This window comes from Marinoscillum pacificum (genome assembly GCF_024714495.1).
Classification (GTDB): Bacteria; Bacteroidota; Bacteroidia; order Cytophagales; family Cyclobacteriaceae; genus Marinoscillum; species Marinoscillum pacificum.
The window spans coordinates 1-230,686 of record NZ_JAMZMJ010000003.1; the positions used below are offsets into that span (position 1 = coordinate 1).

Here is a 230,686-nt window from a genome sequence, read left to right on the forward strand (position 1 = left end):
TCCAAGCCTGTATACTTCAATCAGGATTAAAGTAATCTCTGTAAAGTGCAAATAGGACTTTGTAGTATCATTGTAAACTACATCTAGTATTAAGTAATAATCTGTCAACTTATTTTAGGATGGGTCCCGTTTATATGATTCTCCATTACGTTTCCACCACTGCCTGAAGCGTTTTTATTGTTTTCGGGAGCGTTTCGGTGATTGGCTGAGCCGTTTATGCGATTGCCGCTAGAGTTTGATTGTTTGCCGGATGTGGAGTTATGACTTTTATATGTGGTTTTTCAAAACACTTAGGATGGGGAGGAGAATTTGTTTGTTGGAGACAACTCCAACAAAGGCGGAGGTCTCTTAAGGAGGAAGACTTGGTTTGTTGGAGAAACCCGTCCTTTCCTCAGCGTAAGTGTACTATAAGAAAGGCTAGTGATTTATACACTAATTTGTAACTCCTTTATTTTTCAAATTCCTTTTCTAAAAGCTCATCTAATTCTCTCCAAAATATTACAGAATAACCTGTGCACTTCTGTTGAGGACTGCTTCCTGTTTTTATCAGTTCGAAACATTCTTGCTTTGGTTTGTACTTAGCAATAGTCTCTGCTAACATGAACTGAGTTATCTCATTTTTTATTCTTCTAAATTTTAATTTCGAGATCTTTTTACTGTCAATTTTCTCTTTAGGCAAAAGCCCTTTGCTAACAGGTAAGTCTTCCTCGAACCAATCTAGGAGTTCACAAACACTTGATCTACCCCCTTTATCTTGATGTATTCCGATTACTCTGAATAATGCTTTCTTTTCAAGCTTGTTTTGATAACTAAAGATGTCACCGACATTGAAGGAAGACTCCTCTTTATATTTTTTTTGGAGCTTTTTTTCTTTAGGTTGATCGCTTAGAAGTTGTTCTTTGAGTTTCTCAATAGCGGCTTCTCTCTTCTTTAAGTTTTCAGGATCGTCCTTCCATCTTTCCAAATCGATTTTACTCTCAATAATTTCAAGTGTTTTTAGTTTTACATGGTCGATAAGCCGTCCTGTTTTCCATTGAGTGTCCGCTAATGCAAACCAGAAAACTGAATTCTCTCCTTTATCATTCAATGAATCTCGATATTCTTTCTCAAGTTTTTTGGTAGCTTGTTCAGACTCAAATCCGTCTCCAATTAATTCTTTGAAGTCGTCTCTGATATCACAAGCTAGATCATCTGAATATATGGCTGGACCCCAAGCTCCCATTTTTTTAGTTTAAATGAATTACAACGCTCAAAAGACTAACTATTACCCACCTAAAGATAAGCCTTCAGTCTCATACCTCTCGTCATCAAAATAAATGACAAACCACCGGTGGTAGTTCATTGACGAGCGTTGGTAGATGATTTTCTTCTGGTCGCTTGTGATTGCCGAGAGTGTTTTGGTGTTTCCCGGATGCGGAGAAATGACTTTTACCTAGAGTTTTTCAAACTTCTAAAGATGGGGAGGAGACTTTGTTTGTTGGTGACATCTGTCCTGACCGCAGCGTCAGTGAATTTCAATAGAGGCAATGCTCAGATTACCCACCGTTTTTAGGAATTTTATTGAAGTATTCTTTGTAATACTTCCCTGTTAGGTTTAAGAATCTTGAAACAATCTCTTGAGCCCTCAGATTTAATATTTTCATTTCTTCCTCATATTTAGACCAAAGTTCTCTAAAGTCTTCGGTCTTTGATGTTGTCCCATCAATTCTATGTCCTGAGAACTTAGGAGAAACTCTTAGCTCATGAAGTCTGTCGTCTTGCAAATATCCCCGATGAATAATGGTATTTCGCTTTGGTTTGATATCATTAATTAAGCTCTTAAAATCTTTGATTGAGGAAATGAAATCATAATTCTTATATATTTTGTTGTTTAAGAGATGCTTTTCATTCAGGTCTGATTCTCGAATTCCAAGACGAAGTAAGTTGGATGAAACTACTAGTAGTAAATCATAAATTGTTGAAATTCTGATGTAATAGTTCTGTATAGTATAGTGAAAAAAGTCAATTCGTTCAAACCCTAGTGTTCTCAAGTATGTATCAGGAGCATCGTTCAATATTTGATTATGAATATTTAGTAACAATTCGCAAGTATCTACTAAACGAATAGCGTTACTTTCAACGTCTCCTAAATATTCAAATCTATCATGGTATGTATCAATTCTTTCCAATCCTTTATCCACACCCAATTCGTTGTTAAAAAAGAAGCTGTAGGAAATGTGAGTTTGTTCGAATAATTCTGTGCTGAATAAATCCATCTCGGCTTTATGGTGGGTAACGACGCGCATATTAAAAGTTGCGCTTTTAACAATTTCTTAATTGTCTAACCGTTGTAAAGTAAAAATATAACTTTTGGGCTAAAGTTTAAACGTCACCGCGCAATTGTTTATATGCATTGTTGGCAATAGTAATTATTGATAAAATCCAAAATCAATTAGAGGTAAACGAGATTTTATATCCTCTTTTAAGGACTGCTCTGTATACCATCCATTCAAAATTCCATGTTCTTTAGGATATATTAAATCCTTAAAGTTATAAACCAAATCAACTAAATCATCGGAATTCTCCATTGGGCAATAAAGTAGATTCTCCTTACCGTCAGCCCACAATGGGAAAGCTCCATATGTAATTGCAAGCGAATCACAAAAACGTTTTAAAGGTGATTTATCTCTATTTGGGAACTGAACTTGAGTATAAAATTCTACTCTATCCTTTATAGGGTAAATTTTATAATAGTTTTTATTTATTTCAATGAGTAAATCTCGGTCTGAGAATTCTGGAAATTCAAAGTCAATGTATCTACTATTTAACATTTCATCGAAGGAGCATTCGAATACTAAATTTAATTTAGCTAATTCAGTCTTAATTTCAAGAATCTGGTTTAAATCTATTTTCTCTCCGCAAAACAATATACCAGAGGATGTCTCTCTTTGATATTTCCCCACATTTATAGAATTCGGTAATACTTCTGATAAAACAATATCTCCAAATAATTGGTAAAAATAATCTTCAGAAATTTCAAGACTAGATATTAAATCTATCTCAACTTGATAAAGGCCCTCTAGTCTATGTTTATAATCATACTTTTTTGTTGAAGTCATATTGCTCTTATTGTTATTTAAACAAGCCTGAATCAAAATAATGGTGAATATGATGGTGCAGTATCTCATTATTATTGCCAACTATAATGTAACGTGCACTGTGCACTTGAATCTACCTTTTTCTAAAATTAGTACCAAACAAAAACCGGTAGATACCAACCAAAATACCATAAACCGGGTAGAGGCAAAGCCTCTACTATAAAAGTTTCTCCAACTCTTCCTTACTCATCACTTGCTGCGGATCAAAAGCTTCCGACTGCATGTAGTTCACGATTGATCGGTAGAGGTAATTGGCTTCTGGTTCGTGTAGTAAGTCTTGAAGCTGAGCGGTGCAAATCAATAGTTTGCCAGTGCCTACTTTGAACTCAAAGAGCATTCCTAGCTTGTAATTGCGCTCTAGGTTGTCAATCACTTGTACCAATGGTCGGTAGTTGGCTGGCGTATCATCCAGGATGATCGAACGGCTGTTTTTGATGATGGAATACCACTGCCAGTTGGTGTGAAAGTCGGTTGGGAAATCTGCAAAGATCGGATGCTCTGGATCGAGTAGTAATCCTAAAGTACCTGGAGAAACGGGCTTCTTCACCCACTCGCTAATGCCTTTGAACATGCCATAGTTCCAGAACTCTGGTGGGAAGTGTCCAGCAAAGCTTTTGTCTTCAATGGCTTCCGTTTCAGGAAAGAGCAGCACACTTGCGCCGTTTGTTAGTTGGTCCATGACCTCTGTACTCAAGCTGTTCGTAACGACCATGTCCTCTACTGGTGGTAAGTCCGCTGCTGGATATACCCAGATCGGGTAGGAGTTGGAAAAATTCGTTCCTTCTAATAGGATAGTTAAAGTCAGTTTCTGAGCCTGATAAACGGATGCTAAATCAATGGTGATCTCTCCAAGACTGGTTAATCCGCCATGGCTGATAGTAGGAGATTCAATCGATCCAGTGAAAAGCGATTGTCCAGCTTCATCATTCAAACTCCAGTTGACGGGTTGCTCAAGGTTTTTATTGGAGTAGTTAGCAATTACTAGCTCCGCACTAAATGTCTCCAGGTTTGACCAGGTGTATTTTGGGAACTCTGCGAGCAGCACCACATCGTTGCAGGATTGCTTCCAAACTTCTGGTGATACCACACCTTTACTGTCCATAAAGGCATCGAGTATACCCACGAGTGCCGTTCCTTGTCCAGGGAAGTCTTGTAAGTCTAGTAACTGGAATCCAGCCATGCCTTTCGTTCGGATAGCAGCTTCCATTTCGGCTTTGTAGCACAGCGCTGACCAGGCGCCGGAAGCTTGTTGGAATACACTGTCCAGATCACCCATGCCTTTGGCTTGCAGGCGTTGTTGGAAGACTTCCAGATTCCATGGTTTCAGATTGCCGGTGTATTTCGTGATCTCGTCATAGTTGGGGTAGATCTGATACTGCCCAATCTCATGACTGACAATCGGCAAATCCATATGCGCCACCGCATAGTTAAAGTTGATTTGAGTGGAAGGTTTTAACGTGTTAAGTGCTCCACCATGATAGGCATCAGCGAAGGCATGCGTGAGACGAGTATGACCAGTGATCGTATCGCCTTTGTCTGGAATTCTCGCCCCTACAAAGAATTCGGCATAGTCCTGAGGAGGCAAGTAACCAATGTTGTTATTGGAGCCCATCGTGTAGAGTGGCCGACCGTCGTAAGCTTTAAGGGCTTTCATGTTGGACGCTACACGCTCATGGCCACCCCAGATTTCATTTCCCGGTGAGAACATGACAAAGGAAGGATGATTGCCATAGGCTTTCAGCAATCCGTACCCTTCATTTCTGAGCATCTGAGCGGTGGTGTCATTGTCCAGACCACCCCAAAATGGCAATTCTGCTTGCAGGTAGATTCCTTCCTGATCGGCGGCTATGAATGCTGCTTCCGGTGGACAGTAGGAGTGGAACCGGTAGTGGTTGATGCCATAGCTTTTCGCAATGCGGTACACCCGAGCCCACGATTCGACATCCATCGGCGCAGAGCCAGTGAGTGGAAATACCGCCGACTCGTGTTTGCCACGGAGGAAAGTGGTGCGTCCATTGATTTGAAACTGCGAGCCGGATACTGTGAAGTCTCGCATACCAAACGTTGCAGACTGCTCATCAGAGAATCCTTCACCTTTCAGTACGGCTTTTACCGTGTAGATTGGTTGCTCGTACTCATCCCAAAGTGCAACTTCCTCAAAGTCATAAGTGAGCGTGATTACTGAGTCCAGTGCCACTTCATAGACTGTGGTTGGCAATTGTGTTGTTTCTCCGTTCAGGTTTAGATGAAGCTGTAGCTCAATCGTTGCATTACTGACCTCAAGTTCATTGACCAATCCTAGTTGTACGTTGGCTTGTTGCTGATTAATGTCTGTAAATACCTGTAAATCAGCAATGAATGTCCGGTCTTTCGCTTCGATGTACATATCACCGAGAATACCGTTCCAGTTGGTTTGCGTGTCATCGGAGTAGATGTGCACATTGCCAAAAGGCGTCAGTTTCAGGTCGTTATTGATCAAAACCGTGAGGGTATGCACTCCGGGACTCAGTTTCTTGGATAGTTCAAATTGCTGTGGTGATTGCAAGAGCATGGAGGTGCCTACCAACTCGCCATCTACCCAGACTTTACTGGGTTTGGTGCGCTCAAAGTACAACTCCAGATGCTTACCAGCGAAGCTCTCAGGAATGGTCACTTCCTTTTGATACCACGCCGCACCTGCATAGGTATATTGCCGGTTGAGGTGCATGGTAGTGGTATCGGTATTTAGAAATCCTTTTTCGTTAGAGTCCGTCGTACCCGGTAGCACAATAGCATCTCCCAGCTTTTGATTGTACCACTGTTCCTGTTCTCCGATCGATCCCGTATCGAGCTGGAATTGCCACGTTCCAGCAAGTAACATACGCTCTCTTATTGGCTCATCAGTTTTGCTACATCCTAGTACAACAAAGAGTAATGCAATGAATGGTAAAGTAGAGCGCATGCGTTATTCGTTTATTCCAAAGTAATTTTCAATACAACCGCCGTAGTACTTGGCGCCTCGGTAGGAGTTGTGTACGTGAGTCCAGTATCGCCCAACGTCCACTGAATGGTTTCGTTACTGCCCAGCATCTCCAGAGAAGCGATTTTTTGACCGCTCAGATTCTTTTGGTTGATAGAAGTGATTGTTTGCTCCACCGAATCTCCAGGCCAGCCCATTACGATAGCATACAGTACATTGCTTTTGGTGGTAAACCGGATGTCATTAGGTGTGTAGGCTTTCCATTCCAGGAAATGGCCGGATTCACCCAGTACCGTCGGTCCTTCACCATACACGGTCCAGGTGCGGGTGTCATAGATCGCTTCACCAAACTGGTTGAGCCAATCACCGATCTCGAGAAGTGCTGCTTGCTGTTTTTGAGGGATCACTCCATTCGCTTTCGGTGAAATGTTGAGCATCATCACGCCATTCTTACTCACAATATCGATCAATACCTGAATGATCTCAGAAGCTGGCTTTACCTCCAGTGTTTCGGTATAGCTCCAGCTGCCATGGGCAATTGTCTCATCGGTGAGCCAGAAGTAGTCTGTTTTTTCGTCCATACGACCTTTTTCCAGATCCTTTAAGCTGACCTCTTTTGGTAGCTCTCCATTCTTATGGGTAATTACTACGCCTTTATCATTCGCTGCTGCGTGATTGAGGTAATGGGTCACAAATTGTAATTTGAGTGAGTCAGGAAGTTTGGACAGTTCACCATCAAAATAGATCAAATCGGGACTGTAGTTGTCAATGACTTCTTTCAGCTTGCCCAACCAATTCTCATAAAACTGCTCACGTGGAATGTTGCCATACAGGATTCGAATGAGTGAATCCGTAGAAGATGTTGGCATGTCAGGATGGTACGGGAAGTAGGACTTGTCATTGAGCCAGTTGGCTGAATCGTTCTGATAGATCTGTAAGTTTCTCGCCATGTGGAAAGTGGTCACAAACTTGAGATCTCTGGCTTTGATGGCCTTTTCCAGCTCACCTACCAAATCCCGATGTGGTCCCATATCCATTGCATTCCATGGATTGATGTCACTATCCCAGTTGGACCAACCGTCATGGTGCTCTGCCACTACACCAGAGAATCGGGCACCGGATCGCACAAACAAATCAGCCCACGCATCGGCATTGAAACTGTCTGCTTTAAACATTGGTACAAAATCATGATACCCAAATTCAGATGGGTGACCATAGGTCTCCACATGCTGGTTGTAATCATCACTGCCTACAATGTGTAATCCACGCGGATGCCAGTCATTGGCGTAAGCCGGAACAGACAATAGTCCCCAGTGATAATAGATGCCAAACTTTGCATTTCTAAACCATTCTGGTGCTTCTTCATACGCCGCAAGGGAGTCCCAGTTTTCAGCATAGACTTTAAACTTTTTTTCAGTTTTCACTGGTTGACAAGCATAAGTAACCAGAAAGAGTAGGGTTATTGAATAGAATAGAATTCTCATATCGTATAGGTATAAAAATGCAAGGTAGGTTGGTAACGAATTCAAAGAGTGGAATCATTGATTCCTATGTGGGTAATGAATGTCATATCTTAAAAATATTTAATTTTTTATCTATTAATTAGACATAATTAATAATTGAGTGTAAATCACAAGCTTGGATATTGGTGCAATGGCAAGGATTCAGCAATACATTTGTTTCATTCTCTTCTCGGTTGGTCTTACATTTTTTACCCACGGACAGGTAGAAGATGTTCGGTTCGAACAGTTGACCATTCGGCAGGGATTGACCAATGATCAGGTCAATTTTGTTTTTCAGGATCATGATGGTTTTATCTGGATAGGAACTTTGTCCGGACTCAATCGATACGATGGTTATGAGGTGAAATCATTCTATCACGATGCTCATGATACGTTGAGTATTGCCAGCAATACAGCCATGTGGATGAGCTACGGCCCTGATGGTAATCTTTGGGTGAAAAACTATGCGGGGATATCGGTATTTGATCCAGCTACAGAGATTTTTTCACACCCTCAATATTATTATGATTTATTGCAAACAGAACCTGCATATATCACCAAAATGGTGATGGATCACCATGGTACTTGTTGGTTCAATATAGAGAATCGTGGGCTCGTCGGTGTGGATAGCACCGATGCCTTGATTACCGCTTCCTATACAGAGGATGCGATAATTCCACTGATGTCATCGGCGGTTTCCGATATGGCACTTGATGACTCTGGAAACTTGTGGATCATTCATCGATCTGGGATGGTAGAGGTTTTGAATACAGCGTCAAACAAGGTTATTCGGAAGTATGGCTTGTCACAGGAATTGCGAAAAATAGAGAATGCCTGGAAAATCGCTATTGATTCAGAATTTGATATGTGGGCATTTACCTCTGAAAATCCCATAGGAGTATTTTACCTCAATACGAAAACAGGACAATCAAGAGTTTATGGCACTCCTGAACTCCAAAGCAATTTGGTGACCAGTGTGGTGCAGGCACAAGATGGTAAAATATGGGTTGGTGCGGATCATGGAGGTATCGTTATTATAAACAAGGTTACCGGCCAAAAGTCATATATTCTCAACGATTCTGATGATCCCAAATCATTGATCAATGACAATGTCAATACGTTGTTTCAGGATGTTAGTGGTGGGATTTGGGTTGGAACCATCAAAAGTGGATTGAGTTATTATCATCCAAATTCAAGCAGTTTTCATCATGTAAAATATGATCGGAAAGTCTCTGCATTCAACGATATGAGTTCCTTTGCAGAAACAAAGAAACATCATTTATGGATTGGTACTAATGGTAAAGGACTGCTGAAGTATGACCTGGCAGCCAATAAGTTTATTCCATTGGATACTGAGGTAAAGGCAAAACAACCATCCGTGGTGGTGAGTTTGTTGATGGACTCTAACGACCGACTTTGGGTAGGTACTTATCTGGAAGGTCTTTATACCTATAAAAATGGTCGCTTAAGTAAGTTTGAATTCACAGATGATACAGGTGATTTAAGTATCTGGGAACTGTTTGAAGATTCTAATGGCAACATTTGGATTGGAACGTTGAACCGAGGTGTTTTTCGATATGACCCAGAGACAAAGGGCACCTTGCAAATCAGCATGGAAAATGGCTTGATGGCCAATTATGTAACCAGCATCGAGGAAGATATCGCTGGAAATATCTGGTTGGCTACTGGTAACGGATTGACACAGTTTAATCCACGTAGCGGAGAATTAAACACATTCTTTGAAAGCAATTCCGACCTCACCAATAATTCGATTATTTCCTTAAAAGCACAGGGTAATGTGCTTTGGGTGGGTACCCTGGACGGCTTGAATAAACTTGATTTAAACAGCCAGGAAATCTCTGTTTTTAGGAAGTCAGATGGGATTTCTTCCAATATAGTGATGTCAATCGAAGAAGATCGGTTAGGAAGTCTATGGTTGGGAACAGATCATGGAATCACTAAAGTGTCACTTTCGGAAGAGGAGCAATATTCTTTTCAAACCTTTGCGGTTTCTGATGGACTACAAGCAGAAAATTTTACAGAGGACGCCAGTTTTCAAACCTCTGACGGACAGTTGATTTTCGCTGGTCAGAATGGTTTCAATAGTTTTGACCCGCAGGATATCTCCATTGACCGTACTCCGCCTAAAGTTCTTTTGACCAGTATCTCCGTCGACAATCAACCATTGATAGCAGGTGCCGAATTAAACGGAAGAGTTGTTTTAAAAAAATCAATACAGCACACTGCTCGCCTGGAATTTGAACATGATGAAAACTCACTCTCGTTTGAGTACCTGGCGCTTTCTTTTTTCCAATCGGGTAACCTGCGCTATCAGTATATGCTGGAAGGTTTTGATCAGACCTGGTTAAATGCTTCTGCAGACTTACGAAAGGTTAACTACACCAATCTGGATTATGGTAATTATTCCTTTAAAGTACGTGCCTCCACTGGCGCTAACTCCTGGACTGAGCCAACATCGTTGAGTATTACCATTCATCCTCCATTTTGGGAAACACCATGGGCTTTTGCTATTTACATTGTATTGATAGTCTGTGTATTATTCATAACGAGAAGTTATATCGTAGAAAGAGAGCGTCTCAAAGCCAGGATTGAAAGTGAACGCAAAGAAGTGGAGCGTCAACATCAGATGGATATGATGAAAATTAAGTTTTTCACAAATATCAGCCACGAGTTCCGAACACCACTTTCATTGATATTGACACCCATTGAGCGGATGATCAATGATCCCGAACGTGTGAAGCGCGGAGAGTTGACGATGGTTCAGCGCAATGCCAAGCGTTTGATGACTTTGGTGAATCAGTTGTTGGATTTTCGTAAAATGGAGGCCAATCAACACACCTTGAGTCAATCGAGTGGTGACATTGTCACTTTCTTACAGGATGTGATTGATTCATTTAGTGATTGGTCCAAGGAAAAGGATATTCCGGTGGTGTTTAAAAGCGACTTAAAGAGCTTTTACACCTTTTTCGATAAGGATAAGATGGAGAAGATCATGTTCAACTTGCTCTCCAATGCCTTTAAGTTCACCATGTCCGGCGGGAGAATTACCGTAGATTTTGAATTGCATCGTGATGCGAATGGCACTCATGCCTTGATAGCTGTAGCTGATACCGGAATTGGTATTCCAAATGAGAAGTTGGATTTGGTGTTCAATAGATTCTTTCAAAATGAGATTCCTGGCGATATGATCAATAATGGAACCGGTATCGGATTGTCGATAACTAAGGAATTTGTAGAACTACACAAGGGAACAATCACCGTCGACAGTAAAGAAAATATGGGAACGACGTTCACCATTGATTTGCCACTGAAAGAAATCAACTCTGATGAAGACCTGGCGGATGAGCTGGTGAAGGAGTTGGCAGAGTCATTTGCTAAACCGGAGGTAGAGGAGGTAGAAAATAGAGAGGAGTTGCCTACTGTTTTGTTGGTGGAAGATAACTTCGATTTCAGATTCTATTTGAAAGACAACCTGAAGCAGTATTACAATATCAAAGTAGCGTCCAATGGAAAGGAAGCCTGGAAATCATTGATGACCAAAGCGCCGGATATTGTAATTACTGATGTAATGATGCCTGTGATGGATGGGTTGGAGCTTTGTGAAAAGATTAAATCCGATCCGCGCACGCTGCAGATTCCTGTAATCATGTTGACTGCACAAAGTAGCGACAGGCACCGTATTCAGGGACTGGAAGCGGGTGCTATCGAGTATATATCCAAGCCTTTCAACTTTGAGATTCTCCTCAGCAGCATCAATAGTGCCTTGAAATTCCAGAAGCGGGTACAGGAATCTGGCAATCGGGTGGACCCAACTCCTAAAGAGGCAGAAGTCGTTTCTCTTGATGATCAGCTTATTGCCAAAGCAGTGTTGCTCGTAGAAGAGAATATGTCCAATTCGGAGTTCTCCGTTGAAGACTTGAGTCATGAATTGGGCTACAGCCGCGGACATTTCTACCAAAAGATCCTACGACTTACAGGTCAAACCCCAATTGATTTCATTCGAAATCTTCGAATGAAGCGTGCCGCAGATCTGTTGCAAAGAAGTCAGCTCAATGTTTCAGAAGTAGCCTATAAAGTAGGGTATAACAATCCGAAGCTCTTCAGTAGGTATTTCAAATCCATCTACAACATGTATCCGTCAGAGTTTAGGACACATTCTGACAAATCTGCCAACACAAATTAGATAAAACATGCCCTCAGGTAACAAAAGTTACCTCTAAAAGGCCTTTAAAATACGTTTAAAGGCCTTTTTTATGTCTCCTGACATTTTTGTACCCAAATCAGACGAAATCTACACCACGGTGGAAAACGATTGCAAGTAACATTGAAAATCATTTAATGAAATCCCCTTTGGGAATCGCTTAATTGACAATCAATCAAACAAGTACACCTAATTATGATAAAAATTCAAAAAGTATGAAGAGAAATTACCTAATTGGAAAAGAACAGGGGCTTGCATTGTGGAATTCCACAATGAAGGCGCTGTTTGGCCTGATGGTTCTGTTCATGGGATATCATTCTCAAGCACAGGGTCAGGTGATCACGGGTAGGATCGTTGATTCGGAAACGAACGAGACTATACCGGGTGCAACCATTCTGGTGAAAGGAACTCAGAATGGAGCCATTTCAGATATGGATGGAAACTTTAGACTGGAATTACAACCAGGTCAGGAAGAAGTGCTAGTCATCTCTTTTGTGGGTTACAAAACTGCTGAAGTACCAGTGGTTGGAAAGAGCACTGTGGAAGTGAGCCTTATGATGGATGTGGAAGCGCTGGAAGAGGTGGTAGTAGTCGGTTATGGTACGCAGAAGAAAGCGCTGAATACTGGTGCCAATTTGCAAGTATCAGGTGACGACATTCAAAAGTTAAGTACGACCAACGCTTTGCAAGGTTTGCAAGGACAAACCCCAGGTGTACAGCTTTCCTCTACTTCAGGTCAACCGGGTTCTGGTATGCGAGTAGTTATTCGTGGAGCTGGATCACTAAGTGGTTCTGGACCTCTCTATGTAGTAGATGGGGTTTTGACTGGAGATGTATCGTATCTGAACCCAGCGGATATTGCTTCTGTAGATATCTTAAAAGATGCAGCTTCAGCAGCAATCTACGGTTCGCAGGCAGCAAATGGAGTGGTTCTTATCACCACCAAAAAAGGTTCCGCAGGCAAGACAAGAATCACTTTTGACTCTTATTATGGTGTACAGAATGTCGCTAGAAAAGCGGATATGTTGAACTCAAGAGAGTACGCAACCATCATGAATGAAGCAGCGGTTAATGCTGGTAAGCTTCCATACTTCACCAACGCAGAGATTGATTCTTTAGCAAATGGCGCTAATACCAATTGGATGGATGAAATGTTTGTAGATAATGCAGTGACACAAAACTATGCGCTGGGATTCTCTGGTGGGTCAGAAAACTCAACATTCTCAACCTCACTGTCATACACGGGTCAGGAAGGTATTGTTGGTGGTGCTGAATTGTCGAATTATGAGCGTTATGGTTTCCGTATCAATTCAGAAAGAACTTTATTGGATGGTTTCTTAACCATTGGTGAGAACCTGACATTTGCTTATACCAATAGCAATGGTGTTGGGGTAGGAAATCAGTACAACAACTCGTTAAGATCTGCTTTCAATACCAGCCCATTCTTGCCGATGTATGACTCATTAGGCAACTTCTATGACAACAGTTACTCTACCTGGTACAATGGGGAGTCTAACCCATATGCAGCCATGGTTTACAATAACCAAAATGAGAACAATGGTCAAAAGCTATTGGGAAACATTTACGCAGAGATCAAGCCTATGAAAGGGTTGAGCATCAAATCTCGTTTGGGTGTTGACTATTATGCAAATGAAGGGCATTCCTATTCTCCGGAATATACATTGTCTATTTACTCATTTAGAAACTACACAGAAGTTGGTCAAAGCATGTCAAAAGGCAGATCGCTACTTTGGGACAACTGGGCAAGCTATGACCTGAACCTTTCAGATCATGGAGTTTCCTTTATGTTGGGTTCTTCCATGTACCAGTTCCAGGGTTCCTCTATGTACACTGCCAATAGAGATGCGGTATTCAGTGATTTGGAGCATGCTTACATCAACAATACGACGAACACTAATGGAGCGAATATTTCCATCAATGGAACAGGAGACAATCCAGATAATAGATTGTCATATTTCGCAAGAGTGAATTACAACTTCCAGGAGAAGTACTTATTGAATGCGACATTTAGAGCAGATGGATCTTCTCGATTTGCAGCTGGTAACCAATGGGGTTATTTCCCTTCAGTAAGCGCTGGATGGGTGGCAACAGAAGAAGGGTTCTTGAGATCCAATGATGTCATTCGTTTCTTAAAAGTAAGAGCGAGCTGGGGACAAGTAGGTAATCAGAATGTTGGTGCTTATCAATACCTCGCTCCAATCGCTACCATGAACACTAACTACGTGTTTGGAGTGGAAGAAGGTACCTTGACATCAGGTGCATATCCAAACCGATTAGCAAACCCTGATCTTCAGTGGGAGACAGCTGAGCAGTTAAACATAGGTTTTGATTCAAGACTGATCACTGGTGGCTTGAATTTAAGCATAGACTGGTACAGAAAAATCAATAAAGATTGGTTGATCGTTGCTCCAGTTTTAGCCACTGCAGGAGCCGATGCACCATACATTAATGGTGGTGATGTGGTGAACACTGGTTTAGAAATGGCCTTGAGTTACAATGGCAACTATGGAGATGTGTTCTACTCTGTTGGAATCAATGGATCATACAATCAAAATGAAGTAGGAGAAATCCCAACAAGTGATGGAATTATTCATGGGGCTTCCAACCAGTTGTTCGACAACTCATTGGAATTCTATCGTGCACAGAGTGGTTTCCCAATCGGATACTTCTGGGGATTAGAAACAGACGGTATTTTCCAAAACGAAGCTGAAGTGGCTGCACATTCTACAGGTGAAGGATTGATTCAGCCTGATGCCCGACCTGGAGATGTACGGTATGTGGATCAAAATGGTGATGGCATCATCAATGACGAGGATAGAATTGAGGTAGGTAATCCAAACCCTGACTTCATCTTTGGGTTCAATGTTTCAGTGGACTACAAAGGTTTTGATTTCTCCGTGTTAGGTTCTGGTGTTGCTGGAAACCAGATTGTTCAGTCTTACAGAAACCATGCTAATCAATATTCGAATTACACGTCTGAGATTTTAGATAGATGGCATGGTGAGGGAACTTCCAATAGCATGCCTCGTGTGACTGAAAATGGGTCTAACTGGACACAGTTCTCCGATTTATATATTAAAGATGGCGATTACTTGCGCATCAGTAATGTGACAGTAGGTTATGACTTTAAGAATCTATTGAACAACAGCGAGGCATTCGGAAAGTTAAGAGTGTATGCTTCTGCTTTGAACTTGTTCACTTTCACTAGTTACACAGGCATGGATCCGGAAATCGGATATGGAATAGACAATGGAGAAACGGATAGATTTTCTTCTGGTGTAGATCTGGGATACTATCCAAGACCTAGAACCTTCATGGTCGGATTAAATGTGTCATTCTAAAACCAACTCAAAAATGAAAACTATTAAGATATTAATCGTTGCGGTAGCTACTTTGGGTTTGGTAAGTTGTGAGGACTTCCTGACAACCGAACCATTGACTACAGTGACAGATGCTAACTATTACAAAACGCCTGGTGATGCATACACTGCATTAGTAGGATGTTACGATGGTTTACAAACCATCTGGGCGGGAGGTATTGCACTTCCATTGGCTAGTGAAATCATGTCAGACAATTGCTACGGAGGCTTTGGTGCATCTGATGCTTATAATTTCCAGGCAATTGATGAGTTTGATTTGTCAAGAGCACCTTCTTATCAGAATTTGTATGGTGATAACTGGTCGGCTTATTATGAAGCCGTGTACAGATGTAACATTTTGTTATCAAAAATGGACCAGATTGAATGGGGAACGGAAGAAAATCTTCGTCCAATCTACGAAGCGGAAACGCGATTCATTAGAGCATATTTATACTTCGATATGGTTAGACTTTGGGGGAATATCCCATTGCTGACTGAAGCTTCTACTGAGAATTTACCACAGTCAGACCCAACTGCAGTCTATCAGTTGATCGCTGAAGATCTGGTTTTTGCAGCTCAGAATCTAGAAGGTACACCTTATACTTCGCAAGCGCAAGCAACTTATGGACGAGTAACCAAATGGGCAGCTGAGGCATTGATCGGACGGGTGTATTTGTATTACACAGGTTATTATGGTCAGCCTGATTTAGCAGGAGTTGTTAGTCAGTCAGATGCCTTGGCTTTTTTGGAAGATGTGATTAGCAATGGTGGTTTTGGCCTGGTTGAAAACTTTGCTAACCTATGGCCAGCAGCTTCAGGATCTGATTATGTTGGAGAAGACAATCAAGAGACTGTTTTTGCCATCAAATACACTTATACAAGTGATTACAATGGCAACACTGATGGAAACCATTGGTTGGTCATGTTCGGAATGCGTGAGCAGTCGTTCTTCCCTTATGGCAATGGCTGGGGTGGAGGTACGGTTAGTCCTAAGCTGTGGAATGCTTATGCTGACGAAGACAGCCGAAAAGTAGCTTCTATTATCTCTGTTGATGATGAAGGATTCGACTTTGACGTAGATCGTCAGAGAGAATATACTGGTTACTACAACAAAAAATATACACCTATGTCTGATGAAGATGGTAATAGTGTAGCTGTAGAGTTAGGTGGTACGAACTTCATGATTGGTCAGTTTCAGGATTATGTGTCTATTCGTTATTCAGATGTATTGTTAATGGCAGCTGAGCTAGGTAGCGCCAATGCCCAATCATACTTTGATATGGTTCGTCAGCGCGCATTGGGTGATGCCTTTACAGCATTGTCACCAACTAAAGCTAATATCCTGCAAGAGCGTTACCTTGAATTTGCTCTGGAAGGCTTGCGTTACTACGATTTACTCCGTCAGGGATTGGATGTAACTGCTGCTGCTATTGCTGAGGAAACTACACTGTTAAGTGCAGGGAATGCAGAGACTAAATCAATTTCTTCTGCAGATTTTATGGAAACTCAAGGACTTCAGCAGATACCTAATACACAGATTACATTATCCAGTGGGGTGCTTAAGCAAAATGCCGGCTGGTAATCAAAGACACAAAAAAGCATTGACATGAAAAAAATACTGAATATACTTTCATTAACGCTGGCAGCTGTCTTGATCATGACTGGCTGTCAGATGGATGAGCCGGAGTTGGACAAAATGCTCCAATCTTCTACGCTACAATTTGAAATAACTCAAAATCCAGATGATCCGAATATGGTGATTTTGGAAAGCTTAACTCCAGACGTGATCCCGATGTGGGTGACACCAATGGGAAGATCAACCAAAGTAAAGGATACAGTAAGACTTCCATTTGCTGGTACATATAATTTCATTTATAATGTGTCTGCTGGTGGAGGATTCGTTGCTGGTGATACCACTACTTTAGAAATCACAACGATGAATCTGTCTTATGTAGATGATCCACTTTGGAATACATTAACAGGTGGAGTAGGAGAATCCAAAACATGGTTGTTGGATTTAGATGCCGAAGGTCAATCAAAGTATTTCCTGGGGCCGATGTATTTTTCTGGGGACGTTTGGAGATGGGACAATACTTGCTCGGAAGAGGGTGATAAATGTTGGATTTGGGAAGCTGACTGGCCGAGTAATGGTTGGATTGCTGCTGCCAACGATTATGGGACCATGACTTTCAGTCTGGAAGGTGGAGCATTTATTCATGTAGATCATCAGAATACACCGGGAAGAGGAGAAGAAAATGGTACATTCTTTTTAGATGCTGATGCAAAAACGCTTTCATTGACTGATGCCGCGCCACTTATGAATGATTGGGTGGACGGTGCGAATATCGCAGACTGGAGTAAAGGGTACTTGATTTCCTTAACTGATGAAGCAATGCAAATCGGCTATAAGGATAAGGGTAAAGAAGAGTTTATCATCTTTAATTATATCAGCAAAGAGTACAGTGATAATTGGGTGCCTGCGGATACCCCTGATCCTGTACCTCCTTATGATGGTGATGGCAATGGAGACTTAACCACAAATACCTCTACTTCTAAAACCTGGTCAGTGGATATTGCCTACCCGTACAACTGGCATGATCTAGGTGGAGTTGCATTGAATGAAGTAGCAACATACGGTACAGATCCAGCAGGTTTTGCATTTACCACATGGGCTCCTCCATATGACGCTGATGCATTTGGTGCGATATCAATGGCTCTTACTAAAACAGGAGATGCTGAAGGGACTTACGCTATTACTACAGCTACCGATTCTTATGAAGGGACATACACAGTTAACGAAAACAATGAGATTGATTTTGGACAGTCGATTACTTTCTTCTCTGGTGTTGGTGGTTGGTTGACATTTGGTACTACAGCTGAAAATACGTTGAGAATACTTATGGCAGAAGAAACTGCTGGTGCAGTAACCGGTATTTGGTTAGGACAAAAGGCTGCTGATAAGCCAGAGTACCTATCTATTCACTTGAAAGCAACCGGAGGAGGTAGCGGAGGTTCTGATCCAGAAGACGCCTTGAAAGAGATTTTGATGGCAAATCCTTGGAAATTGGATAGTGATAGAACCTATGATATAGAGACTACCTGGGGAAATGAGCAAGGTCCGGTTATCTTCTCAGATTTTGCTACATGGTCTTGGAACCCACTTCCAGGAGAGCACTATGCAGCAGGTGAAACAGATGTGGATTATGGAAGTATGACGTTCCTTGCAAATGGGACAGTCGAAATCCAACAACGTAAGCGAATCTACACTTATGAAGAAGGTGGAGAAACGCTGGTGCGTGATGGTATGCCAGATGCTGCTGATGTTTTGAGTAGTGATGAAGTAGTGACCCTAACCGGAATTTGGGCTTTAGATGTAGACAATAACAAGCTTCGAATCTCGGTTCCAATGCTGCATCCATGGACATGTGATTATGCAGTTGTAGATTGGGGAGATCTGACAATACAGAGAGCAGAAGATGGTGTTCTAATTTTGAAAGCCTTACGTGATGCCGATTTATCAGGAGAAGATGAATTCCTAATGGCCTATGTATTTGTGCCCGGCGAATAATTAGTATGTATTCTATGAAGACCAGAATCAATAGTCTGATTCTGGTCTTCTTTTACACTGAATCAGAATCAAGGAATGACCAATCAATTGAAATATGTACTGCTATTTGCAGTTTTTCTGTTGCTTATGCAATTGACAGCATGCAACAAAGGAGACGAACCTTCTCCAGATCCTGAAGAGGAAGTTATTTTATCTGTAGACAACTCTAGTTTATCATTTGTAGCCGAAGGAGGCACTCAGGAAATTGCGATCAGTAGTAATGTTATTTGGAAATTGCAATATGAGGCAGACTCCTGGGCAAAGCCTTCTTTACAGTCAACTAAAGGCAATGCAACAGTTACGATAACCGCAACAGAGAATGAAACTACAGCGGAGCGTCAAACAACATTTCAACTAACCGCAGCAGACGCTGAAGCCATAACAATTACCATAAATCAAGAAGCTGGTGAGGAGGCTGTAGTTGTTGAAGAACCTGAATTGGAGGATTTTATCGAACCAGACAACACTGACATGCGCTCCATTACGTCGATGGAATTATCTGCTGAAATGGGAATAGGGTGGAACATGGGCAATTCTTTGGAGGCTATCATTCTCAATGACGGAATCCTTTCGGGAAACGAAACTTCTTGGGGAAACGCCATAATTACCAAACAATTGGTTGATTCCATTAAAAAAGCAGGCTTTAACACCATTAGACTGCCTGTCTCCTGGTCGCATCAGTTTGATGATGAGGCTACTTATGATATTAGTTACGAATGGAAACTCCGTGTAGAAGAGGTTGTTAACTACATTCTGGACAATGACATGTATGTAATCATGAACATTCATTGGGATGGTGGATGGTTGGATCATCCATTCTACGAAAATCAGGATGAACTTAATGAACGACAGGAGATCATGTGGAAACAGATTGCCAAATTCTTTAGAGATTATGACGATCATTTACTCTTCGCAGGAACTAATGAAGTGCACGTTGATGGAGACTATAGTGATCCTTCTTTGGAAAATGTAGAGGTTCAGAATTCCTTTAATCAGACATTTGTCAATACGGTGAGAGCCACCGGAGGGCGCAATTCATACCGTCATTTAGTGGTGCAAACATTCAATACAAACATTACTCAAGGAATTAATTATTTTGAAGTTCCAGAAGATAATATTGAAGACCGCTTGCATGTTGAGGTGCATTTTTATGATCCGTATCAGTTTACTTTAGATGCCAATTCTGGAGTCTATCTCTGGGGTGAATCCAATGCAGGGTCTACAGCTCATTCAGGATGGGGCGATGAAGAATGGATAGATGATATTTTTGGTCAGGTAAAAACTCATTTTGTTGATCAGGGATATCCGATCATTTTGGGGGAATATGCAGCAAGTCTGCGTTCTAATTTATCTGGAGCCGCTTATGATCAGCACATTGAGTCCAGAAATCATTATCTTAACTACGTAACAAAAACAGCCCTCAAAAATGATATGGTACCTGTCTATTGGGACAACGGACACACAGGTGACACTGGTTCTGGTCTGTTCAATCGTGCTGACGGTTCTGTAGCGCACCCTGATGCATTGGAGGCAATCATTTCTGCAAAAGAGTAAGTAACTGAATGAAAAACAGATTCAAATACCTGGCGTTTATTGCTATGGTTGTGTTGTTGGCTTCTTGTCAGCAAATAGATAAAAGTCGTGTCGTAATTGATTTTACAGATGACTGGCAGTTTCAGTTGTCAAAAGAAAAACCAACCGCCGATTCTCAATGGAGAACTTTGGATGTTCCGCATGATTGGAGCATTGAAGGAGATTTTAGTCCCGATCATCCTGCCGGAGTAGGAGGAGGAGCTTTGCCTGGAGGAATAGGATGGTACAGGAAAACCTTTGAAAAGCCTGCTGATTACAGCAAGGTATTCATCCAGTTAGATGGAGTCTATCAAAACAGCATTATTTGGGTTAATGGAGACTCTGTGGGCAATCGCCCAAATGGTTACATTTCCTTTGAATATGATTTGACACCTTTCTTGAAGGAAGGTGCCAACGAAATTCTAGTGAAAGTAGCGAATGATCCACAGCCCAACTCTAGATGGTATTCCGGATCTGGAATTTACAGAGATGTTCGTCTGGTGTATACCAATAATGTATACATTCCAAATTGGGGAGTTTATGTGAATCCACGAGTGAATGGCAATAACGGTGATGTTTCAACAGAGACAATGATTACCAACGCCAATAATAATGCCCAGAAGATCTTATTGAAACAAGAGGTTCTTGATGCGTCGGGAAAAGTGGTCGCAGCACAGGAAACAGAAGCGACTATCTTGCCAAATAGCACCGAAGCAATCAACGAAGAATTAGTAGTAAGCAATCCAGCCCTTTGGGACGTACAGTCCCCATCTCTTTACAGTTTAAAAAATACGGTCCTTATAAATAATGAAATCATTGATGTAAGTACCACATCATTTGGTTTTAGAACCATTCGATTTGATGTGGCTGATGGGTTTTTCCTAAATGGAGAATCTGTCAAAATCAAAGGAGTTTGTTTGCACCATGATTTAGGTGCATTAGGTGCTGCTTTCAACAGAAGAGCAGCTCAACGTCAGATAGAAATCATGCAGGGAATGGGAGTGAACGCCATTCGGACTGCCCACAATCCTCCAGCTCCTCAGCTACTAGAGCTATGTGATGAAATGGGCATCCTGGTCATGGATGAGATGTTTGATATGTGGGCTAAAAGCAAAACCGAGTTCGATTACAGCCAATATTGGGATGAATGGCATGAGCAAGACTTGAAAGACTTCATCAAGAGAGACCGTAACCATCCCAGTATCATCGTTTGGAGTGTTGGTAATGAGATTATTGAACAGTATAACCATGAAGACTCCATTGGAGGTTTGATCGCAGCAGAATTGGCTGGAATTGTTCGTCAGCTTGACAATAATAGACCAATCACTACAGCGAACAATGACATTAGTCCTGATAATCCATTGATCAAATATGGAGGGTTGGATCTAGTAGGTTACAACTACCATCACGAGAACTTTTTGGAGGTGCCAAAGGATCATCCTGGTAAGCCTTTTATTGCTACCGAAATAAACTCTTCTTTAGCGACACGAGGATATTACGACATGCCTTCAGATAGTGTGCGTGCCTGGCCAATTGCCTGGGACAAACTGTTCACCGAAGGAAATCCAGACAATACCGTTTCGGCTTATGACCATGTGCGAGCGCCGTGGGGATCCACTCAGGAGGACACCTGGAGAATCGTGAAAAACAATGATTTTATCAGTGGTATTTTCATCTGGACAGGATTCGATTATTTGGGTGAACCGACTCCCTATGTATGGCCTAGTAGAAGCTCTTATTTCGGGATAGTGGACTTAGCAGGTTTTCCAAAAGACACTTATTACATGTACCAGAGTGAGTGGACGGAAGACACTGTGCTTCATGCGTTTCCGCATTGGAACCTGCCTGCAGGTCAAGAGGATGGACAGCTAATAGACATTTGGGCATACTATAATCATGCCGACGAAGTAGAGTTATTCCTAAACGGAGAATCGCAGGGAGTGAAACAAAAAGGAGAAGATGATTTTCATGTGATGTGGAGACTTGAATACACACCCGGTACAGTAGAAGTGATTTCTCGTAAAGACGGTCAGGAAGTCTTGAAAAAGACCATGAAAACAGCCAGCGAACCAGCTAAATTGGAGTTGGTTGCTGATCGAGATGTGATAACCGCAGATGGAGATGACTTGTCATACGTCACAGTGAATGTGTTGGATGCAGATGGGAATATTGTTCCGTATGCGACCGATTTGGTGCAGTTTGAATTGTCTGGTCCAGGTAAAATTGTAGGTGTAGATAATGGTGATCCAACCAGTCACTTATCACTCAAAGGAAATAAAATGAACGCCATGGCAGGAAAGTGTCTGGCCATTATTCAGAGTTCTAAAAAGACTGGTGCAATAGAGCTGACTGCAAGTGCCGACGGACTCCCAACTCAGAAAATAGTAATTAACTCGAAATAGATTGACCTTAGAAAGTAACGAATAAGATGATTGAGAATATGAAATCCACCAGAAGGGCATTCATGAAGTTGGTTTTGTTGGTAATGGTACTAACATCCATTTCATGTGAGCAAAAACCGAGTTATACGGCCGTAGACAATGGAGTAGAATTGGTGCTGCCAAATCAGCAAGCAGTTCGCGTAACATTTGTTGAAGATGATATTGTGAAGGTAGAAGCCAGTGCAGACGCTGAGTTTGATGCAGGCGAAAGTCTCATTGATGCTTATAAAGTCGAGAAGGTCGACTTCTCAGTTTCAGAATCGGTACAAGGAGTAGAATTAAAGTCTGCAGCTCTGACGGTTTTGATTGATGCGACTTCTGGTCAGATCTCCTATAAGGATGCGGATGGCAATGCAATCATTAGTGAGGACAAGCGATCATTTAGTCCAATTACGGTAGAAGGTAAGTCCGGTTTTACAATGAGACAGTCATTTGACTCTCCGGACGATGAGGCCATTTACGGTTTAGGCCAGCATCAAGCAAATGAAATCAATTACAAAGGAAAAAACGAGGAGCTGTTCCAATACAACACCAAGGTGTCTATTCCATTTATTGTGTCAACAGCTAATTACGGTTTGCTTTGGGATAACTATTCATTGACTCGTTTTGGTGATGAAAGACCGTACAGCAACCTGGATCAGTTTACACTATATGACAAAGCAGGTAATCCAGGTGGTTTGACAGCTACCTATTACGATGATAAAAATTCAGATCACGTCTTCATCGAGCAAGTAGAGTCTACTATTGACTATGAAAATCTGGAAACCGTGGAGAAATTCCCAGAAGGGTTTCCTTTTGCCAATGCTAAAATCGTGTGGGAAGGTCAACTTGCCGCTGATGAGTCAGGAACGTTTAGATTTCTATGTTACTATGCTGGTTACACCAAGGTTTGGGTCAATGGAGATTTGAAGTTTGATCAGTGGCGAACCGCATGGAACCCATCAGTAGCGAAGTTTAATGTGGACATGAACGCAGGGGAGAAGTATGATGTGAAACTGGAGTGGATTCCAGATGGAGGCGTTTCTTACATTGGCTTGAAGGCCTTATCTCCGAGAACTGAAAAACAACAAAATCAAGTGACGTTCAACTCAGAAATGGGTCAGGATATTCGCTATTATTTCATGGCTGGTAACTCCATCGATGATGTGATCAGTGGCTACCGGACCGTAACCGGAAAAGCTCAGGTGATGCCAAAATGGGCGATGGGATTCTGGCAAAGTAGAGAGCGTTACAAAACTCAAGATGAGTTATTGGATGTATTGGATGAATTCCGTGAAAGACACATTCCAATTGACAACATAGTGGTGGACTGGTCTTATTGGCCTAAAGATGCATGGGGAAGTCATGATTTTGATTTAGATAGATTCCCGGATACGGAAGGGATGATTGACAAAATTCATGAGCAAAATGCACGTGTGATGATCTCGGTTTGGCCGAAATTCTATTATACCACAGATCACTACAAAGCTTTTGATGAAAAGGGTTGGATGTATACTCAGGCTGTCGAAGACAGTGTGAGAGATTGGATTTATCCAGGTTACATTGGCTCCTTCTATGATGCATATTCACAAGGTGCTAGAGACTTGTTCTGGGATCAGATCAAAACCAAGTTGTACGACAAAGGCTTTGACGCTTGGTGGATGGACGCTTCTGAACCAGATATTTTATCCAATGCCAGCATGGATTACCGAAAGGAATTGAGCACTCCAACAGCATTAGGTCCATCTACAGAGTATTTCAATGCCTATGCACTAATGAACGCTAAAGGTATATATGAAGGCCAGCGATCCGAAGATAACGATACTCGCGTATTCATTTTAACGAGATCTGGTTTTGCTGGAATTCAAAAATATGGTGCGGCTACCTGGAGTGGTGATATTGGTACACGTTGGGAAGACATGCGAGCACAAGTTTCTGCTGGGATCAACTTTGCTATGTCAGGACTTCCATACTGGACTCAGGATATCGGTGGTTTCTGTGTGGAGAAACGTTATGAAAATGCAGTAGAAGGAAGCGAAGACATGAAAGAATGGCGTGAGTTGAATGCGCGTTGGTTCCAGTTTGGAGCGTTTGTTCCATTGTTTAGAGTTCACGGACAGTTTCCTTACCGTGAGGTGTTTAACCTGGCACCAGAGAATCATCCGATGTACAAATCACAGGTTTATTACAACAAACTGCGGTATCAGTTGATGCCATACATCTACTCGTTGGCAGGCTGGACTTATACCAAAGATTACACCATCATGCGTGGATTGGCTATGGACTTTGCTTCTGATAAGAACGTATTCAATATTGGTGACCAATATATGTTTGGTCCATCGTTGATGGCGTGCCCAGTAACAGCATATGGTGCAAGAAGCCGTTCGGTTTACTTACCAAAGTCTGCAGGATGGTATGATGTGAATACAGGAAAATACCTGGCTGGAGGACAAACCATAGAAGCAGATGCTCCTTATGAGCGCATGCCAATGTTTGCTAAGGCTGGATCCATTCTTCTGCATGGACCAGAAATTGAATACACCGATGAAAAACCAGCCGATCCAATTACGATCATGGTGTTTGCGGGTGCTGATGCATCGTTTGATTTGTATGAAGATGAGGGCACTAACTACGACTATGAAAAAGGTCAATATGCCACTATTCCAATTGATTGGGATGACACTGCTAGAAAATTAACTATCGGTGATAGCAAAGGAAGCTTTGATGGCATGTTGGAAAGCAGAACTTTCAGAGTGATTGTGGTGGACAAAGACCATCCAAATACGATAGATAACTTAAGTAACTATAAGGAGGTGAGCTATGATGGTAGCTCCCAGGTAGTGGATTTATAAGAGATTGAGAGCGATTAAGCTCTCTTATTTTGGATAATTGTTAGGAATGAAAGCCAACTGCTGAAAAGTGGTTGGCTTTTTAAATACAGGCACTTGCTGTTTGATGGAGGCATGTAAACAATGTTGCGTTGTGTGGGTTATATAATTAAACATTGAAACATAGATATGAAAATAATAGGAGGTATACTTACAATATTAGGGCTAATAGGATCAGTTATTTTTGGAATGCAGGCTGCGCAGGATTCTGAGAGTTTTAGTTTTCTTGGAATAGATGTAGCGGTAAGCAGTGCCAACTGGACTCCTGTAATAGTGAGTGTAGTAATACTTATTGTAGGAGTCGTGATGCTGGTCAAAAAGAAATAGCATTCTAAACCTGTATTGAAATAAAGTCTAGCCGATTGTGATTGCTTAGGGCAACTCAATCGGTTTTTTTATGTCCATAATACTAATGTTAATTAGAGATTTAATATTTGCTTCATTCCATTTCTAGCCTCAAATCGAGAATGGAGTCATTTTTATTCACCGGGCAATTAAACAACTAAGTCATGCTATAGCGTACAAATTGGTAAGGCCAAAATTGTTCCTCTAAAAAACAAAATTTGCCGCGTTTCAAGCTTTAAACGCAAAACTTAGTAACCCAAAACCTTCTCAAAACATACACTATAGGGCATATTCGCATATTGGCCATAATTAGGGATTCTGCTGTAATTCAGTTTGGTGTAGAGTCCAATGGCTTCATGTTGCTTAGTTCCCGTTTCTAAAACTGTTTTCTTATAACCCAATTCAAGAGTCCATTTTTCTAGCTCTTGGAGTACAAGTTTTGAAATTCCTTTACCCCGGGAAGATGGATGAACGAACATCCTTTTAATTTCTACTGAATCTGCATCAAACGTTTTAAAACAACCGCATCCCACCGCTCGATCTTCTTCATCATAAACAACTACTACATGATCTATCGTATCCACTTTGTTGTATTGATCATAGTCATCCTGATCATCAGGATACCTTCCTCTTAGATCCAGGTCAAGTAGCTTGATGAGTGCCTGGAAATCTATGGAATTGTGATCTGTGCGTTTAATAATCATAATGATAGTAAATATCACCTATGAAATGAATATTGGCCAATGGATTGAAAGGAAAGTTGATTGTCCTTTTAAAATGCAGTTGATAATAGCTGAGTGCCATTCATTGAAGAATTTGGATGATTCATCGATACTTTAAACCTAAAGCAGATACCTATCCGTATATAAAAATGTACTCTGTATAAAATTGTACAAGTATGTTTCAATAAAAAGCCCCCCTCAAGACGTGAGGAGGGCTTTTTGCGTTTGATAGGTTTATTGCGAAATATTTAGCTCTTTCTGATGACATAAAACCTAATGGATTAATCAACTTCAACGGATTGTTTTCTGTATCAATTAAGTTATGCGCTATGCACTTTAGAAATTTTACGTAGCTTGATGGCCACATAATAACAACTAATAAAAATGTCTATGAGAAAGATGTTAATGACAATGATCGGAGTGATCATTGTTTCAACTTTAATTGCCCAGAAAAAAGCAGTAAAGCCATGGGTTATCAATTATCAAATACAGCCCAAATCGGGATTGAAGACTTCCGGTGGTAACTATATAGCTTCGATATATACGGACCTGTATCCATTCACTTATGAGCAAATGGAAAGATATAGCCCAATGTATTATGATCTTGATAAAGAAAAGGCAAAAGCTGCGTATGAAAGGGATAAATACTTTGCATACAAGCCGATAGCAAGTGCTAATTTGAAAATTAATGGACAGTATATTGAGGAGGTTGATGGTAACCCATCCTTTCTCGAAGAATTGTCCAAAAGTCCTCATTTCATGATAAACCTTAATATTGATGATGTCCGGTTTATCAAGGTTCCTGAACCGTCAGACAAATTGTCGCAAATGAATGCTGATGAAATTCTGTACACATATGCATTGGACTCTCGTGTGGAGATCACAGATATGCAAGGACGAGTGATCTGGAGTACAGAAATTGACCATGAGTTGACAACTTATAACGTTACCAAGGGGCAATTAATGGCTGATCTTGGTTATAAAACGTCCATAGCTATGGCTAAATCAGAGCAAGAAATGAAGGATGTCCTTATCCGCAGAATGATGGGAGAATGGAAGCCAACTATTCGGAATATTGCGATTTATGCGAATTGGGCCTTAAATGCAGAGTTTGGTAAGCGACTTGAATATATTGGTATGGGTCTTTTTGGTGTTAAAGGAAAAGACTACAAGGAGTTAATAGAACTTCAGGATGAGTTTTTTACGGTCTATGCTAAATTTCATACCTTGAGTGCCAAAAAGCGAGCTCCAAAATCAGATGTCGATGCCTTCTTTATAAAAGCGATACCCGTATGGGAAAAATATCTTGATGAAAGAGGTTCTGAAATGGAGGAGAACGCAGTTGAAGGTTTAAGAATGAATATCATCGCTGGAGCAGTATGGGTAGGTGATTTAGAAAAGGCTGGTCAATACCTGGAGTATTTTCCTAAGGCTACCCTGGATTTTGAAGGTGGCATTGTTGAGAACGATCAGTTTTTACCTCCAACTCTTATGAATAATTTAGGATATGCTGAAAGCTGTCTGCAGTTTTATACTCATATGAAGGCGGCTGGAGATCGATTAGATATTATTCAATAGGTCAGAACTAACTATAATGGAAGCCGGGACGAAAATCTCGGCTTTTTTGTTGGTAAATAGTACATTCAAAACCTTGACAAGCTGAGAGGTTGTATAGTGAAATAGCTTTCAGAATGATCAGCTCTTCAAATTCTTCATGTTTTGGGGTACATCATCTTGAAATACCCAAGGTGTTCTGTAGTGTCAGGTCTACCTGTTTAAAAGTTTGATAGATAAAGGATTAATAAATGGATCATTTTTTAATTAAACACAATCGATTGCGTAAATTAGCCTAAGTAGGTTCCTTCTTCTGAAATAGCAAGAAGGAGAAGCTAGACTAACAATTTGATGTAGTTAAGTTGATTCAATAATGATGAAAAAAATGATACTAAAATCGTGGCTCACCTCACTTGCCGCGAGTTGTTTACTATTGACTGCTACTGGTCAAAAGAACGCACCAGTATTTTCCAAAGTAGTCTACGAAGGAAACGATCAGGTATATAATGATTACCCTTTAAAAGAAGGTGAGTTTTATAATCCTATTTTGCAGGGATGCTATCCGGATCCAGCTGTCACACGCAAGGGAGATGATTATTACATGGTGGTGTCTTCCTTTGCTATGTTTCCGGGAGTTCCCATTTTTCACTCCAAAGACCTGGTCAATTGGACTCAAGTCGGTCATGTGTTGGATCGTGTGTCTCAACTAGATCTGCATGATACAGGCATCAGTGAAGGCGTTTATGCTCCAGGTATCACCTACAATGAGTACAATGATACATTCTACATGATTACTACGGCTTTTGCTGGTGGTTTGGGAAATATCATTGTAAAAACCAAAGACCCCTGGAAGGGGTGGGGCGAGCCTATCAAGTTGGACTTTCAGGGAATAGATCCATGCATCTTTTTTGACGATGATGGCAAAGCGTATGTGGTTCATAATGATGCTCCAGAAAAGGCGAAAGAACGCTATAATGGACACCGAGTTATCAAAATTTGGGAGTATGATGTAGACAAAGATCAGGTGATTGCTGGTACAGATCACATCATTATAGATGGCGGGGTTGATATAGCTAAAAAGCCTATTTGGATTGAGGCTCCTCATCTCTATAAAAAGGGTGAGAAGTATTATTTAATGAGTGCCGAAGGTGGTACTGGAGGCTGGCATAGTGAGGTGGTTTTCATCAGTGACAGCCCAAAAGGACCTTATGTTCCTGCTCCGAGTAACCCTATTCTTACGCAAAGGCATTTTCCAAAAGACCGACCAAACATGGTGGATTGGGCTGGGCATGCTGATATCATCAAGGGGCCTAATGATCAGTATTACGGAGTGTTTTTGGCTGTTAGGCCGAATAAGTCGGGTAGAGTGAATACAGGACGTGAGACGTTTATACTGCCGGTTGACTGGTCAGGCATATTTCCGGTTTTTGAAAATGGACTAGTGCCACTGGAGCCCAAACTAAAAATGCCTGAAGGAGTGGTTAACGAAACGCATAGCGGGAAGTATTTTCAGAATGGCAATTTTACGATCATCGAAGATTTTACTTCTGATAAGCTACACCCACGCTGGATTGGGTTGAGAGGCCCGAGAGAAGCTTTCATAGAAATCACCAGAAAAGGACTAAAAATCAATCCATTTGACGCACATATTCGAGAACTGAAACCAACTTCCACGCTTTTTCACAGACAACAACATGATGTATTCACATTTACTACGAGCATGATCTATCAGCCGGATTCTAAAAATGATCTTGCTGGAATCACTTGTCTGCAAAATGAAGGGTCCAATTATGTGTTTGGAGTCACCAAAATAGATGGAGAATATGTGCTTTTGCTAGAGCGCAACTGGTGGCCAGGTCGGCAGGGAGAGAAATTTTCCAAGATTGTGGCTATGGCCAAAATTGATGTTAAGAAACCGATACGACTTCAAGTTGCCGCTGAAGGGGATGATTATCAATTTAATTATTCTACTGATGGAAAGACTTTTAAGAATTTAGGAGGTATCGTTTCGGGAGATATCTTGTCAACCAATGTAGCTGGTGGTTTTACCGGAACTCTCATTGGTTTATATGCTACTTCTAATAATGCATCACTTCCAGAGAATTAACACAGGTATAGTTTATTGATTGGTTAAGAAAGAAGCTTTCCTGAGGTGTGCTAGGCATCCTAAACGTAATTCAATTCACCTGTATTGAAGAGTTTGTGGGTGTTATCTCAGGGACTTCTTTTTTCATTTGAATCCTACTAATAATCCAAAAAAATGAAAAAGTCTTATATGTTAGCAATTTGGTTGAGCAGCACCTCCTTGCTATTATCCGCACAGAATGTGCAAGTAAAAGTCCATACGGACCAACCTGCAAATCAGATCAATAAACATATTTACGGTCACTTTGCTGAACACTTGGGTAGAGGAGTTTACGGTGGACTATATGTAGGTGATACCAGCAGCATTCCTAACACAGATGGTGTTCGTAATGATGTGATCGATGCATTGAAAGATTTGAAGATTCCTAACTTGAGATGGCCAGGAGGATGCTTTGCTGATTCTTATCATTGGAAGGACGCTGTTGGTCCTAAAGATCAACGTTTAGCCACAGAAAACATGGCGTGGGGTAATGTGTGTGAAGACAATGGTTTTGGTACACATGAGTTTTTGGATTTATGTGAGCAACTAGGAGCTGAAGCATACCTGGCGACCAACATGAATTCTGGAACTGTGCGTGAAGCAGTGGATTGGGTACAATATGTGAATCATGCCAATGGCACCAGTTATCTCACCACTGATCTCAGAGAAGAAAATGGAAGAGCTACACCCTGGAATGTGAAGTTCTGGGGAATTGGCAACGAATCATGGGACTGTGGCGGCAACATGGACGTAGATCACTACACTGATTTATACAAGCAGTATGCTACAGCTATGACCTCTTACAGTAATACGGAAGGGTTGTTTCGAGTAGCAGTCGGACCTGGCTGGGACGATTATCACTGGACTGTGGAGGTAATGAAGCAGATCCCATTGAAACGACTGGAAGGGTTATCCATTCATCACTATGCAGTGTTAGAGTGGAGCAACAAAGGTTCTTCTTATGACTTTACCGATGATCAGTATTTCAGCACCATGAAAAAAGCCTGGTTCATGGATGAATTCATTACAGAAAACTCCAAAATCATGGATCAATACGACCCTGAGAACAAGGTTGCTTTGGTGGTAGATGAATGGGGTGGGTGGTATGCTCCAATTCCAGAGAAGGGACAGCTTTATCAACAAAATACCATGCGAGACGCCATGATTGCAGGGTTAACACTCAATGTATTTAATAATCATTCAGATAGAGTGAGGATGGCTAATTTGGCACAAACGGTTAATGTATTGCAAGCGGTAATTCTCACAGAAGAAGAAAAAATGATTCTTACGCCGACATACCACGTGATGAAAATGTATGCAGTACATCAGGACGCTACTTTGATTCCTGTTTCATTTGACAGCCCAGAGTATCATAAAGGTGAAGATCAAATTCCTGCATTGTCTATTTCTGCATCAGAGACTGATGGGAAGTTAAGCGTTTCTATGGTTAATATGGATCTTGATAAGGGGTATGCTCTTAAGTTGGATTTGTCTGGCTATGAGTTTGATACTATAAAAGGTCAAATAATTGAATCAGAAGATATTAGAGATCATAATACGTTTGATCAACCACGGAAAGTAATAACAACGGAGTTCAAAGATTTCAAGAGTAAAAAGGGAAGTACGATAGTAAGCCTTCCTGCATTTTCCGTTATGATGCTGCAGTTTGATTAGTAGAGCTTGTTCCTAAAATTTTCAGTAACCCGTTAAGCCTTGCAAGTTCATTGCAGGGCTTTTTTATTTATGGTGCTGAGTTAACTTTCATAGGAATGATCGTTTGGTTAATTATAAGCCTTAACGCTAGGCTTGTAGGTGTTATTTTAACCTACTCCATAAGACCTATTCCAGGTAAGGCAAAAAAAGAAGCCGCTCAAATTGCTTTGTAGCGGCCTCTATCTAAATGAAGAGAATTATGTGTACTCTTAATTGTACCCCGGGTTTTGAGGGTAACCACCCACTGTGGCATCTATTTCACTTTGTGGGATAGGTCTTAATAAATGGAATTCCTGAGGAGCTGGAGGCGTATACCCTGCAGCAGGAGCACCTCCATTAAACTGAAGGTTATACTGTGCAGCAGCACTTGAGCCTTGATAGTGTACTCTTTCAAGTAATCTGCCAGTGCGCTTCAAGTCTAGCCATCTGAAATGTTCACCTGCTAGTTCTCTAGTTCTTTCATCAAGAATAAAGTCTATCTCATCACCATGTGCTCCAGTAAGGTCTGCCACCGAAATAGGAAGGGCTCCAGCTCTGTTTCTGATCACATTGATGTAGTCTACAGCTTCGCTATTTCTGCCTAATTGAATTGCCGCTTCTGCCGCTACGAGATAAGTCTCCGCAAAACGATGTACATAGAATGGTCTAGTAGAAGCAATGTTAGGATCTTCCTCATATCCTTCTGGTCTTGCCACTCGGTTAAACTTACTCAAACTAGGGAAGTGCTTGTTTTGCTGGTTTCTTGGAAGTTCATCCAACGCAGTTGGGCTATTTGCCGTAGGGAAATAGACCACATATCCTTTGCTATTTACCCAGGCACGTCTGTCCGCATCAGATGCAAATGAGTTCTGGAACGATAAAGGAGCATGCCACATAGCAGTATCTCCTACCGCAAACTTAGGTTGTCCCACTTGAGATGCGTCTACATAACCAGCATCTGCTTCTGCTTGAGACCAGGAGGGAATACTCGCTTCATCATTAGCATACCACACGGTTTGGAATGAACCATTGTATCGTTGGTCATTCACTTTGTCTTCAAAGGCCACATCAATCATCCACGGAGTAGGGCTGAACCTAATCCAAGGTCTACCATTCTCTACATCTCTTACCATTCCTGGTACATCCTGTACGTAGAATTCGCGGAAAAGGAAGTTGTTGATATTGTCTTCAAAACCTCCAGGACTTTGAATTCCAGGGTTAAACTGTTGCTGCAAGTTCCATTCAATCGTCCACATGACCTCAGACGGCCATTCATTACTTTCATCCCAGATATCAGCATAGTTAGATTCTAGTTCCACACCATAAGTCCCTCTGTTGGTAATCAAGTCATTCGCGAAGTAGAGTGCTGAGTCATAATCATTCGCTCCTGCATAGGATCTATACCCTCTGAATAGGTACGCCTTGGATAGCAAATGCAATGCAGATGCCTTCCAAACTCTACCTCTCTGTGTAAGGTCAGGTCTTTGATCTGGTAAGTTGGTCGCTGCAGCCCTTAAATCAGCGATTACTCCATCCATTACTTCCTCTTCTGTAGCTCTGGTAAGAACGTTTGTTGGATTGGTATTGAATGCATAAGGTCCAGACCCCAAATCGATGGTTGCTCCACCGTATTGGCGAGCCAAAAGGAAATACCATGCGCCTCTTAAGAATTTAGCTTCAGCAATTAACTGGTCTAATTCTTCTGTGGTTAGTCCTGTGGCATCCGGTCCTATTTGGATAATACCATTACACGTGTTGATTGCGGGGTACGCATTGTTATGTGCAAAGGTGATTCTACCATTAGATGGGTTTAGTGTAGTATAAATGGCTAATGGTGTGTCGGAAATTTGTTGTCCTTCCATGTATTCATCAGAGAATACTGCCATCATTGCACCAGCTTCATAGCCATAATATGGCCGGAACCGGGCGTAAGCTGCAATTAGCCCATTTCTTAATCCGTCCGCTGAAGCAAACGTTTCAGGAGTTAGACTTCCTCTTGGTGTCTCTTCCAGAATGTCTTCACATCCAGAGAGTATCGCTAACATCATTAATGATGCACAACTAATTTTTAATAACTTTTTCACTGTGTCAAACATTTTAGAATTGAACATTGATTCCGAAAATGAAACTTTTCATTATTGGCGAATCTGGAGTTACTACCAAACGCTGGCTACCATCACCGAATCCTGAAGTTGAAGTACTTCCTGTTCCATTTGGTTCTGGATCTACAGCACCAGCTTTAACCAGGTCAGAGAAGAAGGCTTTGAAAGGATTGTTTGCTGTAACATATACCCTGGCTGATTTAAGACCTACTTTATCCAATACCACAGGAGGTAGGGTATAGCCTAGGTTGATGCTTCTGATTTTTGCGAATGTCGCATTGAAATAACCCAACGTAGACCCGTATTGTGGGCTTTGAAGTCCTGGTCTTGGATAAGCGTTTGTAGGATTGTCTGGAGTCCAGTAGTCTACATCTGCCTGGTTTCTTCTTCCTTCCATCGTAGCAATTGGGAAACTTACGTTTCCTTGATGGAATCTACTGATAGTCATACCACCAACTCTTGCAAATGCTACTACAGACAAATCAAATCCTTTATATCCGAAACGTGTAGTGATTCCTCCAATCCAGTCAGGGTTTAATTTTCCGATGATTGTACGGTCTTCATCATCTCTGATGCCATTCCCGTTAACATCTTCTACTTTGATATCACCAGGTACTCTACCATCGAATGTGCTTGCTTCATCAGCTTCATCGGATTGCCAGATACCAATTTTTCGGTAATCATAAATCACATCCATTGGCTCACCTACAAACCACCCATTGCTGATATTTCTTTTTAAAGTATCCACTAGCTGAGTGATTTCCTCTTGCCAACTTGTAAAGTTTACATCTACTTCAAAACTGAAATCCCCTGGAGATTTTGGCTCTACAATAAGGGCATTCATTGCAAGCTCAATACCTCTGTTTCTTGTTTGACCAATATTCACACGATAGCTTCCAGCTACACCAGACATGATTGGAAGATCCTGGGATTGAAGGATGTCTTCAGTGTCTTGTTGATACACTTCGATACTACCTTTGATCCGGTTGGTTAAGAAACCAAAGTCAACTCCGATGTTGGCCGTTTTGGTAAACTCCCACGATAAATTGTTATTGGCAAGGTTGCTCACCTCATAGCCAATCACACCGCCATCAGGTCCGATGTTGTATAGTCTCTCACCTAGTGAACCTAAAGAGGCATATGGTGCAATCGCCTGGTTGGATGTAAGTCCATATCCAGCTCTTAGTTTAAGCTCTGAAACTGGTGTTACTCCGCCCATGAAAGACTCATTTTTGATGTTCCAACCAAGTGCAACCGCAGGATATACGAAGTATTGACTTCCTTTAGCTAGTCTTGACGATCCATCTACTCGTCCTGTTAATGTCAATAAGTAGCGATTATCATAGGCATAGTTCGCTCTGGCCATATAGGAGATGATACCCCATTCTGAATAAGTTGGGCTATCAGCTACTGTGGTTCCTGACTGTGAGAAATCATAGAACTGTAATTGATCGTTGACGATGCTATTGGTTCCGAAGGACTCCTGAGTGAATTTGTCTTTTTGTACACTGAAAAGACCTGTTAGGTTTAAGCTATGCTTTTGTGCAATTACCTTGTCATAAACCAATAGGTTTTCAATGGTGTAATTATAACCGTGGTTGTTTAAGCTATTGGCCGTGTTGGGTTGGTTGCTTCTCAGAATGGCACTCGTGAAATTACCTCTTTTGGTAAAGCTTCCATCAAGTCCTACGTTGATTCTGTATTTAAGACCATCCAATATTTTCACCTCACCGTAGAAACTGTTGAAAGCTCTCATTTGTCTTCTCTCAGATACCCAAAGATCCGAGTTGTAAAGTAGGAGAGGGTTTACTCTGTTGTCATCAATGTGGCCTATAGCAGGCAATCGGTTTACTTCTCCATCTTCAGTGTATGGTTTGAACAATGGACTCATTGTCAGGATATTGAAGTAAGGGTTTTGACTTTCTCCTAAAGAAACATTGTATGAAAGCTGAGAGCTGATTCCTAATTTAATCCGATCATTCACCTGATGATCCAATGTCAACCTCATAGAGTTTCTATTGAAAGATTGTCCAGGTAAAGCATTGGTTTCTTTGAAGTAGTTTCCGGAGAAAAGGAATTGAGTCTTATCTGTACCACCAGTAAAACTTAATTCATGATTTGTGATTATACCCTGCTTTAGCATCAAATCTTGCCAATCAACTGATCTTGCCAAGTCTATTGATTCACGTTCATCTGCTGTTAACTCATACTGACCAGCGTCTTGTACGAACTTAGCATACTCTTCACCATTGAATACATCGTAGTTGCCAAGTGGTTGAGAAATACCATGGTAGCCATTATAGCTTACATTCGATTCTCCTGCTCGACCTCTTTTGGTCGTAATTAGAATTACACCATTAGCACCTCTGGAACCATAAATCGCAGTAGAAGAGGCATCTTTCAAGATGTTTATAGATTTAATGTCTCCTTGGTTGATACTATTAAGTCCACCTAGATAAGGAATACCATCCAATACTACCAAAGGCTCGTTAGCAGAGTTACCTCCAAGAGATCTGTTCCCTCTAATTCGGATTCTCATTTCAGCTCCAGGTCTGGAACTGGTTCTCTGCAGCTGAACACCGGCAATGCGACCTTGGAGTGCCTGAGTAACATTAGGGGCAGGTACTTCTGTGATAGCCTTGGCGTTGACAGTGGTAATTGCTCCTGTAACATCACTTTTCTTTTGAGTTCCATAACCGACAACTACCACTTCAGACAACTGCTCGATATCTGTGGATAAGGAAATGTCTATTTTGGATTGGTTACCAACTTTTACTTCTTGTGTTTTGAAGCCTATAAAACTATAGCTTAGAGTCTGTCCGGATTCCACTTCTATAGAATAGTTACCAGACATGTCTGTTGTAGTTCCTTTTGCGGAACCTTTGATTAAAACAGTTACTCCTGGTAGTTCAGCACCTGTATCATCTGTTACAGTACCAGATACGGTTTGCTGAGCGTACAACTGGTTTGGAATGGCCAAATAGAAGCATACAAGCATAGATAACGCAAGTAACCTCTTGTGCCAACTTCCGCAATGGCGTATGAAGGCCATCTCGCGTGTGTTTTGTAAGATTTGGTACATAGATTTATTGTGTTTGAGTACTAGATCCTGATCGGCTCGGATGTAGTACAGGTTAAGCAATCGATTGTTTAAATAGGGTAAAAAAAAGCACCAGCTTTATTAATTCACTTTGACGACTCTTAGGTTGTCCAAATAAATGGTTCCTCCTATGTTGTCAGCATAGCTTAAGCTGATTGCAAATCTGGTGCTCTCATCTCCGCCACTACTTGTTGCTTCAGATGACGGGCTAACTTCCCATGAGATCTCAGTCCAATCTGCATATTGCACTTCCACTTCACCAGGACTTTGGCCATCATATCTTCCATAACCAGGAGATCCACCTTCATCAGTTGCAAAGTCAGCACTTACTATTCCGGTACCTTTTGCCATGATACTTACTCGATAAGTAGCAGTAGGATCTACAGGAAATGAAGTGAATGGCTGAATATTCCAAGGATTTGCACCGATATCATTCACAGTAATTTTTACACAATTGAATCCATCATATGGATCTTTATCTGTAATTTCTCCAGTAGCCAGCGAGCCATTTAGGCCTCCCCATCCATTTACTCCATCGGCTGCACCTAAAGCACTTTCTTCAAAGCTTCCGTTAGTATTGACTACAGTTAAGCATTCGTAACTTCCTGCATCAGCTGTACAAGCGATAATTTCAGACTCACTTTCTATGGTGGAGCCACTAGATGTTGTCATGACAATTGCTCCAGAAGAGGCACCTGACGGCATTGTAAAGGATAATTGGCTATCCGTAACTGAGTTGATTGTTGCATCAGTTCCTCCAACTGAAATGGCTGATACAAATGAAAGGTTGTTTCCAAGAACAGTAACTTCTTGTCCATCAGACGCAGCTTTTGGAGTGTAATAAGTGATAGATGGATTTGGGATTACTTCAAATGTTACATCTGCTCGATCATTACCGGGGAAGATGAGTTTGAGATCATTCATCCCTATTGGTGCAAAGGATGGCACCACTAATTCTATTGAGCTATCTGTTGCCTCATAGTCAGAAATCCAGGTTGATTCACCCAGTCTGATAAGCTCTACATCTCCGAGGTTTGAGCCAGTTAGTGTAATAGTAGATCCGCCACCTACGGATTCAGGACTAACTCCTGTAATTCGGTTACTCACGTCTACAGCGTTTCCAGCAGGATTAGAACCGGTTAGCTTGTCGCTCCCATCATCTTCACAGCTGTAAAGCGAAAAAATCGCTACCGCTGCCAGGACAGGCATCATTTTAGTTTTGATTAATTGTTTCATTTTAACGTCTATTTTCTATTAGATACTGACAGTTCAGGATACTAAATGTGTCTAACAAAAGTATTTACGAGACATAATATAAACAATCGATTGCGTAAAAAAATCATAAAATATTTAATTAATAGGATTTGTGTATTGAATGAATAATAATGGAAACGATTGAAAAATGTGAATAACATAATTCAATTGCATCAATCGATGACAAGTGTTAAAACACTTGAGCTGTTTATTGAAAATGTGATAAGATCGTTTTCCTGAGTTATTTCAGTCATTTCACAGTCAATGTTTAAGGATGTTTTGTACAATTTCATGGCACTAGGTGTTTCATTATTTAATGTGAGGCTGATATTTGACACAGGAGTAGTACTATCATTGATAATAACGATTATCGTTTTTCCATCACCCTGATAAGCAGTTACTTTCAAATCTCTTGGTGATGTGAATTGGGTTTCAACTCGTTGATACCCTGGTCTGATGAATCTGGAATAGTGTGAATAGGCGTATCCTCTTTTTAAGATTGTATTAGTGGTAGTCCCTTCTGTTCCATCACCCAGGAATGAATAATATCTCTTGGTATACCACCAGATATAAGCGTGCCAGTTATAGGTCATAGCTTCATGGATGTCACTAAGCATTTGCATGGTTTCATCCCATTTGTCTTCATCGCTTCGTTGTTCCCAGGGAATAGCCCCACTTTGACCAGTGTTTAGGTTATACAAGTGCTCCGTCATCCAGATTTCTTTCCCTTTTTCTTCTGCTAAAGGAAATGGTTCTAATCCTCCGCCGTAAATATGCCCGGCTACTATATCAAAATTTTGGACTGCATCATCATCAGTAAGTAGTGCTCTGGTATAAGTCTGATCAAATTGAAAGCATTCTGGAGCTGCGATTTTGGCATTAATATTTGAGCCACCTTGTTCCTTAATGAAGTCTCTCATAGCAGTTGAGGACCAATCACATGATTCATAATTTACTTCATAGTCCGGTTCATTCTGAGGAGAAATGGCGTAGACATTTACACCTTCAGTGGACATGAAATTGATAAAACTGTTGATATGGTCTGCGTAAGCTGAATAGTTTTCTCTTAATAAGTGGCCACTGGTTCCATTTCCATTACTTTTTAATGCCGGTGGCGGAGACCAGGGAGATGCAAGGATTTTCACATCGCCATGAGCAAGAGCATTATTGGCATGATTAGCAATTAGTGGCCAATCGTTTTGATCGTATGGCAGTTTTACTCTGAAAATACTGAGACCTAATTGTCCGTCCCCTGTTCCAAAAGCTATTTCTGTTTCAGTATCATTTAGATATGCCGTAGGGGTGAAAATTCCATCTGCACCACCAAATCCGGCTATCTTTTGGAAAGTGTTGGAGGTATTGATGTTGAGAATGCTGGTTGGGGTTGTGGGATTTTCTGGATCAGGTTTCGGGTCTCCACCTCCGCCACAAGCAAGTAACAAGATGAAAGGAAGTGTTAGGAAAATTCTAAAATGATTCATCATGAATGTGTTTGTTATATTTACTAATTTACACAATCGATTGCGTTATGTTGTGAATTTTACTCAATTATGATGATTTCAAAAGATTACAAACCCCTTTTAATAGTGTTATTCTGTTTGATGGCAACTATTGCCAGATCAGAAATAAAGTTGCCTCAGTTAATTCAGTCTGGTATGGTGTTGCAACGAGAGTCCATCGTTACCATTTGGGGATGGGCTGATCCAGGAGAAGAGATTGTCATACAGTTTCAGAGGAAAAAGCATCGGACTTCTACTGATAAAGGAGGTAAATGGAGTTTACAGCTAGAGACAGGAAAGTCTGGAGGACCTTATACCATGGAGCTAACAGGAGATGGTTCAAGGATTACCTTGAATAATATTCTACTGGGAGATGTTTGGTTGTGCTCAGGTCAGTCTAATATGGTGCATAATCTTGGTCGGCACCAGGATCGATATCGGTATGAAATAGACAATGCTACGAATCCCGAAATTCGTCAGATTATTATTCCAGACCATCCGGTTTTGTCTGGTCCAGAGGATGAATTGAAGAATACTTCATGGAAGGAGGCAAATCCGGAAAATGTACTGGATTTCACAGTGGTAGGGTATTTTTTTGCAAATCATCTATATGATCAATATCAAGTGCCAATTGGAATCATTAAGTCGGCCGTTGGTGGTACACCCATACAGGCATGGATCAGTGAGGATGGGCTCAAAGATTTTCCAGATCTAACAGCTACTATCCAACAGAATAAGGATACAGCATACTTAAATGACATAAAAAAACGTGTAAGCGAAGCTAGAAAATCAGCATCGCCACCATCTGCAGATCAGGGACTTGTAGCTGAGATACCATGGTATTCGTTGGATTATCAACCTAAAGGATGGGATCGCATGAATATTCCAGGTTACTGGGAAGATCAGGGAGTCCGTGATTTGAATGGTACTGTTTGGTTCCGCAAAGAAATAGAGGTTCCGCAGACTATGGTAGGCCAGCCAGCTAGAATTGATATGGGAAGAATCATCGATTCAGATAATGTCTATATCAATGGTGAACGAATAGGAGGAACTGGATATCAATATCCGCAAAGGAGGTACGAGATCAAAGACGGTATTCTTAAGGAAGGCAAGAACCTGATCGTTGTTCAAGTAACCAACAATGGAGGAAAGGGAGGTTTTGTTCCTGATAAACCTTATCGATTATTTGCAGGCACCGATACTATTGATTTGAAAGGGTATTGGCAGTATAAGGTTGGTAATGTATTCAAGCCAATAAAAGGAGGCTACATTGGAGGAATTTCTGCTCAGAACCAACCTTCAGCGCTTTTTAATGGCATGATTGCACCTTTTACACCATATAAAATTAAAGGTGTGCTATGGTATCAGGGAGAAAGCAATACCTGGAGAGGTCAAGCTTACGACAAACTGATGAAAGCCTTGATTAGTGATTGGAGAAAGCAATGGAATGACCCAGAGCTTCCTGTATTCTATGCACAGTTACCCAATTATATGGATGTTAATTACTTGCCAGAAGAAAGTAGCTGGGCTGAACTTCGTTTTTCACAGTTTCAGGCTTTAGAAGTGCCAAATACCGCTATGGCAGTTACACTCAATCTGGGGGAATGGAATGACATTCATCCCGGTAATAAAAAGCCCATTGGAGATCGTTTAGCCTTAGCAGCCAGAAATATGGTCTATGAAGAACAAGATCTTGTCTATTCAGGACCTTTATATAAATCTGCTACCAGGGAAGGTAATAAGATTTATCTCTCATTTAATCACATAGGAGACGGCTTGGTATCAGATGATGGAGAATCGCTTAGGTGGTTTGCAATTGCCGGAGCGGACAAGGAGTTTGTGTGGGCTGAGGCCGAAATAGAAGGAGATCAAGTCATAGTTTGGAGTGAAGAAATCAACGATCCGGAATTTGTACGTTATGCGTGGATGGACAACCCTGCTCATGCCAATTTCTTCAATAAAAATGGTTTGCCAGCCTCTCCTTTTGAGGCGTCACTTCTAGTGAAGGAAAAAGGTCTTTGGAATGGTAAAAAAGCTGCGGTGGTCCTCACTTATGATGATGCTTTGGAAGTTCATTTGGATAATGTCATTCCTGAGTTGGATCGTAAAGGATTCAAAGGATCATTTTACCTCACAGCATCATCTCCTGGTAGCCAAGCCCGACTAAATGATTGGAAACGAGCAGCAGAAAGTGGACATGAATTGGGGAATCATACACTCTATCACCCATGCAACGGAGAGGGTAGAGACTGGATATCTCCAGCCAATGATCTGAGTCAATATACAACTGAGCAGATAGTGAGAGAAGTGAAGATGACTAATGTCTTTTTACAAGCACTTGATGGTCAAACCGAACGAACCTTTGCCTACACCTGTGGAGATACGCAGACAAAGGAGGGCTCATTTGTAAATGCCATAAAAGATGAGTTTGTAGCACTAAGAGGTGTTGATGGTGCAATCAACAAGATAGGGACAATGGACCTGAACAACCTCAATTGTTTTGTGGCTGATGGCAAAGGTGCTGATGATTTCATAGACTGGGTGGAACAAGCTAAAACTGAAAACGGTCTGGTTGTGATACTTTTTCATGGAGTAGGAGGAGGTCACAGCGGTAATGTGGATTTGGAAGAACACAATCGCTTTTTAACCTACCTGAAAGAACATCAGGAAGAGTTATGGATCACTACCACTCTCGAAGCTTCAAAACATATCAAAACATATCAAAAATAGAACCTACTATGTCTAAACCTACTAATGATGGGCTGCTAAAACCCCTTATGCAGCTGTTGATTTTAATTGTTTTGGGATTTATTCCCTGGAGTTGCAAAAGTCAAAACGAACCTGCTCCTGAGCAAGAGGAGAAATTGCGTGAATCTATTGAAATTCCTTTGGTTTTTAGCGACGAGTTTACAGGAAGCAAATGTACTGAGCCACCTCTTCCTTCCTTCGGTAATTTGGCATCTGTAGAAAATTTGACAAATCCATTTGAGTGGTCCGATGGATCCGGAATAGTGAATAGCTATGACGAGTGGAAGTGCCGTAGAGCTGAGATCAAAGCCGAGTTGGAACAATATGAGGTTGGTGTAAAACCTGGACGTCCAGAGGATATTAATGCAAGATATGCCAATGGAATTTTAACTGTAGATGTAACTGTCAATGGAAACACCTTAACACTGACCTCAGAAATCAGCCTTCCTAGTGGTAATGGCCCTTTTCCTGCCATCATAGGAATGGGAGGGCCATCAGGAAGTTTGCCAACGGATATTTTTTCATCCAGAGATATAGCCATGATCACTTTCAATTTTAGCCAGGTGATGCAGCACACTCAGAAAAGGGGTACTGAGCCGATTAATGCACTTTATCCAGATTTAACGTACATTGGATCTTATAGTGCCTGGTCCTGGGGCGTAAGTAGAATCATTGATGGATTGGAATTAGTAGTAGAAGACCTTCCAATCGATTTGGAGCACTTGGGTGTTTCTGGATGTTCCTTTGCAGGAAAAATGGCACTTTGGGCAGGAGCATTGGATGAACGAATTGCTTTAACCATAGCTCAGGAACCAGGTGGAGGAGGAGCTGCAGCATGGCGCGTTTCGGAGACGTTTGGCAATGTGGAAAAGATAGGAAATACCAATTATGCATGGTTCATTGAAGCGATGCGACAGTTTTCGGGAGCCAATGCTTCCAAACTTCCAATGGATCATCACGAGTTAGTGGCTATGGTAGCGCCACGTGCAGTGTTGATTTTAGGTAATCCAGATTATGAATGGCTGGCCGATGAGTCGGCCTATGTTTCATGTGAGGCTGCTCGTCGGGTATGGGTTTCCATGGATATTGCTGACCGATTTGGATATTCTATAGTAGGTGGACATGGCCATTGTCAATTGCCAAACAATCAGTTTCCGGAAGTTGAAGCCTTTGTCGACAAGTTTATGCTAGGTGATGAATCAGTCAATACTTCATTTGCGATTTCTCCGTTCGAAACGAATACCTCTGAATGGATCGACTGGGGAATACCAGATTTGAAATAAGAAAAGGATAATGATCTATAAAATGAAAAGACTCATTGCACTTATTTTGTCAATATTTTTGATTGGATTGACGCAAAATTTAAAGGCTGATTATCCGGTCGTTTCTCATAGATACCTTGCTGATCCTGCATCGCTCGTTTACAATGGGCGAGTGTATCTTTTCTGTTCCAATGACAATGACAATAGTGCCACTGGTAATGGAGATTACCGGATGTCTTCTATTGTCTGTGTGTCCAGTAGCGATTTGAAAAATTGGACAGATCATGGAGAGGTGTTCCGGGTTCCCAGAGATGCCTCTTGGGCCAACCTCAGTTGGGCGCCTTCTGCCGTTGAACGTGATGGGAAGTTTTATCTCTATTTCCCCAATGGTGCGAGCAATATTGGTGTTGCCGTGTCGGATAGACCTACAGGGCCTTATCAAGATCCTATTGGTAAGCCGCTTATTGATGCTGATACCCCTGGTGTTCAGCCTGCCGATAATATCTGGATTTTTGATCCAATGACTTTTGTGGATGATGATGGTAGGGCTTATCTGTATTTTGGTGGTAATGGCGAGAATAACATGCGGATTATCGAGTTGAATGAGGACCTGATCAGTACAAAAGGTGAGGCTACAACCTTTTTCGTGCCCAAATTTTTCGAAGCTGCCTGGATGCACAAACGTAACGGTATTTACTATTTTTCATATTCTACTTTGCCCGAAACAGGCCTGCGCATTGATTATATGACTAGTGATAATCCGACTACTGGATTCACTTATCAGGGAGTAATGTCTGGGCAACCACCTGAAAACAATAACAACAACCATCATGCAGTTTTTGAATTTCAAGGTAAATGGTATCAAGCCTATCACAACAGAATTGTGGCTCGAGAAGCTGGAATCTCGCCGAATTACCGCCGAAATATTTGCCTGGATGAAATATTGTACAATACTGATGGCACCATTCAGCAAATGGTCAACACGGAGGATGGAGTTTCACAAGTTGGGTATTTGAATCCCTACACCAAAGTAGAGGCAGAAACCATGAATGATCAAAGTGGTATAGAAACCGCATATTTTAATGATATAGGAATGGCAGTAACGAATGGAGGTGATGGTGATTGGATCAAAGTGAGAGGTTTGGATTTTGATGGGGAGATAACCAGTTCTTTTACTGGTTATTTTGCTGGTCTCAATGAAGGGTCTTCGTTGGAATTGCGGCTTGATACTGAAACAGGACCACTTATTGGAACGGTAGAGGTGGAGGCCACAGGAAGTGCTCAAACATGGCAGGAGCAGACCATTGAGATCAGCCAAAATGTGGAAGGTGTTCATGATCTGTATTTTATCTTTCGGGGTGGAGATGCAGAGACGCTGTTTACTATTGATTATTGGTATTTCAATACCAAACCGACGGTACTTTCAGCATCATTGAAACAGGGAGTTTCGGTTTACCCAAATCCTGCAAGAGATCATGTCAATTTGATTTTTGGTGATGATGCCAGACCTGTAGAGTGGATCATTCGTGACCTTAGCGGAAAGGTTTTGCTCCGGGGAGTTAAAGCTGGTGAAGAATCAATTAATGTGAGTTCTTTACAGCATGGAATTTATATGCTATCTGTGCGACAGGATGGACTATGGAACACTGAGCGATTGAGGATCGAATAGTCCGTAAAAACCTCCATGATTCAGATAGAACTATGGAGGTATTGTTAACTATTTCATGGAGTGAAGGATTCCTACTTCCAGACCTCTCAACTCTGCCAACGCCTTCAATCTGCCAATCGCTGAATATCCGGGATATGTCGTTTTATTTAAATCATCGAGCATTTGAAATCCGTGATCCGGTCTCATGGGTAAAGAAAGCTGTCTGCGATCCATGATATTGAGCACTTCTTTCACAATTGCTGGCATGTCTGCATCACCATTCAGATGTTCGGCTTCTTGAAAATTACCATATTCATCCATTTTGGTATTTCTCAAGTGTAGAAAATGTACCTGATTACCGAAGCGTTGTAGCATTTTTAGCAATTCATTATCCTTCCTGGCACCTAGAGAGCCGCTGCAAAAGCAAAGGCCATTAGCAGGTGAGTCAATGAAGGAAATGATGTCTTCAAGGTCTTGCTCTGTGCTGACAATTCTCGGTAATCCTAAAACAGAAACGGGAGGATCATCAGGATGAATTGCAAAGCAAATGCCATGTTTCTCCGCAATAGGAATGATTTCATTGAGAAAATCAGATAGGTGTTTTTTCAATAATTGCGTGTCTATATGAGCATATTTTGCCAGTTCGCTTAACACCAACTCTGGAGTAAATTTCTCATCACTTCCTGGCAATCCCAACATCATGTCATCAAACAATTTCTTGCGTTCATCATCTGATAGTTTGTTGAAATAGGTAGTAGCAGCTACAAGTTCTTCTTGGCTGTAATGGCTTTCTGCACCAGGTCTTTTCAGTAAGTAAACATCAAATGTTACAAAAGCATCTTTCTCAAATCGCAAGGTGCGAGAACCATCTGGTAACGTGAAATTTGGATGTGTCCTCAACCAATCTAGCACTGGCATGAAGTTGTAAGTTATCACCTTGATTCCCTCTGCTGCCAGATTAACTATGGAAGTCTTATAGTTCTCAATGAACCGTTTATAGTCTCCAGTTTGTCGCTTGATGTCATCATGAACCGGCAAACTCTCCACAACTTTCCACTCCAGTCCATGAGCTTCTATCATTTGTTTACGCTCTTGTATGGCTTCTCTTGTCCATACTTCGCCCACTGGTATCTGATGCAAGGCACTCACCACACCCGAGCATCCTGCCTGACGGATGTCAGAGAGGCTCACCACATCATTGGGACCATACCAACGCATGGTCTGGGTCATTCTAAATTTCATATTTTAATCAATTTACCACCTTGGTTTGATGCCTGGTGCGTACGGAAAAGTTAATTTTTTGTAATGATCAAGATCTTTCGGTGCAGGCTCCAGCATCGCAGGCCAGTCCTTTTTAGAATACGTCTGGAAATATAGCATGGAAGCATTTTTCCACCACTTGGCTTCATCCAGTTGAATGTTTAGCAGTTGCTCTACTTCCGCAAATAGATCTGGATCGATTTTAGACTTTAAGGAATGCCAGTCTTTTTGCATGTTTTTCACCGAATTGATTCCGGATTGGTACTTGAATCCAAGCTCATTCCATAGTGTTCTTCCAGATTTCATTTCATAATCCCATGGAACATGATGAAACCATAAGATGTATTTCTCAGGGCAACTTTTTAGATTTCCATATTTTCTGTTGAGTTCGCCGCTGTATTGTGCTACAGCGTTGCTTCCTGTTTTTGTACGATCAAAACCAATTCCGTTAGCATCTGATTTGTGATAGTAATATGGAGTCCAGTCTGCTCGCGAAAGATTGTCTACCCACGGAGCAGGGCCATAATGGTGACCAGTTCCCATGAGGTGGTGAAGTCCAAGTGGAGTCATATAATTGATTGACGCTTCCCATGAACTCATGAGCATTTTTGTGATAGTTGAGACAACTTGCGCATCATTTCCATATGAAGATTTGACCCATTCCTGAGCGATGTTTTCTGAGGATAACTGTGGGTCCCAGCTTAGCCTTCCAAAAGCAAACCAGTTGGACTGAGCCATAGGATGTCCGGTCCAGTTCAAGTCATTACCAATATTGGCTACTCCAGCGATACCAGTCATTTTATAGTCATGCAGACTTCCGTCAACCACTTTAGAAACTGTAGAGCCTTTTCCCTCTGTATAGGTGTCCGTGTCTAGTACTTCCTTGTACATCGGAGCCAGATAAACCAACTGAGTAGCTTGTCCAAGGTATTCTTGAGTAATTTGAAACTCCATCATCAGTGGAGTCTTCGGCATAGCCCCAAACAACGGATGAATCGGTTCTCTTGGTTGAAAATCGATAGGTCCGTTCTTTACTTGCACTAACACATTGTCTTCAAATTGACCGTCCAAAGGCTTAAATTCGGTGTACGCTTGCTTGGCGCGATCATCAGGCTCGTCCTCACTATAGACAAATGCACGCCACATGACTATACCACCATGTGGTTTCACGGCTTTGGCCAACATATTGGCGCCATCTACATGCGATCGGCCATAGTTTTGAGGGCCTGGTTGACCTTCAGAGTTAGCTTTTACCAGGAATCCACCAAAGTCCGGAATGATTTTGTAAACTTCTGCTGCTTTGTCATTCCACCATTTTTGCACTTCTTCATTGAGAGGATCTGCTGTTTTTAGTCCTCCAATTTCTATGGGAGCACTAAATCGTGCTGTTAGGTAAACTTTGATCCCGTAAGGACGAAACAGGTCGGCTAGTGCCTTGGTCTTTTCGATATAAGGTTTGGTTAAGATAAGTGCATTGGAGTTTACGTTCGTTAAAACCGTTCCATTGATTCCGATGGATGCATTGGCTCTGGCATAGTCACGGTATCTGGCGGGCAAATACCCAGGGAGTCGGTGCCAGTCCCAGATGGAAAACCCTGCATAACCTCTTTCAGATGACCGATCCAGATTGTCCCAATGGTTAAGTATGCGCACATCTATCGCAGGATTGCTGGTGATTTTGAGATCGTCTATAGAAGAGGAGGTCTGTAGCAAACGGATGAATTGAAAAGTCCCATAAAGTAGTCCGGAGGAGGAAGGGCTTGTGATCACAATTTGTTTATTGACCTTTTGGATAACAAAACCTTCCTGTTTAAGACTGGCTGTTTCGATGGCTTTTTTAAGGTCAGGTGAGAGTTTCGATGCAGGTAGGATAACCACATCAGCATTTTTTTGATCATATACTTGCTGGATGTCCTGATTGAGCAGCTTGGGAAGTGCATTGTCCAATTCGGTTGTAATAATATTACGCGTATCAGAAGCTTCAGCTATGAAATACGATTGAATGGAAGATTGATAAGAAGTTATTGCTGCACCATTTTCCAATTGATCGTAACCGAGCCATAAGTCATAGCCTGTTTGTGAATGTAAGGTGTTGAGTAGAATGGAGGAAAATAAGAAGGTATATAGGACTTTCATCATTGGGGAATCATCAATTGTTGTAGTGCAAGTTTAGTATTTATATAATATTTACACAATCGATTGTTTAAGTTTCTATTGTGTCGTAATTTTCCGCTCATGAAATCGAAATTCTTTAAGAGATTCGCTTTAATTCCATTAAAAAATAAGGTGACGTTCAATGTCTGCTTAGGACTGGCTTTGTTTTTTGAAGAATTATCAAAATCTCTAAAAATGAATTCATTAGTGTTGCTGAATGGCAATTGTCAGAGCAATAAATTCTTGATGTCATTGAAGGTTGCTATTGCAATTAGGCAAATTGTAAATCCAGTTTACAGATGGGAACATTGCTCAACTGGAACAAATCAACAGAATGCTTTCGATTTCATTCCATTTGCAAAACTCATTAATGTCTGATAAGAATGATGAAATCGATACAACTCTTACGATATAGGATTGGCCTTTTGATGATACTCAGTCTATGCTGGTCCATCACTTTTGGACAAAGCCCTATTGCTCAGGGAAAGCCTAAATGGTTAGGAAATATTTACAGCAGTGCACAGGTGACAGATTTCACTGAATATTGGAATCAGGTGACTCCCGAGAATGCCGGCAAGTGGGGTAGTGTGGAAGGTACCAGAGATGTGTTTAACTGGGGGCAATTGGACGCGGCCTATGCTTTAGCGAAAGACAATGGTTTTCCTTTTAGATTTCATGTGCTTTTTTGGGGTTCTCAGCAGCCGGGTTGGATTGCTACGCTAAGCAATGAAGAGCAGTTGGAGGAGATCAATGAGTGGATGGATGCCGTAGCAGAGCGTTATCCAGAAATTGATTATTTGGAGGTGGTCAATGAACCACTTCATGCACCACCTTCAGGCCTAACATCGGGTAATTATAGTAAGGCTCTTGGCGGTGGTGGAGTTACTGGTTGGGATTGGATCCTGGAAGCATTTAGATTGTCAAGGGAGAAATTTCCGAATGCCCAGTTAATGATCAATGATTACAACATAGTAGGAAGTACAAGTGAGACTACACGATATCTAAGAATCATTGAACTGCTACAAGAACAGAACTTGATTGATGCTATCGGAGTGCAAGCACATGCATTTTCGACAACTGGAGATGAGGAGGTAATCAAATCAAACCTGGATGCATTGGCTGCTACAGGATTGCCAATTATTGCCACCGAAATGGATATAGATGGGGGTACCAATGCTAGTAATGATGATCAACTGCAGCTAGAAGAGTACCAACGCATATTTCCAGTTTTTTGGGAACATCCATCCGTCATTGGAGCGACCTTGTGGGGGTGGAGACCAGGCCTTTGGAGGAATGATGAAGCAGCATATTTAGTACGAAGTAATGGTAGTGAAAGACCTGCTTTGGAATGGCTTAGATCGTATGTTGAGAATAAAACTGTCTTTGAGTTTGGAACAGTATTGTCGGCAGCAAACAAATCTCAAATTAAAGTATATCCAAACCCAATTACTACCCATTCATTTGAGTTGATCACCGATCAATCTTTTATTCGACTAGATCTATTGAATTTATTTGGTCAACAAGTATATACACAGGGTTCTGTGAATAGCGGTTCACAAACAATTGTGTTGGATAAGTCACTTTCATCAGGAGTTTACCTCCTACGATTACAGTCGGAGCAAGATGATGTATTCATAAAACGTTTGATCATTAAATAGCTTTTAAGCATATCTCATGAAAATGATAAAGACCTACATAGTTACGGTATTCCTTGGAGCATTGATGTGGTCCTGTCAATCTGATCAGGGGCAACACGAAGATGAAACACCTCAAAGCTTGAGAGAAGCATATGCTGATGATTTTCTCATCGGAACAGCACTGGGGTACAGTCAATTGATCGCTTCAAGTGAGAAGGAACAAGCATTAATTGCAGCTCAATTCAGTGTAGTTACACCTGAGAACATGATGAAGTGGGAGCGCATTCATCCAGAGCCTTATACGTTCAATTTTGGTTTGCCGGACAGTCTAATTGAACTGGCAAGCAGGAATAATCAAAAGGTATTTGGACATACCCTTGCCTGGCATAGTCAGACGCCGGATTGGCTGTTTGAAGATTCTCTTGGCAACCTGATCGATACTGCCACCTTATTTGCAAGGATGGAACACCACATCAATAACGTTGCTGGACGGTACAAAGGAAAGATTCTTGGTTGGGATGTGGTTAATGAAGCCTTAAATAATGACGGTTCTTACCGAAATTCCAAATACTATCAAATAGCTGGTGAGGAGTTCATTTTTAAAGCTTTTGAATATGCCGCCAAAGCCGATCCAAATGCAGAGCTGTACTACAATGATTACAGTATGAATGTACAGTCTAAGGTTGATGGAGCAGTTGAGATAGCGACTAAGGTTCGTGATAAGGGTCTTCGAATTGATGGGATTGGAATGCAAGGACATTGGGGGATAGACAGACCTTCTATTGACTTGATAGAACAAAGTATTCTAAAAATCCACGATGCAGGATTTAAAGTGGCGATAACGGAATTGGATATTGATGTTTTGCCAAACCCATATCGAATAGAAGGAGCCAACATTTCTGACAGTTTTGAGAACAATGCGGAGGCAAATCCATATGCTGATGGTTTGCCAGATTCAGTCAATCAAGCACATGCTCAGCGATATGAAGAGCTCTTCAAATTATTCTTAAAACACAAAGATAAAATTGATAGGGTTACTTTCTGGGGAGTACATGATGGGCATTCATGGAAGAATGACTGGCCTGCTAGAGGCCGCACCAATTACTGTTTGGTATTTGATAGAAATCTTGACCCGAAGTTGGCATATGATAAGATCATGACCTTAAAATCGGAAACACACTAACAAGTAAAAAAATGAGCAACGAATCCGGAAAACTCTCTGTCATAGAGAAGGTTGGTTACAGTTTAGGTGACCTGGCAGCTAATCTTGTTTTCCAAACACTGGTAACCTACCTGGCTTACTTTTATACCGATATTTATGGTCTGAAGACAGGTGACTCCTCAGCCATTATACTAACAGTGGGATTGATCGCAGCTTTCGCTTTTAACCCTATTGTGGGAGCAATAGCCGACAGAACCCGGTCCAGATGGGGGAAATTTCGTCCATGGATATTGTGGACAGCAGTACCTCTTGGTGTCATAGCTTTGTTGGCTTTTAGTACTCCAGATTTCTCATACAAAGGCAAGTTGATCTATGCAGCTGCCACTTATACCTTGCTTTTGTTGCTCTATGCAGCCAATAATCTTCCTTATTCTGCTCTGAGTGGTGTAATCACCGGTGACATGGGTGAGCGAAATAGTGTGTCTTCTTACCGGTTTGTGGCAGTAATGTTTGCTCAGTTTTTTGTGCAAGTCTTCATGTATCCATTGATCCTCAGCGCAGGCAATGGTGATAAATCTGCCGGAATTGAGATTGTGATGACTTATCTGGCAATCATCGGTACAGTGATGTTGTTGATCACCTTTTTCACTACCAAAGAGCGAATCGTTCCTAAAAGAGAGCAGGAATCTAGCGTGATGGAGGATTTGAAGGATTTAATGAAAAACAAACCCTGGCTGATCATGCTTACGTCTACTTTTCTGGTATTTGTCACACTAGCCATGAAAGGTGGTTCTTATGTGTATTATTTTGAGAACTATGTAGACAAGACTGCTTTGGCAGATTTCTTAAGCCCTGTTTTAGGCTTTCTCGGATCAATCGGGATGAATTTTTTCAGTGATGATCCTATATCGGCTGGTTTTGGAATTTTCAATGCTGGAGGAATTATCTTCATGATTGTGGGGATAACTCTTTCCAAAACACTAGCGGATAAATACGGCAAGAGAGACGTGTTCATGGCAGCACTTTTTGTGTCTACATTGTTTATTCTGTTTTTCGTGTTCTTTTCTCCAGATTCAATTGTCCTGATTTTCGGTTCGCAGATTCTACACGGATTTTTTTACGGAATCACCATTCCATTACTATGGGCAATGATTGCGGATGTGGCTGATTTTTCTGAATGGAAGAACAACCGAAGAGCAACAGCGATCATTTTTTCAGCCATGATGATTGGTTTGAAGGGAGGACTTAGTGTAGGAGGAGCTTTAGTTGCCTGGATTCTGGGTGTTTATCAATACATACCAAAAGAGGATATTACTGAATCATTTGTTGGACAGCCCGAAACGGCGGTTGAAGGGACTCGACTGCTGGTAAGTATATATCCATCAATTCCATTTTTCTTATGTATAGGATTACTATTCTTCTATGAGATCAATAAGAAAATGGAATCCAAAATTGAGGCTGATTTAAAACTTAAAAGAGTTTAATTATGGCGGATGAATTTGATCATATAGATTTTGAAGAATTAAATACTAAGGCAATTTCTCAGCCCTTGGTAACTCATATATATACTGCAGATCCCTCTGCGCATTATTTCAATGGCAAGATTTACATATATCCGAGTCATGATATTGATGGAGGGGAGGCATTTGATGATTTGGGAAGTCACTTTAAAATGAGGGATTACCATGTCTTTTCTATGGATTCTGTGGATGGAGATGTGACGGATCATGGTGTTGCGCTGGATGTGGATAATGTGAAATGGGCTGCAAAACAAATGTGGGCTCCTGATGCGCATGAAAAGGATGGTAAATACTATCTATATTTTCCAGCTAAAGATCATGAGGGCATTTTTAGAATTGGAGTGGCCGTGAGTGATCACCCAACAGGGCCTTTTGTGGCACAACCTGAGGCAATTAAAGAGAGTTTTTCGATAGATCCTGCAGTATTTAAAGACGATGACGGAAGTTACTATCTGTACTTTGGCGGACTATGGGGCGGTCAGCTTCAACGTTGGAGAAACGGATTTTATAATTCTGAGCAGGCGGAAAGTCCAACGGCTCATTTGCCTGAAGATCATGAGCCAGCCTTAACAGCGATGGTAGCTAAACTGAAAGAGGATATGCTGGAGTTTGATGAGACTCCTGTTAATGCTCTGATTCTTGATGAAAATGGTGAGCCTCTATTAGCTGGTGATAATGAACGAAGGTTTTTTGAAGGAGCCTGGATGCATAAGTATAAGGGGAAGTATTATTTGTCTTATTCTACAGGAGATACACATTTTCTATGTTATGCTACTGGTGATAGTCCATACGGTCCATTTACTTACAGAGGACAGATTCTTGGGCCGGTAGTGGGGTGGACCACCCATCATTCCATTTGTGAGATTAAAAATAAGTGGTATCTGTTTTATCATGATTCGATACTCTCTGAAGGGAAGACGCATTTACGATGCATCAAGGTAACTGAATTGGAGTATGAAGAGGATGGAACTATCAGAATGATTGATCCTTATCCGGGATTTGATTCTGATAAATTGATTTAAATAATTCTTGACCGATTGATATTTTTTTATTCGCGCAAATCAATCGATTGATTAAGGAGAATTATTGTAATTTATTACACGATAACAAATTTGAAAATAATGAATTTTTATAAAGATAAGGTAGTAGTTGTGACCGGTGGAGCTGGTGTTTTGGGCAGTAGCATGGCGAGATGTTTTTATGAGCTGGAAGCTCAAGTGGTGTTGATAGATCGCAATGAGGACGCTCTCAACGATTTACTGAAAGAGTTACCGAATGCAAAAAGTTTCATTGGTGATGTTCTTAATCAAGAAAGCATCACTGGTATTAAAGATCAGGTAATTAAGGAGTTTGGTCGGGTAGATGTGTTGCTCAATGTAGCAGGTGGAAACGTAGAAGGTGCAACGCAGAGAGAAGACCAAACGGTGTTTGATATTGATAGTGGCCTGATTGATAAAGCAATACAACTAAACCTTCATGGGACCATTTATCCTTCACTGGTTTTTGGTGAAATGATTGCTAAAAATGAAAATGGAGGATCTATTATCAATATTTCGTCTATGGCTACATACAGTGCCATTACACGGGTCATGGGTTATTCTATAGCCAAATCGGGTGTGAACTCACTGACACAATGGATGGCTTGTGAATTGGCTAGAAATTATGGAGATAAAGTGCGTGTCAATGCGATTGCACCTGGATTTTTTATTGGAAACCAAAACAGAAAACTGTTGCTCAATCCTGATGGAAGTCTCACTTCCAGAAGTGAAAAGGTGATTAATAAAACCCCAATGGGTCGATTTGGAAGTATAGATGAATTGAACGGGGCTGTAAAGTTCCTATGCGGAAATGAAGCCACTTTCATCACCGGTGTTGTTCTTCCAATAGATGGTGGTTTCAGTGCATTTAGTGGGGTATAAACTGATTGTTATGAAACACCTTTCACTTGTTGCTTTGTTCATGATTTCTATGAGTAGTTTGTTTGCACAGGAATTTGTGTCGTTCTCGCCTTTAAAAAATGCTTTTACGCTTTCTGAACCCGGACAGCAGATCTCTATTCTTGTTGCTGCTGAAGATTACAAAGGAGTGCACAGAATAGTTGAAATGTTCAAAAAAGATCTGGAAGAAGTTACTGGTAACACTGTTAAAGTAATTCAGAAAGTTTCGGACGTTTCTGGTCAAGTGATAATTGTTGGAAGTACAGATAAAAGCTCGTTCATCCATCAGCTAAGGGACTCTAAGAAGTTCAAAACGGATGATTTAGAAGGAAAGTGGGAAAAGTTTATCGTGACCAGTGTTTCCCAGCCATTTGAAGGAATAAGGAATGCTTTGGTTATTGCCGGGAGTGATAAGCGAGGTGCTATTTTCGGAATGTTCGAGCTTTCTCGTCAAATTGGTGTTTCACCTTGGTATTGGTGGGCGGATGCACCTATTGTCAAAAACTCCAGTATTTACATTAAGCCAGGTAGACATACTAAAGGTGAGCCGGATGTGAAGTATCGAGGTATTTTCATCAACGATGAAGCGCCCGCCTTGACAGGTTGGGTAGGAGAGAAGTTCGGTGAATTTGGTGCAGCGTTTTATTCACAAGTATTCGAATTAATTCTAAGATCTGGCGGCAACTATCTATGGCCTGCCATGTGGAGACCAAGAGCTTTCTCCGCTGATGATCCAGAAAATGCTCGATTGGCTGACGAGCTGGGAGTAGTTATCTCCACAAGCCATCATGAACCACTCATGAGAGCACATGATGAGTGGGGACGAGAGGATAATGGAGCCTGGAATTTTCAGACCAATAAGGAAAAGCTAAACGAGTTTTGGAAAGGCGGTATTGAGCGCATGGGAAAATACGAAAGTGTGGTTACTGTGGGCATGCGTGGCGATGGAGATGAGGCCATGTCTGAGGATGCTGCTGTGCCTTTGCTACAAGAAATCATTGCTGAACAAAGAGATATTATTGAAGAAGTGACGGGGAAGCCCGCAGCTGAGACGCCACAGGTTTGGGCGATTTACAAAGAAGTGCAGGATTATTATGATCAGGGCATGAGAGTGCCTGAAGATATCATGGTGCTGTTCTGTGACGACAATTGGGGGAACGTGAGAATATTGCCAAAGAAGGAGGATTTGGGACGTTCAGGTGGGTTTGGCATGTATTATCATTTCGACTATGTAGGAGGTCCGGTTTCTTACCGCTGGCTCAATGTCACGCAGATTGAGCGGACGTGGGAGCAAATGAATCTGGCTTACGATTGGGGAGTGAAGGACCTGTGGATTGTCAATGTTGGGGATATCAAGCCTATGGAGCTTCCGATCAGCTTTTTTCTTGATTTTGCGTGGGATGCATCCACGATGGAGGCAAAGGACTTACCAGTATATTACTCCAAATGGGCAAAGCTTCAGTTTGGAGGGGAATATGCTGAAGAAATTGGGGAGATACTATCTCTGTATACCAAATACAATGCGCGCCGAACACCAGAAATGCTGAAGCCAGATACATACAGTTTATTCTATTATCGAGAAGCGGACCGTGTGCTTGCTGAATATCAGGACTTGCTAAAGCGAAGTGAAAGTATCTATGAAAAACTACCTGCCAGCCATCAATCAGCATTCTATCAGTTGGTCCTTTCGCCAGTAGCTCTATGCGCTAATCTGAACGAAATGTATATCGCTGCAGGAAAGAATCAGGCTTATTCCAGGCAAGGAAGGGCTTCGGCCAATTTTTATGCGGATAAGACCAAAGAGCTTTTCTTTAAAGATGATGAACTCACTGAAGCTTATCATCAGAATAATGATGGTAAGTGGAATCACTTCATGGATCAGGTACACATTGGCTATGAAAGCTGGAACAATCCTTCAAATGATAAAATGCCTGCCGTTTCCTACATTCAAGTAGATGAAAATCCTTCGCTGGGATATGTGGTAGAGCATGGAGCAGAATCTAGATGGTCAAAAGGTGGATTGTTTAGCAACGGCTTCTCTTCTTTTGATCCGATCAATGATCAGCACTATTACCTGGAAGTGTTTAATAGAGGAGGAGGCGAACTAAGCTATGAATTGAGTGCCTCGGAAGATTGGATTCTGTTATCCAAAACGAGTGGCAAGGTAAAGTATGAGGAGAGAATTGAGGTAAGCATAAAGTGGGACAAGGTTCCTGCTGATGTAGAAAAAGGTCAAATTTCATTGAAGCAAAATGGATCAGATAGGACTTATACGATCGAGGTTCCTGTTCGTCAGAGTTTGCCAGAGACGAAAGGGTTTGTGGAAAACAATGGAGTGGTTTCCATTCCAGCGACAGCTTACTCTTTCAAACAAAGCGCAAAAGAGATTCAATGGGTGAAAGTGTCTAATATGGGTAGAACAGGTTCTTCCATGACCATAGAGCCAGCCAATGCTCTTCAGCAGTCAATTGGTAAGAATACGCCATTACTCGAGTATGAATTTACCTTGCTTGATGGTGGGGATTTAAAACTGAAAACCTATGTTTCGCCAACATTGAACTATAAGAAAAATGAGGGTTTGAAATTTGCCATATCTATTGATGATGAAGAACCACAAATCATCAATATACATGCGGGTGAAACCCAGCCGGATTGGGAGTATCCAAAATGGTGGAATGATTCCGTGACGGACCACATTAAAAAAATGACATCAGACCATTCCAATATTTCTGCGGGTGTTCATACGCTCAAAGTTTGGATGATTGATCCTGGAGTTGTTTTTCAGCAATTTGTTATTGACGCAGGTGGATTAAAATCAAGTTACCTCGGGCCACCAACGAGTAAAATGAAATAAAAAATATTCAGCGTGAGATTAGGCGACCATGTTTTGAGGCTGTATTAAAAGGGGCTTTTAATGCAGCCTCTATTATGTTCTAGTTGCTTAGTTTGAGGTTTTAACTGATGAACCTCTTATGATTAATTCGGTGTCCAACGTGATGACTTCAGGTGCATGTTCGGTGATGTTAAGTACATGCTCGGCAGCTATTTTTCCCATCATCACAGGAGGTTGTGATATCGTGGTAAGTGGTGGGTCCACAACGGATGCGATTGGATCATTGTTAAAACCAACAACTGCCAATTGTTCTGGAACCTTAATTCCCATCTCTTTTGCCAACAAAATAGTGCTTACGGCTGTAGAGTCAATAGCAGCAAAAATAGCATCAGGACGATTCTTTTTGGTTAGTAATGTTCTTGCCATGTCGATACTATTTTCCTCGTTCAATGAAGGAGCACTTACAATCAATTCCTCTTCCACAGTCAAGCCATATTTTTCTAAAGCAGCCAGATAACCAGCCTTTCTTTGTTGGAAAATGAATTTTCCTTTACCAGTAATATGACCTATTCGTTTGTTGCCTTGCTGAATGAGGTGTTCTGTAGCTTTAAAGGCAGACTCAAAGTTGTCTATTATGACCTTGTCTCCAACCAAATCCGTAGGTACTCGATCTACAAAAACAATAGGGATGCCTCTCTTTTTAAAAGGCTCAAAATGGCTAAAATCTTCTGTTTCAATTGCTAAAGAAATGATTAGCCCTTCCACACGACTATTCAGCATGTTATGAACAATCTCTTTTTCCAAATCCTGTTTGTCATGCGTTTGGGAGATGATTACATTGTAACCCTTAGATCGGGCAATGGATTCAATTCCTGATATCATAGAAGAGAAGAAAGGCTGATTGATCCAGGTAACCACGACACCCAGAGTGAAGGTGTTTTGCTGACGTAATTTGGCAGCAAATGAATTGACCTGATAGCCCATTTCTTCCGCATACTTTTTAATTTCTGCGGTTCTCTTTTTGCCGATACTCTTATGACCTTTTAGCGCCCTGGAAACGGTAGAAGCGGAAACACCAAACTCCTTTGCTATGTCATAAATAGTGATGTCTTTCTTCATTAAATCTTTCGGATTCTCGTTATCTCAGCACTTATAGGTGAAGATGTGAAATTGAATTATTGATTGTTCTGTGCGCAAATTTGGCCTTTTTTATGAGAATTTAATGAATTTAGTCGTTCACAATACCAGTGACTAGTTGGAACCAGGCAATTTTTTTAATCTTATTCTAATATTGGTACACTGAAAAAGTGGATCGCATTATTTTCAAATACTCGATCTTCAGCCATGTTAATATTTGATAAGTCAATTTGCTAAGCATATTTTTGTACACATATTAAAACATTGAATTATGGCTGATAAACCAATCACCTCGTTTATTGAGAAACACTTTCTTCACTTCAACTCCGCGGCATTAGTAGATGCAGCCAAAGGCTATAAGAGCCATTTGGAAAGTGGTAAGAAGATGTTGATTTCCCTTGCTGGTGCTATGAGTACTGGAGAACTGGGAATTTCTCTGGCTGAGATGATTCGCAATGACAAAGTTCAGATCATATCTTGTACAGGTGCCAACTTGGAGGAAGATTTGATGAATTTGGTCGCTCATACACATTATAAAAGAATTCCTAATTACCGTGATTTAACACCAGAGCAAGAGCGTGAGTTGTTAGATCAAGGATTGAATAGAGTAACTGATACGTGTATTCCTGAAGAAGAAGCGTTCAGAAGACTTCAAGAGCATATCTTCAAGATATGGAAGGATGCTGAAGATGCTGGTGAGCGTTTCTTCCCTCATGAGTTCATGTACAAATTGTTGAAATCTGGGGTTTTGGAGCAGTATTATGAAATTGATCCAAAAAACAGCTGGATGCTTGCCGCAATGGAGAAGAACTTGCCAATGGTAGTTCCAGGTTGGGAAGATTCTACCATGGGTAACATATTCGCTTCGTATTGTATCAAAGGTGAGTTGAAGCCAAGCACCATGAAGTCCGGTATCGAATACATGACTTTCTTAGCTGACTGGTATTTGAAAGAAGCAGGTTCTGAAGGTATTGGATTCTTCCAAATTGGTGGAGGTATTGCCGGTGATTTCCCAATTTGTGTAGTGCCAATGCTGTATCAGGATTTAGAGAAAGAAGATGTGCCTTTCTGGAGTTACTTCTGCCAGATTTCTGACTCAACTACGAGTTATGGTTCTTACAGTGGAGCTGTTCCAAATGAGAAAATTACCTGGGGTAAACTGGATGCCGATACACCTAAATTTATTGTAGAATCAGATGCGACCATTGTGGCACCGTTGATTTTTGCTTACGTTTTAGGTTGGTAATTCTCAACTATAGAATATTGATACGAGTCTCCTTGAGGTATTAAGGAGACTTTTTTTATGCCTTAGTTTTTAATCTTAGGCTCCATTTCGCCACGCATGAACTGGTTATATTCTTCACATGTGATGTAGGGTTCGCCTGCAGAGTAAGGACATGTTTGATAGAGCGTTTCGAATGCTCCTTTTTTGAAAACCACTCCCTCACCTTTACATACAGGACAAATGATTTTGTCCATGCCTCCACAGTCAAATTCTCCACTGGTCAAACTTTCCATCATCGCTTCGCTACTTGCTTTAGCTTTCTTAATATAAGCTTCTTCGGCCAGATTAAGTGTGGAAACAGCTTCATCATAAAAGCGTCCTTGTGTTCCTTTTAGTTGGATGTATTTGTTCAGCCAGTTGATACTTTGCTTGTATTTGCTCAGGTGATAACTGTTTTTCCCGAAGTAAAAAGCTAAGTCTGTTGGAACTGCAGTAATATTTTTGAGAATATCTGTAAACTCGTCATTTGCTTTTTCATATTCACCCATGTTCATCATGTCCACAGCCTGGTCTATTCTTTTAGAAAAGTAACCATCCACAGGAGTTTGACTAAAGAGGACTGAAGAAATAAGAATGAAAAGTACGGATTGAATTGATTTCATGAACTACTGTTAAAAACACACGGGTTGCAAAAATAAGCACCTCAAAGCTAAACGTAACAAAAGCTATGGCTGGTATCTTTTGTCAGGCAATCTATTCACTTTAAATTCGTAAAAAACATTAAAATATGGAAAAAGCGTTAACCCAGGATCAACTCACCCCCGCTTCAGTTGATTTTTTGCCTATCAATGGTACGGACTACTTAGAAATTTATGTAGGTAATTGCAAACAGGCTGCCCACTTCTATAAAACAGCCTTTGGTTTTCAGGATTTAGCTTATGCAGGTTTGGAAACAGGTTTGAAAGACCGGGAATCTTACGTTTTGGTTCAGGATAAGATCAGGCTAATCTTGACATCTCCACTGAAGTCTGGTACAGCAATTGGTGAACATATCGATAAGCATGGAGACGGTATTAAAGTAGTTGCTCTTTGGGTCGATGATGCTCGTCAGGCTTACGAAGAAACGATCAAGAGAGGAGCCAAGTCATACATGGAGCCAGTAGTAGAGACGGACGATACAGGCGAAGTGGTAAAGGCTGGTATTTATACTTATGGAGAGACGGTGCATATTTTTATTGAGCGTAAAAACTATCATGGCATTTTCTTACCAGGTTATAGAGAATTGAAGACGAGTTACCATCCATCTATTGTTGGGTTGAAATATGTCGATCATATGGTAGGTAATGTCGGCTGGGGTGAAATGAAAACCTGGGTCAATTTCTATGCTGACGTGATGGGCTTCACACAGTTGGTTTCGTTTGATGATAAGGATATTTCTACTGAATATACTGCGCTCATGAGTAAGGTGATGAGTAATGGAAATGGCCGAATCAAATTCCCTATTAATGAGCCAGCAGAAGGTAAAAAGAAGTCTCAGATAGAAGAATATTTGGATTTTTACGAAGGTGCAGGAGTGCAGCATATTGCGGTAGCAACTGATAATATTGTAGAGACGGTTACAGCACTGAGAGATAGAGGTATTGAGTTTTTAAGAGTTCCAAGCACTTATTATGATGATTTGCTCGACAGAGTAGGTGAAATTGATGAAGACTTAGAGCCGTTAAAAGAACTGGGAATTTTGGTGGATCGTGATGATGAGGGATACCTGTTGCAGATCTTCACTAAACCAATTGAGCCAAGGCCTACACTTTTCTTTGAGATTATTCAACGAAAAGGAGCTAAGTCTTTTGGGAAAGGAAACTTCAAAGCGTTATTTGAAGCGATAGAAAGAGAACAAGAAATTCGTGGAACCCTATAATATTTAGGGTTTCTTACGTTTGAGGATTAGGTAAATGAGGTTTTAGAATCTCGAAAAATTTGTGTGTATGAATAGGAAGTATGTTTTAATACTGTTCTTCTTGATGGGAGTGGTGATAGTTGGCTATGGGCAGTCTACACGCGATGTAAATACTCCAAAAGCTCCTGCTCCAAGATATCAGGCTTTCAAAAAAGAGAAGAAAGGTTTTATGTTTGGTCTGTTTAAGAAGAAGCAAAAACCACAGTTTAAAACATATCAAGAGGAATCTGAAGATTTTCGAGAGCGAGTTTCAGCAGTGCTGGAGCAAAAAGCCAAAGAAGAGCGAAAAATGAATAAAGCTCGCTACACTAATCCTTTATATTTTGGTCATAAAAAGCCTCCCAAGAAGAGGAAGAATGGAAAGAAAAAGTTCTGTAAAGAATGTGGTCTTTGGCATTAACCTATGAATATCAGACGATTTATTGAATCAACAAATCTTCAAACTACCATTACTGGTAATGATGTAGATGCTCTGATAGCAGAAGCAAAAGCATTGGAAGTATTTGGTGTTTGTGTACCTCCATTCTGGGTAAAAAGAGCTTCCAGAGAAATTGGTGATGCTGATTTATCATTGGTGACTGTTATTGGTTTTCCATTAGGGTATCAAATGACAGAAACCAAGGTTGAGGAAGCAAAGCTGGCCTTACGTGATGGAGCCAATGAACTTGACGTGGTAATGAATGTATCTGCATTCAAAGATGGCATGCCATGGCCTAAAATTGAATTTGCTAAACTCTCTAAGCTCGCTCATGAATATGATGCCATGCTGAAAGTGATCATAGAAGTTGCATACCTTACAGATGAGGAAATTGTAAGAGCTGCTAGACTGTGCTCAGATGCAGGAGTAGACTTTGTGAAAACCTCTACAGGAATGGTGACCAATGGAGGAGCTACTGTACATCATATAAAATTGCTGAGAGAAGTGCTTCCTTCAAGTGTAGGCATTAAAGCCTCTGGAGGGATCAAAACAAGAAAACAAGCAATTCAGCTTATAGAGGCAGGTGCAGATAGAATCGGCACATCAAGTGCTGCACAAATTGTAAACGGGTAATCATGGCGGTAAAAATAAGAGTATTCGGAAAGGTTCAGGGTGTGTTTTATCGTGCTACCACCAAAAGCGTAGCTGACGATCTCAGGTTAACTGGCTGGGTTAGAAATGAAGCAGATGGATCAGTATCTATTTTCGCTCAGGGAGAGCGAGTAAACGAATTAGTTGAATGGACTAAGACAGGACCTCAATTTGCTAGAGTTGATCGTCAGGAAGTGGAGGAAGTTGCTGATGAAGCCTTTGATTCCTTTGAGATCAGAAGGTGATTAAGCTGCCTTCAGCATCTTAGTTCGAGTGATTTTCAGGTTGAAGTGTCCCAAGATCACCCTTCTAATGGCGTAATACAAAAACTTGTTGTTCATGCCCTGGCGTAGGATACAAGCTTTCAGAATGGATCTATATACTTCAGGTTTGGAGCAGAAATACTTGATCCAGTTATCAAACTCTTCCTGCCATGCTTCTGCATATACTTCATAGTGTGAACGACCATCCCAGATAATTTCCAGCTGATTGTTTCCACGCTCATATCTGTAAATCGCAGATAGGATTTCGTAGAGTTCCTGAAGAAATTCGTAATCGTATTCTTTGATTCCTTTCAGTTTGATGATGAAAGCATCTTCCAATCCAAGCGGATTTTCCAGCAACATGTACGTTTTGTAGGCTACTTCTACCCATCTTTTCAAAAGTTGGGGTTCCACAAAGCCTTGAGCAGCTCTGAGGATGGAGTTTTTGTCCTGTTCGAAGTATTTGTCCTGGTAATGTTGCATAAAAAAAGGAACGGTGATTACCGTTCCTCAAATTTATAAATTAATGACTTAAATCTTATTGCTTAACTAAAGTAAAGCTCCAGTTTCCTTCGAAACCTTCAACTCTACTTTCTGGTGCGTTGCTAAATGTGATCACCAATTGAGTTGGAGCCTCCACATTATCTGGTGTTACGCTCATTTGTAAACCATCAGTAGATCGGATAATAGTGCTGATATCAGGAGTCTCTTCAGATCCTCCAAATGACCATGCCACTACACCGCTTCCCCAAACATCAGCAGCTCCATCATCAGTTGGAACACCGGAAGTAGAATAAGTACCTGCATTGGTTTCAGTGTTGTAAGTCCATCCTAAAACGAACCCTTCCCATTCAGTTCTGTTAGAACCATCGAAGGTTACAGAAGAAGGTGTCCATGAACCACCGTCCAAAACTGTTCCAAATTCATCACGTGGATCTGGATCTTCGTCTTTCTTCTTTTTCTTACAAGAAACGAAAACCACTAATGAACAAATTACTAAGGCTGTTAGAAGTTGAGTGAATCTCTTCATATTTCAATTATAGAGGTAAATAGATAGGCTGTATTTCTACAACATTATCAAAAGTATAGGATTTAAATGATTTAACCTATGATTATTAAAGTAAGGAATTTAATTTTTTCAAGTTAGTTATGGCCTTAACGTCGTTTGAATATCTTTTATTGTTCAGGATTTGAAATTTTCAATAAATATGTTTTTTGTCGCTTCTTTAATTTCAAAATCCTGATTAGAAGCGATGAAAATGGTCTTTTTGCTCTTGAAGTCCAGTATTAAATCTTGATACCAGGCTTCCCCTTGTTTGTCAAGGTTGGAAGTGGGCTCATCTAAAAATATAACTTCAGCTTCGTAGAAGAAGGCTAAAGATAAACGAAGCCTTTGCTTCATTCCTGAGGAGAATTCTTTGATGATTTTGTTTTCACTGCCCTTTAAGCCGGCTTTATCAATGATTTGATCAAAGGGGAGAAGCGCTTTTTTGAAGTTAGCGTGAAATTCCAAGTGTTCTAAAAGGGTAAATTCTTCAATCAGGTTTTGATAAGGAGCTACAAAACCAAATGAAGTCTGAACTTCTTCTATTTTAGGCGAATACGTGATAGTCCCTTTGGAGGCTGTTATGAATCCACTGATGATTTGAATCAATGTGGATTTTCCTGATCCGTTGTGTCCTGTAATTGATACTAAGTCACCAGATTCTGCAGTGAAGTTGACTCCTTTAAATATCCAGTTTCTATTGAATTTCTTGCCGATATTACTTAATACTACCTGCATTATTCTTTTCCCCCTCTCATTAAACCCCTGCTAGAGTCTTCGATAAAACGAATGATTTCATCTCGTTCTGTAGTAGGTGCAAGTTCGGTTTTTATTTTTTCCAGAGCATCTGAATTATTCAGACCGGACACGTAAAACACTCGATATATGTCTTGCAATTCATTGATTTTGTCATTATTGAAGCCTCTGCGTCTTAAACCAATAGAGTTAACCCCCATATAAGAGAGAGGGTCTCTCGCCGCAGTGACATAGGGAGGGACGTCTTTTCGAACCAAAGAACCTCCAGAGATCATACTATGACCGCCAATTTTGACAAACTGATGAACAGCAGTGGTTCCTCCAAGAAATGCAAAATCACCAATATGAACATGGCCAGCCATTTGGACTGAGTTAGCTAAAATCACATCATCTCCGATGATACAATCATGAGCGATGTGCGTATAAGCCATTAAGACGACCCTGTTACCAATTTTCGTGTCACCACGATCCAGGGCTGTGCCTCTATTGATGGTGACACATTCACGAATGATTACGTCATCACCTATGGTTACAGTAGAGGGTTCGCCTTCAAATTTAAGGTCCTGAGGTTCTCCGCCGATTACAGCACCGGGGTAGATCTGACATTGATTGCCGATTCGAGATCCGGATTTGATCGTTACATTCGGTCCTATAATGCAATTGTCACCGATCACTACATCCTCACCGATATACGAAAATGGTTCAATGGTTACATTCTTGCCGATATGTGCCTTTGGGTGTATATAAACCAGATTGTTGCTCATAAATCTTTTCTCACAATGCTGGCGGTCATTATTCCTTCACAAACGAGGTTATTACCTACATAGGCTACACCTTTCATTTTGGCGAAACCTCTACGAATTGGTTGCATCAGTTCTAATTTCATGACCAGAGTATCTCCTGGTACTACCATTTTTCTGAATTTGAAGTTTTCAATCCCCAGAAAATAGGTCCAATAGTTCTCTGGATCAGGAACGGTATTCATAACTAGTATTCCGCCTATTTGAGCCATAGCTTCTACTTGAAGCACTCCTGGCATTACAGGGTTTCCAGGAAAGTGACCTGCAAAATAGGGCTCATTCATGGTGACATTCTTGATGCCCGCAACTTGCTGATCGTCCAGATGAAATATTTTATCAATTAATAAAAAGGGATATCTGTGAGGCAATAATTTAGCAATCTTGTTGATATCTAAAACTGCTGGGAGTTTAGGGTCGTAGTGTGGAATGTTGGAATGACTTTCTTCCAACATGATTTTCTTTAGTTTTTTTGCAAATGCAACATTCGTACTATGTCCAGGTCTAGCAGCCAATATTTGTGCTTTGAGAGGTCTTCCTATCAATGCTAGATCACCAAGGACGTCCATTAACTTATGTCGAGCAGGCTCATTAGGGTAATGAAGTTTTTCGTTGTTTAAAATGCCTGGCTCATAATGATCTACTTTAGGCTTCCCTAATAGCTTGGAAAGGTGCTCTATATCTGTGGTTTTAACTTTCTTGTCTACAACAACAATTGCATTGGTTAGGTCTCCGCCTTTAATCAACCCATTTTGATATAGGTATTCAAGTTCATGTAAGAAACAGAAGGTTCTACTTTTAGCAATGTGGCTTGAAAAATCTGAAAGCGTATTAAGCGAGGCGTGTTGTGAGCCTAACACCTGAGAGTTGTAGTCCACCATTACAGTGATGCGATAGTCATCCAATGGTAGAGCAGCTATTTCTACATCCTGTTCCTTGTCCTGATAAAAGATACTTTCTGGAACTTCGAAGAAGTTTCTGTGTGCATTTTGCTCTTTGATGCCTACTGATTTGATGGCTTCTACAAAGTCATTGGCGCTGCCATCCATAATGGGCATCTCGGCACTATCCACTTTGATGAGGATGTTGTCGATTTCTAAGCCTACCAAAGTAGCTAAGACATGCTCAATGGTTTGAACCTGAGCACCATCTTTTTCAAGTGTAGTTCCTCGGTTGACATTGATAACATAATCGACATCAGCAGGGATTACAGGCTCATCAGGCAAATCAATACGCTGAAACTTGATGCCATGATTTACTCTAGCTGGCACAAAGGTCACTGTGGCTTTTTCTCCTGAGTGGAGACCCACACCGGAGAGGCTTACTGATTCTTTGATGGTTTGCTGATAGTGTTTCATGGCGAGGGGTTGGCCCAATTCATTTGTCTAACATCAAATTTAGGATTTTTCCTTCAAGTTCCTCAATCTTCTTTTGTAGCTCGGGCAACTTCCGATAGATCGCAAAAGACTTTAAATACTCTTGTCTATCAATAGCAGGCACGCCCCAAAGAATCTGATCTGATTTAGTGTTTTTAGTGATTCCTGAGCGTGCGCCAACTTTCGTAAAATCGGCAATTTCTATGTGACCAACAGTTCCTGTTTGTCCACCAATTAAGACGTTTTTACCAATTTTTACAGAACCAGAAATACCTGTTTGCGCTGCAATAGCCGTGTTTTTACCGATCTCCACATTGTGAGCTACCTGAACCAGGTTGTCAATTTTTACACCATCGGCTATACGCGTGGTGCCAACGGTGGCACAGTCAATCGTGGTGTTAGCTCCAATATCAACATGGTTTCCTAACTCTACATTACCAACTTGTGGGATATTAGTGAATGAGCCGTCTTTATTAGGTGCGAATCCAAATCCATGAGATCCGATTACTGCTCCTGCTTGTAGGTTGCAGTATGATCCAACTTTGGTATTTGGGTAGATTTTTACACTAGGATATAGAATGGTATGCTCATTGATTACTGAATTATCTCCAATGTAGCAGTGAGGAAAAATTCTGACGTGATTTCCTATTTGTACATTTTTTCCTAGATAACTAAACGCCCCGATGTAGCAATTTTCACCAATGGTAGCTCCTTCTCCTTTGAAAAAGGGTTCTTCAAACCCAGAAGGTGGGGTTGAGGTTAATTTCTGGAAGGTTTCAAGTAATGCTGTGAAACTCAAATACGCATTCGATACTTTAATTCGAGTTAACTCATCAGGGAAGTCCAATTGATCAAAACTAGAATCGACCAGGAGCGCAGAAGCGTGAGTTGAATGAATGTATTTGGTGTACTTTGGATTTGAAAGAAAGGAGATACTTCCTTTTTGAGCGTGTTGTATCTCCGCAATACCCGTAATCAACTCACTTTCATTGCCTATCACTTCACCTGATAGCAGGTCGGATAGTTCTCGAATAGTTAATGAAAAACGCTTTTGATCACTCATTACTGAAAGATATCTGCAGGTACTTTGAGACTTCTAGGGAAGCACAAATAATACTTCTTAACGATCTTACTCATTACTTTGATGTTTGGTAAGTCTGATGCCTGTGCTACATCAATAATCTCGCCATTTTTCATCATAATGTTAATGCTTCCACCTTTCGGGATATAGGCAGAGTTGCTAATAGAGTCTCTTTGTATGAAGTATTTGGATTCGCTCTGATTAAAGCCTTGATCAACGATTAGTTGTTGAATACGATCAATTACAGAGCTGTCGAATTTGTCATTGGATAATTTGATGGTGAAGAGTTTTCTGGTCAACAGATCATGACTTAATGTGCTCAATACAGGATCATCGTGTGATTGCCACATCTTTATGGAACCCCAAATATCTGTGTCATCCATCATGGTGAAAATTCCCAGCAAGTCGGGATCATCCAAAAATTCTTGTCTGGTAATGTCTCTTTCCATGAAAATTCGCAATGCAGGAGTAGCTGGAATGCTCTTACCAGCCTGCGTCAGTTTCTTAGCTCTTTTGATTAATGATATGAGCATCGCTTCAGCCGCCACTGAAGTCTTATGAAGATATACTTGCCAGTACATCAGCCTTCTGGCACTTACAAAGTTCTCAATGGAGTAAATACCTTTTTCTTCAACTACTAGTTCGTCATTGTGCACATTCAGCATTTTGATGATGCGTTCTGCTCCAATTGTTCCTTCGTAAACTCCTGTGAAGAAACTGTCTCTTTTGAGATAGTCCAGACGATCTACATCCAGCTGACTGGATACCAACTGATGAAGAAACTTTCGATGGTATTTTCCAGTAAAAATCTGTTTAGCCAATTCGAGGCGTCCTCCAAATTCTTTATTTAATCGGTCAAAAATCCACAAAGAGATTTGCTCATGATGAACTCCTTTAAATAAAGAAAATTCAAGCGTATGCGAGAATGGGCCATGTCCCACATCATGCAAAAGAATGGCAACTAAAGCGGCTTCATATTCGGCATCAAAGATCATTACACCCTTGCTTCTCAGGGTGTCAAGGGTCTTTTGCATCAAATACGTTGCACCAATCGCATGATGAAAGCGAGTGTGATGTGCGCCAGGATAAACTAAATCTGTTAAGCCTAGTTGCTTTATACGACGAAGGCGTTGGAAATAGGGATGCTCGATAATATCAAAAACTAAATCATTCGGAATAGTGATGAAACCATAGACCGGATCGTTTAGTATTTTCTTTTTATTCAAAATAACGTTCGTTTTAGTTTTTGAAAGCTCAATATTGTAGCAAAGATCCTTGATAATAAATGTTAAAACCGGGTCGTTATCCTACAATTGTGTAAACTTAATTTAGAATAGCGCGTCAAGTAGAGTAGGATTGGAAAAATCCTCAATTTTTTAAGATAAAAACAACAAAGATATACATGCAGCAGTACCGGATAATTTGGGCAGATGATGAGATTGATTTACTTAAACCCCACATTTTGTTTCTACAGAATAAGGGATTTGAGGTCACTCCGGTAAATAGTGGAGCAGATGCTCTGGATGAAATAGATCAAAATCAATTTGATATCGTCTTTCTTGATGAAAACATGCCTGGGATGACTGGCTTGGAGACTTTGACACATATCAAGGCAAGTCACCCCAACCTTCCCGTGGTAATGATCACCAAAAGTGAAGAAGAGCACATCATGGAGGAGGCAATCGGTGCGAAAATTGCTGATTATCTGATCAAACCCCTTAATCCTAATCAGATCTTGCTGAGTGTTAAGAAGTTGTTGGATAACAAACGAATCTTCTCTGAGCACACCAATCAAGGGTATCTTCAGGAGTTTCAGAAGTTGACCATGGAAGTGGAAGATCTGGAAGATTTTGAAGGTTGGGCAGACTTGTATAGAAAGTTAGTCTACTGGGATCTTCAGATAGATGAGACAGAGGATAAGAGCATGTACGATATCCTCAATGATCAGAAAGCTCAAGCAAACATGAGATTCTGTGATTTTATCAGCGACAATTATTATGACTGGTTGAACAATCCAGATGTAGATCGTCCATTGATGTCACATCAGGTATTGAAAAAGCGTGTGCTTCCATTACTGAAATCTGGCGATCCGGTGTTCCTAATCGTGATTGATAATCTTCGTTTTGATCAGTGGGAGATTATTCAACCGGATATTGCAGAGCTATTCGATGTGAGCAACAAGGATTACTATTATTCCATTTTGCCGACTACTACCGCTTATGCGCGTAATGCTCTGTTTGCTGGATTGATGCCATTGGATATTTCTAAAAAACATCCGGACTTATGGAAGGATGAAGATAGTGATGATGGGAAGAACTTGTTTGAAGAGCAATTACTTGGAGAGCATCTGGAAAGAGAAAAGCTGGATATCAAGTATTCATATAACAAGATTATCAAGGCTCAGGATGGAAAACAGTTAGTGGACGGTGCCAAAAACCTGATGAATAATCAACTGAATGCCATCGTATTCAACTTCGTAGATATGCTTTCTCATGCTAGAACGGACATGCAGATGATTCGTGAGTTGGCTCCTGATGAATCGGCATACCGAAGTTTAACTAAGTCATGGTTCCAGCACTCTTCTTTATATGATTTATTGAAGTTCCTATCCAATCAAAAGGTAAAAGTGGTGGTAACGACGGATCATGGTACTATTCGGGTGAAAAAACCTTACAAAATCATAGGTGACAGAAACACCAACACCAATCTGCGTTACAAGGCTGGAAAGAACCTGGCGTTTGACGAGGAAGGGGTATTATTTACAAGAAAACCGGAAGAATTTAGATTGCCTAAAGTAAACGTGAGTACGTCTTTTGCTTTTGCGCGGGAAGACTTTTTCTTTGCATATCCAAATAACTACAACTACTACGTAAACTTTTATAAAGATACGTTCCAGCATGGAGGGATAAGCATGGAAGAAGTGATTATCCCGATTGTGGAGCTAGAGCCGAAATGAAGCAGTTTTTAGTCAATGATGAGTCTGAATTAGAACAGGTAGCCAGTGAATTGGTACCCATGCTTTCTGACTATGAAATAGTTTGTTTTCAAGGGGAGATGGGAGCTGGCAAAACAACTTTTATCAAAGTAATATGTGATGCATTGGGCGTTCAGGATTCTATGAGTTCACCCACTTTTTCCATTGTGAACGAATACCGCAATGAAGAAGACGAACCTATTTATCATTTTGACTTTTACAGAGTTGAAAAACTTCAGGAAGCCTATGATATAGGAGTGGAGGAATACTTTTATTCTGGGGATTTGTGCCTAATTGAATGGCCAGATATGATTAAGGAGTTAATTCCTGAAAAACACCTGGAAATTAGTATTAAATTAGTAGGCGACAACTCACGTGAAATAACCATCAGATCTAATGACTGATCAACTGAAATCCGGATTTGCTCAACTCGCTAGAGAGCAGAGCTTATACCCCCAGGAAGCTCCGGCTAAGATTAAGAAGAGCTCCAAATCATTGTTTATTGGGGTGCCAATGGAGCGTTCGTTACAAGAGAGTCGTGTGGCATTGAAGCCAGAATCAGTGGAAGTATTGACTAGCAATGGTCATGAAGTGTGGATTGAGGCGGGTGCTGGTATATCAGCACATTTTTCTGATGCACAATACAGTGAGGCTGGAGCCAAAATCGTAGAAGATACCAAAGAGATTTTCAAAGCACATACCGTACTGAAGGTAGAACCACCAACATTGGAAGAGATTGAGTATCTCAATAACGGCTCTACTATTATTTCGGCTTTTCAGTCGGGTAGACAATCTGTAGAGTACATTCATGCGCTTAATAAGAAGAAAATTACAGCCATAGGCTATGAATTCATCGAAGACAAAGTAGGAGGGTTGCCTCTTGTAAGAGCGATGAGTGAAATAGCTGGTAGTACGGTGATGTTGATTGCTGCTGAATTACTAAGTAATACCAATAATGGTCAGGGAGTGATCCTTGGGGGTATCACTGGAGTTCCTCCTACGCAGGTAGTTATTTTAGGTGCTGGCACTGTGGGTGAGTATGCTGCTAGAGCTGCTATAGGGCTTGGAGTAGACATTCAGGTGTTTGACAACCATATCTACAAACTTCGAAGAATCAAACATGCGCTTGGTCAGCAAATTCATACTTCTACTATCGATAATGCTACTTTAACTCGAGCACTTTCTAATGCTGACGTTGTTATTGGAGCCATAAGAGCGGAGAAGGGCAGAAACAAGTGTGTGGTAACTGAAGAAATGGTAAGTAACATGAAGCCTGGATCGGTAATCATTGATGTGAGTATTGATCAAGGTGGTTGTATTGAAACCAGCGACATGACTTCTCATAAGAAACCAACCTTCAAAAAACATGGAGTAATCCATTATTGCGTTCCAAATATTGCTTCTCGTGTCGCAAGAACTGCATCAATCGCTATTTCTAATATCTTCACTCCAATGCTGCTACATGCTGCGGATGCTGGTGGTATAGATGAAATGATCTTCAATCACACCTGGTTTATGCGGGGTGTTTATACCTACAGAGGAAGTATTTGCAATATCCATTTGGCACGTAAATTTAACCTTGGCTACAAGGATTTGAATTTGCTGATGGCTGCTAGGTTTTAAGTAGATATTGGATTTCAAGACGTTAGACTCTAGACTCTAAATAAATTAACAATAGGCAACGGACAATAGGCCGTTTGGAAGTCTATTTTTTAAGTTCCTGTTGATCTCTGTTACTTAAAACGCCAATTTTTAAAAATAGCAATGGCGTGTAGCTGGCTCGTCTTTTATTATAATTAATATGAAAGTTTAGGCCTAAACTGGCTCTGGAATAGATGAGAATTCCCACACTTCCATCCAGTGCAATTCCAGGTAACATCTCTGAGTTTTCTATTCTATTATGATCATCATCATACCCGACTAAAAATCTGCGATAAGTCAATGTTGGACCAACTTTTCCTTCAAGTCTTATAAAGGATGCATCATGAAATTTGCCGATGGCTAATTGTGTTCGTCGGATTTTATCTTCCGGTCCCCAAAAACCGTCTGAACTTCTCAAAAAACTTGCTGAAAATGTTGTGTTGTTGTGTAGGTAGGCTCCTTCAAAAGTATTTGCAAACCCTCCACCATCAGTGTCCCAATAGATCATTCCAATTGAGGTAGAAGCATAGCCTCCATGAAAAGTAGTTTGCGCGAAGAGAGCTGAAAAATTGAGAAATAAAATAGCTAATGAAAAGAGAAGTCTCATTATGTTAATCATATGTGGCTGCATAATTAACGCTATTATAGATTGAATGTTGTAGCTGCATTAAGTTACCTCCCTCAATGCAGCTACTTCAGATAATTATATTAGAACTACTTCCATTCCTGAAGTCTGTCGAGGTATAGATAGCTTTCCACAAACTCCCGATGCTCTTTGCTAGTCATAATTTCCAATAACTCGAGAGCAGAAACATAGCTTGCTAAGTTCCCATTAGACGAGTGAAATTTGCCATCCTTAACATAAGTTATCAGGCTATCATCCTGAACCAAAAGGTTTGGATAGTCCATTTGCAATTGCTTACCACCGCCTATCCAAGTAACAATTTTATGACCATCAGCAATTCCGGAAGCACCGATCAACTGAGCTCCACCGCAGTTACTTACCGTATAGGATGTTTCTTCGTTTTTGGTTTTGATGAAGTCAACAATAGCCGGGTTGTGTACTTGAGAATACATGTCGTATGCACTTGGTACAAAAAGAACATCCAATTTAGGACAATTGTCAAAGGTATAGTCAGGTATCAATCTTAATCCTTCTTCGGTAACTATTGGTTTAGATGTTTCAGCAATGGTGATCACATTGAAGATCTGCTCACCATCTATTGTTGGTTTTGCGTACACATCACTTGTTGCTACTACTTCACTTTGTAAAACACCATTGTACATCAGTAAACCAATGGTTGGAAGTTCAGGATTAAATGGTTTTAAATGTGTGGTAAGTGTGTCTCCAGGAGCTTCGATAGTCGATGTTTTCTGATCAGTATTGCAGCTGAATACGAGTAAAGCGGAAATAGCTAAAGCGGGTAAAGAGGATAGTTTCATTTTTGGTTTTCATATGATGGTTAAGGCGAGCAAAGGTACTTGTGGTAGCCAAAAAGCGATATCAAATTCGAGATTGTTTTGGTGTTAATTACCTAACAATATTTTATTAATGAATCATGTGAAAGTGAAAATCATAGCTAGATTCAACACAAAGAGTTGCTTTGAACCGAAATGACGACAATACCAAGAAGGCGATTGTTGTTATATAAATCCAAAAAGTCCGCACAGGATGTACGGACTAAGATTTAAATAAATCTGAACTTAAATTTCACAGGATCTCCAATCTTTTAGTTGAATTGTTGCTCCAACCATTTTAAGATCACTTCAGTGGTTTCGATTGGCTTTTCCTGCTGGATCCAATGTCCGCACTCTAGACTAACTTCTTCCACATTAGGGACAAATATGGAAAGGCCTTCAAATTTTGGAATGACGTCCTGATTGCCATAAATCATCAATGCTGGTTTCTCTATTATAGGATTGGCATCGGCTAGTAAGTGCCAGTTGCGATCAAGATTTCTATACCAGTTAATACTTCCTGTAAATCCAGTTGACTTGAAAGAATCTACAAAAAGGGCTAATTCACCTTCGCTCATGACAGGTTCACCCTGAGGTTCTTTTGCATTGGCAAGATTGATCATCGCCATGCCAGGTTCAGGAATACTTTGTGGAAGGTTTTTTCTAAAGATGTTTCGAAGAAATTGATGGTCATTATCATCAAGAATGGCATCAGCTACACCTGGTTGACGATTGAAATGGACAAAGTAGTAGTCCTGACCGAGGATTTCTTCCATCCACTCGATCCAGGGTCTTTCTCCACGAACCTGATAGGGGACAGCCAAAGCAATTATTCCTTTTACTCGAGATGGGTGAAGCATGGATAACCACCAGGTAACCATCGCTCCCCAGTCATGACCTACAAAGACAGCTTCTTCGTAACCATAGTGATCCAGTAATGCTACAAGATCTCCAGCCAGGTGTTCTATATCAAAAGCTGATACGTCTTCTGGATTGGATGAGTTGCCGTAACCTCGCTGATTGGGAACGATCACGTGGTAGCCAGCTTCTACAAGAGCAGGAATCTGATAACGCCAGGAAAAAGCATGTTCCGGCCAACCATGGCACAATACAATAGGTTTGCCATTATTTTCACGACCTGCTTCAAAGACTTCCAGCTTGATGCCATTGACAGAGATAATTGTTGGCTTCGGAAATTCAATGTCGATACAATTTGTGTTCTTTACGTTTGTCATTTTTTGATGAATTAAAGATTTAATGCAAACGTAGGAGCGATGTGAGACAGCCTTATGTCAAGGGTGTCAGTAGGAATTTTGGTAATTATCAAAATACTCTTGCAGCGTCAGATTGTGAGGTTCAAAATGCTCAGTGAGGATTTCCATTCTCTGTATTCGATCCGGACGGAAAAATCTAAATTCATTTCGCAAGCGACACCACGCAATCAAATACCAATTTTCAGCATTCACTATAGCAAAAGGTTCAATTAATCTGTCGGTGCTCGAGCCTTCTTTGTTTGTATAGTTGATTTTAACTAGGAAGTAGTTTGTCAAGGCATATTGCAGATCGGATAAATTGCTGCTGCTTCTTTCCTGATTAAGCGCTTCATTGTATTTGGTTCTTTCGGCTAATAAATTGGCTTTATCCTGTACCGTGTATTTCAGGATTGATTTAATCTTATCAACGGCCTCAGCATAGTCCTGCACAAAAGAAGCGTCCTTGCTTTGCAATACCAGTTGTTCAGCAAGGATCAAAGCATTGGCTTGCTTCTCAGTAAACATAATGGGTGGAATACGATATCCTTCCATCAATACATATCCTTTTCCTTCTTCTGTCAATACAGGAACCCCAGCCTTCTCGAGGGCTTTGATATCCCGGTATATCGTTCTTTTGCTGACATCAAATTTTTCAGCAAGACTTGCGGCAGTAACTATTCGCCTGGTTTGTAACTGCGTGAGTATGGCGGTTAGTCTCGAAATTCTCTTGACTTCATCTCCTTCCATTCTGTGTAAATCGAATTTCGTTAATAAAACTTGTTCATTCCAAGCAACTGCTTTGGGAGTTTAAAGATAAGGACGAAACTAGATTTCAAGTAACCAGTCTGCAATTCACGCTTCTGAAACCCTTAAGGATTCTGCTGTTCCTCCAATATCTTAACAATCCTGCTATTGACTATTTCTGATAAGTTCCAGTTGTACAATTTAGGATCTGTTGTGCTATAGAATTCCACTGTCACTGCATCCAGGTCTTTATCATAAGCAGCAAAACTCTGGTATCCAGGTACCCAACCTGCATGCTCGTATTTATAAATGGATGAATAAATTTCTTGTTCTCCTTCGGCAAATACAGAGCCATCGTTAAGCGCTCTAATGAAAGTACCCACATCCTCAGCTGTTGCCAACATTCCATGCTCATCTTCTTTTAGATCATAAGGGTGACCTACATGGTATCCGCTCATAACATCATCCATATTTACTTCTTTTAGAGAACCGAAGGTGTTTTTCAAGTTTAATGGGGTGAGAATTTCTTCTTTGATGAATTGAAAATTGGGATAGCCCAATTCATCATCCATTATTTTGTTAATAAGCAAGTAATTGGTATTACAGTATTCATAATCTTCATCGGGTTTAAAATTGGCAGGTTTGTCCAAAATAAGAGCCAGGCTTTCTTCAAAGCTCTGTGTAGGAGCAGCCCAGAAATTAGGAGTGTCCGTAAAATTAGGCATGCCACTTCTGTGCTGAATCATCAAGCGTAAAGTAATCTTATCCGCATGTTCAATTCTACCTACAAGCTCAGGAAAATAATCTGCTACGGTTTTATCCAATGAAAGGCGTCCTGCATCTACTAGTTTGGTTACAGCCACGGCATCATAAAGCTTACTGATACTGGCAATCTTAAATAAAGCATCTGGTTTGGCAGGTATTTGTTTTTCTTTATTGTGCCATCCGGCAGCAACGTACTGTGGAGGTTTACCGGTTTGGTCTACATAGGCGATTACTCCGTCAAATCCGTGATCAACCGCCTCATTTAGCTGTTCTTGTACTGTATCCGGCAATGGGAGGATCCAGGCTTTGACTAACAGCCAGGGTACAAAGAATAACGAGATGGCAGTTGCAGCGAAAAGTATAATTCTTATAATAACAGTTTTTCTAGAGGTCATGGTTAAGGAGGTTTAGTAATTTGTTATCCCAAAAATGAGGATGTTTAAAAGTAATAATTCAGGTGTAATTGAAAATCTAAATTCAATCCAGTTTCATCAAAAAAGCTTGTTGATTGAAACCCTTCATAGGGATTAGTTGAAGATTTATTGAAAGTGAAAGCACCCGCTTTAACATTGGTGCCCAAGTAAGCTTCATCAAAGAGTTTGATTTGAAAACCATATCCTGCATTTAGAAACAGATAGTTATAGGTAGCCGGATAGTAGGTGTTTCGTTGATTGTGAAAAATGGCTAATTGTGAGATGAAATAGAGGTTAAACTTCTCAGCTATTCCGTTAGGAAAGTATTTGTAGTTTATTTCCCCACTAAGTAGCGTCTGGTCGGTCCGATCAAATGGATTGAAACCAAGGCCTAGTTCGAATTGACTATTTCCCTTCAAATAGGCCAAACTCGGAGTAGTTAGCAATGTGGAAATCTCACCGTTAAAAACGTTATTAAAACTAAAACCCAATTTGCCTGTATTTTCCACAACACTTTTTTGTGCTTGAAGCATCACTGGGAATAGTAGGATTTGAATTGTTAATATGGATCTTATCATGAGGTTTTATGGATCAGTTGGAGGATTCAAGGATTCTGACAATGCGATTGTAGAGTCTTTTGAGTTCGAGCCAATAGATTTCTTTACCACTGGTATTAACAAACTGAACCACTACTGCGTCAATGTCAGCATGATAGCGAGCGATGCTGGTATAGCCAGGCAACCAACCAGTATGTTCATAAGAATAGACAGATTTGTAAATAGTATGTTCCTCTGGTGAAAGCAGGGAGCCATCAATAAGAGCCCTTAAAAAGATACTTACATCTTCTGCTGTGGCGATCATGGATCCGCCTGGTAGGGGAAATTCCCAGTCCTTCACATCAGGTTCATAACCTTTAAGGTAACCACTCATTAGCTCTTCCATGTTTGCTTCAGCTGGGATGTTGTAGGTATTGCTTAATCCGAGAGGAGATAATAGCTCATCTCTGATATAGATATGATGAGAGTAACCTAATGTCCTGTCAAGGATTTCACCTATTAACAAATAGTTGGTGTTAGAATACTGATATTTCTTATTAGGCTCAAATACAGCTGATTTGTCATAAATACGCGCTGCAAATGAGAGGTAATCATCAAATGTTTCATTGGGAACCTCCGGTTCAAAACTGTAATCCAGTATGCCACTTCGATGTTGGAGCATCGTCTTTAGAGTGATCTGGTTTGCATACTCGATGCGACTTGATACTTCGGGAATATACTCAGCAAGCGTTTTGTCCAATGACAATTTTTCATCTGCAATCAATTGTGTAGTTGCAGCGGCGATGTATAGCTTGCTAATACTGGCAATCTTGAACAGTGCATTTGGGTCTGCCGGAATCTGATTTTCACGGTTTTTCCATCCTGCGCTGTACAGCTGAATGTCATCTGGCCGATTGACACAGACAATGACACCATCCATTCCTTGGTCGATCGCATCATTTAATTGTTCCTGGATCGTGTCCGGTAATGGTTGTAATCCAAAGGCACAGCTTGATAAGATCACCGAAAAACAGGCAAATGTCATGGATGAAAAGAGTAGTGTAATTCGCTTTTTCATTTTGTCAGATTGTTATTTAATCAGTTACAAAGGTCCATTACATCTGACTGGAACTGTTATAAGCTATGGTGCGAATACTAGCAAATTTGAAGTTTGGGTAGAAACTATGCTTCATGCATAGTAATTATGAAGCAGAGGGCAATAATCTGTTTGTTATGTGTTAAGGAAAATGGGCATACAAGCATGACATTTTGCCCTATGGCTCGTCAGATTTTTAGCCAATTGAATTAAGATAAAATAGTAGCAGACTCTCTAGTGCTCCAATGAAAATGCTGATCAGAACTTCTGGCCAAGACAATCTTTTAAGGTTGAGTAAATTAGAATGAGCAATCCACAGAGCAATAATGGCACAACATCCAAACAATATTGTGGTAATAGTGCCAAGATTATTAGACACTATTCCTATCCAATCCAGAGCAACTAATTCGAAAATGGTATACCCAAAAATTGCCAAGGCGAAATTCGATTTTGGATTCTTTCTTATTAGATAGAGTCCACAATAAAGGAGCATAATGCTTAGGACATGTGGAGCAAACTGCATGTAATATTTAAAGCTAATCCAAGATTGGAGTTGAATACTAAATTCAGTTCGGCAAATGAAAATACTGAAAGTAATAAGTGATATCACTGAGAATACTATTCCAATAATCTTTCTGATTTCCATGTTTTGATGTTTCAATGTAGTTCTTGTTACTTGCTAACTCAGTTTGCTAATTGGAATTCGGGACTGGTACCAGGTTTGATTAGCTATTTTGCTTTTAGAGCAAAGATGATTTTAGTATCACTCTTAAACATTTATCGAGTAAAAGGTCAAAGTACAAATACTAACTCTTTGCTAGTCAGGCACTGAATATTCAATTAATTCCTCTACGTAGTGGAAATCGCCTTGATGCTGCGTTAGTTTAATAAAGGTTTTTACAGCTGGGGCATACAACCAAACCTCTTCTTCATTCGCATTATATCCTCTGGAATTCGTTGTTTTACCCGTGTATTTTATGGTGTAAGCCATGAAGGTCCCGGCTTCTACCGACTCTTCTTGATATGACAATACTTCGGCATCCTGACTTTGCTTTCCAGTTGTGCCGTCCTGACTGGTCCAACTACTTTCGTATTTCCATTTTTTACCAACTTCCAGTGGCCAGTCATATTTAGGTGTTTCGCTTTCATCAGGATTCACGATTTCAGCTAGAGCAATGGTGTCGTTGCCTATAGTCATGCCTAGACCTTCGTCCATCTTCACGATCATTCTTGTGTCTTTACCGTCTGACCGTACTTCTCCAGCGGTCGTTACACCCTTGTACTTCCAAACCCATTTTTCACCAACTTGATAATCGGTGAGTGTTGGCTGTTGGTTAAGACCATTGTTATTGGAATCATTGCAAGCACAAAATATGGTCAAGGAAATTAATGTTAACAATAGATTTTTCATGTGTAGAGTGTTTGCTTTTAACCAATTTAAATAATTATAATTCCGAACTGATTAATGCGGCCTAATTTGGCTTTAAATAGTCTGACAAGCCCAGAACATTGCATCCTGGCTTGTCAGACTATGTTTCAAAATTTCCACCCTAAATAAAGGTTTGGCTCGAAATAGAAAACGTTTCCATACTTATCGTCAAATTCCTTAAAACCTTCCGGAGAGTTGTTGTCAAAAAACCATTGGTTCACATGAACTTGAGGTTCGATGAAAAAATGCTTTTTCTTACCAAAGTCGAAATGATAGCCCAGATGATAGGAGTTATAAAGCTTGAAGCCATTCTTAATCTTATTTCCGTCTAAATCAGTATAGGTTTGAAGTTGTGGTAATACTTCTACAGTGGCAAATAACCCTTTCCATAACATGCGTTGGTATGTAACACCAATTCCTGTTTCTCTTAAGTATCCATCGTAGAATTCAGTTCCAGAGTCTATCTTATCTACCACGCCGTCCCAATAGTTAATCCCCATGGGCTGGAATAATCGCCAGGTGGCAAACTTTACACCTATGATATTCTTATTGTCGAGGTTTCGTTTGACATGAAACTCGATCATTTGGATACTGGTTCGAGCGTTCCATCTAGTCTCGATAGGTTCTGTAAAAATAAAGTACGGCATACTTACCCTCCACTTGTGGGCTACTTTGGTTTCTTCACTCTTCGAGGAGTTAGTTTGAGCAAAAGCACTAAATGCGCAAGAAAGTAGAAGAATTGTAATTAGGTTTTTCATGATCTTAACTTTTAATGTTCAGTATGATTAATAGATTTTTACAAAGGTCTGGGATGTGTGAAAGCGAGACTTATGAGCTATGCAGCCAACTGCATAAAGTTTGTGGAAGGCATAAAAATTATGCAGCCAGGATATAAACTATGCAGCACATTACTGATTTCTTAACCTGATATCGGAAAATTTCACTAGAGTGTTGGTTTGCTATAATTATTGCTAGTTTTGAATAACCTAACTGCCATGTCTGACTCATCATTCCACTCTAATAGCTTTGTAGATCGGGCTGAATCTATCATCCTTGAGAACGTATCTAATGAACAATTCGGTGTTTCTGAACTAGCAGAAGTAATGAATACGAGTCGTTCCAACTTACTGAGAAAAATCAAGCAACAAACGAAACTTTCAGCGAGTCAGTTTATACGTCAGGTTAGATTAAAAAAGAGTTTAGAGATACTTGGGCAGGATTCTATGACTGTTTCGGAGGTCTCTTTCAAAGTTGGTTTTGGTAGTACTTCCTATTTTATCAAATGTTTCAGGGAATATTATGGATATCCACCTGGTGAGGTCAGTAGGAGAGGAGAACTTGATATAGATCTTGGAATCTCTTCTGATAGGAAACGACAATTAGTCGCCATTATGTTCACTGATATTGAGGGATATACTTCTCTCATGCAATCTGACGAAAAGAAAGGAGTTGTTTATCGAGACAGGCACAGAAAGGTTTTTGATGCTACCACCAAAAAATATAACGGTCGAATCCTGCAATATTACGGTGATGGAACACTGAGTACATTTTCAAGTGCTATTCATGCTGTGCAGTGTGCCATCGAAATGCAACTTGCTTTTAAGGAGGAACCGAAAGTCCCAATTCGCATTGGAATTCACTCAGGGGATATCATTGTTACAGATGAAGAGATAATTGGGGATAGTGTAAATGTGGCTGCTCGTATTGAAGCATTGGCCAAGGCTGGAAGTGTCTATATCTCTGATAAGGTGTATGACGAGGTTAAAAATCAAGATGACCTGCTTACGGCATCTATGGGCGTTCATGAGCTGAAGAACGTCACAAAACCCATGGAAGTATATGCCGTTTCCAATCATCAACTTGGTGAAATTGAGCCACAGAATGCTAGAATCACAAAAGATAGTCCGATTCTAAAATGGGTCACAATTGCTGCATCTATATTGCTTATCGGGTTTCTTGCATACACATTTGGTCCATTTAACAGGAAACTGCCATCAGATTCAGATGCAGGGTTGAGTGATAAGTCTATTGCCGTGCTGCCCTTCATCAATGAGAGTAGTGATTCGTCAAACCTGTATTTCGTGAATGGTCTGATGGAATCAACGCTGAATAATCTTCAAAAAATTAAGAACCTGCGAGTTATCAGCAGATCTTCAGTGGAGAAATACAGGAATACTAAAAAGACAATTCCCGAAATGGCTGAAGAACTGCATGTTAGTTATTTTGTGGAGGGCAGTGGCCAGAAGGTCGGAGATCAAATATTACTCAATATTCAATTGATTGAAGCTTCTACTGATCGACATCTTTGGGCTGAGCAGTATAACCGGGAAGTTGTTGATATTTTTGAATTGCAGAATGAAGTAGCTCGAAATATAGCTAGCTCTATTAAGGTTATTGTCACACCTGCAGAGCTTGAACTGATAGAGAAAAAGCCTACTGAAAACCTTCAGGCCTATGATTATTACCTTCAAGCTCTTGGTCCGTTAAATTCGCGAACAAATGAGGGACTTTTACAAGCCATTGGGTTATTGGAAAAAGCACTTGAACAAGATCCTGAGTTCGCACTGGCTCATGCCAACATTGCTATATCTTACTTTTTTCTTGAAGTATCGCAGGTTGATAAAAAGTATACAGATAAGATTAATACTTATGCAGACAAGGCCTTGCTTTATGATTCGAAATCTGCTGAGAGTCTGATCGCAAAGGCGTTTTATTACTTACAAACGAAGGAGTTCAAACTAGCTTTGCCTCATCTTGAAAAGGCCCTGGAGTATAACCCAAATTCATCTTTTGCCATACAGATGCTTGCAGATTACTATTTTCGAATCGTTCCCAATTCTGGTAAGTATTTGGAATATGCCTTGAAAGGGGTACAGCTTGATGTGGCAGCCGGTGATTCTGTTACTCTGAGCTATCTCTACTTAAATCTAAGCAATGCCTTCATCCAAAATGGTTTTGTTGATGAGGCGATTGAATACATCGATAAATCACTTAACTACTATCCAGAGAACTATTTTGGACCTTATGTCAAGGCTTTGATCATGTATGCCAAGGAATCCAGTATTGAACGTACTAAACAGTCCTTGTTAAAGGAATGGGAAAAGGATACCACACGGTTAGACATCTTGCAGGGAGTGGCAAAATTTTACTTTTTCGAGGATAACTATGACAGTTCGTTTTATTACTTTCAAAAATTTGTCTCGGCTAGAGAAACAACTGGGCAGGATATTTACCAACAAGAAGATATCAGGATTGGAATAGTTTATGAAAAGATGGGCCTGATGGAACAATCCAAGGGTTTTTACCAGTCTTATGCGGATTACTGTGAAAAAGACCAGTCCATATATAAAAGTGCAAGCCTCGCTGTGAAATATGCTAATGAGGGAGAAGCAGACCTGGCCATTGAACAGCTAAACATCTTTGCAACGCAAGATGATTTTCAATATTGGATGCTCGTATTTCTGAAAATTGATCCACTAATAAATCCAATTAAGAACCATCCGGAGTTTGATGATGTCATGCAAAAAATCGAGAAGCGGTTCTGGGAAAATCAATCCAGAATAAAGGAGTCACTGGAGGAAAAAGAACTGATTTAAACGGAAAAAGAATTACTCGTAGACTATTATCGTAATACTAGTGAATGTTAATTATTAGATGGACACTTTTCTCTTGTATTGTTTAACTGGTTAGTTGTCAGTTGTTTGTCTGTTTGTAATCGACTGCAATCGGTAATAATTGACACTAGCCACGTTATTTAATCTATTGGTAAAGCGCCATGAGCTACACTGTAAGTCAACCATAGTTCCTGTCAATTCTTTTCAACAATTTTAATTAGCTCTTCTGCAAACTTTTTGGGTTCATCGCTCGGAATTTCATGAGTAGATTCCTCAAACCAGATAAAGTACTTTTCTTCAGTAGTTAATGATTCATAGTATTGTTCCGCTACATGGTAATTCGCTGCCAGATCGCGTTTGCTGTTAAAGAAATAAATGGGACAATCCAGGGAGGGAATTTCGGTTAGATAATTTGTGGCTCCAGCTTCCTTAAAAACGGACATCCAGTTTGCTGACCATTCTTCAAATAGCTTTTTAGGGTAGGTTTTTGAGTTTGAATTTTCGCTTGAGAAAAAGGCGGTCCATTTTCTAAGATAATAGAGGTCTTCCCATGTTTTGAATGGTAAATAAATCTGATTTAGTTCCGTATTAGCTTCTGTGTTGTAAGTTAATTCGGCTTGATCTTTCAGGTGTTTTAGGGTGATCTGGTCTGATAAGTCACTATAGATCATCGCACTCACAGAAATGTACGCATGCAGTTTTTCTGGATGTTTGCTAGCGTGTTTTAGCCCCAGGAAACCACCCCATGAAAAACCAACCAGATAGAGTTTTTCACGATCAAACTTTTGAAGAACATAGTCGACAACCTCTTCAGTGTCTTGATGCATAAGCTCAATGCTTATTGGGGTATCAGGTGAATTCCAAGCTTTGGTAATGCCTGTGCCGCGTTGATCCCATTGCACGACGATAAAGTCGTCTTTTAGGTGTCGGATAAATTGTCTGGAGTAAAGTCTGGAAGAAAAGCCAGGACCACCATGTAAGAAAAGTAGAATGGGCTTGGTGTCATCATTTCTCGTAGCACCAATCCACTGTTTGATACCTCCAATTTGGACACCTTCATGAGTTTTGACTTTGGTTTGAGCTTGTGAGGAAAATGACAATAATAGCGGAATCAATGAGTAGATGATCAATTTGTTAGTCATTTGGCATGCTTTTAGCCTTTTTTAGCAATAACGGTGCCAGTAAGGATTTCGATATTATCTACTTATCAATTCTCATCATAAAACTCCGGACATAGTTCTTTCGCAACTTCAAATGTAGCGCTGTGATTCGGAAGTCGTTTTAATGAAAATTCGCCTGTGAAGGGCAATGGTGAACCATTAATGTTTGGATGAATTCCTTCGAAGATACCAACAATTCTTCCATCGTCATCTCCGTATTCTGAGATGGTCAAACTGAAAACTTCTGTTTCGGGATCATCGAGATCCATTGCATGCGGACTGTCTGTATGCATCCAAAAAGAGACACCTTTCTTAATGTCATATTCGCCTACAGCAAAATGATTGATTCTTATATCCACAAACTGAGTAGCACCATCAAGGCAATTACCAATGTATCCTCCCAGATAGGTCATGTTGTAAAGCGTGTCTTTCACAGCATCTACTGGTTCTACAATGCTTCGCCCAAGGAAAGTGTAGGTAGTTTCAGCAATGTTTACTTTGATGAAATTGATTGGTCGTGGTTCCTCTTCTTTGCACGAAAAGAGAATGCTCATTACGAAGAGCAATACAATCAGTTGAACCTTCATGGCTGTAGGCTTGTCAACATTAAATATAATGACAAATAACCTTTTTGATTTAAGCCATCGATTTCAATAATCTCATACCGTTGAGCCATTCACCAAATCCACTTTTAGTTTCGATATGACCGGCATCATTTAGTACATTTAAAGTGCTACCCCAGTCAATTGCGAATTCAGCGGCTCTTGTATAATGAACAGCTGAGTCATTGGTACTGGCTACAACGATTGATCGAAAAGGTAGCTTGATTCTTGGAATAGGAGTGAATCCGGTTATTTCTTTGGGATAATCTGGCTTTTCGGCATCACTTGATGCGACTAACAACGCACCTTTTACCTTTAGATCATATTCCTGGACTGCATGAACAAAAGCTGCGACGCCAATACTATGAGCTGTAATCAAGACTTCTGGTCCTGCTGATTGGATAGCTTGAGCAATTTTAGGAACCCATTCATCTTTATTAGGATAATCCCAGTTTTCTTGTTGGATCCTCGTAAAAACAGAAGGGTCACTAGCTTCCCAAAGAGATTGCCAGTGACCCTTATCAGAATTTTTCCATCCTGGTATGTTCAATACCTTCATAAGTGTGCAGTACCAGTTTATGTCCTTTTTGTCATTCCGACGAATGGAGGAATTTAATTCCTAAAATGAATAAGGAATCTAACCTCCTGTTAACACACAGGAGGTTAGAAATTATAACATCTAATTGCTTCCTCTTAACTCAGAGATGCAAGACTTGCTTCCAGCGAAGCGATTTTAGCCTCAGCATCAGCTTGCTTCTTTTTCTCCATTGCAACAACCTGTTCTGGAGCGCCAGCCACAAATCGCTCATTGCTAAGTTTCTTCTCAACAGACTTCAAGAAGCCTTTGGTGTAATTCAGCTCTTCAGTCAACTTAGCACGTTCTGCTTCTACATCGATTTCTTCTGATACCGGAACAAATAGTTCGTGCGACTTCACCACAAAGCTGAAGCAATTGTCAGGCTTTTCTTCTATGATGTCGAGCTTAGAAACGTTCGCTAGCTTTGCAATAGATGAACCAATCTTATTGATGAGCTCTGGTTTGTCTGTTTTCACAGCAAGTTCCAGCTCTTCTTTTGGAGAGATACCTTTGCTGCTTCTCAGGTTTCTGATGTTGGAAGTGATCTCAAATAACAATTCTCCTTCTTCTAAAACTTGAGCATCACATGCTTTTGTTTCAGGCCAGCTAGCTATAATTAAGCTTTCTTCTGTACTTCTTTCGCTAATGTTCTGCCAGATCTCTTCAGTGATAAAAGGCATGAATGGGTGAAGTAATTTCACTACCGACTCAAACAACTCCAAAGTTTTATCATAAGTAGCCTGATCAATAGGCTGCTCGTAACCTGGCTTGATCCACTCCAGATACCAGCTACAGAAGTCGTTCCATACCAACTTGTAAGAAGTCATTAAGGCATCAGACAATCTGTATTTGCTGAAATGATCTTCAAGTTCCGCTTTTGCTTCATTGAATCGGTTTTCGATCCATTCGATTGCAAGCTTGTTGACTTCTGGCTGAGCATCAGCATTGGTTTCCCAACCTTTTACCAGACGGAATGCATTCCATATTTTGTTAGCAAAGTTTCTTCCTTGTTCTACCAGTTTTTCGTCAAACAATAAGTCGTTACCAGCAGGAGAGGAGAACAACATACCCGTTCTTACGCCATCAGCACCATACTCCTTGATTAAGTCAAGTGGATCAGGAGAATTGCCCAATGATTTGGACATCTTTCTACGTTGTTTATCGCGAACGATACCTGTTAAGTACACATTTTTGAAAGGCTTCTCACCCTTGTATTCATATCCGGCAATGATCATTCTAGCTACCCAGAAGAATAAGATTTCTGGAGCAGTTACTAACGTGTCAGTAGGGTAGAAGTAATCCAATTCTGGATTCTTACCTGGAATGATTTTACCTGTCTTCTGGTCAAAATACTCATCGTTGAACCCATCAAATACTGCCAACGGGAACAACCATGAAGAAGCCCAAGTGTCCAATACGTCCTCGTCTTGCTTTAGGTCAGCTTCTGACAAGTTGCTATTACCAGACTTTTCTTTAGCTAAAGCAATGGCATCTTCGATATTGGCTGCTACTACAAAGTCATCCTCACCTTCACCATAGTAGTAGGCTGGAATTCTTTGTCCCCACCACAACTGACGTGAAATACACCAATCTCTTACATTGTCCATCCAGTGGTTGTAAGTGTTTTTGAATTTTGGTGGGTGAAGCAATATTTCATCTTCCATTACTACCTGATGAGCAGTTCTGGAAATCTCCTTCATTTTAATGAACCACTGAAGAGAGAGTTTAGGCTCTACTACCGTGTTTGTTCTTTCAGATCGACCAATTCTGGTAGTAAACTGTTCTTCTTTGGTCAGGAATTCAGCTTCTTTTAGATCTTTTACAATCTCTTTTCTTACCACAAAACGATCCTTGCCAACATACTTCTCAATGCCACAGTTCTCGTTAAGTGTTCCATCCAGGTTGATGGTGTCGATCACTTCCAGGTTGTGACGCTGACCAATTTCATAATCATTAGGATCGTGGGCTGGAGTTACCTTCAGACATCCAGTACCGAAATCCAATTCCACATAAGTGTCACCAATGATAGGAATCTCACGCTCCACGAATGGAACGATAGCTTTTTTGCCAATCAAATGAGCATGACGCTCATCGTTCGGGTTTACAGCAATAGCTGCGTCACCTAAAATCGTCTCTGGACGAACTGTAGCGATTGTTACAACTTCATCTGAGTCTTTGATTTTATAGTTTACATAGTAAAGAGTGGCTTGTTCGCCACCTTCCTTATAGATTACTTCTTCATTAGAAAGGGCTGTTTTTGCTTCACAGTCCCAGTTGATCATGCGAAGGCCTCTGTAAATAAAGCCTTTATTAAACAAGTCAATGAATACTTTGATAACTGCCGCATAGTAGTCATCATCCATGGTGAAGGCAGTACGATCCCAGTCACATGAAGCACCTAGCTTCTTTAACTGCTCCAGGATTATTCCTCCATATTTCTCTTTCCATTCCCAGGCATATTTCATAAACTCATCACGAGAAAGGTCACTTTTTTTAATGCCTTTTTCACGAAGCATGGCTACAACTTTTGCTTCAGTAGCAATCGATGCATGGTCAGTTCCTGGCACCCAGCATGCTTCTTTGCCTTCCATCCTAGCTTTTCGAATCAATACATCTTGTATCGTATTGTTAAGCATATGGCCCATATGCAATACTCCGGTGACATTGGGTGGAGGAATGACGATAGAGTATGGTTCTTTGTCTGGGTTTACATTAGCCTTAAAAAAGCCGTTTTCCATCCAATATTTGTACCATTTGTCTTCGGTTTGTATTGGGTCGTATTTAGTGGAAATCTCCATTGAGAAAATTAGAATTCTTTGTACATTGAATTAAGCCGGCAAATTTAAAATATTTAATCGGTAGGGAGTGAATTGTTTAGTCATTAAAGAAAAGATTTGAACAATTAACATCCAATAGGTCTTACATGTACGTACATTGCCTACTAGGTTTAAAACTTAGTCTTTGTATAACCTATCAACTAAAAAATTATCAACCATGGAGTTAAATCCCGCCCTGGATCATACCGATTCTAATAGTTTAATCACAGAAGATACTGGAGTTCTTTGGAAGCAACTTTTCAGTTTAGCTACCTTATATGCATCAGTAATAATCGGATGGATTGCTTATTACAACTACCAGCCAATTTTACTAGAAACATACAATTTTACCGACCTTACACTTTTCTTATTTATTGTTCAAGGGATCATTATGGTAATAGCTCCACCGATTGCTGGACGTCTCGGAGATAAGTTTAGAGTAAAAGCAGGTAAGAGATTACCTATTATTTCAGCTGGAGTGAGCTTTGCGGCCATGATTTTCATGGCCACTGCCTTTACTTTGTTTGCTCACCCTGGACCAATTTTCAAATGGATTTTACCGGTGTTGATAACACTGTGGTTGTTCTCAATGGCGATCTTTACAAGTCCGGCACTTTCTACTATTGAACTATTCGTTCCAACTAAAAAGTTGCCAACCGCCATGGCTGTCTTAACGATTGTCTATGGGTTACTCTATTCAATAGAGCCTGTTATTGTTGATTTGATCAATTTTATAGGAGCGCCTTTGACATTTGTGGTCGGTGGTGTCGCTGTTTTCTTTAGTGGCCTCTTGCTTAGAAAGAACAGTACTATTATAGTCGATAAACCAAAAACAACCGAAGTTGGAAAGTCAGATTTTACGTATGCTTTCTTCTTGGGTATGGGATTGGGGATTGTCACTACAGTCTTATTTAACTTATTTCCTACTTGGTTTGAAGAGAAAGGGTTTGCAATATTTGGTGTAACTGGTGACGGGTTGGCTTCTATCATCCTTGCTGCAGTAGCGGTGTTGTCTCTACCAATGAGTAAATTCACTGAGTCTCGATCAGTTTATTCAGCGATACTTTTAAGTATCCTGGCTACATTGGCTGTTACCACAGGTATCTACTTCATAGACAATCACTTGATTCTTACTGTTTTGGTTGTATTATTCATTGTGTTCTACGCCTTGATGTCTGTAAGTTTCTTGCCGTTGGCCTTAACGGTAGTGAAGGATAAGCAAAAGGTATTTGGTGTAGGGATTTTCTTTGCTGGATTTGAATTGCCAAATGGTATTTTGGAAGCTGTTTTGGTGGCAGCAGGCAATTTCTAAAAAGTGATTTTGTGATAAAAAACTAACCTTCTATCATTGTGGTTGTTAATGACCAAACAACAACCCATGATCGAAGCGAATAACCCCAGCTTAAAATCCTGGATACACGTAAAGGCAGATTCTGATTTTCCGATTCAGAATCTGCCTTTTGGTGTTTTTAAGAAAGGAGATGATTCTCCGAAAGTGGCATCTATAATAGGTGATCAGGTAATAAACCTTCATGTTTTGTTACAAGAGGGATTTTTTGAAGGAATAGAACTGCCATTGGATGTTTTTGATCAAAACAGTTTAAACCCTTTTATTACTACAGGGAAAAAAATGACGAATGCAGTTCGGGGTAGACTATCCGAGTTATTAAGACTAGAAAACCAGGAACTTCAGACTAATAATCACTTAAAGGAAAAGGTGTTTATTCCAGTTTCAGAAGTTGAAATGCTATTACCTGTCAAAGTAGGAGATTACACCGATTTTTATTCCAGCGAGCAACATGCATTCAATGTTGGCTCCATGTTCCGTGACCCTGAAAACGCTTTGCTCCCCAATTGGAAGCACATGCCAGTTGGCTACCATGGAAGAGCCTGTAGTATTGTGGTCAGTGGAACAGATATTCTTAGACCAAAAGGACAAACCAAATCTAAAGAACAAACTTCTCCCGTTTTTGGACCAACTAAGCGGTTGGATTTTGAATTGGAAATGGCGTTTATTGTCGGGAAGTCTACAACTTTAGGAGAGTCGGTTGGCACTGATCAAGCGGAGGAATTCATTTTTGGTTTTACACTGTTCAATGATTGGTCTGCCAGAGATATACAAACATGGGAATATGTACCCTTAGGCCCATTCTTAGCCAAAAACTTTGCGTCATCCATGTCACCTTGGGTGGTTACCATAGAAGCTATGGAACCATTTAGAGTTTCTGGTCCAAAGCAAGAACCCGAAGTGCTTGAATATTTATCTTATTCAGGAGATGCTCATTTTGATGTCAAATTGGAAGTCTATATTGAGCCAGAAGGTGAAAAGAAAACCAAAATCACTTCGTCCAACTATAGAAATGTCTATTGGAATATCCGTCAACAATTGGCTCATCACACAGTTAATGGCTGCAATATCAATGTTGGAGATTTGTATGCCAGCGGAACAATAAGTGGTAAAGATTCAAACTCATTTGGTAGTATGCTGGAGCTTTCCTGGAATGGAACTCGAGCATTGTCACTTGAAGGTGAATCCCAACGATTATTTGTAGAAGATGGAGACACAGTTACTGTCAGAGGGTTTGGTGAGCGAGAAGGTGTGAGAATTGGTTTTGGTGAAGTGACTAATAAAATATTGAAAGCGAAATGAGTGATATGAAGCGAATAGATCCTAAGGTGGTTTCAAACCCGGAAATGTACCGATACCTAACAGGTACCATTGGTCCAAGGCCTATTGCTCTGGCGAGTACTGTAGATAAAGCAGGAAATGTGAACCTAAGTCCTTTCTCTTTTTTCAATGTCTTCGGATCTAATCCTCCAATATTAGTTTTTTCACCATCTCGAAGAGGAAGAGATAATTCAACTAAGGATACGCTCGATAATGTTCACGAAGTAAAAGAAGTGACGATTTCTATTGTGAATTATCATATGGTAGTACAAATGTCTCTGGCAAGCACAGAATATGCTAAAGGGGTAAACGAATTCGAGAAATCTGGATTGACTCCAGTTCCTTCAGAAAAAGTATCCACACCTCGCGTGGGAGAATCTCCTGCCTCTTTTGAGTGTGTAGTTCAAGAAATAAAGCCACTTGGCGATCAAGGTGGTGCTGGTAACCTTGTAATCTGCGAAGTAGTGCTCGCTCACATTGATGAGTCAATTATTGTTGATAATCAAATAGATCCTGTTAAATTAGATGCCGTATCTCGTATGGGAGGCAATTGGTATTGCCACGCACAAGGAGATGCGCTATTTGAAGTTGCAAAACCAATAACAATAATAGGAATGGGAGTAGATCAAATTCCAAATAGTATTAAAAACAGTAAAGTACTAACAGGAAATCATCTTGGTAAGCTCGGAAACGTAGAGAAACTACCTTCGCAAAACGAAATAGATGAGTTTGCTAAAGAGCCAGAAGTAAGTGCCATTTTAGAATATATAGATCACGAACCTGATCAAATACAAGATGAGCTTCATAAACTAGCTGCCCAGCATTTGGATGCTGGAGATACTATTTCTGCATGGAAGGTACTTCTTCAGGATTATTGAGGTATTTGGCCATCATTCTTGCCAGTTGATCATAGTTGATTGGCTTGGCAAGGAAGTCATTCATTCCTACCTCCAGCGCCTTTTCTCTATCATGTTGCATGGCACCAGCTGTTAGTGCAACGATTGGGCTGTCTCCTGATCCGGAATTGAGCTGACGAATTCGAACAGTTGCTTCTAAGCCATCCATTACAGGCATTTGTACATCCATTAGAATTAGATCGTATTTGTGGACTTCTGCAAGTTTCAATGCTTCATGTCCATTGATTGCTGTATCGACATTTTGGTTTGATTTGAGTAGCATTTTCTTAGCCACCATTGTATTGACTGCATTGTCTTCAACAAGTAAAATGTTTTTACCTTCTGGCAGAGAAACACTAGAGCTATACTCGCCATTAGCTTCGGAATGAGCTACATGCTTCAGTTTTACCTCAAACTTAAAGAATGAGCCTTCTCCTGGAGTGCTTTCAACCCAGATCTTGCCACCCATTAAGCTGACTAGTTTTTTACATATTGCCAAGCCAAGTCCGGTTCCTCCGTATTTGCGTCTTGAGCCTGATTCGACTTGCGCAAAACTTGAGAAGATCTCGTCTTGTTTGTCTACTGGAATACCAATTCCAGTGTCTTTGACCCCCACAAAGATTTCGGCTCCGTGTCCATCACTGGAAATCAGTTTCGCAATGATATCAATACCACCATTTTCGGTGAATTTTAAGCTATTTGAAAGTAGATTAACCACAATCTGTTTGATCCTAAGTTCATCACCAATTAGGAGCTCCGGAATGTTTGTATCAATATCAGCGAAAAGTTTGACATCTTTTAAATTGGCTTCTGCCTGAAAGGCCATGGTAATCTCTTTGAGAAGACTTGGTAGGTTGAATTCTTCAACATCAATATCGAATTTACCAGCTTCAATCTTACTTAGGTCGAGAAGATCATCAATGATTTCTCTTAAGGATTCAGCAGACCTTCCAAGAATGCTCAGCATTTCTCGGTTTTCAGGGTTTGGTTCGTTCTCAGAAACCAAATGACTCATGCCTAAAATTCCATTTAGTGGTGTTCTGATCTCGTGGCTGATATTTGCAAGAAACTCACTTTTAATGCGGTTAGCTTTTTCAGCATCATTTTTTGCTTTGACAAGTTCCACCGCAGTTTTTTCTTTTTCTTCAACTTCCAGTTTAAGCTCTTTGGTTTTTATGTCTACAAGGCGTTGAAGATTTCTTTGTTTTATAGCTGCAGACTGCTCTCTAAACCTCAATATTCCGAACAATATCCCTACAATGGTAAACGCGACCATGATTTTGAACCATGCGGTTTCATAGAAGTAAGGCGCGATATAGATGGTCAGTGTTTCAGGTTCGCTCCAGGTTCTGAAGCGACTTATTCCTTGAACTTTGAAGGTGTACTGTCTACCTCTTGGTATATTGGTATAGGTAGCGGATCGATCAATGGTGGATAGCCAGTTTTTATCATAGTTTTCCAACATGAACCTATACTTTACACTGTCAGGACGCATGTAATCCATGGCCATATAGCTAATAGTAAAGTTGTTTTGATCAGGTTCTAGAATTAGCGTATCCGTTACTCCAATTGCTTTTTTGAGGATTTCTGGATGGGTAGATGACTTAATGAGTTTATCATTGATATGAAGCGCCGTTATATTAACGAATAGGGGCAAGTCAAATTCTTTAACTTCTATTGGGTTGAAATGGGTTAAACCACTCAGTCCTCCAAAATATACCCTGTTGCCAACTGAAACTCCAGCACGTGTCGTAAACTGTTTACCTTGCAGTCCATCATGGAAATAGAAACTAGTTGTTTTAATCACACTGTCTTTATCAGTAGTTAGTTTACTCAATCCTGCATTAGTCGATATCCAAATCATGTTATCATTGACTCGAGTCATGGAGCGAATGTCATTGGTAGGTAATCCATAACTTCTGTCCACCATGATCTGGTCTTCAGGTTCGTTATTTTTTAAGATAATTAGTCCTTCGTGTTTAGTACCAACGATTAGTTCTCCTTGTGTACTCTGGCATAGATAATTGATCCATGCATTATGTACTTTGTCTCCTCCTGGTAGATTTAAGGGTCTGGCTACAAGCTTATTATCTTGTACTTTATAGAGTCCGCTAGCAGTTGCTACCCAAATTTCACCATTCTCTATTTGGAAAATATCGTTAACATTCGCCAGCGTAATTCTATCTTCTGCTATAGAGACATGAACATCATATTCGTCTAATTTTTCACCAAGGCGTTTTAAACCTTTTGATTGTGTGCCGACCCATATGATGCCCTTGTTGTCTACGAAAACGACGTTAATCTTGTCTCCAAAATCAGGATGATGATCAACTGCCTTAAACTGTTCAGATGATTCATTCCAGGTGTACAGCCCTTTTTCCGTTCCTAACCAAAAGGTATTACTGTTGTCCTTTGCTATGGATAGAATTTGGTTGTTTATCTTCTTGCCATCTATTTTGAATTGATAATGCTTGAATTTTTGATTGTCAACAGAATATTTCGAAATTCCAGTCCTTGAGCCAACCCATAGTTCTTTGTTGGGTTTGTCTGACATTAAAGACAATACATTGTAATCCATCAACTCGTCAGACTGAGCGTGACTTGTTTTTGGTCCGTAATAATCAAACTGGTTGTCAGAGTCGTGATAATAATTAATTCCACCGAGAGGAGTGGTCATCCAGATACCACCGGCATTATCTTGAAAGAGGTTTCTTACCTCATGATCAGACAAGCCGTAGAAGTTGTTAAAATCATATCGCAAAGTGGCACTTGAGTTATCTTTTGGGTGGAAGAACGTAAGTCCTGCATTTGTGGCAAACCATATATCACCATTCGATCTGCAAATGAGGTCATTTACCTGATTACTAGCTATTTCTGGATTGGAATTCGAAGTTAGGTTGGTGATCTGACCTGATTTGTCCAATATGAATGCGCCTGACTTTTTGCTACCAATGATTATTCTTTGTCGGGCATCAACCGCGATGCTAGTAACTTCTACATGATCAAATCCATCTACTGGATTCATTTTCATGTTTTCCATCAGATATAACCCATCAGATGTGCCAACCCACATATGATCGGAAGAGGGATATAGGGCATTGAAACTTGCCAGGTTTCCATTTATACTTTTCCAGTCAAATACTTTTTTGATACTATCCTGAATCGGGTCGTATACAAAGAGCAGTTCATCTGTAGCTACCCATAGGTGATTATTGAACTCTACAATTTCATTGATGCGCTTATTCATCAATGCTTTGTGATTCTGGCTGATTCGTTCAAAATTGTCATGAACCCGATTGTATTTATTCAATCCGGTTAAAGTGCCAACCCAAAGCGTTTGATGTGAATCCTCATAAAGTGAGGTGATGTAGTCATTGTCCAAGGTTGAGCTATCAGATCTGTTGCTTCTGTATTGGTCAAACTTGCTGTCGGTATATGATATAAATTTATTCAGCCCTTCCTCAGAGCCTATCCACATATAGCCATGGAAATCCTGATGGACTACTGTGGTTTTGTCACTGGTCATGCCGAAATCAGCATAGACATGATAGAATAAAGGATTCTTTGGCTGAGCAAACGCACTCAGGGAAAGAAGTAGGTTAACAATGATAATCCTGAATCGGTGAAAATTCATGCCATGAAGATACAAACTATTGCCATTCCATTTCTGAGAAAATGCACGAATGAGGGATAATTACACCTTAATGCTAGCATTTTCACGATGAATAAAATCAAGTATCTACTGGTATAGATTTACATTTTGGATGTTTTTTAGAAACAGGATTATCACACTTTAGAAAGAGAATTTTTGATGGAACTCTTTAATTTGATCATGGAAAGAAACATCATAGTCAACGTTTATATACTTGCCCAATTTGAGGTCAGCGTTAACGAGTATATTTCTTAGCTTCAAATGTTGATTGATAAAAATAAATTCTAAACCAGGATTGACTTCTTTCATGACATCCACAATGTCCAGAATATTCATATTGTGACCTACCAGGTTGTAAGTGCCTGAAGGTGCTTCTGAATTTAGTAATTGATCAAAAGTATTGGTGATATGGTCAATATGGATGAATGCTCTCGCCTGCTTACCATCACCATGAATGGTGATTCGATTGTTGAAATTACTCTCAAAAACGAATTTATTAATTACCGAATCAAAACGCATGCTTCTACTATAGCCATAAATGTTGCCACATCTGATGATATGCGTCTTCATTTTGGACTTTAACCTCTCCACATGCTCTTCTCCTCTAAATTTGGAGATGGCATAAAAAGTTCTCGGGTTAGGAGTAGTGTCTTCGTTAATTTCTTTACTTGAGGAGCCATAAACACCAATACTACTGCTGTAGATGAACTGTTTGACATTGCTCTCTTCAACCGCATAAACTAATTCAGCTGTTCCCCAGTGATTCACTTGCTCGAAGAAATGAGGGTCTGTATTAGCAAATGGAGTGGTGACATTTGCTGCCAGATGATAAACCACGTCTACATCTTTCAGGGCCTTTTTTAATTTTCTGGAATCAAGCAGCTCACCATGTATAAAAGAGATGTTTTCTGATTGGTGATATTTATGTCCAGTAAAAAGCGCGTAGTTATCACGGCTTAGGTTGTCATATATTTTGATCTGATTGACTTCCGGGTTTTGTGAGAGTTTTTTGATCAACTCTGTACCCAGATATCCGGCTCCACCGGTAATTAAAATATTCATAGTCGCTAAAGTAAAAAAGAGAGTGAATCGTGGATTATTTCTTAACCAGGTCCGTGTGGAGACCACATTCCACTTTATTAAGGCCAAACCACCTGGCTTCACGTTCCTGCATTTCAGGATCAAGTTTTCGAGTACAAGGTTCACAGCCAATACTCATGTATCCTTTGGAATCCAATGGATGTCGAGGTAGGTTGTGCTCTTTGATGTATGCAAAAATGGTTTTCATGTTCCAGTCAAGCATTGGATGGAAACGGACTGTGTTGAAAGGTGCATCTTGCTCTACTTTCATTGCTTTTCTAATGGCACTTTGATCACCACGTACACCATTAATCCATACATCATGTGTTTTAAGCAATTCTTCTGTTGGAGCAGTTTTATTAATAAAGCAACAGTGATCTGGATCAGAGGTAAATAATAATCTGCCTTCCTCGTTACGTTGCATATATCTCGGCATGGAGGATTTTGTTTCTATCACGTTCAGTCCAAATTGTTCAGCTACAAGATCTTTGAATGCAACTGTCTCAGGAAAATGATAACCCGTATTCAAAAAATAGACAGGTATGGAATTGTCTATACGGCTTATGATGTGAAGCATAACCAAACTGTGTGTCTGAAAAGAACTTGTGGTAAAAAGTTTCTTTCCAGCAGCATGGTAGGCTTCGAGTTTTTCTTGTATTTGTGGAATTTCCATTGCTCGAATTTAGTGTGCAAAACAACAATTAAGCCTTAATAATTCAAACAATGTGAGTTTTTTCTTACGAATCGAAAGGATGATTCTTGAAGTTGTGTTGGGATTGGCCGCAGCATGAAGCTGCGGCCTGGGTAGGTTTAAGCATATTTTGCTCTCTCAAGAAGATAGCCCAGACGGCTAAAGGAGTCTTCTTCGGACAGTCCATTTCTAATATTCATTTTTAGAAATGATACTAATTCTATGGCTTTCTCTCTTGAAAGATCCATTCCAATGATCAGTTTTGTTATCAATGTTTCACGCTTGTCTGATAGGGCTCCATTAAGCATGAATTTGTTGACGAGGTAAAAGACAACTGAGAATTTCTCTCTTGAGTCTTGGGGTAAACGTGTGCGGTATTTTTCTAAATCTGATGCTGATTTCGAGTTTACTGCTGGAGTAAAGCTTACTTCTTTCATCAGAATTTGTAATTCTTCTGGATCAAATGTGCTCTGTGCTTCGGCGATCAGTGCGAGTTTGATGACATGATCTTTCTCCTTGCCTCCGGAGAAAATTGATTGCATCCATCCCATAATCTTATCTAGTATTTTAGTGGTTTCGTCGATAAATATAGTTAATTCATCCTAACGAACAATAAAATAATGCAAATAAATATGTGAAAAGTATAATCTTTCTAACGACGGAATTGTTTAAGTATGTCTAGATAAAATAGGATTAAAGCCAGTCAGAGGTGAGTTTTTGTGCTGCGACGATGCCACTAAGCGTTGCACCTGGAATTCCCTGGCCAGGATATGCAGTGTCTCCACATTGATAAGCTTTATGATTGTCAAGGCGTGCTTCTACCATTTGCCACGGCTTAATAGATAAAAACTGAGGATAACCACCAACAAAGCCAAATGCTCTACCTGTCCATTTGCTCCATGATTTTGGTCCACTGCTGTGACTGAAAAGAATATTCCCTTCTTTTAAGAAATTGTGTTTGAGTAAGGTTTGAACAATAGCCTTCTCAACTTTGGAAGAATCAATGATGGAATGTAGTGGGTCTTTAATATGAGTGCTAATACTTGCAACAGTAGCTCCATCTTTCGATCTAGATTGATCTTTCGGATGACTCAGGCTTACAAAAATGCTGCTACTTCCAGTTTCCTCTAATGGAGAATCAAGATGAATCTGATGATGTAGGCTTTCATAATCCCTATGACTTTTGAAAGCTATACCCATTTGAAGCGCACTGTACAACTGATCTGATTTTAATTCCTTGTTTCTCGTTTCAGGTCGGATGATTTCTTGATCCAATGAGAGAAGGTTATTCAAAGGAATCCCTGAAATCAAATAAGGAGCATTATAATCGTTAGTTTTGGTGTGTATGCGATACACGTCTTTTGAATGAGCAATAGACTGCACCTCTTCTCTATACATTATTTCACCTCCATTAGATTGAATGTACTCAATGATTGGAGTGACTAAATTAAGAAGTCCTCCATCTATGTAGTAATTGCTATAATTGGTGTAGCACAAGGCAGCCGCGCCGAATAGATGATTGACTTCATTTGCTTGATTCTGAGCTGTTATGAGTAATTGTTCATCTACGAACTTTCTAAATGCTGAACTGTCCAGTTGATGTTTTTCTAGAATTCTTGCAGTAGACTTTAAGGCATATTGAGCTTTAATAACATCAAGTGGGTTTGCTTTCTTTACTAGGCTAACCCAATCGACAAGCTTATTGGGAGGGAAGTGCAAATACTTGGTTGAGGACTTCCATACAAACTGACTAATAGCATATGCTTGATCCCAGAAGTGATCTTGATTGCCACCAAAATGTTTCGAGGCTTCAACTTTCCATTTAGATAAATCCTGATATCGATTAATGATTTTGCCATCTAGGTGAACTTGCATTGGAAGCTCCAGTTTTCGAGCATTTAATTCAATGCCCGTTTGATCAAGAAGAAACCTTAAAGGCATGTGCTTATCAAGTCCAACCAAAGTTGTTGCTCCACTTTCAAAAACATATCCTTTTCTCCAATAGGAGGAAGTACAGCCTCCTGGTTGCCAGTTTTGTTCTATTATTAATGGTTTTAATCCTTTGGTACACAACATTGCTGCTGCGCTCAAGGCTCCCATTCCGCTCCCGATGACGATTACGTCTTTCATTATGTTTAAATAAATAATAAAAAAGTTAAACAAAAAGATTTTGCATTATGTTTGAGAGGAAATTTGTGGAAAGAATGTTACTATTTTGCTGAAAGCAGGAATTGATGAAGATAGCAGTATACCGAAAGGAACATTTTAATGCAGCCCATCGTCTTAATAATCCTAAGTGGAGTGAAGAGAAGAACGATGAAGTATTTGGGAAATGCAATAACCCCAACTGGCACGGACATAATTATGAATTGGTGGTGAAGTTGATTGGAGAGCCAGATCCTGATACAGGATATGTGTATGATATGAAAGAGCTAAGTGATCTGATTAAAAAGCATGTATTGGTTCGGTTTGACCACAAAAATTTAAATCTTGACACAGAAGAGTTTAGAGAGCTCAATCCAACCGCTGAGAATATTGCAGTAGTGATCTACAATATTTTGAGGCCTAAGATCGATGAGCGATTAGATATGAAAGTTACCTTGTACGAAACAGAAAGAAACTATGTTGAATACCCCGCATAATATGGAAGATGAATTAGAAGAGGATCATGTAGGGTCTTCAGATGACACCCCATTGCGTCCAGACGCATTTGAGAAAGATGATGAGCTAAAGATTGAATTAATCTCTAAGCACTTCAAAGAAATAATGGAAATTCTTGGACTCGATTTGACGGATGATAGCTTACAAGGCACTCCTCGTAGAGTAGCTAAGATGTACGTTCAGGAAGTTTTTAGTGGGCTAAACCCCAATAATAAACCGAAGGCCAAGCTATTTGAGAATAAGTTTAAGTATGATCAAATGTTGGTAGAGAAGGATATCACTTTCTATTCTCATTGTGAACATCACTTTGTGCCAATCTACGGAAAAGCGCATGTAGCTTACTTCAGTAGTGGAAAAGTAATTGGATTGTCCAAAATCAATCGCATTGTTCAATACTATGCAAAGCGACCTCAAGTTCAGGAGCGTTTGACCATGCAGATCGCTAATGAGTTGAAAGATGTGTTGCATACAGAAGATGTAGCAGTTGTTCTAGATGCTACTCATATGTGTGTGTCTTCTAGAGGAGTAAATGATACCAACAGTATGACAGGAACTGCATTCTTCGATGGTAAATTCAACGATCAGAATGTAAAGACTGAGTTTTTGAACTATATCAATACCAAATCTGACTTAAGATAATCATGGATTTTGCTGGAAAACACATTGTGGTTGTCGGCGGAACAAGTGGAATAGGTGAAGCCGTAGTTTCAAAATTATTAGCTGCAGGAGCGGAAGTAACGAATATTGCGAGACGCGAGCATAGCGAAGTGTCCAATATTTCACTTGATGTTACTTCTGATTTTGATGCAATTGAAGGATTACCTGAACAGATAGATGGCTTAGTTTACTGTCCTGGTAATATCAATTTGAAACCTTTTCAAAGTTTAAAACCAGAGCAGTATTTAGAGGACTTTAATCTCAATGTATTAGGCGGAATTAAAGTCCTCAAAGCTTGTTTAAAGAGTTTAAGAAAGTCAGAAACTTCTTCCATAGTCTTTTTTAGTACTGTGGCTGTTCATCAGGGGATGAATTACCATACTAGTGTGGCAGCTTCCAAAGGAGCATTGGAAGGGGTTGTTAAATCCCTGGCAGCAGAATTTGCGAGGCAAAAAATTAGGGTTAATGCCATTGCTCCTAGTCTAACAGATACACCATTGGCTTCAGCATTGCTTGCTACAGAAGAAAAAAGAAAAGCATCAGAGGAAAGACACCCACTAAAGAAAGTTGGCTCTGCTGATGAGATTGCAGAAGGAGTATTGTATTTACTATCTGATGCTACCAAATGGATGACCGGCCAAATACTTCACCTGGATGGAGGTATGTCCTCGGTTAGGCCACTTTAACCCAAATTATGTTTTAATGCATAATTTGCCCGAAGGGCTGACGAAAGCTTTGCTTTGTCAGGGTTACCATGACAAATAATTCTTGAATAAAGAATTATTTCGTCAATATTCAATAGAATATTTTAGATGACCCCTTCCAATATTCTATTGAATAATCTGGGTTTAATAAAAAAGTCAAAACATTTTCCTACAACAGATTATATAGTATCTGAATTTAAACTATTGTTATGGGGCGACCACCAGAAGCATTCATGATATTTAGGGAAGAGTTGCGGAAAGCTCAATTGGAGAATGACCGTCTCAAGCAGGAATATGAACAGAAAGTCGAACATATTACGAAAGAGATGGGTATACTTAAGGAGCAACTTTCAGCTCAAGAAAACATGATGAAGTCTGCTTTTGAATATGTGACGAAACTTGAAGGAGAATTAGAGGACTTCAAGAAGAAGGTAGATGGAGACAATGAAAAAAATAGCTTTGGATATCATTAACCGTATATTTCTATGAATGATGTAACAGAAAAGAGTCTCAGTGATTTGGGATTTAAATTAGAATTCTCCAACGCATATACTGAGGTTTACATCAATAGCAAACAGGGCATAATTAGTTGTGTGATCACTGTCGATTATGTTCCTATTCGATTCTTTATCGAGACCTTCAATCAAATCAGTAATGTTGCTAGATCTTCTAAGTATAGAAAATTCATATTCGATAAAAGAAATCTAAGGACATTTCATCAACCTTCTATGGAATGGTATTTTCTTGAGTGGAAGACAGAAATGGTCGAATATGGATTAACTCAGCATAGAAAGTTACTTCCTGATCTTCAGTGGTTTGTAAAAGCGGTTGAGCTTGCAAGAAGACCATTGCTTGAAAAAATGCCAGAGTCATTAAGTCAACAACTTGATATCAGGTATTGTGATACTTTAGAGCAAGCTGTAGCTGAATGATTCTTCAGTCAGAAGATATCAATAGATTAGAAACGCGCTATCGTGGAAATTTAATCAATAGCATCACGGGGTTTAAGAGTGTTTCTCTTGTTGGGTCGATCAATGAAGATGGGCTGACAAACCTTGCTCCAATAAGCCAAATCATACATGTTGGTGCTAATCCACCGTTACTAGGATTATTATTCAGGCCAGATGTTGTTCCAAGACATACACTGGAAAATATATATAAGACCGGGATCTTCACAGTTAATCATATTCATGAATCGTTTCTAGAGAAAGCTCATCATACCGCTGCAAGGTGGGATGGAAGCGAGTTTGAAAATTGTGGACTCACTGAGAGCTTTGTTAATGGAGTTGAAGCTCCATTTGTTAAAGAATCTCACTTAAAGATAGCGTGTGAATTAAAAGAGAAATTTGATATTCAGAGCAATAATACCCATTTCATAATAGGACAAATTGTTTACATTGACTTGCCTGAGGGTGTTGTTGCTGCGGATGGGTATGTGGACATTGAATCGGCCGGAACGATCACTTGCTCTGGTTTAGATAGTTACCACAAAACCACTCGAATCGCTAGATATTCCTATCCAAAACCTGATCACAAGCCTAAACAAATATGAATGGGCTGCTCTCATATACAGAGTCAGGAATTTATTGTGAGCAGGGAGATTTTTTCATTGATCCATGGAAACCAGTTGCAAAAGCTATAATTACCCATGCACATTCAGACCATGCCAGACCTGGTAACCAATGGTATTTGGCGCAGCGTTTGAATAAGGAAATTCTCAAACTTCGTTTAGGTGCTGATATCAATCTTGAGTTAATGGATTATGGAGATCACCGTGTGATAAATGGTGTGAAGGTATCCTTTCATCCGGCAGGTCATATTTGGGGCTCCTCTCAGGTTCGAGTAGAGTATAAAGGTGAAGTTTGGGTTGTTTCAGGAGATTACAAATTGGGTGATGATGGATTTAGTGGAGAGTTTGAGCCAGTACCATGTCATACATTTATTACAGAAACTACTTTTGGTTTGCCTGTTTTTAAATGGAAGCCTCAAACTGAAGTAATTGGTCAAATCAATAACTGGTGGCAGCAGAATGCCAACGATGGAAAAACAAGTATTTTATGTGCGTATGCCTTAGGAAAAGCACAAAGACTACTTGTTAATGTAGATAACTCAATAGGTGAAATATATGTTCAGGGTGCGGTGGCTAATGTCAATGAAGCGCTAGAGCGAGATGGAGCTAAGCTTCCTAAATATACTTATGCATCTCCTGATGTTGATAAAAGCCTCTACAAGGGTAGTTTGGTAATTACGCCATCATCATCAATAGGGACTTCCTGGATGCGGAAATTCCAACCCTACGAAGTAGCAACAGTGTCAGGTTGGATGCAGATACGTGGCATAAAGCGTAGAAGAAACTCAGGTCATGGATTCGTCATGTCCGATCATGCAGACTGGGATGAACTGAATCAGGCCATTGCGGCTACACGTGCTGAACGAGTTTATGTAACGCATGGATATACCGATGTTTTTCAAAGATGGCTTGAGCAACAAGGGATCGAAGCAGGTATTGTGGAAACCTCTTTTGAAGCTGAAGAATGAGTGGCATATGCCAGCTTTTGCAGTGATTTTAATCATTACCCAACTATCTTTCCATAAGCCTCTTTGCGAATAATAGATGCACTCTTTTAAAAGTGAATTAATAATTCCAACAAACGGCCTAAGATTTTTCAAATAGATCAAAGAGTGGTGGTTTATTTTGAGAAAAGTGAAATTGACCCTTTTATCACTTATCAATTGTATGATTTTCATAATTCAGTAAGCCTGTTATATTTGCTCATCTTTTGAAAAACCTAATAAAAATATGAGTTACTGGATATACGCAGTGCCCGTGTTGGCACTGATAGGGATCGTTGTGATGATTATCAAGTCACAATGGGTCAACAAGCAGGATGCTGGAGATGATAAAATGCAATCTCTTGCTAACCACATTCGTGAAGGTGCGCTGGCATTTTTGAGTGCCGAATATCGTGTTCTTGCCATTTTCGTAGTAGTTGCAGGAATTCTTCTTGGTATCATTTCCATGATGGTGGAGACCACTCACTGGTTCATTGTGGTTGCTTTCGTGATCGGAGCAATTTTCTCTGCTGTGGCTGGAAATATTGGTATGCGAATCGCTACTGCAGCTAACGTAAGAACAACGCAGGCTGCTAGAACTAGCCTTCCACAAGCATTGAAAGTGTCTTTCACAGGAGGAACGGTCATGGGCCTTGGAGTTGCTGGACTTGCTGTGTTTGGACTTAGTATCCTATTCATATTGTTGTTTACCTGGTTCATGGGAGGTAATTGGACTTCCAATGATGACATGACCATGGTACTAGAAGCATTGGCTGGATTCTCTCTTGGAGCAGAGTCTATTGCTCTGTTTGCTCGTGTGGGTGGTGGTATTTATACCAAAGCTGCTGATGTAGGAGCGGACCTTGTGGGTAAAGTAGAAGCTGGTATTCCAGAGGATGATCCAAGAAACCCTGCAACTATTGCTGATAACGTAGGTGATAACGTAGGTGACGTAGCAGGTATGGGCGCCGATTTGTTTGGTTCGTATGTAGCTACTGTATTAGCATCTATGGTGCTTGGTAACTATGTGATTCGCGATATGGGAGGATCTATCACAGATCAATTCAATGGCATTGGACCAATCATTCTTCCATTGGTGATCGCAGGTTTAGGAATCATTTTCTCGATCGCAGGTACCATGTTGATCAGAATTTCAGATAACAATGCCAAAGAAGCGCAGGTACAAAGTGCTTTAAATAAAGGTAACTGGGGATCTATTATTTTGACTGCCGTTGCATGTTGGTTTATCATCCAGCACCTGTTGCCTGAGACTATTTCTATGAGTTTCTTCGGAGAAGGAGTGAAAACATTCTCTTCTCGATATGTATACTATGCGGTATTGGTAGGACTATTTGTTGGTGGAGCTATTTCATACTTTACTGAGTATTACACAGGTCTTGGTAAAAAACCAGTATTAGATATCGTACAAAATTCAGCTACTGGAGCTGCTACTAATATCATTGCTGGTTTATCGACAGGTATGATTTCAACATTTGCGCCAATCTTGTTATTCGCTGGAGCGATCTGGGGTGCATATGAGTTAGCAGGTTTTTATGGTGTAGGTATCGCTGCATCTGCAATGATGGCTACTACTGCTATGCAGTTAGCAATTGATGCATTTGGGCCGATTGCGGATAATGCTGGAGGTATTGCAGAAATGAGCGAGTTGCCAGAAGAAGTAAGAGGAAGAACTGACATCCTTGACTCAGTAGGTAACACTACCGCTGCTGTTGGTAAAGGTTTTGCGATTGCTTCTGCTGCTCTGACTGCTTTGGCACTTTTTGCTGCCTATGTAACCTTTACAGGTATCGATGGAATCAACATCTTCAAAGCGGACGTACTTGCTGCTTTATTTATCGGGGGTATGGTGCCAGTAGTATTTTCAGCCCTTGCTATGAGATCTGTGGGTAAGGCTGCTATGGAAATGGTAAAAGAGGTTAGGCGTCAGTTCAAAGAAATTCCTGGGATCATGGAAGGAACTGGTAAACCAGAATATGGTAAGTGTGTAGATATCTCAACTAAGGCTGCAATCCGTGAAATGATGTTGCCGGGAGCTATTACCATTGTTGCACCTATTTTGATAGGTTTCCTTATGGGACCTGAGGCGCTAGGTTCTTATATGGCCGGTGTTGCTGTGTCAGGTGTGCTTTGGGCGATCTTCCAGAACAATGCTGGAGGAGCTTGGGATAACGCTAAGAAGTCTTTTGAGGCTGGGGTGATGATTGATGGAGAGATGACTTACAAAGGTTCTGATGCCCACAAAGCTGCAGTAACTGGAGATACGGTTGGTGATCCTTTCAAGGATACATCCGGGCCATCCATGAATATCTTGATCAAATTAACTTGTTTGGTAGGTTTGGTAATCGCGCCAATTCTTGGAGAGATTTATGGAGGAGTTTCTCATAGTGCTGCTAATACCGAAGTGATAGAGCAAATAGTTGAGAAAAGAGAAATAAAGGTGACCATAGAAGGTGAGGATGAAGAAAATCTAAAAGCCGAAATCACCATTGTTAACGGAGAGGATACTGAAACTAAGACTGTTGAAGGTTCTAAAGAAGAAATCGAAAAAGTAGTTGAAGATATTAAATAATCTTTAAAACGATAAAAGTCCAAAAGCCCGTTAGGAGACCCTGACGGGCTTTTTTAATGGTTTTATTTTCGAGGTTTTAAGTGTTCAATTATTAGTTGATTAGGTTGCTTTATGTAATTAAAGGTTTAATTGTGATAGTGTAACTATCTGTAAAATAGTTGGTTAAATAAAAATTATTATATTTGTGTAAATCAACGCGCCAATCTTATGTTGAAAATTACACGCCCGAACCTATTATCACTTGTTCTTTGGATGAGTGTAACTCCTCTTTTTTTGATTGCAAGTGGAACTTCAGATAAAGCCAAATTCGAAGAGTTATCTGATCAGTTGAATGAAGCTATTGACTCAAGAAACTTTCAGGAAGCCAGAACTACCATGGAAGAGTTAATGCCATTAATGAAGGAAATTCTGAAAGAAAATAAGAAGCAACTTACAGAACTTAAGAAATCTGATACACCCGAGGAGGATCCCGAACAGTTTGAAACGAATCTCAACCGGAAAACAGAGCTGTATGATACGTTCAAGAAATTGGTGGAAGTTTCCCCGGCTGCCCTGCGCGGTAAATCACAGTTGATCAAAGATGGCATTACAGAGTTTGTCAACTTGATGTAAGATTTTATTCGATTACTGATAATTATTCATAGCCCCTTTTCACTGGTTGATTAGGGGTTTTTTCCTTTCTATTGAGTTCATTCCGTTAGATTTTATCAGTTTTGTGCCTCAAGATTAGGCGAATGAAAAAAATTGTTGCGATTGTCACTATGAGTGTGACTTGCTTAGCGCTTTATGCTCAAACTTATTCTTATGAGGAAGTGCTGTCACTTGAAAGGAAAGTAGAAGGCCGTAAAAATTCGGATTGGGCCATGCAGCAGCCCTACGTGATCATGCTCAGCATTGATGGTTTTCGTTATGATTATGCTGAGCGCTATGGTGCTACTAATATTCAGTCAATCATTGACAGTGGGGTTTCTACAGAGCGTATGATTCCTTCATTTCCAAGTAAGACTTTCCCAAATCATTATGCCATCGTAACAGGAATGTATCCTGGTAATAATGGGTTGGTTAGTAATGAGTTTTATAGCAGAGAAAAGGACTATTGGTATAACATTAGAGATAAGAAAGCAGTGACGGATGCTTCATGGTACTCTGGTGTTCCAATCTGGGTACTTGCAGAGCAACATCAGATGCTATCCGCTAACTTTTTTTGGGTAGGGTCAGAGGCACCAATCGAAGGGATTTATTCCACTTATTCCTATCCATACACAAGCCGAGTTGCAAATGAGCATCGTGTAGATCGAATCGTTGAATGGTTGGGTTTTTCTGAAAGGGAAAGACCGCACTTGATTTTAGGTTATTTCTCGTTGGTCGATGATGCAGGCCATCGTTATGGTCCCGAACATGAGAAGACTAAAGAAGCTGTACTTGAAATAGATCGAGTGATCGGTAAACTTTTGAAAGGTATAGAGTCCTCAGGTCTGCCGGTTAATGTAGTGTTAGTTTCTGATCATGGAATGGCTAACATCAGCCGAGGTATCGTTTTGCCAGAGGTTTTGGATTTAGATGATGCTAAGGTAGCGTACAGCTTTCCTCCAATGATCTATCAGCCGGATTCAGCAAAATTGGAAAAGCTTTACAATGAACTTTTGAAGGTAGAGAATATAGATGTCTACAAGGCGGATGCGGTTCCTGATTATCTGATGTTTGAAAATGAAGATTGCATAGGAGATTTGGTTCTTATCTCTAAGGCACCAACAGTGATTTTGGATAAAGCCAAACCAGTTTCTGGAGGTACGCACGGTTTTAATCCATTCGATCATGAGGAAATGGGAGCAATTTTTTATGGAAGTGGTCCGTCATTTAAAGAAGGAGTTGAAATTTCACCATTTCAAAATATCCATATATATCCACTTTTAGCTGAGATATTGGGCTTGAAGTATTCGCATGAGATAGATGGTAAATCTGCTGTTTTAGGCGGTATACTGCGAAAATAAGGCGATTTTAAAATTGGCATGCTTTTAGATAAGTATGCTATCATGTTACATCTTTTAGATTTGTTTCTTACGGTATTTCATAGTGCATTTGTACTATTTATTGTTTTTGGGTGGTTGCTTCCAAAATGCAGAAAATACCATGTTACCGCTATTTTATTGACTTTGGTGGCTTGGTTGTTACTAGGCCTTTACAAAGGTGTGATTGGCTATTGTCCATTAACAGATTGGCATTGGGATGTGAAAAGAGCATTGGGCGAAACAGGAATGCCGAGCTCCTTCATTGAGTACATGGTTGAGAAAATCCTTGGTCTCAATTTTCCAACACTAATGGTAGATGTTGCCACAGTGTCGGGTCTGGTTTTTGGAATAGTCATGAGTGTGTATGTCTATTCTAAGCATGTAAAAAGTCATGCAAAAGAGCCACAATCATTGATGTAAGTTCCAAGATTAAGTAATTGAGAATTTTGAGAACTATTTCAGAGTCCATTTATCCTTTTTGGTATAAAAATATTCCCGATCAGCAGGAAAGTTGGAGGTGAGCATAATATGTTGTTAACTTGTAGTTGATTATAAGTCAACCTAATATATGAGTCGTCCAGAAAAACTTGAGATTCTTTATGTAGACGATGAACCAGCGAACTTAAGAAGTTTTAAATCTGCGTTCAGACGTTTGTATAAAGTACACATTGCTGAGCATCCAACTTTGGCTATGGAAATTGTGAAGGAGAGAGATTTGAAAATTGTTGTTTCAGATCATAGAATGCCTGATTTGGTAGGAACAGACTTCCTAAAGGAAGTTCACGCTTACGATGATAAGATCAAGAGAATTATCCTGAGCGGGTTTGTATCCAAAGAAGAATTGTTGGAGGCGAATAACTCATTTGGTTTGCATGCTTATATACCTAAGCCTTGGGATTTTGAAGATGTCAATGCTACGTTTGAAAGATTGCTATCCGAAGAGGAATCTCCAAAAATGAATTACGAATAAGAATAAATTATTGTGGAAATAGAAGCCCTTCTCTTGTCGAAAAGAGAGGGGCTTTTTCATTTTGGTAAAAAATCCAATTCACTCTTCTAGATGAAACCTGTCTCAGTGGCTTTAAATGCGGTTATTGGGGTGATTGAATAAAATTTATAACTGATTTAAGTTTTTGGCACGGTAATAGCTAATTAGTAATCAGGTTGGTTAATAAAAATATTTAAGAATAACTTTTTAGTTAGGTTAGGTTGGTGATTAGCTCCCCTCGTTCCAGAGGGGGGCTTTCTTTTTTATAGCCAAACACAATGCTTGAATAATAGTTAGATAGTAAAATGAAAGCATTTGCTCAACTTCTTCAGGATTTGGAAAACACCTCCAGTACACTGAAAAAAGTAGCCGCTCTAAAGTCTTATTTCCAATCTGTTTCCGATACTGATAAGGTTTGGACGATTGCCTTATTCACATCTAGAAGACCCAAGAGAAAAGTAAATACCAGGCTGTTAACAGCATGGGCTCTTGAAAAGGCTAGTATTGATGCTTGGCTTTTTGAGGAGAGTTATGCTGTGGTAGGTGATTTGGCTGAGACGCTTTCTTTGGTTCTTCCATACGCTTCAAACTCTGAGGATCATTCGCTGACTTATTGGTTGGAATATTTACTTTCCATGGAGAATGATGAAGAAGCGGTGAAGAAAGGCAAAATCCTTCAAGCCTGGAGTGAATTGGAGCAACAAGAATGTTTTGTCTTCAATAAGCTGATCACTGGAGGTTTTAGAGTTGGCGTTTCTAAGAATTTAGTCATTCGAGCCATAGCTGAGTTGACAGATCATGAAGCTACAGAAATTACTCATCGATTAACAGGAAAATGGGATCCTTCAAGCATTTCCTTTGAAGAACTTGTTTTGAAGAAGGATGCGAATGAAGATCTGTCTAAGCCGTATCCTTTTTACCTTGCCTATCCTCTAGAGTCACCTATTGAAGAATTGGGAATGGTTGATGAATGGATAGCCGAGTGGAAATGGGATGGCATTCGTTCTCAATTGATCAAGCGAAAGGATCAACTCTTTTTATGGAGTAGAGGTGAAGAACTGATCACTGAGAAATTTCCTGAGTTACAACCATTAAGTGAATTGATGCCAGATGGAGTGGTGATAGATGGAGAGCTTTTACCTTTTAAAGATGGTCAGCCGCTTCCATTTTCGCTCTTACAGACCAGGATTGGGAGGAAAAATGTGACAAAAAAGCAACTGAAGGAAGCTCCTGCCAGAATACTTGCTTATGATCTGTTGGAATATGAAGGAAGAGATATTCGGGAAGAACCTATCTCCTGGAGACGAGAGAAACTGAAAGAAGTACTGAGTCAGTCAGATATAAATGGCTTGATCATGCTTTCTGATGAGGTTTCGTTTTCAAGTTGGGAGGAACTTTCAATACTTAGAGAAGAATCTCGAGCGCATTATGCAGAGGGTTTTATGTTAAAGCGAAAGTCTTCTGTTTATCAGACTGGAAGAAAGAGAGGAGATTGGTGGAAGTGGAAGGTAGATCCATTGAGTATAGATGCAGTGATGATTTATGCTCAGAAAGGACATGGTCGACGTGCTGACGTGTATTCTGACTATACGTTTGCCGTATGGGATGGAGATCAATTAGTGCCATTTGTGAAGGCCTATTCTGGGCTCACAGATAAAGAAATATTGGAAGTTACTCGATTTGTCAGGGCTAATACAAAGGAACGTTTTGGCCCTGTAAGGACTGTAAATGTGACACAAGTGTTCGAGATTCATTTTGAAGGAATATCTGCTTCTACACGTCATAAATCAGGTATTGCGGTTCGATTCCCTAGAATTCACAGGTGGCGAAAAGATAAGAAGCCAGAAGAGGCGAATAGCTTAAAGGATCTACAGTCGCTATTAGAGGTATATGGTTAATTGGGAATTTGATTATCTTCAATTAACTAAACTTTAACCCTATGAAAATTATTTTTGAATGGTTGCTAAGCATCCTTGCGGCATTTCTGTTATTGCAAACCTTATTTTTTAAATTTTCTGGAAGTGATGAAAGCGTTTACATATTCACCCAAGTTGGTATGGAGCCTTGGGGACGTTGGACATCAGGATTTATTGAATTGATAGCAGGCGTTCTGTTGCTTTGGCCAAAATACAGAGTTTATGGTGCTATTGTTGCACTAGGAGTGATCTCAGGAGCCATCTTCTTTCACTTGACCAGTTTGGGAATCGAAGTAATGCATGATGATGGGCAGTTATTCTACTATGCCTTGACGGTCTTTATTAGTAGCTTAATGATTTTATGGATGCGAAAAGATGATTTACCTTTCCTGAATAAACAAACTGCTTGATTTTATTCTTTAGAGGGGAGTGGATGACGTATTAAAGCCTGCATACAATTGGTTTAAGAAGAAAGGATGGAAACCATTCCCTTTTCAGGAAGAGGCCTGGAATGCCTATCTGAATGGTAAGAGTGGATTGCTCAATGCGCCTACTGGAAGTGGTAAAACCTATGCCCTTTGGATACCAACGATTCTTGAGTTTTTAAGAGATCATCAACCAGAAGAGATCACACCTGAAGTGCGAGTACTTTGGGTAACGCCTTTGCGCGCCCTAGCGAAAGATATTCAACGAGCAATGCAGGAGGTTTGTGATGATCTTGACTTGAGATGGGAAGTTGGTTTAAGAACTGGGGATACCACTACAAGCCAGCGACAAAGTCAGAAGAAAAAGGCTCCACAAGCATTGGTTATCACACCGGAAAGTATCCATGTCTTATTAAGTCAAAGTGATTATCCCAACTTTTTCAAGAACCTAAGAGCCATTATAGTAGATGAATGGCATGAAATACTCGGTACTAAAAGAGGTGTGGCTACGGAATTAGCCATTTCAAGATTAAAAGCACTTAATGGATCTCAATTAAAAATCTGGGGTATCAGTGCTACGATTGGCAATTTACCTCAGGCCAAGCGCGTGCTCCTTGGTGAAGACTATCACAAGGAGAGTGTGACTGTCCGTGCTGATATTGATAAAGAGGTCTTGATCGAATCTGTTTTGCCAGATGAAGTGGAAAAGTTTCCCTGGACAGGCCATTTAGGTACCAAACTGTTGCCTAAGATTATTCCCATTGTCAATCGATCCAGAACGACTTTGCTGTTTACCAATACACGTTCGCAAACGGAGCTGTGGTATCAGGCTATATTAAAGTTCGCTCCTGAACTCTCGGGTGTAATTGCCATGCATCATGGTTCCATGGACAACGACATTCGTGGTTGGGTAGAAGACGCTCTACATGCAGAAAAGTTGAAGTTAGTAGTCTGTACATCGAGTTTGGATCTAGGTGTAGATTTTCGACCTGTTGACACTGTGATACAGGTGGGTGGCCCTAAAGGTATCTCACGTTTTTTTCAGCGTGCAGGACGGAGCGGACATCAGCCAGGTGCGGTTTCTAAAATATATTTCGTTCCTACGCACTCTTTGGAGTTGGTAGAAGGGGCTGCACTGAGAGAATCTATCCAGGAAAAACAATTTGAAAGTAGGAAGCCACTTGAGAAGAGTTTGGATGTGTTGATACAGTACCTGGTAACTTTAGCTGTGAGCGGAGGATTTAAACCGCTTCAGATATTAGAAGAACTTCAAACTACGTATTCCTATAGAAGGTTGACTGCTCAAGAGTGGCAATGGTGTTTGGAATTTATCACTACTGGAGGTAAAACACTCGGTCAGTATGATGAGTTTGCCAAAGTTTACAATGATGACGGCATCTACAAGATCATCAACAAAAAAGCAGCAACTAAGCACAAACTTTCCATTGGAACGATAGTCGGTGATCCTGCTTTGAAGGTACGGTTCATGACTGGAGGATATGTAGGAACTATAGAGGAGAGTTTTATCTCTCGCTTAAATCCCGGAGATACTTTCTGGTTTGCTGGAAAGAATCTCGAATTTGTTCGGATCAAGGATTTAACCGTTCTAGTTAAAAAGTCCTCCAAGAAAAGTGGTCTAACGCCACAATGGATGGGAGGAAGGTTGCCTCTTTCCTCAATGCTAGCGGACAAAATTCGTGAGAAATTTGAGCAGGCTGTTGAAGGAAATTATGCAGACATAGAAATGCATACCATTAAGCCTATTCTGGATTTGCAAGCCAAGTGGTCTGATATACCTTCCAGGAAGAATCTACTCATAGAAAAAACCAAAACTCGATTTGGCTATCACATTTTTATCTATCCCTTTGAAGGGATGTTCGTTCATGAAGTTTTAGGTGGAGTAGTTGCGTTACGGATCAGTCGCATTCAGCCCATTACCTTCTCCATTTCTATGAATGATTATGGGTTTGAGCTATTATCAGATCAGGAGATTCCGATTGAGGAGGCATTGGAGTCTGATTTGTTCAATGAAGAAAACCTGTTTCAGGATATTCAGGAGTCCATCAATATGACTGAAATGGCTCAGCGTAAGTTTAGAGATGTGGCAACCATTGCCGGGCTGATCTTTCAAGGATATCCTGGGAAAGGAATTCGTGCAAAACACCTTCAGGCTTCATCAGGCATTTTATTTAAGGTATTTGAAGAATACGACAAAGAAAACCTGTTGATCAGACAATCAATGGAAGAAGTGCTGACACTGCAGGTGGAGCACAGCCGATTGTTGGAAGCTATGCGAAGAATCAATGATCAAAAAATTGTTCTAAAAGAAACCATAAAACCAACACCATTTGCGTTTCCTATTCTGGTGGACATGTTCCGTAGACAGAACCTCACCTCTGAGCAGCTATCGGATCGTATTGCAAAAATGCAAATGCAGTTGGAACGTGCTGCGAATAAACAGAGTTGATTATTTTTGAAGACTTATTAACCCTAAATAAATATGAAAGTAGTATTCCTAGCACTATTTACACTTATTGTCACAAGCTTAAACGCTCAATCTATAGCGGGTCAGTGGAAAACAATAGATGACGAAACTGGAAAACCACGGTCAATTGTTGAAATAGAAGAGCGTGATGGTAAGTTTTATGGCAAAATCGTGAAACTATTCAGAGAGCCAGGTGAGGAGCAAGATCCAATCTGTGAGGAATGCCCAGGGAAGAAAAAAAATCAGAAGATTATCGGAATGGAAATCATCACCGACATGGAGCTTGTAAAGGGAGAAAATGTCTATGAAGATGGTGAGATTCTCGATCCCGAAAGTGGTAATGTCTATGATTGCAAACTTTGGATAGAGGATGGTAAGCTGATGGTTCGAGGTTATGTGATGTTTCTATATCGTACTCAAACATGGCTACCATATGAAGGGTAGTCCCGAGCTGCTCGGTGCCAATTACAAATTTCAATTTTTAGATCAAGAGTTTGTTCTGGATGCTGATAGAGCAATTTATTGGCAGGAGGATAAGTCTTTGATTGTTGCAGATCTTCATTTGGGGAAAGCAGGGCATTTTCGTAAACATGGTGTTCCTATTCCGCGACAAGTTCATATCACAGATTTGCAAAAAATGAATTCGTTGATAAATCGATATCAACCTGAGAAGATATTGTTTTTGGGTGATCTCTTTCATAGTGATAACAACGAAGAGTGGATGGACTTTATCGAATGGTCCAATCATCATAGTGGGATCCAACAGCTGTTAATTGAAGGGAATCATGATATATTAGATGAAGGGTCTTACCTGCAAACCAGGATGAAAGTGGTGGATGAGTATCAAAACGGACCATTCCTTTTGACTCATGAGGAAGTGAAAACAGATCTCTACAATATTTCCGGTCATGTGCATCCTTGTGTTCGGCTTCATGGCATAGCAAGACAAGGAGCGAGGCTTCCTTGTTTTCAGTTTGGAAAGCAAAAAGGATTGATTCCTGCTTTTGGTGAGTTCACAGGAAGTCACCCAATCCGACCATTGAAAACCGATCGTATCTTTGCCATTGCAGAAGGGCAACTCATTGGTTTGGTCGGGTAAATCAATTATTTTACAGAAATAAACCAGCAATTCATCAAGTATGCGGTTACTTTTTGAACGTTCAATGTATTTAAAGAAGGAGCGAAAGCTCTCGGTGTATGAAGGATAGGGAAATTCTGGATAGAATAAGCAAAGGTGACGAGCGAGCCCTAGACTACCTCTACAAGAAGTACTATAAGATGATGACAAACATCGTCTTGAAAAATAATGGTACGCTTGACGAGGCTAAAGACGTCTATCAGGAAGCCTTGGTGGTGTTTTGGCAGAAGGCTGCGAGTGGAAAACTTGTACTTACTTCCAAGATCAGCACCTTCCTATATAGCATATGCCTAAATCAGTGGCGAAAGGAGCTTGATCGTAAAAGTCGATTGAGTAGCGAAGAAGTGGATAAGGAGGAGTATCAGAGCCACGATGAACAGGAGAGATATAAAATTGTGATGCAGTGTATCAGCGAACTGGGTGAAACTTGTAAGCGGATATTAACTTATTATTATTTTGACGGGCTGAATATGTCTGATATTGCTGAAAAAATGAACTTTGCCAATACAGATACAGCGAAAACAAAAAAATATAAGTGTAAAAAGAAACTAGATAGCTTAATTAAAGAACGCTACACCACAACTGATTTTTTTGATTGATGAACTCAACACAGCAACATCAAATTGAAGCATTTTTAAGGGGTGAATTGAATCCCGAGCAGCTAAAGGAATTCAACCAACTTTTAGCTGACGATCCTTCCTTTGCCCAAAATGTACGTTTTGAGCAGAATATCGTGAATGGTCTATCTCAAGTACGTAAGGCAGAGCTTAAAGCTCGTCTTGATGCCATCGATGTAGCGCCAACAGGTTGGATTGGACTTGGCCAATTAGGGAGTAGTTCATTGGTGAAAACACTTGGAGGCCTTGCTGTAGCTTCTGTTGTTGGTGTTTTGATTTACACTAATCTTGATGACGCAACTCCGGAATTTGATCAATCAAAAGTTATTACCACAGAAGTTAATTATCCTACAGAGCAACAATCAATCGAATTTGATTGGGATTTGAAAGAATCAGCAGTTGCTGAAACAGTAGAGAAACAATATCAAGAGCAATCTGAACCAGAAATGATTGCTGACGCCGTTAAGCCTGCGGCGGAAGTAGTAGAAGAGAAATCTACCAAGACCGAAGAGTTTGATGTTACGGTAAACGTACCTCAGCCAGATGCTTTAGCTAAAGAAGAAGGTTTGGTGACACCAGAGTCTGACCTTCCAGAAATGGAAACCACTGATGAAGTTGCGAATACTGAGGTGGCTCCAGTAGATGTAGAAACGGTTCAGAAGAAGAATGAGACCTTGAAGTACAAATACTTTGACGGTAAATTGTTCCTTTATGGAGATTTCAACGAGCAGCCATACGAGATTCTTGAAATCAATGGTGTGAAAGAAAGAAAGCTTTACTTATTCTTCGAAAGCAAGTACTTCAACATTGATGTCACTGACAAAGTGAAAGAGCTTGATCAGATTGTGAATCCTAAGTTGGTGAACGAGCTGGATATTATTCGTAACAATAAGTAATAGGCTCACAATTTTCCCTTTACATTATTTAGTTTTGAGGCGGGATGGAACAGAAAACCCGTAAAAAACGAAAATTAGGCAGTTACCCGTTTGTTAGCGTAACTCTGAGTATTACTCTTGCACTGTTTGTGATAGGGTTATTCGGAATGTTGGCACTGCATGCGAGTAAATTAACAACTGTTATACAGGAAAATATTGAACTTCAAGTTTTCTTGAATAAGCAGATCACCTCAAGTGAGATCAGCAAAATCAATCGTACCATTGGCTCTAAACCATTTGTTTTGAAGAAAGACGATGCGCCAGTAATTAGAATGGTTACGAAAGAGGAGGCTGCTGAGCAATTCATTAAAGATACAGGAGAAGATTTTACAGAGTTTCTAGGAGATAACCCACTTCGTGATGTGTTGATTGTCAATATCAATCCAGGTCATCAAGCTTCTGATTCATTGAAAATGATCAAAGCTGATATCGAAAAAATAGGTGGTGTATATGAAGTTTCTTATGTAGAATCTTTGGTAGAAAGTATCAACGAAAACCTGACGAAGATCGGATTGATATTGGTTGGTTTCTTCCTGATTTTGTTGCTGGTAGTAGTGATCTTGATTAACAATACAATTAAGCTAGCATTGTTCTCTCAGCGATTCCTGATCAGAAGTATGCAATTAGTTGGTGCAACTGCGGGATTCATAAGAGGTCCATTCCTAAAAAGATCCGTTTGGTATGGTTTATTGGCCGGGACTTTTGCTAGTCTCATGCTATTTTTCTTAATGACCTATGCCAACACCAGAATCGAAGATTTAAGTCAATTACAAGATATTCAAAGCCTGGCCATATTATTTGGTTCCATCATTGTATTAGGAATGATGGTAGGCTTTTTAAGCACATATCGTGCGGTTAGAAAATATTTAAAACTCTCATTAGACGAACTTTACTGATATGTCAGATAAAAGCAAATTTGCCTTCCAAAAGGCTAACTACATGATTATGCTAGCAGGTGTATTGACACTGATCATTGGCTTCTTTATCATGTCTTCAGATGGTGAACCATACGGATTTGGCTTCATGGGATTGACATTGGGTCCTATTGTTGTTATGATCGGGTTCATCATAGAGTTTGTGGCCATATTCTACAAGCCAAAAAACAACTCGACAGAAAGCGAATAATACATGACTTGGATTGAGGCGTTGATCCTTGGGATCATACAGGGACTTACTGAATTCTTACCTGTAAGCAGTAGTGGTCATCTGGAAATTGGAAGTGTTCTGTTAGGAGTAGCTTCTAGTGAAAATCTATTATTTGCGGTGATTGTTCACGCTGCAACAGCTCTAAGTACGATTGTCGTTTTTCGTCAGGATATTCTAGATATCTTCAAAGGATTGCTTGAATTCAAATGGAATGATTCGTGGGATTTTGCTGTGAAAATCATCATTTCCATGATTCCTGTAGGGATTGTGGGAGTGTTTTTTGAAGATCAAATTACAGCCCTTTTTACCGGAAATCTATATCTAGTAGGAAGTATGCTCCTGTTTACCTCCGCACTGTTGTTTTTTACTCATTTTAAGAAAGATAATGACCAGGAGGTAAGCAAGCCAAAGGCGTTTATCATCGGATTGGCTCAAGCTATTGCCATACTTCCAGGTATTTCCAGATCAGGATCTACCATTGCTACTGCCTTGATCTTAGGAGTAGAGAAGAGTAAGGCAACTAGATTCTCGTTTTTGATGGTTCTTGTTCCTATTCTAGGAGCAAGCATGCTGAAGCTTAAAGACTACTTTGAAGAACCATCTGCTTATGATGGTCTGGGTGTTGGTCCAATGGTTGTTGGATTTTTAGCCGCGTTTATTGCTGGCTACATCGCTTGTAAATGGATGGTAGGCATCGTAAGAAAAGGTAAGTTGACCTACTTCGCTGTTTATTGTTTGATTGTTGGACTGATTGCTATACTTTCTCAGGTTTGGAGCTAAACCAATACACCGAAGGCAAAATATTGCTTATTGATAAGCCACTTACCTGGACATCATTTGATGTGGTAAAGAAGCTTAGATATGCCATCAAGGTTAAGAAAATCGGACATGCGGGAACGTTGGATCCATTGGCGACTGGTCTTTTACTTATTGGTACCGGTAAGTTCACTAAAAAACTCAATGAGCTTCAAGGCTTAGATAAAGTGTATGAAGGAGTAATTACTATAGGTAAGACTACACCTTCTTATGATTTGGAAACTGAGTTTGAAAATGAGACTACTATAGATCATTTAACTCAGGATGATCTGGAAGCCGCGGCAAAGAAATTAACTGGACCACTTGATCAGATTCCTCCTGCGCATTCTGCAGTTCGCATCAATGGAGAGCGTGCTTACAAGAAGGCTCGTAAGAATGAAGAAGTAAAAATTGATCCACGTAGGATCGTCATCCATGAATTCGCTTTGACTAAAATTGAAGGAGCAGATATTCATTTTCGAATTGCGTGTTCAAAAGGCACATACATTCGTAGTATGGCAAGGGATTTTGGAGAGATTTTAGGAGTAGGTGGTCATTTAAGTGCCTTGCGACGAACTAAAATTGGAGACTATTCTGTTGATGATGCTGATCAGTTAGATGACTTTATCAATCAAATCAAGCAAGATGCAGCTAGTTGAGGATCTCAAGGATTTTGAAGCACCAAACTATTCGGTAGTTACTTCCGGTACTTTTGATGGTGTTCATTTTGGGCATCAAAAGATCCTTAAGAAAATCATTCAGATTGCTAAAGAAAAGGGAGGTAAAAGCGTTGTGCTTACTTTCTGGCCACATCCAAGATTCGTCTTAAAGCCAGATAGTAACGATTTGAAGTTGCTTACCACCTTTGAAGAGAAAGCACAGTTATTAGATCAAATTGGAATTGATTATCTCGTCAAAATACCATTTACGAGAGAGTTTTCTGAGTTATCTTCTGATGAATTCATAAGACAAATTCTAGTTAATAAACTCAATACACAGAAGCTGGTGATCGGATATGATCATCGTTTTGGGAAGAATAGAGAAGGAGGTTTTGATTACCTTATGGAACATTCTCAAGACTATGGTTTTGAAATTGAGGAAATTCACAGACAAGATATTGAGCATGTAGGAGTCAGTTCTACGAAGATTAGAGAAGCTCTGGCAAATGGGAATATTCATATTGCTAATGAGTTTTTAGAAAGAGAATACAGCATTACAGGATTTGTAAAAGATGGCGATCGCATCGGTCGAAGTATTGGATTCCCAACTGCCAATCTGGACATTCCTGAAACTTATAAGTTAATCCCTGCGGATGGTGCTTATGCTGTTCGGGTAGAAGTAGATGGTAAAAATTACCAGGGAATGCTCAATATTGGTCAGCGACCAACTGTTTCTGGACAGGAGCGTAGAATAGAAGTGAATATTTTCGACTTTAATGAAGATATTTACAATCATCGAGTGAAAGTGGCCTTTGTTCGTTTGTTGAGAAAGGAGCAAAAGTTCTCCAGTATCGAAGAATTGAAAGATCAGTTAAACAAAGACAGGCTTCAAGCGATTGATATATTGAATCAATAGAAAAATTATGAAACAAGTCGTTGCTTATATATTCGTCGCTGTTGCGGCGGTAGGATGCGCTTCTTCAGGAAAAGTGTCTTCTTTATTATTCTCACCATCCGATGATCGCAAATTAGGTGAGCAGGTAAGTCAGGAAATTGAATCGAACCCTCAGGAATATCCTATACTGTCTCAATCACAATATCCAAAAGCGTATCAATACCTAAACTCTATGAAGGATGCTATTCTTAAGAGTAATGATATTGATTATTTGCAGGAGTTTGCCTGGGAATTGAAAATCATTGATAACGATGAAGTTCTAAATGCTTTTTGTACTCCTGGAGGCTATATCTACGTGTATACTGGATTGATAAAGTATCTGGAAAATGCAGATGACTTGGCGGGTGTAATGGGGCATGAAATAGCTCATGCAGATAGAAGACACTCTATTAAGCAAATGGAAAAACAATATGGGTTATCTATCCTGATGAGTATTGCACTGGGTAATGATCCAAGTCAGTTGGCTCAAATTGTAGCACAGCTAGCAGGTACAGGAGCTATTCTAAAGTTTAGTCGCTCTGATGAAGCTGAAGCGGATGAGTTTTCGGTGAAATATCTGGCTGACACGAAATATGCTTGTAATGGTGCAGCCTCTTTCTTTGAAAAATTGATCAAAGAAGGACAAACTGGTGGAACTCCTGAATTTTTGAGTACTCACCCAAGTCCATCAAGTAGAGTGTCAGATATTAATAAAACTGCTTCTGCAGAAGCTTGTAGTACCAAAACAGTTAATGAAGTAGGTATGAACTACGCTGACTTTAAAGCTAGTTTGCCGAAATAAAATTGATCGCCATGAAGAATTTCAAATCATTAGTCATCTTTCTAGCCATAGGGGTGCTGGGCACTTTATGGTCTTGTGATAAAAATGGAGATATCGTGTTGTTCTCGATTGAGAATGACAAGCAATTGGGAGCACAGGTAGCTGCTGAGATAGAAGCTGATACCAGTTTCACTATACTATCTAGAGCTGAATATCCTGAGGCTTACAATTATCTACAATCAATGACCGATGATATTTTGAGTTCTGATGAGGTGTCTTACAGGGATGAATTTGCTTGGGAGATTCATATCATTGACGATGATGTATTGAATGCTTTTTGTACACCAGGTGGTTATATCTATGTGTATACCGGTTTGATTAAGTATTTAGAAAATGCAGATGACCTGGCAGGGGTGATGGGGCATGAAATTGCACATGCTGACCAGCGTCACTCTTCTAAGCAATTACAAAGAGCATACGGTATTCAAATTTTATTGAGCATCGCGCTAGGAGAAGAGTCTAGTCAATTAGGACAGATTGTAGGTCAGCTTGCAGGTACTGGAGCGACATTGGCATTTAGTAGAAGTGCAGAGTCAGAGGCTGATGACTTCAGTGTGGAATACTTGGCCGATACTGACTATGCTTGTAATGGTGCAGCATCATTTTTTCAAAAATTATTAGAGTCTGGTCAAAGTGGAGGACCTGAGTTTTTAAGTACACACCCTAGTCCGTCTACTAGAGTAGAGGATATTAATGCCAAAGCAGATGATTTAGGTTGTGATAAAACACAAATCTCTGAATCAGGCTTTACTTATGCGGATTTTCAAAACAGTTTACCATAAATGAAAAAGTCAGAGATAAAGATTTCTGTAGAGTTAGATGAGCAAAACATCCCGGAAACAATTATGTGGGATGCAGATGAGAAACAAGGTGAGGGGCCATCAGAAACCAAATCTGTGAGTTTGTCCCTTTGGGATGACAAGACAAAAAATACTTTGCGTATCGATCTATGGGCAAAAGATATGCCGGTAGAAGATATGAAGCGTTTTTACATTGATTGTATTGGTGGAATGGCACAGTCCATTCTCAATAGTACTGGTGACGAATACATGGCATCGGAGCTAAACGCTGTATGTGATAAGTTTGTGACTCATTTGAAGAACGAAATGAGTTAATCAAAATACAACAGAATGATAAAAAGCCTGTCAATTTCGTAATTGACAGGCTTTTTTGATTGTATAGATTGTAAATTCTACGAATTCGGGTGAAGCAATAGCGTCAATCTTGATATTTTTATCTAATATTAGAGTTTACTCTAGCATTTACATTAACTCATTTATAGTATGAAGCTTACTTTACCCAAATCATTATTGAGTTTGGTTTTGATGATGCTTGTATCGGTTGCTTTTGGACAGGTATCAATTACAGGAAAAGTTACTGATAAAGCCACTGGTGACGAGCTTATTGGTGTTAGCATCCTGGTGAAAGGGACCGTACTTGGTACCATCACAGATGTACAGGGAAACTTTAATCTCGAAGTTAAATCCGCGCCCCCGGTTACTTTGGTAGTTTCTAGTGTTGGATACGAGCGCATAGAATTAGAAGTGAATCAATCTTCTGTCAGAGACTTGAAGATTGAAATGACAGAATCCATGCTTCTTGGTCAGGAGGTAGTAGTTTCTGCTTCAAGGGTAGAGGAAAATATTCTTCAATCGCCTGTTAGTATCGAAAAAATGGATGTCATTGCAGTACAGCAGACTCCAGCAGATAATTATTACAAAGGTATTCAATACCTCAAAGGAGTTGACGTAACTCAGAGCAGTATTAACTTCCAAATTGTTAATGCTAGAGGCTTTAATTCTACAGGGAATACACGTTTTGTACAATTAACTGATGGAATGGATACCCAAGCCCCAGCTTTGAACTTTCCTATTGGTAACTTGAACGGGCCTTCAGAACTCGATGTGGAAAGTGTAGAATTCATTTCTGGTGCTCAATCAGCTCTTTATGGACCCAACGCATTCAATGGATTGTTGAGAGTTACTAGTAAGTCAGCTTTTGATTACCAAGGATTTAGTGCATTCGCGAAAGTTGGAATAAATCACTTAGGTGCCGATGAAGAAGCAGGAGCCCCTTCAAGTCCTCAACCGATGTATGAAATGTCTTTAAGGTATGCTAAATCATTTAATGATAAGTTCGCTTTCAAAGTAAACTTCAGTTACATGAAAGCAGAGGACTGGTATGCTACCGATTATCAGACAGATAGAGAAGCACAGCGTCAAGGAGATTTGCCTTTTAATCCTGGAAAAGACGCACCAAACTATATGGGAGATGAAGCAGCAGTGAACCTTGCGATTTTAAGTTTCTCATCAGCATGGAGAAGTTTGGGTAACCCGCTTAATAATTACTACTCTTTAAATGGAGGGAACACTCCTGTGAATATTCAAGATTTTGCGAATAATGGCTTTCTTCCGAACCAGGTTGTTTCAGTTACCCCATTTGAGGAGCATGAATTAATAGATTATGGTGCTGAGAATATTAAGGGTAATATTGGATTGTATTACCGTCCAACAGACAAAATTGAATTGAGCTATTTATACAATGCTGGTTTTGGTACGAGTATATACACTGGAGCTCAACGGTATTCTTTAAAGAATTTTGGGATTCAACAGCACAGGGTACAAGCTAAGGCGGATAACTGGTTCTTAAGAGCTTATGCAACCTTAGAAAATTCTGGAGATTCATATATTACTGAGTTTTACGCTAAAAGAGTTACCGATTTGTCTATTAGTCAAGCGCCATTGGCTATACCACAAGATGTAAGCGTATGGTTGGGTACATATGGTTATAATTACTTGAGATATCTTCAGAATAATTTAGGCTATAACCCTAATAGTAATAGTCCTGCTGATGTGACGCAAGCAGACCAGATAGCAGCTTATAATTTTGCACGTGAGCAAACAGAAGCTTTATACGGGATTGATTTTAATTCGGCTGCCGGTCAGAGAATTTTAGCGGATGCCCTAGAAGGAGTTGTGCCAACTGGTCCTAAGTTTAATGACCAATCTAAGTTGTATCACGCTGAGTTTCAATATGATTTCAAGAATGAGATTGATTTCATAGAGTTGCTTTCTGGCGCAAGTTTTAGACTATACGATTTGCAATCTAATGGAACCATATTCCCTGATAGTGAAAGTAATCCAATTACCATAGCTGAATATGGTGCATATATGCAAGGAACCAAACGTTTGGTAGAGGATAAAGTGAAATTAATTGGTTCAATAAGAGTTGATAAGAATCAAAACTTTAATGCTGTTTGGAGCCCTAGAATATCAACAGTAATTTCTCCAGTTAAGAATCATAACTTTAGATTTTCATACCAAACTGGATTTAGAAACCCAACTACACAAGGTCAGCACATCAATCTGAATATAATTTCTTCAAGATTGTTAGGTGGATTGCCAGCTAATTTGTCCAGATATGAAATTGGTACGAATCCATACTTGTACTCACTTGAATCTGTCGATCAATTTGCAGGTCAAATATTTGCAGGATCTCCAGCACAACAACAAGACCCTGCATATATCGGTTCAGCTTTAGCGCTTTTGGATCCCATTGAGAATTTTAGTCCGGTAAAGCCTGAGCAGGTTAAAGGGTTCGAACTAGGTTATAAGAGTTTGATCAATAATAAGTTAATGATTGACCTAGTTGGATATTTAAATAACTACGATAATTTCATTGTACAGCAAAGAATGCGAAGAGCTGCTTTGTATACAACCGATCAGGCAGCAGCCGATGCTGACCCGTTGTTGTCATATAATCCAGATCCAAATGTAGCTGGTCAGCCAAATCCATTCACTTTGTTAAATGGTACTGCTGATAATACCTATCAAGTATATACGAATGCTACAGAGTCTATCAATGCCATGGGATTTGCTGGAGAAGCAACCTATTTGTTCCCTGGAAATTATACTTTCGGAGTGAATTATAGCTGGAATAAATTGAATACAAATGGTTCTGATGATTTTGTATTTGGATTCAATACCCCTGAACATAAATTCAATATTAAGTTCGGAAATAGAAAATTAACTGATGATATTGGCTTTAACGTGGTATACAGATGGCAAACCGATTTTTATTGGGAAAGCTCTTTTGGTGATGGAAATATACCTGCCTATGGTACCCTGGATGCTCAGGTTACCTACAAGACTCCTATAAAGGCATTAGTCAAAGTTGGCGGATCAAATATTCTTAACGATTATTATATTCAAAGTATTGGAGCACCTAGTATTGGGGCAATATTCTATGTTTCAGTAACATTTGATAGCATGACCAAATAGTTAAAATAATTTACGATTTTTAAAAGGTCAACTTAACAGTTGACCTTTTTTTATGAAATCACAATTGGTAAGAATGGAAAGCGATTTTAAGCACTTTCACAAATTAAGAAGTAAGCTATATATCATTGTATTTGGAACAGATACTCCGGCTGGTAAGTTGTTTGATATTGTTCTGTTGGTAGCCATTTTGCTTAGTATTATCGCTGTAATGCTAGAAAGTGTCAGAGATATTAAAATTCAATATGAAGATTTCTTTGACACGCTCGAATGGACATTTACTTTACTTTTTTCAGCGGAGTATTTGTTGAGAATCTTTATTACTAAGAAGCCTAAAAACTATGTTTTTAGCTTTTTGGGAATTGTTGATTTGGTAGCTCTATTACCAACATACATTTCCATTTTCGTTACAGGAGGGAGTTATTTGGTTGTTATCCGGGCTATTAGGCTTCTGAGAGTATTTCGTATTCTTAAACTTACAAGGTACCTCGAAGAAGCTAGAACTCTAGGAACGGCATTGGTTGCTTCTCAACGTAAAATTTTAGTCTTTATGGGAGCGGTGACTACATTGGTTATGATTACAGGAACACTAATGTACTTGATCGAAGGGGGGCAAAACGGATTTACTAGTATTCCGAGGAGTATCTATTGGGCAGTAGTTACCGTGACAACAGTTGGATATGGTGATATTGCTCCTCAGACAGTTTTAGGGCAGACTTTTGCGACGTTTTTAATGCTTACAGGATATGCGATTATTGCTGTTCCTACTGGAATTGTCAGCAACGAAATGCGAAAACTTGAATTGAAATCAGTCGGGAAGAGTTGCGATAGGTGTTTTACAGACAATCCAACTTCTGCTAACTATTGTATGAAGTGTGGTAATAAGTTAAAATGAAAAAAGCCCATTCGAATCATCGAATGGGCTTTTTAGTTTTGGATGTTAAATATTTTTATTGGATGACACCAGCTAAAGGATAAACAGTCCAGTTTGTACTTGAAACTGCACTAGCAGTTACAACCGGATAGGCTGTTTCATTTGGGCCTGCTACGGTTGCTCCAGCTACAACTACTTGAGTTCCTCCAGCAGTTGGATAAGTGCCATCTGCCAATGGATTGATATTTGAAGGAATAACATGTCCTCTAATAATCGCATCTAGTTGAGCAGCAGAAAGACTAGAAACAGTTTCATCTGATAGTGCTTCATTAACTGGTGCAAAAACAGTAACTCCAGATCCTGAAAGCGAAATTAAAGCACCAACAAGTGTTTCTTCAGCCGCTTTTCCTGCATCTGCTTTTTGAATTGCAGCAGCTAAGTTAGAATAGCTTGAAGATAAAAGTATTGGTTGAGCTGCTGTACCCAATGTAGCTACGATTACTGCACCAATTGATGGTGGAACTAGTACTGCATCAACTATATGTACATAACCGTTAGTTGCTTCAATTGAGCTGGTGATCGCCGCATCTGTTGATGCACCTGTGCTCAAAGTTCCATCAGCTTTGATAGTGATTAACTCACCTTCAGCAGTAGAAAGTGTACCAGTTAATTCACCAGCAGCGATTTTAGCAGCTGTATGTAAATGGTACGTTAAAACAGCAGTTTGAATTTCAGCTGAGACAGGGTCAAAGCTAGTTAGGCCAAGAGTAGTTAAAAGTCGAACCATAGCAGCATTATCAGGAGCAAATAGTGTCATTTCACCTTCTGCGCTAAGTGTAGTATTTAATCCTTCTTCATCAATCAGTCCTTTTAATGTAGACAGGTCTTCATTTGATGAAAGTATTTCATAAATATTTTGCTCTGGCCCTGGATCTTCATCTTCACCACAACTAGTTGTAAATACAAGCCCAATTACTACAGCAAATAGTGCCAAGCCTCTCAATGGGTTCATTAGATTGTTCTTCATCATCTTCAGTTTAAATTGTTTTGTAAGTTAATGTACTATATACAATATAGGGTTACATAAAGTTATGAAAAATTTTGTTATGCAAGCATACTATTTTTGTCATTTGAGTTTAGACATTAAATCATATTGACTGTTGATAACAGTCATTATCAATGTTGGAAGGTTTCATGACCTTAGTATAAACAAACCACAATAAGTCATGAAAACGCAAGTAAATACCCCTCAAAAAATACCGGGCTTGCAAGAAGCCCACCTTCCTCATTTATTGGAAGCCAATGAAGTTCTTCACCAAAAGAATACAACCGTTGAGCAATTTGATGATTTGATGCAAATCAAAAAAGAACGACAAGCCATCGATGCAGAACGTAAACCTTTATTCTTTTTCATCGGGCTAAGCCTTAGTTTGTTTATGATCATCATAGCGTTCAATTGGAAAACGTATGATGATACCGGTTTGGTTGATTTAGGTACGGTCAACAGTGAATTTGATGAAGTGCTTGAGATGCCAATTAGTAATCAACCACCTCCACCCCCTCCAAAACAAAACCTGGAAGTCTTCGAATTGAAAGAGGTAGAGGATGAAGTATTGATTGAAGATATGGATTTGAACCTCGATATGGAGATGACTGAAGATATGGCTGTGGAGGATGTGATCTATGAAGATATCGTAATGGAAGTAGAAGAAGAGAAAGTAGAAGAGATCTTCCAGGTAGTAGAGACCTGGCCAGAACCAGAAGGAGGTATGGCAAGCTTCTATCAATATGTAGCTGATGAAATGATTTACCCCGAAGCTGCCAGAAGGTTAAATATCAGTGGAATGGTGTTCGTCCAATTCGTCGTAGAAAAAGATGGGAAAATCACTGATGTGAAAGTAGTAAAAGGAATTGGAGCTGGTTGTGATGAAGAGGCGATAAGAGTAGTCAGCAGTGCTCCAGCATGGAAACCAGGTAAACAGCGCGGTATGGCCGTAAGAGTTTATAGAACTGTCCCAATACGGTTCATTTTGAGAGAACGTTAATTGGGTTATTGTTGGTTTGGCCCTCTGATGGACGATCAGAGGGCTTTTTTGTTTAGATTTCCTTCTTCGTTAATTTCTTATGCAAGTCTTCCATAAGCATCAAAGCTGCTGGACCGTACCAGGGTCTTAATTCCATTTTTAATCTACCCGCTTTGATAGCAGGATCAGTACGAGTGAGCGCTTCGGCTTCCTCAATAGTTTCTACGGCGAAAATATAAATACCACGAATGTCCCCGTCGTCCATAAATGGTCCGGCAATAACCAATTGACCTTCTTCCGCCATTCGAGTAATGTTGTCTAGGTGAGCTCGTTGTAATTGTGCTGCTGTTGTAGAGTCCTGATCCCGATTGGGTCCGGCAATGAGGTTAGCCAGAATATATTTACGCATTCCATAATCATCAGCACCCGCTTCTTTGGCAAGTAAAGAGTCATATGCAACTTCAGAAGTCTCTTTAATAGTAGTTTCAACAGTTGTCGGTTTTTGAGGAGAGAAACAGGAACTTATCAGTGACCCCACGAATAAGAATAAGGATAAATTGGATTTCATTTAGCTTAGTTTGATTGCAAATATTGTTGTAATGGGTACGATAACAATCCAATTCATTATCTTATGATTCAGATCAGTACGTATTCTTATGAAAACTAAGGATTATCATCCAGAAAACTATCAGGATTTGCTTGCAAAATACCGGAAGGTTAAAGCGAAAGTTCTTGAAGTTGAGGGTTTTGATAGCACTTCAAGGCAAAATATTGCAGCAGGACTTGAACCGTATGCCGGAGAGTGGGGCAAGTTGCATCAAGCTCATTTATTGAAAAGGACCATGTTTGGTGTCACCACTTCAGATCTCCAGGCGATAGCTGGGTTATCGATGGATGCAGCCGTAGATTCTCTGTTAATTAAAGGCGTAGCCCCGGATCCTCCTGTCAATGACTACAATGACTCTGCTGATGGAATAATCGACCCGGAAATTGAATTCGGAGAGACCTGGATTCTTTCTGCACATGGTGGAGATTTTGAAGGGCCACGGACCATCTCTCTCAAAAATTGGCTGGTCAAAAATTTCATCAATCAATCGACAAGTCTGGAAGAAAAGATGATTTTCTTCTGGCACAATTTGCTTCCAATTCAAACCTGGGACGTCTTTTACTCAAAGTTGTGTTATCAATACTTTGATATGCTCCGAATGAATTGTTTTGGGAACTTTAAAACCTTGATTCGTGAGTTGACACTGAATCCAGCCATGCTGTTGTATCTCAATGGTACTTTCAATAATAAAGAGGCTCCAGATGAAAATTATGGCCGTGAGTTGCAAGAGCTTTTCTGCATTGGCAAAGGGCCGGACGCTGGTTTTACAGAATCCGATGTTCAGGCGGCTGCTCGGATACTAACTGGTTGGGTAATTGACTGGTCTAAATTTTATGACTCAGGAGAATTGAATGTGTTTTTTTATCCGCCATATCATGATGAGTCTACTAAAGAATTTTCTTCGTTTTATGGGAATAAACAGATTGAGGGTAAATCTGGTGATGCTGGAGCCGAAGAGTTGGATGAACTTTTGGATATGATTTTTTCCAATGATGAGACAGCTCTGTACATCTGTAGAAGACTATATAAATTCTTCGTATACAATGACATCACTTCAGAAACAGAACAAAATATCATAGTTCCTCTGGCGCAGACTTTTCGATCGGGAGGTTATGAAATTAAGCCTGTATTGGAACAACTATTGAAAAGCGCACATTTTCATGATTCTGCCAATCATGGTGCTTTGATTAAGAATCCATCCGAGTTTCTAATTGGTCTGTGGAGAACTTTTGGAATGGGTATAGAGAGTGAGGATTTGAATTTACTTAGTGATCAGCATTCAAGCATCCTTTGGCAAATGGCGAACATGGGTTTAGAAGTTGGAGATCCTCCAAGCGTGTCTGGTTGGCCAGCCTATTATCAGGAGCCCTCTTTTGATAAGTACTGGATAACCACAGATACGGTAACTAACAGAGCATTATTAGGGGATTCAATGGTTTATTGGGGATACTGGATCAATTCTGATTTACAAATTCCAGCGGACTTCATAGCCTTTTTAAAAACTTTAGAAAATGCAGCAGATCCTAACTTAATGCTTGAAGAGATTTCTTTGCTGTTGTTGGGAATTCAGTTGGATACAACGTCTATGAATAACTTGAAAGCAATCTTGCTTTCGGGACAACAAACGGATAGTTACTGGACCATCGCCTGGAATCAAATGCTCGAGAATCCAGGTGATACGGAATATGAAATGGTCGTACTGAATAGATTGAGGCCAACATTTCAGCATTTGTTACAACTAGGTGAAGCTCAATTGATGTAATCATGAAAAGAAGATCATTTATTAGGCACGTAGGTCATAGTTTGGCTGCTCCGGGAATATTAGGTGCTATGGGATTCCGTTCTCCAGGTTCAAAGACTTTGTCTGACTTGCTGCGTATGGCAACAGATACTGACCGGGTTTTAGTGATGATTTACCTGGAAGGTGGAAATGACGGCCTCAACACTGTGGTTCCGTTGGATCAGCTTTCTGCTTTGAATAAAGTACGTCCCCATGTGATATTGCCAGATGAGCGACTTCACTTTCTAGCCAACTCTCAGTCAGCACTACATCCTTCACTAGATGGATTGCAATCACTGTATAATGAAAATAGACTGCAAGTAGTACAGAATGTGGGTTATCCAGAGCAAAACTATTCCCATTTCAGGTCCACGGATATTTGGATGAGTGGATCAGATTCTAATGAGTTGATAAATTCAGGTTGGTCAGGAAGGTATTTAAGTGATCAGTTTCCGGGATACCCTGATGATTTCCCGAATGACTCTTTTACAGATCCATTGTCTGTTGAGTTGGGATATGGTAGCTCCTTGTTATTCCAGGGACCACAGTCTTCCATGAGTATGGTGATCAGTGACCCGAACTTCTTCTATGAATTGGTAGATAATGAAGAACGGGAAGTTCCTGATACTTTAGCAGGGGATAAGCTGAAGTATATTCGGATTATTGAAAAACAGTCTCAGCAATATGGTCAGGTTGTGAAAGCTGCTGCTGAAAAAGTGAAGTCTCAAGCGGATTATCCGCAGACTTTTTTAGCTCAACAATTGAAAATTGTCAGTCGGTTGATAGCAGGTGGCTTGAGAACTCCAATGTATCTCGTTAGGCTGGGAGGGTTTGATACCCATGATGCTCAAGTAGAAAGTTCTGATCATACGACAGGGGAGCACGCTGAGCTTCTGACTGAGTTAAATGACGGCATCATGGCGTTCATGAAGGATTTGGAGCAGCAAGGTACTGAAGATCGGGTGGTTGGAATGACCTTTTCTGAATTTGGGAGAAGAATAGTTTCTAATGCCAGTTTAGGTACCGATCACGGTGCAGCAGCACCAATGTTTTTCTTTGGGAACTCAGTGAAAGGAGGGGTGACAGGTACTAATCCTATTATTTCCAGTTCGGCTAGTTATGACGATAATTTGGAGATGGAATTTGATTTCCGACAGGCTTATGCTTCCATCTTGCAGCAATGGCTCGGTGCAAATGAAAGTGAATCACAGTCAGCGCTTTTTAATGATTTTGAGCAGATAGCTTTGATAGGGGACAGTACGGAAGTGCTATCTTCCCCTCAACTAACTAGTAATGAGCTATTCGTTTACCCTAACCCTGTTGCTGATTATTCGACTATTAAGATGGCTCCAACAAAAGAGGAAGTGCGATTGGATGTAATGGATATGCAGGGCAGAAGAGTTGAAACACTCTATCAGGGAGAAATAACCAAACCTCATGAGATAAAGTGGAATACGACATTTCTACAGAAAGGGAGGTACTTTGTAATACTTACGGGCAACCAAACTAATAGAGTCTTCAGCGTGGTAAAGTAATTGGAGCTATTTACGGATAGCACTTTTCATTGCTAAAATATGATGCGAAGTGATGGTTTGTTGAAGAGATTTCGTGTCAATAGCCCCAGGGGTACCAAGGTCTAAAAGGTGGAAAGTAACAGTAGGCTTGAAGCTTTCTAAGTAGTCTATTGTCACCGCATTGTAGATCACTTGACAGGGAGTATCTATTTTTTCTATGAGTTTCATCACTCCTTGCTCGATATGTATTTCGTTCACATGCATGGATTGTAGCCTTCCTTGCGGGAAGATTAAAACAGTGTTTTTTGGATCATCTAGGAGTTCTTTCGTATATTGGATTGATTCCAATGCTTGTCTTGAGTTTTTACGAACCGAAAACCCACCTAAGTGTCGTAAAAAAGGGTTTTTAGCAATTTGATCCTCCAGCGTCATTACATGGTATCTGCGTTTGAACAGATCATAATTCAGGTAGTTTCCCCAGAAACCATCCCACCAGGAAATGTGGTTTTGTAACAGCAAAATAGAATGATCTTTTGGGATGGAGATGTGATTATAGGATACCTTCTTGAATCGGAGAGGAAATATCACTTTAGATTCCAATTGGTAAACAACCTTTCTTATCCATTCTGATTTTGCTTCCTTAATCATTTTGGTTTGTGGCTAGCAGAAGATCCAATCGCTCAGTCATTAACCAATGACTTTCTTTCACCTCAATGACCTGACGGTGTTTTATCAGGTTAAGCAATTTTTGATTTCTGTTTTTGAATGGAAAAAGTACATCATTTCTTCCATAAACGATGATTGTTTTAGTATTCAATTCATTCAGGCGTTTTATACTTTCAAAGGAATTCACAGGAAGCTCTCCACTCATCAATAGTGAGTAACAAAGGTTTTTCCTTTTTTCAGCCGTGTCTAATTCACGGAGGATAATAGCTTCATGTTCGGAATCTATAAATCCCAAAAAGCGCGTGAAATTCATTAAAAGTTCTGGTATTCTAGAGTTAAGTACTGCTTTGAAGAAATGATGTCCAAATCCTTTAGAAATGAATTTTAGGCCAATATGTTTTTCCAATCCATAGGGAGCAAATAAAAACAGTTTGTCAATTTTTTGAGGCAACTGAGGTAGAAGGTGCAGACATATTCGAGCGCCTATAGAGTAACCGGCCAGGGAATAGTTTTGAACCTTTCTATCTGTGATTATTTGATAGATTGTTGTTAAAGTAATTGCTATCCAATCTTGATGATTTTCTGGGCCATTTCTATGATAAGGGAGGTGAAACCCGATGATTTTGTAGTTTGGAATCAGGCTTTTGGTAAAAGTGATAAACTGATCTCCATTCATTCCATAACCATGAAATGCGAAGAGCAGTTGAGTGCCACTGCCATATTCTGAAAAGGGTGATTCCGAATTCATAGATGGCGAAAATAGGTGGTATGAAGAGATATAAAAAACCACCAAAGTAAATAGAGAAGAATCTCTAAACTCTGGTGGTTTGATGTATTTAATTATGAATTAGAGATCGAAGCGATCTGCATTCATGACTTTCGTCCAGGCTTTGATAAAGTCCTGAACCATTTTCTCTTTGTTGTCATCTTGTGCATAGAGCTCAGCATATGCACGTAAAATAGAATTGGATCCAAATACTAAGTCCATTCTGGTAGCCGTCCATTTTACATTTCCTGAAGCACGATCTACAATGTTGTAAGTGCCTTTGTCTGCAGGCTCCCATTTGTAGTTCATGTCTGTAAGGTTGACAAAGAAGTCATTGCTTAAAACTCCTGGCTTATCTGTAAACACACCATGTTTCGTTCCGCCATAGTTGGTGTCGAGTACTCTCATACCACCAACCAAAACAGTCATTTCAGGTGCTGTAAGACCTAACAATTGGGTTTTATCCAGCATCAGCTCTTCAGGGCTTACCACATAGTCTTTCTTCAACCAGTTTCTATATCCATCTGCAAGTGGCTCTAGAGGCTCGAAAGATTCTACATCCGTCATTTCATCGGTAGCATCACCTCGTCCTGGTGCAAAGGGTACTTCTACATTCATTCCGGCAGCTTTCGCTGCTTTTTCGATACCTACACTACCTGCCAGTACAATGGTGTCTGCGATACTAATGCCAAATTCTGTTGCGATAGGCTCCAGTTTTGAAAGTACTTTTTGAAGTTTTTCAGGTTCATTGCCCTCCCAGTCTTTTTGTGGAGCCAATCGAATGCGCGCACCATTTGCACCACCTCGCCTGTCAGACCCCCTAAAAGTTCGAGCGCTATCCCAGGCTGTAGAAACCATTTCACCAATGGATAATCCAGAATCAGCAATTTTCTTTTTAACAGCCGAAACATCATAGTCGGTATTTCCAGATGGTACCGGATCTTGCCATAGCAAATCTTCTTCTGGAACGTCTGGTCCAAAGTAACATGCTTTTGGTCCCATATCTCTATGAGTTAGCTTAAACCAGGCTCTGGCAAAAGCATCAGAGAATGCATCAAAGTCATTCATGTATTTCAATGAGATCTCTCGATAGATCGGGTCCATCTTCATGGCCATATCAGCATCTGTCATCATCGGATTGTGACGAATAGAAGGATCTTCTACGTCTACAGGTCTGTCTTCTTCTTTAATGTCCACTGGTTCCCATTGATTGGCGCCTGCCGGGCTCTTTACGGACTTCCATTCATGTTTGAATAGCATTTCGAAAAAGCCATTATCCCATTTGGTAGGTTCAGTTGTCCATGCACCCTCCAAACCACTAGTTACAGCATATTTTCCTTTGCCAGTATTGGTTGGGTTTGCCCACCCAAAACCTTGTTGTTCTACTGGTGCTCCTTCAGGGTCAGGTCCCAGAAGAGAAGCGTCACCGTTACCATGTGTTTTACCCACGGTATGTCCTCCAGCTGTTAATGCTACGGTTTCTTCATCGTTCATAGCCATACGTTTGAAGGTCTCTCTTACCTGAGCGGCAGTCTTTAATGGGTCTTGTTTCCCATTTACTCCCTCGGGGTTCACATAGATTAGTCCCATCTGAACGGCAGCCAATGGATTTTCCATGGTTTCTGGCTTGTCCACATTGTCATATCGCTCATCACTCGGAGCCAACCATTCTTTTTCAGCTCCCCAGTAAGTGTCTTTTTCTGGCCCCCAGATATCTTCTCTACCAAAGGCAAAACCAAAGGTTTTAAGACCCATACTTTCATAGGCCATAGTTCCAGCAAGAATAATTAAATCAGCCCAGCTGACCTTATTGCCATATTTTTTCTTTATTGGCCAAAGTAATCTTCTAGCTTTGTCCAGACTCACGTTATCTGGCCAGGAGTTAAGTGGAGCGAAGCGCAGATTACCGGTTCCACCGCCACCACGGCCGTCTGATATTCTGTAAGATCCTGCAGAATGCCAAGCCATTCGAATCATTAGTCCTCCATAGTGCCCCCAGTCGGCAGGCCACCATTCCTGACTGTCCGTCATTAAATTGTGTAGATCTTGTTTTAAGGCAGCTACATCTAGTTTTTTAAGTTCTTCCTGATAATTGAATTCATTTCCAAGAGGGTCCGTCTTGGTGTCATGTTGATGAAGAATGTCTAGATTCAAAGCATTGGGCCACCAATCCATTACATTTTTTTGTGTTTCGGTATTGGCACCATGCATTACAGGGCATTTGGTGATGTCGCCCATTCCGTTATGGTGTGAAGTATCTCCCATTTTATGATCAATTTTTAGTTGTTTATTACAAGATTAATATAATGATAATTTATTGTGTTTATAAGAGTATAACTTGGGGTTATAGCATGACGTGTGCCAATGCTGATTATAAGTTACAATATTTACGTGGTGTTCGGAAATGCTTGAATGAGCAATTACCAAATCCAACAATAACTTAACAGAGGAAAGGAATTGATGTTTGGTGATAATTTTTAAAGGTGATACCCTACAAATTAGAAATGTAGGAATATAAGGAGATTAGAAAAAACCTTTGGGTTTATAATGGTTGGAGTTATAATGCTGGATTGATTAAAGCGAGTTAAAACTAGTATTGTCGGATGGATGCTTCGGACCTTAATTGATACCCTGCATTAATATTTACAACTTTCATCACATCCATATACAGATAATTCTGGGTAGTCTTATCTGTATTTGCCTCTTCGATGTTGCCCAGTGCAATGTTAATTTTATGTCTTAGTTCGAAATAAGACGCATGATATGGTGCTATTTCAATGGCAGCATCTAATTTTTTTAGTGCTTTCAAATATTTGCCTTTATTGTAGAATAGTTCAGCTGAGTTGTAGTTTTTCTCACTTTCAGTCCTCATTGCTGAGTTGGAGTTCAAATCTCCTAAAATGGAAAAATAGACAACTAGTTTATACCAATGTGCTGTCGGTTGCTCGTTTACATACGTAGAGCTCCATAAGTTGCTTGTAGATAATAAGGTTTTAACAACATCAGTTACGAGTATTTCATGACTAGAAGAGAATAGATCCACGGAGTCCATAGTTCCTTCGTCGTTTAGTCTAAACGATAAAATAACCTGACCGTTTTCCATTTTTCTTAGCATTTCTATTGGATAGGTCAGAGTCTTTTCAAAATAATCTTCAGATCCGTTAAATGTAGCTTTTTGAAAAGAATCATTCAATTGAGAAAAACATACATATGTTTGGACTACAACAAGGCTACAAATAAGATATTTCATCAATGGCTTAGGTTATTTCAATTCCAAAATAACGGAATAAGGTTTGCTTTGCAAAAGAAAAGCCGCTCGATTGAGCGGCTTTTGTATTATTTACTGCCTTTTCTTTTTGGTCGTTCTCTAGGGGATTTGATTGTTAAATCGCTTGAATCTTTATCGCTTCCAATCTCCACAGTCACCGTGTAGGTAGCTGGCTGAAGATAATATTGGCCATTTTCTTTAGCTTCAATACCTTCCTCTAATTCAAGAGCATCTTTTAGCGCTACAGCAGTAGATTCCTCGATACTGAAATCATAGTCGATATAATTGAGACCTGCATCAAGATCTATTTCCCATTCTTTTAATACCAGATCGTCTTTTGAGATTGTCACCTTGCCATTTCCTGCTGTCTTGTTATAAACTTCGAATGTTGTTGAAGGCTCATATGGACCACTCCAGTAATATCCCACATCACCCCAGCGATTAGAAAAAATAGCTCCATCTGTTTTGAAGATTTTTACTGACTCGGTAAGGGATGGTAATTGCTGTAAGGTCTCAATATCTGCAATGAATATAGATCTTCCATGTGACCCAAGGATCAAGTCATTATCTCTTGGATGAATTACCAGATCATGAATTGACACAGCTGGTAGGTCTTTGGAGAATGCCATGTAGGTTTTACCCATGTCTAAGCTTATATAAGCTCCATGGTCAGTTCCTACATACAGAATATTTTCGTTTATAGGATCTTCTTTGATGACGTTAACCGGTTCTTTAGGAAGATTACTTCTGATAGAGGTCCATGTTTTACCATAGTCATTAGAAACATAAACCATTGCTTCAAAATTGTCCCAACGATAGCCATTTAAGCTTACATAAACTCTTCCTTCTACATGGTTGGATGCTTGCACCTGACTGATCCAGAAGTTTGTAGGAAGACCAGCGGAAATATTACTCCACGTTTGACCTGCATCTTTGGATACATGAACCAATCCATCGTCACTTCCAGTATAAATCAAACCAAATCGAAGTGGTGACTCTGAAATAGTGGTTAGCGTACCAAAACTGACATCTCCTTTTTTACCGCCATTAGTAAGATCTCCGGATAATGTCTCGAAATCATCCCCTTGATTCATTGAACGATGGAACTTGTTACTTCCAAAATAAACTATGTCCTGGTTGTGTGATGATAAGATGATAGGAGCTTCCCAGTTCCAGCGGTAAGGAGCATCACCTAATTTGTGACTTGGAGTGATGTATTTACGTTTGTCTGTTTTGGTGTTGATGCGGAAATAGTTTCCATATTGATAACCCACGTATACAGTTTCGTTTGTTCTGGTGTCTATAGCAACTTGCATTCCATCACCTCCCATGAGTCTTTCATAAGGGTATTGCCCTTCTTCATACCAGGAGTAAGAGTAGGTGTAATTGCTAGGGCCTTTCCATGTTCCATTATCCTGAAGACCACCATATACATTGTATGGTTCTTCCATGTCATAGTTTACAGAGTAAAACTGTCCAACTTGAGTGGAGTTACACTTGATCCATGTTTTACCGTAATCATAAGAGATATTAACACCACCATCATTTCCATTAATAATGTGCCCTGATCTATTTGGATTAGCCCAAAGAGCATGGTGATCTGCATGCACATTTTCTGAGGAAGTTGCTTCCCAGGTAGCTCCTCCATCTATTGACTTAATTAGAGGAACTCCCATCGTGTACAGGATGTCTGGATTCTGACCGTCTACAGTGATCTGTCCAAAGTAATACCCATACGAATAGACCAATGCTTCGATGTATCCTTCATGTGTTTTGCTCCATGACAATCCACCATCTGTTGATTTGTAAACTTCAGCACCTTTGACAGGTGTATCAAACAACATGCTATTGGAGTCTTCCAGGTAGGTGACTAAATCAACTGGTTTTACTTTTCCCGATTGAACATCTGATTTGATATCCACGGCATTGTAATCTGAAGGAAACCCTTCTCGATCAAGGAAGTCATTAACGTCAGTATCGGCAAGCGCAAGAAAAGCATCCATTGTAGTGTTGCGAAGTAGTTCTCTTGTTACTGGATAAGTTTCCTTTTCTTCCTCTTCTCTTCGATCCTGATTATCAAGTACTGCATATACAATACTCGGATTGGATGGAGCATAAGCTAATCCAACGCGACCCATTCCTTCTGTATCAGGAAAACCTGAGTCTCCTTCTGAAACGTTTTGCCAGGTCTCACCACCATCAGATGATTTGTAAATTCCTGAACCTTTTCCAGCTTCAATAAAATCCCAGGCTTTACGATCTTTTTGCCATGCAGCAGCTAGGAGTTCATCGGGATTGCTCGGGTTGATTACCATTTCTACGATTCCGGATGATTCATCTACATACAGTGTCTTTTTCCAGGTTTTTCCACCATCTAATGTTTTGTAAACTCCACGCTCCCTATTCGTACTATATAGATGCCCCAAGGATGCAACCCATACGATATTGGAATTGGTAGGATGAACAATGACGCGTCCAATATGATGTGTTTCTTCTAGTCCTAAATGTTCCCACGTTTTTCCCTGGTCAGATGATTTGAATAAACCGTATCCAGAGTAACTGGATCTGCTGGAGTTGTTTTCTCCGGTTCCAACATAGATAGCTCCAGTATTCCAATCGACATCAATATCACCAATGGTCATGACAATTTCATTATCGAAAAGAGGCGTAAAGGATGTGCCTTCATTTTTGGTTTCCCAAAGTCCACCAGATGCATAAGCAACATAAAAGTGTGTTGGGTCCTGAGGATCAATCTCCAGATCAACCACACGACCACTCATTACGGTTGGGCCTACGTTTCTGAAAGGTACGTTTTTGACCAGTGAATTATCAATCAATTGTTTTCTTTGAAGATATCCGTCCCATCTGCTTGAAGCAGATGTAGCAGCTGGTGTGCTAGCTTTTTTCCTTTTCTGTGCAGTAATTGAAGTGCTAACAAGAAGAAAAGCCAACAATGTAATAAGGGATATTCGCATATTTTTTGAATTAGATACTTTCCATTTATTTCAGGATAATTTACAAAAAAAAGTTTCTTAGTGATTAGAGAATTTGATGCGTGGACTAATCGCCTTTTTGATGGAATGACCTTCAGATTTCTTTAACTTGCAAGCTTAGAACTTAATTAAAAATGACAAAAATTTTTCATAACCCCAGATGTAGAAAAAGTCGTGAAACACTACAGCTGTTAGCGGATAAGAATGAAGATGTTGAGATAGTAGAATACCTGAATACACCTCCAACAGTATCTGAACTGAAGGATATAGTGAGGTTGCTCGGAATAAAGCCTGAGCAGCTTCTTAGAAAGGGAGAGGCCATTTTTAAAGAAGAATTCAAAGGAAAAGAACTGTCTGATGATGAATGGATTGAAGTGATGGTGGCAAATCCTAAATTAATTGAACGACCAATTGTTATCAAAAATGGGAAAGCTGCATTGGGCAGGCCTCCGGAAAATGTGTTAGACATTTTGTAACACTTGTTAACTTTAAATTATGAGTCTGGGAATTAGGTGCAGTTCGTTTAATGGATTGGAATCCATGGAGTATGGTAATGTTTTGGTACCTACTATAGGTGCAAACGAAGTTCTGATTCAGGTAGCCTATGCAGGCGTTAATTTTCCGGATTCACTAATTGTGAGCGGGAAGTATCAATTTACTCCAGAGCTACCCTTTTCACCTGGGCAAGAGGTGTCTGGAAAGGTATTGCAAATTGGAAAATCTGTTGATCATGTAGCAGTAGGCGATATGGTTATGGCATCTATGACCTGGGGAGGGTATGCTGAAATTACCAAAGCACATTCAAATAATGTCTATCTATTGCCACCTGAAATTCCATTAGACAAAGCAGCTGTTATTCTTGAAACATATGGTACTGCAATGCATGCCTTAAAGGATAGAGCCAATTTGAGGGTTGGTGAGAGCTTAGCAGTATTGGGTGCATCAGGAGGAATAGGTTCCGCTGCTATTCAAATAGGTAAAATGTTTGGAGCTCAGACGGTTGCAATTTGTTCTACCAAAGAAAAACAAGATCAAGCCATTGCTAATGGAGCCAATATTGCGATTGGATATGAAAACCTGAAAACTCAATTGAAGCAAATTGGAATTGATGTAATAGTAGACCCTGTCGGTGGAGAAGCCGCAGAACAGTCTTTTAGGTCACTTAACAGTGGGGGAAGACACCTGGTGATTGGTTTTACTTCCGGTAAGATCCCATCAATTCCATTCAATCTTCCGTTATTAAAATCGGCTTCAATTGTTGGGGTGTTTTGGGGAAGCTTTTGGAGAGAATCTCCACTGGCCAATCGATCTAATATTAACACGATATTAAAGTGGTTTGCCCAGGGTAAACTAGATGTCCAAATTGGTAAAACCTATCATTTGTCCGAGGCTAAAACTGCTCTAGCAGAATTAGTAAACAGACAGGTAATTGGGAAAACGGTTTTAAGAGTCTCTTAGAATCTTTGATTGAGTTGGATGCCAACGTAGGTATGGTTGATAGCTTCTTGGTTTTCCTTTGTTCTCCAGAAACGTGTAATTTTTAAATCAAATCGTGGCCAGCTAAAAGCTACTCCGAATCGATGCTGAATTACCCAATTGGTAGCATCTACGGTGAAAATAGAAGATGGCCCGATAAATCCTCCTTCTAGCGTAGCATTATGAATCACATATTCCACACCTGGACTGTAGAAGAAATAAAATTCCTGCGTTTTTTGCTGCTTTTCCTTTCGTTTGTATCCGAGAGTTGAACCTTTAAAGACCGACTGATTCATTGGTTTTAGTTCTCCGGTTCTGAAAATTATGTCCTGACGAATGTTGTTATACACTGTACCCAGGCTGGTACTACTCTCAGTTGCTAATTCAAATCGATAAGAAGAGAATAACGAGTGGATATATTTCAGATGTAGGTTAATCAATGGCGTGTTGTTGATTTGATATTGCCATCCTTCTGGATTTGGCATACCAAACCAACCATGCCAGGTGGATTGTTGGTCTCCCATTTTCACACCGGGTCCTAACCAGCCTAGTTCAAGTTCCGCCTTTAAATAGTTATTCGAATGGTAGTAGTATTCATTAGCCACACTCAAAGACATAATTCCTGCATAGGGGCGATCCATTTTACTTAGTTCACTCCATTTGATGTTGTAAGCAGTGTACATCCGGTGATTAAAACGGAAGGAACGGATTTTTTTCGCTTTTTCACTGCTATCCTTTAAAAATCTAATTTCAGGATAAATACCACTACTGTAATAATGATCTCTTGTAAGATCCAACGTAAATACGTCATTGTCAACTAATAACTGGTAGTCAACAGTAAGATATTCTTTGACTGGATTTTCCTGAGCTGATAGTGTGCTTGAAATAAACACAATGAAAAGACCTATAAGTGCACTCCGCATGAGGCGACAAATATAGAGATTATGCTATTTTGCAGGGTGATGAATTTAGACTTCCTGCAGCATAAATTAGACGAACGGATCAATAAAGGGAATATACGTAAGCTGCCTTCTTTTACTGGTCTGGTTGATTTTGTAAGTAATGATTATTTGGGGTTAAGTGGTGACCTGCAATTGGCTAGCCGAATTCATGAACGATGTATTGCTGAGAAGGTGCCGAATGGAGGGACCGGGAGCAGACTGCTATCTGGAAATCATAAGTGGTATGAGGAGGTAGAAGATTTGATGAAGTCTATTTTCAAGGCAGAGGATGTTTTGTTGTTTAACTCTGGATATGCTGCCAATCAAGCTTTGGTTTCGTCTGTGGCTGATAAGGGGGATACGATTCTGTACGATCAATTGTCACATGTCTGTTTGAAGGAAGGCGCCTGGTTAAGCAGGGCAGAAACAATAGCATTTAGACATAATGATCTGGAAGATTTAGAGTCTCGCCTAAAAAGAGTGGAAGGACGATGTTTTGTGCTAACAGAAACGATCTTCTCTATGGATGGAGATGTGGCCCCATTGGAACAGATAGTCAGTATTTGTGAAAAATACAGTGCTTATCTTATTGTAGATGAGGCGCATAGCACGGGCGTATACGGTGAAAATGGAAGTGGTATGTTAACGGAAATGAAGTTGGATCAGAGAGTTTTTGCCCGTGTGTACACATTTGGTAAAGGGATGGGAGTTCATGGGGCAGCGGTAGCAGGGTCAAAAGTTTTAAAGGACTATTTGGTCAATTTTGGACGTCCATTTATATACACAACTTCATTGCCACCACATAGCGTTATTTCTGTTGCTGAAACTTTCAAATTCCTTTCTGAGAAAGATCACTTGCAGTCCGAGTTACAGGAAAAAATCAACTTATTTAGAAGTAATTGGACTGAAAGTTCAAGTCATACTGCCATTCAGCCAGTGATGATTGGAAGTAATATGAAAGCTAGAAACGTATCCAAACAACTTCAAGAGGCTGGCTTGGATGTAAGGCCGATATTATCACCAACAGTTCGTTCAGGTACCGAACGTTTGAGAATCAGCTTACATGTTCATAATAGTCATGAGGAGATTATACAGTTAGCATCTCTTTTGAAAAAGCTGATTTAATCATTCAATTACTTTTTTGCAGGAATATTCTTTCTCAAAATTCTGTAATTGATTTCCTTCTTCCGCTAACAATAGAATGCGGTCATTGGGTAGAATTATGGTGTTTCCTTTTGGCGTGATAAATTGATTGTTTCGCTCAATCAATGCAATCCAAACATTTTCTGGCAGTTTAAGGTCTACAATTTTACTGTTTGCCAGGATCGAATCTTCCGTGACTGTTACCTCTTTTTTTGCTGATTTGTTTTGTTCATTAAATAGTTGATCAATGGGCGTTTGTTGCTTCGAACCTTCGGGCAGGGCCACCTTCATTCTTCTAGCCATAAATGGTAAAGAAGATCCCTGAACAATCACTGAAATGGCCGAAATGAAAAAAACTATATTGAAAATGAGATTGGCATTTTCTAATCCGGATATCAGTGGGAAAGTGGCAAATACAATTGGTACAGCTCCTCTAAGACCAACCCAGCTGATGTAATGTCTAGTGCGGTTTTTCATTTTGAAGAATGATAGAGAAGCAAATACACTTAAGGGTCTGGCAACCATGATTTGGAATGCTGCTATTAACAACCCTATGCCAATGACAGGAACTATGTGAGAAGGGAATACCAATAACCCAAGTGTAAGGAATAGAACGATTTGCATCAACCATGCCATGCCATCAAAAGAACGGATGATGGAGTTTTTGTGAATCAAGTCATTGTTGCCTAGATAAAGTCCACAGAGATAAACGGCTAAAAAACCGTTACCATTCAAAAGTCCGGTTGTAGTGTAGGTTAAAAACATCAGTGCAATTGCCAGAAGAGGATAAAGTGAATCCAAACCGAGATTAATTTTATTGACGACCCAAGAGCTGACCCAACCAAAAGCCATTCCTGAGGCTCCACCAATGACCATTTGCATTAAGAATAAGCCGAGAATAGACCAAAACCCAGTTCCGGGATTGTTTATCAGTTCCAGGCAAGATATCGTTAACACATAAGCCATCGGGTCGTTGCTACCACTTTCTAGTTCGAGCATTGGCCTAATGTTATCCTTGAGGCCCAGGTTTTTAGAACGCAATATGGAAAAAACAGCGGCTGCATCTGTAGAACTGATAATTGAACCAAGCAAGAATCCTTCGAAAAGCTGCAGATCCGTAACTAACCATATAAAAACACCCATTGAAGATGCTGTGATAAGTACACCAATGGTAGAAAGGGAAATCCCTTGCCAAAGTACGGGTTTGATCGATTGCCAGGAAGTTTCTAAACCACCAGAAAACAGGATGACGTTCAGGGCAACAATTCCAATGAACTGTGCTGTGGATGGATTGTCAAATTCTATTCTGCCGAGACCCTCAGAACCTGCTAACATACCTACTGTCAAGAAAAGGATCAAAGTGGGTACACCAAATTTAAAGGATGTTTTCCCGGCTAGTAAGCTCACAATTAAGAGAATGGAACCAACAAAAAGTATGTTTTCCGTGCTTAGATGCATAGTGTTTTATTAATTGCCACCGGGTGATCCGGTGGCAATATTAAGTTAATGAACTGCAGTCCTTTTTTCAATTTCCAGCAATGCTTTTATTCGGGAATGCCATTTTCCAATTAAAGGGTATTCGTTGATCAGTTCTACGAACTCCTTGTCATTGTAAAAAGGTATTTCGATGCTATTCGCTTGATTGTATCTAAAAATAAGGCCTAAATGTGAAGTGTTCTTCAAAATCCCGTTAGAGGTGTTTTTTCGCTCACATACTTCGTTTAGGCTTAATGAAGTCACTTTTTTTAAATCAATAAAATCGACTTTTGTTTCATTTAGTTCTTTCGAAAGAAAGATCACTGCTTTTCGGAATGGGTCGAGACCAATAGCATACTTGTTTCGCCAAACATCTCCCTCCGCTATTTGTATTTGATACTCTTCAGCAGCATGATGTAATGAATTGATGAGCTCCTTTTCATGAGCAACTCTTTTTCTATAGTTGAAATAAAAAAACAGGATTATTGCGAGACAGATTATGCCTCCAATAATCAGTGATGATAAATCCATGATTAAATTTTTTATGTCCGAAATGGTGGGGTTAATTGTTTATTGAACAGTCAATTCGGACTTAAATGAATTCATGGAAAGGGTATAAGATCTTTTTAAGATTTGAGGAGTGAATGGCATTGTTCCTCCATTCACGGAATAAAGCTTTAGTGAATGTAAAGTATACATTCGGATGGTTATCAATTCTTGAAGCAAGAAATAGCGTTGCTCCATTTAGGCGTGTTCTCGATGAAGCAACACGCTCATAATTGTTGTTGGCTTGAAGAAAGAGAGTTGGACTGGACTCGAGAAGTTCTTCAACAGAAGTAGGATGATTTACTGGTAATTTATAATCTGCTACATATTCAGCACAGAATAGGCTCATGCACCAGAACAATGTCAGTGCAGCTAATAATAAAGACCTATTTGCTTTCGCAGAATTCATAATTTACAGTTTCCGGATAGAACGGTGTAATGGAGGAAATGTTCCTTTAGTTTGATCGATCCAGAAACATTCTTACTTTAAGTTGAAAAATAAATCAATGGATCACGGAATCCATTTGATGTCAGAGAAGTCTGGCTTTCTCTTTTCAAGGAATGCATTGCGTCCTTCTTTCGCTTCATCTGTCATGTAGGCAAGTCTGGTAGCTTCCCCAGCAAACACTTGCTGACCTACCATGCCATCATCAGTAAGGTTGAAAGCAAACTTGAGCATTTTGATAGAAGTAGGGGATTTCTCTAGTATCTCCAATGCCCAATCGTAAGCCGTATCTTCCAGCTCATCATGAGGTATAACCGCATTGACCATTCCCATATCGAAAGCTTCCTGTGCTGAGTAATTTCTACCAAGGAAGAATATTTCTCTAGCTCTTTTTTGTCCGACCATTTTAGCGAGGTATGCCGAACCATAACCACCATCAAAACTCGTTACATCAGCATCTGTTTGTTTGAAAATGGCATGTTCTTTACTCGCCAAAGTCAAGTCACAAACCACATGTAGTGAGTGACCTCCACCAACAGCCCATCCAGGAACGACCGCTATCACGACTTTAGGCATGAAACGAATCAAACGCTGTACCTCAAGAATGTTGAGACGTGGCATACCATCATCGTCAACATATCCTTGATGTCCTCTAGCATTTTGATCGCCACCTGAGCAAAAAGCCCACTTGCCATCTTTCGTGGATGGTCCCTCACCTGAGAATAAAACCACACCAATTTTGGTATCTTCACGTGCATCTAAAAATGCCTGATAAAGCTCAGCAACCGTTTTTGGTCTGAAGGCATTTCGTACATTAGGTCTGTTAAATGCAATTCGCGCTACACTTCCGCACTTCTTGTATGTGATATCTTCAAATTCTCTGACAGTTGTCCAATTGGCTTTACTCATGATAGGGATGTTTAATTATGGATTGCAAATATGTACAAAGTCAATCAAACTTACGGCTGAAAGGTGGATGATGGGAGTTCATCATCAGGTTGTAATTCGTTAACCAGGTAAATGGTCACACCAAGTAATGCCATCGTTCCTAGTACAGCACCAGTTGGATTGGTTTTTTTCATGAGTATTTGATTGGGGTAGGTGTTGAGTTGACCATCTATGGTTTGGAAGACTGTTTGTGTCCAGAAATTCTGTTCTTGTATCATAGATTTGCCTCCTTCATCACTTCCGATATAGAGATAGGTTTGAAATTTTAGCGGTGTGGTTTCTTCATCAAATGCATACGATTTTCCTGATCCCCCAGATTGTACATTGGTGAATACACCAGGTTGTAATTGCTCGGGTGTCATAAAGCGGGCAAAATCTAAAGGGAAATTTTGAACAATATGGGTTTTAGGTGGAAGGTATCTAATTGTAGGGTTTTTGTAGATAGCTCCATCAAAGTCGACATTTATCGATTGAGAGTAAGTAGATGTAGATCCTTCAAAATATTCTTTGTCGCTAATCATTGGGATACTCTCCTTATCTATGATAATAGATGATTTTTCCCAATCTACATAGAGTAGATGATCTGATTTGTTCTCAATTTCTAGTTTTAAATAACCGAAATTATAAAACGAGTAGGTGATGTTTATCGAGTCTGATTCTATTTTGAATTTACCATCTTCTTGTACAGGAGTATTGCTAGACAGTGTGACGTATTGATAAGAGACACAGGAAGACAGACTGATGATTACTGAAAATAAAATCGGGATTTGTTTTAATGTTTTCATGGTGGTAATTGGTGAATGAGAAGACAAAGAGTTTTAAGCAATAATTTTGCCAATCGGATTATTTTACTCGTCAAATCTTCCTTTTCAAGTTCCTATCCTAACTTCGCCGCATGAATTACTTCATTACAGCTATTCATACCGATAGTGGTAAAACCTTGGTGAGTGCTATAGTCACCGAAATGCTTGAAGCAAACTATTGGAAACCCATTCAATCTGGGGAACCAAAGGATACTGATGCTGTTAAGCGGTTGGTGTCGAACTCCAAAACTCAATACTTCAAAGAGGCTTATTTTTTGAAAACACCAGCTTCTCCACATGCTTCAGCAATTATTGATGGTGTTCAAATTGATTTGAGTCAGATTGTGTTGCCAGATTCTACAAGTGATCTTGTGATCGAAGGAGCAGGCGGTGTTCTAGTGCCGCTCAACGACAAGGACATGGTGATAGATATTGCTGGACAGATTGACTGTGAAGTAGTTCTTGTCTCTAACCTATACCTTGGTAGCATCAATCATACATTACTGACCTATGAATTGCTCAAGTCAAGAGGATTGAAAGTTAAAGGGCTGATTTTTAATGGTCAATCAAACCCTGAAAGTGAACGAATTATTGAATTGTACACTGGATTGAAGGTACTGCTGAGAATAGATCAGGAAGAGGTCATAGATCAGGAAGTTGTTAAGAAATATGCAGCTCAACTAAAGGAAAACTGGTAAATGAATCAATTAGAAAAAATAGATAGAGAAAATATTTGGCATCCATTTTCACCATTGGCTGGCAACAAGCCTATAGGAGTGAGAAAAGCCAAAGGACTTTATATCCACACATTGGATGGTCGCAAGATCATGGATTCTATTTCCAGTTGGTGGGTAAATATTCATGGGCATAGTCATCCGAAAATTAATAAAGCTGTCAGTCGCCAGGCGGCGAAAATGGAGCAAGTGATATTTGCCGGGTTTACTCATAAGCCTGCGGTGGATTTGAGTAAAACGTTGAAGAAACTCTTACCCTCCAATATTTCAAAGATATTTTTCTCTGATAATGGAAGTACCTCTGTTGAAGTAGCTATTAAATTGGCTATTCAGTATTGGTACAATCTGGGGAAGCCCAGAAAGAAGATTATTGCTCTGGAGGGAGCATATCATGGAGACACTTTTGGCAGCATGTCTGTTGCGGAGCGTAATTTGTTCAGTGCTCCGTTCAATGACTTATTGTTTGAAGTAGAGTTTCTACCATTCCCAAAAGGTGATGGAGCCGCTGCGATTGCCAGTATGAAAGAACTAGCATCGGAAGAAATAGCGGCTTTTATTTTCGAACCCTTGGTTCAAGGAGCTGCAGGTATGCAGATGTATGCTCCAGAAGTATTGGATGAGCTGATATCTATCGCGCAATCAAAGAAAATAATCTGTATCGCAGATGAGGTGATGACTGGTTTTGGAAGGACAGGTAAGATGTTCGCTTGCGATTATTTAAAGAATGATCCGGATATTTTCTGTCTGTCAAAAGGGATTACTGGTGGATATCTGCCCATGGGCGTGACAGCAGTTAGTCAGCCGATTGTAGAGGCATTTGATGTAGCGGACCGTCTAAAAGCATTCTTTCACGGTCATTCCTACACCGCTAATCCTTTAGCATGTGCTGCAGCAAATGCTTCAATGAAGTTATTACTCAAAAAGAGCTGTCAGGAAGATATCGCTCGCATTGAAGCATCACATAAAGCCTATGTAGAGTCCTTTGTAGCTAATGAAAAGGTAGATGAAATCCGCTATCGAGGAACCATTCTGGCTATCGAATTAAAGGCAGATGATGCGGGATATACTAGTGATATCAAAGAGCGAATTTATGATTACTTCATGGAGCGAAACATGCTTTTGCGTCCTTTGGGCAATGTGATCTACATTATTCCACCTTATATTGTAACAAATCAGGAGCTGAATAAGATGTATAAGGCCATAGATGCCTTCCTGAAAGAACTGCTTAACGATTAACTATGCGACTATTTTTACTGCTACTTACAGTATTTGTTACTTCTTCTGTAATTGCCCAAACTCAAACAGGGCAAGCTTCCTTTTATGGTGGACAGTTTCATGGAAGACCTACAGCAAGTGGTGAGGTGTATGATATGGAGAAAATGACTGCAGCTCACAGAACCTTGCCTTTTGGCACAATGATCAGAGTGACCAATACCAATAATGGAAAATCAGTTGTCGTGAAAGTGAATGATCGAGGGCCCTTTGTAGATAGCAGAATCGTTGACTTGAGTTTTGGAGCAGCGAAGGAGATTGAAATGGTGAATGATGGAGTGGTAGATGTGACGCTCGAATTGGTTCAAAAAGATCTTGCTCCAACACCAACCGTCAATAATTCATTCTTTCATATTGAGATCAATCGCTTGAAACCTGCAGGCTACGGTGTTCAGATCATGAGCTTTGCTCAAACGGATAACTATGTGACATTCGTAGAGCAGCTCCAAAAGAAATATAATTCCGCTGATATCGTGCTTCAATCTAAAATGGTTAATGGTCAAAAGGTGATTGGTGTAATACTGGGACAATATGGAACCCGTACTGAGGCTGAGTCTTACCGAGAATCGCTAATTAATGATTATCCCGATAGCTACATAATTGAATATTCGAAGTTTCATTGACGTGAAATGTAGCTTTGCCGACTTATAGTGATCTAATACTGTTATAATCAGTTTTTACTTTATTATTCAGCATATTTTCGCATAAAAGTAACGTTGTGAAAAGACTAATTCCCATTTTTTTAATTGTGGTTGCTTGTCAGCCGACAAAACAGGAAAATACATACCAAAACCCAGCTCATCATATTCCTGAAATTACGAAAGTAATGGATGCACATGGAGGATATGAACAATGGCAATCCATGAAAACGCTACAATATGATCTGGAGAATGGAGAGAACCAATTGATTTCTTTAGCCGATCGTAAGGTGTTGCTTCAAAATGACGAACGAACTATTGGATTTGATGGAAGTGAAGTTTGGGTCACACCTGACACCATAGATGCTAGCGGCGCTCGTTTCTATCACAATTTGTATTTCTACTTCTTTGCAATGCCATTTGTACTAGGAGATCCTGGAATCACTTATGAAGTAGTTGATTCGAGGGAGTTTAAGGGGGAGCAATTATCTGGTGTGAAAATAAGTTTCGGTCAATCCACAGGAGATTCACCTGACGATAACTACATCGTGTGGTATGATCCGAAGACCTATCGAATGAAGTGGTTGATGTATACATCAACCTATCGTAGTGGAGAGCCAAGTGATCGATTCAATTTGATCAAATATTCCAATTGGTTGGATGTCAATGGACTAAAATTGCCGACTTTGCTTCAGTGGCACGTTTACAAGAATGATACCATTGGTGATGTTAGAGGAGAGGCCTTATTTAGTAATATCTCATTGACAGCTGAAGAATCTGATCAACAACTTTTTGAAATGCCAGAGGATGCTCAAATAGCGCCAGGGCCAAAAGAATAAAAAAAGGCCGTGGTTGGACGGCCTTTTATGAATCTTAAAGATCGATGGTTGATAAGCGCTCGATGGTTCGTCTATAGCTGGCTGCTTATCACAGATGTGAAATTACGTACTGTATCCATACTGGTCAACTTCTACGGAACGATACAAGCTGAATGAGCATATTGTATTAGTCATCAGGATGCCGTTAAGCGGTAAAAGATCATAATAACGTGCATTCATCAGAATTTGGCCGTAAGTGAAAGTATAAAGTTTCTACCTGCTCCTGATACTCCTGAGCTGTAGGGCCTGTATCGCTGATCTGTCAGGTTTTCCATACCAGCAGTAAGCATCAATATTTTGCTGAGCTGGAATTGACCCTTAATGTTTAGCGTATACCATGCAGGAGCATAAGTTTCTCCATCGTGATCCTTTGCATAGATTTCATCTTTTTCTTTTTCTTCTTGTGCAAGATCCTCATGGATTCTTTCTCCTTGATATTGGGCGTAGAGCTGTAATTTCAATTGTTCATATTCATAAGTGACTCTACTTACCCCAAACCATGGTGCAGCATGGCGGGAATTACTTACTGTTCCGTCATCCAATTCTTCTTCACCATGTTGAATATTCAAATCAGAGTTGAAACTGAAACCATTGAACATCTTCAAGTTGACACCAAATTGCAATCCATATACGTCTGTCCTGGCTGCGTTTTGTATCGCCTGGACCTTACTCATTTCACCATTGTATTGAATGCTGTCTTGTCCATTAAGTGTGAAGTCTCTTCTCACCAGCGCATTGCTGAGAATCGTTTTGTAAGCTGTAACATCTACCTTTATACGATCGGAAATCACTTTTGCAATACCTATATCCAGATTGTAAGCGTATTCTGCTTCAAGATCCGGATTTGGCACCACCACAGAACCTGGTTCACTATCGAATACTTTTCCGATATCATCTACGTTGGGAGATCTAAAGGCTGTTCCGAAGTTAATACGAAGCACTGTCGATGTATTTGGCCTGTAGACTGCTCCAAGACTACCTGTCAATGCTCCATTATTCAAGGATGCTGTCTCAAATGGAAAAGGATAGAAGCGCGTATCAAATGTAGCGTCAAGTAGGTATTGGTTATATCTCAAACCTGCCTGAAGCGTCGTTTTTTGTGTGATTTGATGCTCATCGTTTACATACAGTGCCATGGATTGCCAAGTGGCTGCAGGATACCTCGATGGGCCAGTTTCTTCTGTTCCTGCCGAAATGTTCTCATCAATGCCAGAAGACTTTACATCGTTCAACACATATTCGATTCCATAATACAACGTATTGTGAGTGGTAATTGCTTTAACTAAATCAGTATTAAGGGAATAAGCGTTTACTTTTTCTTCACGGATACTTCGAGTGCTGCCATTTAGTGACCGATCTATTCTGCTTTCTTCAAATTGCTGCAGCGCTAATCGAATTGTCATTTGGTCGTACAATGCATTACTTGTGTAATTGGAAATCGATAGATTATTCATCATCCATTTTTGTGGACCATAATTCCATTCTGCGTAGCGTGCCGTCCCGTTTCGAACTCTATTGTGTCGATCGTAACGGCCATATGATGATGTTTCAGAATAATGAAATCCGTATTCCAGGTTCCAATTGGCATTAGGCTGGAAACGTATCTTTTGCATTAGGTTCTGTTGCATGTATGCCGTCGGAATTTGCAGAAGTGGATCATCTTGAGTGATTACACGATCTATACTATCAATTCGCTGAACATAATACGGTTTGAGATACTCTTCAGGTCCATTGCTTCCTTGACGAAGATGGTCATAGTCCCATGAACTAAATGACGTTGCAAATCCCCACTTTTTCCATCCGAAGTTGATATCGAAATGTCCCGTTTTTTCATCATTTGCTGAAGAATATCGAGTAACAGCTTTTCCATTAATGATTGGCTCATCATCCAATGAAAGCTGGGGGGTAAGTGTTTGGAAACTCATCACTCCTCCTATAGCATCGCTTCCGTAGATGACTGATCCCGGACCGAAAAGTACTTCTGCATTCTCTACTGTAAATGGATCCATGTTGATCACGTTCTGAAGGTTCCCGCCGCGGAATATTGCAGTATTCATTCGTACACCATCTACAGTATACAAAAGTCGGTTGGTAGCAAATCCTCGAATCATTGGACTTCCTCCACCTTGCTGACTTTTTTGAATGAAGACCTTTCCGCTGATGCCCAGCAAGTCAGCAGCTGTTTGAGGATTTTGGAAAGCAATATCCTTTGGAGAAACATCTGTCAGTTTGGAAGGTACTTTGCCTGAACTTTGTGTCCATCTACTGGCTGCAATGACAATCTCTTCCAGGTTGATGTTGGTCTGTTTTAGTTGGATTTTGAAATCATTTTGAACCAATGCTTGAAAACTCAAGGATTGTGATTCATACCCGTAGGCATAAATCTGTATGGTTTGTGCATTAGCAAATCCTGAGATGTCAGCTTGCCCTTTAATATTGGTAGTAGCGTATGCCTTTGGTGCGTCACTCATCAAGATGACCATTTCCACGGGCTTAAAAGTAGTTTCATCAGTGATGATTACTGTTTGTGAAAATGCAGCAGTAAGTGCTCCCAAAAGCATCCACATGGAAATAATGTGCTTCATATGAATGTTTAGCAGTTGTTCTAAATAGGTAAGTCAGATAATCAATAGCGATATGGTTACTACGATTGGGGAGGAGGACTATCTATTGAAGAACTAATTACTGGAAGGTTTTCTGATGATTCAGTGTGTAGATTATCAATTACCTCAACTGATGGAGTGAGATCATAGCTTATTTCGTAGGATGAGAAAAGCGTTTTTAAAAGGGTTAAGCTAAAGGTATTGTTAGAGTCTTCATCTGATGATTGATCCAAAGACTTATGAAATAGAATTGTTAATTCTTTGTTGAGTTCTGATTCTTTGTGATCTTCCCAGCACCAGTAATAGGTGCTATCTCCTTTGGATTCAACGTAAACCACATCATACATTTCATCCTCGTACTCAAATTCTTTAGAGTGTTCCCAATCTAGTAAGTGGGCGGTTTCAGGAGTACTGATAATCAAAGAAAGTCTTTCTTTAGGTATGCCGGCCATCATTCGATGCTTTACCTCTTTTCTGAGATTTACGCGCTTTACTCCAATCACCATCACAGATAGTAGCATCGGGCATAGCATTGCAACAATCAATAATATGGATGAGAGCTTTCGATTCACAGCATGACAATTATCGGTAAAAGTGAAGACTTATAAACTGATAGCTTATTCGAATTGACTGTTTTTCATGTGAGTGGTCAATACTAGGGGAAAATACGTAGTACCGATTACGAAAAATCTGAGAGAGTATAGCGTTTCGATATTAAGGTTCTTTGTAGTATGAAGAAAGTAGTATTAATTGTTGGATGGTTAATGATGTGTCAAGCTTCTTTCTCACAGGAAGTAGTCAGCATTGAAGAAGATTTTGAAGTGTTGACACAGCAATGGCATCAGGTGTCTGACCGTCTGGTCACTTATGACGGGTTAGGGCAGTTTTGTGGAAGTCCTGATTTTAGACAAGAGTCTATTCAAATTCTAAGCACCATACATCATATCGACTCCTTGATAATGGACTTAATGATGGATCCAACTTCTGGGTTGGAGGTGAGCAAACAAGAGTATAAGAAGACACTCGATGATATACGCAAGTTTGAATCAGAATATGGTATTCGTTCATTCATAGAGTTTCTAAGAGAGAGTTGTCTAACTCGAAATGAATTGGAAGCTAACATTGATGATCTCAAAAATGAGAATGGTATTTACTCGTATGACGGTCAGGTGCTAATGTTGGAAACCAGGCTCGAAAAATATTTGAAGCATCTTGGAAAAAAAGTGGATGCGATTGATGAGCATGTTCATCACATTCACCCGGATCAGTTGAAAGCTATTAAGCTGCTGGCAGCGAATGAAGCGGATTAAATACGTACTGTTTGTTTCAACCATGGCGGCCATTTTATATGGTGTGGAACTTATGCGAAAGCATTCAGAGCCATTAGCTTTGAATGGCCTGGCCATGGAACCTGTTATCCATCTGGTTAACTCAAGTGACTACTATAGGGCTGGCGAGCCTGATCGTGCTATTGAGGAATTGGAGCATGCAATTCGAAAAACGATGATATTAAGAGAAGAGGTGAGGTATAAAAACTCTCTGAATCTAATTGATAGGGGATTACCTATTATGGTCAATCTGATGAACGAAAGACACGCTATGTCTGAGGAAAAATTGAACCAGTCCTGTGCTAATATGTTCATAGCACTTGCGTACATGCAAGTCTACAGTGCAAAGATCTCTTTACAGGATAGGAACACTGAAGACATGAAAGAAAGCCTATACAAGGCCATGTATATTTTGAAGGAGGTTCTGACTGTTACAAATGGAGATAGTTATACATCGGGAATAGCTATTTATTCAAACCTATCTGAATTGAAAAAAAGAGAAATTCAAAACACAAAAGAGTTTATCACAGAGCTTGACTCTATACTTGAAGAGTTACAGTTGGTAGAAATCACATTGATTGATGATTACAGGTTAAGTAGTAATTTTTAGTTTAGTTGGTTAGTACAGGTCAAACGGTCAATGCAGAACATTGACCGTTTTTTATTAACTAGCTTCTTTTCTTCACTACCTTGTTTTGAAGATAATTGCCTGATAAGGTTCAAGAGTGAGATTCTTGTCAGAAATATTCAATACCTCGTAGTTATTGATAGAAACGGTATTGAGGTCAAATCCTTCCAGTTGTATGCTTGACTGTTTTTTAGAGAAATTAAGAACGACTAAATACTCCTCACCTTCATAACTTCTCGTGTAGGCATAGATGGTTTCATGATTTGGTTGGATTATTTGATAAGCACCATAAATAAGAGAGGGAGTGTTAAGTCTTAGTTTAACCATTTCTTTAAAATGGTTGAGGCAACTGTTGCTTGCAGAAGATTGATTGGCTACGTTGATTTCTCTATAGTTGCTATTTACAGGGAGCCATGGTGTTCCAGAGGTAAATCCTGCATTTTCACTAGCATCCCATTGCATAGGTGTTCGTCCATTGTCTCTAGATAAGAACTTCAGCTCAGCCATATATTGTTCAATATCTCCACCCTCTGTAACTACTTTCTTGTAGCCATTGATAGCTGCAATATCCTGATATTGTTCTATGCTGTCGAAACTGATATTGGTCATTCCTATTTCATCACCATAATAACAATACGGAGTGCCACGCATGCTCAATATGAACGTGTTTAGCAATTTGATGGAAGGTGCTCTGAATTGAGGAGAGGGATTTCCAAAACGATCTACCATACGCGCTTTGTCATGATTAGCCAGAAATACAGATAGCCAGCCCTTTTCAGTAAAAGCACTATCCCATCTGGAGTGGATTTCTTTAAAGGTATCAAGCGTATAGCCTGATAAGTCTCTGACCATATCAACCGCTTCAAAATGGTAAGCCATTTGCAGTTCATCACGATCTTTATCTACTAGTGCATGTGCATCTTCAAAAGAGCTTCCAGCGCCTTCAGAGACTGCAAAGACATTGTATTTGCTCAATACTTCATCATGCATTTCTTTGATGTATGGATGAATGTTTGGTCCCATGCCATAGTATTTGATTACATTCTTCTCATAACCCTCCGGGAGTGGAGGGAAGGTGGTGTCTTTGGAGATGAATTGAAATGCATCCAAACGGAAACCGTCTACACCTTTGTTTGCCCAAAATTTCATGATATCATACACTTCCTGACGAACTTTTGGATTCTCCCAGTTTAGATCAGGTTGCTTTTGAGCGAAATAGTGGAGGTAATAAGCATCGGTTAAAGAGTCATATTTCCATGCTTCTCCTTTAGGATCGAAGAAGCTCCATCGATAGTTAGGTTTACCTTTTTCTGCCGGCCACCAATGGTAATAGTCTCGGTAAGGATTATCTCTTGAGCTTCTGGACTGCTGAAACCACTCATGCTCATCGCTGCTGTGGTTTACAACTAAGTCCATGACAAACTTGATGTCTCTTTCGTGTAATCCTTTCAATAGATCATCAAAGTCTTTCATGTTGCCAAATTCTGGCTGAATAGCTCGGTAATCACTGATGTCGTATCCATTGTCAGCATTTGGAGAAGCATAGAATGGGTTGATCCAGACCATGGTGATTCCTAAGCTTTTGATATAGTCGAGTTGGTTGATGATTCCTCGTAGATCTCCTACACCATCACCGTCTGAATCTTTGAAACTTCGTGGATAGATCTGATAAATAACAGCTTCTTTCCAGCTATGTGGTTCATTGCCTGGAAGATTAGGTGATGTTTCTGCAGGTTGATTTGGAGAGCTGCAGCTAAGAATAAATGCCGCAAGTAGAGGTGTGAGGTGTTTTATTGTCATTACTACTCATTTTAGGATGTATCTAAAAGGTAGCACAAAAACCAATAAATTACATTGGTTACTCGATGTGGAGGAGATTAAACAAAAAAAAACTACCGGAGAGGTAGTTTTTAAAGTCTTTTATTGCTCAAAATATTTAAATCTATTTTGACGCTTCATAACAAATTTCCACACACTGTTGATAAGATCTTCGAAAGCGTAGTGCAATATGTTTTTGAGATTGTTAACATGATCAGGCTTTCTCATTACTTTAAGCTGTTTTCTGGTTCAAATACATCAACTAATCTAATGGTATACTTTATAAACGTCAATAATTTTTCGGTGAACAGGAAATATTTTGAGATGAACGAGGAATATAGCTTGATTTGTCAAAAACGGTAAGTCTTATTATTTTCAAATCCCATAATGACAGGCAATGGAAGAGAATAAGCAATGTATAGAGTGTGGTCGTGATTTTTTTGGCCGATCGGATAAGAAGTTTTGCTCTGATGGATGCCGAAGTGCTTACAATAATAAGATTACTGGTGGTTCTGATAAGCTGGTACGTAAGGTAAATCGGATACTAAAGAAGAACCGTTCGATCCTTCAAAAGCTAAATCCAGATGGTAAAACGACAACTCACAGAGATCAGCTTTTGAAGGCGGGATTTGATTTTGACTATCATACCAATACCTACACCACCAAAGAAGGTAGACAGTATGCGTTTTGTTATGAATACGGTTACCTGCCATTAGAAAAGGATTTTGTGCTACTGGTCAAGCGAGAAGAATCCAATTAATCATCTTTCAAGAGCATTACTGGATTAACCTGACCTGCTTTGATAATCTGGTAAAACACAATCACCATAGCTGTGATAATAATCACAACTGTTGGAAGTAGTAAATACCACCAATGGAAGTTTACCTGAAACGCATAAAGTCCTAAGATTTGGTCTTTAAGAATATATGCCAGTGGAGCGCAGATCAGCCCAGATAAGGTCATCAATACCATTACTTCACTTCCAAACAAAGCGCACAAATTGGAAAGTCTGGCACCAAGAACTTTACGAATTCCAATTTCATATTCTCGTTTCTTAAGCATATAAGAAACCACACCTACAATGCCTAGAATTGAGATGAAGAAACTGATTAGTGCGAAATAGAAAATTAGTGAAATGGCTTCCTTTTCTTGCTGATAGTTCTCTAGCAGCACTTGATCCATGAAGTCGATGGAATAGGCCTTAGCATCTAAGTTTTTGCTCAGGAGATTTTGTAGATCACTCATTTTTTCAAGTGGTAGCTTGACAAATACTCTTGTTAGTCTGGCGTTTTTTTGATGTGGCATTAGCACCAATGGCTCTACCGAATTGTGAAGCGATTGGTAATTGTAATCAGCGATAATGCCACTTACATGACTTTTCATCCAGGTTAGTTGAATGTTTCTGTTGATAGGTTCGTCAAGTAGCTTACTTAGAGCCTGGTTAATCAAAACTGGTTGCGGTTGCCCACTTTCCAGAATGTTGGTAGTAGGCATCGTTCCTGAAAGCAAATTGATTTCAAATACGTTCAGGAAGTTTGGATCATAGTCTATGACATTAACCGGAAAATCAAGTTGCGATTCCGGGATACTCGCAGTAGTGAATGTGACATCAGCGCCAGGCATGGTATTCCACGTGCCAAGACTTATATTTTCTTCATCAATGATCGAGCTAATCTCGTTTTTCAGGATTTTGGCATCCACATCTCGGTTGAGTAAGGAAATAACAGCAACATTTTTCGCATTGAAACCAAGGTCCTTGGATTGGATGTAATCCCATTGGGTAATCAATACGAGTAGACTTGAAATGATCAGGCCAGTAATGACAAATTGGAAGGTTACCAGACTTTTTCTAATGATTCCTCCAGGAAGCCTGTTGGAGAGTTGATTCTTCAACGCATTTACTGGTTTGATATGAAAGGAAATCCTCTCAGCATAAGTGCCAATTAAGAGGATTAGTATTAAGAAAATAGCCGCGTAACCTATCAGCAAAGGGAAATGGTTTGCAGTAACCTGAATGCCTGTTAGCTCGGTGAAGTATGGAGAGATCAGCTGAAATAAAGTCAATGCTATGCAAACAGAAATCAAGAATAAGACGACCAATTGAAAAGCTTGATACAATTGGATTTGTACATTGCTGGCTCCAAGTACTTTACGAATTACATTCAATTTGATAGCATCCATTGCCCGGATGATACTCAAGTTGGAAATGTTGATCAATACGATGATTACTAAAATGATAGCGGTACACAGCGCTAGATAGGTGTAGGTTTTATTGCCTTTTGGCATATCGCCCATGATGCTCTCCTGAAAGTGTAACCCTTTCAGAGGAACAGGTTCCAATAAGATGTCATCACCGTTGAATTCCTCTTTGTCATAGAGTTCGTCTGATAATTTAGCGAGCGTTTGGGTTAGTTGATTGGACTCTATGTCTGATTTCACATAGGTGATAAAGGCAAAAGCATCGCGAGGGACTTCAGAGTAGTCTTGAATCAATAATCCTTCTAGCGGCAGATCTACATTTTGTGGCCAGGCTTCATAGACTCCACTAATTTGATGACTTTGGTCTGCAATCATGACAGACTCACCCACACAATCCACCTTGCCAAAAAGCTTGATGGCCCATTCTTCATCAATGTATAGTCCTTCATTGGTTTTAGTGCCACTTAATAGGTTGAAGGTAAATACATCTAGAACTCCTCGATCACCATTTCTGAAATTGGTTAGTTCAAAAGTATTTTCATCTACAGTTAGCGATTGAAGTTCACCCATGGCGGAGATTATCCCAACTGCATCTATAAAGCTGTAGTCTGCTTGTAGTTTATGACCAACAGCAGGGGCGGTGATCGCCATGGATCGTTTATCTGCTGTTCCTACCCAGGAGCTATTGATTCTGTAGATGCTCTCATATGCTTCATGGTACTGATCATAGGTTAATGAGTGAGCACTGTAGAGGAATACAAAAGCACAGCTGACCAATCCTAGGGATAGCCCAATGATGTTAATGAGAGAGAAGGTTTTGTCTCTTCTAAGTGACCTTATGGCCAGTTTGAAAGTGGAGTTCAAGTTCATGGCTATTCGTGTCTTAAGATATCCGCTGGATTGGTATTGGCTGCTTTGTATGATTTTAATCCCACAGTAATTAGGGCAATAGCTGTGATGATGATCAGTCCGCTAATGAAATGCCAGGCCGATAGATCAATATGGAAATAAAAGTTATTCAACCATTGCTGCATCACGAAGGCACTAAGCGGTGCTGAAATGAGAAAAGCAATGAAGATCAGAATCAAATACTCCCATGAAAACTTGAAAAGAAGGTTGTTGGTACTCGCTCCAAAGATCTTGCGGATACTCAATGGTTTTTGATTTTTGGCAATCATAAAACTCACCAATCCATAAAGACCCATTAAACTGATGACAATCGCTGTGATCGAGAAAAATACAATGATTTTGAAGATGAGTTTCTCGAATGCATATGACCTTTCAATTCTATGTGAAAGTAATCCAGCTTCAAAGAGATTTTCCTGATCGAATTTTCTGAAGACTGTTTCCAATTCAGCATAATGATCCTTGTCATCGGCCAATTTCAAATGAATTTCATTCATCAAGCGAGGTACGTAAGTCATTGCAATTGGAATGATATCCGCACGATTGAGTTTTGAAACATGAAAATTGTCGGTAATGCCGACTATCGTTCCCTGCATACCTCGTTCAAAGATCAATTTGGTTTGCAATGCTTCTTGATAATTCAGACCTAGTCTATCAACGAACTCTTTGTTAACCACCAATTCTGTAGTGGAATCGGTGCTGTAGGTGTTGGTGATATTTCTGCCGTATAACAGTTCTATTTTATACAAATCCAGAAAGTTCTGATCAATGAATTTGACATTAGCCTCCAGCTCAGTAGTAGATTCTGTTTCTGGCAAATGATAGGAAGAATACCAACTGCTGCCTGTTTGAGGAGGGGCAAAGCTGTTGGAAGCTTTCTCTACAAAACTCAACGATTCATATTCGTTGAGGATAGATCTCATCTTCTCTGGAGATTGGTCATCAAAAGAGATGATGGTGACATTGTCGCTATCAAATCCAAGGTTCTTGCTTTGGATATAATCCATCTGGCTTACAGAAACAATTGTGCAGATAATCAAGAAGTTAGCAATGATAAACTGCGATGAAATCATCACTTTTCTCATAGAGAAGCTTCCACTGTTTCTAGATAAAGAAATTTGATTGTGAAGCGTTTTGATGGGATTGAATCTGGCTAATACCAGCGCGGGATATGCACCACCCAGGAAGGTTACAATTAGGATGAGTCCAATTAAGAATCCAATAATGGTCAAGTCATATCCTGCATGGAATGACATGCCACTGACAGCTGAATTGAGTAAATCCATCAGCACTTGACCTAGAGTTAACCCAATCAAAGTTGCAGCACAAACGAGTAAGAACGTCTCTGTTAAAAATTGCAAGATGAGTTCTCTTTTTTGACCACCAAGTGTTTTTCGGATGCCTACTTCTTTGGAGCGTTTGATGGATTGGCCAGTAGCCAGATTAATGAAGTTAAGGACGGAGACAATTAGGATGAGCACCACCATCAGCACCGAACCCATAATGAAAGTGCTCGGAGGTACATAATTGACGCTCTGTTTATATCTATCGTCTGTATGTACCTCTTTGAGAGGCTGCAAGTATAGCTGCTTGAGGTCCGACTCTTCTTTGGTTAGGTATTGATTATATAGTTGGTTGACCTTCGATTCCAGTTCTTCGAGCTGTACATTGGCATCTTTGACAAGATAAGCAGAGCCTGCCCAATACGAATCCCATTTATCCGCATAAGCCGCGTAATTGTCTTTGATATGTAAATCTGAAATCAGGCAATTGAACGGGACATTGGTATTGGTCGGCGGATTTTCCAATATGCCTCTTACGGTCAGGTTGATGTCTTCAATAGTAATGCTTTGACCCAATGGATTTTGTTTGCCAAAGTATTTTTCAGCTGTTTGCTCGGTCAGGAAGATGGTTCCTTTCTCATTGAGTAACTGTGCAGGGCCTCCACTGATGATATTGAAGTCCAGGTTTTCAAGAAAGGAACTATTGGTATATACCACTCTTGGATCTGTGAAAACCTTGATTCCTAATGGATCATTGAATTTGATTTTGACATGCACTGGACCAAACATTGGGATGGTTTCAGGAAAATTTGTCTCCAGAATTTTAGGAAGGGGAGTCGGCAAAATTCCTCGATAGGCGAGTCCCTTCTCAGACGATTCATGTTCCACTACCCTGTAGATTTGATCTCCTTTTTCATGGAATGAGTCAAATGTGAATTCATGTCTAAGTGTAGCATATTGTGTTAAACAACAGGTAATCCCAAAGCTTAGGCTTAGCACACTGATTAGGGTATACACCTTGTTTTTCTTAAAGGATCTAAGTGCTGTATGTAAGTAGTTTCTTAGCATGGTGATTATTCGTATCTCAATGATTTAATAGGATTACTAGTTGCTGCCAAATAGGATTTGTACCCTACAGTGGCAAGAGCAATTAAAACTGATAAGGTAAAGCCTGAAATGAAGTAAGTGGCTGATACATTAATTCGGTAGGTGAATTCATCCAGCCACAGACTACATAGCCACCAGGCAGCTGGTGCAGCGATCAAAAACGCAAACAGCAATAGAAACACATATTCTTTGACAAATATTCCTAAAATGTTAGGGATGCTTGCTCCAAAGACCTTTCGTATACCGATGGTTTTTGAATTCTTGGTTGCCATAAAGGAAACAAGACCATATAGTCCCATTGAGCTCAGTAGGATGGTGATGATCGCTACGGACTGGATGATCTGATGAAGTAGAGATTCCATCATATACCAATCTTGAATTTGGTCTTTCAAAATGGTCAATTCAAATAGGTCTTCTGGATAAAAAGAGCGAAATATCGATTCGATACCGGCAATGATTTCTGTATTTGGTGTATTGGCTAATAACAAATCCACTTCATTGAATATGCTTGCATCATAAGCTAGAGTTACAGGTTCCAAATTTCCTTGTAATGAAGAGGTGTGGAAGTCATCCATAATGCCTACGATGTGTAGTTTCCTTCTGCCATAATGGATTTTCTTTCCAAGAGCTTCATCTTCTGTCCAACCCAGTCTAGAGATGAATTTTCTGTTTACAACTGCCTCACCAGACGTATCCGTGGCGATTTCGGTATTATACATTCTACCGTGTATTAATGGGATTTGATACATCTCCAGATAGTTGTCATCTCCAAATTTCATATTAGAGTTGTTGCCATCTTGATATTCTCCTCCATCTTCATAAAAGGAGTTATTCCAATTGCTAGCACTCATCGGGGCGCCATAGCTACGAGTTGCATCCAGAACATAACTTTCTGATTTGAATCGGTTCAAGAATGCTTTTTGCGTAGCTGGTTCGTCTGAGGGCAAATTGATCAGCACCACATTTTTTTGAGAGAATCCAAGATCTTTCGATTTGATATAGTTCATTTGACTGGCAATGATGATGGTGGTGATGAGCATCAGGTTGGTAAACGCAAACTGTGTGATGACCAGTATTCTGCGTAAGCTAAAATTGCCACTTCCTTTTTTGATGTTGATTTTATTTGACAATGCGTCTACAGGTTTATAACCTGAAAGCACCATGGAAGGATAAAAGCCTGCGAGCAACGTTACCAATAAGACCAATCCAAGCCCAAACACAAGTACTGTACTGTCATAACTTAGGTCGTAATGAATGTCTTTTAAGAATTCGTTGAACTTACTAATCATTACCTGACCAAGGGTTAACCCAATGATCATGGCAGCACTCACAATGACCAATGTTTCGGTTAAGAACTGGCTAATAAGTTGTAATTTTTGACTACCGAGTGTTTTGCGAATACCAATTTCTTTGGCGCGTCGAATAGCTTGAGCGGTTGATAAATTGATGAAGTTCAGGCAAGCTGTACCGAGTAGCAAGGAGCCCAGTAGTACGAATGCCCATATAATCAGAGAAGGAGTAACATAGTTGTTAAAATCTCCATATCGCTCATCGTTGTGGATTTCCTCTAAAGGTTGCAGTTTGAAGTCAATCTTACCACGATCTTCTTCCTTCTGGTGAGCCACAATGGTTTCGCGAATCTTTTGCTCTATTTGGGAAATATCTGCATTTTCTGGTACCTGCACATAGTTGGAGTAGGCCCACATCATTCCCCAGTTTCTAAGAAAAACGTCTGGCATGCGTTTTCTCAGAGTAGGCATGGATACGATCATTTCGTATGGAAGATTGGTGTTTTTGGGGCAGTCTTCCACTATCCCAACGATCTCTATTTGATCGGAACCATTCATGGTGATTACTTGCCCAATTGGGTTTAACTCTCCGTAATATTTTTTGGCGATTTTTTCGCTTATAAACATCTTGTAGGGTTCCTTAAGAATATCTCCGGATGCACCGTTGAGAATTTGAAAATCGAGGACATCAAAGAAGTTCTCGTCTGTGTAAAGGACTTGCTCTTCGCGAAATACTTGCAAGGTTCCAAGAGCGTCTTTCAATGCAATTTTCTCATCTGTAGGGCCATGAAGTTGTACGACTTTCTCCAGATCAGGAACAGAACGAACCAATTCATCACCAGTGGGATAAGGCAAACTTCCTGTGAAATTGGTTACTCCATTATCACCATGGAAGTGGCGAACTACGCGGTAGATTTTATCCTTTTTTGTATGCCAATTGTCAAACGAGTATTCAAACCGTATGATGGTGATGACAAATAGGCAACTAGCCAATCCGATTCCCAGTCCAAAGATGTTGAGTAGCGAATAGGTTTTGTTATTCTTAAAGTTCCGTAGTGCCGTAAGAAAGTAGTTCCGAAGCATTCGTTTGGTTTTAGATGTTCGTTAGCTTGATGCCAATGCTTATGCCAATAAGTAAATGTATTGAAAATCAGCAGTTTAATTGAATTTATAGCAGGGTGAGTTGTTCCAATGTGAAACATTCACTTGTTTTATAATGAAACATTTCCTTGGTTTGGTTATGGTAGATAAGTGATTAGTGGATTAGTTACTGGAAGAAACGAATTTAACTAATCACTAATCAACCAATCACTAACAAACTAAAAATGAATAAAGGCCATATACTCATAGTAGACGATGATCCGGATGTGCTCCATACGGCCAGGCTCGTGCTGAAACGGCATTATGAAACGGTGATTACCGAGAGTTCACCGGTGCGATTGGAGACGATCATTAAGAGAGAGCCAATCGATATTGTGCTGCTCGATATGAACTTCAAAGCGGGTGCTACTTCAGGAAATGAAGGATTGTTTTGGTTGAATAAGATCAAAGAACTGCGTCCTGAAGTTTATGTGATCATGAATACTGCATATGGGGATATTCAGTTGGCGGTAGAGACCATGAAGCTGGGAGCCGTTGACTTCTTAGTCAAGCCCTGGGAAAAAGAAAAGCTGCTTTCCACAGTCAACACAGTGTATCAGTTGGCGAAGAGTAATGAAAAGGTTAAAAAGCTAGAAGGACGTGAGTCGGCGCTCAATAAGGATATCGATGCTGGTTATGGACACCTACTGACAGAAAGCAAAGCCATGGATCATGTGCTGACAATGATTGACAAAGTGGCTAAAACGGATGCTTCTGTGTTGATTTTAGGTGAAAATGGAACAGGGAAAGAATTGATTGCAAGAGAAATTCATCGTAAATCTCAGCGCAACAAAGAGACTTTAATCAAAGTGGATCTCGGAGCACTCCCTGAAAGCTTGTTTGAATCAGAATTATTCGGACACACCAAAGGGTCGTTTACAGATGCCAAAGAAGACCGACCAGGACGCTTTGAGATTGCTGATGGTGGAACTTTGTTTCTGGATGAGATTGGTAATATTTCTATTCCAATGCAGTCGAAGATGCTATCTGTCTTGCAAAACCGAACAGTCACTCGAGTTGGTTCTAGTCGGTCAGTTCCAATAGATGTGCGTTTGATCAGTGCAACGAATCAGCCTCTTTATGAGATGATTGAAACGGGAAGTTTCCGTCAGGATTTGCTGTATCGTATCAATACTGTAGAGATCGAATTACCTCCATTGCGAGATAGGAAAGAAGATATATTGTTGTTAGCTAATCACTTTTTGAAATCCTATGCTGAGCGGTATCAGAAGATTGGCTTGAAGATAGAAGAACGAGCCAAAAAGCAGTTGCTAAACTATCCCTGGCCAGGTAATATTCGAGAACTGCAGCATGCAATTGAGCGGGCAGTCATCATGTCGGATGGTACGGTTAGTGCGGAAGATGTATTGCCCAATCGGAAAGAAAAAATCACTTCCAGCCAATCACTCAAAGTAGAGGACGTTGAGCGTAATGCGATGGTCAAAGCCATTGAGAAGTCAGGTGGAAATCTTTCACAAGCAGCAGAAGAGTTGGGTATTGGTCGTACTACCTTATATCGTAAAATGAAAAAATACGGACTCTGATGTGGAGCTTTAGATTACATATTGTACTTCGTATCTGTGCTTGCCTGGGGTTCGGAGCGGCGACTATCTATTTTGGGTTTTACACTCCATTTTGGTTGCTCAGTGGGTGGATGTTATTGTTTTTTGTATTGATGATATTCAATCTGATTCACTTCACGGAACGATCTGATCGGGATTTGAGTAATTTTTTATTGGCGATCAAGCAGAGTGATTTTACCAACACCTATCCGCAAGTTGGGAAGAAGACCAAAAACCTGTACTATGCCTTCAATGTGATTACCTCAGAGTTCATTCGTATCCGCAACGAGAAAGAATCCAATTTCCACTTTCTAAAGACCGTAGTGGAGCACTCTGGTGTACCACTGATGGCGTATGATGTGGCAAATGAGGAGATTAGTTTGATCAATCAATCGTTGAAAGAGCTCTTTCATTTGCCTCACTTTACGAAGCTGGAGTCTCTGGAACGCATTGATACCAAATTGGTTAAGTCCGTACAGGAAATGGATGTCAATGATCGATTGCTATCGAAAGTGCTGATTCGTGGAGAGTTGATGTATTTATCGATTCAGGCAAGAGAGCTGGTGCTTCAAGGTGTTCGTCATAAGGTGGTTGCTTTTCACGATATCAATTCTGAACTGGATCAAAAAGAGGTAGAGTCCTGGCAAAAGCTTATTCGGGTGATGACACATGAAATTAAGAACTCTGTCATTCCTATTTCTACTTTAGCGGAGGTTATCAATGATCTGATACTCGCTGATGATGGTGTATCGCGCATCAAGGAGCTTGACAATGAAGATGAGGAGGATTTGGTGGTAAGTATGAAGACCATTGAAAAGCGAAGTAAGGGATTGGTCAAGTTCGTTACTAGCTACGGAGATCTGGCCAAAGTACCTAAGCCACAGCTAGAGCAAGTGGATCTAAAAGAACTAGTTGCAGACCTAGTAACGCTGGAACACAAAGAGCTTGAACGAGCCGGAACTTCCATTGAGTTTTATCCACCACCTGGAGGACCAGTAGAATTGACTATTGACCCAGAAATGATCGAACAAGTGATGATTAATCTCATCAAAAACGCACATGAAGCGCTGAAAGAGAGTCAACAAGGGACTCCAAAAATTCAATTGCGACTGAGCAAACACGCACATGAAATTGTGTTGACGGTAGAGGATAACGGCCCTGGAATGGATCAGGAGACGTTAGATCAGGTATTTATTCCCTTTTTCACAACCAAGAAGGAAGGTTCAGGTATTGGCTTGAGCTATAGCAAGCAAGTGATGCGTGCGCACAAAGGAAACTTGAAAGTCCGGTCAAAGTTAGGAGAGGGGACTACCTTTGAGTTGAGATTTTGGAAAGCCCATGAGTGAACCTATCAAGCATTACCTATCATTAACGGTACAGTCATCAGATATTGATCAGCTGAACCATGTAAACAACACCGTGTACCTGAAATGGGTGCAGGACATATCTGAGGGACATTGGCGCCAACAGACATCTGGTGAAGTACAAGCGCAATATGTCTGGATGGTGCTGGAACATCATATCAAGTACAAGAAGCAAGCTGTGCTAGGAGATGAGATTACTGCAGTGACGTATGTTCATGAGATGACAGGAGTCCGCAGTATTCGCCACGTGGAGTTTTACAGAGGCGATGAGTTGTTGGTAGAATGCCATTCGCAGTGGTGCATGCTGGATGCTGAATCACTAAGACCAAAGCGCGTTCCTGAGGATTTGAAGGAGTTGTTTAGGGGAGATTGAATTGCCTACAGTATTTTCCGTTTTACCCCAGCCCTGAAGGGAGCCGGAAAATTAGTATTGCATCACCTTCCCTTTAGGTTTAGGGCAGTGGTGATGCGAGATGACCATTTTTTAAACGTCATTCCTCGGAGCAGCGAACGAAGAGAGTGGATGTCGGGGAATCTCATGATGTTTATTTACTGATTTAATCAGCTATATGCGATTCCAGCCCTGCCTACCGGCAGACAGGCTTCGCAGGAATGACGAAGTAAAATAGCCTTTCTTCTTTCGCAGTAATTACGGGCAAATGGAAATCTTTAAATTGCTGCTCGAAACCTAATACTCCTATGAGGAAGTTTTTGCTCATTGTTTTTTCCTTGTTGTTGGTACTGATCTCAGTATTGGTAATTACTGTGGCGATTGCTAACGAGCCGCTACCTGAAGGTGAAGTAGGAACAATAGCTGAGGAGCTCACCGATAAAATGCTGGAAGCCCTCAGCTATGAAGCCTATCAAAAGCTAGAAGTTATCAAATGGTCATTTCCTCGTGGACATCACTTTGTGTGGAACAAAGCACAAGATAGCGTAGAGGTGAAGTGGAGTGACTATCGAGTGCTGTTCAAAACTAAAACACTTGATGGTCAAGCTTACCAAAATGGGCAGGAACTTTCAGATGAGGATAATCAAAAAGCATTGGATCAGGCATGGGCCTTGTTTGCGAATGATTCATTTTGGTTGGTTGCACCTTTTAAAGTACGTGATCCAGGTACCAGCAGAAAGTATGTGGATACCGAACGTGGACCGGGAATATTGGTGACATATAGCGGTGGTGGTGTAACTCCGGGTGATTCGTATATATGGATTCTCGGAGAAGACTTTAAGCCAATTGCCTGGAAGCTATGGACGCAAATACTCCCAATTCAGGGAATAGAGTTTAGCTGGCATGGATGGAAACAACATGAAGGGGTATGGCTAGCACCACTTCATCAAGGTCCTGGTCCAGTAAGTGTGGATTTGAAGAATGTGGCAGTAAACTGATTGATTTTTTTGTAACTTGATCAAAAAAGTCATGAAAAAGTTGTTCGTAATCCTCTTGTTGTCAGTGGTTTTTGTCTCATGTGCTGATGAAATGTCGGAAATTTCTCCTGCATCAAATGAACTTTCCAATGTCGAATATGCGGAAGGATATAATGATGGTTATGCAGATGGGTACGATGACGGATATGACGATGGCTATGATTAATTTAGCTAATCTCAATCCTCTTTCCTAGAAATTTTGGATCTACACTAAATATGACATCTAAGACGGCTTTAGTTCGAGCGAAGTATTCTCTAATTCTGGTTTTGAATCCATAGTTGTAATTAACATCTTTAGCATTAAAACCTATAGCCGAAATGTTAAAATGTTCTGCTAAGTAGATCGCTCGTTCATTGTGAAATCGCTGGGAGATGATGGTTAGGTTTGTTTGACCAAAGATTTCCTTCGCTCTAACCACGGAATCCAGGGTTCGGAAACCCGCATAATCCAGATAAATTTTATCTTCAGGTATTCCACGGTTGATCAGCTCGTTCTTGAAATCTGTAGGCTCGTCATAATCTTTGTTCCCATTGTCACCACTCACTAAAACAAACGCTATTTTACCTTCTTCAAATAGTGTCACTGTGGCATCAATCCGATATTTAAAGTACAGATTAATATTGCCGTTTTGTAAGTACTTGGAGGTGCCAAGTACTAATCCAACTTTGTTGGAAGGAATTTCGCTGGCTGCTTGATACGTATTGTTTCGAGCACTTTTTTCGATTTGATAATTAGCGTAAAAGATGAGGATGATGGGTAGAATTAATACAGAAAGAGCAATTGCTGGTCGAAGTATTTTCACAAAATAACTGGTAGGATTAAATAGTCTGTTCGAGTTAACGAACAAGGGATAAAATTGATGCATTGAAATATGGATTTGAAGAACGTAGAGGTGGAGTAAAGGGTTAATGTTTCCTAATCTCAATTTTCTTCCCTAAAAACTTAGGATCGAAGCCAAGCCTCGTCTCTGTTGGTGTTGTCCACCAACAGAACTTGTATCGCTAGCCTCAAATAGCTTGTTGGTCACACCTGTCATGACCGTAGCGTCATTGAAGACCAACAAGGGCAAGGTTTTTTAGTAGGAGGGCAGAGCCTCATTATCAACTCAGGTTAATTCAATTTCAATAATTTGGTTAACTTTTTAGAATAAATAGACTGATGACAAATACGTATAAAGATAGTTTGGCACATCCTGATATTTTTAAACAGCTATCAGTTAATGATCTACTTTTTGTCTATTACAAGTGCCCACAAATAGATAGGTTGGTTAGATTGTACAATCATTTTAACCTTATTGCTTTCTCGTTAGAAGGTGAAAGAACCTTGCATCAAAGTGGTAAGACATGGAAAGTAACGCCTAGAACATCGTATTTTCAACGTAAATCAGCTTATATCCAAGAGTTGTCCGATGCAGAAAGTTGGAAGGTGTTAGCATTCCATATACCTGACCAATTCTTAATTGATTTTGCAAAGGAGTTTATGGATAGTTTGCCTACTGAAAACCTGCCTGAACCTAAAAGTGATATGTTTATTAAAATTGAGCTTAATGAGGTGACAGAAACATATTTTTATAGTTTATTGCCTTATTTCTCAAAGGATTCGCAGGTATCGGAAAAGTTATTGGAATTAAAGTTTAAAGAGCTATTTCTAAGTATTCTCTCAAACCCTTCGAACAAACAATTACTATCTTATATTTTATGTCTGAACAATGAAGGGAAACCTCCAATTTATCAAGTTATGGAGAAGAATTATCTCCATGCTTTTGGGTTGAAGGAATATGCACATATATCGAGTAGAAGCCTTTCGGTATTTAAAAAGGATTTTAAAGAACATTATCTAGTGAGTCCTGGGAAGTGGTTGTTCAACAAAAGGATAGGTCATGCCAGTGTTTTACTCAAAACCACACAACAAAGCGTGCTTGAAGTAGCACTAAACTCTGGTTTTAAAAATGTATCTCATTTTAGTAGGGTTTTTAAAAAGAAGTATCATGTCTCCCCGCTAGAGTATAGAAAGTCAGCAATTAACCAAATAGAAAAAAACTAAGACCAATTAGAAAAATGGAAGATACCTCTTCCTGATAGTTTTGTGAAACACTTTTTAGAACTCCTTAACGGAGTAGTTTTTGAAACACAAATTATCGAAATGGAAAAAGAATACAATCTCACTGGTTATTTTATGCTACTTCTTATGGCATTGGTTTTTGTAGCATTTCACAAAACTTATTTCGGACAGTTTCCGAGTTTCGATTTAGCAACATCTTCTTTGTCGCACAGCAAGATTTCTATTTTTCATCACATACATGTGGTTTTTGCCTTATTGTGGGTATTGCTCCTAATTCTTCAGCCATTGTTAATTAGATATAAAAAGTATATAACTCATAAATATATTGGGCGTCTGTCTTATGTGATTTTTCCTTTGCTGATACTTTCTTGTATACAGCCCATATTTCGAATTCTCCATGCGGACCATGCCATGGTGGTCTATATTCCAATTTCGGATTGCTTAGTACTAATTCTTTTTTATGTGTTGGCTATTTATCATAAAAAGGACGCTGCAAAACATATGCGGTATATGATAGGCACCGCATTCGTTTTTTTGGGACCAGTTTTTGGTAGAATTGGACCATATGTTTTTGATATCCATCCTAAAATAGCAATTCATATCATGTTCATGGTAGTCTATCTTATTGTGGGTATGCTAGTGTATTTTGATAGAAAATATGGAAGGAATTTTAGACCGTACCTTATTGTTTTGACTGCTATGCTTGTAAAGCATATTTTATTTGTCGTGTTGTTGTAGTATGAGTTCGGTTTCTAATTCCACAAGTTGGTGTCCGATGATCCTACAATTAGGGTGCTTCATTACATTATTCTTGTTGGAGATAATTTCATCAAGGACAGAGATTGTATTTATGATGGAATTTTAAACTCTACGACTAGATCCTCCGGATTACAAATTCGAAGGAGTGGGGTAAAACGGATCGGGGAGGGAGTCGGATTTTATTAAGCTTTTAGCTTTTAGGTTTTGTGTTTTAGGTTGTTGGGTGTTGGATGCTAGATGCTGTGTGAATCTTTGCTAACCTCAGAGAGAAGGAGAAAGATGAGGGTTTAGGAGCTTCACTGAACGGAAATAGTTTTGCGTGCTTTGTCAGTAGGGTTAGCCAGACAGGTATCAATCATTGAATCAGTGATTTCTTCGAAATCAGACTTCATATTTTCTCTGCTCATGCCTTTATCTAGCCAGAAAGGGAAGTCATTTAATGCATTGATACTCCAATAGGAGAGGAAAATGAATCTAACTTAATGGCCTACTAAGAATTAATGCTTTAACTGTTTTCCTAGTCTGAAATTATGCCTTTCTAATACAATACGTTTAAGGAGACCAATTTGACCGCAGTGATACATGGTGTGCTTGTTATTCCAGTCTAGTGCTTCTAGTTTGTTTTTAGCAATTGGATGAGGTTTGTCAAGTGATTCAAGTGGTTTGTACAATTCATCTGAATTTAATTGACCTATCAGTTTCAAAGAGCTAGCCTGAACCACTTTTAAATGCTCGAACAAAACAGCTGGATCGTGTTTGTCAATGGTGGAGGTTGGTGAATTGGTATTATACAATGCATCGTAATCCTTCATCGGTAATTGCTCCAAAAGACCTTTCTGATGCCCATTAATCACCATGATGGCATAGAAGTAATGACTTAAAATCAAATGGCCTGTTTGCCAGGCTAGTGTAGATTCAATGATATCAGGACAAGTATGCCATAACTCTAGAGGAATGGTTTCGAGTAATTCATTGGTCCATTCGTAAGCATCCGTAGTTTGGGAGGTGATTAGTGCTACATCGTCCATTCGCTTGAATTTTAAGTGGAGTATCAACTATTTAAAGATAGTCCAAATAACGATTTGTGGTTTTTGAAAATCTAAGGAATCAATTAATAATTTTTTCGTACAGCAGAGAGAAGGAGAAAGGAAGTAAAGATTCCCCTTGAATCACCTTTTGCTTATAAAAAAATAGTGTTTTGACATGTGATTCGGGGAATTTTGTTAGCATGGTAGTGACATACTTACAGGAATGAAGGTTCACTAAAACCCGCTTGGCACACTCACTTCCACTTCTTCATGGGTAATAGGATGCTCGAATTTGAGGTAAGCGGCATGTAGGTAGAGGCGCTCACCTCGGGTGCCATACAGATCATCTCCTACAATGGGTGTATTGAGACCTGAGGCATGGGCGGCATGTACACGTAATTGATGCGTGCGGCCGGTGATCGGGTAGAAGTTAACAAGTGTCTTGCCGTCTATTTCCTTTACTTTTTTCCATTTGGTGCGGCCAGGTTTGCCATGCTCATAGCACACCAGCTGTCTTGGTCGGTTGTCCAGATCTACACGAAGGGGTAAGTTGATCTCTCCTGAGTCAGCTTCCAAGGTACCGTCCAGCAGAGCTTCATAGCGTTTGGTGATGGTTCGCTTCAAAAACTGTGACTGAAGTATCTTATGTACGCTTTTGGTCTTCGCAACTAGCAGCAATCCAGACGTGGACATGTCCAGACGGTGAACGAGCAATGGTCCCGTAGCACTTGGATAGCGTGCTTCCATGCGCGTATAGACAGAGTCATAAACTTCTTTGCCGGGCACACTCAGGAACTCGGCTGGCTTATTGACTACCACCAGGTATTCGTCTTCATACACCACAGGGATGGTCGCCACGTCTTTTGGGCTCTTCATCATTGGGTTGTCTTCCACATTGAGTCCTTGCAACATGTGGCCAAGTATTGGTTCGCACTTGCTGCGGCATGCCGGATAGAAGTACTTATGCGTCCTTACTTCAGATCGAGGTGATTCGCCCCACCAAAACTCACCCATTGCGATAGGCATGAGGTTGTTTTTGAAAGCAAACTGTAACAATCGAGGTGCGGAACAGTCACCAGATCCTGCCGGAGGTTTTACTTCTTCACGTTCTTCAAAGATGGATAGCAAACTTCGAGTCTCTCCATTGGCATTGAGAAAGGTGTAATCACCAAAAATTCGTCGCTGGAGATTGACAGATCGTGATGCTCGTTCTTCTTTTAATTGCTCTAGTTTCGAGGTGAAGACTTCCAAATTGGCTTCCGCTTCTTTCAGTTTGTAATCCCAGTATGTCTTGCAGTCTTTGAGGTTGAACTGTTCTTTGATGCTTTCCTGAGAGAGTTGTTCGTTGAGTGCTGCTTGTTCCTCTGGCGTGTTGTGAGGCTCTGCCTCTTTCCGAATCTGTTTGCGCTTGGCCTTGGTTGTTTTGATCTCACTTTTCAGGCGCTGTACATCTGCTTCTGCTTGTTGCTTTTGCTGTGCAAGGAAAGCTTTGGCTTTTGCAAATTCAGCAGAGTTCTCTAAAGCTTCAATTTCGTTGGTTAGTGCACTAAGCACTTTTTCACCTTCTTTGAAATAGCCTGCATCCTCCAGAATGTCAAAGACAGGCGGGACAAATCCGTTATGATGTGTTTCGTTGGCCAACTGACCTGAGAAAGCAGCCAGGAAACCCAACTCACCTTCCTGATCCTTCACTACCAATACCCCAAACATCTTCCCGATGGCCATTCCTTTTTGCTCAGGATTTAAGCCAAAGTTGTGATTAAACGAACGAGTAGAAAGGTCTTCCTGCAGTTGCTCCGCCGCTAACAGTACGAGCGGATGAGGCTCATAGTAAAATGGAAATGTGAATTGCTCTGGCAACTCGATCCCTTCTACAGAGGCATTAAACTTTCGGATGTATTGGTTCATTTCCATTTCGCAGCGCAAAGTTCTGCTTTATGGTGGAGAGATGGAAAGGATCTTTATTTAAAGTTCTTATATTTCTCCCCTCTTGAGAGGGGATCAAGGGGTGTGTGAATGGTGTACTACGTCTTTTTTATTGTTTCTCAAACTCTTCAATATAGATTTCAATCGTTCGGAGCACATTGTTAATGTCTTTCATGACGTCTTCATCTGTGAAGCGTAAGACAGTAAGGCCAAGAGATTCTAATTCGTCTTGTTTGATTTTGTCTTTGGCTATGACTTCCTCAAACTGATGGGTGTACCCATCCAACTCGATAACCAGTTTTAATTCATGGCAAAAGAAGTCGGCGATGAAATTGAGTAAGGGCTTTTGTCTGTGAAAATCATAACCCATCATTTGTTTGCCTTTGAGATATCTCCATAGTCGTATTTCAGATTTTGTGATGTTGTTCCGAAGTTGTCTGGCTAGCTCTTTTAATTTTGGGTTATACGGAATGATTTTTCTTCTCACATTATGGAAAATAATGTGTTTAGGTGAATAATCAAAGTGGTTTAACACACCCCCAACCCCTCTCAAGAGGGGATATATAGGTGTGTCAAAACCTATACTTTACCTTAACTCCTGTATAAAAACTCCTTGGATTGCCAGGGTAGTAATAGCGCGGTGCGGCGCCACCGAAACCAGTGGCATTGATGAGGATCATTGACGCATAGTGCGTGTCCGTCAGATTATCTGCTCCCAGGTAAAGGTCAACTTCCAACTGCTTGATTGGGAGCAAATAGCCGATTCTTGAACGTAGCAGAAAGTAACCCGATGAATAAAGACTGTTAGCGTCATCCATTGGCATTTCGCCGGTGTAGTTGGCGTTGATGTTGCCGTAAAATCCTTTTGAAGACATGAGTTCAAATCCGCCATTGATAATCCATTGTGGAACGCCGGTTAGCTGGTTACCATCATAACTGTTTCCATCATTGATAAACTCTCCAAACTCATAGTGCATCCACGAGCCTGAAAAGAAGGTGTTGAATTGATAATTTTGGTTTATATCCAGGGTATAGTTCATCAGTAGATCTACACCAAAGTGGTTGTTGACTCCTGCATTGACTCCTACATACGCATCTTCAGCTGTTCGTTGAGCTACTAGCAGGTTTTTGATTTCCATGTAGTAGCCAACTAGATCATATCGAAAACCGCCTTTTTGGCCTCTTGTGCCGAGTTCATAGTTCCAGCCACTTTCCGGTTTGATGTTCGGATTGATTTGTCCATCAGGATACAGCGTTTCTTCCAGGCTAGGTGGTGAGAATCCATGGCTAATGTTTCCAAATAAGGAGAAAAGCTCTTTTTGATAGTTGATGCCAAGTTTTGGAGATAGTACTGGATCGAATGAATAAGCCCCAGAGTTGTTGTTTCCGTTGGTCCAATACTTGGTGATCAAATCATAGGCGGTATGGTTATAATTGAGTCCTGCCGATACAGAAATAGTGTTCGTTAATGCATAATTGGACTCGAAAAATACATTTTGATATGTTCTGGTTTCTTGATTTTCAGAAAGCAAAGCACCTTCTACACTTCCGTTGCTATCAGCAGTGTAGTTGTTTTCAAATGTTGACCATTGGTATTTATCTCTGAAGAGTTCAGTACCGACATGTAGTTTGAAAACTTCCCATTCTTTGGAATAGACAGCTCTGCTTCCAATTGTTTGAGTGTTTTCTGTTAAAATATTGAATGGTCTGGGCTCATAGGCGTCTCTGTACTTACCAAATATGCTGACTTTTAGGTCTGAACTGTTGTCAAATTGTTGGTTCAAAGTGATTCCTAAAAGCCCCTTATTGTACTGTTCATAACCTTGAGCCTGTCCCCAAGTGAAGGCAGCTTTCTCTGGAGCATTGAGGTAATCGTCTTCATTGATGGAGCTTGGAATGTATGCTTTCAGCCAGGTATACTGAGCAAGTGTAGAAATGGAGGTTTTCTCGCTGATTTGTGTTCGAGCGGTGATTCCCGCTTGCTTGCGGTTATAGTTACTATTGTCTCTAAATCCCTCACTTAACAAGTCGGTCAACCCAATGGTGATTTGGTTTTTGCCATCGTTGTGATCTGCTCTGATCGAAAAACGTGACATTCCAAATGAACCGACCGTTTGGCTTACGCTCAATGATGTTTGCAAGGGTTCAGGCCTGTGACTGAACAATCTAACGACTCCACCTAACCCTGCTCCATAGGTACTGGAATTTGGACCTTTGATGATCTCCATTCGGTCAATGAAATTCTGATCGATATCTTCAATCGTCGAATTGCCACTTCCATCTGTTAATGGGATTTCATCATAGTAAGCTTTCACCTTGTTGGTGCCGTAAAGACTTCTGGAGCCTATGCCTCTGATCGTTAGTCGATTGGTGTTTAATGTCCCCGATTGCATCAAAATACCTGGTGTTCTATTGATGGCTGATGTAGTGGTGAATGGAGCATCTCGCTGCAATAGTTTCGTGTCTATTACACCAATACTGGTGGGGGAGGTGTAGATGCTTTGATTGGTCGCACCAGCAGAAACAATCACGGTACCTAATTCTGTTGAAGATGGTTTAAGACCAATAATTGATCCACTCTTTTTGAGCGTAACGATGATTTCCTCATACCCTAAATAGCGGATTTGAATATCCATTGGAAGAGTAGCGTTCAGACCGAACCTTCCTGATTCGTTGGTGATAGTGGTGTCGAAAGAACTCATTATTACTGCTCCGACTAATGCTTCGTTATTGCTGTGATCGACTACAGTTCCAGAAACGGATTGAGCTTCAACAACGAGTGAACAAAACAGAGCGAAACTGGAAAGGTAAAAATACCTGATCATGCGATGGTTTTTATTTGCAATGAAGAACCAAATACTTAAGTATTTGTTGTTAATGCGAAAATATGCTTTCGTTCATTCAAAAGCAGTTAATTTTATGTCCAATAATCTTAAAAAGCATACACAAATGAATACATTAAAATCATTAGCGATACTCGGAATCATCGTCTTTTTGTCGTCATGTGGTGGTGGAAGTAGCTCCACTGAGTCAACAGAAGCTCCAAAAGAGGAGGCTCAGCCTGCTGCAGAAGTAGTGGCGGTTTCAGATTCTATTTCTTTGGAAATCGAAGCAAATGACCAGATGCAGTTCAATAAAGAAGAACTGAAAGTGACGGCAGGTCAAGTGGTTACTTTGACTTTGAAGCATACAGGTAAAATGCCGAAAGAAGCAATGGGTCACAACTGGGTGTTGTTGGCTAGCGGTACTGATGTAGCTACGTTCGGAACATCTGCTGTTTCTGCGGCTTCTAGTGGTTATGTTCCACAAGATAAGTTGGATCAGGTGATTGCTTACACTAAGGTAATTGGTGGTGGTGAAGAGGTTTCGATCACTTTCGAAGCACCTAAAGCAGGCTATTACAAGTTCCTTTGTAGTTTCCCTGGTCACTGGGGCGTAATGCAAGGTGATTTTGTAGTGTCTCCGAAATAAGGAATAGAAATATTAGATTCTGATTAATAGAATTTGGATAAGGAATAGGCTCTATCGTTAAGTTGGAGCCTATTTTATTTGCGTTTGAGTGCAATCAATCCCATGATAGGTCCTATGGCCAGAAGCATATAAATTGCCGGACTGTCTGATATCAAAATCAGTGAATTCAGTAATTGAATACTAAAAATGGTGATCAGGAATCCTATTGAGTTCACAATAGTTAAAGCGGTTCCTTTGTTCTCGGTAGGTGCATTTTGAGCGACCAGTGTGGAGAAAAGAGGAGAATCCATGATTACTGCAATACCCCATACAAATAGGAATATTAAAATTAATTGATCTGAATTGGTGTTTAAAATCCATCCAGACAAAAGGCAACAAATAGCTGAAGTAGACAATGCAATAAAAGCGATTTTTTTGGCTCCAAATTGTTGAGATAAATAGCCTCCGGCTATACACGATAGTGTTCCAATACCAATGATTGCAAAGGACCAAAGTGAAACATTATATCCGTCTAAATAAGAGAGGATAATGACAGGTACAAACGCCCAAAAGGTGTATAGTTCCCACATGTGCCCGAAGTAGCCAAACGCCGGTGATCTAAATTCTTTCTTAGAAAAAACACGAAGTAATACTCTCGGATCAAATTTAGAAGCCGTCTGACGATGAGGACCATCACCCATAATAACGACCAATAACCCTCCTGTTAAGGCCAATCCTGAAGTGATCATTAAGACTCCTTGCCATGATAGATTGAGATGGAAACCTTTTAAGATATGTGGGAAAGCGGTACCAAGTACCAATGCGCCTACAAGAAATCCAAGCGATTTGCCCAGGCCTTTATTGTAATAGTCTGAAGCTATTTTCATTCCCACAGGGTAAATGCCCGCTAAGCAGATTCCTACAATAAATCGGAAGCCCAATAATGAATACAAATTGTTGAAAGAAATTAATATAGCCAGATTGAATAGTGCTCCAATAATTGCAGAGACGAAGAATACTTTAGAAGGTGCGAATCTATCCGAAATGGTCAAAATTGCGAAAAGCAAGGTGCCAATAATAAATCCCAATTGCACGGAGGAGGTTAAATAGCCCAATGCTGTTTGAGGTAGACTGAAAGCCAGAGTGAGATCATTAAGTATGGCATTGCCGGCAAACCAGAGTGAGGTACAGCCGAACTGACTGAAGACAATAATGGGTAAAACATGTCGGGCGATCTGATCATTTTGGGATTGCATTCTGGAAAGATACTATGCTGTTCCTTATCTTGTCGCCTAACTAGAAAAATCCATGCAATTCCTTCTATTAATTGGTTTAATTGTACTCGGCTTTACACTTGGGCGACTTGGATGGCTCCAACAGCGGCAGGTTGGTTGGGGCAATAAGTACATCATTTACATTGCTCTGCCGGTTGTGGCTCTTGCCAAAATCCCAACCTTAGAAGTTGATCCGGACTTGAGCTTATTTGTGGTCACTCCGATAACTCTATTTATTGGGTCACTTGTGATGTTTCAGCTTATTTTTAGAAGGTTTCTAGAGCCCGATCAGCGGTTGGTATTGTCGCTTACTTCCGGCTTAGGAAATACCTCATTTGTTGGTTTTCCCTTGATTATCTACTACTTCGGTTCTGATTATTTGCCCTATGGTGCGCTGTATGATCAAACTACTTTTCTGCTCATGGCCAGCTTTGGTCAAGCCATGATTGTGAAGAGAGAAGGACTGGATGGTTTCGTTCACACGCTTAAGAAAGTGCTTACTTTTCCCGTTTTTGTGGTTATTGTGATAGCTTTTATGATTCCAGCAGACTCATTTGGAGAACCTGTACTGATGGTTTTTGATTGGGTAATCCAAAGTCTGACCATCGTGGCGATGATCATCGTAGGATTCTTAATTGCAAAATATGTGACGTTTCCATTTCCAAGACTGGTTTGGTTGGGACTTGGTTATAAGCTGATACTGGCTCCAGCAATCGTTTTTTTAGTTATGAAGATGATCAGTATGTCACAAGATCTTGAGCAGGTCAATGTTCTGGAAACAGCGATGGCACCACAGACTTCTATATGTTTGATGCTGTTGGAGCATGAAAAGCTGCCGAGTTTGGTAAGTCAGATTTTGTGCTGGGGAGTGGTTTTGTCTCTGGGCGTATCCTTTTTATGGATGATGTTGTAAAGAAAAAGCCTAAGAAAGCTCATTCCTGAAATCAAGAATGAGCTTTTAGGCCGCCGTAGAAAGTATCTATTAACATATAGTTAATGATGCTGCAATATCAATTTGAATTCTGTAGAAAATCTGGAGAAAGTTCAGAATCACCAGGAAAGCTTTAATTCATGCTGTTCATTTTGGTGATTGTAAGTGATGGTCATGTGATTATGCTCACAAATACGTTGAATCAAAGAGAGTCCTAGTCCAGTTGATTCTCTGTTGTCCGTATTTCGTTTGAATCGTTCGAATAGCTCTTTTGGTGGTACAATAAGCGTGTTTCCCGAATTAGAAATAGTTAACCTGTTCTTTTCTAGTTTGACCTTGATCCAACCATTATTCACGTTGTGCTTAATTGCGTTACTTAGCAAATTATTAATCAAGATGTGAGCTAAATCCTGATTGATCATCACTTTTTGAGAATCGATAAATTCTGTTTGAAGCGTGATGTTTTTAATTTCCATCAACTCCTCAAAAGTTTGAAGTTTAGTTTCTAGAAACTCCTTTAAGCAGAACTCTTGAGCCTCCACGTATTGATTGTTCTCAATCTTGGTCAAAAGTGATAGCCCATCCTTCAGTCGCGACAACCTAGTAGCAGCTTCGTAAATTTTACTTACTTCATTAAGTTGATCTTCTTCTAACGGTTCTTGAAGAAGCATCTCTGCTTTGTTTTTGATTATTGCGAGTGGAGTTTGAATCTCGTGTGAAGTGTTCTCTGTATACTCTTTGAGATTTTTGTAATCGCGAATGCTTTTAGAGATCATTTCTTCCAGAACGTTGCCCAGTTGGTTGAACTCTTCTACATCAGAATCTTCCATTGATAATGGTACTGGATGTGAAATCTTGAAATGCTGTAATTGCGCGATAATGTGATGGAATGGCGACCAAAGCTTCTGGAAAATCAAGCGATTCAAAAGCCCTAATGAAATCATCAACACTATTGCTAAGCCAATCATGATTTCAGTAACTCCCTGAATCAAATCTAAATTGGGTAGGAGAGATTTGGAAATGGAGATGATGTAGTGCTTTCCGTTGATCTTATCAGAAAAAGTAAGCATCCTAAAGGGTAATTCCTTTTTCTCATACTGATCATACATGATCGTATCCTTGAGCGTAGGAGAGAGCTTTGGATCCGTTGGAGCTTCTTCCAGTTCGATGACATCTCCAATGTTCAAATAATAAGTACGCTGTAGATTCTCGAAGTTTCGGAGTTCATAAACTAATTGCGCTTGCTCAGCATAGAGTTTTTCGTTGAACTCGTGATTGATGATGGACTTTAATACATAATATGCTCCTAGACTACCAATAGTAAATACCAACACCAGAGTGATGAGGTAATAGCGATTGGCAATGTCTAGTAATTTCAATTTTTGGTGAATTTGTAGCCTACTCCATATACCGTTTGTACATAGTCTTCACCTCCTTTTTCCTGAATTTTTTTTCTTAGATTTTTGAGGTGTGAATAGATGAAGTCAAACGAATCTGCCATGTCCATGTTATCACCCCAAAGGTGTTCGGCGATTGATTCTTTAGTGACCACACGATTTTGATTACTTATAAAGAAAATTAGAAGGTCAAATTCTTTTTTGGTCAAAGTAAGGTTCTGATCATTGACAGTTACTGTTCGGTCGTAGGGGCTGACACATATTTCATTGAACACAATTTCGTTTTGCGCATCAAAACTTCTTCGTCGAATCAGAGCTCTTATTCTAGCATTTAATTCAGCCAGATCAAAAGGTTTGGTAATGTAGTCATCCGCACCAATATCTAAACCTTTAATACGGTCTTCGATAGCGTTTTTTGCAGAAATGATAATGATGCCAGATTTGGATTTAATGGACTTTAGGCGTTCAATTACTTCCAAACCATTACCATCCGGCAAAGTGATGTCCACGACCACACAGTCATATTCATACGACCAGGTTTTTTCACTTGCTGAATTAAAGCTGTTGGCCCATTCGCAGTGGTAGCCTGATTTAGTAAGATAAGCAACGATAGATTCTCCCAGTGATTTTTCGTCTTCTACAAGAAGTATGTTCATTGAGGTTATTGTCAGTTAAGCTTTCAAAGAAATGAAATTTTCTTCAATTAGGCACATGAAAATAACTTTGGCAGGCCTGTTTGAGGATAATTGGTTGTTGACCTATTAATTATTAGGGTTCGTCGTAAAATATGTGGAGTTCTCAGATGTATTGATGAACTTCAAACTATAGCAAAGAAATAATAATTGTTCGAATCTATCTCCGCTGTAAAAACCTGTTCTTATAAAAGGACAGGTTTTTTTATATCTCGTTAATTCTTACCTTCTTTTTCTTCACTCTGGAGTTGTCCAGCTTTTTGATTGCTGATTTTACTTGAGATTTTTTGATCGCTACGAACGAGCAATCTTGTTTGATTTCAATCGCCCCAACCTCTTCACTTTTTAATCCTCCTTGTTTCATGAATAGACCTGCTACGTCACCTTTTGAGATTTTGTCTTTTCGTCCACCTGAGATGAACAGAGTAGTCCACTCAGATGGACCAAATTGGTGGTTGCCTGTAGGCTCTTCTGTACTCAGGTTTTCTAAATAATCAGGCACAGTTTCTCCTTTCCATTGGATGACATAAGCTGTTCCACTGCTGTGCATACGAGCTGTTCGGCCGTTTCTGTGCGTAAACTCCTCTTCTCTATGCGGAAGTTGGTAGTGGATAATAAAGGCTAACTCAGGAATATCTAATCCACGGGCAGCAAGATCAGTTGCGAGAAGTAATTGATGCGTTTTGTTTCTAAACTTGACCAATGCTCGCTCTCGATCTATTTGCTCCATGCCTCCATAGTAGTTAGCATGGCTGATATCATACTGATCCAAATGATTACTTACATAATCGATGGTGTCTTTGTAGTTGCAAAAAATGATTCCAGGTTTATTGCCTATGTGCTTCAATAAGGATACAAGTGTGTCCAGTTTGTCTTTCTCAGGAGAAATGACCCTTTTGATAGTTAGCTGATCATTCTTTTCGTGCAGGTAATCAATGTAAGCTGGATTTGGGATCTTCACAAACTTAGGCACATTCACACCTTGAGTTGCCGAAGTAAGAATGGTCTTTTTTACTCTGCCTACAGCCTGAATGATTTCCTTCATTTCATCTTCAAAGCCAACTTCAAGTGATTTGTCAAATTCATCCAGCACTAGAAAAGATACTTTGCTTGCATCCAGTTGATTTCTACGGATTTTATCAGCAATTCGTCCAGGTGTACCAATTAGAATGGCTGGAGTATGTTGTAGATCCTCACGGTCTTTGATGGCAGCTCTACCTCCATAGATGGCATTCACTTTGTAGCCCGAGCCCATTTCTCTAGCTACCTGTTCTATCTGTAGTGCCAATTCTCTAGTGGGTACCAATACCAGTGCCTGAACTTCGGTAAACTCTGGACTTAGTAGTTTTATCACAGGTAATAAGAACGCCAACGTTTTACCAGTGCCAGTAGGAGAAAGCAATATGGTGTGATTGTTTTGCTTGATCACACGAGCAGCTTCTTCCTGCATTGGATTCAATGCGGAGATACCTAGTTTTTGGAGAATTTCTTGTTGACTCTTGATTGTAGACATTGCTGAATTTATAAGAGCGCAAAGGTCAGCAATTTGAATGGAAATACTAGCTTGAAATCTATTTCTGATCTCGTTTCCTAATTTCCTCCATCAGCAAATCGATTTTCTTGTGTAGAGACTCTATTTCATCTTCGATCCCTTCATTGTTGTCCATGACCATTTCATCTACGAAAATGGCATTCATGATGGACATTCCGAAGATACCTCCGGTGATCACTACAAAGAAGAAAAAGATTCGTGTAAAAACTGGCTTTAGTGGCGCGTCATGGATATTGGCAATAATGGTAGTTGGAATATCATTCCACCCTTCTAGGGTGAAGACCTGGAAGATAGAATAAAGTGAAATCGCGGGATCTCCAAACATCTCAGGAGCCTCTTCTCTAAATAAATAACTAGCCAATACAGCAAGGAGAACATTGTAGATCACCAACGCAACAAGTACAAAGACTGAGGCTTTGAATGCACGAGCGATTCCAGATAACATTCTAGACATATTGGGAATGAAACGCATAAAACGAAGCATTCTCATAACTCTTAATAGTCTGAAAACCAGAAGATAAGAGATGTCTGGAATATCGATAACTAAAACAAAAATGGATGGTAGCGAAATTAATACCAGGAAAAAATCAAACTTGTTCCAGTTGTTTTTCCAGTAGTATTTCCATCCACGCATACCAACTTTGATGACTATTTCGAATAGGAAATAGATGGTGAAGGCATGATCCAGCAACGACAGAAATTCATTGTTGTGCAGATGCTCGTATCCCATTATAAATAATAGGATGGAGTTGAGCATGATTGCAGAAGCAACCACTAACTCATTGGTAAAGAGTTTGACAATCCGTGAGATCATCGGCGGTAGATTAAATAATAGGTTGATGATTTGGCTCCCTGAAATTAAAAATAAAATACTTTAATGGCTAGTCTTTTTTAGTGTAAACGAAATATTCATCATATAAGAGCCGAAAAAAAAACCTCCAGATCTGAGACCTGGAGGTTAGCCTTAGTAGTACTGACTACCTAGTAGTCAGAGTCTTGCTGCACCACTTCCCATGCCAATCGCTGTAGGTGGATTCTTAGGTCATCGTGCATATAGTCCAAGTCATTGTAGCCTCTGAGGTCATAAATACCTTTGGCTCCAGATTCGACTAAAAGTTCTTGATAGCGCTCGTTGGTGATTTCCTCAAGAGGGTATTGACTCTCAGAGAAAGCCGAGGAAACCAGGTATCTGTTTGATCCTATAGAAAGCCCTTCTGGAGATTGATTGAATACTGAAGCATATATTACTAATGACAAGAAATAGTGACCTACCGTACTCGCATGGTATTGGTCTTCGTAAAAAATGTAATCTGCCCAAGCCATATTACCGCTCGCTGTAATGCCATTGGTTTCCGCCAGGTCTTCGAATCCAGGTACTGTTCCTGCCTCTATTTCTCTAATTAGCCTAGCCACGGCATAACCTGCGGGGATGAAAACGATATTTGGGCGATTAGCATTTTTAACAAAGTTCTCCCATTTCACCCCTTCAAATTCGATACGATCTGCTAATGGAAGATCTGGAAAACCTTGTCCACTTCCTTGTAGTTGATCTATTTCTTCTACTGTAGGACGAACATAGTTTTGATCGGATGGCCTGGTGGCCCCATCATTTACTTCATTGTATCCCAATGACCATGTTTGGTAATAATAAGTGATTGCATCCGGGTTGCCACAAGTGATAGCATCTGTGTATCGTTGTAATGCATAAGGTGAAGGAATCCAGTCATTATCAGGGTTCAACCAAATAGCTGGCACTTGATAATCAGCAGGAGGGCAGTCTGTTACAGGATCGTTGCTGTCTGCACCATATTCTATGGTATTGTACCACTGGTAATCCCATTGCTCTGTCAACACGAGGAAGTCATAGTTGCTACTCGCGCCATCATCGAATAACGCGGCAATCTCAGACACGTCATATTTACTTTCCAGGCTCAGTCCTCCATGATTGGTAATTTCGGTTATTTCCAGCGTAGTGCCTGTCATAGCTTCATGCGTCATCAGTTTTACATAATCGTCAACAATGAAATTGAAAGCGCTGTGACCTACAAACATGGCATTCAAATCTCCAGTAAGAGTTGGAGTGGTAGTATTTCCAGTTGTATCAATGGGGTTTTGATTATCATTTGGATCTACAGGTTGAGGCTCAGTGATGGTGTCACAACTGCTCAATACTAATGAAAGAATGATGGTGAAATAGGTTGTTGATTTTACTAAGGTTTTCATGTCTAGTTAATTATTGGATGATAAATTTTTTAGTTACTTGTTCCCCGTTTTGATTGATTTTTAGGAGGTAAAGTCCTGGTTCGTAATTAGATACATCGACGATTTTGGTTCTGTACTTTAGGTTTTCTGATAGCATCAGAGCTCCATTCATGCTGTATAGTCGGATGGACGTAGAGCCGTTTAATTCACTTAGGTTAATGTTGAGATAGTCAGATGTTGGATTTGGGAATAAGGTGATTTCGGGTTCACTCATGGAGTTACCGAGTATAGTAGCAGGTGGTGTTGTTCCATTTGCCCAGTCCAAAGCTGCCTGAAACTTATAGCATTCAGAATCTGGTTGATCAAAATACTCTTTCATCCCAAAAGCTTCACCACTTTCGTAGTTGCTGTAGCTGGTGTAATGAACGAACGTACTCCCTCCAAAATCTTCCCATTGCTGGAAGTAATCCATATAGACATCATAGATTTCTTCATCTTTGTTGATGGCTGATACTAGATCTGGATCTACACCAACCCACTCTGTAAAGTGTTGACCCCCTTCATAGGCTACTATCGGTTTGTTGTTAGCAATTGCTACTGCTTGATTCTTATAAAGCTCTGTCCCAGCGTCACTTGTCGGATCAAACAGGTTTTCCATGCATTGATTGACAGCATCCATTATTGCATCCATGCCCTGATCTTGAACAGGTGTCAATGGATCGCCATCGTAATGATTCGAGAAATAGGGTCCTATGGCAATCACATCGATGATATCCATCCTACTTAATCGATTGAGCTCGGTTGCTGCGGTTTCTAATTGCCAGGCATTATCTGTTTGACCGCTCAATACCACTATCAAACGATCGCGCTCATTTTCAAATACACTGATGAAATTGTCTGCCGTAGTTACAACTTCCCTTGCATATTGAGTAGGAGGGTCAAGCTCTGTGCCTTCTATCGTTTCGTATAAGTAGACACAGCCTTCGTAGCCCCATTCCCCACAGTTCCATTGTTCATTGCCCCATTCCATCCAGTAGCTGTGGTTAGAATTCAAAGAGCTACGGATCAATTCTGCCATTTGTAATTCAAAATCGTTTGATGCGCGAGGAGGAACACTCACCCAAAGATCTGCATCTGCTTCATTGGCTAGGGCAATCATCGCTTCATATGGAAGTCCGGGATCTGCTGCGTCTCCTGCGGTCCAGGTAAGCTTGTCCAGATTTACTCTCTCAGACCATTCAGACATTGGAGAATACATACCAGCGCCCCAGGCGAAACGTACCAATTCGAAATTGGCAAAGTAGTCTACATAATGATCCGTCCAATAGCCTGAATTTTCGTCATAACCAGGTAAGTACAGTCTAAGATTTCGTACATGGTCTGTACTACTTGTTCTGGTCAATGTTAAGATGATACCTGCTTCACAGCTACTGGAGATTGTAATGGTCTGAGTTTTCTCACTAGATTCTTCAAACTCATAGAATCCATCACAAGTTTGCACTGTCATGGCGCCTTCGCCTTCCCACATGAGGGTGTAATCTCCTGTAGGATAGGCGGTGGTTTCAAGGAAGATGTACAAGGCTGCTCCATTTTCGTTGGTGATGGAAGTCGGATAACCGTTTTCATCAACTTGAGTCATTCGCTCTCCATCTTCTCGGAAGCCACTGCTGTGTTTAATCGCATTGGTAAATGGTGCGGCTGTGGTGAAATAGGTGAAGTCTCCCCAAAAGACATTTAACCCGTCGTGAGGTAAATTAGTAGTGTTTCCCTGTGCCCCAACTTTCAAAATTGAAGCGATGAAAATCAAACTAAGTAAGTAGCAATAGATCTGTTTCATGTTTGTAATGATTGGATTTGCTACTACATACTGTAGCTTCCAAATCACCCTACCATGAAAGTGGAAAAAATCTAAATTTTTATTCGAAGGCTCAAGTTTGGCGTAATGCTATAGAGTAAATAGTCGTTTTCTATTATTTCAGGAGTGTTTTCATCATCTGAGATGATGTACCTTCTATCGAAAGTGTTTTTATAATTAGTTAGGTTCAATAAGGAGAAACCTATATCGGTACGAAACTTATTGGAGCGGTGAACAAAGTGATACCAGCAGCTAAAGTCTAGCCTATTGTAAGTGGGTAGACGACTTGAATTGACCTGATCGTAAACGAGTTCCAAATAGGTAGTGCCTTCATCTGATTGATGTTTTTCTGTTGCAAGGGCTTTGGTGTAAGGACGACCTGATCGAATAGTGTAACCCAATGATAGTTCCCAGCTGTTTTTCTCATAAGTAGTAACCAGCTGTAACCAATGCGGAATATTGTATTGAGAATTGATCTCTTTCAGGTCTGCTTCCCTAATCTCAGAAGAGGAATACTGATAAGTATAGCTTATCCAGGTGTTCCAATTTTTCCATTGTCTTTTGACCAATAAGTCCAAGCCGTAGATTTGTTCTTCGCCATCGAAGTAGGGGTCTAATAATAAACTGATTTTTCTGGCATCCAGTCCAGTGACTCGTTTGGAATACATTTCCATATCGATCAACCAAATCCGGTTACTGAAAACACCACCCAGATTTATTTGGTTGTTTTGGATCATACTAAACCGTTCTTCAGTGTCTCCAAGCATCCAGAATTGTTCTGGGGTATTGGATAAGGTAAAGTCAATCTCATCTGCTCCAGTCAGGAATTGATGATAGATTCCTGCTGAGGTCTTTAATAACAGATTATTTGTTAGTTGGTAACTAAGTTTTGCTTGAGGTGCAAAATAAAAATTCTGGTCATTGGATAAAGTTGATACTCGTTGACCGAAAGATGTTTTCCATTTTTCCCCGAATACTCCAGACCATTCACTAAAGAATGATGTGACAGCTGCATTAGCTACTTGCTCATTTTCATACACTTCTGTCTCATTTTCTATCATGTCTTCACTATATGTCTTCAATCGTGTTGTATACCAATTTTGTTGCAAGCCAATGTCAAAATGATGTTTTTCGTTGATGTGAAAAGTTTGCGTTAGTCTGAGTTCGTTGTTGGTTAAATCGTTTCGTCGGGTTTCTAAATATTGGTAGTTATTGAAGGACTCTGAGATGATGTTCGTGTATTCTTGTTCGTAATTGGTTCTGGTAAATTCCAGTGTTGAGGAGGAGTGGCTCGTCCATAAATGTTTCCATGAACCACCAAAACCCTTGTTCCTGGTATTATTTAGTTGATTTGTTTCTCCGATTTCTTCTTCGTCTTTACTGTTAAAATCGAGTCGGCCATTGGAGAATAAATAGCTCAGTTGGAAGTGATCCTTCGGAGTGAAGTCGACATCCCAGGCGGCATTGTAATCAGCGAAGCTGATGTGGCTATTGTAATCAAATCCGTCATTCAGCTGGGTTTGATAGAGCGCTGTGGTACTTCCATCAAAGATTTTACTGGTCATGGCGTCAAAGGTAGGAGTGACCAACAAGTCGTTGTAGGACCTGCGGGCAGCAATCATTACTTGTCCTAGAGACTTTGGCAATTGACTCCCCACAAAGACATCTGCATGCGTCATATTGAAATTGGCTTCGGCCATCAATTGATTGTCCGGCTTTCTGGATTTAGCCAGAAACAGTCCAGAAGCAGCTCCTCCATATTGAACAGGTACATAGCTTTTGTAGATATCCAAAGAACTGACTGAGGCAGGAATGAAGGTGGAAATGTTGCCGAAATAGTGAGCGGGGTTATAAATGGGAATGTTGTTCCAATAATAGAATGTTTGGTCTCGGGAAGCTCCGCGAACATGAATTCCCGATGCTGACTCATCGTTGGATTGGATACCGGGTAATAATTGTGCAGAAAGCAATACATCTTGTTCCGCTAATCCTGGAAGAACCTGCAATTCTTGTGGATTAATGGAAATCTTGCTGGCATCTGCGTTAGTAGCTATTCCCTTATTTAGATATTCGATCACTATCTCGGAAAGTTCTCTTACTGACAGTTTTAGGAAAACTTTGATGGTGTCTTGATATCCCACCGTGGATAAATCAACCACCTGTGATTGATAACCAACAAAAGACACTATTAAACTGGATCGATATGGATCTGATAAGGTCAATCGTGTCAAACCATCTTGATTGGTAATAGTTCCTGTGCTGGTATTCTGAATTTCTATCGTTGAAAATGGTAATGGGGTATTATTAGCATCATAGGTTTGGATGTAAAACTGATTGATTTTTTTGATGAGGTAGAAATTGTCTTTGACTTGTTCAGCTGATAGAAAGAAAGGTTGAAGAATTTCTTTTAGCACAACATCCATGGAAGACTCATGAATAGCTAGCTGAAGGCTCCTGGTTGGTAAATCTTGTGAATTGTAAGAGAAATGTGTCCCTGTTTGTTGTTCAATTAGTGTAATGACTTCTTTTAATCCAATGCTGTCAGAAGTAATGCTGATCGGATTTGACTGAGCAAAGGAAGTCCAGCAAAGAACAATGAGTAGATTAAAACAAACAAGTTTATGCACTGACAACAATTCGTATTCGATCAGTGATCAAAATTAAGAATTAGTGCGTTTGGTTCAAGTTTTAATCGTCCAATGTTAGCACCTGTAGGTTCGAATCATAGCTATACTCGATATCTAATGGTTCTAATACTAATTTGATAGCTACTTCTACATCATCATGAGGGAACGACCCAGTGTATTTCAAATCAGGTACTTCCTTTGCCACCACCTTAATTTTGTAAACACATTGAAGTTCATCTAAGGCTTCCTTCAAGGTGACGTCTTTCAAGGTTGAAATTCCATTTTGCCAGCTAGGTACTGATAGCGTATGAGTGCCTTTGTCGATAACAGCATCTTCTTCAATAGACAAGAATTCACTTGCTCTGATGTTTTGATCCACGGTATTGGTTTTTACATTAACCAATCCAGTGTAACAGGTAACATCAAGTCGAGAAGATCTTGATTTTACATTGAAACTGGTTCCCAAAACGGCAATTACTCCATTCTCTGCGTTTACTTCAAATCGACTACCCTTTTTTACTTCAAAGAAAGCTTCTCCATCTAGTTCCAATTCGCGATGATTCTGCCAATCACTTTCATCATATGCCAGGTAAGAAGTTGAGTGAAGAGTTACTTTTGAGCTGTCAGGTAGCCAAACAATTTTTTGCTCACCGATGCCCGTAGAAACAGAAGTGCCTGACAGTAAGAAGTAGAAAGTAATGATTAAAGCCACGACGGCAGCTACTGCCACCGTCCATACAGGCTGTAGACTTCTTGCTTTACCTTGTTTCGATTGATTAAGAGAGTATTTTACTTTTTCGAAATGAGCTTTAGCATCATAGGGAGGAAGTTTTAGCCCTTTGGATGCGATCAATAAATCCAAGAACTCCCTACCTTCTGGAGATGCTTCAAATTCAGCTCTCTCTTCGTTGGTGAGTTCATTGTTGGCCCATCGGCCTAAAAAAGTATCGTCTTCTTCCCAGATGCTCATTTCAACAATACATACGGTTAGTAAGGAAATACCCTACTTCTTTTAAATGTTTTTACAGATTACTCTTAATTTAATCAATGCCTGACTCATACGCTTCTCCACAGCCTTTACGCTGATCTCCAGCTGCTCTGCGATTTCTTTGTAAGTCCGTCCATCAACACGGTTGAGAAGGAATACTTCTCGCTGACCATCCGGCAATTGGTCTATCGCCTTGCTCAATTGCTGACTTAGTTCCTGATGTCGCAGCTCAAAATCGGGATCCTCTATGTTGTTGAAGTCCGTTTGTAACTCCAGATGCTTCTGTCTTACTTTATCCTTGTCCAGTAGTTTCAGGAATTGATTTTGAGAGACCTTATATAGGTAGGATTTAGCCATTGAGGGCAGCACCTTCAGGCAGTTTTTCCAAAGAATCACAAAAGCTTCTTGTATGATATCTTCAGCATGCTCCAGGTCTCTGAACTTGTAATACAGAAAACTTCTCAGCTCAGGAGCCAGCTTCATGAATAGCTGCTCGAATAAAGATTCTTCACATACGTTATTAGACTCTTTTGGCATTAAGTTGTGAATATATAAATGTCATTGATTAGATCTTTGTTTTTTGATGGTAAAATGATTTGTGATAAAGTCAACAGGGTTGTTTAAATTAATCGTAAAAATTACGTTAATTAAAATTTTAAATTAATTAGCCCAATTACTACTATCCCAAAACATGGAAATGATGATGAGATTACTATACGTTTTTGCTGTTCTTTCAATGTTGATTGGCTGCGGACCACAACTAAAACCGGTCTCTGAACAACGTAATCTCATTCCAGGAGAACTCCCGGATCCATCGATTATAGAAGTTGATGGAACTTATTATCTCACTGGATCTTCCAATGATTGGGGACCAGTCTACCCGATCTATCAATCGACAGATTTGAAGAATTGGAGCATTGTGACTTACGTTTTTGCAGAGCAACCTTCATGGACAATCAATAGTTTTTGGGCACCTGAGCTCTATTATCGAGATGGTAAATTCTATTGTTATTATACCGCCAGACGTACCGATGGTGTATCAGGGATTGGTGTGGCCGTAACTGATGATATTACCAAGGGCTTTGAAGACAAAGGGCAAATCATTGAATGGGGAAGTGAAGCCATTGATGCGTTTGTCTATGAAGATCAGGACAAATTATATATCACCTGGAAAGCTTATGGCTTAAACCCAGATAAGCCAATTACTATATTAGGTTCTGAGTTGAGTGAAAATGGGTTGTCGTTGAAAGGAGCAGTATTTACCGTGTTAGAAGCTGATGCAGATGGATGGGAGCGAGGCGGAATAGAAGGTCAGTGCATTGTGAAAAAGGGAGATTATCTATATATGCTCTATTCTGGAAATGCTTGTTGTGGTAGTGGATGTGATTACATGGTAGGAGTGGCCAGGTCTAAGAGTATATTAGGTCCATGGGAAAAGTACGTTTCCAATCCATTGTTGAAAGGTAATGCTCAATGGAAATGTCCAGGACATGGTACTGCTGTTGAGGTAAATGAAAATTGGCAATACGTGTATCATGCTTACAGTTCAGAAGGTTTTCCAAACATGGGACGTACCAATTTGATCAGTCAGATCAACTGGGACTCCAGTTCTGAATGGCCATATGTTGATATTCCCAATGATTCGACTGAAGTCAAGTTAGTAACCACTGATTTTAAGGATGTGTTTGATGGTGAATCGATAAATTATAGGTGGAGATATGATATTCCTAACAATCACTTCACGGCTAGTTTGGATTCAGGAAAATTACGATTATCTGAAACCGGTGAAGGAAACAATCCTTCAGGGGCAAGTTTAGTGATAGATCCTCAGGTTGCTGATTTTACCATGCAGACGACCATCAGTCAGCAGAATAATTCTTTAAAAGGATTGATTCTTTATGTGACCAAATCGAACAATCTTGGATTTGGAGTTGCTGGCGATAGTTTGGTTGTTTGGAAAGTGAAAGATGGAGAGTTTTATGAGCTTGAGAAGATTGCTGTCAAGTCTGTTAACAAAATAGATTTGAAAGCGGATGTTGTTGATGCACAGGAGATTATGTTTTCATATAAACTTGATAATGACGAATGGAAAACTATAAAAACTGCTGTCTCTGGAGATAATCTTGCCTGGTGGTCCTGGGGAACGAAAGCAGGGTTATTTGTCAAAGGAGCCGCTCACAATGGAGAAGGTGCTTTTGATGAGTTCAGCATTTCTTATCACTGATACAGGTGCGCTTAAAAAAGTATTTGAAATAAAAGGATTGGTATGCTTTTGGTCTTTCATCCTATGAGGCCAATGTCTGTAGAGACTCAACATTTAAAGGTAAATGAAGATGATTTCGTTCCTCAATAAAAATGACTGATAGGTAACTTAAAACCTTCCTTGACTATGATAGGGTAATGTTTGTTTTACTTTTCGCACTGAGTATTGTAGAAAGTGACAATTTCCTGAGGTATTTTGAAATCTCCATTGGAGAGATTGCGCTTAAGATCAGGGCAATCAGAGAAGAAGGACGATAAAACTTTCTTTTTTAAGCCGAAAATTCCCTGCGTTGCTCGGGCCATTACATCTTCATTAGCTTTTTTGAGTAATGGAAAACGCGACGGTTGATCATCCATTCCATCTACCCAGTAGTAATAATACATGGATACAGGGCCTTCGGTTACTACTTCTAAAAATTTCTCATTTCCTCCAAAATCAACAATTTGGTAATGGTTGGTTAAAATATTTAATTCAGGTACCGCTTGTAACCGGAATTTTCGATAAATGTGATGACCAATACCTATTTCCTGAATTTCACTATGCGCATATTTTTTACGCTTCCGTTTTTGATTAGTCAGGCGAATTTTAGAAAAGTGTTTGTCTTTGGTAAGCAGTTGTTCATATCGATCAATCGATCCAAAAAGACTGTCTCCATTGGTCAATATCACATAGTCAGATTGGGCAGTTAGAGGGATTGATATTGAACTGGAGAAAATCAGTAGAACTAATGAAAGCTTGATCATGATGAAAAATACAGTTTCTTCGTCAAATCAAGATGCAAGTTGAGGAAAAAATGGCTTGGTGATTTTACTTCCTTCATAACTCATCAATTCATCAGTCAGATCTAATTTCAATTTGTCATTAGAATGCTGGATGAGTACTAGTAAAAACAGTTGTGTGTAGATTATTTGATTTTTCAAGCTAAGCAATTATCGATAGGAGAACTTGTAGACTTTTTATGACTAATTCATTTCATTTTTCTTAATTTGTGCGTTATTCTGAAGTGTTTTCTTAGTCTTTTGGTTTAAAATGTCTCGTAAAATTCACAAATTATCAATTGCGGTTCCCCAGTCTGAACAAGAATGGGAAATCTACTTTGAGGTGATTTATAAGGAATATTTTAAAAGATTATATGCATATGCCAGAGCCATCGTCGATTCTCAGAGTCTGGCAAAAGATGTTGTTTCCGATTTGTTTTTGGGTTTATGGAAGAATAAAGAAAACCTTGGTCAAGTGGATGATCTTGAGGTTTACTTATTTGTTTCTACTCGCAATCAAGCCGTTCAGGCCTTAAAGAAGAATCAAGCTATGCCATTATCTAAGGAGTCTCTTGAGATCAAATTGGAGTCAATTGATTACATCAATCCTGAAGAGCTATTATTAGAAAAGGAACTTCTTGTATTATTGAAGAAAGTAACAGCTGAATTGCCAGATCAATGTCGATTGATTTTTGAACTATCCATTGAGAGAGGTCTTAAAAACTCAGAGATTGCAAAGGAATTAGGGATATCTCCAGTGACCGTGAAAAGTCAGAAAAGGAAGGCACAAACCAAGCTTAAAGCGGCAATTTTAAAATATTATCATGATCATGATGATTCTAATTTGCCTGATATCCGAATGATTAGCCAGTATCTCCTGTTAACTGGTGTTATCAATTATGATTTGTTTGGTTAATTGCCCAATTCATTGAGGAAGTAGTTGGTGAAATAAGGTATTTGTTGATTTGAATGCAATTATTTAAAACTTTGAGCGCCTTTTGCTTTGTTTCAGACTCCTTAATATGTAGCGCAGTTAAAGCGCCACCTATTATATGGAAGACCTACTATACAAGTATCTAAATAATGAGCTATCTCAAGAAGAATGGGTGGAGCTACGTCACTGGTTAGATAAGAGCGACCTTAACAAAACAACACTTAATAACCTTAAATCTTTCACATCTAACATCAGTCATGAGGCAGATGAGTTAGAGCAATTAGTGTGGAAAGAGTTAAAACTTGCCAATCAAGCAAATAAGCAGGTGTACCCAAAGTCTTCCCGTACATTATGGCCTTTCTTAAAAGTGGCTGCAGTTTTTCTAATTCTTTCAGCCTTGACAGTTCTTGCTTATCGGTTATATCATCAGAAAGCAGAACCTCAACAGGTTTTAATATCGATAATCATCAAAGAAGCTCCTATGGGGAGCAAAATAAAAACCAGATTACCAGATGGAACTACTGTTACTCTAAACGCTGGATCAAAGCTTTACTATCCAGAGTCATTTACCAATGAACATAGAATTGTTCAACTAGAAGGTGAAGCTTTTTTTGACGTTACTCATGATCCTGAGAAACCGTTTTTTGTTGAGTTTAATGATAGCGAAGTAAAGGTATTGGGTACTTCGTTTAATATAAGAGCATATCAGGAGGAGCAAACCTCTGCAGTCTCTGTGGCTACTGGTAAGGTGTCCTTCAAGTCTCAGGACGATGAATTAATTCTATTGCCTATGCAAATGGGTGTTCAAAACCATCAAACATCAGAGATGACTAAAAAGAAAGTCGATCAGCTAGAGGCTTTCGGATGGACAGAAAAAATTCTTTATTTCAACCATACAACATTTGATAAGGTGATTAAAGATCTCGAGCGTTGGTATGGCGTCAATTTTGAAATCAATGGAGACTTTACTCCTCTTGGTACTTTTTCAGGAGAGTTTAGAAATGAGTCACTTAATCAAGTATTGCAGGGATTAGCACATATCTACCATTTTGACTTCAAGATCGAAAAAGGTCATGTGACACTTGATAAAAAATAAGCATAATAACCATAATCTATAACCAAACTAAAACCCTTATGATATCCAGAGAACCCTAGCTACTTAACCAAAAAAGAACCCACAAGTCCTGTTTTGTCTGCGAAACGGTACAGGAAATGTGGGCCACAGTTTCGATAAATCATTTACCAAAACCTAATTTTTATGGAATCAAAATTACATAAAATAGTTATTACTATGTCCAAAATGTGCATATACGCAATAGTTATACAGCTTTCTGTATACACATTGGCATTTGCTATGGACGGAAAGGCGCAAAATAAAAGCGTCAATGAGATTCGGGTGAACCTGAACCTAAAAGCTCCTACCAAACTCAATAAGGTGCTGGAGTCCATAGAGAAAAATACAGAATTCTACTTTTCGTTCAGAGACAATGAGGTGAAGAGTTCTGCATACAGACTAAATTCAATAACTGAACAAACGACTCTTGGAGATCTGTTAATGGATATTTCCGAGCAGACAGATCTGTCATTCAAGCGGATTAATAACAATATCTACATTTCCAAGAAGGAAGATGAAGGAAATAATGGAATTGAAGAAATAATCCAGGAGGATATAGAGATCTCAGGTATTGTAACCGATGAAAAAGGTGAGCCTCTTCCTGGAGCAACTATTGTCGAAAAAGGAACTTCAAATGGAACTATTACTGATGCTGATGGTTCGTTTAAACTTTCTGTATCAGAAGGAACTACTATAGTGGTAGGGTTTCTAGGTTATTTACCACAGGAGATTACCTTATCGGGTCAATCAAGCTTAAGGGTAACATTGATAGAAGACCTCACCAATTTAGATGAAGTCGTAGTTGTAGCATTTGGTACACAGAAGGAGTATTCAATCGTAGGTTCTGTATCTACTATTGAGCCAAATAGGCTACAAAACAGCACTAAGCGATCTCTTAGTAATAATCTAGGGGGGCAAATATCAGGAATCATTGCCGTGCAGCGCTCAGGTGAACCAGGGTATGATAACTCTAACTTTTGGATCAGAGGGATATCCACTTTTGCCGGAGCTCGATCACCACTCGTTTTGATTGATGGAGTGGAGCGTTCTTTAAATAACATTGATCCTGCAGAGATTGCCTCATTTTCCGTATTGAAAGACGCGGCTGCTAGTGCTGTATATGGTGTGAGAGGTGCCAACGGTGTAATATTGATCAATACCAAACGTGGACAGATAGGAAAACCTTCGGTTGATATTCGGTATGAACAAGGATATACGCAACCTGTGAAGTTGCCGGAGTTTTTAGGAGCAGCTGATTATTTAACCCTGTTGAATGATATTGCATTGGAGTCTGGTCAGCCTCAACCTTACACAGATGAGCGGATACAGAATATTAGAGATAATGTAGATCCGGATTTGTATTCGGATGTCAACTGGTTGGATGCGATTACGAATGATCATGCTTCCAATAGTCGATTAAACCTAACAGTTTCTGGAGGGAACGAAATCTTAAGATATTCTTTGGTGAGTTCCTTTTATGGAGAAAATGGAATCATCGCACGAGATGACGCACAGTCGTGGGATTCATCTATGAAACTTCGCAGATACAATATGAGATCCAATGTTGACATTAATTTGACCAAGTCAACTTTGTTGAGAGTCAATATTGGTGGTTATTTGATGGATGAAAATAGGCCGCCTCAGTCTATAGATAATTTATTTGGAAGAGCGTTCGAGACACCTCCTTTTGTGCATCCAACCATTTATTCTTCAGGTGAAATACCAGTAGTTCCTCAACGAGATAATCCATGGGCTCTTGCCACTCAAACTGGTTATGAAAGACGCAGTGGGAGCAAATTGGAATCATTGTTTTCGATCAACCAGGACCTAGATAATATTCTTCCAGGATTGAAAACGAAGGCACTTTTCGCATTTGATAGATACTCGAGCAACGGTGTTTTGAGAAGTAAAAGCCCGGATTATTACAATCCAGCAGTAGGCAGAAATGAAGATGGAAGTTTGGATTTAATTATTTATCAATATGGGCAAGATTTTCTTGGATATGAAGCAACATCTGAATGGGGTGATAAAAATATCTACTCGCAATGGGATTTGACTTATACGAGAAACTTTGGTAAGAATTATGTCGACTTGATGTTTCTGTACAATCAGCGAAACTATGATAATGGTGATCGCTTGCCATTTAGAAACCAGGGGATAGCCGGAAGATTCTCTTATGCATATGATCATAGATATGTTGCCGAGGTGAATTTTGGATATAATGGCTCAGAGAATTTTGCTGAAGGGCAGCGCTATGGATTGTTTCCTTCAATAGCCGTGGGTTGGCTGTTGAGTGAAGAGCCTTTCATGGCGTCATACAAGAATGTGTTTGATAAAATTAAGTTCAGAGCTTCCTATGGCCTGGTTGGTAATGATCAAATAGACGGAAGACGGTTTGCTTACATAACTACTATTGGAGATACTAACGGTTATACCTGGGGAGTAAACAATGATTACTCCAGAGCGGGGCGTACGGAAGGAGATTACGGAGTATCTAATTTAACCTGGGAAACGGTTACTAAAGCCAATATTGGTCTGGAATTGGGTGTTTTCAACAGTGTTAAACTTCAGGCAGATGTGTTTAAGGAAGTCAGGGATGATATATTCATGCAGCGCAGGTCTGTGCCAGGTTCTAGTGGCTTTGTGAATACGCCTTGGGCCAATTATGGTAAAGTTGACAACAGAGGTATTGATCTTTCATTGAATGTAAACAACAATATCTCGCGTGACTTCAATGTCTCCATGTGGGGAACATTTACTTATGCAGTTAATGAAATTCTAGAGCAAGATGAACCAAGTACCATCATTGGCACCAATAGATCCTCTACAGGTAAACCTGTAAATCAAATCTTCGGATTGATTGCTGAAGGACTATTTACAGAGTCCGATTTTGCTAATGTGGAAACAGGTGAATTGCTAGAATCTGTACCTGGCCACACCTTCGGACCTGTGAGACCTGGAGATATCAAATATCAGGATGTTAATGAAGATGGAGTTATCAATGATCTGGATAGAACTGCAATTGGCGGAACTGTAGATCCTCAAATTATCTATGGGTTTGGATTAAATATGAGGTACAAGAGTTTAGATTTTGGTGTTTTCTTCCAGGGTAATGCCTTAACCTATAGAATGATTGGTGGTTCGTCGTTCATTCCAGGGTCTAATAATGGTGCATTGGGTAATTACTTTTCTAATGCCGATGATCGATGGACAGTTGAGAACCCAAGTCAGGATGTCTTCTGGCCAAGACTTTCTAACTATCAACACGCTAACAATAACCAGGCTTCTACCTGGTGGCTTAAAGACATGAGCATGTTAAGAATGAAAAACATAGAGATAGGATATAATTTCCCTGTCGCTATCATTAACAAAATTCACATGAAAGATGCCCGTGTTTTTGTTAGGGGGGACAATTTGTTGACATTCTCAGGATTTGATCTTTGGGATCCGGAATTAGATACAGGTAATGGTTTTAGATACCCTATTATGAGATCTTTCTCTGCAGGTCTAAACTTCAATTTTTAATCAATCAGGAAAGAAAATATAACTCAATCATGAAGATCTTAAGATATATTTTAATAATCTCAGTATTGACCTCTGTAAGTGCGTGTTCTGATTATTTGGACAAAATGCCTGATGATCAATTAACACTAGAAATGGTGTTCAATGATAAAACCAGAACCGAAGATTGGCTGGCAGGAATCTATTCCAATATTCCAGATCCATATTGGGGTTTCGCCAGATCCATTGGCTATGACGCACTATCAGATGATATGGCACCATCGGCTAGATGGGAGCAATGGGGTTGGGGAGTGATAGGTAAACAGACTGGCAATTGGAATACTGCCACAGGTTGGGATCCAAATTACTGGTCAGAGTTGCCTAAGCGCATACGAGCTGCTTATATATTCATGGAGAATGTAAGACCAAATCCTTCACAAAAGGTGACGGAAGTAGAGGTGGAAAATATGAAAAATGAAGCCAGGTTTCTGATTGCTTATTATTACTGGCTGATGTTGGAAGCATATGGTCCAGTACCCTTTACACTTGGTCTTACAGCTAGCGACGCTTCTGAAGAAGAACTGTTTATTGGCCAGACACCATTTGACCAGATTGTAGATTGGATTGACTCTGAACTTGTGCAGTTGTCTACCTTATTGCCCGATAGTTATTCAGAAAACCAGAAGTTTGGTAGAGCTACTTCCATTATGTGTTTAGCCGTTCGTGCCAGGATGCTATTGTTTGCTGCAAGTCCTTTGACTAATGGAAATCCTGATTACGCAGGACATGTTAACGACAAAGGCGAGGAATTATTCAATTCAACTTATGATCCTGGAAAATGGAATAGGGCAGCGTTAGCTTCCAAAGAGCTGATAGATGCTGCAGACGCTGCGGGTCATGAGTTGTATTATGAGTACAATGATGATGGTACAATAGACCCATTTTTGTCATATCAAAACATGATGTTCAAAAGATCTTCAGATGGTAATAGGGAAATACTTTTTTCCAGACCAAATTGTGATACCTGGGAATATGATAAACATGCGCAACCAAGAGGAACTGGAGGTAATGGTGGTATGAGTGTTACTCAGTCATTGGTGGATGCATTTTTCATGAAAAATGGTTTGCCAATAGATGATCCTAACTCTGGTTATACAGAAGATGGCTTTTCTACAGAACCAGAATTTAGAAATACTAAATGGATAGAAGTACAAGGAAATCAAGAAGGTAATGAGGGTAAAGTGACCCTTGAGGGAACTTATAACATGTACTGCAATCGCGAGCCCCGTTTTTATATTTCTGTTTTGTATAATAGGGCCTGGTTTAGAAGAGAAGATCGAACTACTCGGTTTTTAAGTGAGGAATGGGATGGAGGACCTACTCATGATGCTCCTCAAAATGGGTATTTGGTAAGAAAAAAGGTACATCCTGATCATGATCCAAGAAATGGAATCAATCCTTATCGCCCTGGAATTCTTTACAGACTTGGAGAGGCATATCTAAACTATGCCGAAGCACTCAATGAAAGTAGTCCTGGAAATCCTGATATTTTAACTTACGTCAATCTAATTCGCGAACGAGCGGGAATTCCTGGTTTGCCTAGTGGCTTAGGGCAGGATGAAATGAGAGAAGCAATCAGAAGAGAACGTCGTGTTGAGCTCAACTGTGAAGGGATTCGTTATGATGATATTCGTAGATGGAAGATGGGGGAAGAAGTTCTGAACGCACCATTTATGGGAATGAATTTCAATGGCACGCAGATTAGTGATGATGAAAATAATCCGGATGCATACTTTATTAGGACTATGTATCAGCAACGTGTTTTCACTAAGAAAAATTACTGGTTTCCTGTACCTCAATCAGAAAGAGATAAGAACCCTAATCTGGTTCAAAATCCATATTGGTAAGTATTTGTAATAGATATAAGGAAGTAACATAAAAAAGCCTCGCTCAATGCGAGGCTTTTATTTTGTGGAGTCGGAGGGATTCGCTATTCCCATTGCTTAAGTAAAGACTCTATTGCTTGCCTTTCAGTCAAAGAATATTTTCCGTTTCTCTTACTGTGAGATTTATATTCTCTGATGAAATTAATTCTCTTCAATTTTTTCGGATGATAAATATTTAATCGATCCGCAAGAACTGAAAATTTTGAAAAGTAGGAATATCGGAGCTCAGATTGATCAGAATATCCTTTCTTCTTTTTGGTAACAATAGTTCCTTTAATCTCAAGCTGTTTATAAATGAACTTGTTGATCTTTTCCAAAATAATTCTCTCATTGTTATGAAAGGTTATAACAGGACTTGGTAATTGGTTTGGATGAATTTTATTCAATTGAATAGAACCATCGGCATCAAAAAAACCAGATATGTAATTCCAATTCATAGATTGAAAATACAAATTATCATCAAATTCATTTATCCAGAATTTCTCCTGGGATTGGACTATGTCATCACCTGTTCGAGGTGTTGGGCGCTATGGGCTCACCGTAGTGTCCCTAGTCTCTGAACCTTCTTCAGTCTTCCCTGAAGCTTGGCTGCAAATTACCATATATGACGTTTCATACTTAGGCTTCTTGCAATTCACCCAATTTTAAACTTATCATCCCTGATAAGTGGGTCCGAATTGTCAAACCCTCGTCCAGCAAAGGAAATCATGGACCTTCTACATGCTTAGTTGCTCATTTGATCTCGCAGGTGAGCCGGAGAACAACACCCTACCCGGCCTGCCAGCTATTTGAGTTTCGCACAGTCTTAATAGCATCGTCTGCACTAGTCCTGAAGGTCGACACCCCTTGATCCTGATTACAGGACAGAATCCTGGAGGGATGTGGCAGGGGGAGGCTTTGGCCTCAACCCTAATTAATTACAACATCTAAGTCGTAATTAGGCTGCCATGGCGTAATTAGATTCGCCAATTATAGTTCGAGTGAATTGATCACAGGTGTACACTCGCCACCTGACATGCAAGTACATCATTTACACTTCCTGTCGATTCCGGTCGACCCCATTTAAGTGTTCGTCCCTGCCTTCTGCAGAAACGGGTTGCAAATATAGTAACATTGGTTACTCTACAAATAATTCCTTAGAATCGATTCTATTTTACGTAGCGGCGTTGCTAGAGTTTACATTCATCTCAGATAAAGTCATTCCGCCTTTGATTCCAAAATCCAGTGTCCTGATTGGGAAAGGAATAGTGATTTCATTTTCATCAAATGCCTTCTTAATCGCTTTAATCGCTTTGGAGCGCATATGTAAAAAACCGGGATTGTCAGGATAATCTATCCAAAACTTGATTTCAAAGTTGATAGAGCTATCTCCGAATTCAGTGTACGTGAAGATCATGTCTTCATGACGAATTACGCCTTCCAGGTCTTTTAGTGTTTGTAATACCAGGTCTTCTACTTTTTGTAAATCATCGGCATAGGAGACTCCTACAGCCAGGTCAATTCTTCTTTGTCCGAGGATAGTGAAGTTCTGGATTGGGCTCTGTAATACGTCTTTATTGGGGATGTAGACCTCTTGTCCTTGAAATGTTTTGACTACCGTTACTCGCAGGTTCGTTCTGGTGACTGTACCCATATAGTCGCTGATTTTCACTATGTGACCAATATGAAAGGGAGTTCGGAAAGCAAGTATGATTCCTGAAACGAAATTGGCCGCAATGTCTTGAAAAGCGAAACCCAAAGCTAAACCAACTACTCCAACCCCAGCTAATAGCGATGTAACGGCTTTGTCTAACTGAAGTACATCCAGGATAATGAATAACCCTGTTCCTAGAACGAGGTAGTAGATAATCGTTCCGAAGAGGTTTTCCAGTGATCTATTAGCTGAAGATCGTCTGAAAAGTCTTAAGAAAACTTTTTGAATGGCCTTTGCGGAAAGTAGAAAGATGATAAACAGCACTACGGCCACCGCCATGTTGGGCAGCATATTGAGAAAGTAGTCCCACCAGGTAACAACCTTTCCGGTTATTTGCTCGATAGGTTCTTTCATTTCGGTAGTCAAAGAATCAGCGGCTTGCTTAATCTTTTCACCGGTGTTTTGCGGATCATTCATACAATGAACAACATGCAAATTAAGTTTCTGTTTTGAGAAAATTAGAAGAGGATACGGTGATGCCTAGAAATTTTGATTAAAAATTGCAGTTTTTGATTTTGCGTTTAGCGAACTATTCTCTGATTTGGAATATTTGCTATTAATAACTTTTAGATCGCTTTTGGATGCTTTTACACTAATAACCATTATGAAAAAAGCAATAAGAGTAATTGCAAAAAGTTTAATTCTCATTCTTGTAGCCAGTTTGTAGCTTGCTTTACTCCTTCTGTTAGTTTGGCTAATTTTCATGAAGCAAAGTTGCCATAACTGTAAGTGTCAAAATAGAGGGAAATAACCAAATAAGAAATTACGTTATACACTTAGAGTTACCCCTAATGAATCACTTAATTTCCTTGAAATTTAGTTTTCTCGGCTTCCTTTATACATCTCGTATTTCTGGAATTTGCATTCCAATGATCCGTTAAATAGAACAAGTTTCTTGGATGCTCTCAACTTTAAGTGCTTAAAAGCCTCCATGTTGCTGCTCAAAATCCAAGCATCAAATCCATCAAAATTGTTTTTCAATACATCACTTATGGTTTTGTAGAACTCATTGGTGTTGGTTCTACCAATTCGTTCACCATAAGGCGGATTGCAGACGATCATTCCTTTTGGAGTTTTAGGACGATGATCTTCAAAAGCAATTCGTTGGATATTGACTACATCCTTTAGTCGAAATTTTCTTAAGCTCTTGTTAGCTGCTAATACGGTATTGCCATCAATATCTCCTCCTGAAATATCTAATTGAGTTTTTCTCACTCCAGCACGTCCTTCTGCTACTACTCTGTTCCATACGGTTGGCTGGTAGTTGCTCCAGTTTTTGAAGCCAAAGTCAGATCTGTTTATTTGAGGAGGTATGTTTTGACCCATCATGGCTGCTTCTATCAGGATGGTTCCAGTGCCACACATCGGATCAATTAAAGGAATGTTTTTATTCCATCCGGCAAGTTTCAATAAGCCTGCACCAAGGACTTCATTGAGCGGAGCCTCATGTCCGGGCTCTCTATAGCCTCTACGATTCAGTGTGTCACCAGAGCTGTCTAGCGAGATGGTAAACTGATCTTTGAAGGCATATAAATCGAACTGGATGTCTGGGTTTTTGATGTCTACAGATGGACGTCTTCCGAACTTATTACGAAATTGATCTACTATAGCATCTTTCGTTTTTAATGCTGCATATTTTGAATGCCGAAAGAATTCTGAAAATACCGTATTGTCGATGGCGAAGGTCTGTTCCATTTTCAGGTACTTGGACCAGTCATGCTTCATTACCTGATCGTAAAGCTGCTGTTCATTTCTTGCCTGGAAACTATAAACAGGAACTAACACTTTGAGTGCTAATCGAAGATTGTAGTTGGCTTTGTATAGAAATTCTAAATCACCTTCACACGCTACAGATCTTTTATGAACCTGCACGTTCTGACCACCTAAACTTTTTACCTCTTCTGCTAATAGTTCTTCTAAACCGAAGAATGTTTTAATATGTATTTTCAATGTTTCTCGTCTTTATTCCAGGCTTTTACTCCCGCTTCAATCCGCAAAGCTAAATCATTCTTGGCAGGTGGGATAGGACATGAGTATCTTCCGCTGTAAGCACAGTAAGGGTTGTATGCTTTGTTGAAGTCCAGAACTATAATATCTCCTTTAGGAATTCTGAGATCCAGGTATCTACCGCCTCCATAGGTTTCAAATCCATTAGTCAGATCGGTGAAGGGTGCGAAGAGGTAATCCTTATATTCTTCTTCCTCTCGAAGTTCCAGGTTTTGATAGATCGGAAACTCAAATTTTTGACCCTCTATTTCAAATCGAGCAATACCATATTGTACATAAACTGGTAGTCGATCAGTAGTTGTTGGAATAGTGAACGGCTTTTGAAATGGTGTAAATTCAAACGAGGCTTCAATTCTCCAATCTTCATTGATTGGGAAGAACTCTAAAGATTCGAACTTTTTAAAGTCTTTTTTCTCTAGTGGAGATTCTTCAGGATCGGCGAACTCATGATTTAATTCCTTTTGCCATTCTTTAATTTCTTCGGCATGAGATTGTTGTGCAAACAAAACGGCACTGACCGATAACGAAACAAGTGATATAACTGCCTTTAGCATAATTGTGAAAATAGATATTTTGATCTTCAAAAATCCATTAGATTTACCCTAATCCTCCATGGATTATAGACCAAAGAAAGTATAAACATGACCAAACTCACCTCATTTCTCACAATAGTTCTGCTATTGTCTCTGTCTTTTTCATCTCAAGCACAGGATAAAGGAATCCAATTTGTTGATATGGAATGGGAGAAGGTTCTGGAGAAGTCGAAAGCTGAGAATAAATTAATTTTTATTACAGGCTTTGTGGAATGGAGTGAACCTTGTGCTGTCCTTCGCGAATACACACTATCAGATAAGGAAGTCGGAGAGTATTATAATCAGAAATTCATCAACGTACTGGTCGATATGGAAGATTATCTCGGGTTGCAGTTGACTGATTTGTATGAGGTACAATCCTACCCGGTATTTTTATTTATAGATGCAGAAGGGAATATGGTTCACAGAGGATGTGGAGCTATAGATGCTGCAGATTTTTTGACAATGGGTGAAGTTGCTTTAAGTGAAAGTAACCTTTCCATCATGAAGCAAAAGTTTGAAACTGGTGAGCGATCTGTGGACTTCCTTACCGAGTATTCTTATGCTCTGGAGTATGCTTGTGTGAATAAAACTGAGTTTATAGAGACATTTTTTGAAGGAACTGATCAGAAGGATTGGATGACAGAAGAATCATGGACCATGATTAACTTGAATGTGTCTGACCCATACAGCAAGCAGATTCAATACTTGATGGCTTATCATGATAGGTTCTCTATGAAATACGGGAAAGATACTGTGGATGCTAAGATTTTTAACGTGTTGCTTGATCAGCTTATTTCGATTTATGAAGGTGAAGATCTGACCTTGTTTGCTACCCAGGCTTTGCGTCGATTAATTTCGGAAGTAGAATTTACGGATAAAGAAAAGTTGGTAAGCCTGGCTGATTTGAAAGTGAATGACCTCAAAGAAAACTGGCCTGCTTACGCTACAAATGCAATTACAGTAGTTGAAGAACAGGAGGTTAGCGACCCTGATCAGTTGAATGAGTTTAGCTGGAAGTTTTATCTATTCATAGATGATGTGGCACAGTTAGAAACTGCCGCCAAATGGATGAAAGGTGTTCTTCAGGATTATCCAGATGCTACCTATTATGATACGTATGCTTCATTAAAATTCAAACTGGGAGACCAAAAAGAAGCTGTAAAATATGGTCAGTTGGCACTGCAAGCAGCAGAACTGGAGGGAGAGGATGTGATGCATTACAAAACACAGCTTGATCTCTTCAAAGCTGGAAAGTAACTACAATTCCAGCTTCATGATCAAATCCGTCTGTGCGTCATCACCCAGCTGAAAGACGTGAGTTCCGATGGATTTGAATCCCATCTTTTCATAAAATGCGATGGCTTTCTGATTTTTTTCCCAAACCCCAAGCCAGATAAAATCGAGATTTTTAGATTTCGCTTGAGCAATGGCGTGATCGATCATTTTTCGTCCTAAACCTTGTCCTTTTAAGCTATCTGTAACATATACTCGTTCTAGCTCTAGTGAGTTAGGTAAGTTGTCTTCAGTTTGAGCGTCACCAACATTGGACTTATAGTAACCAATAATCTTGTTCCCCAGTAGGATAACATAAAAGTCGGATTCTGGATCCAGAAACTCATATTGAAAGGACTTATAAGAGAAGGTAGTTTGGAGATAATCTCTCATGTTGTCCTCGGTGTTCATATGACCGTAGGTAAGTAAGAAATTATCTCTGGCAAATTCTAAAAGTTCATCAAGGTGCTGTACTGTTGCTTTTACTATTTCCATTGCGTCGTTCCCAACGATTTTGTTCGTTTTTCATTCTATTAATGAATTTGGACGGCAAATTGATACTGACATCCAATTCCACTAAAGTAACAGGATGTGTGAAAACTAACCTTATCGCAGATAAAAATAGTCCCTTATTTTTGATGGTTTGCTTGGCATAAATAGGATCTCCATAAATTGGGAAACCAGCTTCACTACAATGGATTCTTAGTTGGTGAGTTCTGCCTGTTTTGGGTGAGAGCTCTAGTAAAGTGAGTTGGTCATTTTTTAGTGATCGCACTTCCTTTAACTTTTTGAAAGCGGTGATAGCAGGCTTACCATTGATCACAGATTTCCACTGTCCCTCATTTGGAGTTTTGCCCATAACTAGAGCATTATAGGTCTTATGTACCTTTCCTTTTTGAAATAATTGCCCCGTTTGAAACAAGGCCTTACTCGTTTTAGCTGCAATCACAAGCCCTGATGTCAGGTTGTCCAAGCGATGTGCAGGTCTGGGAGAATAGAGGTTGGTCTCTGAAAATTTAAGAGGATGTGAATGAGCTAGAGCGGCTTCAAGCGTTCTAAAGTAGTTGCCACTTGTTGGTAATCCAGGAGGTTTGTTAGCGATTAAGAGATGTTCATCTTCATAGACTATTTCGATCTCCAAAGAGTAGGGTTTGATTCGAGATTTGGTTGAGTAATAACCAATTCGATCACCGGGAGCGGGGATTTTAGCAGTAGTGCAAGCTTGGTCATTAATTCTTATGCCGCCGGATTTGATTGCTTTTTGAATACTATTTTTAGTGGGAAGCTGATCAAAAACACCAAGAAGGTAATCGACTATTCTAGAAGTATTAATTTCAGAGACTATATGTTCAGCAACTTTCTGCAATGGCTCTTTTGCCTACAAAGGTAATGAATCCAAAACGGGGTGTGTTTGCTTTACTTTCCGAACATCTCTCGATTGAATTGTTCAGATTCTCCTTTAGGAATAGATAAAGATGACCAGTCATGCCCTTTCTGCATTTTTCCCAAGAAGATTATTTGTCCTACATGAAGTGAATAATGTGCAAGTTGTCGTTGAATAGCCTCCATTACAGTGTGGGCTTCGTTTCTTATGTGCACAATATGCCCAAGGTCATCCTCGTTGAGTGAATCAAGTGTGTCTAAAAAACATTTCCAACCTTCATTCCATCTCTGAAGAAGCATTTCTCTGGACGCTATTTCATCTTCAAATTCATTTTCTCTATTCCGCCATGACTTTTCCCCATCTTCAGTTAAGAAATTGGTCCATCTGGAAAGCATATTACCAGCCATGTGATTGACAATTATTCCTATGCTATTGGATTCAGGTTCTGGTTTCCAGAATAGTTGCACCTCCGAAAGTTGCTCAAATGTTTTCTCTGCAACTATTTTATACTTTAATAGTGTGCTGATGGTGCTCGATAGATATGTTGTCAATGATCCACTGTTTCGTAAAAACCTAAGAATTCTTCTCTTGAATACAAAGGTGCACATTGTGAGTTTAGTTGATCATATTCTGACTTGTTTTTAGTGAGGAAGTCTTCATATGATTCTTTGGAGATCCAACTATCGATCACCAGATAGTCATTTTTGTCAGATTTTTTGATCAATTCCTGCCCTAAATAATCTTCACTTTTCTCATAAAAGTGAAACCAGGTTCCATTGCGTTTGTAAGCTTCTTCGAATTGGTCTTTTTGTTCAGGAGAACACTCATATCGCCAGACCAGTTGATACATTTTCATGGGGAGGAGGTTTGTTCTTTCTATAATTTAATCAGAATAAGAACAAACCTCAACCGTTATGAAATCTATTTATATTCTTCCTTTCCGTCTGCGTGCTTAGCAAAGCGACCACTTTCTTTCGGATGCACATGGTCATTTTTAGGCCACGGCCATCCACCAAACTGGGTTCTTTGATACTCTTGAAAGGCTTGCTGTATTTCAGCTTGTGTGTTCATTACAAAAGGTCCATACTGAGCAACAGGCTCGTTGATTGGCTTACCTTGTAATACCAGAAATTGTGCTTCTTGATCACCGTTTTTGATTGTTACCGCTTGACTAGCATCTAATTCAGCGGCTTTTTCTAAGGGTAGATTTTCATCATTTAATTGAACAGATCCACCAGCATAATAATAAAGAGATCTATTAGCTTCAGCGCTTGCCAACGGTAATGTCCATTCAGCGCCTGGCTGCATCGTTAAAGTCCAAATGGCTACTTCATTGGCAGGATCCGCTGCCCATGAGTCTGGAGCTGGGGATAATGCTTTTACATCGCCAATGGAGCCAGATATCACTTTTACTTTGGTTTTACCATCTTCAGAAGTATAATAAGGAATATCTTCCGACCAAAGCATTTTAAAATGCGGCTCAACAAACTTGCTTTTCGCGGGTAGATTCAACCAAATCTGAAACAGAATTAATGGGTTTTCTTCATCTTCCTTCAACAAAGGAAACATTTCGGAGTGGTTAACTCCCTTGCCTGCAGTCATCCACTGTACATCGCCATTGCCAAAACGACCTGCTGCTCCCAAAGAGTCTGAGTGATCAATAAGGCCTTTTTCACCAACCGTCACTGTTTCAAATCCTCTGTGTGGGTGCTGTGGGAAGCCCGGAACTGTTGATCCATGATACATTCTCCATTTATTAGAAGGATCAAAGTCTTGTCCTAAGTTTCTGCCAGCAATTGACTCAGCTGGACCCATATCTTTATTTCCTTTAGGATAATCGTCTTTGTGATAAACACAGAATAGAAACGGGTCTTGGGTTGCCCACGGGAAGCCAAGTGGCTTTATATGTTTGATTGCTGAACTCATTGTTATTAATTGTTAATTTAAATGTACCAACATGTAAATTGAATAATTTGTTTCATTAATTCGCGATAATATTGAATGTAGATTTGATTTGAGAGACTTCCTTAATTTAGGTGAAATAAGATGAACATTAAGATTACTGTACTTATCCTGTCATTATTTATGACTTTAGGAGCATTAGCTCAGGATCCTGAAAATAACTTGCACGAACAATCGGAAGCATACGTATGGCCGAATGATCCTTTAGTATTGGCGAAGCTGGAAAACTGGCAGGATCTGAAGTTTGGAATGATAATTCACTGGGGATTGTATGCTCAAGCTGGGATAGTGGAGTCCTGGGAATTGACTTCTGAAGATTGGATCAACAGAAGAGACAGTATGACTCATCATGAGTACAAACAATGGTATCGATCGCTTAAAGATGATTTTAATCCTGTGAATTTTGATCCAGACGTATGGGCAGAAGCGGCCCAGCGTGCAGGGATGAAATATGTGGTTTTTACTACTAAACATCACGACGGTTTCAACATGTTCGATACTAAATATTCGGATTTTAAAATCACGAATGGTCCGTTTGCCAATCATCCAAAATCAAATGTTGCTAAATACGTTTTTGAAGCATTTAGAAATAAAGACATGATGATTGGAGCCTATTTTTCGAAGCCTGATTGGAATTCGCAGTATTTCTGGTGGGAAAAGTATGCGACTGATGACCGAAATGTCAATTATAATATTGGAGTTCATCCTGACAGATGGGAGAAATATCAGCAGTTTGTGTCGAATCAAGTGGAAGAACTCACTACGAATTACGGTGATCTGGACATCCTGTGGTTTGATGGTGGCTGGGTTCGAGAAGGGAGGATGGTGCATGGAGGTGAGCAAAGTGTGAATATGCCAGCTTTAGCTGAAATGGCTCGTACAAATCAACCTGGTTTGTTAATTGTTGACAGAACCGTGCCAGGACTATACGAGAACTATCAAACACCGGAGCGTACCATCCCTGAGAATCGATTACCAAACCCATGGGAGAGTTGTATTCCGTTAAATAATAACTGGGGCTATGTGCCTAATGATGATTCGAAATCCTCAGAGCAAATTATCCATTCGTTAATCGAAATAGTGGCTAAGGGCGGAAGTTTACTACTCGGAATTGGACCAAAGCCTGATGGAACTCTTAGGACTGATGATGTTGCTAAAATGAACGAGATAGGTTCGTGGCTACAGGAGAATGGTGAAGCCATATACGGAACAAGATCCATTGAAAACTATCAATCTGGGGAGGTATTCTTTACGAAAAAAGAGAATCAAGTGTATGCGTTGCTTCCGATTAAACAAGGTATCAACATAAGGGAAATTATTTGGACCGGAAACCTGCCCAAGAACGGCACTAAAATGAATTTACTAGGATCGAGTAACCCGGTCAACTATAAAATAAAGGATAATCAAGTAATCGTCATGTTGCCTAATGGAATTGAGAATAAGGTAGCTTTAGCGTTCACTTATGCAGTTGACTAATTGAATTATGTATGCTGCATTTTGTATATTGAACTATGCCTTACAACGAAAGACTTGCTGACAGACTAAGAGAATATCTTTCTAAAATTCCCAACATCGAAGTAGAGGAGAAGAAGATGTTCAGAGGACTAGCATTTCTGGTCAATGACAAAATGTGCGTTAATGTGAGTGGCGATAACCTCATGTGTCGATTCGACCCTGAATTAGACGATCTGATGAAAGAGAAGCTGGGCTATCAGTCAGTGAAGATGGCTGGTAGATATATGAAGGGCTATGCTTATATCAATGAAGATGGTTATCGATCGATTGATGATTTTAAGTTTTGGGTTGATTTGGCTTTAGACTTTAATCCACGTGCGAAATCTTCTAAGAAAACTAAATCCAAAAAGTGACGTTAAATCGATCATGTTGAGATCGTTTACTTATAACGCAATTTTTAAAAGCCAACTGTCCATTTGGTTGTTGGTTTTTCTGGCGGCGTTATTTCAGTTGCCAGTCTCAACCTCTCAAGCTGATCCGATTTCGCATCAGAGGATAGAACTCGTTGAGTCAAATACTTTCATTCCCAAAAGGGAAAGGGTTCATTTATTTGACTCGCGATTTGAATCAAGTAAGCCAGAGACAAGTTCTATTCCATCAATTCAGCAGTTTCATGATCAGCTATCTGGTAATGTAGAACACCTAGCCAGAAAAAGGAGGTTTATAATTGTTGAGTTGGATCGGTTAAAGAGACTACCTCTTACAACACCCTATGAAGATGAACTGAACAAAACTGAATTCTCAGTTTAGCCAACATTTCAAACGAGTCAATTCGACTCACATCTTCAATTAGTATGAAAAATTTCAAAAAGGTCCTACGTCTAGTAGTGATGACCTTATTTATTGTATTTGCAGCTTTTGGTGCTGGAATGGGTGGAGTTTTTATGCCAAAGTTTTACCGGGATGATTCATTTATAGCAAAAATTGAACTTGTAGAAGAGCGAGAAAATGATGAATTGGAAGATGAAGATGAAAAGACTTAATCTTCATTTAGGAAATCCAGTATTTCGCTTGCGAATGCAGAGGTTTTATGTGTGTTATTATGATCTCCGGGTATGATGGTCAATTGACTATTGGGTAGATGATTTGCAAGTTCTTGAGGAGAGCCATTATCAGTATCTTCATCTCCTGCAATAATCAGAGTAGGGATTTCAATTTTCTGTAATTCGTCAATCGAGGTTATAGGTTGATATGTTTGCAAGTGACTCAAGATCTCCAGATTAGCATTAATTGATTTGGCATAATTCACAGCTCCTTTGGTCGTTTCGTTCAGAGGAGCTGTCCCTGCAAAGGCTTCGGCAAACATGAGTCTACGATCCCAATTCGGGTTAGTGAAATCCGCACCCATGCCTCCTAAAACTGCTTTTGATATTCTTATATCTTGAGTCAAAAGTTTTGCTAAAACAATTGACCCACGTGAATATCCAATAGCCATGTAACTATCCAGTTCTAAATGATCGATCAAAGAGATTAAATCTTTAATCTCCGCATCATTAGCATAGTAAGTTGAATTTAACGGTTTATCGGAATCTCCATTGCCTCTTAGGTCTGGAATGATTACTCGATATCCTTGGTTTAATAAACTCTGCTTCAGAGAACCATTATTCCATGATGAACCACTTGAAATAAAGCCATGGATTAAGAGAATTGGAGTTCCAGCGCCAAGATCTTCATAGGCTATCCGAGTATTGTCGAAGGACTGGAAGTAGTTTTTGCTTTGACCGAACAGACTGATGCTCAGACTAAATAGGCTGATTAGGATAAGTAATTTTAGGTCCATCATTTTTCGATTTAGGGTATTGTAAACATACCATCTTTCAAACAGGAGCGAGGTATGAAAATGTCCTCAGTTGCGGTATCACTTGCTGCCATTCCTGTTAAAGTCAGGTTAATTCTCTTCGGTAGGATTTTTTACCCCTTGGTCTGTTATCTGTATCTAAATCGGCAGGCATTGCGTTAAATTTGTTATACAAGATTAAAAGAATCTTTATAAGTCAAACCAGCATGAGACCTACCACTTTTCTACCTCAAATTTTATTTCTTGTAGCTTCTGTTATCTCGTTGAAAACTAGTGCACAGGTGAATCAAGAGCTTATTAATGAATTAGATTCTATGGTAGAGCTTGATCAGCGCTGGAGAACCGCATATCGGGAAGGAGTTAATCAATCATTAGACTCATTAACGAAATCGCAATTGGTGATGACTCTAGATGCTATAGATAGTTTGCACTATTTGAAACTGAAAGAAATGTTTGAAACTTATGGCTATCTGGGTTATGATTTAGTAGGCGAAGAAGGAAGTCATGATTTTTGGTTGTTAATGCAGCATCAAGACAAACATTCTGATTTTCAGGAGGCTGTACTGGAGAAAATGGCTAAAGCAGTAGATGAAGATCAGGCATCTTACACAGATTACGCCTATTTACTTGATCGAGTATTGGTTAATACAGGTAAACTTCAAGTATTTGGTACTCAAATGACTCTTAATGCTGATTCTACTTCGTACATACCTAAGCCGGTAGAGGATGCTGATAAACTGGATAAGCGTAGGAAAAAAGCAGGTTTACCTCCTATGATGCTATATATCAAAATTATGAATGAGCGCTATTTTGGGAATCTAAGTCAATAAATTAAGTAGCCTTAAATCCTTTTCTTTTCTGCTCTCCCCAGGTTTTCTTTCTGCGGATAAACTTGTCGAAGTTTCCTCTCACTGCAGACCACACAGTAATGGGGTGATATACGAATGGTTCTATCATTGCTGCGAATAATAGCTTTAATAATGCCCGTCCCTGGGTGTATTCACGGTAGGTTTTTTCCTCTAATAAAAGTGCTATCCATGATATGAGCAGTGAAAATGTGTATACTAATGTGATTAAGATGAAAAAGTGTTGCCAGTCGATCCACCCCAAAATTGCCAAAACTGCAAAATAAATTAGCCCTGTAAATTCAATTAATGGAGCTAACCATTCGAACAGTAACCAGAAAGGATACGATAGCATTCCCATTAACCCGTACTTGGGACGGAAACAGATTTTCTGGTGAGCCAACAAGGTTTCAATAGTGCCCCTTGTCCATCGGTTTCTCTGTTTTTGGAAAATAGATAACTCCTCAGGAGCTTCCGTCCAGCACAATGGATCAGGCACATAAGCTACACGATACGGTTTGTCATTATCGGCCATGAATCGACGCATCCGTACTACCAGTTCCATATCCTCACCAACAGTGCTGGTGTCATAGCCACCTACTTCCAGAACAGTTTTTCGGTCAAAAAGTCCAAAGGCACCTGAAATAATTAATAAACCATTCATTTCGCCCCAGGCCATTCTTCCTAAAAGAAAGGCTCTGATGTATTCTAAAGTCTGGAATGTTGGTAACCATTTCTTGGCCAGTTTGACCTGTAATAGTCGTCCATTTTTGATGACACAGTCATTTGCAATTCTAACGACTCCACCTACAGCAACAACCTTTCTTCGAGTTTCTTCAAGGTATGGCTTTACCATTCTGAGTAATGCATCGTCTTCAATAATGCAATCCACGTCAATACAAGCCACCAGGTCTGATTTGGCATAGCTTATGCCTGCATTCAATGCATCTGATTTACCACCATTCTCTTTGTCAATCACCAGCAATTTGGAGAATGCAGGATTCTTGGATTTGTAGACTTCTTTTATTGGTTTGTGATTCAGGTAAGCACACTCCATGGTGTTGATGGGTTCCAGGTCATAAGCTTCGATCATGCGCAAAACAGAATCATCCTTGCTGCCATCATTCACTATTATGATCTCATAATTGTTGTAATGCAGTGAAAGCAACGATCTGATGTTATCGACAATTGATAGGGACTCGTTGTATGCTGGAGCTATTATGGAAATGCTTGGAGCTAAAGGTGAACGAAGGATGTCATCAAAATAGGTGTTCTTTTCATTTCGAGTGTAGCGCTGCAGTGCTCTAAATGAAATGAAGGCCAGAACAACATAAAACGACATGATGGTCAAAGCATAGAAGAATATGCCGTAATTGAGAAATTCGGTAATTTCTTTGTATCCTATCATTGATAAGTGACTGAGTATTTATCTAAATAGTGCGTTAATCTGCGGGTGGCTGGGTTTTGGGAATTTCTAAGGGTCTCTAGTTGGGCTTTGCTGAGTTTGAAAGGGCTACGATGTAAGATGGAGAGAATAGAAATAAATGTCCAATTAGACATGATCCCAATTCTACTTTCCATTTCCATTAAGCCTTTGATTTCGCCAATTTCTACCATGGCGATTTTAGCCTGTTTTCTTACTCTTATATCATGATGGTCTACCAGAGGGACGATGGTTGAATAAGCAGATTTATCACCAACGATGGATAACTCGATGATTCCTTCCACGATTCGATGGGTGAAAGTCGAGTCCAGTTTTTTGATGGAAATTTTATCTAACTCAAAGTGGTAATACAGTTCTTTTGATCGCTCTTCATAAATCCCACTAAATGAGTAGCACATTTGAATTAATTCATCCAAAAGCATTTCTTTTTGCCACGTGTTCTTCACCAGCTGATTGAGTTGCTTTTTGTATTTGTCACTTTTTTCTGGATAATTAAGCGTCGCGGAGAGTAGTGAAAGAAGTGTGCTCCTGAACTTTTGCTGTTTCTTATTAAATAGAATGTATCTTATTCGATAGGTGAATATTGATATCAGCGTTAAGAATAGACAGAGCAGTACCAGTCCAATCAGATAGATGATCCATTTGTCAACAATGGGATATCTGTTAAGATCAAACATTTTCACTGTTATTTAAGCGATACAATATGTTTTTCGATCGTGCAACTACTTCATTTGGACTAAATGGTTTGTCAATAAAGTCGGAAGCTCCAAGACGAAAGGCCTCGAGTATTTTGGATTCCAGATCAGCATCGCTGATGATGATTACTGGAATTTTTTTCTGTTTGGCTATTTCTAATATCTCAAAACCACTTCTAAATGGAAGTAATTCCTCCGTGATAATAAGGTCTGGTTGGCTTTCCATATCGTCTATGAGTTCCAGGCCATTAACTACTGACTTTACTTCAAAACCTTCTATTCTTAAACGATCAGTGAGTACTTTGCGCAGCAATTCGTTGGGCTCTGCCAGTATGATTTTTTGATTACTCATCGTTTGTGCAAGGTTAAAAACAAAGAAATGGAATGCTGTTGTCTTTGCGAAACGACAAAATCATAGTTGATCCATTGATAGGAAATAGTCCATTGCTTGTTCTTTCTGGTGGTAGAATTCAGTGAGGCTCCCAAGGTTAATTGATCGGGTTTGCCGCTTATTTCAATTGTTTGATCGCTTATAAGAACAAGGTTTGGGTCATATCCATAGGCACCTAACAGACCAATATACCCACTATCACTATAGTAGTATCTGTGTGTTAGAATTACCGCGAAGTTGTTGAAGTTATCTTCAGTGAAGCCATAGGCGAAGTTTCCTCTAATTGAGGTTAAAAAAGGACCATAGTATCTTGAAAGGCTTCCGGTAATAACTCCCAGGCTTCCTGTGTTTTCAAAATTCATCCATCTCAGCCCAATTGAGTGTTCCCATTTGTCAAAAGGGTTGAAATATTCCAATACCAAATGATTCTTCACGAAAATGCTACCTGGGGACAAACCAAAGCCGGCCATTATGTAGTCCTTATTCTCAAATGATTTGTAAAAATCAGATTCTAAAAGAAAGGATGACTGATCAAAACGATTGGCAAAGGTTAGTCGAGGTATGAGAGTGAAATTGTTTTTTTTAAATTTTACTTCAGCTGTAAGGTTATGCCAATCACTCAATTGCTGGTTAAAGAAACTGTATTCGTAACCAAGTTTTGTGTAACTGTAGAAAGTAGTATCTCCTTGTTGAGCATTTGAGAAGCTACTTACCAGCATCATCAGTATGACGATGGCGTAAGAATGAATGTAATTCAATTATTTTCAGATAGTTGCTGATCACAATACTACAAAGTGGTGTCCAGAGTTTTAAAAATTTGATAATATTTTTTTATATCCTTTCATTAGTTACATTATCGCCTTGTTTTTATTGTAATTGCGATCATTTCACATCATTCACCATTAGAACACAATGAGAAATTTTTTAGCTTTTATCATCACCCTAATTATTGTTCCTAATGCTTTCAGTCAGGATTTGAGACCTAGAGCCTATGGGATATCTATTGGTATTCTTAAACCAGGAGAGAACAATGCAATTACAGATGTTACTGGTGTGATGGTTGGTCATGTCAGCATTGTCGAAGACGAAAATGTAAGAACCGGAGTAACAGCAATTTTACCACATGCTGGAAATCTCTATCAGGAGAAGGTTCCTGCAGCTATGTACATTGGTAATGGGTATGGGAAATTGATGGGGTATAGCCAGGTCAAAGAACTCGGGAATATTGAAACTCCAATAGTGCTCACCAATACGTTGAGTGTGCCACTAGCAGCAAATGGAGTGATAAGTTACATGCTTGGACTACCAGGTAATGAGAAAGTTGGTTCCGTAAACGCCATTGTTGGAGAGACTAATGACGGTTTTCTAAATGATATTAGAGGAAGACACGTAAAGGAATCTCATGTAGTAGCAGCAATTAATAATGCTAAATCAGGCCCAGTAGTGGAAGGCAATGTAGGTGCTGGGACAGGAACCATATGTTTTGGCTATAAAGGAGGTATTGGAACTTCCTCAAGAAAGTTACCTGAAGAGCTAGGTGGATACACTGTTGGTGTTTTGGTTCAGACCAATTTTGGGGGTGTTCTTGAAATTAATGGAGTTCCTGTGGCCAAAGAATTGGGTAACTATCCTTTCAAGGATATTCTGGAAAAAGCAGATGGGTCTTGTATGATAATAGTTGCCACAGATGCTCCTGTAAATGAAAGAAATCTAGAACGAATGGCTAAACGAGCCATGATGGGTTTATCAAAAACTGGAGGAGTTGCTTCTAATGGTAGTGGTGATTATGTGATTGCATTTTCAAATGCGAAAGAAAACCTAATATCGAATAATTCAGATTCAAAATTTCTAGAAACAAGCTATTTGCGTAATGATGAAATGACTCCACTATTCCTGGCTACAATAGAGGCTACAGAAGAGGCAATTATTAACAGTCTCTTTGCTGCTGAAACAATGACTGGAAAGGACGGTCATGAGATAAAAGAACTTCCAGTAAAAGGCGTGTTGGAGATCATGAAGAAATACGGAAAGGTTGAGTAGTTGTGTAACATTGGCTACATATTCTTATTTCTGTACAACCTAGCTTAGCCCTCAAACCATGATTACTATGTCATTAGAATTCGAAAAGGTAGAATTAGGCGAAAAAGGGAAACAAGCTAAGAGGCAGGAAAAGCTTAAGCATTTTAAGAGAACCCTTGTTTACATGGGAATTGGTGCTGTAATAAGTCTAGCAGTTAGCTATTTAACTGAAGGTGCTACGATTACAGCATTAAATAGTGAGGAAATCGCTAACTCCTTGCTTTTAGGTGGTTTTGTTGGATTCTTTCTAACCAACAGTCCCTGTGCAAGAGGGAGATGTTAGAGACGAGCGAATGCCTGTAACGCTATATCATTAAGTGTTGTAACAAATCGGGTTTTGAGTCGTCATCTACCAAATCAAAACTCAATGAAACAATTAGTAACAGCACTTTTAGTGTTCGTAGCTCTGGCGAGTATTGGCCAACGACTTAATTCTGAGAAAAAAGTATTAATGGTGGTCAGTAGCTATGGAAAAGATCAGGGTCAAACAAGGCCCGGATATGAATTTGATGAGTTCTCTCAGGCTTATCTCATTTTTAAGGATAATGGACTAACAGTTGATTTAGCCAGCCCACGAGGAGGAAAAGTAGAACCCGATCAGTATAATAAGGAGAAAGTGTACAATCAGCGTCTGTTAGCTGATGAATACGCTTTGAGTTTACTGGAGGAAACAATTCCCACTTCCAGAATTAATTCAGAAAACTACGATGCGATCTTCGTTGTAGGTGGAAAGGGGGCGATGTTTGATTTACCGTATGATCCTTCATTACAAGATATTATACTTGAAATGTATGAACGGCCAAATACCATTATTGCCTCTGTCTGCCACGGTCCTGCAGTATTTGCGAATGTGAAAAGTGGTGATAAGTTCATCGTTAAGGATGTAGAAATGACAGGGTTTACCAATGAAGAAGAGGCATTATTCGGTAAAAAATGGGTGTCTGAATTTCCATTCAGTTTGGAAGATCAATTAGTACTGCGTGGTGCTAAGTTCACTAAAGCCAATTTTATGCTCCCTAATGTCAGTGTTTCAGGGTCATTCGTGACCGGTCAGAATCCATTTTCCACAGCAAGATCTGCAGAAGAAGTCGTTCGTGCACTTGGTCTGACACCTAAGGAGCATATTCAGTATCCAGATGAACATACTGTTTACGCGATAAAGTCCTTTTTAAATGAGGAACTGAGTCTTAAAGCATTTAATAAGAAATTGAAGCAAGATACTTCCGCTTTTGATATTCCTCTACTGGCGATATACGGTTATTATCATATCATGGCAAATGAAGGTGCGAATGAAAAGTTGAGACAAGGAATACAACTAGTAGAACTGAGTGCTCCGTATTTTTTCAATGAAAATCTGCAGATAATGGTTGCGCAGACCTACATAGCGATTGAAGAAAAGTCCAAAGCAAAGAAGGTGTTGAATGATTTGATAGCTAGAGATAAACTTACAGAACAAGCAGAGGAAATGCTGATACAAATTGATTGAAAATCACATGAGGGCTATTGTAAAAGGTAGCCCTTATGTATCTTAATCATAAAGCCCCATGCTCAAATAACGCTCTCCTGTATCACAAACAATAAAAACAATTAGGCCCTCGTCCAATTCAGCAGCAAGTTCTAAAGCAGCTGTTAATGCACCACCACTACTCATTCCTGATAAAATGGCTTCTTCTTTGGCCAATCTTCTGGCCATCAGTCGAGCATTGTCTTCGCTTACATCAATAACCTGATCAACTCTTTTTGGATCAAAAATAGCTGGAAGGAATTCTGGTGACCACCTTCTGATTCCCGGAATAGAAGACCCTTCTGTTGGTTGGGTGCCTACAATTTGAATAGCTGGATTTTGCTCTTTTAGATACTTGGAAACTCCCATAATTGTGCCAGTTGTTCCCATTGCAGACACAAAATGCGTCACTTTTCCGTCAGTGTCTTTCCAGATTTCAGGGCCAGTCGTTTTGTAGTGCATGCCGTAATTGTCTGGATTAGCAAACTGGTTGAGCATGTAATACCCTTGATTGGTAGCCATGTCTTCAGCTAATTCACGCGAATACTCGATGGTTTTCTCAGCAGGAGTGAGGATTACTTCAGCTCCATACGCTCTCATGGCTTGTACGCGCTCTTTGGTGCTGTTTTCGGGCATCAATAAGGTCATTTTCAAGCCAGCTGATTGAGCGATCATGGCTAGTGCAATGCCGGTGTTGCCACTTGTTGCTTCAACTAGTTTATCGCCTTTTTTGATGTCTCCACGTTTCAAAGCTTCTGTGATCATGCCATACGCAGCACGGTCTTTTACGCTTCCACCAGGGTTTTGACCTTCCAGTTTTCCGAAGATTTTGACATTCGGATTTTTATTGATTCTTGTAATTTCTACAAGAGGTGTATTGCCAATTAAATCGAATAATTTCATGAGCTGATAGTTTTTGAGCCAATGGAGTAATAGAGTAGGAGTTATGCTTGTTTCACTACAATCATTTCGGACTTGTCCTCCGACTCGTCATGCAGTGAAGCTTTGTAGTAAACTCTAGAGTCAGCAGGAATACTCTTTGTTAACCACACGTTTCCGCCTACAGTTGAGTTTTTGCCAATTCGTGTTTTTCCTCCTAGGATAGTAGCACCTGCATAGATGACCACACCATCTTCAATGGTTGGATGTCGTTTGACTTTCGCATCTTTCTTGTCCACACTTAGTGCTCCAAGAGTTACTCCCTGGTAGATTTTTACGTGCTTTCCAATGATGGTTGTTTCACCAATTACAATACCGGTACCATGGTCAATGCAGAAGTGTTCTCCTATGATCGCATTTGGGTGAATGTCAATGCCTGTTTTACTATGAGCATGCTCTGTGATAATTCTAGGTATGTTTTTTACACCAAGTAGTGCCAGTTCATGCGCCAAACGATAGGATGCTATAGCGTAAAAACCAGGATAAGATCTGATGATTTCTGACTTGTCATAAGCTGCAGGGTCACCGGCAAACATGGCATTAATGTCTTTTTCTAGTCTTTCGTAAAGTGTTGGCAGACTTTCAAAAAATGCTTCTATTACTTCTTCCTGTGTATCACCTTCTAAGGATATATTTCTGAGGAGGACGTCACGCATTTTGTGCTGAAGACTGGCAAGTATTTGTTCTACTTGTTTTTCAGATTCTACACGGTGACTTGAAAAGTCAGGAAACAAGACTCCTAGCAATTCATTGAAAAAGCTGATGATTGATGCTTTACTTGGGATTTTGGTATACTCCTGATGGGAGTCATATATTTTCTTAATGAACGATTCTTTCATGCCAATACCGAGAATAGACTTACCTAACGGTAAAAATATGGTGATGTTTACGAAGAAAAGTCGTTAAGCCATCATTTAGTTCAAAGAAAATCAGTTTAAATGCTACTGATTGTACTTTTTTAGGATTTCAGGGGCAATTTCGGGCTCAGCCATAAGCCATTCTTTCACTTTTCCTTCATCCCATCGATATAGCCAGCTTACTCCCCATTTATCAATGTGATAGTCTGTATTGTCAAATACAGGGTCTTTCAATGCGTCTTCCAGGGTGATGAATTCATAACCTTTATCCTTTAATCCTTGATAGATTTCACCTAGATAATCAGCATTTAGTGGATTGACATGGCATAAATAGATATGTGGAATAGCACGCCCAAGTGTTTGATCAGCAACACCTTCGTACCATTCAAACATTTTTAGCGTATGAGAGACATATGCTTCACCCATTGCTTTCATTTCAGAGCTATCACCTTCAATGACAGCCTTAGCATACATTTTATTGAAGATATAATCTCCACTTTCTACTGTGACAGGTGCGACGGTGTATCCTTGCTCAGATAGGAATTGCTCAAACTTAGCCTTGGTGAGACTATCTGGTCCAGTATTCAGAAATGGATGGCGGAAGTACCGCATCTTGGACCCATATTCTTCTAATAATGAAGAGGTGAACACTTCACCCTTAATGACTTCATTTTTAAAGTCTTCCAATGGTGTGTTGTAAAAGGAAGGATGACTGTAGGTGTGATTGCCAAGGTCCAGACCTCCTTCTAACCAATTTCGAAGGATTTGTTTTCTGGCTACCTCTTCATTTTTACGATGGAGTTTCTGTTCATTTACAAACCCTATTACAGGGACTTCAAACGACACTGCTGTGTCAATTACTTGTTGATTGACATGCTGAATGTGAGCAAGATCTATGAAGGGCCCATTGCTTATTAAGTCATCAATAGTTATCACTACCTGTTTCTGTGATATTGCTGGAAGTGACAGGAGGAAAAGAAAAATTGCTGAGAGTATTTTCATTACTACAAATGTAGTAATTAATTTTGCTTATGAAAAAAGGTCGCCAGAATACACTGACGACCTTTTATATGTTATTCGTATTTTAAATTATCAGCCGGATTGCTGGTGGCAGCTCTCAAGGCATGATATCCTGTGGTGAGTATGGTAATTCCTCCAATGACAACCAGTACCAATCCGTACAACAGATAATTCATATCAACATGATACTCAAAAGTGCTGAGCCATTCATTCGTTAAATAATAAGCGATACCGAAAGCAGGAATTGCTCCAATTAATACCAGAATAAGGAAATCTTTGATCAGTAACGTAACCAATCCGGAAACTTCAGCGCCCAGAACTTTTCTGACACTAATTTCTTTGGTACGTTGTTCAGCAATGAATGAGGCCAGGCCTAATAGTCCTAAACATGAAATGAAGATCATCATAATGGAGAAACCAAGAAAGAGTCTTCCTCGAAGTTGATCCGTTTCATATTGCTCCATGAAATCCTGGTCTAGAAAACTGTATTCAAAAGGTTTGTTTGGAAAAGTCTCTGTCCAGGCTTGTTCGATTGATCCGATTCCTGCATCTAAACCACCACTAATTTTGATAAGTGCATTCGAATTGTTCAAACTAGGAATAAACAATAGTGCTTCGATTGGTTCATAAAGTGATCGTTGATGAAAGTCTTTCACCACACCAATGACTTTGTGGTATTTCGTGCTGTCTTGATCAAACTGGAATCGCTTGCCAATTGGGTTGTCCCAACCCATTCTGACAACCATGGCCTCATTCACCATTACTGCAGAAGCTGTGTCGGTTGGGTATTGAGGATTAATATTTCTTCCTTCGGATAGGTTAATTCCTAATACAGGTAAATAATCATAGTCTACCCCATATGAGTCAATTCCATAGTTTTCCATGACCCCTTCATTGGTTTCTACCATCATTACATTTTTACCAAAACCTCTTCCAGGTGTAGTTGTAGATGTAGCGGCATCTTTAATGTTTGGGTCTTGTAAAAGTCTGTTTTTGAATACAGGCCATTTGTCTCTTGCGGCTGGATTGTCCAATACAACTCTTACTACTCGCTCTTTCTCAAATCCCAGATCCTTATTTCTTAGGTATTGCATTTGATCATATATGACCAACGTTCCGATAAGCATCGAAATAGAAATGAAGAATTGAACACCTACTAGAATACTTCGCAATAATTTATTACCTGATTTGCTTCCTTTTCCTTTAAGAACGGCAGCTGGCTTAAATGCTGAAAGGTAAAATGCAGGATAACTTCCACTTAGTATGCCAGTGATAATGAGCATAACGGCTATGGCAGCAAGCACCATAGGATCACCAAGACTGCTAATGCTCATGGATGTTTGTAGCTGGGAATTGAAAATTGGAACTAGAATAAGCACCAATATCAAACTTAAGAACAAAGCGGTTAAAGTGAGAAGTATGGACTCAGACATAAACTGACGTATCAACATGCCTCTTTGAGCTCCCATTACCTTGCGAATACCCACCTCCAAAGCACGTTTCATAGAACGAGCGGTAGAAAGGTTCATGTAGTTGATGCTGGCAATCAAAATCAAGAAGATGGCGACAGCTCCAAAAATGTAGATGTATTTGATGTTGCCCAGTGGTTCGGGTTCACCCTGGAAAGTGGAGTAGAGGTGGATATCCTGAATATTGATCATTTCATATTTGATCTTGATATCAAACTGATCGAATATCGTTGCTACATAATTGGTAATGATCGTTTCGTTCAATTTGGTTTCTACGGCTTTTGGATCAATGCCTTCTCGAAGTAGTATGTAAGTGTATATTCCAAATCCACCCCAACTTTGAGAGTTATTGCGATCTACAGTGCTGGCAGAGATCATTGCATTTGGGCGAATATGGTTATTTGGAGAGAGGTCCTTGTAAACACCAGTTACTTCCAGTGAGTTGTTGTCAGTTTTGATGATCTCTCCAATTGGGTTGGCACCTTTGAAAATTTTGTCAGCCATCGATTGACTAATGACAATGGAGTTGGGGCCTTCTAATGCAGTGGCAGAATTTCCTGAGATGAATTCATAATCAAATACACTGAAAACAGTTGAGTCCACCATGAAGATCTTTTCTTCATAGTAACTGATGTCGTTTCTTTCAAAGCGAGTTCTTCCATTTCCGATAAACCGAGTGTACTGCTCTACTTCAGAGAATTCATTTTTAACTGTTCTACCAAGTGGCAGCTGGGTGGTTGTCCAGCGGAAAGAATTATCTGGTTCACTTATATCAGATGATATTCTGTAAATCCTTTCTGCTTTGGAGTGCTGTTGATCAAAACTCACTTCATGATACAGGTACAATACAATCAGTAAGCTGGATACAATTCCAATAGTTAAACCTAATATGTTGAGTGAAGTGTATCCCGGTTGACGCAATAGGTGCCTAACCGTGATCTTGAGGTAGTTTTTGATCATCGTTAGTAATTAGTTTGGTTACCCCTAAGACTTAGCCAGATGATAATAGGTTACAAATACTTGATGATCGGTAAGAGGATTTAAGAGAAATTAACAGAAATGTGGATAAAGACGTGTAAAAGCCTGGTATTTAAGGTGTAAAAGTTGTGGGAAACCACATTCCTAAATTATTGGCAACGCAAAGAAATGGAAGTACCTTAGAAATATCAAACAAGAGATAGAAACCGAAACGCGAGTTTCCACTTGAAGCGCAAAAGTTATCAGAAGCTAAGGCTGATCATAGCGTGGCATAATCAAGTGAGAATAGAGAAGTAACTGGTTTTCCAGGAGAGCTCTAGGAAGGAATCGAACTGTAGTTTGACGTCTTATGAAGGGCTACGGTCCTGCATTAAGTGCAAAGGGTAGATGTCCTATCAGAGGGGCATCTACCCTTTTTTGTATATAAAAAAAGCAGACAACTCAATAGCTGTCTGCTTCACGCATGGTCTTTCCACAACCTAAATTAGACCTATGCGGTTTTCTTATATTCTTGCTTAATTTTCGTAAGTCTCTGATTCATAACATCCGACATTTGATCAAACGCAGATCTGATGTGATCAAAGGATTCTTGAGAGTCTGCCATCAAGTTGTCATACAGTGACTGAATGGTTTCTTTAGACTTCTCTAAGTTGCTTAAATCACGCTTCCAAATCTCTTTTTGCTTGTCAGTGAAGCTTTTGCCACTTCGTTCGATTTCATCAAGACTTTGAAATATTTGATCTATTTTTTCTTTAGCAGAATTTCTGATTTTATTTCGATCCATAACATTAACTTGTTGATAATCAAATATTTAACTTTGTTTCTAGCTTGATTGTTTGAATTATTTCGAAATAATTTGTTTTGATTCCGTTAACTCTCTGGTAATGTGTGTGATTGTAAAGATGAATTTTACAATTTTGCATTACTAAAAGCTCCAATTATTCTCCTAAAAAACTCAACTGACCTACTGAATGAGCGAATTTGAAAATGACATGGCCAGATCACTCAAAGTGATCAAAAACATCCTGGTTGTTTTTCTCGGAATTGTCATCCTCTATTTGTTGAAGGTGCTAAGCAATTTGTTTTTGCCATTGGCTTTTGCCTTATTCTTTGCGATCCTTCTTCAACCTTTAGTGGGTTTATTTAGAAGAAAGTTTTCTCTTAACCTCAGTGTTGTCTTTACTACCATCGTCTCGGTCATTGTGTTTTTG

General features: G+C 39.9%; 191 protein-coding genes and 1 other RNA gene (1 of these 192 cut by a window edge). 97 read left to right on the forward strand and 95 right to left on the reverse strand.

From position 1 onward, the window contains the following. Positions 1 to 448: 448 nt before the first annotated feature. The 5 genes from NXS00_RS09370 to NXS00_RS09390 all read right to left on the reverse strand — a co-directional run bounded on the left by NXS00_RS09370 (position 449) and on the right by NXS00_RS09390 (position 7,580). Entirely contained in the window at positions 449 to 1,222 is a 774-nt protein-coding gene (locus NXS00_RS09370) for a hypothetical protein (RefSeq protein ID WP_258098918.1), read from the reverse strand. A 313-nt stretch (positions 1,223 to 1,535) separates the two neighbouring features. After that, a complete protein-coding gene (locus NXS00_RS09375; RefSeq protein ID WP_258098919.1) occupies positions 1,536 to 2,255 on the reverse strand; it encodes a Cthe_2314 family HEPN domain-containing protein in 720 nt (239 codons plus the stop codon). Positions 2,256 to 2,408: 153 nt separating this feature from the next. Continuing rightward, entirely contained in the window at positions 2,409 to 3,098 is a 690-nt protein-coding gene (locus tag NXS00_RS09380) for a hypothetical protein (RefSeq protein WP_258098920.1), read from the reverse strand. A gap of 196 nt (positions 3,099 to 3,294) precedes the next feature. Beyond that, positions 3,295 to 6,078, reverse strand: a complete 2,784-nt coding sequence (locus tag NXS00_RS09385; protein ID WP_258098921.1) for a DUF8487 domain-containing protein — start codon at positions 6,076 to 6,078, stop codon at positions 3,295 to 3,297. An 11-nt stretch (positions 6,079 to 6,089) separates the two neighbouring features. Next, on the reverse strand, positions 6,090 to 7,580 hold the full coding sequence (locus NXS00_RS09390) for an alpha-L-fucosidase (protein WP_258098922.1): 1,491 nt from the start codon (positions 7,578 to 7,580) through the stop codon (positions 6,090 to 6,092). Between the two features lie 169 nt (positions 7,581 to 7,749). Here NXS00_RS09390 and NXS00_RS09395 point away from each other — a divergent pair, with 169 nt between their 5' ends. The 8 genes from NXS00_RS09395 (at position 7,750) to NXS00_RS09430 (ending at position 26,014) form a co-directional block, all read left to right on the forward strand. Beyond that, entirely contained in the window at positions 7,750 to 11,802 is a 4,053-nt protein-coding gene (locus tag NXS00_RS09395) for a hybrid sensor histidine kinase/response regulator (RefSeq protein ID WP_258098923.1), read from the forward strand. A gap of 233 nt (positions 11,803 to 12,035) precedes the next feature. Then, positions 12,036 to 15,182 carry a SusC/RagA family TonB-linked outer membrane protein gene (locus NXS00_RS09400; protein WP_258098924.1) on the forward strand — a complete coding sequence of 1,049 codons (3,147 nt, stop codon included), beginning with the start codon at positions 12,036 to 12,038 and terminating at the stop codon, positions 15,180 to 15,182. A gap of 13 nt (positions 15,183 to 15,195) precedes the next feature. Continuing rightward, positions 15,196 to 16,782, forward strand: coding sequence for a RagB/SusD family nutrient uptake outer membrane protein (locus NXS00_RS09405; RefSeq protein WP_258098925.1), 1,587 nt, complete (start codon positions 15,196 to 15,198; stop codon positions 16,780 to 16,782). Between the two features lie 24 nt (positions 16,783 to 16,806). Next, positions 16,807 to 18,768, forward strand: coding sequence for a hypothetical protein (locus tag NXS00_RS09410; RefSeq protein WP_258098926.1), 1,962 nt, complete (start codon positions 16,807 to 16,809; stop codon positions 18,766 to 18,768). A gap of 75 nt (positions 18,769 to 18,843) precedes the next feature. Continuing rightward, a complete protein-coding gene (locus NXS00_RS09415; RefSeq protein ID WP_258098927.1) occupies positions 18,844 to 20,361 on the forward strand; it encodes a cellulase family glycosylhydrolase in 1,518 nt (505 codons plus the stop codon). An 8-nt stretch (positions 20,362 to 20,369) separates the two neighbouring features. Next, the gene (locus NXS00_RS09420; RefSeq protein ID WP_258098928.1) at positions 20,370 to 22,781 is read left to right on the forward strand and encodes a glycoside hydrolase family 2 TIM barrel-domain containing protein; all 2,412 of its coding nucleotides are present in this window, start codon (positions 20,370 to 20,372) and stop codon (positions 22,779 to 22,781) included. Between the two features lie 38 nt (positions 22,782 to 22,819). Further along, positions 22,820 to 25,651: a TIM-barrel domain-containing protein gene (locus NXS00_RS09425; RefSeq protein ID WP_258098929.1), complete on the forward strand. Its 2,832-nt coding sequence runs from the start codon at positions 22,820 to 22,822 to the stop codon at positions 25,649 to 25,651. Positions 25,652 to 25,816: 165 nt separating this feature from the next. Then, positions 25,817 to 26,014, forward strand: coding sequence for a hypothetical protein (locus NXS00_RS09430; RefSeq protein WP_258098930.1), 198 nt, complete (start codon positions 25,817 to 25,819; stop codon positions 26,012 to 26,014). 266 nt (positions 26,015 to 26,280) lie between these two features. Here the strand turns inward: NXS00_RS09430 and NXS00_RS09435 are convergent, their stop codons facing one another. Continuing rightward, the gene (locus NXS00_RS09435; RefSeq protein ID WP_258098931.1) at positions 26,281 to 26,736 is read right to left on the reverse strand and encodes a GNAT family N-acetyltransferase; all 456 of its coding nucleotides are present in this window, start codon (positions 26,734 to 26,736) and stop codon (positions 26,281 to 26,283) included. A gap of 408 nt (positions 26,737 to 27,144) precedes the next feature. Here NXS00_RS09435 and NXS00_RS09440 point away from each other — a divergent pair, with 408 nt between their 5' ends. The 3 genes from NXS00_RS09440 to NXS00_RS09450 all read left to right on the forward strand — a co-directional run bounded on the left by NXS00_RS09440 (position 27,145) and on the right by NXS00_RS09450 (position 32,107). Further along, complete coding sequence (locus NXS00_RS09440) at positions 27,145 to 28,332, forward strand: hypothetical protein (RefSeq protein ID WP_258098932.1); 1,188 nt, start codon at positions 27,145 to 27,147, stop codon at positions 28,330 to 28,332. Positions 28,333 to 28,681: 349 nt separating this feature from the next. Next, positions 28,682 to 30,415 carry a glycoside hydrolase family 43 protein gene (locus NXS00_RS09445; protein WP_258098933.1) on the forward strand — a complete coding sequence of 578 codons (1,734 nt, stop codon included), beginning with the start codon at positions 28,682 to 28,684 and terminating at the stop codon, positions 30,413 to 30,415. A gap of 153 nt (positions 30,416 to 30,568) precedes the next feature. After that, entirely contained in the window at positions 30,569 to 32,107 is a 1,539-nt protein-coding gene (locus NXS00_RS09450) for an alpha-N-arabinofuranosidase (RefSeq protein ID WP_258098934.1), read from the forward strand. A 248-nt stretch (positions 32,108 to 32,355) separates the two neighbouring features. Here NXS00_RS09450 and NXS00_RS09455 read toward each other — a convergent pair whose 3' ends face one another. From NXS00_RS09455 to NXS00_RS09470, 4 genes are all read right to left on the reverse strand, one after another. Beyond that, positions 32,356 to 34,209, reverse strand: a complete 1,854-nt coding sequence (locus NXS00_RS09455; RefSeq protein ID WP_258098935.1) for a RagB/SusD family nutrient uptake outer membrane protein — start codon at positions 34,207 to 34,209, stop codon at positions 32,356 to 32,358. A gap of 13 nt (positions 34,210 to 34,222) precedes the next feature. Further along, complete coding sequence (locus tag NXS00_RS09460; RefSeq protein ID WP_258098936.1) at positions 34,223 to 37,309, reverse strand: SusC/RagA family TonB-linked outer membrane protein; 3,087 nt, start codon at positions 37,307 to 37,309, stop codon at positions 34,223 to 34,225. 99 nt (positions 37,310 to 37,408) lie between these two features. Beyond that, positions 37,409 to 38,563 (reverse strand): IPT/TIG domain-containing protein, encoded by a 1,155-nt coding sequence (locus tag NXS00_RS09465; RefSeq protein WP_258098937.1) that lies wholly within the window; start codon positions 38,561 to 38,563, stop codon positions 37,409 to 37,411. Between the two features lie 191 nt (positions 38,564 to 38,754). Further along, positions 38,755 to 40,065 (reverse strand): glycoside hydrolase, encoded by a 1,311-nt coding sequence (locus NXS00_RS09470; protein ID WP_258098939.1) that lies wholly within the window; start codon positions 40,063 to 40,065, stop codon positions 38,755 to 38,757. A gap of 66 nt (positions 40,066 to 40,131) precedes the next feature. On the opposite strand from NXS00_RS09470, the gene NXS00_RS09475 reads away from it, so the two are divergent. From NXS00_RS09475 to NXS00_RS09485, 3 genes are read left to right on the forward strand one after another with little or no spacing between them, the layout of a single operon-like run. Then, positions 40,132 to 42,810: a sialate O-acetylesterase gene (locus NXS00_RS09475; protein WP_258098940.1), complete on the forward strand. Its 2,679-nt coding sequence runs from the start codon at positions 40,132 to 40,134 to the stop codon at positions 42,808 to 42,810. A gap of 8 nt (positions 42,811 to 42,818) precedes the next feature. Beyond that, positions 42,819 to 44,111, forward strand: coding sequence for a glucuronyl esterase domain-containing protein (locus tag NXS00_RS09480; RefSeq protein ID WP_258098941.1), 1,293 nt, complete (start codon positions 42,819 to 42,821; stop codon positions 44,109 to 44,111). Between the two features lie 22 nt (positions 44,112 to 44,133). Then, on the forward strand, positions 44,134 to 45,759 hold the full coding sequence (locus NXS00_RS09485; RefSeq protein ID WP_258098942.1) for a family 43 glycosylhydrolase: 1,626 nt from the start codon (positions 44,134 to 44,136) through the stop codon (positions 45,757 to 45,759). A gap of 48 nt (positions 45,760 to 45,807) precedes the next feature. Here the strand turns inward: NXS00_RS09485 and uxuA are convergent, their stop codons facing one another. Together uxuA and NXS00_RS09495 are read right to left on the reverse strand one after the other, a co-directional pair. Further along, on the reverse strand, positions 45,808 to 46,980 hold the full coding sequence (gene uxuA / locus NXS00_RS09490; RefSeq protein ID WP_258098943.1) for a mannonate dehydratase: 1,173 nt from the start codon (positions 46,978 to 46,980) through the stop codon (positions 45,808 to 45,810). Positions 46,981 to 46,992: 12 nt separating this feature from the next. Beyond that, entirely contained in the window at positions 46,993 to 49,137 is a 2,145-nt protein-coding gene (locus tag NXS00_RS09495) for an alpha-glucuronidase family glycosyl hydrolase (protein ID WP_308708860.1), read from the reverse strand. 398 nt (positions 49,138 to 49,535) lie between these two features. Between NXS00_RS09495 and NXS00_RS09500 the strand changes: the two genes are divergently transcribed. The 6 genes from NXS00_RS09500 to NXS00_RS09525 all read left to right on the forward strand — a co-directional run bounded on the left by NXS00_RS09500 (position 49,536) and on the right by NXS00_RS09525 (position 58,262). Next, the gene (locus NXS00_RS09500; RefSeq protein WP_258098945.1) at positions 49,536 to 50,810 is read left to right on the forward strand and encodes an endo-1,4-beta-xylanase; all 1,275 of its coding nucleotides are present in this window, start codon (positions 49,536 to 49,538) and stop codon (positions 50,808 to 50,810) included. A gap of 16 nt (positions 50,811 to 50,826) precedes the next feature. Beyond that, positions 50,827 to 51,972 (forward strand): endo-1,4-beta-xylanase, encoded by a 1,146-nt coding sequence (locus tag NXS00_RS09505; protein WP_258098946.1) that lies wholly within the window; start codon positions 50,827 to 50,829, stop codon positions 51,970 to 51,972. Between the two features lie 11 nt (positions 51,973 to 51,983). Continuing rightward, positions 51,984 to 53,435: an MFS transporter gene (locus NXS00_RS09510; protein ID WP_258098947.1), complete on the forward strand. Its 1,452-nt coding sequence runs from the start codon at positions 51,984 to 51,986 to the stop codon at positions 53,433 to 53,435. Between the two features lie 2 nt (positions 53,436 to 53,437). Next, entirely contained in the window at positions 53,438 to 54,493 is a 1,056-nt protein-coding gene (locus NXS00_RS09515; RefSeq protein ID WP_258098948.1) for a glycoside hydrolase family 43 protein, read from the forward strand. Positions 54,494 to 54,592: 99 nt separating this feature from the next. Continuing rightward, positions 54,593 to 55,390, forward strand: a complete 798-nt coding sequence (locus tag NXS00_RS09520; RefSeq protein WP_258098949.1) for an SDR family oxidoreductase — start codon at positions 54,593 to 54,595, stop codon at positions 55,388 to 55,390. A 10-nt stretch (positions 55,391 to 55,400) separates the two neighbouring features. After that, entirely contained in the window at positions 55,401 to 58,262 is a 2,862-nt protein-coding gene (locus NXS00_RS09525) for a glycosyl hydrolase 115 family protein (protein ID WP_258098950.1), read from the forward strand. 87 nt (positions 58,263 to 58,349) lie between these two features. Here NXS00_RS09525 and NXS00_RS09530 read toward each other — a convergent pair whose 3' ends face one another. Beyond that, a complete protein-coding gene (locus NXS00_RS09530) occupies positions 58,350 to 59,360 on the reverse strand; it encodes a LacI family DNA-binding transcriptional regulator (RefSeq protein WP_258098951.1) in 1,011 nt (336 codons plus the stop codon). A gap of 289 nt (positions 59,361 to 59,649) precedes the next feature. On the opposite strand from NXS00_RS09530, the gene NXS00_RS09535 reads away from it, so the two are divergent. Continuing rightward, on the forward strand, positions 59,650 to 60,624 hold the full coding sequence (locus NXS00_RS09535; protein ID WP_258098952.1) for a deoxyhypusine synthase family protein: 975 nt from the start codon (positions 59,650 to 59,652) through the stop codon (positions 60,622 to 60,624). 62 nt (positions 60,625 to 60,686) lie between these two features. On the opposite strand, the gene NXS00_RS09540 is transcribed toward NXS00_RS09535, so the two are convergent. After that, the gene (locus NXS00_RS09540; protein WP_258098953.1) at positions 60,687 to 61,265 is read right to left on the reverse strand and encodes a hypothetical protein; all 579 of its coding nucleotides are present in this window, start codon (positions 61,263 to 61,265) and stop codon (positions 60,687 to 60,689) included. A gap of 125 nt (positions 61,266 to 61,390) precedes the next feature. On the opposite strand from NXS00_RS09540, the gene hppD reads away from it, so the two are divergent. The 4 genes from hppD (at position 61,391) to NXS00_RS09560 (ending at position 63,874) form a co-directional block, all read left to right on the forward strand. Continuing rightward, positions 61,391 to 62,521, forward strand: coding sequence for a 4-hydroxyphenylpyruvate dioxygenase (hppD, locus tag NXS00_RS09545; RefSeq protein WP_258098954.1), 1,131 nt, complete (start codon positions 61,391 to 61,393; stop codon positions 62,519 to 62,521). Positions 62,522 to 62,588: 67 nt separating this feature from the next. Next, positions 62,589 to 62,960, forward strand: coding sequence for a hypothetical protein (locus NXS00_RS09550; protein ID WP_258098955.1), 372 nt, complete (start codon positions 62,589 to 62,591; stop codon positions 62,958 to 62,960). Between the two features lie 3 nt (positions 62,961 to 62,963). Beyond that, positions 62,964 to 63,611 carry a deoxyribose-phosphate aldolase gene (gene deoC / locus NXS00_RS09555; protein WP_258098956.1) on the forward strand — a complete coding sequence of 216 codons (648 nt, stop codon included), beginning with the start codon at positions 62,964 to 62,966 and terminating at the stop codon, positions 63,609 to 63,611. Positions 63,612 to 63,613: 2 nt separating this feature from the next. After that, positions 63,614 to 63,874: an acylphosphatase gene (locus NXS00_RS09560; RefSeq protein ID WP_258098958.1), complete on the forward strand. Its 261-nt coding sequence runs from the start codon at positions 63,614 to 63,616 to the stop codon at positions 63,872 to 63,874. On the opposite strand, the gene NXS00_RS09565 is transcribed toward NXS00_RS09560, so the two are convergent. The 7 genes from NXS00_RS09565 to NXS00_RS09595 all read right to left on the reverse strand — a co-directional run bounded on the left by NXS00_RS09565 (position 63,875) and on the right by NXS00_RS09595 (position 70,173). Beyond that, a complete protein-coding gene (locus NXS00_RS09565) occupies positions 63,875 to 64,375 on the reverse strand; it encodes a hypothetical protein (RefSeq protein WP_258098959.1) in 501 nt (166 codons plus the stop codon). Between the two features lie 55 nt (positions 64,376 to 64,430). Beyond that, entirely contained in the window at positions 64,431 to 64,922 is a 492-nt protein-coding gene (locus NXS00_RS09570) for a hypothetical protein (RefSeq protein ID WP_258098960.1), read from the reverse strand. A gap of 153 nt (positions 64,923 to 65,075) precedes the next feature. Continuing rightward, on the reverse strand, positions 65,076 to 65,675 hold the full coding sequence (locus NXS00_RS09575; RefSeq protein WP_258098961.1) for an ABC transporter ATP-binding protein: 600 nt from the start codon (positions 65,673 to 65,675) through the stop codon (positions 65,076 to 65,078). After that, positions 65,675 to 66,457, reverse strand: coding sequence for an acyl-ACP--UDP-N-acetylglucosamine O-acyltransferase (lpxA, locus tag NXS00_RS09580; protein ID WP_258098962.1), 783 nt, complete (start codon positions 66,455 to 66,457; stop codon positions 65,675 to 65,677). Before lpxA ends, NXS00_RS09575 begins: the two co-directional genes overlap by 1 nt. After that, the gene (locus tag NXS00_RS09585) at positions 66,454 to 67,848 is read right to left on the reverse strand and encodes a bifunctional UDP-3-O-[3-hydroxymyristoyl] N-acetylglucosamine deacetylase/3-hydroxyacyl-ACP dehydratase (protein WP_258098963.1); all 1,395 of its coding nucleotides are present in this window, start codon (positions 67,846 to 67,848) and stop codon (positions 66,454 to 66,456) included. Before NXS00_RS09585 ends, lpxA begins: the two co-directional genes overlap by 4 nt. Before the next feature lie 19 nt (positions 67,849 to 67,867). Then, positions 67,868 to 68,929, reverse strand: coding sequence for a UDP-3-O-(3-hydroxymyristoyl)glucosamine N-acyltransferase (gene lpxD, locus NXS00_RS09590; RefSeq protein ID WP_258098964.1), 1,062 nt, complete (start codon positions 68,927 to 68,929; stop codon positions 67,868 to 67,870). Next, complete coding sequence (locus NXS00_RS09595) at positions 68,929 to 70,173, reverse strand: HD domain-containing protein (RefSeq protein WP_258098965.1); 1,245 nt, start codon at positions 70,171 to 70,173, stop codon at positions 68,929 to 68,931. Before NXS00_RS09595 ends, lpxD begins: the two co-directional genes overlap by 1 nt. Positions 70,174 to 70,349: 176 nt before the next feature. Between NXS00_RS09595 and porX the strand changes: the two genes are divergently transcribed. The 3 genes from porX to NXS00_RS09610 are packed head-to-tail and all read left to right on the forward strand — an operon-like array spanning position 70,350 to position 73,544. Further along, entirely contained in the window at positions 70,350 to 71,903 is a 1,554-nt protein-coding gene (gene porX / locus NXS00_RS09600) for a T9SS response regulator signal transducer PorX (RefSeq protein ID WP_258098967.1), read from the forward strand. Next, a complete protein-coding gene (tsaE, locus tag NXS00_RS09605) occupies positions 71,900 to 72,325 on the forward strand; it encodes a tRNA (adenosine(37)-N6)-threonylcarbamoyltransferase complex ATPase subunit type 1 TsaE (protein ID WP_258098968.1) in 426 nt (141 codons plus the stop codon). Before porX ends, tsaE begins: the two co-directional genes overlap by 4 nt. Then, positions 72,318 to 73,544 (forward strand): alanine dehydrogenase, encoded by a 1,227-nt coding sequence (locus NXS00_RS09610; protein ID WP_258098969.1) that lies wholly within the window; start codon positions 72,318 to 72,320, stop codon positions 73,542 to 73,544. The genes tsaE and NXS00_RS09610 overlap by 8 nt, the downstream gene beginning before the upstream one ends. 82 nt (positions 73,545 to 73,626) lie before the next feature. On the opposite strand, the gene NXS00_RS09615 is transcribed toward NXS00_RS09610, so the two are convergent. From NXS00_RS09615 to NXS00_RS09655, 9 genes are all read right to left on the reverse strand, one after another. Next, positions 73,627 to 74,169: a hypothetical protein gene (locus NXS00_RS09615; RefSeq protein ID WP_258098970.1), complete on the reverse strand. Its 543-nt coding sequence runs from the start codon at positions 74,167 to 74,169 to the stop codon at positions 73,627 to 73,629. A gap of 107 nt (positions 74,170 to 74,276) precedes the next feature. Beyond that, entirely contained in the window at positions 74,277 to 75,005 is a 729-nt protein-coding gene (locus NXS00_RS09620) for a DJ-1/PfpI family protein (RefSeq protein ID WP_258098971.1), read from the reverse strand. 287 nt (positions 75,006 to 75,292) lie between these two features. Beyond that, positions 75,293 to 76,255: an alpha/beta fold hydrolase gene (locus tag NXS00_RS09625; RefSeq protein ID WP_258098972.1), complete on the reverse strand. Its 963-nt coding sequence runs from the start codon at positions 76,253 to 76,255 to the stop codon at positions 75,293 to 75,295. A 66-nt stretch (positions 76,256 to 76,321) separates the two neighbouring features. Further along, positions 76,322 to 77,020, reverse strand: a complete 699-nt coding sequence (locus NXS00_RS09630; protein ID WP_258098973.1) for a helix-turn-helix transcriptional regulator — start codon at positions 77,018 to 77,020, stop codon at positions 76,322 to 76,324. A gap of 122 nt (positions 77,021 to 77,142) precedes the next feature. After that, positions 77,143 to 78,177, reverse strand: coding sequence for a serine hydrolase domain-containing protein (locus tag NXS00_RS09635; RefSeq protein ID WP_258098975.1), 1,035 nt, complete (start codon positions 78,175 to 78,177; stop codon positions 77,143 to 77,145). A gap of 44 nt (positions 78,178 to 78,221) precedes the next feature. Continuing rightward, a complete protein-coding gene (locus tag NXS00_RS09640; protein ID WP_258098976.1) occupies positions 78,222 to 78,773 on the reverse strand; it encodes a hypothetical protein in 552 nt (183 codons plus the stop codon). 13 nt (positions 78,774 to 78,786) lie between these two features. Further along, positions 78,787 to 79,809 (reverse strand): serine hydrolase domain-containing protein, encoded by a 1,023-nt coding sequence (locus tag NXS00_RS09645; RefSeq protein ID WP_258098977.1) that lies wholly within the window; start codon positions 79,807 to 79,809, stop codon positions 78,787 to 78,789. A gap of 835 nt (positions 79,810 to 80,644) precedes the next feature. Then, positions 80,645 to 81,238, reverse strand: coding sequence for a hypothetical protein (locus NXS00_RS09650; RefSeq protein WP_258098978.1), 594 nt, complete (start codon positions 81,236 to 81,238; stop codon positions 80,645 to 80,647). A gap of 125 nt (positions 81,239 to 81,363) precedes the next feature. Beyond that, complete coding sequence (locus tag NXS00_RS09655; RefSeq protein ID WP_258098979.1) at positions 81,364 to 82,014, reverse strand: hypothetical protein; 651 nt, start codon at positions 82,012 to 82,014, stop codon at positions 81,364 to 81,366. A gap of 237 nt (positions 82,015 to 82,251) precedes the next feature. Between NXS00_RS09655 and NXS00_RS09660 the strand changes: the two genes are divergently transcribed. Then, positions 82,252 to 84,852: a helix-turn-helix domain-containing protein gene (locus NXS00_RS09660; RefSeq protein WP_258098980.1), complete on the forward strand. Its 2,601-nt coding sequence runs from the start codon at positions 82,252 to 82,254 to the stop codon at positions 84,850 to 84,852. A 212-nt stretch (positions 84,853 to 85,064) separates the two neighbouring features. Here NXS00_RS09660 and NXS00_RS09665 read toward each other — a convergent pair whose 3' ends face one another. The 4 genes from NXS00_RS09665 to NXS00_RS09680 form a co-directional block, all read right to left on the reverse strand. Further along, entirely contained in the window at positions 85,065 to 86,012 is a 948-nt protein-coding gene (locus NXS00_RS09665; RefSeq protein WP_258098981.1) for an alpha/beta fold hydrolase, read from the reverse strand. A 65-nt stretch (positions 86,013 to 86,077) separates the two neighbouring features. Further along, a complete protein-coding gene (locus NXS00_RS09670) occupies positions 86,078 to 86,617 on the reverse strand; it encodes a hypothetical protein (RefSeq protein WP_258098982.1) in 540 nt (179 codons plus the stop codon). Between the two features lie 49 nt (positions 86,618 to 86,666). Further along, positions 86,667 to 87,191, reverse strand: coding sequence for an RBBP9/YdeN family alpha/beta hydrolase (locus NXS00_RS09675; RefSeq protein ID WP_258098983.1), 525 nt, complete (start codon positions 87,189 to 87,191; stop codon positions 86,667 to 86,669). A 134-nt stretch (positions 87,192 to 87,325) separates the two neighbouring features. After that, positions 87,326 to 90,007, reverse strand: a complete 2,682-nt coding sequence (locus NXS00_RS09680) for a valine--tRNA ligase (RefSeq protein WP_258098984.1) — start codon at positions 90,005 to 90,007, stop codon at positions 87,326 to 87,328. Positions 90,008 to 90,203: 196 nt separating this feature from the next. Here NXS00_RS09680 and NXS00_RS09685 point away from each other — a divergent pair, with 196 nt between their 5' ends. From NXS00_RS09685 to NXS00_RS09695, 3 genes are all read left to right on the forward strand, one after another. Then, positions 90,204 to 91,337 carry an MFS transporter gene (locus NXS00_RS09685; protein WP_258098985.1) on the forward strand — a complete coding sequence of 378 codons (1,134 nt, stop codon included), beginning with the start codon at positions 90,204 to 90,206 and terminating at the stop codon, positions 91,335 to 91,337. Between the two features lie 66 nt (positions 91,338 to 91,403). Then, positions 91,404 to 92,675 (forward strand): fumarylacetoacetase, encoded by a 1,272-nt coding sequence (gene fahA, locus NXS00_RS09690; RefSeq protein WP_258098986.1) that lies wholly within the window; start codon positions 91,404 to 91,406, stop codon positions 92,673 to 92,675. A gap of 5 nt (positions 92,676 to 92,680) precedes the next feature. Then, positions 92,681 to 93,571, forward strand: coding sequence for a flavin reductase family protein (locus tag NXS00_RS09695; RefSeq protein WP_258098987.1), 891 nt, complete (start codon positions 92,681 to 92,683; stop codon positions 93,569 to 93,571). Here NXS00_RS09695 and NXS00_RS09700 read toward each other — a convergent pair. The 5 genes from NXS00_RS09700 to NXS00_RS09720 all read right to left on the reverse strand — a co-directional run bounded on the left by NXS00_RS09700 (position 93,534) and on the right by NXS00_RS09720 (position 101,142). Then, positions 93,534 to 97,223 (reverse strand): hybrid sensor histidine kinase/response regulator, encoded by a 3,690-nt coding sequence (locus tag NXS00_RS09700; protein WP_258098988.1) that lies wholly within the window; start codon positions 97,221 to 97,223, stop codon positions 93,534 to 93,536. The genes NXS00_RS09695 and NXS00_RS09700 overlap by 38 nt on opposite strands. Before the next feature lie 159 nt (positions 97,224 to 97,382). After that, positions 97,383 to 98,303 (reverse strand): NAD-dependent epimerase/dehydratase family protein, encoded by a 921-nt coding sequence (locus NXS00_RS09705; protein ID WP_258098989.1) that lies wholly within the window; start codon positions 98,301 to 98,303, stop codon positions 97,383 to 97,385. A 34-nt stretch (positions 98,304 to 98,337) separates the two neighbouring features. Next, a complete protein-coding gene (locus NXS00_RS09710; RefSeq protein ID WP_258098990.1) occupies positions 98,338 to 98,994 on the reverse strand; it encodes a phosphoadenylyl-sulfate reductase in 657 nt (218 codons plus the stop codon). A gap of 137 nt (positions 98,995 to 99,131) precedes the next feature. Further along, entirely contained in the window at positions 99,132 to 99,554 is a 423-nt protein-coding gene (locus NXS00_RS09715; RefSeq protein ID WP_258098991.1) for a hypothetical protein, read from the reverse strand. Positions 99,555 to 99,705: 151 nt separating this feature from the next. Continuing rightward, positions 99,706 to 101,142, reverse strand: a complete 1,437-nt coding sequence (locus NXS00_RS09720; RefSeq protein ID WP_258098992.1) for a phytoene desaturase family protein — start codon at positions 101,140 to 101,142, stop codon at positions 99,706 to 99,708. Between the two features lie 104 nt (positions 101,143 to 101,246). Between NXS00_RS09720 and NXS00_RS09725 the strand changes: the two genes are divergently transcribed. The 29 genes from NXS00_RS09725 (at position 101,247) to NXS00_RS09865 (ending at position 128,237) form a co-directional block, all read left to right on the forward strand. Beyond that, complete coding sequence (locus tag NXS00_RS09725; protein ID WP_258098993.1) at positions 101,247 to 101,654, forward strand: 6-pyruvoyl trahydropterin synthase family protein; 408 nt, start codon at positions 101,247 to 101,249, stop codon at positions 101,652 to 101,654. After that, a complete protein-coding gene (gene folE, locus NXS00_RS09730; protein ID WP_258098994.1) occupies positions 101,635 to 102,312 on the forward strand; it encodes a GTP cyclohydrolase I FolE in 678 nt (225 codons plus the stop codon). Before NXS00_RS09725 ends, folE begins: the two co-directional genes overlap by 20 nt. A gap of 2 nt (positions 102,313 to 102,314) precedes the next feature. Further along, positions 102,315 to 103,016 (forward strand): SDR family NAD(P)-dependent oxidoreductase, encoded by a 702-nt coding sequence (locus NXS00_RS09735; RefSeq protein ID WP_258098995.1) that lies wholly within the window; start codon positions 102,315 to 102,317, stop codon positions 103,014 to 103,016. Between the two features lie 227 nt (positions 103,017 to 103,243). Further along, entirely contained in the window at positions 103,244 to 103,507 is a 264-nt protein-coding gene (locus NXS00_RS09740; RefSeq protein WP_258098996.1) for a hypothetical protein, read from the forward strand. A gap of 12 nt (positions 103,508 to 103,519) precedes the next feature. Further along, positions 103,520 to 103,966 carry a hypothetical protein gene (locus tag NXS00_RS09745; protein WP_258098997.1) on the forward strand — a complete coding sequence of 149 codons (447 nt, stop codon included), beginning with the start codon at positions 103,520 to 103,522 and terminating at the stop codon, positions 103,964 to 103,966. Further along, positions 103,963 to 104,586 (forward strand): flavin reductase family protein, encoded by a 624-nt coding sequence (locus NXS00_RS09750; RefSeq protein ID WP_258098998.1) that lies wholly within the window; start codon positions 103,963 to 103,965, stop codon positions 104,584 to 104,586. Before NXS00_RS09745 ends, NXS00_RS09750 begins: the two co-directional genes overlap by 4 nt. Beyond that, a complete protein-coding gene (locus NXS00_RS09755; RefSeq protein ID WP_258098999.1) occupies positions 104,583 to 105,572 on the forward strand; it encodes a ligase-associated DNA damage response exonuclease in 990 nt (329 codons plus the stop codon). Before NXS00_RS09750 ends, NXS00_RS09755 begins: the two co-directional genes overlap by 4 nt. A 262-nt stretch (positions 105,573 to 105,834) precedes the next feature. After that, positions 105,835 to 108,177, forward strand: a complete 2,343-nt coding sequence (locus NXS00_RS09760) for a sodium-translocating pyrophosphatase (protein WP_258099000.1) — start codon at positions 105,835 to 105,837, stop codon at positions 108,175 to 108,177. A 207-nt stretch (positions 108,178 to 108,384) separates the two neighbouring features. Further along, positions 108,385 to 108,789 carry a hypothetical protein gene (locus NXS00_RS09765; RefSeq protein WP_258099001.1) on the forward strand — a complete coding sequence of 135 codons (405 nt, stop codon included), beginning with the start codon at positions 108,385 to 108,387 and terminating at the stop codon, positions 108,787 to 108,789. Between the two features lie 122 nt (positions 108,790 to 108,911). Continuing rightward, positions 108,912 to 110,168 (forward strand): alkaline phosphatase family protein, encoded by a 1,257-nt coding sequence (locus tag NXS00_RS09770; RefSeq protein ID WP_258099002.1) that lies wholly within the window; start codon positions 108,912 to 108,914, stop codon positions 110,166 to 110,168. 42 nt (positions 110,169 to 110,210) lie between these two features. Beyond that, positions 110,211 to 110,606, forward strand: coding sequence for a DUF2784 domain-containing protein (locus NXS00_RS09775; protein ID WP_258099003.1), 396 nt, complete (start codon positions 110,211 to 110,213; stop codon positions 110,604 to 110,606). 148 nt (positions 110,607 to 110,754) lie between these two features. Further along, positions 110,755 to 111,156 carry a response regulator gene (locus NXS00_RS09780; protein ID WP_258099004.1) on the forward strand — a complete coding sequence of 134 codons (402 nt, stop codon included), beginning with the start codon at positions 110,755 to 110,757 and terminating at the stop codon, positions 111,154 to 111,156. A 323-nt stretch (positions 111,157 to 111,479) separates the two neighbouring features. After that, entirely contained in the window at positions 111,480 to 113,072 is a 1,593-nt protein-coding gene (locus NXS00_RS09785) for an ATP-dependent DNA ligase (RefSeq protein ID WP_258099005.1), read from the forward strand. Positions 113,073 to 113,113: 41 nt separating this feature from the next. Beyond that, positions 113,114 to 113,500 carry a DoxX family protein gene (locus NXS00_RS09790; protein ID WP_258099006.1) on the forward strand — a complete coding sequence of 129 codons (387 nt, stop codon included), beginning with the start codon at positions 113,114 to 113,116 and terminating at the stop codon, positions 113,498 to 113,500. A gap of 19 nt (positions 113,501 to 113,519) precedes the next feature. Continuing rightward, the gene (locus NXS00_RS09795) at positions 113,520 to 115,982 is read left to right on the forward strand and encodes a ligase-associated DNA damage response DEXH box helicase (RefSeq protein WP_258099007.1); all 2,463 of its coding nucleotides are present in this window, start codon (positions 113,520 to 113,522) and stop codon (positions 115,980 to 115,982) included. Positions 115,983 to 116,015: 33 nt separating this feature from the next. Beyond that, on the forward strand, positions 116,016 to 116,444 hold the full coding sequence (locus NXS00_RS09800; RefSeq protein WP_258099008.1) for a DUF2147 domain-containing protein: 429 nt from the start codon (positions 116,016 to 116,018) through the stop codon (positions 116,442 to 116,444). Continuing rightward, positions 116,434 to 117,099, forward strand: a complete 666-nt coding sequence (pdeM, locus tag NXS00_RS09805) for a ligase-associated DNA damage response endonuclease PdeM (protein WP_258099009.1) — start codon at positions 116,434 to 116,436, stop codon at positions 117,097 to 117,099. The genes NXS00_RS09800 and pdeM overlap by 11 nt, the downstream gene beginning before the upstream one ends. Before the next feature lie 98 nt (positions 117,100 to 117,197). Next, positions 117,198 to 117,737 carry an RNA polymerase sigma factor gene (locus tag NXS00_RS09810; protein ID WP_258099010.1) on the forward strand — a complete coding sequence of 180 codons (540 nt, stop codon included), beginning with the start codon at positions 117,198 to 117,200 and terminating at the stop codon, positions 117,735 to 117,737. After that, the gene (locus NXS00_RS09815; protein WP_258099011.1) at positions 117,737 to 118,651 is read left to right on the forward strand and encodes a hypothetical protein; all 915 of its coding nucleotides are present in this window, start codon (positions 117,737 to 117,739) and stop codon (positions 118,649 to 118,651) included. The genes NXS00_RS09810 and NXS00_RS09815 overlap by 1 nt, the downstream gene beginning before the upstream one ends. Positions 118,652 to 118,695: 44 nt before the next feature. Then, the gene (locus tag NXS00_RS09820) at positions 118,696 to 119,586 is read left to right on the forward strand and encodes a cell division protein FtsX (protein ID WP_258099012.1); all 891 of its coding nucleotides are present in this window, start codon (positions 118,696 to 118,698) and stop codon (positions 119,584 to 119,586) included. 1 nt (position 119,587) lies between these two features. Further along, positions 119,588 to 119,815: a DUF3098 domain-containing protein gene (locus NXS00_RS09825; RefSeq protein WP_258099013.1), complete on the forward strand. Its 228-nt coding sequence runs from the start codon at positions 119,588 to 119,590 to the stop codon at positions 119,813 to 119,815. Between the two features lie 3 nt (positions 119,816 to 119,818). Then, positions 119,819 to 120,616 (forward strand): undecaprenyl-diphosphate phosphatase, encoded by a 798-nt coding sequence (locus tag NXS00_RS09830; RefSeq protein WP_258099014.1) that lies wholly within the window; start codon positions 119,819 to 119,821, stop codon positions 120,614 to 120,616. After that, positions 120,607 to 121,290 (forward strand): tRNA pseudouridine(55) synthase TruB, encoded by a 684-nt coding sequence (truB, locus tag NXS00_RS09835; protein ID WP_258099015.1) that lies wholly within the window; start codon positions 120,607 to 120,609, stop codon positions 121,288 to 121,290. Before NXS00_RS09830 ends, truB begins: the two co-directional genes overlap by 10 nt. After that, positions 121,277 to 122,206, forward strand: a complete 930-nt coding sequence (locus NXS00_RS09840) for a bifunctional riboflavin kinase/FAD synthetase (protein ID WP_258099016.1) — start codon at positions 121,277 to 121,279, stop codon at positions 122,204 to 122,206. The genes truB and NXS00_RS09840 overlap by 14 nt, the downstream gene beginning before the upstream one ends. A 7-nt stretch (positions 122,207 to 122,213) precedes the next feature. Beyond that, positions 122,214 to 123,026: a M48 family metallopeptidase gene (locus NXS00_RS09845; protein ID WP_258099017.1), complete on the forward strand. Its 813-nt coding sequence runs from the start codon at positions 122,214 to 122,216 to the stop codon at positions 123,024 to 123,026. 11 nt (positions 123,027 to 123,037) lie between these two features. Then, positions 123,038 to 123,847, forward strand: a complete 810-nt coding sequence (locus tag NXS00_RS09850) for a M48 family metalloprotease (RefSeq protein WP_258099018.1) — start codon at positions 123,038 to 123,040, stop codon at positions 123,845 to 123,847. Beyond that, positions 123,848 to 124,180 carry a gliding motility protein GldC gene (gene gldC / locus NXS00_RS09855; protein ID WP_258099019.1) on the forward strand — a complete coding sequence of 111 codons (333 nt, stop codon included), beginning with the start codon at positions 123,848 to 123,850 and terminating at the stop codon, positions 124,178 to 124,180. It abuts the gene before it with no gap. Between the two features lie 168 nt (positions 124,181 to 124,348). Then, complete coding sequence (locus NXS00_RS09860) at positions 124,349 to 127,345, forward strand: TonB-dependent receptor (protein ID WP_258099020.1); 2,997 nt, start codon at positions 124,349 to 124,351, stop codon at positions 127,343 to 127,345. A gap of 52 nt (positions 127,346 to 127,397) precedes the next feature. Continuing rightward, positions 127,398 to 128,237 (forward strand): ion transporter, encoded by an 840-nt coding sequence (locus tag NXS00_RS09865; RefSeq protein WP_258099021.1) that lies wholly within the window; start codon positions 127,398 to 127,400, stop codon positions 128,235 to 128,237. Between the two features lie 55 nt (positions 128,238 to 128,292). Here the strand turns inward: NXS00_RS09865 and NXS00_RS09870 are convergent, their stop codons facing one another. Next, positions 128,293 to 129,246, reverse strand: a complete 954-nt coding sequence (locus tag NXS00_RS09870) for a fasciclin domain-containing protein (RefSeq protein WP_258099022.1) — start codon at positions 129,244 to 129,246, stop codon at positions 128,293 to 128,295. A 196-nt stretch (positions 129,247 to 129,442) separates the two neighbouring features. Between NXS00_RS09870 and NXS00_RS09875 the strand changes: the two genes are divergently transcribed. Further along, positions 129,443 to 130,261, forward strand: a complete 819-nt coding sequence (locus NXS00_RS09875; protein ID WP_258099023.1) for an energy transducer TonB — start codon at positions 129,443 to 129,445, stop codon at positions 130,259 to 130,261. A 52-nt stretch (positions 130,262 to 130,313) separates the two neighbouring features. Here NXS00_RS09875 and NXS00_RS09880 read toward each other — a convergent pair whose 3' ends face one another. Beyond that, positions 130,314 to 130,808: a YciI family protein gene (locus NXS00_RS09880; protein ID WP_258099024.1), complete on the reverse strand. Its 495-nt coding sequence runs from the start codon at positions 130,806 to 130,808 to the stop codon at positions 130,314 to 130,316. Positions 130,809 to 130,896: 88 nt separating this feature from the next. Here NXS00_RS09880 and NXS00_RS09885 point away from each other — a divergent pair, with 88 nt between their 5' ends. Both NXS00_RS09885 and NXS00_RS09890 read left to right on the forward strand, forming a co-directional pair. Further along, the gene (locus tag NXS00_RS09885; protein WP_258099025.1) at positions 130,897 to 132,609 is read left to right on the forward strand and encodes a DUF1800 domain-containing protein; all 1,713 of its coding nucleotides are present in this window, start codon (positions 130,897 to 130,899) and stop codon (positions 132,607 to 132,609) included. Between the two features lie 2 nt (positions 132,610 to 132,611). After that, on the forward strand, positions 132,612 to 134,162 hold the full coding sequence (locus NXS00_RS09890) for a DUF1501 domain-containing protein (RefSeq protein WP_258099026.1): 1,551 nt from the start codon (positions 132,612 to 132,614) through the stop codon (positions 134,160 to 134,162). A 6-nt stretch (positions 134,163 to 134,168) separates the two neighbouring features. On the opposite strand, the gene NXS00_RS09895 is transcribed toward NXS00_RS09890, so the two are convergent. The 5 genes from NXS00_RS09895 to NXS00_RS09915 form a co-directional block, all read right to left on the reverse strand. Continuing rightward, positions 134,169 to 134,789: a lysophospholipid acyltransferase family protein gene (locus tag NXS00_RS09895; protein WP_258099027.1), complete on the reverse strand. Its 621-nt coding sequence runs from the start codon at positions 134,787 to 134,789 to the stop codon at positions 134,169 to 134,171. Then, a complete protein-coding gene (locus NXS00_RS09900; RefSeq protein ID WP_258099028.1) occupies positions 134,782 to 135,555 on the reverse strand; it encodes an alpha/beta fold hydrolase in 774 nt (257 codons plus the stop codon). The genes NXS00_RS09895 and NXS00_RS09900 overlap by 8 nt, the downstream gene beginning before the upstream one ends. Positions 135,556 to 135,654: 99 nt before the next feature. Continuing rightward, the gene (gene katG / locus NXS00_RS09905) at positions 135,655 to 137,838 is read right to left on the reverse strand and encodes a catalase/peroxidase HPI (protein WP_258099029.1); all 2,184 of its coding nucleotides are present in this window, start codon (positions 137,836 to 137,838) and stop codon (positions 135,655 to 135,657) included. Between the two features lie 325 nt (positions 137,839 to 138,163). Continuing rightward, positions 138,164 to 138,823, reverse strand: coding sequence for an energy transducer TonB (locus tag NXS00_RS09910; RefSeq protein WP_258099030.1), 660 nt, complete (start codon positions 138,821 to 138,823; stop codon positions 138,164 to 138,166). Between the two features lie 86 nt (positions 138,824 to 138,909). Beyond that, positions 138,910 to 141,816 carry a WD40/YVTN/BNR-like repeat-containing protein gene (locus NXS00_RS09915; protein ID WP_258099031.1) on the reverse strand — a complete coding sequence of 969 codons (2,907 nt, stop codon included), beginning with the start codon at positions 141,814 to 141,816 and terminating at the stop codon, positions 138,910 to 138,912. Between the two features lie 152 nt (positions 141,817 to 141,968). Here NXS00_RS09915 and arsC point away from each other — a divergent pair, with 152 nt between their 5' ends. Next, complete coding sequence (gene arsC / locus NXS00_RS09920; RefSeq protein ID WP_258099032.1) at positions 141,969 to 142,310, forward strand: arsenate reductase (glutaredoxin); 342 nt, start codon at positions 141,969 to 141,971, stop codon at positions 142,308 to 142,310. 19 nt (positions 142,311 to 142,329) lie between these two features. Then, positions 142,330 to 143,292 (forward strand): NADPH:quinone oxidoreductase family protein, encoded by a 963-nt coding sequence (locus NXS00_RS09925; protein WP_258099033.1) that lies wholly within the window; start codon positions 142,330 to 142,332, stop codon positions 143,290 to 143,292. Here the strand turns inward: NXS00_RS09925 and NXS00_RS09930 are convergent. Beyond that, positions 143,289 to 144,233 carry a lipid A deacylase LpxR family protein gene (locus NXS00_RS09930; protein ID WP_258099034.1) on the reverse strand — a complete coding sequence of 315 codons (945 nt, stop codon included), beginning with the start codon at positions 144,231 to 144,233 and terminating at the stop codon, positions 143,289 to 143,291. The two genes, NXS00_RS09925 and NXS00_RS09930, sit on opposite strands and share 4 nt — an antisense overlap. A gap of 39 nt (positions 144,234 to 144,272) precedes the next feature. On the opposite strand from NXS00_RS09930, the gene NXS00_RS09935 reads away from it, so the two are divergent. Then, the gene (locus NXS00_RS09935) at positions 144,273 to 145,376 is read left to right on the forward strand and encodes an aminotransferase class I/II-fold pyridoxal phosphate-dependent enzyme (protein WP_258099035.1); all 1,104 of its coding nucleotides are present in this window, start codon (positions 144,273 to 144,275) and stop codon (positions 145,374 to 145,376) included. Here the strand turns inward: NXS00_RS09935 and NXS00_RS09940 are convergent, their stop codons facing one another. The 5 genes from NXS00_RS09940 to NXS00_RS09960 form a co-directional block, all read right to left on the reverse strand. Beyond that, positions 145,377 to 146,852, reverse strand: coding sequence for a potassium/proton antiporter (locus NXS00_RS09940; RefSeq protein ID WP_258099036.1), 1,476 nt, complete (start codon positions 146,850 to 146,852; stop codon positions 145,377 to 145,379). A gap of 45 nt (positions 146,853 to 146,897) precedes the next feature. Continuing rightward, positions 146,898 to 147,401 (reverse strand): hypothetical protein, encoded by a 504-nt coding sequence (locus NXS00_RS09945; protein WP_258099037.1) that lies wholly within the window; start codon positions 147,399 to 147,401, stop codon positions 146,898 to 146,900. A gap of 61 nt (positions 147,402 to 147,462) precedes the next feature. Further along, entirely contained in the window at positions 147,463 to 147,825 is a 363-nt protein-coding gene (locus NXS00_RS09950) for a hypothetical protein (protein WP_258099038.1), read from the reverse strand. A 102-nt stretch (positions 147,826 to 147,927) separates the two neighbouring features. After that, a complete protein-coding gene (locus NXS00_RS09955; RefSeq protein WP_258099039.1) occupies positions 147,928 to 148,770 on the reverse strand; it encodes a 1,4-dihydroxy-2-naphthoyl-CoA synthase in 843 nt (280 codons plus the stop codon). A 50-nt stretch (positions 148,771 to 148,820) separates the two neighbouring features. After that, positions 148,821 to 149,594: a hypothetical protein gene (locus NXS00_RS09960; RefSeq protein ID WP_258099040.1), complete on the reverse strand. Its 774-nt coding sequence runs from the start codon at positions 149,592 to 149,594 to the stop codon at positions 148,821 to 148,823. 110 nt (positions 149,595 to 149,704) lie between these two features. Here NXS00_RS09960 and bioD point away from each other — a divergent pair, with 110 nt between their 5' ends. The 4 genes from bioD (at position 149,705) to NXS00_RS09985 (ending at position 153,095) form a co-directional block, all read left to right on the forward strand. Next, entirely contained in the window at positions 149,705 to 150,310 is a 606-nt protein-coding gene (bioD, locus tag NXS00_RS09965; protein WP_258099041.1) for a dethiobiotin synthase, read from the forward strand. Further along, a complete protein-coding gene (bioA, locus tag NXS00_RS09970) occupies positions 150,311 to 151,582 on the forward strand; it encodes an adenosylmethionine--8-amino-7-oxononanoate transaminase (RefSeq protein WP_258099042.1) in 1,272 nt (423 codons plus the stop codon). It abuts the gene before it with no gap. Positions 151,583 to 151,584: 2 nt separating this feature from the next. After that, entirely contained in the window at positions 151,585 to 152,241 is a 657-nt protein-coding gene (locus NXS00_RS26870) for a septal ring lytic transglycosylase RlpA family protein (RefSeq protein ID WP_308708888.1), read from the forward strand. A 95-nt stretch (positions 152,242 to 152,336) separates the two neighbouring features. Then, the gene (locus NXS00_RS09985; RefSeq protein ID WP_258099043.1) at positions 152,337 to 153,095 is read left to right on the forward strand and encodes a DUF6503 family protein; all 759 of its coding nucleotides are present in this window, start codon (positions 152,337 to 152,339) and stop codon (positions 153,093 to 153,095) included. Between the two features lie 218 nt (positions 153,096 to 153,313). On the opposite strand, the gene NXS00_RS09990 is transcribed toward NXS00_RS09985, so the two are convergent. Beyond that, positions 153,314 to 155,719 carry a TonB-dependent receptor plug domain-containing protein gene (locus NXS00_RS09990; RefSeq protein WP_258099044.1) on the reverse strand — a complete coding sequence of 802 codons (2,406 nt, stop codon included), beginning with the start codon at positions 155,717 to 155,719 and terminating at the stop codon, positions 153,314 to 153,316. Positions 155,720 to 155,778: 59 nt separating this feature from the next. Continuing rightward, positions 155,779 to 156,309: a hypothetical protein gene (locus NXS00_RS09995; protein ID WP_258099045.1), complete on the reverse strand. Its 531-nt coding sequence runs from the start codon at positions 156,307 to 156,309 to the stop codon at positions 155,779 to 155,781. 159 nt (positions 156,310 to 156,468) lie between these two features. Between NXS00_RS09995 and NXS00_RS10000 the strand changes: the two genes are divergently transcribed. Together NXS00_RS10000 and NXS00_RS10005 are read left to right on the forward strand one after the other, a co-directional pair. Then, a complete protein-coding gene (locus NXS00_RS10000; protein WP_258099046.1) occupies positions 156,469 to 157,047 on the forward strand; it encodes a hypothetical protein in 579 nt (192 codons plus the stop codon). Next, positions 157,034 to 157,675 (forward strand): hypothetical protein, encoded by a 642-nt coding sequence (locus tag NXS00_RS10005; RefSeq protein ID WP_258099047.1) that lies wholly within the window; start codon positions 157,034 to 157,036, stop codon positions 157,673 to 157,675. Before NXS00_RS10000 ends, NXS00_RS10005 begins: the two co-directional genes overlap by 14 nt. Before the next feature lie 75 nt (positions 157,676 to 157,750). Here NXS00_RS10005 and NXS00_RS10010 read toward each other — a convergent pair whose 3' ends face one another. Beyond that, on the reverse strand, positions 157,751 to 159,493 hold the full coding sequence (locus tag NXS00_RS10010) for a glycoside hydrolase family 13 protein (protein WP_258099048.1): 1,743 nt from the start codon (positions 159,491 to 159,493) through the stop codon (positions 157,751 to 157,753). Between the two features lie 415 nt (positions 159,494 to 159,908). Here NXS00_RS10010 and NXS00_RS10015 point away from each other — a divergent pair, with 415 nt between their 5' ends. Beyond that, positions 159,909 to 160,271, forward strand: a complete 363-nt coding sequence (locus NXS00_RS10015; RefSeq protein WP_258099049.1) for a hypothetical protein — start codon at positions 159,909 to 159,911, stop codon at positions 160,269 to 160,271. Here the strand turns inward: NXS00_RS10015 and NXS00_RS10020 are convergent. The 3 genes from NXS00_RS10020 to NXS00_RS10030 are packed head-to-tail and all read right to left on the reverse strand — an operon-like array spanning position 160,268 to position 167,378. Beyond that, positions 160,268 to 162,580 carry an ABC transporter permease gene (locus NXS00_RS10020; protein ID WP_258099050.1) on the reverse strand — a complete coding sequence of 771 codons (2,313 nt, stop codon included), beginning with the start codon at positions 162,578 to 162,580 and terminating at the stop codon, positions 160,268 to 160,270. The genes NXS00_RS10015 and NXS00_RS10020 overlap by 4 nt on opposite strands. A 2-nt stretch (positions 162,581 to 162,582) precedes the next feature. Then, positions 162,583 to 164,967: an ABC transporter permease gene (locus NXS00_RS10025; protein ID WP_258099051.1), complete on the reverse strand. Its 2,385-nt coding sequence runs from the start codon at positions 164,965 to 164,967 to the stop codon at positions 162,583 to 162,585. A gap of 5 nt (positions 164,968 to 164,972) precedes the next feature. Next, positions 164,973 to 167,378, reverse strand: coding sequence for an ABC transporter permease (locus NXS00_RS10030; RefSeq protein ID WP_258099052.1), 2,406 nt, complete (start codon positions 167,376 to 167,378; stop codon positions 164,973 to 164,975). Between the two features lie 242 nt (positions 167,379 to 167,620). On the opposite strand from NXS00_RS10030, the gene NXS00_RS10035 reads away from it, so the two are divergent. From NXS00_RS10035 to NXS00_RS10055, 5 genes are all read left to right on the forward strand, one after another. Continuing rightward, positions 167,621 to 168,979 (forward strand): sigma-54-dependent transcriptional regulator, encoded by a 1,359-nt coding sequence (locus NXS00_RS10035; RefSeq protein ID WP_258099053.1) that lies wholly within the window; start codon positions 167,621 to 167,623, stop codon positions 168,977 to 168,979. Next, a complete protein-coding gene (locus NXS00_RS10040; protein ID WP_258099054.1) occupies positions 168,979 to 170,343 on the forward strand; it encodes a sensor histidine kinase in 1,365 nt (454 codons plus the stop codon). Before NXS00_RS10035 ends, NXS00_RS10040 begins: the two co-directional genes overlap by 1 nt. Next, positions 170,336 to 170,734, forward strand: coding sequence for an acyl-CoA thioesterase (locus NXS00_RS10045; RefSeq protein ID WP_258099055.1), 399 nt, complete (start codon positions 170,336 to 170,338; stop codon positions 170,732 to 170,734). Before NXS00_RS10040 ends, NXS00_RS10045 begins: the two co-directional genes overlap by 8 nt. A gap of 326 nt (positions 170,735 to 171,060) precedes the next feature. Then, entirely contained in the window at positions 171,061 to 171,750 is a 690-nt protein-coding gene (locus tag NXS00_RS10050; RefSeq protein WP_258099056.1) for a hypothetical protein, read from the forward strand. Between the two features lie 31 nt (positions 171,751 to 171,781). Further along, a complete protein-coding gene (locus NXS00_RS10055) occupies positions 171,782 to 171,955 on the forward strand; it encodes a hypothetical protein (RefSeq protein WP_258099057.1) in 174 nt (57 codons plus the stop codon). Between the two features lies 1 nt (position 171,956). Here NXS00_RS10055 and NXS00_RS10060 read toward each other — a convergent pair whose 3' ends face one another. Further along, on the reverse strand, positions 171,957 to 172,592 hold the full coding sequence (locus NXS00_RS10060; RefSeq protein ID WP_258099058.1) for a SanA/YdcF family protein: 636 nt from the start codon (positions 172,590 to 172,592) through the stop codon (positions 171,957 to 171,959). Positions 172,593 to 173,062: 470 nt separating this feature from the next. Between NXS00_RS10060 and NXS00_RS10065 the strand changes: the two genes are divergently transcribed. Together NXS00_RS10065 and NXS00_RS10070 are read left to right on the forward strand one after the other, a co-directional pair. Further along, complete coding sequence (locus tag NXS00_RS10065; protein WP_258099059.1) at positions 173,063 to 173,833, forward strand: helix-turn-helix transcriptional regulator; 771 nt, start codon at positions 173,063 to 173,065, stop codon at positions 173,831 to 173,833. A 99-nt stretch (positions 173,834 to 173,932) separates the two neighbouring features. Beyond that, positions 173,933 to 174,589 (forward strand): hypothetical protein, encoded by a 657-nt coding sequence (locus NXS00_RS10070; protein WP_258099060.1) that lies wholly within the window; start codon positions 173,933 to 173,935, stop codon positions 174,587 to 174,589. Positions 174,590 to 175,107: 518 nt separating this feature from the next. On the opposite strand, the gene NXS00_RS10075 is transcribed toward NXS00_RS10070, so the two are convergent. From NXS00_RS10075 to NXS00_RS10090, 4 genes are all read right to left on the reverse strand, one after another. Next, positions 175,108 to 175,638 (reverse strand): DinB family protein, encoded by a 531-nt coding sequence (locus tag NXS00_RS10075; protein ID WP_258099061.1) that lies wholly within the window; start codon positions 175,636 to 175,638, stop codon positions 175,108 to 175,110. Between the two features lie 234 nt (positions 175,639 to 175,872). Further along, a complete protein-coding gene (locus NXS00_RS10080) occupies positions 175,873 to 177,552 on the reverse strand; it encodes an RluA family pseudouridine synthase (protein WP_258099062.1) in 1,680 nt (559 codons plus the stop codon). Between the two features lie 121 nt (positions 177,553 to 177,673). Then, positions 177,674 to 178,051, reverse strand: a complete 378-nt coding sequence (locus NXS00_RS10085; protein WP_258099063.1) for an endonuclease domain-containing protein — start codon at positions 178,049 to 178,051, stop codon at positions 177,674 to 177,676. 85 nt (positions 178,052 to 178,136) lie between these two features. Next, the gene (locus NXS00_RS10090; protein ID WP_258099064.1) at positions 178,137 to 180,389 is read right to left on the reverse strand and encodes a TonB-dependent receptor domain-containing protein; all 2,253 of its coding nucleotides are present in this window, start codon (positions 180,387 to 180,389) and stop codon (positions 178,137 to 178,139) included. Between the two features lie 124 nt (positions 180,390 to 180,513). Here NXS00_RS10090 and azu point away from each other — a divergent pair, with 124 nt between their 5' ends. Then, positions 180,514 to 181,035 carry an azurin gene (gene azu / locus NXS00_RS10095; protein WP_258099065.1) on the forward strand — a complete coding sequence of 174 codons (522 nt, stop codon included), beginning with the start codon at positions 180,514 to 180,516 and terminating at the stop codon, positions 181,033 to 181,035. 74 nt (positions 181,036 to 181,109) lie between these two features. Here azu and NXS00_RS10100 read toward each other — a convergent pair whose 3' ends face one another. Next, entirely contained in the window at positions 181,110 to 182,270 is a 1,161-nt protein-coding gene (locus NXS00_RS10100) for an MFS transporter (RefSeq protein ID WP_258099066.1), read from the reverse strand. 52 nt (positions 182,271 to 182,322) lie between these two features. On the opposite strand from NXS00_RS10100, the gene NXS00_RS10105 reads away from it, so the two are divergent. Next, positions 182,323 to 183,201 (forward strand): AEC family transporter, encoded by an 879-nt coding sequence (locus NXS00_RS10105; RefSeq protein ID WP_258099067.1) that lies wholly within the window; start codon positions 182,323 to 182,325, stop codon positions 183,199 to 183,201. Between the two features lie 137 nt (positions 183,202 to 183,338). Here the strand turns inward: NXS00_RS10105 and NXS00_RS10110 are convergent, their stop codons facing one another. The 9 genes from NXS00_RS10110 to NXS00_RS10150 form a co-directional block, all read right to left on the reverse strand. Next, positions 183,339 to 184,598 (reverse strand): sensor histidine kinase, encoded by a 1,260-nt coding sequence (locus NXS00_RS10110; protein ID WP_258099068.1) that lies wholly within the window; start codon positions 184,596 to 184,598, stop codon positions 183,339 to 183,341. Further along, positions 184,595 to 185,272 (reverse strand): response regulator transcription factor, encoded by a 678-nt coding sequence (locus NXS00_RS10115; protein WP_258099069.1) that lies wholly within the window; start codon positions 185,270 to 185,272, stop codon positions 184,595 to 184,597. Before NXS00_RS10115 ends, NXS00_RS10110 begins: the two co-directional genes overlap by 4 nt. 241 nt (positions 185,273 to 185,513) lie before the next feature. After that, entirely contained in the window at positions 185,514 to 186,821 is a 1,308-nt protein-coding gene (locus NXS00_RS10120) for a DEAD/DEAH box helicase (RefSeq protein ID WP_258099070.1), read from the reverse strand. 58 nt (positions 186,822 to 186,879) lie between these two features. Then, positions 186,880 to 187,674: an ion transporter gene (locus NXS00_RS10125; RefSeq protein ID WP_258099071.1), complete on the reverse strand. Its 795-nt coding sequence runs from the start codon at positions 187,672 to 187,674 to the stop codon at positions 186,880 to 186,882. A 167-nt stretch (positions 187,675 to 187,841) separates the two neighbouring features. Further along, on the reverse strand, positions 187,842 to 189,083 hold the full coding sequence (locus NXS00_RS10130; RefSeq protein WP_258099072.1) for a hypothetical protein: 1,242 nt from the start codon (positions 189,081 to 189,083) through the stop codon (positions 187,842 to 187,844). A 10-nt stretch (positions 189,084 to 189,093) separates the two neighbouring features. Beyond that, positions 189,094 to 190,899: a T9SS type A sorting domain-containing protein gene (locus tag NXS00_RS10135; protein ID WP_258099073.1), complete on the reverse strand. Its 1,806-nt coding sequence runs from the start codon at positions 190,897 to 190,899 to the stop codon at positions 189,094 to 189,096. 71 nt (positions 190,900 to 190,970) lie between these two features. Next, positions 190,971 to 193,544 carry a TonB-dependent receptor gene (locus tag NXS00_RS10140; RefSeq protein ID WP_258099074.1) on the reverse strand — a complete coding sequence of 858 codons (2,574 nt, stop codon included), beginning with the start codon at positions 193,542 to 193,544 and terminating at the stop codon, positions 190,971 to 190,973. A gap of 61 nt (positions 193,545 to 193,605) precedes the next feature. Further along, positions 193,606 to 194,514 (reverse strand): FecR family protein, encoded by a 909-nt coding sequence (locus NXS00_RS10145; protein ID WP_258099075.1) that lies wholly within the window; start codon positions 194,512 to 194,514, stop codon positions 193,606 to 193,608. A 42-nt stretch (positions 194,515 to 194,556) separates the two neighbouring features. After that, the gene (locus NXS00_RS10150; protein ID WP_258099076.1) at positions 194,557 to 195,069 is read right to left on the reverse strand and encodes an RNA polymerase sigma factor; all 513 of its coding nucleotides are present in this window, start codon (positions 195,067 to 195,069) and stop codon (positions 194,557 to 194,559) included. A gap of 160 nt (positions 195,070 to 195,229) precedes the next feature. On the opposite strand from NXS00_RS10150, the gene NXS00_RS10155 reads away from it, so the two are divergent. Further along, the gene (locus tag NXS00_RS10155; protein ID WP_258099077.1) at positions 195,230 to 196,756 is read left to right on the forward strand and encodes a family 43 glycosylhydrolase; all 1,527 of its coding nucleotides are present in this window, start codon (positions 195,230 to 195,232) and stop codon (positions 196,754 to 196,756) included. Positions 196,757 to 196,941: 185 nt separating this feature from the next. Here NXS00_RS10155 and NXS00_RS10160 read toward each other — a convergent pair whose 3' ends face one another. Together NXS00_RS10160 and NXS00_RS10165 are read right to left on the reverse strand one after the other, a co-directional pair. Further along, the gene (locus NXS00_RS10160) at positions 196,942 to 197,538 is read right to left on the reverse strand and encodes a hypothetical protein (RefSeq protein ID WP_258099078.1); all 597 of its coding nucleotides are present in this window, start codon (positions 197,536 to 197,538) and stop codon (positions 196,942 to 196,944) included. Between the two features lie 27 nt (positions 197,539 to 197,565). Further along, positions 197,566 to 197,715: a hypothetical protein gene (locus tag NXS00_RS10165; protein ID WP_258099079.1), complete on the reverse strand. Its 150-nt coding sequence runs from the start codon at positions 197,713 to 197,715 to the stop codon at positions 197,566 to 197,568. A gap of 109 nt (positions 197,716 to 197,824) precedes the next feature. On the opposite strand from NXS00_RS10165, the gene NXS00_RS10170 reads away from it, so the two are divergent. The 4 genes from NXS00_RS10170 to NXS00_RS10185 all read left to right on the forward strand — a co-directional run bounded on the left by NXS00_RS10170 (position 197,825) and on the right by NXS00_RS10185 (position 205,009). Then, on the forward strand, positions 197,825 to 198,469 hold the full coding sequence (locus NXS00_RS10170; RefSeq protein WP_258099080.1) for an RNA polymerase sigma-70 factor: 645 nt from the start codon (positions 197,825 to 197,827) through the stop codon (positions 198,467 to 198,469). Between the two features lie 136 nt (positions 198,470 to 198,605). After that, complete coding sequence (locus NXS00_RS10175; protein WP_258099081.1) at positions 198,606 to 199,583, forward strand: FecR family protein; 978 nt, start codon at positions 198,606 to 198,608, stop codon at positions 199,581 to 199,583. A 162-nt stretch (positions 199,584 to 199,745) separates the two neighbouring features. Beyond that, on the forward strand, positions 199,746 to 203,126 hold the full coding sequence (locus NXS00_RS10180; protein WP_258099082.1) for a SusC/RagA family TonB-linked outer membrane protein: 3,381 nt from the start codon (positions 199,746 to 199,748) through the stop codon (positions 203,124 to 203,126). 29 nt (positions 203,127 to 203,155) lie between these two features. Next, positions 203,156 to 205,009: a RagB/SusD family nutrient uptake outer membrane protein gene (locus NXS00_RS10185; RefSeq protein ID WP_258099083.1), complete on the forward strand. Its 1,854-nt coding sequence runs from the start codon at positions 203,156 to 203,158 to the stop codon at positions 205,007 to 205,009. Positions 205,010 to 205,092: 83 nt separating this feature from the next. On the opposite strand, the gene NXS00_RS10190 is transcribed toward NXS00_RS10185, so the two are convergent. The 5 genes from NXS00_RS10190 to NXS00_RS10210 form a co-directional block, all read right to left on the reverse strand. Further along, positions 205,093 to 205,485 carry an LAGLIDADG family homing endonuclease gene (locus NXS00_RS10190; protein ID WP_258099084.1) on the reverse strand — a complete coding sequence of 131 codons (393 nt, stop codon included), beginning with the start codon at positions 205,483 to 205,485 and terminating at the stop codon, positions 205,093 to 205,095. 227 nt (positions 205,486 to 205,712) lie between these two features. Further along, positions 205,713 to 206,108, reverse strand: a transfer-messenger RNA (tmRNA) gene (ssrA, locus tag NXS00_RS10195). 93 nt (positions 206,109 to 206,201) lie between these two features. Further along, positions 206,202 to 207,158, reverse strand: a complete 957-nt coding sequence (locus tag NXS00_RS10200; protein WP_258099085.1) for a mechanosensitive ion channel family protein — start codon at positions 207,156 to 207,158, stop codon at positions 206,202 to 206,204. Between the two features lie 399 nt (positions 207,159 to 207,557). Further along, positions 207,558 to 208,691: a THUMP domain-containing class I SAM-dependent RNA methyltransferase gene (locus NXS00_RS10205; protein ID WP_258099086.1), complete on the reverse strand. Its 1,134-nt coding sequence runs from the start codon at positions 208,689 to 208,691 to the stop codon at positions 207,558 to 207,560. Beyond that, positions 208,688 to 209,302, reverse strand: a complete 615-nt coding sequence (locus NXS00_RS10210) for a DUF1684 domain-containing protein (RefSeq protein ID WP_258099087.1) — start codon at positions 209,300 to 209,302, stop codon at positions 208,688 to 208,690. The genes NXS00_RS10205 and NXS00_RS10210 overlap by 4 nt, the downstream gene beginning before the upstream one ends. A gap of 87 nt (positions 209,303 to 209,389) precedes the next feature. Between NXS00_RS10210 and NXS00_RS10215 the strand changes: the two genes are divergently transcribed. Continuing rightward, positions 209,390 to 210,580 (forward strand): DUF255 domain-containing protein, encoded by a 1,191-nt coding sequence (locus NXS00_RS10215; protein ID WP_258099088.1) that lies wholly within the window; start codon positions 209,390 to 209,392, stop codon positions 210,578 to 210,580. Here the strand turns inward: NXS00_RS10215 and NXS00_RS10220 are convergent, their stop codons facing one another. From NXS00_RS10220 to NXS00_RS10240, 5 genes are all read right to left on the reverse strand, one after another. Then, complete coding sequence (locus tag NXS00_RS10220; RefSeq protein WP_258099089.1) at positions 210,581 to 211,090, reverse strand: GNAT family N-acetyltransferase; 510 nt, start codon at positions 211,088 to 211,090, stop codon at positions 210,581 to 210,583. Next, entirely contained in the window at positions 211,056 to 211,961 is a 906-nt protein-coding gene (locus NXS00_RS10225) for an RluA family pseudouridine synthase (RefSeq protein ID WP_258099090.1), read from the reverse strand. Before NXS00_RS10225 ends, NXS00_RS10220 begins: the two co-directional genes overlap by 35 nt. 50 nt (positions 211,962 to 212,011) lie before the next feature. Continuing rightward, a complete protein-coding gene (locus NXS00_RS10230) occupies positions 212,012 to 212,530 on the reverse strand; it encodes a DUF1572 family protein (RefSeq protein ID WP_258099091.1) in 519 nt (172 codons plus the stop codon). Then, the gene (locus NXS00_RS10235) at positions 212,527 to 212,835 is read right to left on the reverse strand and encodes a hypothetical protein (protein ID WP_258099092.1); all 309 of its coding nucleotides are present in this window, start codon (positions 212,833 to 212,835) and stop codon (positions 212,527 to 212,529) included. The genes NXS00_RS10230 and NXS00_RS10235 overlap by 4 nt, the downstream gene beginning before the upstream one ends. Positions 212,836 to 212,900: 65 nt before the next feature. After that, positions 212,901 to 213,905, reverse strand: a complete 1,005-nt coding sequence (locus tag NXS00_RS10240) for a pirin family protein (protein ID WP_258099093.1) — start codon at positions 213,903 to 213,905, stop codon at positions 212,901 to 212,903. A gap of 120 nt (positions 213,906 to 214,025) precedes the next feature. On the opposite strand from NXS00_RS10240, the gene NXS00_RS10245 reads away from it, so the two are divergent. From NXS00_RS10245 to NXS00_RS10255, 3 genes are all read left to right on the forward strand, one after another. After that, the gene (locus NXS00_RS10245) at positions 214,026 to 215,417 is read left to right on the forward strand and encodes an alpha-L-fucosidase (protein ID WP_258099094.1); all 1,392 of its coding nucleotides are present in this window, start codon (positions 214,026 to 214,028) and stop codon (positions 215,415 to 215,417) included. Positions 215,418 to 215,452: 35 nt separating this feature from the next. Continuing rightward, positions 215,453 to 215,809: a TfoX/Sxy family protein gene (locus NXS00_RS10250; RefSeq protein WP_258099095.1), complete on the forward strand. Its 357-nt coding sequence runs from the start codon at positions 215,453 to 215,455 to the stop codon at positions 215,807 to 215,809. 441 nt (positions 215,810 to 216,250) lie between these two features. Then, positions 216,251 to 216,439: a hypothetical protein gene (locus NXS00_RS10255; RefSeq protein WP_258099096.1), complete on the forward strand. Its 189-nt coding sequence runs from the start codon at positions 216,251 to 216,253 to the stop codon at positions 216,437 to 216,439. On the opposite strand, the gene NXS00_RS10260 is transcribed toward NXS00_RS10255, so the two are convergent. Then, positions 216,436 to 217,239: an alpha/beta fold hydrolase gene (locus NXS00_RS10260; protein ID WP_258099097.1), complete on the reverse strand. Its 804-nt coding sequence runs from the start codon at positions 217,237 to 217,239 to the stop codon at positions 216,436 to 216,438. The genes NXS00_RS10255 and NXS00_RS10260 overlap by 4 nt on opposite strands. Before the next feature lie 221 nt (positions 217,240 to 217,460). On the opposite strand from NXS00_RS10260, the gene NXS00_RS10265 reads away from it, so the two are divergent. Then, entirely contained in the window at positions 217,461 to 218,084 is a 624-nt protein-coding gene (locus NXS00_RS10265; protein ID WP_258099098.1) for a DUF6624 domain-containing protein, read from the forward strand. A 1-nt stretch (position 218,085) separates the two neighbouring features. Here NXS00_RS10265 and NXS00_RS10270 read toward each other — a convergent pair whose 3' ends face one another. The 4 genes from NXS00_RS10270 to NXS00_RS10285 are packed head-to-tail and all read right to left on the reverse strand — an operon-like array spanning position 218,086 to position 221,387. Further along, positions 218,086 to 219,507, reverse strand: coding sequence for a glycosyltransferase family 2 protein (locus tag NXS00_RS10270; protein WP_258099099.1), 1,422 nt, complete (start codon positions 219,505 to 219,507; stop codon positions 218,086 to 218,088). Then, positions 219,504 to 220,220 (reverse strand): hypothetical protein, encoded by a 717-nt coding sequence (locus NXS00_RS10275; RefSeq protein ID WP_258099100.1) that lies wholly within the window; start codon positions 220,218 to 220,220, stop codon positions 219,504 to 219,506. Before NXS00_RS10275 ends, NXS00_RS10270 begins: the two co-directional genes overlap by 4 nt. Then, positions 220,213 to 220,590, reverse strand: coding sequence for a response regulator (locus NXS00_RS10280; RefSeq protein WP_258099101.1), 378 nt, complete (start codon positions 220,588 to 220,590; stop codon positions 220,213 to 220,215). Before NXS00_RS10280 ends, NXS00_RS10275 begins: the two co-directional genes overlap by 8 nt. Next, positions 220,587 to 221,387, reverse strand: coding sequence for a YaiO family outer membrane beta-barrel protein (locus tag NXS00_RS10285; RefSeq protein WP_258099102.1), 801 nt, complete (start codon positions 221,385 to 221,387; stop codon positions 220,587 to 220,589). Before NXS00_RS10285 ends, NXS00_RS10280 begins: the two co-directional genes overlap by 4 nt. Positions 221,388 to 221,541: 154 nt before the next feature. Here NXS00_RS10285 and NXS00_RS10290 point away from each other — a divergent pair, with 154 nt between their 5' ends. The 3 genes from NXS00_RS10290 (at position 221,542) to NXS00_RS10300 (ending at position 224,194) form a co-directional block, all read left to right on the forward strand. Further along, on the forward strand, positions 221,542 to 222,669 hold the full coding sequence (locus tag NXS00_RS10290) for a DmpA family aminopeptidase (RefSeq protein ID WP_258099103.1): 1,128 nt from the start codon (positions 221,542 to 221,544) through the stop codon (positions 222,667 to 222,669). A 67-nt stretch (positions 222,670 to 222,736) separates the two neighbouring features. After that, on the forward strand, positions 222,737 to 222,991 hold the full coding sequence (locus tag NXS00_RS10295; RefSeq protein WP_258099104.1) for an urea transporter: 255 nt from the start codon (positions 222,737 to 222,739) through the stop codon (positions 222,989 to 222,991). Between the two features lie 84 nt (positions 222,992 to 223,075). Then, positions 223,076 to 224,194 carry a type 1 glutamine amidotransferase domain-containing protein gene (locus tag NXS00_RS10300; RefSeq protein ID WP_258099105.1) on the forward strand — a complete coding sequence of 373 codons (1,119 nt, stop codon included), beginning with the start codon at positions 223,076 to 223,078 and terminating at the stop codon, positions 224,192 to 224,194. A gap of 42 nt (positions 224,195 to 224,236) precedes the next feature. Here NXS00_RS10300 and cysM read toward each other — a convergent pair whose 3' ends face one another. The 5 genes from cysM to NXS00_RS10325 form a co-directional block, all read right to left on the reverse strand. Then, on the reverse strand, positions 224,237 to 225,115 hold the full coding sequence (gene cysM / locus NXS00_RS10305) for a cysteine synthase CysM (RefSeq protein ID WP_258099106.1): 879 nt from the start codon (positions 225,113 to 225,115) through the stop codon (positions 224,237 to 224,239). Positions 225,116 to 225,156: 41 nt separating this feature from the next. Next, positions 225,157 to 225,990 (reverse strand): serine acetyltransferase domain-containing protein, encoded by an 834-nt coding sequence (locus NXS00_RS10310; protein WP_258099107.1) that lies wholly within the window; start codon positions 225,988 to 225,990, stop codon positions 225,157 to 225,159. A 102-nt stretch (positions 225,991 to 226,092) separates the two neighbouring features. After that, positions 226,093 to 227,010 carry a polysaccharide deacetylase family protein gene (locus tag NXS00_RS10315; protein WP_258099108.1) on the reverse strand — a complete coding sequence of 306 codons (918 nt, stop codon included), beginning with the start codon at positions 227,008 to 227,010 and terminating at the stop codon, positions 226,093 to 226,095. Positions 227,011 to 227,081: 71 nt separating this feature from the next. Beyond that, positions 227,082 to 229,457 (reverse strand): ABC transporter permease, encoded by a 2,376-nt coding sequence (locus NXS00_RS10320; RefSeq protein WP_258099109.1) that lies wholly within the window; start codon positions 229,455 to 229,457, stop codon positions 227,082 to 227,084. 508 nt (positions 229,458 to 229,965) lie between these two features. Beyond that, positions 229,966 to 230,259, reverse strand: coding sequence for a hypothetical protein (locus tag NXS00_RS10325; protein ID WP_258099110.1), 294 nt, complete (start codon positions 230,257 to 230,259; stop codon positions 229,966 to 229,968). Positions 230,260 to 230,446: 187 nt separating this feature from the next. Between NXS00_RS10325 and NXS00_RS10330 the strand changes: the two genes are divergently transcribed. Continuing rightward, a protein-coding gene (locus tag NXS00_RS10330; protein WP_258099111.1) for an AI-2E family transporter crosses the window boundary here: on the forward strand, positions 230,447 to 230,686 show its 5' portion. Its footprint extends 843 nt past the window's final position; only the first 240 of its 1,083 coding nucleotides appear in the window; the start codon lies at positions 230,447 to 230,449; the stop codon falls past the right edge of the window.

Coding starts and splice junctions, on each gene's coding strand:
- NXS00_RS09825 (WP_258099013.1), top strand. CDS start 119,588: ATGTCAGATAAAAGCAAATTTGCCTTCCAAAAGGCTAACTACATGATT.
- NXS00_RS09760 (WP_258099000.1), top strand. CDS start 105,835: ATGAGTTACTGGATATACGCAGTGCCCGTGTTGGCACTGATAGGGATC.
- fahA (WP_258098986.1), top strand. CDS start 91,404: ATGATCGAAGCGAATAACCCCAGCTTAAAATCCTGGATACACGTAAAG.
- NXS00_RS09880 (WP_258099024.1), bottom strand. CDS start 130,808: ATGAAATCCAATTTATCCTTATTCTTATTCGTGGGGTCACTGATAAGT.
- NXS00_RS09775 (WP_258099003.1), top strand. CDS start 110,211: ATGTTACATCTTTTAGATTTGTTTCTTACGGTATTTCATAGTGCATTT.
- NXS00_RS09700 (WP_258098988.1), bottom strand. CDS start 97,223: ATGAATTTTCACCGATTCAGGATTATCATTGTTAACCTACTTCTTTCC.
- NXS00_RS10050 (WP_258099056.1), top strand. CDS start 171,061: ATGAGGAAGTTTTTGCTCATTGTTTTTTCCTTGTTGTTGGTACTGATC.
- NXS00_RS09430 (WP_258098930.1), top strand. CDS start 25,817: ATGAAAATAATAGGAGGTATACTTACAATATTAGGGCTAATAGGATCA.
- NXS00_RS09765 (WP_258099001.1), top strand. CDS start 108,385: ATGTTGAAAATTACACGCCCGAACCTATTATCACTTGTTCTTTGGATG.
- NXS00_RS09495 (WP_308708860.1), bottom strand. CDS start 49,137: ATGATGAAAGTCCTATATACCTTCTTATTTTCCTCCATTCTACTCAAC.
- NXS00_RS09800 (WP_258099008.1), top strand. CDS start 116,016: ATGAAAGTAGTATTCCTAGCACTATTTACACTTATTGTCACAAGCTTA.
- NXS00_RS10015 (WP_258099049.1), top strand. CDS start 159,909: ATGGAAGAGAATAAGCAATGTATAGAGTGTGGTCGTGATTTTTTTGGC.
- NXS00_RS09650 (WP_258098978.1), bottom strand. CDS start 81,238: ATGAAAAATCTATTGTTAACATTAATTTCCTTGACCATATTTTGTGCT.
- NXS00_RS10155 (WP_258099077.1), top strand. CDS start 195,230: ATGATGATGAGATTACTATACGTTTTTGCTGTTCTTTCAATGTTGATT.
- NXS00_RS09405 (WP_258098925.1), top strand. CDS start 15,196: ATGAAAACTATTAAGATATTAATCGTTGCGGTAGCTACTTTGGGTTTG.
- NXS00_RS10135 (WP_258099073.1), bottom strand. CDS start 190,899: ATGAAACAGATCTATTGCTACTTACTTAGTTTGATTTTCATCGCTTCA.
- NXS00_RS09465 (WP_258098937.1), bottom strand. CDS start 38,563: ATGAAACAATTAATCAAAACTAAAATGATGCCTGTCCTGGCAGCGGTA.
- NXS00_RS09960 (WP_258099040.1), bottom strand. CDS start 149,594: ATGAAAACATTAAAACAAATCCCGATTTTATTTTCAGTAATCATCAGT.
- NXS00_RS09550 (WP_258098955.1), top strand. CDS start 62,589: ATGAATAGGAAGTATGTTTTAATACTGTTCTTCTTGATGGGAGTGGTG.
- NXS00_RS09410 (WP_258098926.1), top strand. CDS start 16,807: ATGAAAAAAATACTGAATATACTTTCATTAACGCTGGCAGCTGTCTTG.
- NXS00_RS10325 (WP_258099110.1), bottom strand. CDS start 230,259: ATGGATCGAAATAAAATCAGAAATTCTGCTAAAGAAAAAATAGATCAA.
- NXS00_RS09945 (WP_258099037.1), bottom strand. CDS start 147,401: ATGGATTTATCATCACTGATTATTGGAGGCATAATCTGTCTCGCAATA.
- arsC (WP_258099032.1), top strand. CDS start 141,969: ATGACAAAAATTTTTCATAACCCCAGATGTAGAAAAAGTCGTGAAACA.
- NXS00_RS09865 (WP_258099021.1), top strand. CDS start 127,398: ATGAAATCACAATTGGTAAGAATGGAAAGCGATTTTAAGCACTTTCAC.
- NXS00_RS10235 (WP_258099092.1), bottom strand. CDS start 212,835: ATGAAAATGTATCAACTGGTCTGGCGATATGAGTGTTCTCCTGAACAA.
- NXS00_RS09420 (WP_258098928.1), top strand. CDS start 20,370: ATGAAAAACAGATTCAAATACCTGGCGTTTATTGCTATGGTTGTGTTG.
- NXS00_RS09390 (WP_258098922.1), bottom strand. CDS start 7,580: ATGAGAATTCTATTCTATTCAATAACCCTACTCTTTCTGGTTACTTAT.
- NXS00_RS09610 (WP_258098969.1), top strand. CDS start 72,318: ATGACTGATCAACTGAAATCCGGATTTGCTCAACTCGCTAGAGAGCAG.
- NXS00_RS09875 (WP_258099023.1), top strand. CDS start 129,443: ATGAAAACGCAAGTAAATACCCCTCAAAAAATACCGGGCTTGCAAGAA.
- NXS00_RS10320 (WP_258099109.1), bottom strand. CDS start 229,457: ATGATCAAAAACTACCTCAAGATCACGGTTAGGCACCTATTGCGTCAA.
- NXS00_RS09525 (WP_258098950.1), top strand. CDS start 55,401: ATGAAACACCTTTCACTTGTTGCTTTGTTCATGATTTCTATGAGTAGT.
- NXS00_RS09480 (WP_258098941.1), top strand. CDS start 42,819: ATGTCTAAACCTACTAATGATGGGCTGCTAAAACCCCTTATGCAGCTG.
- NXS00_RS09850 (WP_258099018.1), top strand. CDS start 123,038: ATGAAGAATTTCAAATCATTAGTCATCTTTCTAGCCATAGGGGTGCTG.
- NXS00_RS09530 (WP_258098951.1), bottom strand. CDS start 59,360: ATGAAGAAAGACATCACTATTTATGACATAGCAAAGGAGTTTGGTGTT.
- NXS00_RS09640 (WP_258098976.1), bottom strand. CDS start 78,773: ATGATAAGATCCATATTAACAATTCAAATCCTACTATTCCCAGTGATG.
- NXS00_RS09475 (WP_258098940.1), top strand. CDS start 40,132: ATGATGATTTCAAAAGATTACAAACCCCTTTTAATAGTGTTATTCTGT.
- NXS00_RS09500 (WP_258098945.1), top strand. CDS start 49,536: ATGATGAAATCGATACAACTCTTACGATATAGGATTGGCCTTTTGATG.
- NXS00_RS09395 (WP_258098923.1), top strand. CDS start 7,750: ATGGCAAGGATTCAGCAATACATTTGTTTCATTCTCTTCTCGGTTGGT.
- NXS00_RS09625 (WP_258098972.1), bottom strand. CDS start 76,255: ATGACAAACGTAAAGAACACAAATTGTATCGACATTGAATTTCCGAAG.
- NXS00_RS09725 (WP_258098993.1), top strand. CDS start 101,247: ATGAAGATAGCAGTATACCGAAAGGAACATTTTAATGCAGCCCATCGT.
- NXS00_RS09385 (WP_258098921.1), bottom strand. CDS start 6,078: ATGCGCTCTACTTTACCATTCATTGCATTACTCTTTGTTGTACTAGGA.
- NXS00_RS10030 (WP_258099052.1), bottom strand. CDS start 167,378: ATGCTTCGGAACTACTTTCTTACGGCACTACGGAACTTTAAGAATAAC.
- NXS00_RS09930 (WP_258099034.1), bottom strand. CDS start 144,233: ATGCGGAGTGCACTTATAGGTCTTTTCATTGTGTTTATTTCAAGCACA.
- NXS00_RS09830 (WP_258099014.1), top strand. CDS start 119,819: ATGACTTGGATTGAGGCGTTGATCCTTGGGATCATACAGGGACTTACT.
- NXS00_RS09415 (WP_258098927.1), top strand. CDS start 18,844: ATGACCAATCAATTGAAATATGTACTGCTATTTGCAGTTTTTCTGTTG.
- NXS00_RS09750 (WP_258098998.1), top strand. CDS start 103,963: ATGATTCTTCAGTCAGAAGATATCAATAGATTAGAAACGCGCTATCGT.
- NXS00_RS09630 (WP_258098973.1), bottom strand. CDS start 77,020: ATGGAAGGAGATGAAGTCAAGAGAATTTCGAGACTAACCGCCATACTC.
- NXS00_RS10300 (WP_258099105.1), top strand. CDS start 223,076: ATGAAACAATTAGTAACAGCACTTTTAGTGTTCGTAGCTCTGGCGAGT.
- NXS00_RS09815 (WP_258099011.1), top strand. CDS start 117,737: ATGAACTCAACACAGCAACATCAAATTGAAGCATTTTTAAGGGGTGAA.
- NXS00_RS09400 (WP_258098924.1), top strand. CDS start 12,036: ATGAAGAGAAATTACCTAATTGGAAAAGAACAGGGGCTTGCATTGTGG.
- NXS00_RS09565 (WP_258098959.1), bottom strand. CDS start 64,375: ATGCAACATTACCAGGACAAATACTTCGAACAGGACAAAAACTCCATC.
- NXS00_RS09660 (WP_258098980.1), top strand. CDS start 82,252: ATGTCTGACTCATCATTCCACTCTAATAGCTTTGTAGATCGGGCTGAA.
- NXS00_RS10005 (WP_258099047.1), top strand. CDS start 157,034: ATGAAGCGGATTAAATACGTACTGTTTGTTTCAACCATGGCGGCCATT.
- NXS00_RS10310 (WP_258099107.1), bottom strand. CDS start 225,990: ATGAAAGAATCGTTCATTAAGAAAATATATGACTCCCATCAGGAGTAT.
- folE (WP_258098994.1), top strand. CDS start 101,635: ATGTTGAATACCCCGCATAATATGGAAGATGAATTAGAAGAGGATCAT.
- azu (WP_258099065.1), top strand. CDS start 180,514: ATGAATACATTAAAATCATTAGCGATACTCGGAATCATCGTCTTTTTG.
- NXS00_RS09910 (WP_258099030.1), bottom strand. CDS start 138,823: ATGAAATATCTTATTTGTAGCCTTGTTGTAGTCCAAACATATGTATGT.
- NXS00_RS09900 (WP_258099028.1), bottom strand. CDS start 135,555: ATGAATTCGGAATCACCCTTTTCAGAATATGGCAGTGGCACTCAACTG.
- NXS00_RS10295 (WP_258099104.1), top strand. CDS start 222,737: ATGTCATTAGAATTCGAAAAGGTAGAATTAGGCGAAAAAGGGAAACAA.
- NXS00_RS10025 (WP_258099051.1), bottom strand. CDS start 164,967: ATGCTAAGAAACTACTTACATACAGCACTTAGATCCTTTAAGAAAAAC.
- NXS00_RS09720 (WP_258098992.1), bottom strand. CDS start 101,142: ATGAAAGACGTAATCGTCATCGGGAGCGGAATGGGAGCCTTGAGCGCA.
- NXS00_RS10055 (WP_258099057.1), top strand. CDS start 171,782: ATGAAAAAGTTGTTCGTAATCCTCTTGTTGTCAGTGGTTTTTGTCTCA.
- NXS00_RS09655 (WP_258098979.1), bottom strand. CDS start 82,014: ATGAAAAACCTAATTACAATTCTTCTACTTTCTTGCGCATTTAGTGCT.
- NXS00_RS10290 (WP_258099103.1), top strand. CDS start 221,542: ATGAGAAATTTTTTAGCTTTTATCATCACCCTAATTATTGTTCCTAAT.
- NXS00_RS09575 (WP_258098961.1), bottom strand. CDS start 65,675: ATGCAGGTAGTATTAAGTAATATCGGCAAGAAATTCAATAGAAACTGG.
- NXS00_RS10130 (WP_258099072.1), bottom strand. CDS start 189,083: ATGAAAACCTTAGTAAAATCAACAACCTATTTCACCATCATTCTTTCA.
- NXS00_RS10000 (WP_258099046.1), top strand. CDS start 156,469: ATGAAGAAAGTAGTATTAATTGTTGGATGGTTAATGATGTGTCAAGCT.
- NXS00_RS09785 (WP_258099005.1), top strand. CDS start 111,480: ATGAAAGCATTTGCTCAACTTCTTCAGGATTTGGAAAACACCTCCAGT.
- NXS00_RS09885 (WP_258099025.1), top strand. CDS start 130,897: ATGAAAACTAAGGATTATCATCCAGAAAACTATCAGGATTTGCTTGCA.
- NXS00_RS10075 (WP_258099061.1), bottom strand. CDS start 175,638: ATGGACGATGTAGCACTAATCACCTCCCAAACTACGGATGCTTACGAA.
- NXS00_RS09570 (WP_258098960.1), bottom strand. CDS start 64,922: ATGAAGAGATTCACTCAACTTCTAACAGCCTTAGTAATTTGTTCATTA.
- NXS00_RS09740 (WP_258098996.1), top strand. CDS start 103,244: ATGGGGCGACCACCAGAAGCATTCATGATATTTAGGGAAGAGTTGCGG.
- NXS00_RS10260 (WP_258099097.1), bottom strand. CDS start 217,239: ATGATGGACCTAAAATTACTTATCCTAATCAGCCTATTTAGTCTGAGC.
- NXS00_RS10090 (WP_258099064.1), bottom strand. CDS start 180,389: ATGATCAGGTATTTTTACCTTTCCAGTTTCGCTCTGTTTTGTTCACTC.
- NXS00_RS10020 (WP_258099050.1), bottom strand. CDS start 162,580: ATGAACTTGAACTCCACTTTCAAACTGGCCATAAGGTCACTTAGAAGA.
- NXS00_RS09890 (WP_258099026.1), top strand. CDS start 132,612: ATGAAAAGAAGATCATTTATTAGGCACGTAGGTCATAGTTTGGCTGCT.
- NXS00_RS09925 (WP_258099033.1), top strand. CDS start 142,330: ATGAGTCTGGGAATTAGGTGCAGTTCGTTTAATGGATTGGAATCCATG.
- NXS00_RS09450 (WP_258098934.1), top strand. CDS start 30,569: ATGAAAAAGTCTTATATGTTAGCAATTTGGTTGAGCAGCACCTCCTTG.
- NXS00_RS10180 (WP_258099082.1), top strand. CDS start 199,746: ATGGAATCAAAATTACATAAAATAGTTATTACTATGTCCAAAATGTGC.
- NXS00_RS10100 (WP_258099066.1), bottom strand. CDS start 182,270: ATGCAATCCCAAAATGATCAGATCGCCCGACATGTTTTACCCATTATT.
- NXS00_RS09370 (WP_258098918.1), bottom strand. CDS start 1,222: ATGGGAGCTTGGGGTCCAGCCATATATTCAGATGATCTAGCTTGTGAT.
- NXS00_RS09820 (WP_258099012.1), top strand. CDS start 118,696: ATGGAACAGAAAACCCGTAAAAAACGAAAATTAGGCAGTTACCCGTTT.
- NXS00_RS09470 (WP_258098939.1), bottom strand. CDS start 40,065: ATGATGAATCATTTTAGAATTTTCCTAACACTTCCTTTCATCTTGTTA.
- NXS00_RS09670 (WP_258098982.1), bottom strand. CDS start 86,617: ATGAAGGTTCAACTGATTGTATTGCTCTTCGTAATGAGCATTCTCTTT.
- gldC (WP_258099019.1), top strand. CDS start 123,848: ATGAAAAAGTCAGAGATAAAGATTTCTGTAGAGTTAGATGAGCAAAAC.
- NXS00_RS10270 (WP_258099099.1), bottom strand. CDS start 219,507: ATGATAGGATACAAAGAAATTACCGAATTTCTCAATTACGGCATATTC.
- lpxD (WP_258098964.1), bottom strand. CDS start 68,929: ATGAGTGATCAAAAGCGTTTTTCATTAACTATTCGAGAACTATCCGAC.
- NXS00_RS10035 (WP_258099053.1), top strand. CDS start 167,621: ATGAATAAAGGCCATATACTCATAGTAGACGATGATCCGGATGTGCTC.
- NXS00_RS09540 (WP_258098953.1), bottom strand. CDS start 61,265: ATGAAATCAATTCAATCCGTACTTTTCATTCTTATTTCTTCAGTCCTC.
- cysM (WP_258099106.1), bottom strand. CDS start 225,115: ATGAAATTATTCGATTTAATTGGCAATACACCTCTTGTAGAAATTACA.
- NXS00_RS09940 (WP_258099036.1), bottom strand. CDS start 146,852: ATGCATCTAAGCACGGAAAACATACTTTTTGTTGGTTCCATTCTCTTA.
- NXS00_RS09435 (WP_258098931.1), bottom strand. CDS start 26,736: ATGATTATTAAACGCACAGATCACAATTCCATAGATTTCCAGGCACTC.
- NXS00_RS09710 (WP_258098990.1), bottom strand. CDS start 98,994: ATGGAAATTCCACAAATACAAGAAAAACTCGAAGCCTACCATGCTGCT.
- NXS00_RS09745 (WP_258098997.1), top strand. CDS start 103,520: ATGAATGATGTAACAGAAAAGAGTCTCAGTGATTTGGGATTTAAATTA.
- NXS00_RS10045 (WP_258099055.1), top strand. CDS start 170,336: ATGAGTGAACCTATCAAGCATTACCTATCATTAACGGTACAGTCATCA.
- NXS00_RS09485 (WP_258098942.1), top strand. CDS start 44,134: ATGAAAAGACTCATTGCACTTATTTTGTCAATATTTTTGATTGGATTG.
- NXS00_RS10190 (WP_258099084.1), bottom strand. CDS start 205,485: ATGAATTGGAATTACATATCTGGTTTTTTTGATGCCGATGGTTCTATT.
- pdeM (WP_258099009.1), top strand. CDS start 116,434: ATGAAGGGTAGTCCCGAGCTGCTCGGTGCCAATTACAAATTTCAATTT.
- NXS00_RS09425 (WP_258098929.1), top strand. CDS start 22,820: ATGAAATCCACCAGAAGGGCATTCATGAAGTTGGTTTTGTTGGTAATG.
- NXS00_RS09715 (WP_258098991.1), bottom strand. CDS start 99,554: ATGCAATCAATTTTCTCCGGAGGCAAGGAGAAAGATCATGTCATCAAA.
- NXS00_RS09840 (WP_258099016.1), top strand. CDS start 121,277: ATGCAGCTAGTTGAGGATCTCAAGGATTTTGAAGCACCAAACTATTCG.
- NXS00_RS10240 (WP_258099093.1), bottom strand. CDS start 213,905: ATGAGTTCAGCAATCAAACATATAAAGCCACTTGGCTTCCCGTGGGCA.
- NXS00_RS09870 (WP_258099022.1), bottom strand. CDS start 129,246: ATGATGAAGAACAATCTAATGAACCCATTGAGAGGCTTGGCACTATTT.
- NXS00_RS09460 (WP_258098936.1), bottom strand. CDS start 37,309: ATGTACCAAATCTTACAAAACACACGCGAGATGGCCTTCATACGCCAT.
- NXS00_RS09705 (WP_258098989.1), bottom strand. CDS start 98,303: ATGAATATTTTAATTACCGGTGGAGCCGGATATCTGGGTACAGAGTTG.
- NXS00_RS09535 (WP_258098952.1), top strand. CDS start 59,650: ATGGCTGATAAACCAATCACCTCGTTTATTGAGAAACACTTTCTTCAC.
- NXS00_RS10115 (WP_258099069.1), bottom strand. CDS start 185,272: ATGAACATACTTCTTGTAGAAGACGAAAAATCACTGGGAGAATCTATC.
- NXS00_RS09695 (WP_258098987.1), top strand. CDS start 92,681: ATGAAGCGAATAGATCCTAAGGTGGTTTCAAACCCGGAAATGTACCGA.
- NXS00_RS10120 (WP_258099070.1), bottom strand. CDS start 186,821: ATGTCTACAATCAAGAGTCAACAAGAAATTCTCCAAAAACTAGGTATC.
- NXS00_RS10265 (WP_258099098.1), top strand. CDS start 217,461: ATGAGACCTACCACTTTTCTACCTCAAATTTTATTTCTTGTAGCTTCT.
- NXS00_RS10160 (WP_258099078.1), bottom strand. CDS start 197,538: ATGATCAAGCTTTCATTAGTTCTACTGATTTTCTCCAGTTCAATATCA.
- NXS00_RS09780 (WP_258099004.1), top strand. CDS start 110,755: ATGAGTCGTCCAGAAAAACTTGAGATTCTTTATGTAGACGATGAACCA.
- NXS00_RS10105 (WP_258099067.1), top strand. CDS start 182,323: ATGCAATTCCTTCTATTAATTGGTTTAATTGTACTCGGCTTTACACTT.
- NXS00_RS10315 (WP_258099108.1), bottom strand. CDS start 227,010: ATGAAAATACTCTCAGCAATTTTTCTTTTCCTCCTGTCACTTCCAGCA.
- NXS00_RS10255 (WP_258099096.1), top strand. CDS start 216,251: ATGAAAAATTTCAAAAAGGTCCTACGTCTAGTAGTGATGACCTTATTT.
- NXS00_RS09585 (WP_258098963.1), bottom strand. CDS start 67,848: ATGAAACACTATCAGCAAACCATCAAAGAATCAGTAAGCCTCTCCGGT.
- deoC (WP_258098956.1), top strand. CDS start 62,964: ATGAATATCAGACGATTTATTGAATCAACAAATCTTCAAACTACCATT.
- porX (WP_258098967.1), top strand. CDS start 70,350: ATGCAGCAGTACCGGATAATTTGGGCAGATGATGAGATTGATTTACTT.
- hppD (WP_258098954.1), top strand. CDS start 61,391: ATGGAAAAAGCGTTAACCCAGGATCAACTCACCCCCGCTTCAGTTGAT.
- NXS00_RS10185 (WP_258099083.1), top strand. CDS start 203,156: ATGAAGATCTTAAGATATATTTTAATAATCTCAGTATTGACCTCTGTA.
- NXS00_RS10150 (WP_258099076.1), bottom strand. CDS start 195,069: ATGCCAAAAGAGTCTAATAACGTATGTGAAGAATCTTTATTCGAGCAG.
- NXS00_RS10170 (WP_258099080.1), top strand. CDS start 197,825: ATGTCTCGTAAAATTCACAAATTATCAATTGCGGTTCCCCAGTCTGAA.
- NXS00_RS09380 (WP_258098920.1), bottom strand. CDS start 3,098: ATGACTTCAACAAAAAAGTATGATTATAAACATAGACTAGAGGGCCTT.
- NXS00_RS09770 (WP_258099002.1), top strand. CDS start 108,912: ATGAAAAAAATTGTTGCGATTGTCACTATGAGTGTGACTTGCTTAGCG.
- NXS00_RS09755 (WP_258098999.1), top strand. CDS start 104,583: ATGAATGGGCTGCTCTCATATACAGAGTCAGGAATTTATTGTGAGCAG.
- NXS00_RS09935 (WP_258099035.1), top strand. CDS start 144,273: ATGAATTTAGACTTCCTGCAGCATAAATTAGACGAACGGATCAATAAA.
- NXS00_RS09810 (WP_258099010.1), top strand. CDS start 117,198: ATGAAGGATAGGGAAATTCTGGATAGAATAAGCAAAGGTGACGAGCGA.
- NXS00_RS09520 (WP_258098949.1), top strand. CDS start 54,593: ATGAATTTTTATAAAGATAAGGTAGTAGTTGTGACCGGTGGAGCTGGT.
- NXS00_RS09665 (WP_258098981.1), bottom strand. CDS start 86,012: ATGACTAACAAATTGATCATCTACTCATTGATTCCGCTATTATTGTCA.
- NXS00_RS26870 (WP_308708888.1), top strand. CDS start 151,585: ATGCGACTATTTTTACTGCTACTTACAGTATTTGTTACTTCTTCTGTA.
- bioD (WP_258099041.1), top strand. CDS start 149,705: ATGAATTACTTCATTACAGCTATTCATACCGATAGTGGTAAAACCTTG.
- NXS00_RS09440 (WP_258098932.1), top strand. CDS start 27,145: ATGAGAAAGATGTTAATGACAATGATCGGAGTGATCATTGTTTCAACT.
- NXS00_RS10070 (WP_258099060.1), top strand. CDS start 173,933: ATGGAAAAAGAATACAATCTCACTGGTTATTTTATGCTACTTCTTATG.
- NXS00_RS09510 (WP_258098947.1), top strand. CDS start 51,984: ATGAGCAACGAATCCGGAAAACTCTCTGTCATAGAGAAGGTTGGTTAC.
- NXS00_RS10125 (WP_258099071.1), bottom strand. CDS start 187,674: ATGATCTCACGGATTGTCAAACTCTTTACCAATGAGTTAGTGGTTGCT.
- NXS00_RS09950 (WP_258099038.1), bottom strand. CDS start 147,825: ATGAATTCTGCGAAAGCAAATAGGTCTTTATTATTAGCTGCACTGACA.
- NXS00_RS10010 (WP_258099048.1), bottom strand. CDS start 159,493: ATGACAATAAAACACCTCACACCTCTACTTGCGGCATTTATTCTTAGC.
- NXS00_RS10175 (WP_258099081.1), top strand. CDS start 198,606: ATGGAAGACCTACTATACAAGTATCTAAATAATGAGCTATCTCAAGAA.
- NXS00_RS10200 (WP_258099085.1), bottom strand. CDS start 207,158: ATGAATGATCCGCAAAACACCGGTGAAAAGATTAAGCAAGCCGCTGAT.
- NXS00_RS09635 (WP_258098975.1), bottom strand. CDS start 78,177: ATGACCTCTAGAAAAACTGTTATTATAAGAATTATACTTTTCGCTGCA.
- NXS00_RS10250 (WP_258099095.1), top strand. CDS start 215,453: ATGCCTTACAACGAAAGACTTGCTGACAGACTAAGAGAATATCTTTCT.
- NXS00_RS10215 (WP_258099088.1), top strand. CDS start 209,390: ATGACCAAACTCACCTCATTTCTCACAATAGTTCTGCTATTGTCTCTG.
- NXS00_RS10275 (WP_258099100.1), bottom strand. CDS start 220,220: ATGTTTGATCTTAACAGATATCCCATTGTTGACAAATGGATCATCTAT.
- NXS00_RS09515 (WP_258098948.1), top strand. CDS start 53,438: ATGGCGGATGAATTTGATCATATAGATTTTGAAGAATTAAATACTAAG.
- NXS00_RS09375 (WP_258098919.1), bottom strand. CDS start 2,255: ATGGATTTATTCAGCACAGAATTATTCGAACAAACTCACATTTCCTAC.
- NXS00_RS09895 (WP_258099027.1), bottom strand. CDS start 134,789: ATGATTAAGGAAGCAAAATCAGAATGGATAAGAAAGGTTGTTTACCAA.
- NXS00_RS10040 (WP_258099054.1), top strand. CDS start 168,979: ATGTGGAGCTTTAGATTACATATTGTACTTCGTATCTGTGCTTGCCTG.
- NXS00_RS09860 (WP_258099020.1), top strand. CDS start 124,349: ATGAAGCTTACTTTACCCAAATCATTATTGAGTTTGGTTTTGATGATG.
- NXS00_RS09685 (WP_258098985.1), top strand. CDS start 90,204: ATGGAGTTAAATCCCGCCCTGGATCATACCGATTCTAATAGTTTAATC.
- NXS00_RS09620 (WP_258098971.1), bottom strand. CDS start 75,005: ATGAAACTATCCTCTTTACCCGCTTTAGCTATTTCCGCTTTACTCGTA.
- bioA (WP_258099042.1), top strand. CDS start 150,311: ATGAATCAATTAGAAAAAATAGATAGAGAAAATATTTGGCATCCATTT.
- tsaE (WP_258098968.1), top strand. CDS start 71,900: ATGAAGCAGTTTTTAGTCAATGATGAGTCTGAATTAGAACAGGTAGCC.
- NXS00_RS09675 (WP_258098983.1), bottom strand. CDS start 87,191: ATGAAGGTATTGAACATACCAGGATGGAAAAATTCTGATAAGGGTCAC.
- NXS00_RS09560 (WP_258098958.1), top strand. CDS start 63,614: ATGGCGGTAAAAATAAGAGTATTCGGAAAGGTTCAGGGTGTGTTTTAT.
- NXS00_RS10145 (WP_258099075.1), bottom strand. CDS start 194,514: ATGAGCATCTGGGAAGAAGACGATACTTTTTTAGGCCGATGGGCCAAC.
- NXS00_RS09735 (WP_258098995.1), top strand. CDS start 102,315: ATGGATTTTGCTGGAAAACACATTGTGGTTGTCGGCGGAACAAGTGGA.
- uxuA (WP_258098943.1), bottom strand. CDS start 46,980: ATGAAATTTAGAATGACCCAGACCATGCGTTGGTATGGTCCCAATGAT.
- NXS00_RS09845 (WP_258099017.1), top strand. CDS start 122,214: ATGAAACAAGTCGTTGCTTATATATTCGTCGCTGTTGCGGCGGTAGGA.
- katG (WP_258099029.1), bottom strand. CDS start 137,838: ATGGGAGATACTTCACACCATAACGGAATGGGCGACATCACCAAATGC.
- NXS00_RS10245 (WP_258099094.1), top strand. CDS start 214,026: ATGAACATTAAGATTACTGTACTTATCCTGTCATTATTTATGACTTTA.
- NXS00_RS09790 (WP_258099006.1), top strand. CDS start 113,114: ATGAAAATTATTTTTGAATGGTTGCTAAGCATCCTTGCGGCATTTCTG.
- NXS00_RS09990 (WP_258099044.1), bottom strand. CDS start 155,719: ATGAAGCACATTATTTCCATGTGGATGCTTTTGGGAGCACTTACTGCT.
- NXS00_RS09645 (WP_258098977.1), bottom strand. CDS start 79,809: ATGAAAAAGCGAATTACACTACTCTTTTCATCCATGACATTTGCCTGT.
- NXS00_RS10210 (WP_258099087.1), bottom strand. CDS start 209,302: ATGCTAAAGGCAGTTATATCACTTGTTTCGTTATCGGTCAGTGCCGTT.
- NXS00_RS10220 (WP_258099089.1), bottom strand. CDS start 211,090: ATGGAAATAGTAAAAGCAACAGTACAGCACCTTGATGAACTTTTAGAA.
- NXS00_RS09505 (WP_258098946.1), top strand. CDS start 50,827: ATGAAAATGATAAAGACCTACATAGTTACGGTATTCCTTGGAGCATTG.
- NXS00_RS10080 (WP_258099062.1), bottom strand. CDS start 177,552: ATGGAAATGAACCAATACATCCGAAAGTTTAATGCCTCTGTAGAAGGG.
- lpxA (WP_258098962.1), bottom strand. CDS start 66,457: ATGAGCAACAATCTGGTTTATATACACCCAAAGGCACATATCGGCAAG.
- NXS00_RS09615 (WP_258098970.1), bottom strand. CDS start 74,169: ATGAGACTTCTCTTTTCATTAGCTATTTTATTTCTCAATTTTTCAGCT.
- NXS00_RS09445 (WP_258098933.1), top strand. CDS start 28,682: ATGATGAAAAAAATGATACTAAAATCGTGGCTCACCTCACTTGCCGCG.
- NXS00_RS09955 (WP_258099039.1), bottom strand. CDS start 148,770: ATGAGTAAAGCCAATTGGACAACTGTCAGAGAATTTGAAGATATCACA.
- NXS00_RS10280 (WP_258099101.1), bottom strand. CDS start 220,590: ATGAGTAATCAAAAAATCATACTGGCAGAGCCCAACGAATTGCTGCGC.
- NXS00_RS09680 (WP_258098984.1), bottom strand. CDS start 90,007: ATGGAGATTTCCACTAAATACGACCCAATACAAACCGAAGACAAATGG.
- NXS00_RS09915 (WP_258099031.1), bottom strand. CDS start 141,816: ATGCGAATATCCCTTATTACATTGTTGGCTTTTCTTCTTGTTAGCACT.